The 230686-nt window shown below is 61.6% G+C and carries 203 protein-coding genes and 2 pseudogenes (2 of these 205 cut by a window edge); 83 read left to right on the top strand and 122 right to left on the bottom strand.

Going from position 1 to position 230686, the window contains the following annotated elements:
* Window positions 1-436: the final stretch of an FAD-dependent oxidoreductase gene (locus tag AC1DCM_RS07250; protein ID WP_477517790.1), read on the top strand. It extends 1358 nt beyond the left edge of the window; 436 of the gene's 1794 nt are visible here — the last part of the coding sequence; its start codon lies off the left edge, out of view; it ends in the stop codon at window positions 434-436.
* 18 nt (window positions 437-454) lie between these two features.
* Here the strand turns inward: AC1DCM_RS07250 and AC1DCM_RS07245 are convergent, their stop codons facing one another.
* The 4 genes from AC1DCM_RS07245 to AC1DCM_RS07230 are packed head-to-tail and all read right to left on the bottom strand — an operon-like array spanning window position 455 to window position 5502.
* Window positions 455-1954: an aldehyde dehydrogenase gene (locus AC1DCM_RS07245; protein WP_477517789.1), complete on the bottom strand. Its 1500-nt coding sequence runs from the start codon at window positions 1952-1954 to the stop codon at window positions 455-457.
* Between the two features lie 12 nt (window positions 1955-1966).
* Entirely contained in the window at window positions 1967-2761 is a 795-nt protein-coding gene (locus AC1DCM_RS07240; protein ID WP_477517788.1) for an IclR family transcriptional regulator, read from the bottom strand.
* Window positions 2751-4106 carry an MFS transporter gene (locus tag AC1DCM_RS07235; RefSeq protein ID WP_477517787.1) on the bottom strand — a complete coding sequence of 452 codons (1356 nt, stop codon included), beginning with the start codon at window positions 4104-4106 and terminating at the stop codon, window positions 2751-2753. Before AC1DCM_RS07235 ends, AC1DCM_RS07240 begins: the two co-directional genes overlap by 11 nt.
* Window positions 4090-5502 (bottom strand): FAD-dependent oxidoreductase, encoded by a 1413-nt coding sequence (locus tag AC1DCM_RS07230; protein WP_477517786.1) that lies wholly within the window; start codon window positions 5500-5502, stop codon window positions 4090-4092. Before AC1DCM_RS07230 ends, AC1DCM_RS07235 begins: the two co-directional genes overlap by 17 nt.
* Before the next feature lie 240 nt (window positions 5503-5742).
* Here AC1DCM_RS07230 and AC1DCM_RS07225 point away from each other — a divergent pair, with 240 nt between their 5' ends.
* The 4 genes from AC1DCM_RS07225 (at window position 5743) to AC1DCM_RS07210 (ending at window position 13223) form a co-directional block, all read left to right on the top strand.
* Window positions 5743-6975, top strand: a complete 1233-nt coding sequence (locus tag AC1DCM_RS07225; RefSeq protein WP_477517785.1) for a CaiB/BaiF CoA transferase family protein — start codon at window positions 5743-5745, stop codon at window positions 6973-6975.
* On the top strand, window positions 6975-7769 hold the full coding sequence (locus AC1DCM_RS07220) for a citryl-CoA lyase (RefSeq protein WP_477517784.1): 795 nt from the start codon (window positions 6975-6977) through the stop codon (window positions 7767-7769). The genes AC1DCM_RS07225 and AC1DCM_RS07220 overlap by 1 nt, the downstream gene beginning before the upstream one ends.
* A complete protein-coding gene (gene acnA, locus AC1DCM_RS07215; RefSeq protein WP_477517783.1) occupies window positions 7766-10486 on the top strand; it encodes an aconitate hydratase AcnA in 2721 nt (906 codons plus the stop codon). The genes AC1DCM_RS07220 and acnA overlap by 4 nt, the downstream gene beginning before the upstream one ends.
* 271 nt (window positions 10487-10757) lie before the next feature.
* Window positions 10758-13223 carry a glycoside hydrolase family 2 TIM barrel-domain containing protein gene (locus AC1DCM_RS07210; protein ID WP_477517782.1) on the top strand — a complete coding sequence of 822 codons (2466 nt, stop codon included), beginning with the start codon at window positions 10758-10760 and terminating at the stop codon, window positions 13221-13223.
* A gap of 57 nt (window positions 13224-13280) precedes the next feature.
* Here AC1DCM_RS07210 and AC1DCM_RS07205 read toward each other — a convergent pair whose 3' ends face one another.
* Window positions 13281-13874, bottom strand: coding sequence for a TetR/AcrR family transcriptional regulator (locus tag AC1DCM_RS07205; RefSeq protein WP_442005110.1), 594 nt, complete (start codon window positions 13872-13874; stop codon window positions 13281-13283).
* Between the two features lie 186 nt (window positions 13875-14060).
* Between AC1DCM_RS07205 and AC1DCM_RS07200 the strand changes: the two genes are divergently transcribed.
* The 5 genes from AC1DCM_RS07200 to AC1DCM_RS07180 all read left to right on the top strand — a co-directional run bounded on the left by AC1DCM_RS07200 (window position 14061) and on the right by AC1DCM_RS07180 (window position 21726).
* Window positions 14061-16232, top strand: a complete 2172-nt coding sequence (locus AC1DCM_RS07200) for a hypothetical protein (RefSeq protein WP_477517781.1) — start codon at window positions 14061-14063, stop codon at window positions 16230-16232.
* Between the two features lie 41 nt (window positions 16233-16273).
* Window positions 16274-18382: a beta-galactosidase gene (locus AC1DCM_RS07195; RefSeq protein ID WP_477517780.1), complete on the top strand. Its 2109-nt coding sequence runs from the start codon at window positions 16274-16276 to the stop codon at window positions 18380-18382.
* Window positions 18383-18516: 134 nt separating this feature from the next.
* Window positions 18517-19848 (top strand): ABC transporter substrate-binding protein, encoded by a 1332-nt coding sequence (locus tag AC1DCM_RS07190; protein ID WP_477517779.1) that lies wholly within the window; start codon window positions 18517-18519, stop codon window positions 19846-19848.
* Complete coding sequence (locus AC1DCM_RS07185) at window positions 19848-20783, top strand: carbohydrate ABC transporter permease (protein ID WP_442015741.1); 936 nt, start codon at window positions 19848-19850, stop codon at window positions 20781-20783. Before AC1DCM_RS07190 ends, AC1DCM_RS07185 begins: the two co-directional genes overlap by 1 nt.
* Window positions 20784-20814: 31 nt before the next feature.
* The gene (locus tag AC1DCM_RS07180; protein WP_477517778.1) at window positions 20815-21726 is read left to right on the top strand and encodes a carbohydrate ABC transporter permease; all 912 of its coding nucleotides are present in this window, start codon (window positions 20815-20817) and stop codon (window positions 21724-21726) included.
* Here the strand turns inward: AC1DCM_RS07180 and AC1DCM_RS07175 are convergent.
* Genes AC1DCM_RS07175 through AC1DCM_RS07165 form a run of 3 tightly spaced genes read right to left on the bottom strand, consistent with a single transcriptional unit; the run spans window position 21719 to window position 24630 of the window.
* On the bottom strand, window positions 21719-22963 hold the full coding sequence (locus AC1DCM_RS07175; protein WP_477517777.1) for an NAD(P)/FAD-dependent oxidoreductase: 1245 nt from the start codon (window positions 22961-22963) through the stop codon (window positions 21719-21721). The genes AC1DCM_RS07180 and AC1DCM_RS07175 overlap by 8 nt on opposite strands.
* Before the next feature lie 17 nt (window positions 22964-22980).
* Window positions 22981-23304 (bottom strand): 2Fe-2S iron-sulfur cluster-binding protein, encoded by a 324-nt coding sequence (locus AC1DCM_RS07170; protein ID WP_477517776.1) that lies wholly within the window; start codon window positions 23302-23304, stop codon window positions 22981-22983.
* A 30-nt stretch (window positions 23305-23334) separates the two neighbouring features.
* Window positions 23335-24630 (bottom strand): cytochrome P450, encoded by a 1296-nt coding sequence (locus AC1DCM_RS07165; protein WP_477517775.1) that lies wholly within the window; start codon window positions 24628-24630, stop codon window positions 23335-23337.
* A 139-nt stretch (window positions 24631-24769) separates the two neighbouring features.
* Between AC1DCM_RS07165 and AC1DCM_RS07160 the strand changes: the two genes are divergently transcribed.
* Window positions 24770-25684 (top strand): LysR substrate-binding domain-containing protein, encoded by a 915-nt coding sequence (locus tag AC1DCM_RS07160; RefSeq protein ID WP_477517774.1) that lies wholly within the window; start codon window positions 24770-24772, stop codon window positions 25682-25684.
* A gap of 143 nt (window positions 25685-25827) precedes the next feature.
* Here AC1DCM_RS07160 and AC1DCM_RS07155 read toward each other — a convergent pair whose 3' ends face one another.
* The 8 genes from AC1DCM_RS07155 to AC1DCM_RS07120 form a co-directional block, all read right to left on the bottom strand.
* A complete protein-coding gene (locus AC1DCM_RS07155) occupies window positions 25828-27798 on the bottom strand; it encodes an acetoacetate--CoA ligase (protein WP_477517773.1) in 1971 nt (656 codons plus the stop codon).
* The gene (locus tag AC1DCM_RS07150) at window positions 27795-28403 is read right to left on the bottom strand and encodes a cupin domain-containing protein (protein ID WP_477517772.1); all 609 of its coding nucleotides are present in this window, start codon (window positions 28401-28403) and stop codon (window positions 27795-27797) included. Before AC1DCM_RS07150 ends, AC1DCM_RS07155 begins: the two co-directional genes overlap by 4 nt.
* Window positions 28403-29419, bottom strand: coding sequence for a fumarylacetoacetate hydrolase family protein (locus tag AC1DCM_RS07145; protein ID WP_477517771.1), 1017 nt, complete (start codon window positions 29417-29419; stop codon window positions 28403-28405). The genes AC1DCM_RS07150 and AC1DCM_RS07145 overlap by 1 nt, the downstream gene beginning before the upstream one ends.
* A gap of 142 nt (window positions 29420-29561) precedes the next feature.
* Window positions 29562-30428: an ABC transporter substrate-binding protein gene (locus AC1DCM_RS07140; protein ID WP_477517770.1), complete on the bottom strand. Its 867-nt coding sequence runs from the start codon at window positions 30426-30428 to the stop codon at window positions 29562-29564.
* Window positions 30425-31456 carry a fumarylacetoacetate hydrolase family protein gene (locus AC1DCM_RS07135; RefSeq protein WP_477517769.1) on the bottom strand — a complete coding sequence of 344 codons (1032 nt, stop codon included), beginning with the start codon at window positions 31454-31456 and terminating at the stop codon, window positions 30425-30427. The genes AC1DCM_RS07140 and AC1DCM_RS07135 overlap by 4 nt, the downstream gene beginning before the upstream one ends.
* Before the next feature lie 30 nt (window positions 31457-31486).
* Complete coding sequence (locus tag AC1DCM_RS07130; protein WP_477517768.1) at window positions 31487-32425, bottom strand: VOC family protein; 939 nt, start codon at window positions 32423-32425, stop codon at window positions 31487-31489.
* Between the two features lie 47 nt (window positions 32426-32472).
* Window positions 32473-33975, bottom strand: a complete 1503-nt coding sequence (locus tag AC1DCM_RS07125) for a bifunctional 3-(3-hydroxy-phenyl)propionate/3-hydroxycinnamic acid hydroxylase (protein WP_477517767.1) — start codon at window positions 33973-33975, stop codon at window positions 32473-32475.
* A 103-nt stretch (window positions 33976-34078) separates the two neighbouring features.
* Window positions 34079-35455, bottom strand: coding sequence for an aldehyde dehydrogenase family protein (locus AC1DCM_RS07120; RefSeq protein ID WP_477517766.1), 1377 nt, complete (start codon window positions 35453-35455; stop codon window positions 34079-34081).
* A gap of 138 nt (window positions 35456-35593) precedes the next feature.
* On the opposite strand from AC1DCM_RS07120, the gene AC1DCM_RS07115 reads away from it, so the two are divergent.
* Together AC1DCM_RS07115 and AC1DCM_RS07110 are read left to right on the top strand one after the other, a co-directional pair.
* Complete coding sequence (locus tag AC1DCM_RS07115) at window positions 35594-36607, top strand: ornithine cyclodeaminase family protein (RefSeq protein WP_477517765.1); 1014 nt, start codon at window positions 35594-35596, stop codon at window positions 36605-36607.
* A 40-nt stretch (window positions 36608-36647) separates the two neighbouring features.
* Entirely contained in the window at window positions 36648-37667 is a 1020-nt protein-coding gene (locus AC1DCM_RS07110; protein ID WP_477517764.1) for a dihydrodipicolinate synthase family protein, read from the top strand.
* Between the two features lie 127 nt (window positions 37668-37794).
* Here AC1DCM_RS07110 and AC1DCM_RS07105 read toward each other — a convergent pair whose 3' ends face one another.
* Both AC1DCM_RS07105 and AC1DCM_RS07100 read right to left on the bottom strand, forming a co-directional pair.
* Window positions 37795-38208 carry a hotdog fold thioesterase gene (locus tag AC1DCM_RS07105; protein ID WP_477517763.1) on the bottom strand — a complete coding sequence of 138 codons (414 nt, stop codon included), beginning with the start codon at window positions 38206-38208 and terminating at the stop codon, window positions 37795-37797.
* A complete protein-coding gene (locus tag AC1DCM_RS07100; RefSeq protein ID WP_477517762.1) occupies window positions 38205-39431 on the bottom strand; it encodes an acetyl-CoA C-acyltransferase in 1227 nt (408 codons plus the stop codon). The genes AC1DCM_RS07105 and AC1DCM_RS07100 overlap by 4 nt, the downstream gene beginning before the upstream one ends.
* 164 nt (window positions 39432-39595) lie before the next feature.
* On the opposite strand from AC1DCM_RS07100, the gene AC1DCM_RS07095 reads away from it, so the two are divergent.
* Window positions 39596-39793 carry a hypothetical protein gene (locus tag AC1DCM_RS07095; RefSeq protein ID WP_477517761.1) on the top strand — a complete coding sequence of 66 codons (198 nt, stop codon included), beginning with the start codon at window positions 39596-39598 and terminating at the stop codon, window positions 39791-39793.
* Window positions 39794-39808: 15 nt separating this feature from the next.
* On the opposite strand, the gene AC1DCM_RS07090 is transcribed toward AC1DCM_RS07095, so the two are convergent.
* Window positions 39809-40816: an AraC-like ligand-binding domain-containing protein gene (locus AC1DCM_RS07090; RefSeq protein ID WP_477517760.1), complete on the bottom strand. Its 1008-nt coding sequence runs from the start codon at window positions 40814-40816 to the stop codon at window positions 39809-39811.
* Between the two features lie 187 nt (window positions 40817-41003).
* Here AC1DCM_RS07090 and AC1DCM_RS07085 point away from each other — a divergent pair, with 187 nt between their 5' ends.
* Together AC1DCM_RS07085 and AC1DCM_RS07080 are read left to right on the top strand one after the other, a co-directional pair.
* Window positions 41004-42575: a GMC family oxidoreductase gene (locus AC1DCM_RS07085; protein ID WP_477517759.1), complete on the top strand. Its 1572-nt coding sequence runs from the start codon at window positions 41004-41006 to the stop codon at window positions 42573-42575.
* A gap of 108 nt (window positions 42576-42683) precedes the next feature.
* Entirely contained in the window at window positions 42684-43493 is an 810-nt protein-coding gene (locus AC1DCM_RS07080) for an alpha/beta fold hydrolase (RefSeq protein WP_442015765.1), read from the top strand.
* A 215-nt stretch (window positions 43494-43708) separates the two neighbouring features.
* Here the strand turns inward: AC1DCM_RS07080 and AC1DCM_RS07075 are convergent, their stop codons facing one another.
* The 7 genes from AC1DCM_RS07075 to AC1DCM_RS07045 form a co-directional block, all read right to left on the bottom strand.
* Entirely contained in the window at window positions 43709-44650 is a 942-nt protein-coding gene (locus tag AC1DCM_RS07075) for an NAD(P)H-binding protein (protein WP_442015766.1), read from the bottom strand.
* A gap of 71 nt (window positions 44651-44721) precedes the next feature.
* Window positions 44722-45927 carry a VOC family protein gene (locus AC1DCM_RS07070; RefSeq protein WP_477517758.1) on the bottom strand — a complete coding sequence of 402 codons (1206 nt, stop codon included), beginning with the start codon at window positions 45925-45927 and terminating at the stop codon, window positions 44722-44724.
* Between the two features lie 64 nt (window positions 45928-45991).
* Window positions 45992-47002, bottom strand: coding sequence for a fumarylacetoacetate hydrolase family protein (locus AC1DCM_RS07065; RefSeq protein WP_477517757.1), 1011 nt, complete (start codon window positions 47000-47002; stop codon window positions 45992-45994).
* A gap of 59 nt (window positions 47003-47061) precedes the next feature.
* A complete protein-coding gene (locus AC1DCM_RS07060; RefSeq protein ID WP_442015769.1) occupies window positions 47062-47436 on the bottom strand; it encodes a nuclear transport factor 2 family protein in 375 nt (124 codons plus the stop codon).
* Window positions 47437-47502: 66 nt separating this feature from the next.
* Window positions 47503-48981, bottom strand: a complete 1479-nt coding sequence (locus AC1DCM_RS07055) for an aldehyde dehydrogenase (protein WP_442015770.1) — start codon at window positions 48979-48981, stop codon at window positions 47503-47505.
* 81 nt (window positions 48982-49062) lie between these two features.
* The gene (locus AC1DCM_RS07050) at window positions 49063-49569 is read right to left on the bottom strand and encodes a flavin reductase family protein (protein WP_442015771.1); all 507 of its coding nucleotides are present in this window, start codon (window positions 49567-49569) and stop codon (window positions 49063-49065) included.
* A gap of 12 nt (window positions 49570-49581) precedes the next feature.
* Window positions 49582-50772 carry an acyl-CoA dehydrogenase family protein gene (locus tag AC1DCM_RS07045; protein WP_442015772.1) on the bottom strand — a complete coding sequence of 397 codons (1191 nt, stop codon included), beginning with the start codon at window positions 50770-50772 and terminating at the stop codon, window positions 49582-49584.
* Window positions 50773-51238: 466 nt separating this feature from the next.
* Here AC1DCM_RS07045 and AC1DCM_RS07040 point away from each other — a divergent pair, with 466 nt between their 5' ends.
* Complete coding sequence (locus AC1DCM_RS07040; RefSeq protein WP_442015773.1) at window positions 51239-53650, top strand: LuxR C-terminal-related transcriptional regulator; 2412 nt, start codon at window positions 51239-51241, stop codon at window positions 53648-53650.
* A 19-nt stretch (window positions 53651-53669) separates the two neighbouring features.
* Here the strand turns inward: AC1DCM_RS07040 and AC1DCM_RS07035 are convergent, their stop codons facing one another.
* The 12 genes from AC1DCM_RS07035 to AC1DCM_RS06980 all read right to left on the bottom strand — a co-directional run bounded on the left by AC1DCM_RS07035 (window position 53670) and on the right by AC1DCM_RS06980 (window position 64079).
* A complete protein-coding gene (locus AC1DCM_RS07035; RefSeq protein WP_442015774.1) occupies window positions 53670-53858 on the bottom strand; it encodes a hypothetical protein in 189 nt (62 codons plus the stop codon).
* A gap of 180 nt (window positions 53859-54038) precedes the next feature.
* The gene (locus AC1DCM_RS07030; RefSeq protein WP_442015775.1) at window positions 54039-54344 is read right to left on the bottom strand and encodes an antibiotic biosynthesis monooxygenase family protein; all 306 of its coding nucleotides are present in this window, start codon (window positions 54342-54344) and stop codon (window positions 54039-54041) included.
* A 23-nt stretch (window positions 54345-54367) separates the two neighbouring features.
* Window positions 54368-55696, bottom strand: coding sequence for an MFS transporter (locus AC1DCM_RS07025; protein ID WP_442015776.1), 1329 nt, complete (start codon window positions 55694-55696; stop codon window positions 54368-54370).
* A 20-nt stretch (window positions 55697-55716) separates the two neighbouring features.
* On the bottom strand, window positions 55717-55875 hold the full coding sequence (locus AC1DCM_RS07020; RefSeq protein ID WP_431114909.1) for a hypothetical protein: 159 nt from the start codon (window positions 55873-55875) through the stop codon (window positions 55717-55719).
* Window positions 55872-57107 carry an NAD(P)/FAD-dependent oxidoreductase gene (locus tag AC1DCM_RS07015; RefSeq protein ID WP_442015777.1) on the bottom strand — a complete coding sequence of 412 codons (1236 nt, stop codon included), beginning with the start codon at window positions 57105-57107 and terminating at the stop codon, window positions 55872-55874. The genes AC1DCM_RS07020 and AC1DCM_RS07015 overlap by 4 nt, the downstream gene beginning before the upstream one ends.
* Before the next feature lie 119 nt (window positions 57108-57226).
* On the bottom strand, window positions 57227-58291 hold the full coding sequence (locus AC1DCM_RS07010; RefSeq protein WP_442015778.1) for a maleylacetate reductase: 1065 nt from the start codon (window positions 58289-58291) through the stop codon (window positions 57227-57229).
* Window positions 58288-59202: a dioxygenase family protein gene (locus AC1DCM_RS07005; RefSeq protein ID WP_442015779.1), complete on the bottom strand. Its 915-nt coding sequence runs from the start codon at window positions 59200-59202 to the stop codon at window positions 58288-58290. Before AC1DCM_RS07005 ends, AC1DCM_RS07010 begins: the two co-directional genes overlap by 4 nt.
* A 60-nt stretch (window positions 59203-59262) precedes the next feature.
* The gene (locus AC1DCM_RS07000) at window positions 59263-59979 is read right to left on the bottom strand and encodes an alpha/beta fold hydrolase (RefSeq protein WP_442015780.1); all 717 of its coding nucleotides are present in this window, start codon (window positions 59977-59979) and stop codon (window positions 59263-59265) included.
* Between the two features lie 31 nt (window positions 59980-60010).
* Window positions 60011-60808 (bottom strand): SDR family oxidoreductase, encoded by a 798-nt coding sequence (locus tag AC1DCM_RS06995; RefSeq protein ID WP_442015781.1) that lies wholly within the window; start codon window positions 60806-60808, stop codon window positions 60011-60013.
* Complete coding sequence (locus AC1DCM_RS06990; RefSeq protein ID WP_442015782.1) at window positions 60805-61674, bottom strand: HpcH/HpaI aldolase/citrate lyase family protein; 870 nt, start codon at window positions 61672-61674, stop codon at window positions 60805-60807. The genes AC1DCM_RS06995 and AC1DCM_RS06990 overlap by 4 nt, the downstream gene beginning before the upstream one ends.
* On the bottom strand, window positions 61671-62819 hold the full coding sequence (locus AC1DCM_RS06985; RefSeq protein WP_442015783.1) for a CaiB/BaiF CoA transferase family protein: 1149 nt from the start codon (window positions 62817-62819) through the stop codon (window positions 61671-61673). Before AC1DCM_RS06985 ends, AC1DCM_RS06990 begins: the two co-directional genes overlap by 4 nt.
* Before the next feature lie 54 nt (window positions 62820-62873).
* Window positions 62874-64079, bottom strand: coding sequence for an FAD-dependent oxidoreductase (locus AC1DCM_RS06980; RefSeq protein WP_442015784.1), 1206 nt, complete (start codon window positions 64077-64079; stop codon window positions 62874-62876).
* 117 nt (window positions 64080-64196) lie between these two features.
* Between AC1DCM_RS06980 and AC1DCM_RS06975 the strand changes: the two genes are divergently transcribed.
* The 5 genes from AC1DCM_RS06975 (at window position 64197) to AC1DCM_RS06955 (ending at window position 68919) form a co-directional block, all read left to right on the top strand.
* Entirely contained in the window at window positions 64197-65108 is a 912-nt protein-coding gene (locus AC1DCM_RS06975; protein WP_442015785.1) for a LysR family transcriptional regulator, read from the top strand.
* A 200-nt stretch (window positions 65109-65308) separates the two neighbouring features.
* Window positions 65309-65500, top strand: a complete 192-nt coding sequence (locus AC1DCM_RS06970) for a ferredoxin (protein WP_442015786.1) — start codon at window positions 65309-65311, stop codon at window positions 65498-65500.
* Complete coding sequence (locus tag AC1DCM_RS06965) at window positions 65497-66681, top strand: cytochrome P450 (RefSeq protein WP_442015787.1); 1185 nt, start codon at window positions 65497-65499, stop codon at window positions 66679-66681. The genes AC1DCM_RS06970 and AC1DCM_RS06965 overlap by 4 nt, the downstream gene beginning before the upstream one ends.
* 8 nt (window positions 66682-66689) lie before the next feature.
* On the top strand, window positions 66690-68138 hold the full coding sequence (locus tag AC1DCM_RS06960) for an MmgE/PrpD family protein (protein WP_442015788.1): 1449 nt from the start codon (window positions 66690-66692) through the stop codon (window positions 68136-68138).
* On the top strand, window positions 68098-68919 hold the full coding sequence (locus tag AC1DCM_RS06955) for an HTD2 family dehydratase (protein WP_442015789.1): 822 nt from the start codon (window positions 68098-68100) through the stop codon (window positions 68917-68919). Before AC1DCM_RS06960 ends, AC1DCM_RS06955 begins: the two co-directional genes overlap by 41 nt.
* 407 nt (window positions 68920-69326) lie before the next feature.
* Here the strand turns inward: AC1DCM_RS06955 and AC1DCM_RS06950 are convergent, their stop codons facing one another.
* Complete coding sequence (locus tag AC1DCM_RS06950; RefSeq protein WP_442015790.1) at window positions 69327-70367, bottom strand: AAA family ATPase; 1041 nt, start codon at window positions 70365-70367, stop codon at window positions 69327-69329.
* A gap of 509 nt (window positions 70368-70876) precedes the next feature.
* On the opposite strand from AC1DCM_RS06950, the gene AC1DCM_RS06945 reads away from it, so the two are divergent.
* From AC1DCM_RS06945 to AC1DCM_RS06915, 7 genes are all read left to right on the top strand, one after another.
* Window positions 70877-72943: a hydantoinase/oxoprolinase family protein gene (locus AC1DCM_RS06945; RefSeq protein WP_442015791.1), complete on the top strand. Its 2067-nt coding sequence runs from the start codon at window positions 70877-70879 to the stop codon at window positions 72941-72943.
* Window positions 72936-74636 (top strand): hydantoinase B/oxoprolinase family protein, encoded by a 1701-nt coding sequence (locus AC1DCM_RS06940; RefSeq protein ID WP_442015792.1) that lies wholly within the window; start codon window positions 72936-72938, stop codon window positions 74634-74636. Before AC1DCM_RS06945 ends, AC1DCM_RS06940 begins: the two co-directional genes overlap by 8 nt.
* A 1-nt stretch (window position 74637) precedes the next feature.
* Window positions 74638-75978: an MFS transporter gene (locus AC1DCM_RS06935; RefSeq protein ID WP_442015793.1), complete on the top strand. Its 1341-nt coding sequence runs from the start codon at window positions 74638-74640 to the stop codon at window positions 75976-75978.
* A gap of 189 nt (window positions 75979-76167) precedes the next feature.
* On the top strand, window positions 76168-77214 hold the full coding sequence (locus AC1DCM_RS06930; protein WP_442015794.1) for a Gfo/Idh/MocA family oxidoreductase: 1047 nt from the start codon (window positions 76168-76170) through the stop codon (window positions 77212-77214).
* A 56-nt stretch (window positions 77215-77270) separates the two neighbouring features.
* Complete coding sequence (locus AC1DCM_RS06925) at window positions 77271-78449, top strand: NAD(P)/FAD-dependent oxidoreductase (protein ID WP_477517756.1); 1179 nt, start codon at window positions 77271-77273, stop codon at window positions 78447-78449.
* A gap of 152 nt (window positions 78450-78601) precedes the next feature.
* Window positions 78602-79675 carry a LacI family DNA-binding transcriptional regulator gene (locus tag AC1DCM_RS06920; protein WP_442015796.1) on the top strand — a complete coding sequence of 358 codons (1074 nt, stop codon included), beginning with the start codon at window positions 78602-78604 and terminating at the stop codon, window positions 79673-79675.
* 172 nt (window positions 79676-79847) lie between these two features.
* Window positions 79848-80144, top strand: a complete 297-nt coding sequence (locus AC1DCM_RS06915; protein WP_442015797.1) for a hypothetical protein — start codon at window positions 79848-79850, stop codon at window positions 80142-80144.
* Between the two features lie 108 nt (window positions 80145-80252).
* On the opposite strand, the gene AC1DCM_RS06910 is transcribed toward AC1DCM_RS06915, so the two are convergent.
* A complete protein-coding gene (locus AC1DCM_RS06910) occupies window positions 80253-81203 on the bottom strand; it encodes a helix-turn-helix transcriptional regulator (RefSeq protein WP_442015798.1) in 951 nt (316 codons plus the stop codon).
* Window positions 81204-81266: 63 nt separating this feature from the next.
* Here AC1DCM_RS06910 and AC1DCM_RS06905 point away from each other — a divergent pair, with 63 nt between their 5' ends.
* Together AC1DCM_RS06905 and AC1DCM_RS06900 are read left to right on the top strand one after the other, a co-directional pair.
* A complete protein-coding gene (locus AC1DCM_RS06905) occupies window positions 81267-82421 on the top strand; it encodes an epoxide hydrolase family protein (protein ID WP_477517755.1) in 1155 nt (384 codons plus the stop codon).
* A 98-nt stretch (window positions 82422-82519) separates the two neighbouring features.
* Window positions 82520-83050: a TetR/AcrR family transcriptional regulator gene (locus tag AC1DCM_RS06900; RefSeq protein ID WP_442015800.1), complete on the top strand. Its 531-nt coding sequence runs from the start codon at window positions 82520-82522 to the stop codon at window positions 83048-83050.
* Between the two features lie 368 nt (window positions 83051-83418).
* Here the strand turns inward: AC1DCM_RS06900 and AC1DCM_RS06895 are convergent, their stop codons facing one another.
* Genes AC1DCM_RS06895 through AC1DCM_RS06880 form a run of 4 tightly spaced genes read right to left on the bottom strand, consistent with a single transcriptional unit; the run spans window position 83419 to window position 85512 of the window.
* Window positions 83419-84072: a DUF1254 domain-containing protein gene (locus AC1DCM_RS06895; RefSeq protein WP_442015801.1), complete on the bottom strand. Its 654-nt coding sequence runs from the start codon at window positions 84070-84072 to the stop codon at window positions 83419-83421.
* A 1-nt stretch (window position 84073) separates the two neighbouring features.
* Window positions 84074-84676: a DUF1214 domain-containing protein gene (locus AC1DCM_RS06890; RefSeq protein ID WP_442015802.1), complete on the bottom strand. Its 603-nt coding sequence runs from the start codon at window positions 84674-84676 to the stop codon at window positions 84074-84076.
* A gap of 58 nt (window positions 84677-84734) precedes the next feature.
* A complete protein-coding gene (locus AC1DCM_RS06885; RefSeq protein WP_442005047.1) occupies window positions 84735-84950 on the bottom strand; it encodes a cold-shock protein in 216 nt (71 codons plus the stop codon).
* A gap of 55 nt (window positions 84951-85005) precedes the next feature.
* Window positions 85006-85512: a hypothetical protein gene (locus AC1DCM_RS06880; RefSeq protein ID WP_442015803.1), complete on the bottom strand. Its 507-nt coding sequence runs from the start codon at window positions 85510-85512 to the stop codon at window positions 85006-85008.
* Between the two features lie 169 nt (window positions 85513-85681).
* On the opposite strand from AC1DCM_RS06880, the gene AC1DCM_RS06875 reads away from it, so the two are divergent.
* The gene (locus AC1DCM_RS06875; protein ID WP_442015804.1) at window positions 85682-86392 is read left to right on the top strand and encodes a response regulator transcription factor; all 711 of its coding nucleotides are present in this window, start codon (window positions 85682-85684) and stop codon (window positions 86390-86392) included.
* Window positions 86389-87906, top strand: a complete 1518-nt coding sequence (locus AC1DCM_RS06870) for a sensor histidine kinase (protein WP_442015805.1) — start codon at window positions 86389-86391, stop codon at window positions 87904-87906. Before AC1DCM_RS06875 ends, AC1DCM_RS06870 begins: the two co-directional genes overlap by 4 nt.
* 109 nt (window positions 87907-88015) lie before the next feature.
* Here the strand turns inward: AC1DCM_RS06870 and AC1DCM_RS06865 are convergent, their stop codons facing one another.
* Window positions 88016-88426, bottom strand: coding sequence for a RidA family protein (locus tag AC1DCM_RS06865; RefSeq protein WP_477517754.1), 411 nt, complete (start codon window positions 88424-88426; stop codon window positions 88016-88018).
* An 80-nt stretch (window positions 88427-88506) separates the two neighbouring features.
* On the opposite strand from AC1DCM_RS06865, the gene AC1DCM_RS06860 reads away from it, so the two are divergent.
* Window positions 88507-88893 (top strand): winged helix-turn-helix transcriptional regulator, encoded by a 387-nt coding sequence (locus AC1DCM_RS06860; RefSeq protein ID WP_477517753.1) that lies wholly within the window; start codon window positions 88507-88509, stop codon window positions 88891-88893.
* An 88-nt stretch (window positions 88894-88981) separates the two neighbouring features.
* On the opposite strand, the gene AC1DCM_RS06855 is transcribed toward AC1DCM_RS06860, so the two are convergent.
* Complete coding sequence (locus AC1DCM_RS06855) at window positions 88982-89866, bottom strand: LysR family transcriptional regulator (protein ID WP_442015809.1); 885 nt, start codon at window positions 89864-89866, stop codon at window positions 88982-88984.
* Between the two features lie 121 nt (window positions 89867-89987).
* On the opposite strand from AC1DCM_RS06855, the gene AC1DCM_RS06850 reads away from it, so the two are divergent.
* From AC1DCM_RS06850 to AC1DCM_RS06840, 3 genes are all read left to right on the top strand, one after another.
* Window positions 89988-91124 (top strand): FAD-dependent oxidoreductase, encoded by a 1137-nt coding sequence (locus AC1DCM_RS06850; protein ID WP_442015810.1) that lies wholly within the window; start codon window positions 89988-89990, stop codon window positions 91122-91124.
* Complete coding sequence (locus AC1DCM_RS06845) at window positions 91125-92378, top strand: allantoate amidohydrolase (protein ID WP_442015811.1); 1254 nt, start codon at window positions 91125-91127, stop codon at window positions 92376-92378.
* Between the two features lie 147 nt (window positions 92379-92525).
* Window positions 92526-93659: a tyramine oxidase subunit B gene (locus tag AC1DCM_RS06840; protein WP_442015812.1), complete on the top strand. Its 1134-nt coding sequence runs from the start codon at window positions 92526-92528 to the stop codon at window positions 93657-93659.
* Between the two features lie 116 nt (window positions 93660-93775).
* Here AC1DCM_RS06840 and AC1DCM_RS06835 read toward each other — a convergent pair whose 3' ends face one another.
* Both AC1DCM_RS06835 and AC1DCM_RS06830 read right to left on the bottom strand, forming a co-directional pair.
* A complete protein-coding gene (locus AC1DCM_RS06835; protein ID WP_442015813.1) occupies window positions 93776-94402 on the bottom strand; it encodes a helix-turn-helix domain-containing protein in 627 nt (208 codons plus the stop codon).
* Window positions 94403-94563: 161 nt separating this feature from the next.
* Entirely contained in the window at window positions 94564-96480 is a 1917-nt protein-coding gene (locus tag AC1DCM_RS06830) for an FAD-binding monooxygenase (RefSeq protein WP_442015814.1), read from the bottom strand.
* Between the two features lie 244 nt (window positions 96481-96724).
* Here AC1DCM_RS06830 and hpaE point away from each other — a divergent pair, with 244 nt between their 5' ends.
* The 3 genes from hpaE to AC1DCM_RS06815 all read left to right on the top strand — a co-directional run bounded on the left by hpaE (window position 96725) and on the right by AC1DCM_RS06815 (window position 101004).
* Window positions 96725-98266, top strand: coding sequence for a 5-carboxymethyl-2-hydroxymuconate semialdehyde dehydrogenase (gene hpaE, locus AC1DCM_RS06825; protein ID WP_442015815.1), 1542 nt, complete (start codon window positions 96725-96727; stop codon window positions 98264-98266).
* A 32-nt stretch (window positions 98267-98298) separates the two neighbouring features.
* Entirely contained in the window at window positions 98299-99384 is a 1086-nt protein-coding gene (hpaD, locus tag AC1DCM_RS06820) for a 3,4-dihydroxyphenylacetate 2,3-dioxygenase (protein ID WP_442015816.1), read from the top strand.
* 114 nt (window positions 99385-99498) lie between these two features.
* Window positions 99499-101004 (top strand): NAD-dependent succinate-semialdehyde dehydrogenase, encoded by a 1506-nt coding sequence (locus tag AC1DCM_RS06815; RefSeq protein ID WP_477517752.1) that lies wholly within the window; start codon window positions 99499-99501, stop codon window positions 101002-101004.
* Between the two features lie 51 nt (window positions 101005-101055).
* Here the strand turns inward: AC1DCM_RS06815 and AC1DCM_RS06810 are convergent, their stop codons facing one another.
* Genes AC1DCM_RS06810 through AC1DCM_RS06800 form a run of 3 tightly spaced genes read right to left on the bottom strand, consistent with a single transcriptional unit; the run spans window position 101056 to window position 103319 of the window.
* A complete protein-coding gene (locus AC1DCM_RS06810) occupies window positions 101056-101628 on the bottom strand; it encodes a TetR/AcrR family transcriptional regulator (RefSeq protein ID WP_442015818.1) in 573 nt (190 codons plus the stop codon).
* 9 nt (window positions 101629-101637) lie between these two features.
* Window positions 101638-102957: a flavin monoamine oxidase family protein gene (locus tag AC1DCM_RS06805; RefSeq protein WP_477517751.1), complete on the bottom strand. Its 1320-nt coding sequence runs from the start codon at window positions 102955-102957 to the stop codon at window positions 101638-101640.
* Window positions 102958-102977: 20 nt separating this feature from the next.
* Window positions 102978-103319: a cupin domain-containing protein gene (locus AC1DCM_RS06800; RefSeq protein ID WP_442015820.1), complete on the bottom strand. Its 342-nt coding sequence runs from the start codon at window positions 103317-103319 to the stop codon at window positions 102978-102980.
* A gap of 150 nt (window positions 103320-103469) precedes the next feature.
* Here AC1DCM_RS06800 and AC1DCM_RS06795 point away from each other — a divergent pair, with 150 nt between their 5' ends.
* The 6 genes from AC1DCM_RS06795 to AC1DCM_RS06770 all read left to right on the top strand — a co-directional run bounded on the left by AC1DCM_RS06795 (window position 103470) and on the right by AC1DCM_RS06770 (window position 109771).
* Window positions 103470-104066 (top strand): TetR/AcrR family transcriptional regulator, encoded by a 597-nt coding sequence (locus AC1DCM_RS06795; RefSeq protein ID WP_442015821.1) that lies wholly within the window; start codon window positions 103470-103472, stop codon window positions 104064-104066.
* A 268-nt stretch (window positions 104067-104334) separates the two neighbouring features.
* Window positions 104335-105789 carry an APC family permease gene (locus tag AC1DCM_RS06790; RefSeq protein WP_442015822.1) on the top strand — a complete coding sequence of 485 codons (1455 nt, stop codon included), beginning with the start codon at window positions 104335-104337 and terminating at the stop codon, window positions 105787-105789.
* A gap of 59 nt (window positions 105790-105848) precedes the next feature.
* A complete protein-coding gene (locus tag AC1DCM_RS06785) occupies window positions 105849-106652 on the top strand; it encodes a MoaF C-terminal domain-containing protein (RefSeq protein ID WP_442015823.1) in 804 nt (267 codons plus the stop codon).
* 67 nt (window positions 106653-106719) lie between these two features.
* Window positions 106720-107451 (top strand): SDR family NAD(P)-dependent oxidoreductase, encoded by a 732-nt coding sequence (locus tag AC1DCM_RS06780; RefSeq protein WP_442015824.1) that lies wholly within the window; start codon window positions 106720-106722, stop codon window positions 107449-107451.
* On the top strand, window positions 107417-108829 hold the full coding sequence (locus AC1DCM_RS06775; protein ID WP_442015825.1) for an aldehyde dehydrogenase family protein: 1413 nt from the start codon (window positions 107417-107419) through the stop codon (window positions 108827-108829). The genes AC1DCM_RS06780 and AC1DCM_RS06775 overlap by 35 nt, the downstream gene beginning before the upstream one ends.
* 75 nt (window positions 108830-108904) lie before the next feature.
* Window positions 108905-109771 carry an SDR family NAD(P)-dependent oxidoreductase gene (locus AC1DCM_RS06770; RefSeq protein WP_442015826.1) on the top strand — a complete coding sequence of 289 codons (867 nt, stop codon included), beginning with the start codon at window positions 108905-108907 and terminating at the stop codon, window positions 109769-109771.
* Window positions 109772-109908: 137 nt separating this feature from the next.
* Here the strand turns inward: AC1DCM_RS06770 and AC1DCM_RS06765 are convergent, their stop codons facing one another.
* The 4 genes from AC1DCM_RS06765 to AC1DCM_RS06750 form a co-directional block, all read right to left on the bottom strand.
* Window positions 109909-110721: a MoaF C-terminal domain-containing protein gene (locus tag AC1DCM_RS06765; RefSeq protein ID WP_442015827.1), complete on the bottom strand. Its 813-nt coding sequence runs from the start codon at window positions 110719-110721 to the stop codon at window positions 109909-109911.
* A gap of 34 nt (window positions 110722-110755) precedes the next feature.
* On the bottom strand, window positions 110756-111523 hold the full coding sequence (locus AC1DCM_RS06760) for an SDR family NAD(P)-dependent oxidoreductase (protein ID WP_442015828.1): 768 nt from the start codon (window positions 111521-111523) through the stop codon (window positions 110756-110758).
* Window positions 111517-113019 (bottom strand): APC family permease, encoded by a 1503-nt coding sequence (locus AC1DCM_RS06755; protein WP_442015829.1) that lies wholly within the window; start codon window positions 113017-113019, stop codon window positions 111517-111519. The genes AC1DCM_RS06760 and AC1DCM_RS06755 overlap by 7 nt, the downstream gene beginning before the upstream one ends.
* Window positions 113020-113152: 133 nt before the next feature.
* A complete protein-coding gene (locus AC1DCM_RS06750; RefSeq protein WP_477517750.1) occupies window positions 113153-114169 on the bottom strand; it encodes a phosphotransferase enzyme family protein in 1017 nt (338 codons plus the stop codon).
* Window positions 114170-114333: 164 nt separating this feature from the next.
* Here AC1DCM_RS06750 and AC1DCM_RS06745 point away from each other — a divergent pair, with 164 nt between their 5' ends.
* The 3 genes from AC1DCM_RS06745 to AC1DCM_RS06735 all read left to right on the top strand — a co-directional run bounded on the left by AC1DCM_RS06745 (window position 114334) and on the right by AC1DCM_RS06735 (window position 116798).
* Window positions 114334-114945, top strand: a complete 612-nt coding sequence (locus tag AC1DCM_RS06745) for a TetR/AcrR family transcriptional regulator (protein WP_477517749.1) — start codon at window positions 114334-114336, stop codon at window positions 114943-114945.
* Window positions 114946-115022: 77 nt separating this feature from the next.
* Window positions 115023-116342 carry an aspartate aminotransferase family protein gene (locus AC1DCM_RS06740; protein ID WP_477517748.1) on the top strand — a complete coding sequence of 440 codons (1320 nt, stop codon included), beginning with the start codon at window positions 115023-115025 and terminating at the stop codon, window positions 116340-116342.
* Window positions 116343-116411: 69 nt separating this feature from the next.
* Window positions 116412-116798, top strand: coding sequence for a hypothetical protein (locus AC1DCM_RS06735; protein WP_477517747.1), 387 nt, complete (start codon window positions 116412-116414; stop codon window positions 116796-116798).
* Window positions 116799-116817: 19 nt separating this feature from the next.
* On the opposite strand, the gene AC1DCM_RS06730 is transcribed toward AC1DCM_RS06735, so the two are convergent.
* The 3 genes from AC1DCM_RS06730 to AC1DCM_RS06720 form a co-directional block, all read right to left on the bottom strand.
* Window positions 116818-117717: an RNA polymerase sigma-70 factor gene (locus tag AC1DCM_RS06730; protein ID WP_477517746.1), complete on the bottom strand. Its 900-nt coding sequence runs from the start codon at window positions 117715-117717 to the stop codon at window positions 116818-116820.
* 5 nt (window positions 117718-117722) lie between these two features.
* Complete coding sequence (locus AC1DCM_RS06725) at window positions 117723-118304, bottom strand: carboxymuconolactone decarboxylase family protein (protein ID WP_477517745.1); 582 nt, start codon at window positions 118302-118304, stop codon at window positions 117723-117725.
* Window positions 118305-118399: 95 nt separating this feature from the next.
* The gene (locus tag AC1DCM_RS06720) at window positions 118400-119023 is read right to left on the bottom strand and encodes a TetR/AcrR family transcriptional regulator C-terminal domain-containing protein (protein ID WP_477517744.1); all 624 of its coding nucleotides are present in this window, start codon (window positions 119021-119023) and stop codon (window positions 118400-118402) included.
* A 65-nt stretch (window positions 119024-119088) separates the two neighbouring features.
* Here AC1DCM_RS06720 and AC1DCM_RS06715 point away from each other — a divergent pair, with 65 nt between their 5' ends.
* From AC1DCM_RS06715 to AC1DCM_RS06685, 7 genes are all read left to right on the top strand, one after another.
* On the top strand, window positions 119089-120318 hold the full coding sequence (locus tag AC1DCM_RS06715) for a beta-ketoacyl-[acyl-carrier-protein] synthase family protein (RefSeq protein ID WP_477517743.1): 1230 nt from the start codon (window positions 119089-119091) through the stop codon (window positions 120316-120318).
* Between the two features lie 179 nt (window positions 120319-120497).
* Window positions 120498-121409, top strand: a complete 912-nt coding sequence (locus AC1DCM_RS06710; protein WP_477517742.1) for an MBL fold metallo-hydrolase — start codon at window positions 120498-120500, stop codon at window positions 121407-121409.
* A 17-nt stretch (window positions 121410-121426) separates the two neighbouring features.
* Window positions 121427-122947, top strand: coding sequence for a carboxylesterase/lipase family protein (locus AC1DCM_RS06705; protein ID WP_477517741.1), 1521 nt, complete (start codon window positions 121427-121429; stop codon window positions 122945-122947).
* Between the two features lie 82 nt (window positions 122948-123029).
* Window positions 123030-123413, top strand: a complete 384-nt coding sequence (locus AC1DCM_RS06700) for a RidA family protein (RefSeq protein WP_477517740.1) — start codon at window positions 123030-123032, stop codon at window positions 123411-123413.
* Window positions 123414-123497: 84 nt separating this feature from the next.
* Window positions 123498-126278, top strand: coding sequence for a helix-turn-helix transcriptional regulator (locus AC1DCM_RS06695; protein WP_477517739.1), 2781 nt, complete (start codon window positions 123498-123500; stop codon window positions 126276-126278).
* 109 nt (window positions 126279-126387) lie between these two features.
* Entirely contained in the window at window positions 126388-128505 is a 2118-nt protein-coding gene (locus tag AC1DCM_RS06690; RefSeq protein WP_442015862.1) for an FUSC family protein, read from the top strand.
* 113 nt (window positions 128506-128618) lie between these two features.
* Window positions 128619-128720 carry an IS1/IS1595 family N-terminal zinc-binding domain-containing protein gene (locus AC1DCM_RS06685; protein WP_442015863.1) on the top strand — a complete coding sequence of 34 codons (102 nt, stop codon included), beginning with the start codon at window positions 128619-128621 and terminating at the stop codon, window positions 128718-128720.
* 457 nt (window positions 128721-129177) lie between these two features.
* On the opposite strand, the gene AC1DCM_RS06680 is transcribed toward AC1DCM_RS06685, so the two are convergent.
* From AC1DCM_RS06680 to AC1DCM_RS06645, 8 genes are all read right to left on the bottom strand, one after another.
* The gene (locus AC1DCM_RS06680) at window positions 129178-129483 is read right to left on the bottom strand and encodes a helix-turn-helix domain-containing protein (protein WP_442005023.1); all 306 of its coding nucleotides are present in this window, start codon (window positions 129481-129483) and stop codon (window positions 129178-129180) included.
* Window positions 129483-129836 carry a type II toxin-antitoxin system RelE/ParE family toxin gene (locus AC1DCM_RS06675; RefSeq protein WP_477517738.1) on the bottom strand — a complete coding sequence of 118 codons (354 nt, stop codon included), beginning with the start codon at window positions 129834-129836 and terminating at the stop codon, window positions 129483-129485. The genes AC1DCM_RS06680 and AC1DCM_RS06675 overlap by 1 nt, the downstream gene beginning before the upstream one ends.
* A 57-nt stretch (window positions 129837-129893) precedes the next feature.
* A complete protein-coding gene (locus AC1DCM_RS06670; protein WP_442015865.1) occupies window positions 129894-130031 on the bottom strand; it encodes a hypothetical protein in 138 nt (45 codons plus the stop codon).
* Between the two features lie 174 nt (window positions 130032-130205).
* Window positions 130206-130991: a glycoside hydrolase family 25 domain-containing protein gene (locus AC1DCM_RS06665; protein WP_477517822.1), complete on the bottom strand. Its 786-nt coding sequence runs from the start codon at window positions 130989-130991 to the stop codon at window positions 130206-130208.
* Between the two features lie 217 nt (window positions 130992-131208).
* On the bottom strand, window positions 131209-132444 hold the full coding sequence (locus AC1DCM_RS06660) for a metal-dependent hydrolase family protein (RefSeq protein ID WP_477517737.1): 1236 nt from the start codon (window positions 132442-132444) through the stop codon (window positions 131209-131211).
* Window positions 132445-132506: 62 nt separating this feature from the next.
* On the bottom strand, window positions 132507-132962 hold the full coding sequence (locus AC1DCM_RS06655; RefSeq protein ID WP_442005019.1) for a GAF domain-containing protein: 456 nt from the start codon (window positions 132960-132962) through the stop codon (window positions 132507-132509).
* 45 nt (window positions 132963-133007) lie between these two features.
* Entirely contained in the window at window positions 133008-134681 is a 1674-nt protein-coding gene (locus AC1DCM_RS06650; RefSeq protein ID WP_477517736.1) for a hydantoinase B/oxoprolinase family protein, read from the bottom strand.
* A gap of 12 nt (window positions 134682-134693) precedes the next feature.
* Entirely contained in the window at window positions 134694-136745 is a 2052-nt protein-coding gene (locus AC1DCM_RS06645; protein WP_477517735.1) for a hydantoinase/oxoprolinase family protein, read from the bottom strand.
* 432 nt (window positions 136746-137177) lie between these two features.
* On the opposite strand from AC1DCM_RS06645, the gene AC1DCM_RS06640 reads away from it, so the two are divergent.
* Together AC1DCM_RS06640 and AC1DCM_RS06635 are read left to right on the top strand one after the other, a co-directional pair.
* Window positions 137178-138530: an MFS transporter gene (locus AC1DCM_RS06640; RefSeq protein WP_477517734.1), complete on the top strand. Its 1353-nt coding sequence runs from the start codon at window positions 137178-137180 to the stop codon at window positions 138528-138530.
* Window positions 138527-139351 (top strand): aspartate/glutamate racemase family protein, encoded by an 825-nt coding sequence (locus AC1DCM_RS06635; RefSeq protein WP_442005015.1) that lies wholly within the window; start codon window positions 138527-138529, stop codon window positions 139349-139351. Before AC1DCM_RS06640 ends, AC1DCM_RS06635 begins: the two co-directional genes overlap by 4 nt.
* Before the next feature lie 189 nt (window positions 139352-139540).
* Here AC1DCM_RS06635 and AC1DCM_RS06630 read toward each other — a convergent pair whose 3' ends face one another.
* Genes AC1DCM_RS06630 through AC1DCM_RS06620 form a run of 3 tightly spaced genes read right to left on the bottom strand, consistent with a single transcriptional unit; the run spans window position 139541 to window position 143455 of the window.
* Complete coding sequence (locus AC1DCM_RS06630; RefSeq protein WP_477517733.1) at window positions 139541-141064, bottom strand: PucR family transcriptional regulator; 1524 nt, start codon at window positions 141062-141064, stop codon at window positions 139541-139543.
* Window positions 141057-142139, bottom strand: a complete 1083-nt coding sequence (locus tag AC1DCM_RS06625; RefSeq protein ID WP_477517732.1) for a DUF917 domain-containing protein — start codon at window positions 142137-142139, stop codon at window positions 141057-141059. Before AC1DCM_RS06625 ends, AC1DCM_RS06630 begins: the two co-directional genes overlap by 8 nt.
* Window positions 142136-143455 carry a hydantoinase/oxoprolinase N-terminal domain-containing protein gene (locus AC1DCM_RS06620; protein WP_477517731.1) on the bottom strand — a complete coding sequence of 440 codons (1320 nt, stop codon included), beginning with the start codon at window positions 143453-143455 and terminating at the stop codon, window positions 142136-142138. The genes AC1DCM_RS06625 and AC1DCM_RS06620 overlap by 4 nt, the downstream gene beginning before the upstream one ends.
* Window positions 143456-143949: 494 nt before the next feature.
* Between AC1DCM_RS06620 and AC1DCM_RS06615 the strand changes: the two genes are divergently transcribed.
* From AC1DCM_RS06615 to AC1DCM_RS06605, 3 genes and pseudogenes are all read left to right on the top strand, one after another.
* On the top strand, window positions 143950-144480 hold the full coding sequence (locus tag AC1DCM_RS06615; RefSeq protein WP_477517730.1) for a MarR family winged helix-turn-helix transcriptional regulator: 531 nt from the start codon (window positions 143950-143952) through the stop codon (window positions 144478-144480).
* A gap of 17 nt (window positions 144481-144497) precedes the next feature.
* Complete coding sequence (locus AC1DCM_RS06610; RefSeq protein WP_477517729.1) at window positions 144498-145871, top strand: pyridoxal phosphate-dependent decarboxylase family protein; 1374 nt, start codon at window positions 144498-144500, stop codon at window positions 145869-145871.
* A gap of 85 nt (window positions 145872-145956) precedes the next feature.
* Window positions 145957-147831 (top strand): annotated as a pseudogene (locus AC1DCM_RS06605) (FAD-binding monooxygenase); the annotation flags it as partial.
* A 62-nt stretch (window positions 147832-147893) separates the two neighbouring features.
* Here the strand turns inward: AC1DCM_RS06605 and AC1DCM_RS06600 are convergent.
* The 10 genes and pseudogenes from AC1DCM_RS06600 to AC1DCM_RS06555 form a co-directional block, all read right to left on the bottom strand.
* Window positions 147894-148025 (bottom strand): annotated as a pseudogene (locus tag AC1DCM_RS06600) (YidH family protein); the annotation flags it as partial.
* Window positions 148026-148205 (bottom strand): hypothetical protein, encoded by a 180-nt coding sequence (locus AC1DCM_RS06595; RefSeq protein ID WP_477517728.1) that lies wholly within the window; start codon window positions 148203-148205, stop codon window positions 148026-148028.
* Window positions 148206-148325: 120 nt separating this feature from the next.
* Window positions 148326-149834, bottom strand: a complete 1509-nt coding sequence (locus AC1DCM_RS06590; RefSeq protein WP_477517727.1) for a sulfatase family protein — start codon at window positions 149832-149834, stop codon at window positions 148326-148328.
* Window positions 149835-149914: 80 nt separating this feature from the next.
* Window positions 149915-152371: a beta-glucosidase gene (locus AC1DCM_RS06585; RefSeq protein WP_477517726.1), complete on the bottom strand. Its 2457-nt coding sequence runs from the start codon at window positions 152369-152371 to the stop codon at window positions 149915-149917.
* Between the two features lie 36 nt (window positions 152372-152407).
* Window positions 152408-154126 (bottom strand): sulfatase family protein, encoded by a 1719-nt coding sequence (locus tag AC1DCM_RS06580; RefSeq protein ID WP_477517725.1) that lies wholly within the window; start codon window positions 154124-154126, stop codon window positions 152408-152410.
* Window positions 154123-155532, bottom strand: a complete 1410-nt coding sequence (locus AC1DCM_RS06575) for a sulfatase family protein (protein WP_477517724.1) — start codon at window positions 155530-155532, stop codon at window positions 154123-154125. Before AC1DCM_RS06575 ends, AC1DCM_RS06580 begins: the two co-directional genes overlap by 4 nt.
* 27 nt (window positions 155533-155559) lie before the next feature.
* Window positions 155560-156396: an ATP-binding cassette domain-containing protein gene (locus tag AC1DCM_RS06570; RefSeq protein WP_477517723.1), complete on the bottom strand. Its 837-nt coding sequence runs from the start codon at window positions 156394-156396 to the stop codon at window positions 155560-155562.
* Entirely contained in the window at window positions 156393-158225 is a 1833-nt protein-coding gene (locus AC1DCM_RS06565) for a dipeptide/oligopeptide/nickel ABC transporter permease/ATP-binding protein (protein WP_477517722.1), read from the bottom strand. The genes AC1DCM_RS06570 and AC1DCM_RS06565 overlap by 4 nt, the downstream gene beginning before the upstream one ends.
* Window positions 158222-159163 (bottom strand): ABC transporter permease, encoded by a 942-nt coding sequence (locus AC1DCM_RS06560; protein ID WP_442018959.1) that lies wholly within the window; start codon window positions 159161-159163, stop codon window positions 158222-158224. The genes AC1DCM_RS06565 and AC1DCM_RS06560 overlap by 4 nt, the downstream gene beginning before the upstream one ends.
* 63 nt (window positions 159164-159226) lie before the next feature.
* Window positions 159227-160756, bottom strand: coding sequence for an ABC transporter substrate-binding protein (locus AC1DCM_RS06555; RefSeq protein ID WP_442018960.1), 1530 nt, complete (start codon window positions 160754-160756; stop codon window positions 159227-159229).
* A gap of 269 nt (window positions 160757-161025) precedes the next feature.
* On the opposite strand from AC1DCM_RS06555, the gene AC1DCM_RS06550 reads away from it, so the two are divergent.
* Genes AC1DCM_RS06550 through AC1DCM_RS06540 form a run of 3 tightly spaced genes read left to right on the top strand, consistent with a single transcriptional unit; the run spans window position 161026 to window position 164230 of the window.
* Complete coding sequence (locus tag AC1DCM_RS06550) at window positions 161026-162591, top strand: sulfatase family protein (RefSeq protein ID WP_442018961.1); 1566 nt, start codon at window positions 161026-161028, stop codon at window positions 162589-162591.
* A gap of 2 nt (window positions 162592-162593) precedes the next feature.
* Window positions 162594-163256 (top strand): helix-turn-helix transcriptional regulator, encoded by a 663-nt coding sequence (locus AC1DCM_RS06545; protein WP_442018962.1) that lies wholly within the window; start codon window positions 162594-162596, stop codon window positions 163254-163256.
* Window positions 163257-163312: 56 nt separating this feature from the next.
* Window positions 163313-164230, top strand: coding sequence for a formylglycine-generating enzyme family protein (locus AC1DCM_RS06540; protein WP_477517721.1), 918 nt, complete (start codon window positions 163313-163315; stop codon window positions 164228-164230).
* Window positions 164231-164293: 63 nt separating this feature from the next.
* On the opposite strand, the gene AC1DCM_RS06535 is transcribed toward AC1DCM_RS06540, so the two are convergent.
* From AC1DCM_RS06535 to AC1DCM_RS06520, 4 genes are read right to left on the bottom strand one after another with little or no spacing between them, the layout of a single operon-like run.
* Window positions 164294-165703 (bottom strand): carboxylesterase family protein, encoded by a 1410-nt coding sequence (locus tag AC1DCM_RS06535; protein WP_442018964.1) that lies wholly within the window; start codon window positions 165701-165703, stop codon window positions 164294-164296.
* Window positions 165700-167682 carry a flavin-containing monooxygenase gene (locus tag AC1DCM_RS06530; protein WP_477517720.1) on the bottom strand — a complete coding sequence of 661 codons (1983 nt, stop codon included), beginning with the start codon at window positions 167680-167682 and terminating at the stop codon, window positions 165700-165702. The genes AC1DCM_RS06535 and AC1DCM_RS06530 overlap by 4 nt, the downstream gene beginning before the upstream one ends.
* A 17-nt stretch (window positions 167683-167699) precedes the next feature.
* Window positions 167700-169307 (bottom strand): FAD-dependent monooxygenase, encoded by a 1608-nt coding sequence (locus tag AC1DCM_RS06525; RefSeq protein ID WP_477517719.1) that lies wholly within the window; start codon window positions 169305-169307, stop codon window positions 167700-167702.
* Window positions 169308-169327: 20 nt separating this feature from the next.
* A complete protein-coding gene (locus AC1DCM_RS06520) occupies window positions 169328-170170 on the bottom strand; it encodes a fumarylacetoacetate hydrolase family protein (protein WP_442005005.1) in 843 nt (280 codons plus the stop codon).
* Between the two features lie 125 nt (window positions 170171-170295).
* Between AC1DCM_RS06520 and AC1DCM_RS06515 the strand changes: the two genes are divergently transcribed.
* The gene (locus tag AC1DCM_RS06515) at window positions 170296-171000 is read left to right on the top strand and encodes a GntR family transcriptional regulator (RefSeq protein WP_442018967.1); all 705 of its coding nucleotides are present in this window, start codon (window positions 170296-170298) and stop codon (window positions 170998-171000) included.
* A gap of 18 nt (window positions 171001-171018) precedes the next feature.
* On the opposite strand, the gene AC1DCM_RS06510 is transcribed toward AC1DCM_RS06515, so the two are convergent.
* The 13 genes from AC1DCM_RS06510 to AC1DCM_RS06450 all read right to left on the bottom strand — a co-directional run bounded on the left by AC1DCM_RS06510 (window position 171019) and on the right by AC1DCM_RS06450 (window position 182401).
* Window positions 171019-171894, bottom strand: coding sequence for a VOC family protein (locus AC1DCM_RS06510; protein WP_442005003.1), 876 nt, complete (start codon window positions 171892-171894; stop codon window positions 171019-171021).
* A 30-nt stretch (window positions 171895-171924) separates the two neighbouring features.
* Window positions 171925-172638: an SDR family oxidoreductase gene (locus tag AC1DCM_RS06505; protein ID WP_442018968.1), complete on the bottom strand. Its 714-nt coding sequence runs from the start codon at window positions 172636-172638 to the stop codon at window positions 171925-171927.
* Entirely contained in the window at window positions 172635-173324 is a 690-nt protein-coding gene (locus AC1DCM_RS06500; RefSeq protein ID WP_442005001.1) for a TetR/AcrR family transcriptional regulator, read from the bottom strand. The genes AC1DCM_RS06505 and AC1DCM_RS06500 overlap by 4 nt, the downstream gene beginning before the upstream one ends.
* The gene (locus AC1DCM_RS06495; RefSeq protein ID WP_442018969.1) at window positions 173321-174157 is read right to left on the bottom strand and encodes an ABC transporter ATP-binding protein; all 837 of its coding nucleotides are present in this window, start codon (window positions 174155-174157) and stop codon (window positions 173321-173323) included. Before AC1DCM_RS06495 ends, AC1DCM_RS06500 begins: the two co-directional genes overlap by 4 nt.
* Window positions 174147-174920: an ABC transporter permease gene (locus AC1DCM_RS06490; RefSeq protein ID WP_442018970.1), complete on the bottom strand. Its 774-nt coding sequence runs from the start codon at window positions 174918-174920 to the stop codon at window positions 174147-174149. The genes AC1DCM_RS06495 and AC1DCM_RS06490 overlap by 11 nt, the downstream gene beginning before the upstream one ends.
* Window positions 174917-175777 (bottom strand): ABC transporter permease, encoded by an 861-nt coding sequence (locus tag AC1DCM_RS06485; RefSeq protein WP_477517718.1) that lies wholly within the window; start codon window positions 175775-175777, stop codon window positions 174917-174919. The genes AC1DCM_RS06490 and AC1DCM_RS06485 overlap by 4 nt, the downstream gene beginning before the upstream one ends.
* 69 nt (window positions 175778-175846) lie before the next feature.
* Window positions 175847-176842, bottom strand: a complete 996-nt coding sequence (locus AC1DCM_RS06480; protein WP_477517717.1) for an ABC transporter substrate-binding protein — start codon at window positions 176840-176842, stop codon at window positions 175847-175849.
* A gap of 126 nt (window positions 176843-176968) precedes the next feature.
* Entirely contained in the window at window positions 176969-178612 is a 1644-nt protein-coding gene (locus AC1DCM_RS06475) for a bifunctional 3-(3-hydroxy-phenyl)propionate/3-hydroxycinnamic acid hydroxylase (protein WP_477517716.1), read from the bottom strand.
* Entirely contained in the window at window positions 178609-179361 is a 753-nt protein-coding gene (locus AC1DCM_RS06470) for an HpcH/HpaI aldolase family protein (RefSeq protein ID WP_442004995.1), read from the bottom strand. Before AC1DCM_RS06470 ends, AC1DCM_RS06475 begins: the two co-directional genes overlap by 4 nt.
* Entirely contained in the window at window positions 179358-179810 is a 453-nt protein-coding gene (locus tag AC1DCM_RS06465; RefSeq protein ID WP_442004994.1) for a nuclear transport factor 2 family protein, read from the bottom strand. The genes AC1DCM_RS06470 and AC1DCM_RS06465 overlap by 4 nt, the downstream gene beginning before the upstream one ends.
* Window positions 179803-180603, bottom strand: a complete 801-nt coding sequence (locus AC1DCM_RS06460) for a 2-keto-4-pentenoate hydratase (protein WP_442004993.1) — start codon at window positions 180601-180603, stop codon at window positions 179803-179805. The genes AC1DCM_RS06465 and AC1DCM_RS06460 overlap by 8 nt, the downstream gene beginning before the upstream one ends.
* Window positions 180603-181463, bottom strand: coding sequence for an alpha/beta fold hydrolase (locus tag AC1DCM_RS06455; RefSeq protein ID WP_442018974.1), 861 nt, complete (start codon window positions 181461-181463; stop codon window positions 180603-180605). Before AC1DCM_RS06455 ends, AC1DCM_RS06460 begins: the two co-directional genes overlap by 1 nt.
* Window positions 181460-182401 (bottom strand): 3-carboxyethylcatechol 2,3-dioxygenase, encoded by a 942-nt coding sequence (locus AC1DCM_RS06450; protein ID WP_442004991.1) that lies wholly within the window; start codon window positions 182399-182401, stop codon window positions 181460-181462. The genes AC1DCM_RS06455 and AC1DCM_RS06450 overlap by 4 nt, the downstream gene beginning before the upstream one ends.
* A gap of 517 nt (window positions 182402-182918) precedes the next feature.
* Between AC1DCM_RS06450 and AC1DCM_RS06445 the strand changes: the two genes are divergently transcribed.
* The gene (locus tag AC1DCM_RS06445; RefSeq protein WP_477517715.1) at window positions 182919-183578 is read left to right on the top strand and encodes a dihydrofolate reductase family protein; all 660 of its coding nucleotides are present in this window, start codon (window positions 182919-182921) and stop codon (window positions 183576-183578) included.
* An 87-nt stretch (window positions 183579-183665) separates the two neighbouring features.
* Here AC1DCM_RS06445 and AC1DCM_RS06440 read toward each other — a convergent pair whose 3' ends face one another.
* On the bottom strand, window positions 183666-184850 hold the full coding sequence (locus AC1DCM_RS06440; protein ID WP_442018977.1) for a cation:proton antiporter: 1185 nt from the start codon (window positions 184848-184850) through the stop codon (window positions 183666-183668).
* Window positions 184851-185042: 192 nt separating this feature from the next.
* On the opposite strand from AC1DCM_RS06440, the gene AC1DCM_RS06435 reads away from it, so the two are divergent.
* Window positions 185043-186026 carry a serine hydrolase gene (locus tag AC1DCM_RS06435; RefSeq protein WP_477517714.1) on the top strand — a complete coding sequence of 328 codons (984 nt, stop codon included), beginning with the start codon at window positions 185043-185045 and terminating at the stop codon, window positions 186024-186026.
* A 92-nt stretch (window positions 186027-186118) separates the two neighbouring features.
* Here the strand turns inward: AC1DCM_RS06435 and AC1DCM_RS06430 are convergent, their stop codons facing one another.
* The 4 genes from AC1DCM_RS06430 to AC1DCM_RS06415 are packed head-to-tail and all read right to left on the bottom strand — an operon-like array spanning window position 186119 to window position 190080.
* The gene (locus AC1DCM_RS06430; RefSeq protein WP_477517713.1) at window positions 186119-186526 is read right to left on the bottom strand and encodes a hypothetical protein; all 408 of its coding nucleotides are present in this window, start codon (window positions 186524-186526) and stop codon (window positions 186119-186121) included.
* Between the two features lie 51 nt (window positions 186527-186577).
* A complete protein-coding gene (locus AC1DCM_RS06425) occupies window positions 186578-187822 on the bottom strand; it encodes an ABC transporter permease (protein ID WP_477517712.1) in 1245 nt (414 codons plus the stop codon).
* A complete protein-coding gene (locus AC1DCM_RS06420) occupies window positions 187819-188547 on the bottom strand; it encodes an ABC transporter ATP-binding protein (protein WP_477517711.1) in 729 nt (242 codons plus the stop codon). Before AC1DCM_RS06420 ends, AC1DCM_RS06425 begins: the two co-directional genes overlap by 4 nt.
* 6 nt (window positions 188548-188553) lie before the next feature.
* Window positions 188554-190080: an efflux RND transporter periplasmic adaptor subunit gene (locus tag AC1DCM_RS06415; RefSeq protein ID WP_477517710.1), complete on the bottom strand. Its 1527-nt coding sequence runs from the start codon at window positions 190078-190080 to the stop codon at window positions 188554-188556.
* Window positions 190081-190148: 68 nt separating this feature from the next.
* Here AC1DCM_RS06415 and AC1DCM_RS06410 point away from each other — a divergent pair, with 68 nt between their 5' ends.
* A complete protein-coding gene (locus tag AC1DCM_RS06410) occupies window positions 190149-191012 on the top strand; it encodes an NAD(P)-binding domain-containing protein (RefSeq protein WP_477517821.1) in 864 nt (287 codons plus the stop codon).
* On the opposite strand, the gene AC1DCM_RS06405 is transcribed toward AC1DCM_RS06410, so the two are convergent.
* The 3 genes from AC1DCM_RS06405 to AC1DCM_RS06395 form a co-directional block, all read right to left on the bottom strand.
* Window positions 191006-191848: a pyruvate, water dikinase regulatory protein gene (locus tag AC1DCM_RS06405; protein ID WP_477517709.1), complete on the bottom strand. Its 843-nt coding sequence runs from the start codon at window positions 191846-191848 to the stop codon at window positions 191006-191008. The two genes, AC1DCM_RS06410 and AC1DCM_RS06405, sit on opposite strands and share 7 nt — an antisense overlap.
* Entirely contained in the window at window positions 191849-194248 is a 2400-nt protein-coding gene (gene ppsA / locus AC1DCM_RS06400) for a phosphoenolpyruvate synthase (RefSeq protein WP_477517708.1), read from the bottom strand.
* A gap of 321 nt (window positions 194249-194569) precedes the next feature.
* On the bottom strand, window positions 194570-197914 hold the full coding sequence (locus AC1DCM_RS06395) for a galactose oxidase-like domain-containing protein (protein ID WP_477517707.1): 3345 nt from the start codon (window positions 197912-197914) through the stop codon (window positions 194570-194572).
* Between the two features lie 409 nt (window positions 197915-198323).
* Here AC1DCM_RS06395 and AC1DCM_RS06390 point away from each other — a divergent pair, with 409 nt between their 5' ends.
* Window positions 198324-198554, top strand: a complete 231-nt coding sequence (locus AC1DCM_RS06390) for a hypothetical protein (RefSeq protein WP_477517706.1) — start codon at window positions 198324-198326, stop codon at window positions 198552-198554.
* Window positions 198555-198891: 337 nt separating this feature from the next.
* On the opposite strand, the gene AC1DCM_RS06385 is transcribed toward AC1DCM_RS06390, so the two are convergent.
* From AC1DCM_RS06385 to AC1DCM_RS06355, 7 genes are all read right to left on the bottom strand, one after another.
* The gene (locus tag AC1DCM_RS06385) at window positions 198892-199566 is read right to left on the bottom strand and encodes a 4-carboxy-4-hydroxy-2-oxoadipate aldolase/oxaloacetate decarboxylase (RefSeq protein ID WP_477517705.1); all 675 of its coding nucleotides are present in this window, start codon (window positions 199564-199566) and stop codon (window positions 198892-198894) included.
* Between the two features lie 21 nt (window positions 199567-199587).
* Window positions 199588-200796 (bottom strand): aspartate transaminase, encoded by a 1209-nt coding sequence (locus tag AC1DCM_RS06380; protein ID WP_477517704.1) that lies wholly within the window; start codon window positions 200794-200796, stop codon window positions 199588-199590.
* A gap of 200 nt (window positions 200797-200996) precedes the next feature.
* Window positions 200997-201554, bottom strand: a complete 558-nt coding sequence (locus AC1DCM_RS06375) for a gluconokinase (protein WP_477517703.1) — start codon at window positions 201552-201554, stop codon at window positions 200997-200999.
* Window positions 201551-202642 carry an L-idonate 5-dehydrogenase gene (locus AC1DCM_RS06370; RefSeq protein ID WP_477517702.1) on the bottom strand — a complete coding sequence of 364 codons (1092 nt, stop codon included), beginning with the start codon at window positions 202640-202642 and terminating at the stop codon, window positions 201551-201553. The genes AC1DCM_RS06375 and AC1DCM_RS06370 overlap by 4 nt, the downstream gene beginning before the upstream one ends.
* Entirely contained in the window at window positions 202642-203412 is a 771-nt protein-coding gene (locus AC1DCM_RS06365; RefSeq protein WP_477517701.1) for an SDR family oxidoreductase, read from the bottom strand. The genes AC1DCM_RS06370 and AC1DCM_RS06365 overlap by 1 nt, the downstream gene beginning before the upstream one ends.
* Complete coding sequence (locus tag AC1DCM_RS06360) at window positions 203409-204350, bottom strand: 2-hydroxyacid dehydrogenase (RefSeq protein ID WP_477517700.1); 942 nt, start codon at window positions 204348-204350, stop codon at window positions 203409-203411. Before AC1DCM_RS06360 ends, AC1DCM_RS06365 begins: the two co-directional genes overlap by 4 nt.
* A gap of 65 nt (window positions 204351-204415) precedes the next feature.
* The gene (locus AC1DCM_RS06355) at window positions 204416-205177 is read right to left on the bottom strand and encodes an SDR family oxidoreductase (protein WP_477517699.1); all 762 of its coding nucleotides are present in this window, start codon (window positions 205175-205177) and stop codon (window positions 204416-204418) included.
* Between the two features lie 551 nt (window positions 205178-205728).
* On the opposite strand from AC1DCM_RS06355, the gene AC1DCM_RS06350 reads away from it, so the two are divergent.
* The 5 genes from AC1DCM_RS06350 to AC1DCM_RS06330 all read left to right on the top strand — a co-directional run bounded on the left by AC1DCM_RS06350 (window position 205729) and on the right by AC1DCM_RS06330 (window position 212119).
* On the top strand, window positions 205729-205878 hold the full coding sequence (locus AC1DCM_RS06350) for a hypothetical protein (RefSeq protein ID WP_477517698.1): 150 nt from the start codon (window positions 205729-205731) through the stop codon (window positions 205876-205878).
* Window positions 205879-206575: 697 nt separating this feature from the next.
* Window positions 206576-208756: an amylo-alpha-1,6-glucosidase gene (locus AC1DCM_RS06345; RefSeq protein WP_477517697.1), complete on the top strand. Its 2181-nt coding sequence runs from the start codon at window positions 206576-206578 to the stop codon at window positions 208754-208756.
* 345 nt (window positions 208757-209101) lie between these two features.
* Complete coding sequence (locus AC1DCM_RS06340; protein ID WP_477517696.1) at window positions 209102-210481, top strand: MFS transporter; 1380 nt, start codon at window positions 209102-209104, stop codon at window positions 210479-210481.
* Window positions 210482-211134: 653 nt separating this feature from the next.
* Window positions 211135-211986 carry an SMP-30/gluconolactonase/LRE family protein gene (locus AC1DCM_RS06335; protein WP_477517695.1) on the top strand — a complete coding sequence of 284 codons (852 nt, stop codon included), beginning with the start codon at window positions 211135-211137 and terminating at the stop codon, window positions 211984-211986.
* Window positions 211970-212119, top strand: coding sequence for a DUF7660 family protein (locus AC1DCM_RS06330; RefSeq protein WP_477517820.1), 150 nt, complete (start codon window positions 211970-211972; stop codon window positions 212117-212119). The genes AC1DCM_RS06335 and AC1DCM_RS06330 overlap by 17 nt, the downstream gene beginning before the upstream one ends.
* A 180-nt stretch (window positions 212120-212299) precedes the next feature.
* Here AC1DCM_RS06330 and AC1DCM_RS06325 read toward each other — a convergent pair whose 3' ends face one another.
* A complete protein-coding gene (locus AC1DCM_RS06325; RefSeq protein ID WP_442019330.1) occupies window positions 212300-212905 on the bottom strand; it encodes a TetR/AcrR family transcriptional regulator in 606 nt (201 codons plus the stop codon).
* An 86-nt stretch (window positions 212906-212991) separates the two neighbouring features.
* On the opposite strand from AC1DCM_RS06325, the gene AC1DCM_RS06320 reads away from it, so the two are divergent.
* Together AC1DCM_RS06320 and AC1DCM_RS06315 are read left to right on the top strand one after the other, a co-directional pair.
* On the top strand, window positions 212992-213558 hold the full coding sequence (locus AC1DCM_RS06320; protein WP_477517694.1) for an NAD(P)H-dependent oxidoreductase: 567 nt from the start codon (window positions 212992-212994) through the stop codon (window positions 213556-213558).
* A 181-nt stretch (window positions 213559-213739) separates the two neighbouring features.
* Complete coding sequence (locus AC1DCM_RS06315) at window positions 213740-214597, top strand: GerMN domain-containing protein (protein WP_477517693.1); 858 nt, start codon at window positions 213740-213742, stop codon at window positions 214595-214597.
* A gap of 116 nt (window positions 214598-214713) precedes the next feature.
* On the opposite strand, the gene AC1DCM_RS06310 is transcribed toward AC1DCM_RS06315, so the two are convergent.
* The 3 genes from AC1DCM_RS06310 to AC1DCM_RS06300 all read right to left on the bottom strand — a co-directional run bounded on the left by AC1DCM_RS06310 (window position 214714) and on the right by AC1DCM_RS06300 (window position 217282).
* Window positions 214714-215253 (bottom strand): hypothetical protein, encoded by a 540-nt coding sequence (locus AC1DCM_RS06310; RefSeq protein ID WP_477517692.1) that lies wholly within the window; start codon window positions 215251-215253, stop codon window positions 214714-214716.
* Window positions 215234-216319: a hypothetical protein gene (locus AC1DCM_RS06305; RefSeq protein WP_477517691.1), complete on the bottom strand. Its 1086-nt coding sequence runs from the start codon at window positions 216317-216319 to the stop codon at window positions 215234-215236. Before AC1DCM_RS06305 ends, AC1DCM_RS06310 begins: the two co-directional genes overlap by 20 nt.
* Window positions 216320-216433: 114 nt before the next feature.
* Window positions 216434-217282, bottom strand: coding sequence for an isocitrate lyase/PEP mutase family protein (locus tag AC1DCM_RS06300; RefSeq protein ID WP_477517690.1), 849 nt, complete (start codon window positions 217280-217282; stop codon window positions 216434-216436).
* 110 nt (window positions 217283-217392) lie between these two features.
* Here AC1DCM_RS06300 and AC1DCM_RS06295 point away from each other — a divergent pair, with 110 nt between their 5' ends.
* The 3 genes from AC1DCM_RS06295 (at window position 217393) to AC1DCM_RS06285 (ending at window position 219611) form a co-directional block, all read left to right on the top strand.
* On the top strand, window positions 217393-218703 hold the full coding sequence (locus tag AC1DCM_RS06295; RefSeq protein WP_477517689.1) for an aminotransferase-like domain-containing protein: 1311 nt from the start codon (window positions 217393-217395) through the stop codon (window positions 218701-218703).
* On the top strand, window positions 218700-219128 hold the full coding sequence (locus tag AC1DCM_RS06290) for a universal stress protein (RefSeq protein ID WP_431117086.1): 429 nt from the start codon (window positions 218700-218702) through the stop codon (window positions 219126-219128). The genes AC1DCM_RS06295 and AC1DCM_RS06290 overlap by 4 nt, the downstream gene beginning before the upstream one ends.
* 144 nt (window positions 219129-219272) lie before the next feature.
* Window positions 219273-219611, top strand: coding sequence for a hypothetical protein (locus AC1DCM_RS06285; protein WP_477517688.1), 339 nt, complete (start codon window positions 219273-219275; stop codon window positions 219609-219611).
* A gap of 60 nt (window positions 219612-219671) precedes the next feature.
* On the opposite strand, the gene AC1DCM_RS06280 is transcribed toward AC1DCM_RS06285, so the two are convergent.
* The 5 genes from AC1DCM_RS06280 to AC1DCM_RS06260 form a co-directional block, all read right to left on the bottom strand.
* Complete coding sequence (locus AC1DCM_RS06280) at window positions 219672-220268, bottom strand: phosphatase PAP2 family protein (RefSeq protein ID WP_477517819.1); 597 nt, start codon at window positions 220266-220268, stop codon at window positions 219672-219674.
* 118 nt (window positions 220269-220386) lie between these two features.
* Complete coding sequence (locus AC1DCM_RS06275; RefSeq protein ID WP_477517687.1) at window positions 220387-222003, bottom strand: dihydrolipoamide acetyltransferase family protein; 1617 nt, start codon at window positions 222001-222003, stop codon at window positions 220387-220389.
* A gap of 55 nt (window positions 222004-222058) precedes the next feature.
* On the bottom strand, window positions 222059-223039 hold the full coding sequence (locus tag AC1DCM_RS06270) for an alpha-ketoacid dehydrogenase subunit beta (protein WP_477517686.1): 981 nt from the start codon (window positions 223037-223039) through the stop codon (window positions 222059-222061).
* Window positions 223039-224232 (bottom strand): pyruvate dehydrogenase (acetyl-transferring) E1 component subunit alpha, encoded by a 1194-nt coding sequence (gene pdhA / locus AC1DCM_RS06265; protein ID WP_477517685.1) that lies wholly within the window; start codon window positions 224230-224232, stop codon window positions 223039-223041. The genes AC1DCM_RS06270 and pdhA overlap by 1 nt, the downstream gene beginning before the upstream one ends.
* A gap of 149 nt (window positions 224233-224381) precedes the next feature.
* Window positions 224382-225500 (bottom strand): histidinol-phosphate transaminase, encoded by a 1119-nt coding sequence (locus tag AC1DCM_RS06260; RefSeq protein WP_477517684.1) that lies wholly within the window; start codon window positions 225498-225500, stop codon window positions 224382-224384.
* Between the two features lie 126 nt (window positions 225501-225626).
* Here AC1DCM_RS06260 and AC1DCM_RS06255 point away from each other — a divergent pair, with 126 nt between their 5' ends.
* On the top strand, window positions 225627-226055 hold the full coding sequence (locus AC1DCM_RS06255) for a phage holin family protein (protein ID WP_442004407.1): 429 nt from the start codon (window positions 225627-225629) through the stop codon (window positions 226053-226055).
* Between the two features lie 80 nt (window positions 226056-226135).
* Here AC1DCM_RS06255 and AC1DCM_RS06250 read toward each other — a convergent pair whose 3' ends face one another.
* Together AC1DCM_RS06250 and AC1DCM_RS06245 are read right to left on the bottom strand one after the other, a co-directional pair.
* The gene (locus AC1DCM_RS06250) at window positions 226136-227476 is read right to left on the bottom strand and encodes a hypothetical protein (protein WP_477517683.1); all 1341 of its coding nucleotides are present in this window, start codon (window positions 227474-227476) and stop codon (window positions 226136-226138) included.
* On the bottom strand, window positions 227476-227787 hold the full coding sequence (locus AC1DCM_RS06245) for a hypothetical protein (protein ID WP_431117094.1): 312 nt from the start codon (window positions 227785-227787) through the stop codon (window positions 227476-227478). Before AC1DCM_RS06245 ends, AC1DCM_RS06250 begins: the two co-directional genes overlap by 1 nt.
* 166 nt (window positions 227788-227953) lie before the next feature.
* On the opposite strand from AC1DCM_RS06245, the gene purB reads away from it, so the two are divergent.
* The 3 genes from purB to AC1DCM_RS06230 all read left to right on the top strand — a co-directional run.
* Window positions 227954-229360, top strand: a complete 1407-nt coding sequence (purB, locus tag AC1DCM_RS06240) for an adenylosuccinate lyase (protein ID WP_477517682.1) — start codon at window positions 227954-227956, stop codon at window positions 229358-229360.
* A 235-nt stretch (window positions 229361-229595) separates the two neighbouring features.
* A complete protein-coding gene (locus tag AC1DCM_RS06235) occupies window positions 229596-230252 on the top strand; it encodes a histidine phosphatase family protein (protein ID WP_477517681.1) in 657 nt (218 codons plus the stop codon).
* Window positions 230253-230422: 170 nt separating this feature from the next.
* A protein-coding gene (locus tag AC1DCM_RS06230) for a GNAT family N-acetyltransferase (RefSeq protein WP_477517680.1) crosses the window boundary here: on the top strand, window positions 230423-230686 show its 5' portion. It continues 240 nt past the right edge of the window; only the first 264 of its 504 coding nucleotides appear in the window; it begins with the start codon at window positions 230423-230425; the stop codon falls past the right edge of the window.

Genomic DNA, 230686 nt, shown 5'->3' with positions numbered 1-230686 from the left:
AGCCTTGGCACAAACCGTGGCGGACTTCAACGAAAACGCCCGCGAAGGCATCGACCCCGAATTCAACCGGGGAACCACCGAATTCAACCGATACGGCGGAGACCCCAAGAACACCCCCAACCCATCCCTCCGAGCCCTCGAAAAGGGTCCGTTCTACGCCGTCAAGGTTCTCCCTGGCTCCTTCGGCACCTTCGCGGGTCTCGCCACCGATCCGCGCGCGCGTGCCTTGGATACTGCAGGGCGAGCCATCAACGGACTTTACGTCGCCGGCAACGACCAAGCCTCAGTCATGGGTGGCCACTACCCCGCCGGCGGCATCAATCTCGGCCCCGCCCTCACCTTCGGATACATCGCCGGACGCAACCTGGCCGGCGTCAGCGACTACGAAGATGACGGGACGTCGACATTCACGGTCAGCACAAAGAGCCGCAGGTAGCTGGACTTCTTCAGGCTCCTACGCCCTCGGGTTGAAGGGGTCGGTTATTTTGTTGCCCAGATCGATCCACACCGTTTTCGTCTCGGTGTACTCGTAGATGGCTTCGGGACCGTTTTCCCGGCCCAGGCCGCTGTCCCCGAACCCGCCGAATGGAGCGATGTAGTTTGTCTTCCTGTAGTTGTTGATCCATACGGTTCCAGCCCGGAGGGCTCTGGTCATACGGATTCCGCGGGCGAGGTCTGTTGTCCAGACCCCCGCTGCGAGGCCGAAGTTGGTGTCGTTGGCGATGCTGACAGCATCCTCCTCATCTTTGAAGCGGATGACGGCGGCAACGGGGCCAAAGACTTCCTCCCTCGCAATTCTCATGTTGTTATGGACGTCCGCGAAAACCGTGGGTCGGACGAACAAACCCTGATCCAGTCCGGGGTCTTTGGGGTGGAAGCCCCCGGCGACGAGTCGGGCGCCTTCGTCCTTGGCAATGTCGACGTATGAGAGAACTTTGTCGAACTGTGCTTGGCAGGCCACCGTGCCCATTTCAGTTTGCTGGTCCAGTGGATCTCCCAGGCGGACTTGGTTGGCCTTATCCGCCAACTTTTGAACGACTTCGTCGTAGATGCTGTCCTGCACGAGGACGCGGGAGCCGGCCATGCATGTTTGACCTGATGCAGCAAAGATGCCGGCGACTATTCCGTTGACGGCGTTGTCGATGTCAGCGTCTGCGAAGAGGATGTTGGGAGATTTGCCGCCGAGTTCCAGTGACACCCGCTTCAGCTGGCGTCCGGCTGTTTCCGCGATATGGCGGCCGACTTCCGTGGACCCGGTGAAGGCGATCTTGTCCACTAGTGGGTGCTGTGCGAGTGCTGCTCCGACGGTTCCGTGCCCCGTCACGACGCTCACTACTCCAGCTGGCAGGCCGGCTTCTTCCAGTAAGCGCATCAATACCAATGTTGATACAGGAGTTACTTCTGATGGCTTGATGACCACAGTGTTGCCAGCTGCGAGGGCGGGGCAGAGCTTCCAGAGCAACAAAGCCAGCGGGCTGTTCCATGGAGTTATGGCGGCGATGACACCAATTGGCTCTCGCACTGTGTACACCTGGAAATTCGGTACGCTGCTGGCCAGAGTTTGGCCGGTGATGTTTTCGGCTGCACCGGCAAAGAAATAGCAGTGGTTGGCCAAGGCGCGGGTTTGTCCATGAACTTCACGGATGAGTTTGCCGTTTTCCATGACTTGGACGCGGGCAAGTTCGTCCACGTTTTCCAGGATGAGGTCACCGAATTTTCTGAGCAGGGCTGCCCTGCCTGCTGGGGTGAAGTTGGCCCAGGGACCTGATTCGAAAGCCTTCCGTGCGGACTGGACAGCTTTGTCTACGTCGCTGGCTGTGGCTTCGGGGACTGATGCCCATGGTGTATTGGTGTAGGGGTTGATGGAATCGAATGTTTCGTTGGATTCCGCGGTGACCCATTGGCCGGCAATGTGCATTTGGAAGATTTCGGGGGCAAGGATTGTGTTCGACATGTTGATCTCTTTCTAAAGAACCTGGTCGGCGGCTGGCTGGTCCAGCTCTGCGGCCACGGTTTCCTCGATGTTGCTGGCGGCTTTTAGTACGGCGCGGCGGAATTCCTTCACCTTCACATCGGTAAATTCGTGAACGGGTCCGAGGATGTTCACGGCGCCCGTAACTCGACCCGTGATGTCGTGAATGGCCGCGGCGACACCGGCTGCCCCCGGGATACGTTCACCGCGGGAAAGAGCGACACCCGTCTGGCGAACTTCCTCGATGCGCTTCATGAAGGCTTTTTTGTCGAAGGGCTCTGGGGTCATCGCGTCACCCCAGGGAGAAAGCTCGAGGGCTTTGTCGATGGTGGCGTCTGGAAGGCCGGCCAGGATCGCCCGACCCGTCGAGCCGAGATGAAGACCGTACGGGCGTCCCAATTCCACCGACATCTTCATCTCCGAATCGGGAAGAACCTGATCTACGTACATCCTTCGAAGTCCTCCCAGGACACTGAGCGTGGCAGTTTGACCTGTTTCCGCACCGAGGCGCTCAAGCGTTGGACGGGCAAGGTCCTTGAAGGAGTTACGGGTCATCTGGTTGCTGGAGAGGAACGCGGCTCCCAGCCCGAGGGAGTACTGCTGGCTGGCAGGGTTCTGTGCGACCAGGGACCGTGACATGAGGGCTCGGAGTATGCGGTGCGCCACAGTAGGACTAATACCAGCCCGCCGCGCCAATTCGTTGACGCCGATAGGTCCATAGGCGTCGCCCAGGGCAATAAGGATGTCTGCGACACGACGGGCGGATTCGGTTCCTGCATCAGTGGACATTTTCGGGGGTTCCTCTTTCCATTGTCTTGGCTTCCTCGTAGCCGAGGATATTGCGACGGTAGGCGATTCGCCGGTATCCATACAGGGACAGGAGCGAGACGATTCCCGCAACAGCCATCATCGCTACCAGTGTCTCCCAGCGGCCCGTGCCCGAGACAAGCGCTTCGGCGATGATCGGTGTCGGCGCACTCCACACGAGAGCAGCGACCGCGTAGGTGACGGCGGTCCCCGAGTAGCGGAAATGTGCCGGGTACAGCTCGGCAATCATCGAGGACAGGACGGAGTAGGTAGTGGCATGGGCGATGACCAGTCCGGCTGCGATCGAGACGAAGATAAGGATGGGATTGCCTGAGTTCACGCCCCAGAAGAACGGGAATCCCATAAGGACTGCTGCGGCAGCGCCTGTCCCGAACACCCTTGCAACCCCGGCTTTGTCGGCGAATGAGGCCAACAGAGGCAAAGCGATGACATCAACCACAGCGGCGAGCATGACGATCAGCAACGCAGTTCCCTGAGGCATCTTCAAGACGTTCACAGCGTAGGACACGAAATAGGTGGCGACTATGTAAAAGACAACGTTCACTGACGCTTGCAGGCCAACGCCGATGAGCATTGGGAGCTTGGCGTACCTGAAAAGCTGACCGAGCGGGACCTTGGGCTGGTCATGGCGTTCCTTGATCTTCACGAACGACTTGGATTCCTCGACGCCGAGCCGAATCAGCAAGCCGATAATGACCAGCACGAACCCAAAGAGGAACGGGAGCCGCCAACCCCATGCCAGTCTGTCCGCCTGTGGCATCAGCCCTACCAAAGCCATGACACCAGTAGCAGTGATGAGGCCGATGGGAGAACCCATCTGGGGAGCGGAACCATACAAGCGCACTTTACCCGGCGGGGCATTCTCGACCGACATCAGAACGGCGCCACCCCACTCTCCACCCACCGCCAACCCTTGAAGGAAACGCATGGTGACAAGAAGCGCCGGAGCCAGGACCCCGACCTGAGCATAGGTAGGCAGGAGGCCGATGAGCCCTGTCGCACCACCCATGAGTGACAGCGTGACAATCAGCGTTGCCCGACGACCGATCCTGTCGCCTAGGTGCCCAAAAACGATGGCCCCCAGCGGACGGGCTATGAACGCAACGCCGAAGCTCGCGAACGCCAGAAGCCGTCCGACTGCAGGATCGCCACCGGGAAAGAAGAGCGGGCCGAAATAGAGTGCGGCGGCGGTGCCGTAGATGAAGAACTCGTACCATTCAATGCTTGTCCCAACCAAACTCGCCATCGTGGCCCTACGTGCTTGGATTTGAGGGGTGTTGGCCGTGGAGCTAGACGTTATACGCATAAGATTCCTTCGAATTTCCGATGTGTTTCGCGGCGGCGTCTGCAGCTGCCAACCGGCCAAAGACCATGGCTCGCAGCATTGACGAAGCACCTGGGTAGCTGTGGTGGTACAGGCCAGCGGCCTCACCGACCACGTAAAGGCCGGGGACTGGCACCCCGGCTGTGGTCACCGCCCGCCCCGCCGTGTCCGTCTTGACACCGCCGAAGGTGAAGGTGATGACCGATGACATCGGCCAGGCACCGAATGGGCCCTTCGAGATCGGGCGGGCCCAATTGGACTTGGGTGGGTTGAGGTTTTGGGTTGCGACGCCGTCCTTTACGGTGACATCGAGGGGACCGGGTTGGCAGGCGGCATTGTAGGTCTGCACTGTTGCCGTAAGTTCCGAGGGTTCGATGCCCAGTGAAATTGCCAGTTCTTCAATGGAGTCGGCAAGAATCGGTTCAGTTTCTGAAAGCACTGCTTTTTGGTAGTCGCTTTGCAGAAGCAGTTGATCAACGATCAAGTAGGCCTGCTGGTTGGCATCTCTCCAGATGTGGTAGGCGACGTCCTCGAAGGTCTCGTCTACGGAATCTTTGCCTTCGTCCAGGAATCGTCGGCCTTCTCTATTGACCAGGATTCCGTAGGGGTAGATCATGACCAGGGCCTCGGCTTTGGTCGTTCTCGGGTCGCTGGGCTCGCCGTGGAACATGTCGAATTGGCCGGCCTGGCCAGCGCCGGCTTTCAGGGCCATGCTGATGCCTTCGCCGCGGTTGTTGGTCCCGCCAGGGCAGATCGTTTCGAGGCTTCGACCACGCTCGCCCAGGTGCTGGGCAAGGAGTTCCTTGTTTCCCTGGAAGCCGCCGGTGGCCAGTACGACTGCCGGTGCCCGCCACGAAGTTTCTACCTCACTTGCATCAAGTCCAGACAGGCCCGCTATTCGGCCTTCCTCGATGATCAGGTCCAAGGCTGTGGCCTGATATTCAATTTGCCCGCCGAGTTGTTCGAAACGTGCGGCCAATGCCTCCACGACCGCAGCTCCTCCCCCGCGTGGCATCATCCGGCTTCCCTTGGACGTCAAGAAGTATGTCTCGGCCAAGCCCATCTCAACACCGTTGCTCTGCGCCCACGCAACAGTCTTCTGAGCTTCATCGGTGAGCTTTTCCACGATGGCGGAATCTGCCTGGCCGAGGCTGTATCGATCGATGCGCTCTGCGAAGTCTTCTGTCGGGCTGCCGTCTTCCTGCAGCCGGAAGAAGCCCTTCGTCCACCTGGTGTTGCCGCCCCGGTCCTCACGGGCAGCGCGCTCAAGAATGACGACCTCGGCTTCGGGCCGGTTCTCCAAGAAACTCACTGCAGCTGAAAGACCTCCTGCGCCGCATCCAACGACGATGAGGTCTTTGGGCTGAAACTGCTTCATTGCACTTTCTCCTTCTGCATTTCGTTCACCGAAACGCTTTGCTGTGATTCCCACCACTAGATCATCAGCTCTTGCGCTTTAAGTCAAGAAATTCCTACTATGAATCTAGCGAGGCCGCCTATGAAGGTGGTCCGCTCAGCGAAATGGAGAAGTCGTGAGAACTTTAATCGATGGCGCGCGACCGAGCCGTCGCCTGGCGCCGCCGCCCGAGAGCGTCAGCAGCACTGTGGGAGGTTTGACGTGAAATCAGACCTGTTGGAAGGCGTAAAGGTCCTGGATCTCGCCAACGTGCTGTCTGGTCCTTTTGCCGGCTACCAGCTCGCCCTCATGGGTGCTGATGTACTCAAGGTCGAGGCCCGGGGAGGCGGCGATTTGGCCCGCAAGCTTGGGAGTTCCCCCGATCTGAGCGAGCGGCACCTGGGCATCTCGTTCCTCGCGCAGAACAGCGCAAAGAGGTCGATGACGCTGAACCTGAAGTCGGAGCAGGGGAAGGACGTGTTCCGGCGGTTGGTGGAGACCCACGACGTCGTGCTGGAGAACTTCCGCCCCGGCGTGCTCGCCCGGCTTGGTTTCAGCTGGGACACGCTGCGCCAAATCAACCCGGGAATCGTCTACTGCGCCATATCAGGGTTCGGCCAAACCGGCCCGCTCCGTGACCGCCCTGCCTACGACCAGATCATCCAGGGGATGTCCGGTCTCATGTCCGTTACCGGGGACAGCGAGACCGCGCCGTTGCGGGTGGGAGCCCCTATCAGCGATACGGTGGGTGGCTTCGCTGCCGCATTCGCTATTTCCTCAGCCTTGGTGCGCCGTGGCCGCACAGGCGAAGGCGCTTTCCTCGACGTCTCCATGCTCGAAGCCACCCTTACCGCAATGGGCTGGGTGGCGTCCGATTATCTCGTCGGCGGCAGCCTTCCCATCCCCATGGGGAATGAGAACCGCACCGCGGCACCGTCCGGAACCTTCACCACGGCCGATGGCAAGTTCAACATCTCCGCCAATAAACAGGAGCAGTTCGAGGACCTCTGCCGTGTTCTTGGCTGCCCTGAACTTGCCACAGACCCCCGGTTCGCCGAGCGGGAGACCCGCAAAGCGAACCGCAAAGACCTCAAGGACGAGATCGAGGGCATCCTCAAGCAGCAGCCCAGCTCCCACTGGGACAGGGTCCTTTCTGCGGCCGGAATCCCGGGAGGACCGGTCATGGACGTTGCCGATGCCTTGGATTCTGAACAGATCACGGAAAGGGGTCTCGTTTCCACCCTTCAGATCGAAGGGCTCCAGGGAGTCGCCGACGCAACAATCGGCCCAGAGGGATCCGTCCGTCTGCTCGGCGCGCCGGTCCACGTGGACGGCGCCGCCGTCGGCCCAACCACCAGGCCTCCCCTCCTGGGAGAGCACACCGACGACGTACTTTGCGCGCTCGGCTATTCAACCAAGGACATAGAGTCCTTCCGATCCGAAGGCGTAATCTGATGACCCGCTCTGACTGGTGGAAAACCTCCATCTCCGACATCTCACCCGGCATCATCCGGTACTACGGCTACCCGGTGGAGCAGCTTATCACCGCAGAGCACGTGGGAATGGCCTCCATGATCTGGCTGATGACTCGCGGCGAACTGCCGACAGCGCCCCAGGCGCACCTGCTGGAGCGCGCCCTCGTAGCCGGTGTCGACCATGGCCCGCAGGCCCCTTCGATCGCCATTGCCCGCATGGCCATGACCTGTGGTGTTGGCATCAATAGCGCCATGGCATCCGCTACGAACGTCCTGGGTGACGTCCACGGCGGCGCCGGCCAGGAACTCATGGAGGTTTTCCAGAGCATCCTCAACGATCCCCGGCCCCTTACAGAGGCCGTCGCGGCTGAAATCGCCCGCCTGCGCTCCGACAACAAATACGTGCCGGGCTTCGGCCACCGATTCCACCCAGTCGATCCGCGACGCGAGCCGCTGGTTTCCGCCGTCGTGACGGCCCGCGAAGAGGGAACGGTCGAGGGGCGCCACCTGGAGGTCGCCCTGGAGATCGAACGCCAAATCAACCTGAGCCGTGATCGCCCCATCCCAATGAACATCGATGGTGCCACCGCAATCATCTATTCCGAACTGGGATTCGAACCTGCCCTCGGCCGTGGCCTGTTCATCCTGTCCCGGTCCATTGGTGCCCTCGCGCACGCCTGGGAGGAATCCCGCTCGGGTCTGCGCAACAAAGGACCGGAACACAGGTCCGTCCTACCCGACTACCTGGGACCCGAACCCCGGGACGTCCCATGATTACCAAACTCAAGATACTCAGATCCACCCTCACCATCGGCGGCAGGGACATCCGATACGTTGATATCGCATCCATTGAAGGAGCCAGCTCCCTCCCTTACAGCCTCAAGGTGTTGCTGGAGAACGTCATCCGTCACGGTGGGAACGCTGAGACCATCGAGCTCCTGCTGCATCGAGATGAACAGGATCGGCAGCCGGGGGCGGAGGTCCCGTTCAACCCCGCCCGCGTGGTGATGCAGGATATGGCCGGCGTCCCTGTGATCCACGACCTGGTCACCCTGCGCGAGACAGTGGAGCGCCTCGGCGGGGATGCATCCCTGATCAATCCATCGATCCCGGCCGAGCTGGTCGTCGACCATTCTGTGAGTGTCGACAGTTTCGGGAGCTCTTCGGCGTTGCAGCGCAACGCGGAGCTGGAATTCGAGCGCAACCATGAACGGTTCCGCTTCCTGAAGTGGGCACAGAACGCCTTCGAAAACTTTCGCGTCATACCTCCGGGAACCGGCATCATCCACCAGATAAATGTCGAACACTTGGCCCGGGGAATCATGACCTCCGAGATCGATGGCGAACTCCTGGCCTACCCTGACACCTGCATCGGAACGGACAGCCACACCACCATGATCAATGGCCTCGGGGTCCTCGGCTGGGGCGTCGGTGGTATCGAGGCCACCGCCGCGCTGCTCGGCCAGCCGCTGTCCATGCTGATCCCGCCGGTGGTTGGCGTCGAGATCAACGGGTACCTTGCAGCCGGAACGACGGCGACCGACGTGGTGCTGACGGTAACGGAAATGCTCCGGAAGCACGGCGTCGTCGGCAAAATAGTCGAGTTCCACGGCCCTGGCCTGGCGAGGATTCCGGTGGCGGACCGATGCACCATTGCCAATATGTCTCCCGAGTTTGGCTCTACCGCCGCGATGTTCCCCATCGACGCAGCGACCATTGATTACTACCGACTGACCGGCCGCTCCCCCGAACAGGTCGAGCTGATTGAGGCATACGCCCGGGCACAGGGCCTTTGGAACGACCAGAACTCTTTGCCGGCGCATTATTCGGAGTACCTACGACTAAACCTGTCCGAGGTGGTCCCCTCCATTGCCGGCCCCTATCGGCCCCAGGACCGGATAGGACTGGATCGCGCCCACGATCAGTTCCAGACCGATCTGGCAGACCTGCAGCCACACGGATCGGCTGAAGTTCCCGTCGACGTGGTTTTGGACGAAACAACAATTGCCCTCAACCATGGCGCGTTGGCTATTGCCGCGATCACGAGCTGCACCAACACATCAAACCCTCAAATGATGATGACTGCTGCCCTCATGGCAAGAAACGCTGTGGACCGCGGCCTGGCAGTCCCACCCTGGGTGAAAACCTCGATGGCGCCGGGGTCCCAAGTGGTGACCCAGTACCTGGAAAAAGCGGCACTACTGCCCTACCTGGAAAAGCTGGGATTCCACATCGTGGGCTACGGATGCACCACGTGCATGGGCAATTCCGGGCCCCTGCTACAACCAATCTCGGCAGCCGCCCGAGAGAATGGCCTGACGCTCACATCGATCCTCTCAGGAAACAGGAACTTCGAGGGAAGAATCAGCCCCGATGTACGCATGAATTACCTCGCTTCCCCACCACTGGTAATCGCCTACGCCCTGGCCGGAACCATGGACATAGATATTCAAAGGGACCCGCTTGGACAAGACGCCGACGGACGGAAAGTACACCTACGCGACCTCTGGCCTTCCCCCGAAGAGGTCGATCGTGAACTCTCCCGAGTCATCACCCGTCAGATGTACCTGGACAACTACCGCGACGCCTACTCCGGATCGCGGCAGTGGCAAGACTTAGAGGTCCCTAGCAGTGACACGTACGACTTCGGCACCTCATCGACCTATATACGCAGTTCACCGTTCCTGGAGGGAGTCGACCCCGAGCCGGAGCCTGTGAAAGACCTGGCTGCGGCGCGTATTTTAGTTAATCTCGGCGATTCAGTCACCACCGACCACATCAGCCCGGTGGGTCAAATCCGTTCCGATAGCCCGGCCGGCAAATACCTGCTGGACCGAGGTGTGGCTCGTCGGGACTTCAACACCTACGGCTCCCGACGAGGGAACCACGACGTCATGGTGCGCGGGACATTCGCGAACCCCCGGCTGCGCAACCACCTCGTCAAAGATGCCGACGGCGGATACACCCAACTCCTCCCCGACGGCGAACAAATGACGGTCTTCGAAGCAGCAACCCAATACGCCGAGCGCGGAATCGACCTCGTGGTGCTGGCCGGACGCGAATACGGTGCCGGCTCTGCGCGCGACTACGCGGCCAAGGGCACCAGTCTCCTGGGCGTCCGGGCGGTGTTAGCCCAGTCCTTTGAGCGAATCCACCGGTCGAATCTCGTCGGCATGGGCGTAGTTCCCTTGGAATATTTCGACGGCGATTCCGCCCGGTCCTTGGGTCTTGAAGGGACCGAAGAGGTCTCGATCACAGGACTGGCCGAGTTCACCAGCGGGTGGCCGGACACCGTCCGTGTCGACGCCGCCCGTACAGACGGGAAAAAAGTCTCGTTTACGGTCAGGGTGAGGGTTGATACTGCCACGGAGGCCATCTACATCCGCCATGGAGGCATTCTCCCTTACGTCCTACGCTCAACTCTCGAACTTCGTGGCGAAGCGGAGCACAGGCACCGGCCTACATCGGCAAGAGCGCAAGGACCTGCCTAACCTTGCCAATAGTTACCACGGCGGTTACTATTCAATGCAAGCATCCCGGTTCCGTATTCACTGCCAGTCGCCCACATGTTCACCTGAAGTTGAACAACCTGCAGGGGCCGCCGAATTTTCAGGAGTCGAACTCAAGCCTGCGGAGGGGTGGGTGCTGCCGCGTCTTTTTGCACTGCCCGGCATTGACGTATTCCGGCCTCTGCAGCGACCGTTGCATGCGCAACCGTGGGAAGCCCGTCCATGGAACACCCAAGACCGACAGGAAGAGATTATGACGCAGGACCTCACGGAATACAGGCAGCCCACACGCGTTTCCTTCAACAGTGGGTGGTCCGTTCGCCCGAAAATCGGCTTCTTCTCCGAGTTGCGCCCCGGCCAGGCGCCACCGGAATCCATCTGCCTACCCCACGACGCGCTTGTGGGATCAGTACGGATTCCCAGCGACAACGGGTCGAACACCGGCTACGTCCCCGGGGGTGCGTTCGCGTACTCGAAGGAGTTCGACGTGCCGTCCGAGTGGAGCGATCGCCACGTCGCCGTCGACTTTGAAGGCGTCTACCGGGACGCGATGGTTTTTGTTAATGATGACTTTGTGGCCCAACGCCCTTACGGCTACTCCGGTTTCCGGGTAAACATGACCCCGCACTTACGCCACGGGGAACGAAATGTTATCCGGGTTGAGGCACGCGCGCACGAGGACTCACGCTGGTACAGCGGTGTGGGCATTTACCGTGATGTCTGGCTCACTGTCGCCGGCGACGTGCATCTGGACTACGCGGGTGTCCAGATCACGACCCCTGACCTTGATGCTGACCTCGGCGTCGCAGCCATAGCGACGACGCTGCGCAACTCCGGGGCCCGACCGCGAACAGTTCGGGTTCGCGTTGACATCCTTGACCAGGAACAGGCGTTGGTGGCGCAAACTGAGGCCCCCGTAACTGTCCTTCCGGCTGAGCCCGCGGTGCTGCGCCAGCGTCTGACCATCAAGAACCCACAGCTGTGGGACGTCAATGATCCCAACCTTTACACAGCGGTGACCCGCGTCTTCGACGGCGGCGACGAGCTTGAGCTTTCCACCACTGCGTTTGGCTTCCGCACGCTGCAGCTGGATACCGCGCACGGCCTGCGCCTGAACGGACGGACCGTTAAACTGCGGGGCGCGTGCATTCACCATGACAATGGACCCCTCGGCGCGGCCACCATCCGCAGGGCAGAAGAACGCCGCGTCGAACTTCTCAAGAAGGCCGGATTCAACGCCATCAGGAGTAGCCATAACCCCCTCAGCCCCGCCATGCTCGACGCTTGCGACCGCCATGGGCTACTTGTCATCGATGAGGCCTTCGACGTTTGGACCGAGTCCAAATCATCCTTTGACTATTCACTGCGATTCGCTGACTGGTGGGAGCGCGACGTCGAAGCGATGGTGCTCAAAGACGCCAACCACCCCAGCGTCATCATGTATTCGATCGGGAATGAGATTCCCGAGACCGGAAACTCCCTGGGCGCCGTGTGGGGCAGGCGCATCACTGAGAAGATCCGTCAGTTGGATCCCACCCGCTTCACAACGAACGGCATGAATCCGATGGTCTCCGTTATCCACCGCCTCGCCGAGGCGGGGAGAAACATGGAGGGTGGCGTCAACTCAGCCATGAACCAGATGGGCGATTTGATGAAGGACATCGCGACGTCAGACCTGGTCACCAACAGCACTGAGGAGTCTTTTGCCGTAGTTGACGTTGCCGGGCTGAATTATGGAGAGAGCCGCTACGAGCTGGACCGTGAGCTGTTCCCGAACCGCCTCATAGTGGGGACCGAGACTTTCCCTGCAAAGATCAGTGAGAACTGGGTGGCCATTGAACAGCACCCTCATCTCATCGGCGACTTCACCTGGACCGGATGGGACTACCTGGGCGAGGCCGGCATAGGACGCGTCAACTACGCTGACGAAGGACCCCAATCCTTCGGCGCACCATTCCCTTGGCGGACCGCGTGGTGCGGGGACATCGACATTACCGGACATCGCCGGCCTGTTTCCTACTTTCGTGAAATTGTGTTCGGCCTCAGGGCCGAGCCCTACATCGCAGTGCATCCCCCCGAAAATTTCACGCGGGAGGCACGCCCCACTCAATGGTCTTTCAGCGACGCAGTTGCAACATGGGATTGGGATGTTGCCGAGGGAGCACCGATGCGCATCGAGGTTTACAGCGCAGCGCCTGAGGTGGAAGTGCAGATCAAGGGCAAGAGTGCAGGAGTCCGCCCGGCAGGCCCCGCGAACGGGTTCAAGGCGATCTTCGAAACGGAATTCGCCGCTGGCGAGGTAACGGCTATTGCCAGAAATGCCGACGGATCGGAGGAAAGGCGGAGCCTCTCGACTCCGGAGGGCTTGCCCACCCTCCGGGTTCGAACCGATCGGACCACCATCGACGCCTCCGACGGCGATCTCGCGTTCGTCGACATATCCCTGGAAGACGATGCGGGCCGCGTCTTCAGGCAGGGAGCGGAGCCCTTCTCTGTTGTAGTGGAAGGCGAGGGCGTGTTGCAGGGGGTCGGTAATGGGAACCCACAGTCACAGGATTCCTTCCGCTCCGACGTCGGCACCACCTATGAGGGAAGGGCACTGGCAATCGTGCGCCCCACCGGCGCAGGTGAAATCACCGTCACCGTGAAAGGCGCGAACCAAACGGCCACGATCACTGTCACAGCCGTGGACCGCTTGGTGGATGCCCTGGTGCGCTGAGCCCGGTTCTACCAATCAGGCCAATTGACGTGCTGCCCCCGCCGATACCGGAACCCATCATGGCGGGGTCAGTGCGTCAGGACCCAGGACTGCCCGGATGTTCCATTCCAAATGGGCTCGAATGTCGAACTCGGGTCCGTGCTGCCACTGGAATTGCAAACCTTCCCAGCACGCGAGGAGAACGCGGGCTGCCACGTGCGCATCTATGTCAGCCGGTACCTTGCCTTCGCCCTGCAGGCGTTCAATATCGGTCGCTATGACTTGCAGGGATCGGGCCATTCGCTCTTGGAAGTAGGGGTTCGCGGGGTTTTCCCGGTCGACGGCGGCGCCCGCCATTTCCGCATAAAGAAGCGGGATGTGGGGGCGGCGAACACCTACTTCCGCACGACGGCCCATATCCGCGATAGCTCCGGCCTCATGACCAACGCTGCGGATGTTCTCGTCGTCAAACTGCTTCAAGGCAGAGATCCACAGACTTTCCTTGGTGGGGAAATGGTAGAAGACGGTCGGCTCGCTGGCCCCGGCCATATTTGCGACCTCGGAAACCGTGACATTCCGATGCCCCTTGGCCTGCACAAGATTGAGCGCCGCCGCGCTGAGCGCTTCCCGGCGCTTGTTCGACTTTGCGTACTCTCCCCGCTTTTCCGCCATATCAAGTCCTTTCGTGAAAACTATTGATTCGTTTCAAACCTTAACGCTATCCTCTAATCAGAAATTATAGTTGACTCAGAATTCGGGTCCAAGCGTCGAGGAGGCAAAGATGCCCAAACACCGCCAACCGTTTAAAGTGACACGCCCTGGCCAGATATCGTTTGACGACCTGCGTGGGGTACGCGCATGAAAATCAACCGGCGCAGCATCGTGTGCCGTCATAATCCCGTCCTCACGCAGGCGCACGCTACCAACACGCTGAGCGTGGGCAACGGCGACGTTGCCATGACCGTGGACATTTCCGGGCTGCAGACTTTTCCGGCGTTTCACGAACTCCGGCCGGATCCACTGCGGATTGCCGACGACGGCAGCAAGGGCCTGCCTGAACAGCAGATACGGCCCTTTAACGTGGACGACTTCCAAATCCCCCTTCGCACTCAATCGAGCTGGGGCTGGTACAGCACCCGAAGCGAACAGGAATTTTCTCTGGAAGATGCCACCACCATGCACCAAACCCCCAGGGGCCCGGTACCCTACCTGGATCGAATGGGGCTGCAACGCGCCGCCGATCCAATTCCCGACGAACTGAGCGCAAGTGCCTGGTTCGCCTTCAACCCCAGAAGAATGCATCTGGGCCGCCTCGCGCTGGATGCAACCGAGGCAGGTCCCCGGATAGTCCATCCGAACGAACTGGAGGGCGCACAAACTGAACTCGACTTGTGGTCCGGCACAGTACATGCCGGATATCACCTCCAAGGCGTACCTGTCGAAGTGGCCACCACGGCTCATCCCACAGCCCAGTGTTTCGCCACGAGAATCAGATCAGAACTGCTGCGAAGCGGACTGGCAGTGTCCTGGATCTTCGACCCCCAGCGCGATGACTTGGCCCCGTTCGAACTCCCGTTGGCCGAGAGCGTGGGTTGGGAAGAGACATCACCCGGGACATGGCTGGCCCGCAGAGTTGTGGAATCCACAACCTACGAAGTCCGAGTGGAGACAACGGGTACGTTATGCCTGCTCGACGGCGGGAGCCGCGTGATGGCAGTTACCAGTGAGGACGAGCTCGAAGTCGTCGTTACCCTACAGCCCGTTCCGGGGCTTCAACCGACTGACTCTCCACGCACTTTTGAGGCAGTCAGTACCGCCGCCGCTTCTGCATGGGAGGACTACTGGCTGAGCGGTGCCGCCGTAAGCTTCGACGGAAGCACAGACGCAGGCGCGACGGAGCTTGAACGCCGGGTTGTGCTGTCCCAGTACCTCCTGGCGGTGAATAGCGCTGGAGGGACGCCCCCTGCAGAAACAGGGTTGAGTTACAACACCTGGTGCGGGAAGTTCCACCTCGAAATGCATTGGTGGCATGGCGCCCACTTCCCGTTGTGGGGGCGCGGGGCACTCCTTGAACGTAGCCTCGGCTGGTACCACACTGCCCTCCCGGCTGCTCAGGAAACGGCCAGCCGCCAAGGATACAAGGGTGCCCGTTGGCCGAAGCAAACAGACCCGTCAGCGCGGGAATCGCCCAGTCACATCGGCGTGTTCCTCATATGGCAGCAGCCCCATCTGATCCACCTGCTCGAACTTCTGTACAGCGAGGGCCGCGAACAAGGATTCCTCGAGGAGCATTACAGGCTTGTTGAAGCGACAGCCGACTTCATGGCCGACTTCGTTGAAGAGCATGACGGAACCTTTATCCTGCCACCGCCGCTGATCCCTGCCCAGGAAAGCTACCTCGTTGACCGGGGCACCAACACAGATCCAACCTTCGAGCTCGCCTACTGGTCGTGGGCGCTGAACGCTGCGAATGAATGGCGGCAACGGCTGAACCTGCCGATTCGTGAGGACTGGGACCTTATCGGTCGGCGCATGCATCAACCCCGGTTGATGCCCGACGGAACGTACGCTGCCTTGGCGACTCCGCCATACCTGCTGCGCAAAGACCATCCCTCCATGCTGATGGCCCTTGGCTGGTTGCCCGACACGGACATTATTGATCCCGGGGCCATGCGCGCAACCCTTGACTCCGTGTGGCTGAATTGGGACCTTCAATCCACCTGGGGCTGGGACTATCCCGTCATGTCCATGTCGGCAGCACGGCTGGGAGACATGGAGAGGGCAATTCAGGCACTGCTTCTGCCGTCGCCGAAGAACCAGTTCCTCGTCAATGGGCACAATCCCCAGATCCCGGGCTTCCTCACTCTTTACCTTCCTGCCAACGGTGGCCTCCTGGCTGCGATAGCCCATCTGGCCCTTGCTGTTGATCGTGGAGCAGCACTCCCAACAGGTTGGCGACTCGCCGCGGAGGGTTTCAACACTCTGCCCCGCTTCAGCGGATACGCCGTTTCCCCTCATCCAAGCCGCTAGAACCACGCTTTTTCCTTCCATTACCAATGAGAGAGGCAGCTATGCGCTCCGCGTTCTCCACCACCCCGTGGTACGGCGGTGACTACAACCCCGAACAGTGGCCCGAATCGATATGGCCTGAAGACGTTCGCCTGATGAAGGCTGCAGGAGTCAATCTCGCAACTGTTGGCGTTTTCTCCTGGGCCATGCTGGAGCCGAAAGAGAACCAGTACGATTTCGAGTGGCTCGACCGGGCCTTGGACAACCTCCACGCTGGGAACATCCGCGTCGATCTTGCAACGGCGACGGCTTCCCCTCCGCCATGGTTTTCCTTGGCCTATCCTGAGTCACTTCCGGTGACAGCCGACGGCGTCCGCTTGGCCCCGGGCTCACGCCAGACATACTGCCCGAGCTCGCCAGCCTACCGTTCAGCTGCGGGACGGCTCGCACGAAAGCTTGCCGAGCGGTATGGTCAGCATCCTGCGCTGGCCCTATGGCATATCAACAACGAGTACGGATGCCATGTGGCCCGCTGCTATTGCGACGAATCGGCGGCAGCCTTCCGACGCTGGCTTGAAAAGAAATACGTCGACGTCGACGGACTCAACCATGCGTGGGGCACAGCCTTCTGGTCCCAGCGATATGGGTCCTTCGCCGAGGTCTTGCCTCCGCGGACGACAGCAGCCTTCGCAAACCCCACCCAACTGCTCGACTTTGACCGTTTCAGCTCGGACGAACTGCTCGAGTGCTTTCTTGCCGAGAAAGCCATCCTGCGCGAAGTAACGCCGGACATACCTGTGACCACCAACTTCATGGGTGTCTTCCGCGGTGCGGACTACTGGCAATGGGCGCAACACGTCGATGTCATTTCGGATGATCTGTACCCCGATCCTGCAGACCCTGACGCGCCCCTCGGCGCAGCCATGGCGCGCGATCTTATGCGGTCCTTGGGCAGGGGCAAGCCGTGGATCCTGATGGAACAGTCCACCGGCGCTGTTATCACCCGGCCAGAGAACGCTCCCAAGGCGCCGGGGCAGATGCGGGCATTGTCCTACCAGGCCATGGCCCGTGGAGCCGACGGAATTCTCTTCTTCCAGTGGCGCCAATCCGCAGCTGGCGCAGAGAAATTCCACTCAGCGATGCTGCCCCATTCCGGGACCGACACGCGGATCTGGCGGGAAGTAGCCCAGCTCGGGCATGAGCTGGGCAGACTCCCCCAGCTCATGGGCAAACACGTCCCCGCCCAGGCGGCGATCGTTTTCGATTGGAACAGTTGGTGGGCCTTGGAGCAGCGCGGGCAACCAGTCGAATCCAGCTATCTCGCCCTCGTAGCTCCTTGGCACGCAGCCATGACAAGGGCCGGCATTGTGGTCGATTTCGTTCGCGGCGATGAGGACCTCGCCGCATATCCCCTCATCATCGTCCCCAACCTCCTCGTAGCAACAGACGCCCAACTTGACGCTCTGGACAAGGCCGCCAACTCCGGATCGACCGTTTTCGTCACAGCCCAATCGGCGATCCTCGATGAGTCCCTGCATGTCCGGCTGAACGGCTATCTTGGCAAGCTGCAGCAGACCCTGGGGGTGTGGATCGAAGAGTTCGTACCCCTTGCGGCTGCATGGCAGCGACCCGGCTCCATCCCGGTTCGGCCGGACGCGACCATCCCTCCAACTGTAGAAGTTCTCGGTGAGGTATTTCCCGGCGGCCGCGCCACGGGTCTTGGATGGAGTGAAGCGGTACGAATCCTCGACGCAGAGGTCAAGGCGCACTTCGGACAAGGCCACCTTGAGGGAATGCCTGCCCTCACGCGTCGATCCACGGGGAACGGCGCAGCGTGGTATTTGGCCACCCGTCTGGAACCCCGCGCGATGACGAATCTGGTCCACACACTGCTCGCCGAGGCAGGCATCGCATTCGACGCGGCTACGGAGATACCTGACGGAACGGGATGGGTTGAGACCGTCCGGCGCGGCGAAGTTACCTTCCTGATCAACCATGGCTCCGTTCCTGTGTCTCTCACCGCCAGAGGCAGAGACCTGCTAAGCGGAAGCCCGACAGCTGGAATGGTCCTTGAGGCGCAAGGTGTGGCGGTTATCGAGCACCAAGCGATCACACCCAGCGCGTACGTCGGACCATCTTCGGCACTGCGGGAGCAACCAACGTGCCTATGAAATTAGCTGCACGCCTGTTCCGCCATTCAGGAGGCCCGGCACCTCCGCTCCGCCAAGGCCATCCTGACTCGTTCCTTGAACAACAGAATCCAAAACTCCCCAGATCCTTACGTCCTTTTCAAAGGTGAGAATCCATGCGTAAAAACAGCAGTACCCCAGCAAGTCCGGCAGCCGTCCGGCGTCGGGCTGTTACCGTCGGCGCCGTTGCAGTAGCCGCTTCACTCTTCCTCCAGGGCTGTTCCGCCGGCGGCGGTTCAACGAGCGCGTCCGGTGACAGCTCTGGTGCCGTTGAGTTGACCTTCCTTAACCAATCCCGTGGACAGGAAGCGGCCCTGAATCAGCTAGCGGAGCAGTATTCCAAGGAGAAGGGCATCAAAATCACGGTTGATTCGCCCGGCCCGACAGATTATCTGCCCAAGCTGCAAGCAAAGGCACAGTCGAAATCGATGCCTGATATCTACTCCTCATTCAATGCAACGGACATGGCGCCCTTCTACAAGGCCGGCTGGGCGATGAACCTTGAATCCGAGTTGCAGGGAGACTGGGGTAAGAACTTCAGCCCCGCCGTGATCAAGATGTCTACGTTCGCAGATGGGAATAACCTGGGTGTTCCCGCCGGAATCTACACGGCGCATTGGGAAACCCAGACGTACGGGCTCCTCCTGGACCCGGCAGCGACGGGCGTCGACCCCAAGGCCCTGCCAAAGACATCCAGTGAACTCATCTCAAAGCTCGCCGCGGCCAACAAGAACGGCCAGGGTACCTTCTCTGTCGCCGCCTCGCTGACGCCCCAGCTGATCCAGGGTTTCGCCTCAAACTGGCTGACGGACGACGAGATCTCCGCGACGTTTGACGGTAAGGCCAGCTGGAAGTCCGACGGGTGGCGCAATGCCTTCCAACTGCTCGTGGATTTGAAAAAGGCCGGCGTTATTGCCAACGGCTCCCTGACAGGCGGCCAAAATGACAACCCCACCGTGGAAGGATCATTCTTCAGCAAGCATGAAGTCGGCGCCATTTTCGACGCCTCCCCTGGCGTCTCGGTCGGATTCAAGACCGCCCCGGACTACAACAGCTTCATCTCTTTGACCGTTCCACCGGCCGCCAATGGCAAGCTCGCACCCCGTTCACCGGGCCTTCCTGGAAAGGGCGCAGTCATCAACCCGAAGGGCAAGCACCCCAAGGAAGCACTTGAGTTCGTCAAGTGGCTTACTGCCCCCGCACAACAGAAGGTGTTCGCTGAAGTGGGTCGCATCATGCCATCGAACCCTGAGCTCCTGGCCAGCGGGACGCTGTCGCCCCAACTTTCCGGATTCGGGGCAGGTGTTAAGGACATGCAGGTTCTGCCGAACACCATCAAGACCAACGTGAACACCGCTATCATTCGGGATGCACAGGGCCTTGTCCTCGGCGAGCTGACGATCGACCAGGTCCTGGATGACCTGCAGGCTGCCCAGGATAAGAGCTGATGTCCCCCCAACTCGCAACATCTGCCTCGCGGCGCTCCTTCGGGGCGCCGCGACGCAGAGGCAGCGCGCGCAAGACGCTGCTCGGGCTATTGTTCCTCTCCCCCGCAATCGTTCTGATCGCTACGTTCACCATCACTCCGTTCGCCCAAGCCATCCTGCTCAGTTTCCAGAGCTGGGACGGTGTCAGCCCGGACACGCCCTTTATCGGCTGGAAGAATTACGAGTCAGTGTTCAAGAACGAAGCGTTCTGGGCATCGATGCAAAACGTCGCAGTCTTCGCTCTGGTCGGTTTCTTCATCGGTAACGGTCTCGCGATCGCCATGGCCGTGGCAGTGAACAAAGTGGTACGAGGTAAAACCTTCTTCCGGACAGTCTTCTATCTTCCCGGAGTCCTCTCGGTCGTCGTCGTTGGTTTGATCTTTACGTCGCTCTTCTCACCGCAATCCGGAGTCCTCAATCGTTTGCTCGAGATCGTGGGACTCGGCGCCTTCCAGCAGAACTGGCTCGGCGATCCTGCCCTGGCGTTGCCATCGGTCATTGCGGTGTTCATCTGGTTCCACTGGGGCTTCGGATTCCTGCTTTTCCTCGCAGGACTCCAGGACATTCCCTCGGAACTTTACGAGGCTGCGGAATTGGACGGGGCCAGGGCGTGGTCGAAATTCCGGTACATCACCTGGCCGCAGCTTGCGCCTGTCACTACCATCGTCAGCTTGCTCACCCTCCTGGCGGCACTGCAGGTCTTTGGCACCGTCCAGGTGCTGACGAACGGAGGACCGGGCTATCACACCATGGTTCCGACCCTTCAAATTTATGCTGAAGCCTTTACCAACCACGAGTACGGCAGCGCCGCCGCCATGTCGGTTGTCTTCGGCGGTGCCCTCGTGCTGCTCTCTCTGATTCAGCTTGCCGTCTCAACCAGGCGGTCCCGAGCATGAGGACACATCAATCAGTCGAAAGAAGCCTCTGATGTCATTGAAGAACACTGAAGTCGCCGAACATCGAACCCGCATATCTGACGCAACTGCACTGCAGGATCATCGCGTGCGCTTCCGGAGGAGTCGAATCCGGCCTGACAAAATCGGTCTGTACGGCCTGCTGATAGTTGCTGCGCTCATAGCGCTCTTCCCCCTCCTCTGGATGGTTTCCGGCTCCCTCCAATCGTTGGAGGAGTTACTTGCGGGAAAAAGCCTCGTGCCCCTTGATGCGCATTGGGAAAACTACGTCACGGCCTGGGTGCAGGGCGACCTGGGAATGTACCTGGTCAACAGCATTACGTATACGTTGGCCGCCGTGGCGGGAATTCTCGTGGCATCGAGCATGGCCGGCTACGCCCTGGCCCGCATGGAGTTCCGGGGCAAGAGCATCTTCACAGTGGTGATTCTCGCCGTCATGATTATCCCGGCCCCGGCTATGTTCCTCGCCCAATACCGGTTGCTGACCGACTTCGGGCTCACGAACAGCCGGGTAGGTTACGTCCTGATCCTCATCACCTCAGGTGTTCCCATGGCCACATTGATCATGCGCAGCTTCTTCGCCAGCCAGCCCAAGGATCTTGAGGAAGCGGCGGCTCTTGATGGCGCTTCCTCCCTCAGGATCTTCGCCAGCGTTATCCTCCCCTTGGCCAAGCCGGGCCTGGCGGCAGTAGCTGTAATCCAGGGACTGGCCGCATGGAACGAGTACCTCATGGCCCTCGTTCTCTTCGACGACAATTCACTCATGCCCATACAGCGAGGCCTGACCAGCTTCGATTCGGCAGAAACACCGCAACAACAAATCCTCCTGGCTGCAACTGCGATATCGATTGTTCCTGTCATAATCTTCTATCTGCTGGCGCAGCGGCACATCGTCAAAGGAATCGGGGCAGGCGCCATCAAATAATCAAAGCAGGGAACGACGGCGGCGTGCTGGCGGCAGCCTTGAGGCTGAACCCTTCGCGTTCCGCTTGCGTACGGGTGATGGCGATGCCTGCGGAGAGTAGTTTGCGGGCCGCCATATGGTCCGCGGCGTTGTTGACCGATTCCACAGCCGCGAGGATGCCCTCCCTGAAGCAGAGGACGGAGAATTTTGCTTCGCTCTGGTCCCCCAGGATCAGGAGGTCGTCATCCGGTTGTGGAACGCCTGCCATCTGCAGCTTGTAGGGGCCCTGGGTGGACCAAAACCACGGGAGTGCCTCGTAGGGGCTTCCTGTTCCCAGGATTGTACGTGCCGCGTGACGTCCCTGGTCGGTGGCGTTTTGGACGGACTCGAGGCGCAAATTGCCCAAGGAATGCGCGCTGGGGAAATTCGCGCAGTCGCCGATTGCCAGAACGGCGGGGTCTGTTGTGCGGAGCGTTTCGTCGACGACGATTCCGTTGCTGGTTTCGATTCCGCTGTCGCGAGCCAAGGTGTCGTTGGGCTGCACGCCAATGCCGACCAGGACCAGATCTGCCGGGTAGGAGACCCCTGAGGTGGAGACTGCGGCTCCTACCCGCCCATCAGCGCCAGGCTCGAAGCGGTCGATACCTTCATCGAGGCGCAAGTTTATGCCCCGGGAGCGAAGGGCTCCTGCGAACCATTCGCTCATGACCGGAGTCAGTGCCCTTCCCATTGGACGTGGAGCGAATTCCAGCACGGTGACGTTGCAGCCGTATGCCAAGGCTGCCGCAGCAAATTCGAGTCCGATAAATCCGGCGCCGATGATCACGATGTTGCGGGCGCTGGGCAGCGCCAAGTTCAATGCTTCTGCATCCGACAGGGTTTTCAAACCATGGATGCCGGGCAGGAGGGCGCCCGGGCAGTTCAGCATCCTGTTTCTGGCGCCGGTTGCGAAAACAAGGTGGTCGTAGTCCAGTACGCCTTCGGTGATTTTCACCATGCCTTCGGTCCGGTCGACGGCCAGTGCCCGGACCCCTGCATGAAGGGAGATGCGCTTATCGAGGAAGAAGGATGGGCCTCGCAGCGGCAAGGGGGCCGCCTCCTTGCCCGGGGCGAGGTAGTCCTTTGACAGCGGGGGGCGCTGGTAGGGCAGACCGGATTCCTCGGCTATGACGTCGATGTTGCCCTCGTACCCTTCCAAGCGCAGCGCGTCGGCGACCTGCAGGCCTGCCTGACCGCCACCAATGATGACAACGTTCATGTCACTGTCCCCCGCTTCTAGAGCTGGCCTGCAGGGACGTCGACGACAATCTCCGACACGTCTGCATCGATGGTGATCTGGCACGCCAGCCGGGAGCTGTCCATTCGCTCCGCGGTGGCGCAGTCCAGCATTTCGTCTTCGTCATCGCTGATGTCCGGGAGCGCTTGCGCATATTCCGGGCGGACGTAGACGTGGCAGGTGGCGCACATGGCCTGGCCTCCACATTCGCCGATGATGCCGTCGACGCCGTTGTTGACAGCAGCGCGCATCAGGGTAGTGCCTGCCTCGACCTGGAGGGTTTGTTGGGTGCCGTTGGGCTGGGTGTAGGTGACGCTGGGCATCGTTGCTCCTTTTGGTAATGGGTAGTTGGGTTAGTTCCAGGTGACGGGCAGGCTGGTCAGTCCGCGGAAGACCCAGCCATCCCAGCTTTCACTCCGTCGCTTGTCCACGCGCAGGCCCGGAAAGCGCTCGTAGGCCATCGGCACCGCGATCTGGCCAATGGAGGTCTTCGCCGCCCAGTGCCCGGCGCAGAGGTGGACGCCGCTTCCGAATGCCAGGTGGGGGCGCTTGGGCCGATTGATATCGAATTCTGCAGCTGAAGCGCCGAAGTGGCCCGCGTCATGGTTGGCAGATGCCACGACGACGCCGATCCCAGCACCGGCGGGAATACGGACGCCTTCGAGGACAGTTTCCCGTGTTGTTTCCCGGGGGTACATTCCGATAGGTGACTGCCATCTGACCGCCTCATCAAACACTGATGCCCACAAAGCCGGATCGGCAAGGACCTGCTCGCGCTGACCGACGTGAGTGCTCAGGGCCCACACCATGTTGGTGAYCATGTGCTGCGGCTCGTTCATACCACCGGAAATGGTCAGTTTGACGTTGGCAGCAACATTGGCGGTGGGGAGGCCGCTGTTGGCGAATGCGGAAACCATCGAGGCGTCCGGGTTCTGCCGGTAATAGGGGATGAGTTCCTCCAGCAAACGGTCGGCCTCGGCGGTGGCGGCATCACACCTGTCCCAGATCGACTGATCATCCAAAACATTTCCCATGCCGGCGATGAAGTCGTGGGACCAGCGCCGCACCTGCTCCACGGAAACGTCCTTCAATCCCAGGAGGTCAATGAGATTCTGCGATGCCACGGGGGCTGCGTAATCCCGGTTCAGATCCGCTTGGTCCGGCCCCAGTTCGGCGACTCTCTGAAGGTAGGTCTCGGCGTTACGCTCAAAAACCGGTCCCCAGACTTCCTTGATGGACTTGGGACGAAGAACAGGATTTACAGGCGCCCGGTCTGCGGCGTGCTCCGGGTCGTCTTTGCGCAACATTGGCCGGGCGCCGATCGCCCGGGTCATCGTTGCACCCGAAACGTTAGCGCTGAACAGCTCCTGATCCTGTTCAACCGTGTGGCAACCGGCGTAACTCGTCACCAGGAACTTGTTAAGCTGCGGAACCCACGCCACCGGAGACTCCGCCCGGAGCCGGGCATAAGTCGGGTATGGACTAGTTGAAAGGGCGGCTACGTCAACCCAATCAGCCACCGGGTAGTCAACGGCATCCGGTGAAACGGTTGCAGGCTCCTCTCCCCCGCTGCCGCGAACCGGGTCTGCTGTCGTATGGGTAATCACTGAGTTCCCGTGGAACGGGCACTCGCCCGCTTGTGTCGTCATGGCTTGCTCCTACTGGCACGTCATTGTGTACCCGGTGCTACTGGTACGTCCTCGTGTAATCAGTGTCACGGCAAAGCATTCTCCAGTAAACTGCGGATATCAGCAGAAGTAATTCGATTTCTTAGGAATAGGGACTCAAGTGCCGAAGTTCACCTTTAGACAGCTCGAACTGTTCGCCGCGCTCCCCGACCACAGCACCTTGGGGTCAGCAGCACAACAGCTGCACATCTCCGAATCGGCGCTCTCTCATGCCATCAGTGAGCTGGAGGCAGCACTGGGGGAACAGCTGTGCATTCGCAGGAAAGCCAAGGGAATGCACCTGACACCCACCGGACGCCACTTCGCAACGCGGGCCCGGGAATTGCTTCGGGAAGCCAGCGCGCTGGCCGAGGGGTTGGGAGAGCTTCGTGGCGAGCTCAAGGGACCAGTGTCACTGGGCTGTTACACGGGCCTGGCAAGCAACGTGCTCCCGGCCGTCCTCGAGGGCATGGCAAAGCTTCACCCAAACGTTGAAATCAGTATCACGGTGGGGGATCATGCAGACCTTCTTCCCGCTCTGGAAGACGGAAGCCTGGACACTGCGATCGTCTATGACATCGGCCTGCCCGCGGACATAGAGCGCAAGGTCATCTACGAAACCGAAGTCATGGCCGTCCTGGGCGCCGACGATCCTCTGGCCTTGGAGGAGGAAATTGAACTGGAAGCTTTGGCTACCAAGCCGCTCATCATGCTCAACACGGCACCCAGCACCGAATATACGCAGTTGATGTTCTCCCAGCGCGGACTCAAACCCCATCTCGGCGCGGTAGTACCGCAAATCGATCTTGTGCGGGCAATGGTCGGGCGGGGACTCGGATACAGCCTCCTGATGTCAAGACCCAACCAGATCCCCGTCTCGAGCGAAGGCAAAGGGCTCGTCACCAGGCACCTCCGCCCCCGCGCCGGCCAAACCTCCGTCGTCGCGGTGTGGCCAAAGGAAGCGGCGCTCACGAACCGGGCCAAGGCGCTGGTGCAATACGCCGTCGAAATCCTGGATGCATCGCACCCGGAGTAAAGCGGTGACGGGACGTCGCTGGCTGGCGAATCAGCTTCTGGACCGCTTTGACGTAAGGGCCCAAGCACGACGACGAGCCGGACCTCGCTTTCGCCGGTCCGGCTCGTCCTCTCCCCCATTTCCATTGCCCGTAGGGCGGCCACCTAGGGTGATACGGTCTCCCGGCTAAGGGCAAACCTTGCATATTCTTCCAGCAGGACAGCGTTGTCCACCGACCCGAGATCCGCGACGGATTCCAGTGGTGCACCCTGCAAGAGCCGCTTTACGGGGACCTCCAGCTTCTTTCCAGTGCGGGTATGCGGAATTCCAGGCATGAAGACAATGTCGTCGGGCAGGTATCTAACCGACAGGTTTTCCCGAATGGATCTGGTGATGGCTTCCCGAGCGATGCTCGGGTCGGCGCCGTCGGCCAAGTGGACGAAGAGTGGCATGTAATAATCAACGCCCAGTTCCGCACCGACAACCAGGGCCTCGGCGACCTCCTGCAATGATTCAACTACGGCATAGATATCTGCCGAACCGAGCCGCAGCCCATTGCGGTTGAGGGTTGAGTCGGAGCGGCCGTGGATGAGGATGCCCTGCAGGGTGAACTCAATAAAGTCCCCATGCCGCCACACCCCTGGATATGTCGCGAAGTAGCTATCGTGATAGCGGCTGCCGTCATCACCCCAGAAGCTCAGCGGCATCGATGGCATTGCTTGGGTAACCACCAGTTCGCCCTTACCACGCGTGGGATTGCCGGCTTCATCCCAGGACTCCACACGCACCCCAAGGGCAGGCGCCTGGATATAGCCGACATGGACGGGCAGGGTGGGACATCCCCCTACGAAAATGGAGGCGATGTCAGTACCGCCACTCATCGAGTTCAACCAGACATCGCCAACATTGCCGTAAACCCAGCGATAGCCGTCAGCGGAGAGCGGTGAACCTGTGACCTGAACGGATTTCAAGGCACCGAGGTCTTGGTCTCGGATTGGCGCGAGGGAGGCCTTTGCGCAGGCGTGGATGAAACCAGCACCCACGCCCAGGACAGCAATCTGCTCTGCTGCCGCAATCTGCCATACCCGGTCCAAGGACGGGAAAGTGGGGTTTCCATCAACGAGCACCGCCGTGGCACCGACTCCGAGCGCAGAGACGAGCGAGTTCCACAACACCCAGCTCGTTGAAGCAACGTTGAGGTATCGATCCCCCGGGCGCAGGTCGGAATGTATAAGGAGCATTTTCAGCTCCTCAAGCAGTGCTCCGCCGTGACCGTGAACGATCCCCTTGGGAATCCCTGTGGTCCCCGAAGAAAACAGTACCCACAGGGGGTGGCTGAACTCGACGTCGTTGAAAACAAGTTCCGCTGGATCGGCGACGGCCTGCTCCCAATCCGTGGCCGGGACCTGGGTGGGGATACTTGGAATGGAAGTATGCCGCCCCACCCAGATGATGTGCTCGAGCGTAGGCAGCTTTGCGATGATTTCCACCAGCTCAGGACGCCGGTCCCGGTCCTTCCCGCCGAGTCGGTAGCCCGGCGCGGCAAGGATGACCTTTGGTTCGAGCTGGGCAAAGCGTGTAACGATTGCACCCGGGCCGAACTCCGGGGCACAGACCGACCAGATAGCGCCGACGGACGCACTGGCAAGCAGCCCGACGACGGCCTCGGCAACGTTGGGAAGTATTCCAACAACCCTGTCCCCCTGGTCTACGCCGCAACTACGAAGATGGGCAGCCAAGGAGGCAACGTCCCGCCTCAGCGCAGCCCATGTGACCTCCTCGCGCTTCCCATCCTCATCGATGCCGATGAGGGCGACTCCCTCGTGGCCTTGCAGCAGATGCTTTGCAAAGTTGAGCGTGCGGCCGGGGAACCAGCGCGTGTGTGGCATGGGGTCGCTGCTGCACACCGGCCCCGGAGTTCCACCTAAATCGACGCCGGCAAACTCGGCGAAAAGCTCCCAGAACTTCCCGGGCTCATCCACTGACCACTGCCACAGTTCGTCGTAGCCCGCCCCAATCCCGACGCTGTGGCCGCCCAGGAACTCGACGAATCGGCCAACGCCGGTCTCGAGCGCCCGTTCCAGATCAGGTTGCCAGATCAATTCGCCATCTGCGGCCTGCGCGTTGGTAATCATGCCCTCTCCAAATGCCGGGAGGCCTTCCTGCGCTGCTCGGCAATTTGTGCCGCGGTCAGCGGTTCGGTTCCGATCAGTACGAACAGGACCCTGGCGGTCTGCTCAGTGCGGTTGGACCAGGCGTGGCTCGTGGCACGTTGCACGGCAACATCACCGGCGCGCATGGTTGCCTCACCTTCGTCAACCAGCAGCGTGATTTCACCTTCAAGAACGACCGCATAGTCCAGTGAGTCAGTGCGGTGGAACCAGAAATGCCTGGAACCGCTGTGCTGGGCCCCGGCTTCAGCCTCCTCGTGTCCGTCGATCTCGCTGAAGATGACCGAGCCAGCCTCGTCCGGATACACCGAGTCCGGCGGAAAATCGGCGATGCGCAATATCGTCTGGCCCGGTGCAGGGAAGCTGGGGATCTCGACGTCCGCGCCGGCCGGATCCTCGTCGCTCACATGATCGATCGCCCCTGCCTCGGTCACCCAGGGGACTGTGGCACCAAATCCCGGAATCATGTCCGAGGACCAGTTGTTCGGTGCCGCTCCATCCGAGAGGATAATGGCGCGGCCATTGTCGTCGTGTCCGGTGACGATACGGCGAACTGGAGGCCGGGTCATCACGCCACCCATTCGTCGTGGGGGTAGGTGCGCGGCTCCGGCCACCAGGGCGCCTTTTGGCGTTCGGTGGAAATCGGGGTGCGAAGCGTCCCGACGCCCTCGAGTTCAAGCTCAATGACGTCGCCGGGCTGCAGGAATTTGCCGATCTCCACGCCGGCGCCGAAGCCCATGGTGCCGGACCCGATGAGGTCCCCTGGCTGCAGGCGGTCCGAGATGGAGACATAAGCCAGCAACTCCGCCGGTGTGTAGACGAAGTCCTCCACTTTGGTGTCCGAGAGGACCTCGCCGTTGACACGGACCTGCCCGCGCAGTCCCTCGATAGCATCGATTTCGTCCATCGTGGTGACCCAAGGGCCGATGCCGTAACCGAAGTCCTTGCACTTTTGCGGCCCCATGCCGATGGCCATTTCAGCACCCTGAACATCGCGTGCGCTGAAGTCGTTGAAGACGGTGATGCCGAAGAGATGGTCCATCGCCGTGTCAGGGGTCAGGTCGCTGCCGGACTTGCCCACGACGTATCCAACCTCAAGCTCCCAGTCCAGGGCATTCGTGAAGTCGGGGTAGGGCAGCTCTTGGTTGTGCCCATAGGACATGGCCGTTGTGCCCTTGAAATAGCCGGGCCGCTCGTAAATTGAGCGTGCCGGCTGGGCCTTGGCGACAATACGGTGGAAGTTTTGGATGTGCTGCTCGAAAGTCAGGCCGTCGCGTATCACCGGAGAGTCGACAGCCGCTCGCCATGACACCTCGTCGATGCCGTACGAGGCATCGTCGGCAGCGGCAAGTGAGTCGTGGGCGGCATCCAGGAATATGGCGCCTCCACCGATTCCCGCAGCCAGGCTGCCGGGCAGAACCGCGCGGGCCAGCGCCCGGGCCCGGTCAGGTTGGGCGGCTTTGCGTTGAAGCGTTAGTGCGTAGGCGCGTGCGAGATCAATGACCCGGCCTTGTTCCGGCTGGGCCGCAACCAGGCGAATCTCTTCGCCGTCGGGCGTGGGCACTGCTATCCGTCCCAGTTTCATGATTGTTCCTTAGTCTGATTATACGATACGTACAGTATCGTATCGAGCTGAAGGGATTGCAAGAGGCAAGACCCTTGGGGTTTGTAGGCGTCGCATGGCGATGATCCGTGCAGTAGTAGCCGGCACGGTGAGGATCAACGGGTCACGACCCGCGGGATGCGGGCTCCAAGGCCTTCAGCAGCGGCTCAGGGTCGCAGAGTTCCTTAAGGGAAGTCCCCTGCCCAAGCATGCCCAGGCTTTGTCGGATCCCGGTCAAAAGCTCCAGCCCGCGCTGGTCCACGGTCAGCGTCCGCGCCCGTGAGTCCCATGCGCTCGGAGCCCCGGCCTGGAAACCGCAGCGTTCAAGTAATTCGATGCCCTGCGCATCGGACATCGGAACTCCTGCCTCCACGCCGCGCGCCAAGGCCCTGAGGTAGCGTTCCAGTTCAACGGATCCGGCGACGTCGGCACGGACCACCAGCCCTTGGCCCGGCAGCTCCGGCAGCCATGCATTGATGTCCACTATTCGGGCAAATCCGGACTTCTCCGCAAGTTTGTCAAACGGCGCCCCGAGCAGCGTCGCGTCCACTTCACCGTCGAGCATTGCATCCAGGCGCTCGCGCACACCACCTACTACCCTGTAGTCAACCTCGACGCCGTCGTCCCGCAGCAGACGCTTGGCGATGAGCGCGAAACCGTTGTTGGGAGCGTCAACGGCGAACCGGCAACCAGCCAGATCCGTTATCGTCTCGAGGCCACTGCGGGCATGGATGCCCAGCGGCGTGGTCGCCTCCACCTGGGCCACCAGGCGAAGGTCGGCCCCGGCCAGGACCCACTCGAACAGGTTGTCGATTGCCGTGACAACCATGTCCTGTTCCCCTGCGAGCAGGGCTCGAAGCTGTTCGGCGCTTGAGGTGGTGCGGGTGAGCACCACATCTGATCCACGCAGGAATCCAAGATCTTCCGCCAGCAGATAGGACACCGGCGGAACAAAATGGCTCTGGCGCAGGATCCTCGGGCGCAGGGTCACAGGGCGGCTCCGCCAGCAGCAGCGACCGCGAGCGGCCGATCCACATACCAGGGGGGCAACTGTCCGCTGGGCCCGCGAACAGTCGACCGTTGGGTGCCCAATCCGCTGATTTCCGCCTCCATAACGTCGCCGTCCCTCAAGAAACGGCCCCAATGAGAACCGTTGCCAGCCGGGGAACCGGTGATGAGGACATCCCCGGGCAACAGGACGGCTACCGACGAGGCATAGGCGATCAGGCTCGGGATGTCGAAGACCAGGTCATCGGCCAGGGCATCCTGCATTGGATTGCCGTTCAGGCTCAGGCGAATCCGCAGCTTTGCCGGATCCGGGACGAACCGCTTCGGCACAAGGTAAGGGCCCGTAGGGAAGAACGTGGGCTGGTTTTTCGCGCGAAACCAATCAGTACCCATCATCGCGATGTCGTTGCGCGGTACCAACGTGCGGGCGGTGATGTCATTGACGATGGTGTATCCGGCCACGTAGTCAAAAGCGTCCTCGGCTGAGACCCTGTGGGCCTTTCGTCCGATGACCACTCCCAGCTCCAGTTCCCAGTCGACGTTGCCACCCACATCAGGAAGTTGTACGTCGTCGTAGGCTCCGCACACCGCCGAGGGTATACCCGTCCAGACATACGGATCCCCCGAGCGGCCCCGCTCATCGATTTCGGCCGCCGCGTCAGCTGCCAGTTGCGCTGGGTCCGCGCCTTCCTTGCCGAGCTTGTGGGCGACGCTCATTTGCACGACGTGCTCGCGGTAGTTTGCTCCGGCAGCGATGATGCTGCCCACCGGCTGGACCGGCGCCTGCACGTTCAGCGCTTCGAGCGGGAGGGTAGCCGCGGCGGCCACGTCGATGGACCCGAGCACATCCAGGTGTGCGTCCCAATCGGCGAAGAGATCGCCGATGCGTGAAATTCCCGGCAGCACGATGCGCAGGTCAACTACGCGGTCTCCAAAGACCGCACCGGGGAAGCTCTCCCCCGCCTTTTCGAAGGTGCCCAGCGTGAAGCCGTTCACATGCTTTCCTTCCATGAATCCTCCAATGGCCATCATCTGGTGCCGTTATACCGGCGGGGCGACATAAAGGCCCTTGTCTTTGTCGTTGAACATCTCGCGGGCGATAAATTCGTCCATGTCGCCCCCGGTTCCCCACTGGTCAGACGTCTCAGGATCGCGGGTGTCGAAGATGCTTGGATGCCACGTATCCTCGTCCACCGAGTCCAGCTCGGTGGTGTACTCCATGGTGTTCCCGTTGGGATCGTGGAAGTAGGTGAAGGTGTTGTCTCCGGCTTTGTGGCGGCCAGGGCCCCAGATCTTCTTGAATCCCGAACGCAGCAGTTTGCCGCTGCCGCGCATGTACTCGTCAATGCCGCGCAGTTCGAAGGATGCGTGCTGCAGTGAAGCGTGCGGGCCGCGGGAGATCGCTATGGAATGGTGTTGGGCATTGCAGCGCATGAAGTAGAAGAGATCCCCCATGTGCGGGTGCTTCAGGGTGTCGGAGAGGCGGAAGCCAAGCATCTGCTCGTACCAGGCGCGCATTTTCTCGGGCTCAGGCGAGTTGAGCACCACGTGGGAGAGCCGCACCGGGATCGCCTCGCGTTCCTCAATCTTGCGATGCTTGCGTACATCTACGTCTGAGGAGACCTCAATAGTGCGTCCCTCCAGGTCGAAGAACCGGAAGCCGTACCCACCTCCAAGGGTCTTGACGTCATCGGGTTCGCCGATCAGCTTTACGCCCTTGGCAATGAGATCCGAGGCGAGTTGGTCCACTGAGGCCTTGTCCGCCGCACCGAACGCGACCATGTCGAGGCGCTTTTCATCGGCCTTACGAACACGCACCGAATACTGTTCCGGTGAGCCTTCGGCGGCGAAGTACGTCACGTCGCCGTCGTTCTCCATTTCGGTGAGTCCCCAGTGGTTCTTGTAAAACTCAACCTGTTTTTGGTAATCAGGCACTGCGATGTCGAAGTGCCTGAGGTGTGTGATCGGGCTGAATGCCATGATGCGCTCCTGTGTTCCTGTCCGTGTGTGGTCTGTCGAATTTTGTTTTAGAGAGGTGCTGGCACTTCCCGGGCAAGGCCCGGGATTCTGCTGATGAGGCGCTCGAAGGCCTCAGGGGTATCGCCTAAGCCCAGGATGTAGCGGTCGGGGCGGATGACAACAGCCTGGGCGCCGGCGGCCTGAAGGATCTGGCCCACTTTTGCCGGATCAAACAGGACCACGACGTCGGCGAAATCCTCGAGTTGTTCGCGCAGTTGGGATGGGATTGCGGAATAGATTTCGCGTGTTGTTGCCACCAGGAACCGGCTTCCCACCATGTCATCCAGACGCACTCCGTCGCTGAGGATCGGTTGAATGGCCAGCCTGCCGGCACGTTCATCGACGCCACCTTCGTGCAGGCCCGGGCCCAGTGCGGGGGCTACCGGGGCGGAGGCAGCAGGGTTGGCGCGAATGAAGGCGTCACGCTGCTTGGCGATCGCGGCGTCGGTTGTTTGCATGAAACCCGCCGCTCTTGTTGCCTGCTCCACCCAGAACCGTGCATGCGGCATGCGTTCACTCTCATAGGTGTCGAGCAGGCTTTCATTGGCCGTGCCCCGCTTGACAGCGCCAAGCTTCCAGACGAGGTTGGCCACATCACGCATTCCTGCGCAAAGTCCCTGCCCAAAAAGTGGAGGTGCCTGGTGGGCTGCATCTCCTGCCAGGAATATGTTGCCGGCCCGCCACTGCTGCGCGATGCGGCCGCGGAAGGTATAGGTGGCGAGACGGTCTGCCATAAACTTCCCAGCCGGCAGGACGCCGTGGCTGATTCTTTCAACACCCGCGGAGGTTGCAATTTCTTCGGGGTCATCCCCCGGCATCAACATGAACTCCATGCGAACACGCTTGCCGGGCAGGCGGATCCACAGGGAGGGCCGGGTGTGATGGCCCAGGAAGATCATGTCGGAAGACAACCCAGGGCCTTCTTCCAAAATGCCGTCTGCGACCAGCCACTGCGCATCTTCACCCAGCTTTTCACACTCAATCCCCAACGCCTGGCGGATTGATGAACGGGCCCCATCCGCAGCAATAGCCCAGCGGGCATGGATGAGTGATTCCGTGCCGTCAGCGTCCCGCACCGCCACCGCGACACCGGCTCCCTGGTTGCGCACTAAGATCACGTTGGCGCCTTGTCGGAACTCAACACCGGGAAGTTCTTCCACCACGCCCCGTAGCAGAACTTCGATGTCCGGTTGGTGAAAAGTGAGGTCATCATGCCAGCCCTGAGTGCCGAATTGGCCAGTGGGCACGGACACGAGGACTTCCCGTTCCTCATTCTCAATGTGGAAGGAGGACATCGGCAAAGTTGCTTCGGCAAAGCGCTCTGCTACCCCCAGCGATTGGAGGGTACGGAAGGTTTCACCATCAAAATGAACGGCGCGGGCGGTTGGCCAAACCTGGGTATCCCGCTCCACGCCGACGGCGGTCAGACCCGCGCGCCCCAACAAGGCCAAGGCAGTGACTCCAACGGGCCCTCCTCCGATCACTACGACGTCGACGTTGACGTTAGTCATCTCGCTCCTTCAAGTTCAGTACGTATCGTTTCGAATAAAAAGTAACATGCATCACGCAGGGGCACAAGGGTGCACGGAAGCGTCTAAAAGGGGGCCTGCCGGTTTAGGCCTTCCAGACTGTCTTGAGGTTGCAGAACTCCCTGATGCCATCCGCAGCCAGTTCACGACCAAAGCCGGAGCGCTTGATTCCGCCGAAGGGAAGCTCCTGATACGAAACCGTCATTCCGTTGATAAAGACCGCCCCCGCGTCGAGATTCGCCAGGAACCATTCCTCCTCCTGAACATCGGCGGTCCAGACTGAACTCGAAAGCCCAAAGGCAGTCTGGTTCGCAATCCGCAAGGCATCCTCACGATCACGGGCACGATAAAGCGAGGCGACGGGGCCGAAGGCCTCTTCCTGGATGATCCGCATCTCTTCAGTAAGTCCGGCGAGCACCGTCGGGGTGTAGAAGAATCCCGGACCTTCCGGGACTGTCCCGCCGGTCAGCACCTGGGCGCCCAAAGCGCGTGCGTCCTCGACGAGTTCAGCCAGCTCGTCGCGTCCGGACGAGGTGGCCAACGGTCCCACCTGGGTTGCGGGGTCCAGCGGGTCCCCCACGGAAAGCTCCGACATCAGCTTCACGAATTCGGCGGCGAATGCGTCGTAGACCTCGGTGTGCACAATGAAGCGCTTGCCCGCAATGCATGACTGGCCATTGTTGCTGATACGTGCTCGGACGGCGGTCGCTGCTGCCTCGGCGACATCGGCCGAAGGCATGACAATGAAGGGGTCCGAGCCGCCGAGCTCCAGCACGGATTTCTTCACGTGGTCGGCGGCGATGGAAGCCACCGAACGTCCTGCCGGCTCGGATCCGGTCAGCGTGACGGCCTTGACTCGCTCATCGGCCAGAACGGAGGCGACCGCAGAGCCGCCAATCAGCAGGGTGCGGAAAGAGCCAATCGGGAAACCCGCCCGCTCAAAGAGCGTGTCCAGAAAGAGCGCGGCCTGCGGCACGTTTGATGCGTGTTTGAGCAGGCCCGAGTTGCCTGCCATGAGCGCCGGGGCCGCAAAACGAATGACTTGCCACAACGGATAGTTCCAAGGCATGACCGCCAGGACGGTCCCCAACGGTTCGTAGCGGGTCCACGCCCTGCTGGCCCCCACCGATGACGGGTTGTCCAAGGGAGCGTCAGCAAGGAATTCCTCGGCCCGCGCGGCATAAAAGCGCATGGCCTTAACGCACTTGTGCACTTCGGCGATGGATTGCGCAATTGGCTTACCCATCTCAACGGTGATCAGCTCACCCAGGCCCTCCGCCTGATCCTCGAGAATTTCCGCTGCGGCGAGCATCCACCGCGCGCGCTGGGCAAAGGTTGTCCCCCGCAGCACTTGCGCTGCTTTGGCCGATTCTGCAATGCGCTCCTGGACTTCCTCCGCGGTGTGCGGCTCAATGATCAATTCGGTTAAACCGGTGGCGGGGTTGACGGTTGCAATTGCCATGGGCAGGTCCTCTTCCAGAGACGTGTTCTTCGTCACGACTATAGGATACGATGCGTATCGGACACAATCTTCGATCCTTCTCCTGATTCATCCACCCACGCAGCAGCCACTTCGGCTGCACGACACAAAGGAGTGCCCGTGAGCACCGACGGTGAGCTACCGACGAACCTTCCACTCTTTCTTACCGACGCCGATGTGGCCAGCATTTCGGACTGGCCTGCGGCGATCCAGGCAATCCGCGCCGCTTATAAGAATCCCGCCGACGACGCCGGCACGCCTGGACGCATATTCGCCCAGACGCCACGGGAATGGCTGCGGGTCATGCCCTCGGTCCCACCAAGCGGGCAACTGTTCGGCGCGAAATCCATCGCAGGGTCATTCGCGGATGGACTCCGCGTCAGCTACTTGATTTCCCTCTTCGATAAAGACACCGCGGATCTTGTGGCGCTGGTGGACGGAAACCGTGTGACCGGCCTGCGCACCGCCGCAACCACAGCAGTGGGCGCCTCCGGCATTGTCCCGCCACGGCCGCTGAGCGTCGGGGTGATCGGCTCCGGCTTTGAAGCACGTTCCCATCTGACCGCGTTTTCGCATGTCCTTGAATTCGCGGACGTTCGCGTGTTCAGCCCAACGGCCGCCAATCGCGAGGCCTTTGCCGCCGAGTTCGACGGCGCCTTTGGCGCCCCCGTCCGCGCTGTCGGTTCCGCCCGCGAGGCTGCGGAAGGGGCTGATCTGATTTTGTGCGCGGCCCGCTCACGGGACGAGTCCCCCACCCTGCAGGCCGAATGGGTCGGCCCCGACTCCGCGGTAGTCTCGATCGGTTCCACGACCCCAGCCCAACGGGAACTGCCTGCGGAGCTGATCGCAAGGGCCACAACAGTAGTGGTGGACACCCGTGACGAGGTTGTTCACGGCAGCGGGGACATGATCGCGGCCCGGGCGAACGGCGTCGACGTCGATTCGCTCGTCGTCACGCTCAATGCGGTCCTCAGCGGGGAAACTGCCATCAATGTGGAGCGCGGGATTCGGATATATAAGTCAACGGGTTCCGGATTGCAGGACATCGTGGTGGCCGAAATGCTCGTGGATCGCGCCCGTGCCGAGGGCGTTGGCACGGTCCTGCCGGTCGGCATCGTCACCAGCCGCAAATAGGCCCCAGACCAGAACCAACTGAAAAAACAAGGAGTACATCATGGTGGACTACACCAAATCCGAGGCGCGTTCCTGGGCCCGGGAAAACTTTGTCGGCACTGTCGCCGTCACGCACCCATCCTTCACGCCGGATTTCTCCGGCATCAACGAAAATGCAATCCGGCACGACATCCTCCTGCTCAAGGAACGCGGCTACAAGGGTTCCCTGCTGATCGCCGAAGCCAACATAACTCCGGAGGAGAATGCCCGGATGACCGAGGTGGCCCGGGAGGCCGCCGGGGAAGACTTCGGCCTCTTTTTCCACGCCATTTTCGGGACATTGGAAGAAAACATCCACGCCGCGAACCTGGCGACCAAGGCCGGCGCCGACCGTGCCCTGCTGGCCTATCCTTCCTCGTTCTGGCCCACTTCGTACGACGAGGTTTTCGACTACACCAAGCGTTTTACCGACGAAACCGACCTTGCCACCATGTTGTTCCCGCTGCCGGCTTGGGGGTTCGAGAGGATTCACCCCGCGGGCATGAGCGTTGATTTCGTGCGCCGCGTCCTTGATGCCATGCCCAGCATTGTTGCCATCAAGGCCGAACAGGGATACCCGGGCATTCCAGGTGTCATGGAGATGTACCATCACTTCCGCGATGAAGTAGTGATCTCCTGCCCCATTGAGGCCGAGTTGATCCCCCTCATGTCGGTCCTGGACGTTCAATTCTCCGGTACCGCGAACACTAACTGGATGGGTGACTACTACCCCAAGGCCTTTGAGCTGGCGCGCACGGGCAAGTGGGAGGAGGCCATGGAACGGTACTGGGAGGTGCAGCCCGCCCGGGCCGCGAATATTGCGGTGTCGTCCACTTCCACTCCGGGAACGAGCTCCATCAACCGCACCCAGTGGAAATACCAGGAATGGCTCTCCGGATTTAATGGGGGCGCGCTGCGTCCTCCGGCAGTCAGGCTGCCCGACCGCTTCATGAAGCAGCTACGCGCCAGCCTGCAAGCTTCGGGGCTTCCCGTCACGGACTCGCCTGACTCCGAGTTTCTCCGCGGACGCGTCAGCGCATAAAGTGTGCCGGCCGTGAGCTGGCATGGAAAGCCCCTTGAATCGCCGAATTTGTTTTTTGCCCGGTGATCCAAGGGGCTTCCTTGTGCGTGAATGGACCACCGCATGGCCCCGACGCCGTGCACGACAATTAGTCCGTCGCGCGAAGCGCCCTGCCTGTTCCGCGGTAGATGGCAACAGTCCGCTCCCCCGCCCGCACCATGACATCGACGATCATCCGGCGGCCCTCGTGAAATGTCACTTCAGCGCAGGCAACAAGCTCCTCGGAGATGCGGGCCGGGGAAACATAGGAGATCGAAGCCTCGGCGGTCGCGATTCCGGCCCCGAACGTGTTTGCGGCCATGGCGAATGCCGTGTCTGCCAAAGCGAAGACCAAGCCGCCGTGGGCAATCCCATGCCCGTTGGCCATCTGTGGCGTAACGGTCAGGACTGCAGTGGCCCGCCCTTCACTTGCACTCAGCACCTGAATACCCAGGCCTTCCAAGGAGCGGTCTGCGGCGAGCATTGAGCGGGCCGGGTCTGCAATAAGTGCTATCGGTTTCATGAGAGCCTCTCCAGCACCATGGCCATGCCCTGGCCGCCGCCCACGCACAGGGTGGCCAGGCCGAGGGATCCGTCAGTGGTTTGCAGACCATTGATGAGTGTTCCAACCAACCTCACACCCGTTGCACCGAAGGGGTGGCCCAGGGCGATTGCGCCGCCAAAGGGGTTGACGCGCTCCGGATCCGCCCCAAGCTTGCGGACTACTGGGACCACTTGGGCGGCGAAGGCCTCATTCAGTTCGACGACGTCAATGTCACCGATCGACAGCCCCAAACGATCAAGCAGACGACTGGACGCAGCAACCGGTCCCAGTCCCATGATCTCTGGTGAAAGGCCGCTGGCGGCGCTGCCCAGAATCCGGGCCAACGGCCGCAATCCAAGTTCGCCAGCTCGGCGGGCGCTCATTACCACCAAGGCGGACGCGCCGTCGTTCAGCGGGCTGGCGTTGCCCGCGGTCACGGTTCCGGACTCGTGGAACACAGGCTTCAGACCTGAAAGGGCTTCCATGGTGGTTTCCGGTCGCGGGCCGTCATCGGCGCTTACCACCATGCCGGAAGCCGTGGTCACTGAGACAATCTCTCTCGCAAAGTACCCGGACAGGACAGCCCGTTCCGACCGGCGTTGAGACTCAAGAGCCCATTCGTCCTGGTCACGGCGCGAGGTTCCGGTCAGACGGGCTACGAACTCGGCAGTCTTGCCCATGGAAAGATACACATCGGGCAGCTCGCCACGATCCCGGGGGTCGACCCACGGCTGACCAGCTTCGAAGCTGGCATCGGCCCGCCGCGCTGCCTCGGCAAAGGCCGGGTGGGGGTTATCAGTCACTGGAGGAACTGCGCTGGTCGATTCGACACCCGCAACCAGGAAGGCATCGCCGTCGCCCGCGCGCACGGCCTGTGCTGCCATTGCCGTAGCCTGCAACGAGGAGGCGCAGAAACGGTTTACTGTGACCGCCGGGACAGTGTCCATTCCTGCAAGCACCATGATTCGACGTCCGATGTTGTCGCCCTGTGCGCCCTGCGGGACAGCGCACCCCACGTAGGCATCCGCGAACTCGTCAGAGCCCAGCTGTGGAACGGCAGCGAGTGCTCCCCGAATGGCTGCGAGGGCCAGATCCTCGGGACGTTCGGCGGCCAATGAACCCTTACGGGCCCGGCCAATCGGTGTTCGACGGTAGGCGACCACCACAGCATCACGTGGCTCCAAGGCAGTCTTCACGATCATGCTTTCCTTTCATTGGGGACCGCCCGGCACGCCGCTGGTCCCTTGGCGCGAGAAGGACGGGATTGAGAACACAGGGTTGCTAAGCCCAGGGGCCCGCCCTTGCATCTCAACCCAACTTATACGAACCGTATCGTATTGCACAAGGCCTGCAGGAACGGCCAGAAATGCTTCTGGAATTCCGCCATCGCCATCTCGTCCTGTTGGCATTCACCGATGAGCTGGGCGACAAGGCGGCCCTCGTTGCCGGAAGAGACCTCCGCCAAGGAGGCCATGAGCTCAAGAAGCGCGTCCACTGGAAGCTATCTGCGAGTTCGGCCTCCGTCGATCAACAGTCGCGCCTTATTGATGGCGGACGTTTGTGACCATGCGCGGATTAGTCAGCTATCGTCCTTCTGCTCCTTGAACCTTCGAAGGGGAGTGAAAGAGTAGCGGTATTCAGCCGGCGCTTGCCCGAAGGCCGATTTGAAGGCGCGGGAGAAGCTGGAGGCGTCCGCAAAGCCCCACTGCATTCCTACGGCGGATACCGGCCTGCCGCTCAATTGCGGGTTCTCAAGGTCCAGACGGCATTTTTCAAGGCGTTTGCGCCGGATCCAGGAGCTCACCGTTTCGCCGTGCTCTTCGAAGAGCTTTTGCAAGTAGCGGACGGAGATATGGTGTGCGGCTGCCACTTGAACGACCGTTAATTCCGCATCTCCCAAATGAGAGGAGATGTATGCCTGGATACGGGCCAGCAGAACTAATCGCGCTGAGTTCTGCGGCGAACCCGGATCAATCCTTTCGGCAAATACTGCTGAGACAAGGCTGAGCAGTGCATCGGAGACGCTTGCGGTTCCGGGCATCTTACCGTCGTGCAGCTGCTGCCCCAACGCGCTCAGGAGTGTGGACATCAGTAAGCCAAGGCCATGCCTCCCGGAGACACGGGAGGCCGTCAGGGAAGCGATGTGACGGCGGCTCAGCTGCATCGAGTCCGGCGGAAACATGACCACGAGCATCCGGAAAGCATCGTCAAAGTACAGGTCGTAGGGTCTGCTGGTGTCGTAAATCGCGAAGTCCCCGGGCGTCAGGGCAGCCTCGCGACCGTCCTGGGCAACCACCGAGTAGCCTCGCACTTGCAGGCCCAGCTTTATCAGACCCGGATCATTTGCAGCAATTTCACGTGAAGTCCGCTGGACCTGACTCGCGCTTCCGGAAACTTCGCTTACATGCATTGCACCCACACTTTGGCCGACCAGGGAGCCGCTGAAGCAACCCGGTTCAGTGGTTGTGACAGTCAAGGGCACAAAGGCAGCATTCACCGCTTCCTTCCAAGCCTCGAAACGTTCCCCGCTGTCCAAGAGGGAAGCGTTAAAGACTTGCAGCGGCCCTGGGAGCGCAACTTCGGTCACGGACATCCTCCTCTACAACAACCCGTTCCAGTCTGGCACACGAGCGCGATTTAGCGTGATCCGCATCACGATCCTGCGCATCGTGCAAAGCCCCGTGCGCCTGAGGCCAAAGCCTTCCCGAGGCAAGGACGGCAAAGTTCTGAATACATCGCCATCCATCATCACGCCTACGTTCAAGGAGGAACTCATGGCTAATAACACCATTGCCAGTGACTACATCATCATCGGGGCAGGCTCGTCGGGTAGTGTAATTGCCCGGCGTTTGCTCGACGCCGGCTACAGCGTCCACGTCCTGGAAGCCGGTTCCGCGGATACGGATCCAAACATCCATAGCCCCCAAGGGTGGCCAGCGCTGCTCACAGGCGCCAATGACTGGGCCGTGATGACCACGCCACAAAAGCACGCCAACAACCGGGTTCTTTACTGGCCAAGGGGCAAGGTTCTGGGCGGCAGCAGCTCCCTCAACGGTATGATCTACATCCGCGGCCACCGCAACGACTACGATGTCTGGGCAGCGAACGGGGCCGCGGGTTGGTCCTGGGATGAAGTACTCCCGCTCTTTAAGCGCTCAGAGGACCATGCGGACGGAGCCAACGAGTTCCACGGTGAGGGCGGTCCGCTCCACGTCGAACGCATCATCAACCGTCATCCAACCGCTCAAGCCTTTGTGGATGCCGCAAAGGCGCTTGGCCACGCGGAAACGGAGGATTTCAACGGAAGCCGCATGACCGGCGTCGGCTTTAATCACACCACCACCCGTGCCGGGAAACGGGCCAGCGCTTGGCAGAGCTTCATGGCGCCCCTGCTGGACCATCCCGGACTGACCGTCACCACTGGTGCACTTGTCACGCGGATTGTGGTGGCGAGCGGGCGGGCGATCGCCGTCGAGTACCAGTCAGCCGATGGCGCGCACCGTGCAGCCGCCAACTCCGAAGTAGTGCTCTCCGCAGGGGCCATCGGGTCTCCTCAGATTTTGCTCCTCTCCGGAATTGGACCCAAGAATGAGCTACAGCGACTTGGCATAGCTTCCGTCGCGGACCTTCCCGGCGTCGGCGAAAACCTGCATGACCACCTCTTGGCAGGCAACATCTATGAAGCCAGCCAGCCACTAGCGGCGGGAAAGCACAACCTGCTCGAGAGCCAGTTGTACGCTCACAGCAAGCAAACCGACGAGGAAGCGCCGGATCTTCAGCCCTTGTTCCTTCATCTGCCATACCCCACAGACGGTGGAGCTGCCCCGGCGCACGGCTACACCATTGCACCAGGCATCGTCCGCCCCCGCTCCCGCGGATCACTCCGGCTCGCGTCAGCCGACCCCACAGTGGCGCCGGTGGTGGACCCCAACATTCTGGCAGACGAGTATGACGTTGAGGCGCTCGTTGATGCGGTCGAAATCTGTCGGGAAATCGGCCAGCAGGACGCCTTCGCCCCATTCCGGAAGTCCGAGTTCAGCCCATCGGGCGTCGCCAACAGGGACACCCTCCGGGAGTTTGTGCGCCAAGTGGCCGGGACCTATCATCACCAGGTTGGAACATGCAAGATGGGCATCGATGACCTCTCTGTAGTAGACCCAGAGCTCCGAGTGCACGGGATTGCAGGCCTGAGGGTGGCGGACGCCTCCATCATTCCGTCCGTTCCCAGCGGCAACACTAACGCCCCAGCCATCATGATTGGTGAGAAAGCGGCCGATTTGATCCTGTCGGCCGCCACCCATAATTCCGCGAGCGATGAAACCATCCTTGCGGCAACTGCAAACTGATTGGCCCGTGGGCGACTGACCAGCCCGTGGTCAGTCGCCCATGGCTACGCCCTGCCGGCCACGGGCATCCCCACATCCCAACGTTTGTCACACAGCAAGGAACAATCAGTGAAACGATCAACGCTGAAACTGGACGGAGCCGATATAGCCGTTCGCGAATCAGGCAACGGTCCCACCATGATTCTTGTCCATGGCACGGGCGCCGATGGCAGCACCTGGGATGGGGTGTTGCCATCCCTCGCTAAAGACCACAGGGTCCTTGACTACGACCGGCGCGGATACGGAAGTTCCGTGCATCCCGCCGTGGTCGATTATCGGGTCCACAGTCACGACCTTGAGGCTCTCATCGAACAACGGGCCGCCGGCCCTGCCTGCCTGGTGGGTTGGAGTTCCGGAGGCACAGTCTGCTTGGACCTGGCCGGTCGGCGGCCCGACTTGATTTCCCATGTGGTTGTTATGGAAGCGCCTGTCCACGGCATCAGGAATGGCTCCATGGAGCTATTCAGAATCGCTGCCCGAGTTCGATGGCTCCAAAGCCGCGGACGCGGGGAAGAAGCTGTGACACTGTTTCTTCAGTTCGCTTCCAAAACCGTCGACGGCGGCAACGGTTTCGACCGTGCACCTGCCGAATCGCGCGCTTCCCTGTTGGCTAACACAGAAACAATCCTGGCAGAACTGGGTGCAAGCAGATTCGGCCCGCTCGGAGAATATGTGGACTACAAGGCGCTCGCCAAATCAGGGTTGCCTATCACATGGCTCGTTGGTGGCGAGAGCGGCAGGTGGTACAACCGCATCGCACAGGATGCATCCCGCCAAATCCCGTCAGTGCGTGTTGAGAAAGTACCGCTGACCTCACACCTCATGCATCACGAGCGTCCCGAAGCATTTGTTCGCGCCGTGCTTGGTGCCGTTGAGTAGATGTAGGACGAGGGCTGCAACCAGTTGCAACATAGGAGCCAGCCGAGGGCCAACCAGCCAGGCCCTGATCATCTCCGCAATGGTTCACTCGCCACGTCCCTGGGCTGGGCAACGGCAATATCCTGGATCCTTCCCCGGGTCATACCGCGCAGACGGCCTCGCCCATATCCCTATGAGCGAAGCCGTCCTGTGGAACGCATGCCTGAAGTAAAGAGTTAGGACACCTGTGCCGGGATTTGGTCGTACGGCACGGATTTGACGGCTTCCATCACCGATTGCAGCGGTTCGGGACTGCGCCCGGTGATCAGCTGAACGTGTCCTGAGAGAACGGTCTGATACCCCTCGGCAATGGCGACTTCAGCAGTAACCAACTCATCACTTGCCCACATGTGGCCGTCGGCACTCGGCGGCATGGAGGGGTCGTAAGTCCTTGGGATACCGATTGAATCGAAGAAGGCGAGCCGCTCATCATCGGAAATCGGCTGATAATCAATTGGCGCGCCGTGTACCTTCGAACCAATGCGCGCAATGTCTTCAAAAGTCAGCAGTTCAGGTCCGGTGATCTCATAGACAGCACCGGCATGCCTTTCTGCAGCAAGCAATACAGCGGCTGCGCTGCGGGCGACATCGGCTTTGGCGGCCGGCGCCAGCCGTCCATGACCCGTTGCCTGTGCCATCACTCCGCTGGCTACCGCAGGAGCAACAAGAATGTTACTGATGATCTCCGCGTACAGCGCGTTGCGGAGGAAGGTGTAGGCCAAGCCCGAATTCCGGAGATCCAATTCGCTCTGATAGTGGTCCCTGGCTGAAAGAGCCGGGTTGTTAGGGTGAATGCCGCCCACGGACGTGTACACAATGTGCCGGACACCGGCATGCTGTGCCGCGGCAATCGCGTTCCTCGTCTCGGAAACCCGACGGCCCAGATTGAGTCCGCTGATGAGGAACAGAACTTCGCCGCCGATGTAGGCCTCGTTGAGGGATTCAGGTTCCTGGTAATCGCCACGCATCACGCGGATGCCCGGATTCTTGTGTTTGTACAGCTTTTCCGGCGTACGTGATACCAGCGTTAGTTCTATGTCCGGGTTAGCCGCCAGAAGCAGTTCTGTGACTCTGCGCCCAAGATCCCCCGACGCCCCACTGATGATGATACGGCCCACTTCAGGCCTCCTTTTTGTAGTTTCTTGCTCCCGGCCTCTTTGGCGGGAACGGTGGTGCAAGTGATCCGGCGTCAGCCGAGGGGACCCCAGAAGGTTTCGCCGCCGTACGTATCGGACATGGGAGACAGCGCCTCGGGCCAAACCTCGGGATCGATAACGCGTCGTTGTGCTGGTGTCCGCACGGTCCCGTCCCATCCCACCTGTTCCATGTAGTAGTACAACTCCATGACGTGGCCGTCGGGATCGACTGCGTGAAGCGTGTAGTCGACACCGGGGTGGATCTCCTGTGGCAGGTCCAGGAGCTTGACACCTCGCTCTTCGAGGTGGCTTCGCGCTGCTCTCAACTGTTCATACGAGCCGAGTTGGATGCCGAAGGAGAGCAACGTGGTGTGTTCGCTGACTCCCAGGTTTTTCCGGAGTTCCATCGGGAAGAGTCCCAGGCTGTGGTGTTCCGTGTTTGCCCTCAGGAAGACGGCGCGGTGACCATGGACCACCGTTTCCTCGCTCTTCACCAGGCCAAGCCGCTGCGTGTAGAACTCCTCTGCACCGGCGACGTCCTCAACGAAGATGCTGACAGGTCCGATGCGAACGGGTTTGAACGGGCGGGAAAGGAGCACACCGCCTACATCGAACGTCTTCGGCAACTCGTCCACCCACCGGTAACCGCTGGTGAGATCCACACCATCCGCCTCGGCGGCAGCCAGCTCGCTGCCCTCCGACGTCGTGGGAAGCGAAGGGTGCTCGTTCGCCCATGGCCACAAGACTTCGGGTTTGCTCCGGCCATCCCAACCGACCTGTTCGATGCCATATTCCAGTTCGTTCGTGTGCCCTGTGGGATCGGGGAAGTAAGTGTGCCAATTGGATCCGGGGTCCCGGCCATAGCGTTCGATCCTGTTACCCAAGGACTCAAGCCATAGCCGTGCCTGGACCACCTCGCGAAGGCTTCCAACTTGCCACGTGATCTGGTTGATGGTCAGGTCACCCCTGGCCGGGGAATCCATGTGGTCCACCCAGGCCTTCGGCATCAGGACGAAGGTGTGGTGATCGCTGTTGTGGCGAAGGAAATAGATATGTTTGTCGGCGAGGCCATCAAGCCATACCCCCGGGTCATACTTTTCCAGGTCAAGGGCATCGGCCACCTGGAATCCGAGGAGATCCCGGTAGAAGGCCAGCGACGCGCCTGTATCTTCGACGCTGATGCCAAAATGGTTGAGCCGGCGGATTTTGAAGGGGCGGTCGTAGAGAACACCGCCCACGTTGTGCTGCTGTTCGCTCATGGTCATCTTTCTTTATGTGTGCCAAGGGGAGCAATGGCTGAAGACTTCACGCTGATCTGAAATCTCACGTGGCGGGGCTGATAACTTCGTTCCGGATGGTGCCGATGAGACTCGAGGACACCTCGACGACGTCGCCGGGCTTCACGAACAGCGTGTCCGGATGAGATCCATCAGTTTGTTGCCGGCTGGAATCGACGGCGGTTCCCTTTGGCGTTCCACTGCTGATGAGATCGCCCGGATACAGGGTGGTGTCAGCTGAGAGGTGTTGGATGAAGGCGGAGAAATCGTGCACCATTGATTTGGTGTTGCCGCTTTGCCGGACCTCCCCGTTGACACGGCACTCAATGGGAATGTCCTGCGGGTCAATGCCTTCATTGACAACGATCCAGGGCCCAATGGTTGCCGACGTATCGAAGTTCTTGGAGTGCATGAAGTCCGGCCCGAAGGACACGTTGTCGCGGATCGACCAGTCGTTATGCAATGTGTATCCCCAGATATAGGGAAGAGCATCGTCGCGGCCGATATCGCGACCTTGTTTCCCGACGATAATCGCCACCTCGGCCTCGTAATCCAAGCGACGGGTCCTTGCGGGGTAACGCACCGGCTGGGCGTCAGCTCCTACTGCCCGGTGGTCCTTCAGGAAGTATTTGGGTCCACCCTGGACCAGCCGGTCAAGGACTTCAGCTGTGTCATTCCCTGCACTGTTCTTGCTGGCGGCTTCCATGTGATCGAAGAAGTTGGCCAAAGCGCAAAAGATCCGGGAACCTTGGGCCACCGGGGCATGAAGTTCAGTCTCACCGAGGCTAAAGAAGAGCGGCTCCCCCGCGAGCCCACGATCATCCTGGGCATTGGCCCATAAGTACTCGACGGCGGCTAGGGCACCTTCCAGGGCCCCGTCCCCCTCTGCGATAAACGCCCCGAGTTCCGAAGGGACGTCAGCGTCGGCTTGTGCCTGGGGGCGCGTCAGCTCTGACGTTTCGGACAGGAACTTTGCGTAGGCTCCATTGGCGTCGACGATCTTATCATCCTTGATGACACCCACGCGACGATGAGGGCCAAAGACAGCTATTTTCATGTGTTCTCCTGGTATTTTCACGAATTCGGACTGGCTGCGGTTGGTAGATGGATCCGGGCCTACCGCGCAGGGTCTATTCCGACGTCGTCGAAGAGGCGCGCGTCGGATGGGGTGAGGCTATAGATGGTCAGACTGTGGATCTTCCCATCGCGAATGGTGAAGAAGTCTCCGAGTTTGAGGCTGGCTCCGTTGGCATACAGGTCTATCTCGACGGCTACGTGCTCTCCGTGCACCACCGGCGGATGCGGGCTTGGCGTCATCGCTCCGGGCGCCAGTCCGTTTTGGTACATCCGTCTGATGGCATCAGCCCCTTTGAGGATCCCCGCAGCATTGATCAACTGCGCATCAGGGGCAAACAGGTCGGCCACTGCATCCGCATCGCCCGCTTTCACGCCGTCGAAATAGGCGGCGACAATCTCAGCTGAATTACTCATGCCGTTCGATCTCCTTCCATTGCAACCCGTTGAAGGTTGCATGGCGTTGTTACTGGGCTATTGGGGTCAGACGCTGAGATACCTGGTAGAGGCATAGATTGACTTGTATTCCAGATATGCGTTGATACCCTCAGGCCCGAGTTCCCTGCCGACACCGGAATCCTTGAATCCGCCGAACGGCGCCCCCAGGTCCAAGGTGTAGTAATTGAGTCCAATGGTTCCGGTCCTTACCCGCCGCGCAACGGACAAGGCCCTGTCTTCGTCGGCGCTCCACACCGATCCTCCAAGACCGTAGTTGCTGTCGTTTGCCATCCGAACGGCGTCGTCGTCATCATCAAAAGGAATCAGTGCCATGACGGGACCAAAGACTTCCTCACGTGCGAGGCGATCATTATTATCGACGTCGGCGAAGACTGTGGGCTGAACGAACCACCCGCTATCAAGGCCATCAGGGCGGCTGCCTCCTGTCACCAACCGGGCGTTGGAGGCTTTTGCCATATCGATGTACTCCATCACCCGTTCCAGGTGCTCATGCGTGGCCATTGGCCCCATGGTCACTGTTGGATCGAGCGGGTTCCCCAACCTGTACGAGTCGGCGAAGCTCCCGATCGCGTCAACGACTTCGTTGTACCGGGATCGAGCGATGAGAATTCGTGATTGGGTGGTGCAGGTTTGGCTGTTGTTCAGGAAGGAGGCATTGTCCAGGCCAGCCAGCAGGGTGTTGACGTCGCCGTCTTCGAGGAAGACAGCTGCGGATTTGCCGCCAAGTTCAAGCGTGCAACGGCGGATCAAACGCCCGCACTCGGCGCCGATAATTCTGCCCGCTGCGGTTGAACCCGTAAATGCGATTTTGTCCACCAGAGGGTGCGAGACGAGCGCTGCGCCTGCCTCCCGATCACCCAGGACGATGTTTAATACGCCATCAGGCAGACCGGCGGCCTTTGCAGCATCGGCAAAGACATAAGAATCCAGTGCTGTTTCCGGCGAGGGCTTGAGCACCACCGTGCAGCCGGCCGCAAGGGCTGGCGCAATCTTGAACATGGCCAACGCCTGTGGAAAGTTCCATGGCGCGATCGCACCCACTACTCCGACGGGCTCTCGGCGGACAATGGTGGAGCCAGCCTGGCTGGCGCGCACCTCTTCCAAGGCGAGGTTCTCGATGACGTCCGCATAGATATTCAGGAGGACGGATGGCGCCCCGCCGTTCAACATCTGCGACAACCCGATTGGCATCCCATTCTCGCGGGAGACCAGCTCGGATGTGTAGGTGGATCGGAGGTCGAGCTCACGGGCAAATCGTCGCATCACCTCAGCGCGTTCCTGGGGAGACGTTTTACCCCAAGGCCCATCGTCCAGGGCTCGCCGGGCTGCCCTGACCGCGGCGTCTATGTCTGCTTCCGAACCCATAGCGGCTATGCCGATGACCTCTCCGGTTGCTGCCTCCACCTGGTTTCGGGTCCGACCTCCTGTGGGCTTGGCCCAAAGGCCGTCGATAAAGAAATGCTTGCGGTCCAGATCGTTTGGCTTCTCAACGATGAGAGACATGCGTTCTCCTTGCTAAAAGTTGGTGGGACGAAGGGCTGCCCAAAATTGGCTGGGTGGTCCTTCCGGCGGCGTTCTTCGCCACTAATCCGAGAGGTTGAGGAAGCTGCCTTGAAGGAAGATCAAGGGTGGGTTGGTGGCTCGCAGTTCCAGGGACTCGACCCGCCCGACGACTTGGTAGTGGTCTCCAATGAGATCGATTTTGTAACGGGTGCATTCAAGCGTGACTATGGCATCGTTCAGCAGTGGCACCCCACGCTCGGAGGGCGTCCAGTCCACTTCGTTGAAGCGGTCTTCCGAACGGCGGGCAAACGCCTTGCAGAGCTCGGTCTGGTCCTGGCCGAGGATATTGACGCCAAAGTGGCTGGCCTCATAGAGCCGAAGCCATGTTTTGGACGACTTGTCTACAAAAAACGCCACCAGGGGTGGTTCCAGTGACACCGATGTGAAGGAGCCCACAGTCATGCCGACAGGCCCGGACCTTAAGCCGGCTGTTACTACCGCGACGCTCGTGGGGACGTGCCCGAGAACGTGCCGGTAGGTTCGTGCGGGGTCTTCAGCGGGCGCTTCGGGGATCGTGGGAATGGACATGTTGACCTTGCCTTAGAGGTTGATGGTGGGTTCCAGGCCCATCAGGACCCGGCCGTAGGCTTCTTTACCGATTTCAGGTGTCACAAAGGCATGCCGTGCGGCAATTTCGGAATCGCGCCAGATCTGGTTAAGGACGTTGGCTTCGGCAAAGGACCCTGCACCGTTGGCGGTCATCAGCGCATCGATGGCCTGCCCGATCAATTCGGCGATAACTCCAGTGTCGTTGCGGATGCGGGCCCTTGTGGGAAGGTCCAATTTCTCACCGGCGTCGGCCGCTGTGTCAATGTCCAGGCACATCCTGTTAAGCAGGAGCTCAGAGATATGCAGATTTGAAGCTGCCTTCGCAACAGCCAACTGATGGGTGGGGGAATCTTTGGCGTTGCTGTACATGGTGTAGGCCACCGGTTTGCCGGGCAGCTTGGCCAAGGTGATTTCCAGTGCGTGCCGCGCCAGGCCGATCTGCGGGGCAATGAGGATAGCGGCTGCCACGGCGTTGAAGGCCACATTTGCCATGCGCTCGTCCTTGTACGGGGACAGGAAATTCGAGGTGAGCATGTTGCTGAGTCGCTGCACCCGGTGCTCCGGCACGAAGTGGTCTTCCACCACGATCGTGTCACTGCCTGTGCCCTTCATACCCGCGACAAACCAGGTCGGCTCGATGGTCCACGCTTCGGCGGGGATGAGGGCCAGCGCCATCGGGTCATCGCCATCAAGCAACACACCAAGCGTCGCCCAGTCCGCAGCAAAGGAACCGGAGGAATATGGCCACCGGCCACTGATCAGATAGCCACCGTCAACGCGTTCACTCTTGCTTCCCGGGCTGAACGTGCCAGCCACCTTCGCCAAGGGATTGCTTCCAAAGACCTCTTCCTGGGCTTGCTCCGAAAAAGTCGAGGCGAAACCTGTTCCCACCATCATGAGCGTGGTGACCCACCCCGTGGAACCATCACCGCGGGATATTTCCTTCGTCACTTCCACGGCTGTGCGCAATGAAGCACCCATGCCCCCGTATCGCTTCGGAACCAACATCCGGAAAAGTCCGGCGCCTTCCAGTGCCGATACCACTTCCGGGGCAACGCGGCGGGCTTCGGAACCCTGCGCTGCGAACTCCCGGACCAACGGCACCAAATTGGCAGCGCGGGCCACCAATTCAGCATCCGGAACGTTGATATCTGACAATTCGGTGATTGACGTCGCTGTCATGGCGCCTCTTTCATTGCTGGGTAATTGTGGTAAACCGTGGAATAACACGGGCGAATTCCCGCCGCGCATTTTGTCCTAAGGATTGAGGAAATAACCCTCAGATATCGAGATAGCGTTTCTTACTGCTGTATCCTGTGGGGAACACAGGTAGGAATTCGCGGGCGTGTCTGTCAACACAGTCCGGCCAGAAATTGTCCGCCGCCCACGGATTGGAAACGGCGTCAGCACGACTGCCGTCTTTGGAGAAACCGGAAAGTACAGTGGCTGGATCAGTGCTTGGACTTGATCCATTGCCGCCGTTCCGGCAGGTGCTTGGATTTGCTGCTCTGCGCCTCATCGCGCTTGCCTTCCGATTGCTCCAAAGAGTCGTTCTGACTGCATTCAGTGTGCGCCGCTACGACTGGCAGCGGACGGGTCAAATGACCCCATCCGCTACCTGTATTGTTATCTGCATCACAGGAGGGTCATGAGTACCGAAGCAGTGACCATTGGCTCCTTGGGGGGCCATAACCTAACGAGCTTTATTGGACGACGCAATGAGCTCGGCGCAGCAAGGGAGCTGATGTCACGCTCCCGCCTCCTCACGCTCGCCGGACCCGGAGGCGTTGGTAAGACACGCCTCGCTGCGGAGCTTTCCACACGAACCCGGAAGGCGTTTCGCGATGGCGTTTGGATAGTTGAACTTGCAGCCTTGGAAGACGCCTCCTTGGTTGTTTCCCAGATTGCCGCTTCCCTCCGACTGCCCGACCAGTCGAACCGATCACCCGCAGAGAGGATTGCGGACTACGTCCAGGAACGGCAGCTGCTCCTGGTCCTGGACAACTGCGAACATCTTCTGGATGCAATACCGGCCTTGGTGGCAAGGCTCCTGGAAATTGCACCAGAGCTGCGTGTCATTGCGACCAGCAGGGAACCCCTGGGGATCTTCGGTGAGCAGGTCTACCAAGTTCCGCCGCTCAGTGCCCCTTCGTCGTCCGACATCGAAGCCGGAACGATTGAGGCTTTTGAGTCTGTTCGGTTGTTGGTTGATCGAGCGAAAAGCATAAACGCTGGATTTGAGATCACCGATGGCAACCGTCAGGCCGTTGCCCAACTGTGCCAGATGTTGGATGGCATACCTCTTGCCATTGAACTTGCAGCTGCCCGACTGCGCTCATTATCGGTTGTTCAACTCGTGGAACGGCTGGACCGGCGCTTTGACATCCTTAAGGGCGGAAACAGGGCAGCAATTCCCCGGCAGCAGACGCTGAGGGCGCTGGTGGACTGGAGCTATGAACTCTGTACCCGGGAGGAACAGATTTTGTGGGCCAGGCTTGCGGTCTTCCCGGCCGGCTTCGACGTCGAGGCCGCGGAGGAGGTCTGCGGATTCGGCGAGATCAACAAAGTGGATGTCCTGGACCTTCTGGATCACCTCGTTGCAAAGTCTCTGGTGGTCGCAGAAAACGTCATTGACGTCATGTCTGCGGGCGACCAGCCAAGGCGGTACTGGCAACTGATGACCTTCAGGGAATACGGTGCGGCGTTGCTTGACCGCAACGGCGAATCTTCCGAGCTCCGCCGTCGCCAACGCGACCACTATCTCGGAAAGGCGTCCGAAACTGTTGCGCTCTGGTGCGGTCCGGAACAATCAGCGCGCCTCGCTGCCGCGCGGCGGGATCATACGAATATTCTCTCGGCGTTGGAATGGTCGGCAACCACTCCGGGTGAGGAGCTGGCAGGGATGAATCTGGCGGCCCTTCTCAGGTACCACTGGATCGCTGGGGGCAACCTTTCAGATGGCCGTCGGTGGCTTGAGCGGATGCTTGGCCTGGCTACGGGCAGAACGCGAGAACGTGGAAATGTCCTCTGGGTAGCTGCTTGGGTAGCCCTGCTTCAGGGCGATCCGGAACCCGCACAGGGGTACTTGGCCGAATGCCGTGAAATCGCTCATGACCTGGATGATCCGGTGCTGGCAGCTCATGCCGACCATTGGCAGGCTTTAAGCGAAGTCCTCGGAGGTCGGCTCGAAGAGGCTATAGGGCTCTTTAACCGCGCAGCAGCCGTCCACCGGCTGCAGGAGGACTGCGCTTCAGAACTTACGGCGACTTTCCTTTTGGCCTGGGCACAGATGTATGCCGGGCGGATAGAGGAAGCCCTCGCGACCTGCCAGCGGGTACTGACTGAAAGCGGCAGGCACGGTGAGCGGTGGAGCCGTGCGTATGGGCACGCGGTCATGGGCCTTTGCCACTGGCACCTTGGTCAGCTCGAGGATGCCCGCCGATGCCAGATCTCGGCGCTGGAAATTCAACGCGATTTTCACGATGGGCTTTGCATTGCCCTGACCATCGAGCAAATGTCGTGGACAGCCGCTTCGAACAGGCAGTTTGAATCGGCAGCAGCACTTCTTCACGCAGCTCAATCGGTTTGGAAAGGGATCGGCACCACCGTTTCTGCCTTCGGTCCGCTGGAAACAGATTTCAAGCAGACTGTGGGCCAGATTCGACGGGAGCTCGGGGAGGCGCGGTTCCGGTCAATACTCGACGGCGGGCCGGCTCTGTCCAAGGACCAGGCTGTTGAGATCGCATTGAACCTGGCCAAAAGCTCCTATGTTTCGCCCCGGGCGGACTCCGTTGACAGCGGGCACAGTGCTGCAGTGCGTCGTACCAACAAGGCGGAGTTTGTTGGTCTATACAGCCCCGGCGGGCCACAGCTGACCGAGCGGGAAACGCAAGTGGCGGCCCTTGTTGCCCAAGGGCGCAGCAACAAGGAAATCGCTGCCGAACTGGTTCTGTCCCCCAGGACGGTCAGTGGCCACATCGAGCGAATATTGTCCAAGCTTGGTTTCACTTCACGAACCCAAGTCGCATCCTGGCTGGCAGGTCGCACCACGGCGCAATAGCGGACCGGATCCTTCCGCGTTACGCGACGATGTCGGTTTCTGGTTCTGCGTCGGCACTGTCCTCGATGAACCAGCCTGCCCATGGATGGGCCACTATGCGCCCCGAGGGCCCGTGGTGGCCCACGTTCCAGGACGAGGGGCCCGGGTTGGAGGGTGACACGGAATGCAAGCTCAGTATTGTTCCAAGATAAATGCCGATGGTACCCATTTGTACTCCTCATTGAGTGTGGTGATTGCCTCGCAACAATGCGGGACTAAGTCCAGCCTGTGCTTCATCCGCCTTGAGCACAAATACAATATTCATTGATGGGCCATACGTTGAGAATATGCCAGAAAAGAGCTGCAAAACGATGCATACACGCTTGGATTTGAGCTGAAGACACCTGCCTCACAGTGAGATCAAAACGTCCTGTCCACTGAAATGGAGAACCTGTGGCGGAGTGACGCAGTGTTCCATCAGGACCCGGCGTAGCTCGTTTGCTTCCGAGGTGCCTGGAAATCTTACGGTGTGGTCTTCAATATTCTCCCAACCTACCCGCAAAAGATATGTATTGGGGCTGTCCACGCTGACCAGCAACTCAACTGAATGACACCCTTCCGCCTCGACCAGTAATTTCCTGACGGCACTGAAGTCCCTGACAAATTTCTCCTCGGTGTCAGGATTGATCCGGAGATCGGCATGTTCGTAGATCATTTTGATCCTCTCGTTTGTCCCGATTACTGCACGGAAATCGACGCCTCGGTGGCCGCCTGAGCATGATCATTGTTCTGACGGCGGCCGGGTAGCAACAAGGCCAACAGGCTGAAAATGCCGATGGCAATGACCAGGCCCGACACGTAGACGGGGTCGTTTCCACCACGGGCTGCCAACAACGCGGTTGCCGCAAGGGGAACGAGTCCGCCACCCAATGTCGCGGACACCTGATACGCCAAGGATGCACCTGTATAGCGGGATTCGGCGCCGAACATCTCGGAGATGTAGGCCGCTGTGGGTCCGTACACCATGGCCTGGAGCAGTGGATTTCCAATCAGGAAAGCCACGAACATCAGCACAACGTTGTCTGCAGCGATCATCAACCAGATGGGATGGATGAGCAAAATCATGCCGATTACGCCGGTCATCATCACTTTGCGTCGCCCTACCCTGTCTGACAAGGCTGCGAACATAGGGATCGTGAACACATGGATTAGCTGCGTTGCGAGGCTGATCCAGAGGACTTCCGAGCGGTTGTGCCCGGCGGCAACGGCATACGGCATGGCAAAGGTGGCGAGAAGTGACTGCATGGCAAAGGCCATGATCGTACCCAGGCAAGCGATCACGACGGCGCCCGGATACTTCCGGACTACCTCCAGGAGCGGATGCACCCGGCGGTGTTGCGACGCAGCTTCCTTGCGCTGCGCTGCCAGGAAGACTGGCGATTCAGCGACCTTGAGGCGCACGAAGAGTCCGACGCCAACGAGGACTGCACTGAACAGGAACGGCAACCGCCATCCCCAGGTCATGAACAGTTCCTCAGGCATCATGCTGCAGAGGCTGAAGACCACCGTTGCCAAGGCTGCGCCGGCAGGGCCACCCATGTTGGCGAAGCTGGCGGAGAAGCCCCGCCGCTCCGGCGTCGAGTGTTCCATGGCCATAAGGGCAGCCCCACCCCATTCGCCTCCGACAGCGATGCCCTGAATCACGCGGAGCACAATCAACAGCAGGGGCGCCAGCTGGCCGATTGCTGCCTGGGTTGGGAGGAGACCGATGCAGAAGCTTGCACCGCCCATCAGGAGCATGGTCAGGACGAGCATCTGTTTTCGTCCGATCCGATCACCGAAGTGGCCGAAGATCAGACCACCCAGTGGTCTCGCCAGGTACCCCACTGCCAGGGTCGCGAATGATGCCACGATGCCCAAAGCGGGTGAGAGATTGGCGAAGTAGAGCGGAGCGAAAACCAGGCTGGCAGCCAGTCCATAGAGCAGAAAGTCGTAAAATTCGATGGCTGTTCCCATGAAACTTGAAAAGAGTACCGATTTCATTCGGCCAGGTGTTTTAACAGACATTGAAACTCCTTTGTTTGATGTCAATAAGCCATGAGAAGGATCTGGTCCCGTGTGTAGTCCAGTCCTGGATGAGATTCGTTCAAGTGGGCACGCACCGCGATGACCAGCTCCTCATCGTCCACCCCATCCAGGAGGATGCCGCACGGGCATGAGACATAGCGGCGCCGATTAACAGTCATGGCACCAGGACCGCGCTGCTCATGGGCTCGAGCCCCGGGACCATGCCCATGGCTACTTCCCAGGCGAGAGGCTGGCGTAGTTTTGCGCGCAATTGCACGAACTCCTGGCGCCGTTCGAAGGCCAAGGCCCCGGCGAGGAAACCTCCCTGACGGAAGAGGAAAAGTGATCCGTTGTCATTCTGGCTGGAATACACTTGTTCCCCTCCGGACTGATGTCCGGCCCACTGCACCCTTTGACCATGTTGGTCGGACCAGAAGAAGGGAACAGTAGCGCAGGGCACCAGTGGTGATCCCTCAAGATAGTTCACCGCGTTCAGTCCGGCTGCTCGCCCTTGTTCGGCTGCGGTGGTCCAGTGCTCAATGCGCATGGCTGCATCGAATCGTTTATTGGGCCACCGGACGGCGTCACCTGCGGCGAAGACGCCCCGGGTACTCTGCAGATATTCGTCTGCAAGAATGCCGTTTTCCAGTTCGATACCCGAATAAGCCAACCAGGAAACGGCGGGCCGCACCCCGACTCCCACCACAATCACATCAGCGGCAACTTCACGGCCATCACTAAGCTTCAGGAATCGACGGCCGTTCCGTTCGATGGTGCCCGTTGCGCCCAATCCAAAGAATGTTTCCACTCCCTTGCCTCGATGCAGGTCCTCGTAAACCCTGGAAACTTCTTCACCGAAGCGGATAAGCGGGTGTTCGGAGAGATCGATCAGGGATACCTTGCGGCCGTCCCCGATCAAGGTCGAGGCGAATTCTCCACCAATGAATCCTGCACCCACGATGGCCACGGAGCGACGGCGATCGTTGAGGGCTTCGCGGAGTCCTACGGAGTCTTCAAAGCGCCGCAAGACGAACACGTCCCGTTCCCCATCGAATATTGGAGGCATGATCGGTTGACATCCTGTGGTGATGATTGCTGCCCGGTATTTGATGTCGCCACTGCCTGTGGTCACCACCTGACGTTGCGGGTCAAGGGCCGTGGCCGTGTCTCCGAGTCGGAACTCCACGCCGCTCTCCTGCAGAGCGCGCGCAGAGGGGTAGATCAACGCTTCAATGTCAACGGATTCCTTCAAGGGGATCTTCGACAAGGGGGGCAATTCATAGGGCAGATGCTGCTCGGCACTGACCACCGTGACCTTCAAGCCCGGTGCCCGGCGGCTGACGGTCTCAGCCGCCCTAAGTGCCGCCGTCGATCCCCCAACAATCACAATGTCGGTAGTGGTTTGGACCATGGCCTGTCTTTCTGTTGTGAGTTTGCGTGAGGTGAATCACTGCTTTCCTCTACTCTGTGACCGCAGTTGGTATTGCACAAATACCAATTAATTCCGCTAGGCATCTAATTGATGTATGCCTAGGGAGATGTCAGGGCGTCACCGTTAAGCGCGGCGGTGAGGAGGCCCCGGAGGCCTGTTGCTGTCAATGGACGCGGGTTGGCATATTGATTGTGGGTTGCCAGTTCGACGGCCGTGTCGATGTCTTCGTCGGTGAAGCCGAGTTCACGCAGAGAACGCGGACCGCCCAGGTTCACAGCGAGTTCACGTATGTGGCGGGCAGGATTCTGTGCCCCAGTGGCCCGCTGCAAAGCAGCGATGGCATCGGGAGCATGCCCGGCATTGAAGTTCAGCGCATAGGGCAGCACTACCGTATGGGTTTCAGCGTGGGGCAAGTTGAAGGTCCCGCCGAGGATGTGGCAGAGCTTGTGGTGCAGCGACATCGTGGTCGCTCCCAGAGTGGCACCACAAAGCCATGCCCCGTACAGCGCATCTGACCTGGCCTGCGCATGGGCTGGATCCTTGACGATTTTCGGCAAGGCGTTGAGCATTGCACGGGCTCCTTCCTCTGCCATGAGCGAGATGACAGGAGATCCGTCAGGGGCATAGAGCGCTTCCACCGCATGGGCTATCGCATTGAAACCGCTGGTGACGGACATGCCCACCGGAAGGGTCAGCGTAAGTTCCGGGTCATAAATGACGCTTGTAGGCAACACCCGCGGGTCACGGCCGGTCTTCTTTTCGCCGTCGGCTGTCAGCCCCCAGATCGGCGTCATTTCCGATCCGGCGTAGGTGGTGGGCACGGCGATGATGGGGGCGCCAAACTCCAAAGCTATTGCCTTCCCAAGTCCCGTGGTGGATCCACCCCCTACTGCTACATAACCATCGGCATCCGCTGCCCTTGCTGCATCACGTGCCCTGTGGGCTGATTCAATCGGGACGTGCATCTCGGCTTCGGCGTGCACCCCGGCGCTCAACTCACCCAATTGCCTGGATACGTTCCTGGCCAGATCTTCCTGAAACGGAGTGGACAGGACCAGTACACGCCGCAGGCCCAACGCACGGACCTCCTCGGGGAGAGTCTTGAGCGACCCCGCGCCGAAAGTTACCCGCATCGGCAGGGCTTCATAACGGAATTCCTTCACCGGACTACCTCCTCGGATACTTGGAAACGTGAGCTGGGAGATTGGCTCTCCGGGTGCAGCAGAATGTCGATGACTCCCTCGATGAACGGAGAATCCACCCCAAACTCCGCGGCCGCCGCAGGGTCCTCGTTGGGGGTGAAGGATTTGATGAGGCTTTCCTTGACAGCGAAGACCGCATCCGAGTCGATGTATTCGCTTCCCCCAATGAAGATGTGGGTCGTCAGCTCCTTGAAACCCGCCGCGGTGACAATGAAGTGGATATGGGCTGGACGGTAGGGGTGTCTTCCACTGGCCTTCAACAGACCTCCAACCGGACCATCGGTTGGAATCGGATAGAAGCTCGGTACAACGCTGCGGAAATGGAACGCACCGTTTTCGTCGGTACGGAAGAGTCCCCTGCCGTTGCCGACGCTTTGAATGCCCGGCTGCTGGACGTCATAGAAGCCGGTGGTGTTGGCCTGCCACACGTCGATCCGGGCATTGGGGATAGGCAGTCCGGTGACCGAGAGGACCCTCCCCCTGACAACGCACACGTCACCATCGCTTTCGGAAGAAATGTTGTCGCCCAGATGCCGTTCGGGTGATTCGACCATATGGAAAGGCCCGAGGACGGTCGAATCCGTAGCATCCGGGGTTTCCTGATCGTTGATCGTCTCCACCAGCATGGAAACTCCCAGTACGTCCGAAAGCAGGATGAACTCCTGGCGCACGTCATCGCACTTCCGGCCTGTAGCGGTAAGGAAGTTGATTGCCGCTTCCCATTCGGAAATGCTGGGACTCACCTGACGAACGAAGTTGTGAAGGTTGCGGGTCAGGCTTTCCAGAATGGCCTTAAGGCGCGGGTCAGCAGTGTCTTTGAAACTGTCGATGACAGCCTCAGTGAGCGATTCCGGACCTAGGTCTTTGCTCATGGAGGACTTCCTTTCAATGGTGTGGTGCTCCAGTTCAGGATGGAAGGAGGGAAGTGATGCTCACCTGCCGACCACCTGCGGCGAACCTTCCGCGTGGTTCCGAAGAAAAGCCTGCAGCGCGGTTGCGGCCGCCTGTGGTTGCTCCAGTGGAACGAAATGCCCGCTCTCGTGGATAAGGACAAAGCGCGCATCAGGGAGTCGTCCAGCGAGATCCTCGCTCAAAGCCGGCGGCGTAATGATGTCTTCGGCAGCGCCCACCACCAGGGTGGGACAGTCCATGGCGGCCAGTTCCGCGCGTCGGTCGGACCGATGCATCACGGCGAGCTGCTGATCGACGAAAACCTGCTCGCCCAGTTCTTCGGTCATCGCCTCCACAACCCGCTGAACCTCGGGGATCCCCCGCGATACGGCCGGGGCCGTGCGCGTGATCGCTTCCAGAAATCCTCCGGAATTCACGAGCGAGATAAGGCCTTGGGAGTTCTTCCTACGATCCTCCGGCGCGGCGATGGCCGAGGTGTTGAACAACGCCAAAGCCTTGACTCTTCCGGTCTTCCTTAGCGCTATCTCAAGGGCGACATACCCTCCCATCGAAATTCCAACCAGGACAAATTCGTTGGGGGCTGCTGAGAGCACATGGTCCGCCATGGCCTGGATCGTCTGCCCCTCACCACGAACCACCGAGCATTCGAACTCTGCCCCGAGTTCGTCAATCACCGGCTGCCATAGCCGGGAGTCGGCACCCAGGGCCGGAAGCATGATCAGCGGGGGGTGTTTCATCTGAAGTCTCCGTTGCAAGTGGGGTTGGTGGTCAAGATGCTGCTCCGTCGACGTGGAGGACGGTGCCTGAGGTGAATGCAGCTGCCGCTGAGGCGAGGTATGCCACGGCCGCGGCAATCTCGCGGCCGGTTCCTGGTCTGCCAACGGGGATGGCGGCAGAGGTGGCGGCCTTCTCTTCCGCCCCCATCACCTCGAAGGTGTCCCGGACCCGCCCAGTGGTGGGGAGGATGAGTCCAGGAGCCACAGCGTTCACGGTAATCCCGGTGCCACCGAGGTCTTTGCCGAGCTGCTTGGTGAGACTTACGATGCCTCCCTTGGACGCAGCATAGGCCAGCCGGGCGCCTACAGTTCCTGACGGCCCATCGAGGCCATCGGCAACCAGCGACGAGAAATTTACGATCCGTCCGTAGCCGCGCTTCAGCATGACCGGGACAGCCTGCTGCGCGCACAGGAAAGTGCTGGTGAGGTTGCTTTCGATCACTGCACGCCACACCTCGGCGCTCAGTTCCGAGAGTTCACGGACCTTGGCAGTGCCACTGCCTCCAGCCGCGCTGACGAGGACATCGATGCGTCCAAACTCCTCCTCGATACGGGTGAAGGTCTCGGCGACCACTGATTCCTCGGCCAGGTTCCCCGCGTATGTCAGCACTTTGAGCTTCGACGATCTCTCCGAGAGTCGGGCTGCTGCGCTCTGTAGTGCCGACGACGAGACGTCAAGGAGCGCGAGGTCGAACCCGTCGTCCGCCAGGCGATCGGCGATGTCATTTCCGAGGCCACCGCCGCCGCCGGTGATGACGGCAACAGGGCGATGATTCATAGGGTGAGTCATTTGTCCTCCTCCGCCAGGCTGCCGCCGGCGTTTGCTTCCCGGTGATTGACCAGCGCGCGTGCATCGGACGCCAGGCGCGCGAGAATAGCTTGCGCGCGCCGCAGCACCGGGGCGTCCACCATGGCATTGTCAACCTTGACCACGGCTCCCCCGTCGCTGATGGATTTCACAATCCGCTCCGCCCACGCGACCTCGTGGTCGCTGGGACGGAAGACGTGGTGCGTTACGGCGACCTGACGGGGATGAATAAGGAGTTTTCCCGACATTCCCAACTCGAGGGCGGCGTGCAGGTCCTGCGTCAGCGCGGAGTCGTCGTCGAACTTTGGCGTTACGCCGTCCAGGGGACCTGGAAGGCCTTGCGCACGGGAGGCAAGGACCAGTGATGAACGCGCCAGCAACATTGCGCGCTGGTTCGGCTGCGCAGCAATATCCGCCGCGAAATCGAGCTCTCCAAAAGCCAGTCGGGCCACGCCCGGAACACTCGCCAGTGAGTGGGCGGCCACAACGCCGGAGGCTGACTCAATGAGCGCTATGACAGGGCATCCCAGCGTTTGATGGACTCTGGACACGTGGTCCGGGTTTTCGGACTTGGGCACCATGACCCCAATAAGTCCAGGGATGCCCCTCAAAGAAGCAAGCTCCTGGTCCCGCTCGATCCGAACCACGGCTTGACCTGTTCCTGACAACCAGGAGGTGACGGCCAGCAAGGCCGAATCCTTATTGCGAGCGCTGACGGCGTCTTCCAAATCGAGGATGACCACATCAGCCCCGGAAGTTTGAGCTTTTGAGAACCGCTCAGGCCGGTCCCCCGGAACGAACAGGAACGAGCGGGCGCTCTGAAGCAACGCCAAAGAGTCCTTGCTCATGTTGTTTCCAGCACTTTGAACTCTGCCAGAACGCGTTCGGTGTCTTCTCCCACGTTGGGAACCCGACCCATCACAGGCTCCTGCCCGACGAACGTGGCTGGAGGAATCAGGGCACGTAAGGGCCCGACCGGCGAGTCATATTCCCGCCATCTGTTGCGTGCCGTCAGTTGGGGGTGGTCAGCGAAGCCCTGCATATCACGCAGCAGCGCGTTCGCTATCCCGGCCTTCTCAAGCAAGTCCACAACCTCGTCCGCCGTGTACCGGGACAGCCCCTCCTGTATCACCAACGTGAGGTCCGCTCGGTGCTTTACACGCAGGGAATTTCGCGCGAAGCGTTCATCCAATGCGACCATCGGACGGCCAAGGACCCGCTCACAAAAGGTTGCCCACTCACGTTCGTTCTGGATTCCCAGGAACACCTGCTGCGAGTCACCACACGTGAAAGGACCGTACGGGGCGATGGCAGCATGTGATGAACCTGTCCGCTGTGGTGCGGTTCCGCCGTACACCGCATAGTTCATGGCGTATCCCATCCATTCACCGAGCGCCTCGAGCATCGATAATTCGATGGTTGCCCCCTCCCCGGTCTGCCCGCGCTGAAGCAGCGCAGTCAGGATGCCTGAGTACGCGTACATACCGGAGGCGATATCCGCAATCGAAATCCCCACTTTGGATGGGGTCTCTTCAGAGCCGGTAATAGACACCAGACCGGCTTCACACTGCACCAGGAGGTCATAAGCCTTCTTTGACGAATACGGGCCGTCGGCACCATAGCCGGAAATTGAGACGTGGATCAGCTCCGGACGCTCAGCACGCAGGGCATCGGCGCCGAGCCCGAGACGTTCTGCCGCACCCGGGGCCAGGTTCTGCACGAAGATGTCAGCATTGCGAACCAACTCGTGCACGGCATGGTGACCCTCCGGGCTCTTCAGGTCCAAGGCGACTGACTCCTTGGACCGGTTCAGCCAAACAAAGTGGCTCGCCATGCCTTTGACGGTTTCGTCGTACCCGCGGGCGAAGTCTCCCACGTCTGGACGCTCGATCTTGATGATCCTGGCCCCCAAATCGGCGAGTTGGCGTGTAGCAAACGGTGCTGCGACCGCCTGCTCAAGCGAGACGACTGTGATGCCGCTCAGAGGAAGCATGAGGTTAACTCCTGAAGTAGATAATGCCGGCTTGCTGACGAACGCGAAGGCGCCCTATGCGGCAACAAGCGAGGGCGTCTCGAGTGTCTTGGTGAAGTAGAGGACTTCTGCGGCCAGTTCTGGATCGTTGCCCATCCTCCGGAACAGCTCCAGGTCTTTATCCCTCTGAACAGGGTCCGACGAGTGAAAGATCAACCGCTTATTTGCGGTGGCGCGGGGACTGGCCTTGTCAATGAAAGCGGCGCGTCGTAGTTCGGAGTAGGCATCAAGAACCGACTCATCGGCATTTCCCGCAATCACGGCGCCCAATGCCTCGTTCAGCAGGTAGGAGTCGAACAGCCCCATGGTCAGCCCGAAGCCGCCTGTCGGGTTTGTTGCATGGGCCGCGTCCCCGGCAAGCAGAACGCGGCCAAGCCGGTAGGTTGGAGCACTTCGCTGGTGCATACGATAAGGCGCAATGGCATCCAGGGTGGTGCCGGCAGCCACCTCAGGGCCGAATATCTGTTCCAGGAACCGAGGCAGACGGTCCACCACGCCTGCTTCGGGTAGAACGGCATCCTCCATGTAGGTGTAGCGCCACAGCCCGTGGGGCCCGGAATTATCGATCTTCACGATGATTGCTCCGAGAACATCGTCGACGTAGAACGTCGTTTGAGCCCAGCCCTTGCGGTCGTCGGGGAAACGGATGTTGGCGGCAACAAAGCGCTCGGGCCATGTAAAACCTTCAAAAGGCAGGTTCAAGGCATTCCTGACGGCAGAGCCCGCACCGTCCGCACCTATGAGCCAAGGAGCCCGCAATTGGACCGAATTCCCTTCGTGCTCCGCCGTGATTGTCACTGCTGCCTCATCCTGGGTCAGCCCCCTGATCTGGTGGCCCCAGAGGATGCGGACGTTGGGAAATTGCTCAAGGTGGCGAAGAATGATCGTGGCCAGCGCACCCTGGCCGAGGTGCAGGTTGTAGGGGTGGGTTACGCGACCCTCCAACGCCTTCAAACCGTAATTAATGGTTTCACCGGTGTCCCGGACGTGATGGGCGTAATCCTGTTTCAGGAACCCGGCCCGTGAAGCGTCGTCGAAAAGACCGAGACGTTCGAGCCCATCGAGTGTGGACCAGTGGTAGAGAATCGCCCGCGGGGCGTCACTTGGCTCCTTTGAGCGTTCGACGACGGTAACGTCCAGTCCCTGCTGTGCCAGGCCCAGCGCATTGAGCAGACCAGTAGGACCGGCTCCGGCCACAATTACCTGCTGCTGGTATTCCATGATGCCTCCGTTGTAAACCTGCGAAATGACGTGAGCGTCGCTGCCCTCAACCAACGGTCGTCCACATCCGGCCATACATCAAATACCAATTAGTAGAGGTTTCCATATACTGAATGCATGGATCTCAGGAATGTTCGATATTTCATCGCGGTGGCGGAGAACGGTTCCATCACCGAGGCTTCCCAAGCCTTGCGGATATCCCAGCCACCCTTGAGCATGGCTATGGCGAAGCTCGAAAAAGAGCTCGGAGTGACCCTGTTCGACAGGAAGCCCAGGGGCATCGAACTGACCGCCGCGGGCGAGTATCTGCACCATGCCGGACGCCGGCTTCTGGCTGAAGAGCGAAGAATCTCAGACACGCTCAAAGCCATGGGGCAGGGGCTTGCGGGCGAACTCCACCTCGGGTGCGAACCGATGTGCCTATGGCGGATCGGCAGTACCAAAATCTCGGAGTTCCTCTCGATCTACCGAAACGTGACCCTGGACCTGACAGACGCCAATCCCAAAGTGCAGCTGGACCGGCTGGCCGATGGCACCCTTGACCTGGCAATCATGCCCATAGTGGCCGAGGAGCCGCTGCAACCCATCAACGGAGTGCATTTCGACATCAGGGTTGTGGATGAACTGCCGTTGACGCTCATCGCACCCAGATCCTGGGGCCTTTCGGAAACCGCGCCAGTGGACGTTGCGACGCTGACGGATGCCACCTGGATCCTGCCCGCCCGAATTCCGGGAGTGCGCATCCTCTGGCGAATCTGGGCCGACAAGTTCTCATCTTCGGGGGCAAACCCGACAGAGGTGATCCAAGTACCGACCGTCATGACTGCCGCACAGTTGGTGGGTGCCGGAGTCGGAGTATCCCTCTCCAGCTTGGAGATGGCCCGCCTCCACCCGGATGTCGCACAAATTCCTGTGGTTGGGGGCTGGCCCAACGTGCCAATTGCCATCGTCACGCGACGGGAAGGCGTAGTAACTCCGGTAGCTGAGAGGTTTGCAGCCCTGTTTTCCGGCGATCAAACCCCCGTATAAGCGAATAGCCTTTCGCTCTCGAGCCGATGCGGTTCCGATCTCAGGTATATGCGGAATAGATGGGTATCCCCGAATTTAGGTATTTGTGAAATGTCGCGGCCGGCAGCAAGGTAGACCTTGAAACACCGAGATGGTCGCCGCACCCCTTGCCCGGAAACCCGGGCTGCTCCGGCCCGATAATTCCGAGGAAGGGCAACCCCATGATTAAAGTCAACGTGGACCTGCAGCGCTGCGATGCCAACGGCACCTGCGCAGCCTTAATGCCGGACGTGTTCCAAATAGAGAAGGATGGCACGCTGGTACAGCTGGCTTCCGACGTCGAAGACGATCGCGAAAGGGAGCTTGAAGAAGTCATCCTTTGCTGCCCGATGGGAGCGATCTCGCGGTCATGACAACCACAGTGCCAGCATTCGACCTCTTCTCTCCACAGGCAACCGACCACCCGGGCGGCGCACTTCCCGATGGAGGAATCGCGGTCGGATCCGATGGTTACGCCGTTCTGTCCTACCAACTCTCTACCGAGGTGCTGCGCAATCCRCGGTTTGCCAACTCAGCATTGCGGCTGATGGAAGAGTTCGGCATCAACGACGGCTCCGTCCACGGATTTCGAGCCCGCAGCATCATCATGCAAGACGGAGCCCAGCAACTGCGGTTGCGCACTCCGCTTGCCCGTTTCATGGGCCCGGCAACCGTGCAGAACACCCGCGACGTCCTCACGGACATCGTGACAGGCATCTTCAACGACCTCGAGGAAACGAAGCCGGTGGATTTCCATGCCGGGGTTGATCGCAGAATCCCCTCCTTGGTCTACTGCCATTTAGCGGGAGCTCCGCAATCCGACGCACCCAAGGTACAGGAATTGTCAGAACGGACATTGGCGCTTCTGGCCAGGGATCCCAGTCTGAAACCCGACATCCTCGCGGCCTACGACGAACTGTTCCTGTACCTCAACGATCTGATGGAGCGCAAGCGTGGTCTGGGCCTTGGCGACGACATGCTCTCCCACCTGATGACACTCGCAGACGAGGGAAAGCTCACCGCACAGGAACTGTTCGACGAGGCAACCTCGATGCTTGAAGCAAGTTCCGTGAACACGGGCCACCAGATCGGCCTCGTCGTCTGGAATTTGCTGCTCAACCGGGAAGTCTGGGATCAAATTGTTGCCGACCCTACGTGGATACCTAGCGCAGTGGTGGAAGCGCTCCGCCTGTATCCCCGGACCGGCGTTATCAGCAAGATTGCGACTGAGGACATGGAGGTTGGCGGGGTCACCATCCCGGCCGGCGCCGATGTGCACGTGGCCGTCTGGTCAGCCAACCGAGACCCTGAACGGTTCGAAAACCCCAGCGAATTCGTCCTGGGCCGCGAGCGAAACCAGCCACTCACATTCAGCACGGGCCCGCACAACTGCCTGGGTCAAGGACTGGCCAAGGTGGAAATCGAAGAGGTCGTCTCACACCTCGCGCGCCATTACCCCCAGGCCAGCGTCGTCGAATCCGAATCAGCCATAGGCCAGACCGCCGGGCGGTGGACGATTAAGAAACTAACCGTCGATCTTGGCCCCAGAAGCTGAGGTCATTCATGTCAACTGAATCCCCCTCCGAACCATCCATCACAGAAGTTCTCTCCGAATACTGGGCCGGAACCACCTACGACGACCTCCCACGGGATGTGGTTTCCGCTATGAAAGACCACATCCTCGACACACTGGCCGTGGCTATGGCCGGTATCCCCTCGGAGGAATCCCGCCGTGTCCGCAATGCCCTCTCCGGCATGTCAAACGGTGGTCCATGCCTCGTCTGGGGCACCCGGGAACGGCTGAACCCGGCCCACGCGGCTCTTGCCAATGGAACCTCGGCCCACGCACGGGACTTCGACGACGGCGGCGGACCAGGACACGCCGGCTCGGCAACTTTGCCAGCCGCGATCGCTGCCGCAGAACTGGTCGGCGCAAGCGGCCAGGACTTGATTGTCGCCGCCTGTGCGGGCTATGACGTCAGTTATCGGCTCTTGCAGGGCATCGGCGGATTTGCCGCGCATACCGACCGGGGCTGGCACTCTACGGGCACATTTGGCACCTTTGCTGCGGCTGCGGCGTCCGCAAAAATCCTGCATCTTGACGCGGCCACCTTCGCGAATGCACTCGGCGTTGCAGGCTCATTCACTGGAGGGGTCTGGGCCTTCATAGAAGATGGCGCCTGGACCAAGCGGGTGCACCCAGGCAAAGCCGGCGAGTCAGGAATCGACGCAGCGTTTTTGGCCCGAGCTGGCATTACCGGCCCTCATCGGCTCTTCGAGGCTCCATGGGGTGGGATTTTTGCCACCTATGGGGACGGCCGGGGCTTCCCGGAACGGGTCACCGCAGGTCTTGGTGAGATCTTCAACGTCTCCACGTCCTATCTCAAGCCCTATGCCTGTTGCCGAGGCAGCCACTCAGCGGTTGACGCGGTGCTGAAGCTGATCGCCGAACGCGATCTCCAACCCTCCGATGTACTCTCCATCACCGTGACCGCGGGCGAAACTGCGATCAACATGCTCAATGTTGACCCCATTGAGACCGTGTTTGATGCCCAATTCAGCTTGCCCTACGCCATCAGCGTGGCGCTGGAGAACCGCTCAGTAGGGTTGGAGCAATTTGACCCACCGCGCATTTCGGAACCCCGGATCCAAGAGACCTTCGCCAAGATCTCGATGGTGTTGGACTCCTCGATCCAACTGGAAGACGGGCCCCGCCTCGATTTTGACCAGAAGTCCGGCGAAAAAATCACGCTCCTCGCCGGAAACCCCACCGATGCCAAAGGCTCCGAAAAGAACCCCATGACCCACGCTGAGGTCGTCGCCAAAGCACAGGCCCTTCTGCGCCCCTATGGCAACGAGGCCGCAGCGCAGCTAATCGAGGCGGTGGAGAACCTGGATTCAGCATCCACCCTCGACAAACTGATCAACGCCCTCAGCGCAACCCCTCTACCCATCTGGAGTGAGACTCACTATGACAACAACTACCTTGACCGAGCGGGTCGAACGCACTGAACTCATCGCCGCGGAACCCGTTGAATCCCTTGCGGCCGCACTGGACATAGACGTCCCCTTCGACGAGGGCACAACAGTCCCCCCGCTCTGGCACTGGCTCTACCTTCTGGAGCGCAACCGGCAGAGCGAACTGGGGCCGGATGGTCATCCCACTGTGGGTATTCCCGCCCCACCTGGGCCCGGGCGGCGCAGGATGTTTGCCGGGGGTCGCGTCTCCACCTTCGGCCAACTCAAGATCGGAACCCCGGCCACAAAAGTCATTGCCGTGGCCGGATCAGTCGAGAAGGCGGGCCGCACCGGGCCACTGACATTCACCACCGTGCGCCACGAGATCTTCCAAGCCGACGAGCTGGTGATCCGCGAAGAACAGGACATTGTTTACCGGGCCCCTGGTAGCGGCTCACTGCCCAACCCGCAAACACCGCCGCCCCCACCCGGGGGCGCTGTGCTGGAGCAAGCCGCCGATGAACGCCTGCTGTTCCGATTCTCCGCACTGACGTATAACGCGCACAGGATTCACTACGACCTCGACTGGTGCCTGAATGAGGGCTACGACGGACTGGTGATCCACGGGCCTCTTCTGGCTCTGATGATGGGCGAGCACATGCGTCGTGAAGGAATCGACCTGATGGGTAAAACCTTCAGCTACCGGCTGGCCTCCCCGATGACCAAGCCCCAGACATTCTCGATCGTCCCGGGGCCGGATGGCCTGGCCAACGGCGCCGAGGCGCGCAGCGCTGGAGGAGCAATCTGCGCAGTCAGCAGTTTGTCAGGGATCTAGCAGGCCGGAAGAACAAGATGGCGTTGCTACAACGCTACGCCCTGACCCTCCCCTATGACTTGCCCCTTTTTCCTGTCCATAAACTTTGCCGAAGCTGCGCAAAACCAGGGGAACTCTTGATCCAGCTGCAGCATGGTTGAACCAGCAGGATGCAGGAGGAGCCATGAAGCGCATAACAGCCACCCCTAACTTTGGCGGAGCCCCCAAGGGAAGCTCACCGGTCAAAGTGTCGAGCGGAGCCGCACATCCGACGACGGGGTGCAGGACTCCCTCCGAGACGGACCCTCGACCCAAATCTTGTGGCTCTGGCATTCAGGAAACGTGCCGCCAACTCTGGCCCGACTGCCGTGACTGAAGGCTTTCCGGAAGCGTGCCACAGACTCGAGCCCGAGTCCCCCCGGATCCGATCAGACGAGCCAGCGCCACCAGCGTGACTGTTCCCGTTCCGGCGCCGGTTCCGGCTCTGGCTCTGGCTCCTCACCCAAGGCCAGCGCGGCCTCGGCGATGTCCTCCGCAGTGAGCGTCATGACGGCCTCACGATCAAGCGCGTCGAGGCTTTGTTCCTCGTCGAGCGACAGCCGCAGCGCCTGGCGATTGAGCGCCTGCTCGAACAGCGTCCGGGCGAACCGTGCGTTGCCGGAGTCCTCGCCCGCGTGGAGGCCCGTAAGGATGCGTCGCAGCATCTGGTCCGCGCCCGGCTCCAGCGTGTACTCGTGTTGGGCCAGCATCTGGTGGAAGATCGTCTGGAGTTCGTCGACGGAGTAGTCGGGGAACGTGATCTCGCGAGCGAACCGGGAGCGCAGTCCAGGGTTGGAGAGCAAGAAGGATTCCATCAGCCGCGGGTACCCGGCCACGATCACCACGAGGCGGTGGCGGTGGTCCTCCATCCGCTTGAGCAGGACCTCGATCGCCTCTGGACCGAAGTCAGTCCGGCCGTCCTCCGGTGCCAGCGCGTAGGCCTCGTCGATGAACAGGACGCCGTCCAGCGCACGCCGGATCACCCTGTCCGTCTTGATAGCGGTCGCACCCACGTACTGCCCCACCAGACCCGAACGGTCGACCTCCACCAGGTGCCCTTTCTGCAGCAGACCGACTGCGCGATACATCTCCGCCAGGAGCCGCGCCACGGTCGTCTTGCCTGTGCCCGGGTTTCCGAGGAAAACCAGATGCTGGGATGTTGCCACCTCTGGAAGGCCATGCGCCTTACGACGGGCCTGGACCTGGAGCAATGCGACCAGGCCCCGCACCTGTTCCTTCACGGTCTCCAGCCCAACGAGCGCGTCGAGTTCGGCCTGCACCTCTGACAGCGGCCGGGCCGGCCCGGGCCTTGCCCCGATGAGATCGCCCACCAGGTCGTCGACTCGCTCCGAACCGGGCAGCTTGAGCTGATTGGCCAGATGACCGATGGTTTCACGCAGGTCATCAAGCGGACTGCGGCTGGCAGCCATACATCAACTGTAGTACTCGATTTCCACGGGGGTGAGGTTGGCCCGAGCGGTGCCAACTAAGTCATCCCTCTCGGACCGCCACCAACCGCGCAGATGGCAGTGCTCTCCCGTCCTTAGTCTTACTGGCGACTTCGGCTTGTGTTTCTTCATCACTCTCGCCACTCTCTCCTCGTGAAGCGAACTTTTAGGGAACGTTCCCAAGATTCATTGAGATTAGGCGCCCTGCACCGTCGAGGTCAAGGGATTCCGGATGAGTTCCCAGGTTCCGGGCAGTCTCCCCTCGCGGACCTCAGGAGACGGGGCTGCTTCTCACCGGCACGGAATCGCTCAAAAGTGACATCAAAAAAGGGTATTGACGTGGCCTGCATCACGTCCCTAGAATTTTGTTCAGCAGATTTGGGAACGTTCCCCAAAGTCGCAACTACCGCATCCGTCCCCACTAGTGGATCTTGGCCGACGTTGCCGCCAGACCTCTTCGGGCAAAAGCGAAATCAGATGACAGGAAGATCATGACTCTCAGAATCGGCGTAGACACCGGTGGTACCTTCACCGACCTTTGTGCGTTCGATGAGGCGAACGGACAAGTACACGTCCGTAAGGTCTCATCGACACCCGACGATCCCGGACGCGCAATTGTGCTCGGCATCCAGGAACTGCTCGAACAAATGGGCGGGCGCTCAATCGAGGAGGTTACCTACCTCGCGCACGGCACCACAGTGGGCACGAACGCACTCCTGACTGGGCGCGGCGTGCGCACAGGGCTTATCACGACCAAGGGCTTCCGGGACCTGCTGGAACTCGGACGCGGTCGGCGCCCGCACCTCTACGATCTGCAGGCCGACAAGCCGGAGCCTTTCGTTCCACGTGACCTTCGTCTGGAAGTGACCGAGCGCGTACGCCACGACGGACGCATCGAAACGCCTCTGGACCTCGATGAAGTCCGGGCTGCCGTGCGGGAACTGAAGGAACAGCAGGTTGAATCCATTGCGGTCTGCCTCCTCTACAGCTACCTACGGCCAGAGCACGAGCAGCAGATAGCTGCTGTCATCGCTGAGGAATTCCCTGAGGCGTATGTGTCCCTGTCCAGTGACGTTCTCCCCGAGTTCCGTGAATACGAACGCCTTTCCACCGTCGTCACGAACGCCTATATCGGCCCTGTGGTGGCAAACTATCTCGGTCGCCTGCGTCAGCGCCTTGCCGAGAACGGACTGAAGTGCATCCCGCACGTGACCCAGTCCAACGGTGGAATTATCCCCTTCGCAACGGCCGAGAAGATGCCGGTCCGTCTGGTTCTCTCCGGACCGAGCACCGGTGTTGTGGGCGCCGCTGCAATTACCAGCGCGGCAGGTAGCCCGGACATCATCACGTTCGATATGGGTGGCACGTCCTCTGACGTCTCCCTTGTGCAGAATGGCGAACCCAAGGTCACTTCCGGCATGGAGCTGGACGGCCGTCCGATCCGGTCCCCCATGCTGGACATCCACACTGTTGGTGCTGGCGGCGGTTCAATTGCCTGGATCGATAGTGGTAACCACCTCAAGGTCGGCCCGGCGAGCGCCGGTGCCTTCCCCGGCCCGGCCTGTTACGGAAACGGACAGGATGCCACCGTGACGGACGCCAACGTGGTTCTCCAAGTCCTCAATCCGGAGTATCTCCTGGACGGCCAGCTGAAGATCGACGCACAGGCCTCCCACAGGGCGGTCAAGGCTATTGCAGATCCCCTTGGCATGAGCGTTCCGGAGGCGGCGCAGGGCATTATCCGGGTAGTCACGGCGAACATGGCACGGGCCATACGTGTCATCTCGGTGCAGCGAGGTTACGATCCCCGTGATTACGCCCTTGTGCCGTTCGGTGGCGCCGGCCCGCTGCATGCTTCCCGGCTGGCCATTGAGCTGGGTGTGGACCGCGTCGTGGTGCCGGAAACGCCGGGCGCCCAGTCCGCGCTCGGGCTGCTCATGACGGATATTCGCAGCGATTTCATGCGCACCCAGATCACGCATGTATCCCCTGAAAATGCGGAAGACATCGCTAAGATCTTCGCTGAACTCTCCGACCATGCCTCGGACTGGTTTGATGAGGAAGGGATTGAAACAGAACGCCGGAGCGTCGTCCGTCGGCTGGAAATGCGGTACGCGGGGCAGAACTATGAACTTCCTGTCGAGCTCCCCGAAGGCGACATCGATGCCGCAGCGATCGCCGGCATTACCGAAGGCTTCCAGCGCGCGCACGACCGCATGTACGGCTACAGTGCCCACGACGAGTCCGTGCAGGCAGTGACCTTCCGGCTTCAGGCCATCGCAGACGTCCCCCGTGCCGAGATCGTACGCGCTGCCGCCACCGGACGGAAGGCGCAGGACGCCGTCGTCGCCCATCGTGACGTCTACCTTGCCGAAGAAGGCGATTACGTCTCATGCCCGGTCTACGACCGGCGCTTGCTCGACGTCGGCCACCGCATCGTGGGACCTGCCGTCATCGAACAGATGGACACCACAACCCTCTTGCTTCCCTCCGATGTCTGCGTCGTCGACGACGTGCGCAACCTCGTCATTGAAATCCGAAGGAGCCCCAATGAATAACAAAACCACGCAACAGCTCGACAGCGTTCTTGCAGAAGTCATCGGCTCCGCGCTTGCGACCGTCGTCGAGGAAATGGGCGAAACGCTTGTCCGCGCCGCCTACTCCACCAACATTAAGGAACGCCGGGATTGCACGGCTTCCCTCTTCGACGCCAAAGGGCAGGGCATTGCCCAGGACGAAGGCGGATCGCCCCTGCACCTCGGTTCACTGATGGGCATCGTGGACGGCATCCTGAGCCGCTATCCGTTGGACGAGATCAAAGACGGTGACACCTTCATCGGCAATGATCCATTCAGCGGCGGCGGATCGCACCTGCCTGACATCGTTCTGGCCACGCCGGTTTTCGTCGATGGTATCTTGACCGCCTGGGCGGCAAACCTCGCCCACCACGCCGACTTCGGCGACCGCGGTCATGCGCACATTTTCCAGGAAGGCCTGCGCATCCCGCCGGTCCGTCTTATCCGTCAAGGCGTGCTGCAGGAGGAGATGCTCAACCTGATTCTCCTGAATTGCCAGGTCCCGCACGAGCGGCAGGCAGACCTGCGGGCACAACAGGCCGCAAATCGCCTTGCATGCCAGCGCTACAAGGACCTCTGCGATCGCTACGGCCGGGAAGTCATGGTTCAGGCAGGCGAAGATCTGCTCGACTACACCGAACGCCGCACCCGGGCAGCGATTTCGGCCATGCCGGACGGCGAGTACTCCTTCCGGGACAAGTTCGACTGCCCGGAACTGGATGACGAGCTGGAACTCCAAGTGCGTATCGTGATCGACGGCGAGAACATCTCGTTCGACTTCGACGGAAATCCCCCGCAGGTCCGAGCAAGCGTCAACGTCGTCTGGACTGCGCTGTACGCCTCGGTCTACTACTCGCTCAAGAGTCTGATCGACGCCGACATCGTCCCCAACGCGGGCCTGTACCGGCCCGTGAAAATCGAGGCGCCGCTCGGATCCATCATCAACTGCCAGGAACCAGCAGCGGTCAACGGCCGCAGCGAAACATGCCAGAGGATCGTTGACCTCATCCACGGCGCGTTGGCCACGGCCGTCCCCAAGCGGGTCACCGCAGCAAGCAATGGCGCCAACACCGGTGTTCACTTCTCCGGACGGAACTCCCGCACTGGGCGAGAGTTCGTCTATCTGGAGACCATCGGCGGCGGATGCGGGGCCCGCGCTACCAAGGACGGCATGGACGGTGTCCAAGTCCACATGACCAACACCTCCAACCTGCCGGTCGAAAGCCTCGAGGCCGAGTACCCACTTGTCATTGATGCCTACGAACTGATTCAAGACTCCGGCGGCGGCGGGGAACACCGCGGCGGCCTCGGCATCCGCCGTGCAGTTCGTGTTGAAGACCCCGACATTCATTTCTGGCTCGATACAAGCCGTCAAAAATCCCGTCCGTGGGGACTCGACGGCGGACTGGCCGGTGAGGGCGCGCGGGCGGTCCTCAGCGAGGGGGCACAGCCCATCAACCACGGATACACGGTCCTGCAGACCGGCGATCGCGTAGCGATCGAAACAGCCGGAGCCGGAGGCTACGGCCCACCGGAACTCAGGAATGTGGATGAGGTCGCCCGAGACCTCGCAGAGGGAAAGATTTCAGAGGCATTTGCCCGGGAGGTCTACCCAGAGCAGTTCAGTCAAATCACCAGCGGACATTCGGAGTCCGCCCTCACCTCTAGGAAATAACATGGCAAATACAGCCAGCGCCACGGCCCCCGTGGCTGCAGCCACCCGGCGTCGCGTTTTCATCTCGACCATGCTCGGCAACGTCGTCGAGTACTACGACTTCACGTTGTATGGGACCCTGGCAGCAATCATCTCAACCCAGTTCTTCCCCTCCGGCGATTCGACCGCCGCCCTCCTGGCCGTGTACATCGGCGTCGTCCTCTCGTATGCCATCCGACCCATCGGGGGGCTGATCCTCGGCCCGCTCGGTGACATCAAGGGTCGAAAATTCGTTCTGATCTTGACCATCGCCCTGATGAGCATCGGTACGGCCGGTATCGGTTTCCTGCCGACCTACGCAGCCATCGGTGTTGCGGCGTCGGTACTGCTGATGCTGTCCCGTCTTTTGCAGGGCATTGGTGCAAGCGTGGAATACACAACTGCTGCCAACTTCCTCTTTGAGCATGAGAAAGGCCGTCGGCCCAACTTCGTCGCGGGCGTGCTGAACTCGACGGCCTCGGTGGGATCGTTCCTCGCCGCAGGCATCGCCTACATCTTGAGCGTTGCGATGCCCGGCCACGCGTTCGCGGACTGGGGTTGGCGCATCCCGTTCCTGCTTTCCATTCCGATCGCGTTCATTGGTGTCTACATGCGTAACCATGTAAGTGAAACACCTGAGTTCCAGAAGGTTCTCAAGGAAGCCGCGACCGAGAAGGTCAAGCAAACCCCTCTGCGTACTGCTCTGCGTTACCACTGGGCAGACATGCTGAAGGTCATCGGTCTTGGTGCGGGCCAGCGCATCGGCTCGTACACAATCCAGGCGTACTTCGTAACAGCACTGATCACCGCGGGGTTCCCGGCATCCCAGGCATTGCTCGCCTCGATGCTGACCTACGCCGTGGGTCCCATTACCAGCATTTGGGGCGGCTCCCTCGCCGACAGGTTTGGTGCCCGTCCGGTACTGCTGACGGGTTACGGGCTCTTTGTTGTCCTTACCGTGCCGGCCTTCTTCGCGATCGGCGAGAAGTCGATCCTCCTGGCAACAGTCAGCGTCATCGGTTTCACGTTGATCAACAACCTGGTTGCTGCCCCGCTCAGCGTGGCCTACGTCCTCAGCTTCCCCCCGGAAGTACGGTCCACGGCATCTGCACTGAACTTCAACGTCGGAACGTCCTTGATCGGCGCCACTGCCGGCCTCGTCGCTGTGTGGCTGTTCTCCATTACGGGTTCCAACGTGTCCTTCGGCTGGTACATGACCGTCGCGTGCGTCGTTTCAATCCTCGTGACTGTCTTCGCCCTTCCCAAGGCACTCCAGCACAGCAAGACGGCGATCAATCCGTCGGCGGCCCCAGCCGTGAGTTAGCAGTATGCAAACCTGCCGGGTTCGGTCCCACTCATTCCGAATGAGACCGAACCCAGCCTCAAGAATCCCGGAGCCCGGGTGGGCCGCATCCATGATTGGAAAAGCAGTGATCAGATCAAACGTCCGCAAGGCGGCTGCGACAGCAGTGGCAGCCATGCCTGCCCAGACCGACCGGTCGGCGGTGCTCTGATGGCTGCAACACCGATTCGGACCGCCATTGTTGGATTCGGAGTATCAGGCAAGGTCTTCCATGCGCCTCTGATCGCCGCGGACCCGGACTTTTCCCTGGACGCCATTGTCACAGCCAACGCAGAGCGTGCCCGCGAGGCCGCCCGCCTCTACCCGGCGGCAAGAGTTTTTGCCGGCGCGGACGAAATATTTGCTTCCGCGGATGACTTCGACCTGGTGGCCGTGTGCACACCGCCTTCCACACATATGGACCTCGCGTCCGCAGCGATCGCCCAAGGTCTGCACGTGGTGGTGGACAAACCATTCGTGCCCACCTCGCAGGAAGGGGAGCGCCTTCTCGATCTGGCATCCCGTGCAGGGGTGCAGTTGTCCGTCTTCCAGAATCGTCGATGGGATGCTGACTTCCTCACTCTTAAAAGGCTCGTTCGCGGCGGAGATCTGGGTCAGGTCCATAGCTTCGAATCCCGTTTCGAGTGGTGGCGGCCAGAGGGCTTCGGCAACTGGCGCGATGCGGCGACGCAGGCCGAAGGCGGTGGCCTCCTTCATGATCTCGGCGCCCACCTGATCGATCAGGCCATCCAGTTGTTTGGCCCGGTCCTGGACACCTACGGTGAAACGGCTAACCACGGGCCCAACCCTGAAGGGGGCGAAAGCGAAGCATTCGTGTCCCTCCTGCACGAGTCGGGAGTTCGTTCCAGGCTCTGGATGAACGGCATGGCCGCCCGGACGGGACCTCGTTTCCACGTCCTCGGTTCCTCCGCCGGCTACACCAAATGGGGTTTGGACAGCCAGGAGACGGACCTCGCTGCCGGGGTTCTGCCCACGGATCCTTCCTTCGGCGTCGAAAACCAAGAAGCGTGGGGCATTCTCGGCACGGGCAGCATGGAAACAGCAATCCCCGCGGAGCGGGGAGCGTATCCGCGCTTTTACACGCAACTTGTCGAATCCATCCGAGGTACCGGCCCGCTTCCTGTGGATCCGCGCGAATCCATTGAAGTGCTTCGGATCATCGAAAACATCCACTCGTCCGTCAGGGGTCTCTCGTAGAGACTCCAAGCCGGGCAGCCAGCAGACAACAAGAAGAACGAAGAAAGTAAAGAATCATGTCCTCCACGTCTCCCAAGAAGCACGTCATTGTCATCGGCGGCGGCATCTTTGGCGCTTCCACGGCCCTGCATCTCGCCCGCGGCGGTGCCCAGGTGACACTTGTGACCGCCGGGTCCCTCGCAAACGGGGCGTCCGGCCGTTCGATTGCATGGCTAAACTCCTCCGGTGCCCGCTCGGCCGAATACCACTACCTGCGGTTGTTGGCCATTGACCGCTACCGCACTTGGACTGCGCACCACCCGGAAAGCCGCCACTACATCCAGTTCAACGGCGCCATGAAATGGGCCGCTCCGGGAAAAACCTTCCGGGATACCTATGCATTTGAACGCCATCATGGGTACGAGTCGGTTTGGGTCGAGCAGGCGGACGTAGCAGCAGTCGCGCCGGACGTGAACGCCGAGGCCGTGGCCGAAGAAGGTGCCATCTTCAACCCCGGTGAGGGCTGGGTGAATATGCCGGACTTCATTCCAGTGCTGGTTGCAGAGGCCGTGGCCACGGGAGCTGATGTGATCAGCGACGCCGGCGACGTGCGGGTCGACGTGCAGGATGGGATCGCGGTCGGTGTGATCCTCGGCAGCGGGACGCGGTTGTTTGCTGACGAAGTTGTGCTCGCTACCGGCGGTGACGTTCCGGCCCAGCTCGCCGCCCTTGGCGTCACGGTTCCGGACAGGACCACGGCCGCATTTGTGCTTCTCACCGATCCGGTCGATGTAGAAGTCAAGACAGTGCTTAACACCCCGCGTGTTGCGGTGCGCCCCACGCCCGATGGCCGTCTTGTGCTCGACTCGGACTGGGCAGAGCAGACGGTATTGGTCGAGGACGATGGTTCGTTCACTGTGCCGCGGGAGTCGGTGCAGGGCCTGCTGGAGGAAGCTTCAAAGGTACTCGCAGGCAACCCACGCCTGACAGCCCACCACGTCGCCGCGGGGCTCAAGCCGATCCCAGGTGACGGGTTGCCGGTGGTTGGATCCATTCCAGGGATTCCGGGCTTGTACACAGTCTTCAGTCACTCCGGCGCTACTCTCGGTTTGATCCTCGGGGAATTGCTGGCAGAGGAGATCCTTACAGGCACTCCCTCCCCCGTACTTGAGTCCTTCCGACCGGACCGCTTCGGTTCCAACGATCCTGCGCACGAAGCCCTGGGCACGGGAGCGTGGGAACCGGTAAGGCAGTAGAAGACCAAGCAGGACGTACAAGGGTCAGAGAGGCGGTGGACGCAAGGTGTCCGCCGCCTCTGGGCTTAGGGCCGGTGCGGCGTGACAGGGGCTGGCTACAGTGGGTATAAAGTCTGGTAACGATCCCAAATGGACCAAGGAGGAACGCGACTATGGCCCAGCCCGTCTCGGAGTCAGTAACGATCATAGACGTGGCGCAGCTGGCAGGGGTGTCAAAATCAACCGCGGCACGGGCGCTGGCTGGATACGGTTCCGTCAGCAGTAAGGCGCGGCAAGCTGTCGAAGCTGCAGCGGACACCCTGGGGTACCAGGCCAACGCCCTGGCCAGAAGCATGATCACCGGCAAAACCACAACGGTGGGTGTCGTCATTCCGGACATCAGCAATCCTTTTTTTGCCAACGCCGTCAGGGGCATCTCGACCGCCGCCCGTGAAGCGGGATATGACGTGCTCCTTAGCAGCACCGAAGGGGAACTGGGCTTGGAGCGTCGGGCAGTATCGGTGCTTGCGGGAAAAAGGGCCGACGGCGTCATTGTCGCCCCGGTTTCGAATGAGGACACAGCCCATCTGGAGGAGTTGGAGGCTAAAGGAATTGCTGTCACCCTCCTCGACCGTCCTGCGCCGAACGTCACATCCGCGTCCTACGTGGCAGTGGATCACGTTGGAGCGTCTGAATTGGCCGTCCAACACTTGCTTGACCTGGGGCATCGGAACATCGGCATTGTCACGGAAGCGACAGCGCTGCTACCTGAGCAGATCCACCCTGAGGTCGCTGCATCTCTGCGCCCCGCAACTGCCCGCCTACTGGGCTACGCCATGGCGCTGCGGGGCGCAGGAATTCGTTATGATCCGGCGTTAGTGGCTTCAAGTTCCTATTCGCGACACTCCGCTGGAGACGCAGTCCGCTATCTTCTCAAGTCCAAACCCAGCATCACAGCCCTCTACTGCACCGATGCCGAGATGAGTGCCGGCGCCTTTGCCGCGCTCCAGGACATGGGTATCGACTGCCCAGGTCACCTGTCCTTGGTCGGCTTCGATGATCAGGACTGGGCCACCCTGGTACGTCCTCGACTCACTGTCGTGGAACAGCCCAGCTATCAGCTGGGAAGGACGGCTTTCAAGGAGCTGACCGCTTCGATGCTCACACCAAACGAGAGACGGCGCAACCGTATCCTGGGCGGCCGTCTGGTGGTTCGCGAATCCACGGCCAGGAGCCGCTCCGCCTGATACTGAAAATCACAATGCGACTCCCAATCCAGAGGGATGGCAGGTGCTGCTGCCATCGGAGAATCCGCCCCCATGGCAGCAACAAAGCATCTAACGCGAAGTCCTTGACTTCCCGAGTAATGGGGTCTACTGCTTGGCATGTTGAATGCATTCCCACATCCAAGGAGCGGACATGGAAGCCAACGGCTATGGAGTTGTGCACTTCTTCCCAGGAGGCACACAGGACCAATACGAGGCATCAATTGCTGCCGTCCACCCGGGGGAAGGGCTCTTGCCCGAGGGGCAGACCTTCCACGCTGCGGGTGCCTCGGAGGGAGGTTGGACCATCATGGCCGTCCACGAGTCGAAGGAGAGCTGGGAGAAATTCCGTGATGGCATCCTCCTTCCCCGGATGCAGCAGGGAATCGATGGCGGGTTTGCAGCGCAGCCCGAGGAGACCGTGATCGATCTGTACAAGGTCATGCCCTAGCAGCTCGAAGCTCGACTTGTGTCAGCTCCGAAACCCGCGGAGCTCCAAGAGCCGGTAGGCCCTGAGTTCATCGAGCATGCGCAGAGCCTACCGGACGTCTTGGACCGCCTAATCGGTCGCGTTGGCGAGCCTGGCTGCCAGCGTCCTGACGTGCTCGACAAGCTCTCGGGGTTCGTGCACCTGGAAGTCGAACCCTTTGGTTGTCACGTAGATGGCCAACTCGTCCAGCGAGTTGGAACCGGCCCGCAGGGTGCAGCTGTGCTCGTCGATCGGCTCCAGCGCCCCGGTGGTGGGGGCAATCCGCTCCGCCGCGGTCTCGGCGCTGACATGCAGGGTGAACCGAGCCTGGTAGCGGTAAGCCGACGTGGAGATCGCCCGCGAGGTATAGCCGCTGATATCCGGGTGAGGCGGGGTGCGCGGAGTGAACCGGGGCCCGGTGGGCGTGCGCGGATCGAGGCGGTCCACGCGGTAAGTGCGCCAGTCCCGGCGGTCGACGTCCCAGCCAATGAGGTACCAGCGCCGGCCCGCGTGCACCACCCGGTGCGGCTCGGTCGTGCGGATGCTGCTGGTTCCGTCGTGGGTGCGGTAGTCGAAGCGAAGGCGCAGCGAGTCACGGCAGGCGGCGGCGATGGCCGTGAGCGTGCTCGGGTCGACGGTGGGGCCGGAGCTGGCCATCGGCACGACCATCGACTGCAGGGCGTTGATCCGGTGGCGCAGCCGGGACGGAAGTACCTGTTCGAGCTTGGCCAGTGCCCGCACTGAGGTCTCCTCGATGCCTGTAATCGACCCGCCGGCGGCCGTGCGCAGGCCCATCGCGACCGCGACGGCTTCGTCGTCGTCGAGCAGCAGCGGTGGCAGGTCCGCGCCTGCGCCCAGCCGGTAACCGGCGGTGCCCGCGGTGGCCATCACCGGGTAGCCGAGGCCGCGAAGCCGGTCGATATCGCGGCGCACGGTACGTGGAGTAATCTCCAGCCGCTCGGCCAATTCGGTGCCGGACCAGTCGCGTCGGGTCTGCAGGAGAGAGAGTAGTCGCAGCAGCCGTGCCGAGGTTTCCCACATGATTTGAAGTCTGCCATAGTCCTAGGACCGAATCTGACCTAACCGGTTCCTAGAGTTATCGGCATGGAGAACAACACAGAGATCCGGCCCTTCACCATCGACATTCCCCAGGTTGACCTGGACGACCTGCGGGACCGGCTCGCCAGAACCCGGTGGGCCGCGGACCTGCCCAATGTCGGCTGGAGCCGCGGGGTGCCGGTGGGCTACCTCAAGGATCTGGCCGAGTACTGGCGCGATGGCTACGACTGGCGCGTCTACGAGCGGGAACTGAACAAGTACCCACAGTTCACCACCGAGATCGACGGACAGAACATCCACTTCCTGCACGTCCTCTCGCCCGAGCCGGACGCGCTGCCGCTGATCCTGACCCACGGCTGGCCCGGCTCGATTGTGGAGTTTCTGAATGTCATCGGCCCGCTGACCGACCCCAGGGCACATGGCGGAGATCCGGCGGACGCGTTCCACCTGGTGATCCCGTCGATCCCCGGCAGCGGATTCTCCGGACCCACCGGCGAGGCTGGCTGGGACACCAACCGGGTGACCAGGGCCTTCGCTGAGCTGATGAACCGGCTCGGCTATGACAGCTATGGCGCGCAGGGCGGGGACACCGGCGCGGTCATCTCCCCGGGGCTCGGCCGGCTCAACCCCGACAAGGTCGCCGGCGTGCACGCGAACGGGCTCTCTGCGTTCACCGAGGTCAACCCGGACGAGGCGGGAGAGCTGACCGAGGCCGAGCGGGCGAGGCTGGATCACCTGCAGTACCTGAAGACCGAGCAGTCCGGCTACATGATGATCCAAATCACCCGGCCGCAGACCCTGGCGCACGGGCTGCACGACTCCCCGGTCGGGCAGTTGGCCTGGATCGTGGAGAAGTTCAAGGAGTGGACCGATCCGGCCGCCGAACTGCCCGAGGACGCGGTGGACCGGGATCTGTTACTCACCAACGTGATGCTCTATTGGCTGACCGGCACCGCCGGGTCCTCGGCCAACTGCTACTATGAAACCGCGCACGCCGGAGCCTGGGGCGCGAGTGAACGTTCCAAAGTGCCGACCGGGGTCGCGGTGTTCCCCATGGACGTGTCGATCCGGCGCACTGTCGAGCTCGAACACACTCTCGTGCACTGGTCCGAATTCAGCCGCGGCGGCCACTTCGCCGCCATGGAGGCCCCCGACCTGCTCGTCGACGACGTCCGGGAGTTCTTCAGGAAGCTGCGCTGAAACCACTGCGGGCGCCGGCCTCGATCAGGGCCGACGTCGATCAGGTTGGGCCCGGCGGCGAATCCCGCCGCTATCAGATGAGCAGGCGGGCCGAACTTGTGGACAGCACACGGCAGCGTATTGTCCATGCCGCAGTGGCCCTCCACGGTTCGGTGGGACCGGCGCGCACGACGATCGCCGGAGTCGCCGAGAAGGCCGGTGTCACGCGCCTGACGGTCTATCGGCATTTTCCTGACGATGAGGCGTTATTCTCCGCGTGCTCCTCGCACTGGCGCGGACAGCAGCAGCTTCCGGACCCTGCCGACTGGTCCGGGCATTCCGATCCCCTGGAACGGCTGAAGTTCGGCTTGTCCGACCTTTACCGCTTCTATCGCGACGGCGAGGCCATGCTGACGCGCATCTATGCGGACAAGGATGCGCTCCCGAAAGGACACCGAGAGGACCTCGAAACCCGCGACGCCTACTTCCGCGACGTCCTTTGCGAACCGTTTTCACAGCAAGACAGGACCGGCCGGCTCGGTGCCATCATGGGCCACGCTATTTCATTCTGGACGTGGCGGTCACTGTGCCATGACAACTGGCTTTCCACGAGGATGCGGTTAAAGCCATGTGCGCTCTGGTCGCCATAACGGCCGGCACCTCCGACGCCCGTCAGGGGGAAACGGCGGCTCTCCGAACGCTGTGACCCTTCACGTTCTTTAGCCGCGTCTACAGATTTTCTGGTCGACGCCCGCGGCGCGCGATGGCCTCCATGATCTGCTCCCGTGAAAGGCTCCTCTGCTGCTGTGCGTTCTCGATCGCGAACTGCAGGGCATCTCCCCTGCTGCCTTCTCGCACATTCGCCCTTACGGTTGATCGGCCAAGCTGTTCGGCTGTGAATCTCAACAATCGGCATCTAGCTAGTTTGACCCATTCGCCCTGCAGTCAGCTCCTCTGAGGACGAACGTTGTCCGGCACCAGTCTTGATGGCCGATGCGAACTGCGGGTTTGGTGACTTCTACTGCTTCAGCGCGGCCAGCTGTATCTGCTTCGCAAGCGAGTAAGCGGCCGGCAGGTCGTCGTCGTTCTCGACGAAAACACGGCCAATGACGAGCACTGAATTGGCTGGTGAGGAAATCTGTGTCATGCCTGTGGGCATCACCCCCTTCCAACCTGGCCCGCTGAGAACATAGTCACCGACTTCGGTTCCCGTGGTCCGTTTGCCGACGTAGGCAAAGTTGGCGCTCGTCGACGGGTCGGTGAACTGCAAGCTGAAGTAGCGTTCGGCCATGTCCGGAACGTGCAGAACTTGCGGCCCCTTCCCCAAGTCAAGCCAGCCGCCAATGTAGAGAAGATCATCGGCTCCGGTCGCCATGAGGCTCCCATGGGAGGCCGAAGGGGACGACGTTCCAGGCACGGCATACAGCGTGTTGACAGGGATCGGGCCTTGCCCAAGACCATGCTTGAGAATTGCCTTCTTGTAGCCATGGACCGTAAGCCGCGGCCAGAAGAAGATGAAAGCCGGCGTCCCCAGCCCCCAGATGATGACTGCGGCTAACGCCAAGGGGATGATGTCGTCCCCGTTGACGATCCGCCGGAAGATGACCCAGCCGAAGATCAGCAGTATGGCAACAGTAAGGGGACGTCCGTACTTCAGGATGAGGCGGTTCATGTTAGTGCGCCCTCATGACAGGCGGCAAATGGTACGTGCCCTCGAGTATTGCCGGCCCGGGCAGATACACACGGAACGTCAGCTTGAACTTCCCCGAGGGAATCGGCAGCCAGTTTTGCTCGTTTCTGCCCGGGGCTTGGTGTTGGAGATAAATATCGAGGGAACCGTCAGCGTTCCGCACCAGGGGTGAACGGTCGCCAATGCTGTACCGGTTAGTCGGGTTCTTCACCATGTATCCGACGACATCGGTCGGAATGAGCGACCAGAAAGCGTTATGGGGCGGGAGTTGCCCTGCACGAAAACGCAGCACATATCCGTTCCGGCCGCTCAAGGTTTGTCCTGCACCATCAACCTTCGTGGTCCAATACGCGGCCTCTTCAAACACATTAACCAGAGGCAGGGCCTTCGCGCAGGCGGCCCGCACAAAGACTCCGTTTCCACGCTGGCCACACCTGGGGATGGCACTCCAGCCGTTGACCGTCGTCGTGATCGCCCCGCCCACGGCATTCATCACGACGATCGCTGTCAAGAACGCAAGCACCCCACCAAGAAGCAAGCCCTGCACAATGCCGGACTGCGAGAACCAAGCGAGGGCATTCACCATGACCGCAAGCTACCACCGGCAGCACTGAGTGAAGCTGGGGAGGGACGGAGCAGCTTGGCTATCGCGGCCACCCGACAGGACGAATATTTTCCGCTTGGGGTCCCTTGGAGCCCTGCACAACATCGAACTGGACACGCTGGTTCCCTTCCAAGGAGTGGTACCCGCCACTGACGATCGCCGAGTAGTGGGCGAAGACCTCATCTGAACCGTCGTCGGGGGCAATGAACCCGAAACGCTTTTCCGTGCTGAACCATTTGACCGTACCAGTCGCCATTTCATGCTCCATCCTTGCGGTACTTGAGCCTTGGGACTTTGCTGACCTAAGCCCTCTATTGGGACTTTGCTGGTGTCTGGGCCAGTTTCGTCTGGATGTCTTTTGCGTGTTTCTGTATCTGCTCGCCGTAGCCTCCGTTGAGGGCGGTGTCCTTGATTTTTGAGGCGTCTGCGTCGCGCTCTGATGCCGGGGCTGCTTCCAAGGTCTTCAGGTCGGTCTGCAGATTTGCGGGCAGTTTGCCGAACGCCTTGGGGTGGTGGATCAAGAGGTACGCCACCTCATGGGCTTTGTCCCCAAACCCGGCCTCGGCCCGGATGGTGACCCTCAGCACGGCTGGAAGGGCTCGGGCAAATGGATGTTTAGCGTGGCTCGCGCTGTCCGGTCCCGCCGTCGAGGCTGAGGATGACGCGCTTGGAGAAGGGGGCGGGCTCTGACCGTCTGCCGAGGCAGCTGTTGCCCCAATTGCTGCTCCCCCGAGAAGGACAGCACCTGCCGCCAAGGCGGCAGCGCGCATCCGCCATCGACGGATAACGTCACCGCTTGGCATTTGCTTGTTGTTCATGACTTCTCCTGAGTGATCCGTTGGGACCCTGGTGGGTTGGGCCAGGATGGGTCCTGACCGTTCCACTATCGCCTGCCGACGTCCGGGACAGGTTCGGGGAATGTAAGGGGACGGTAAAGTATGGGGCCCTTCCTGCGTCGCCGACCAGAACAGAGCGTTCAATGGAAGCATGGAACAACCATCCACTCCCGATGCGACGCCGTCCCGTGGTCTCGTGATGATCGTGGAAGATGAGCGTGCGATCGCCGACGTGGAACGGCTGTATCTGAGTCAAGCGGGGTTCGGCGTACACGTTGAACCCACCGGTGAAGGCGCCCTGGAGCGGGTGAGAAGTCTTCGACCCGTCGCTGTCGTGTTGGACGTCGGGCTGCCTGGCATCGACGGAATCGAGGTATGCCGTCGGATGCGCACCCAGGAGGATTGGACACCGATCATTTTTGTCACTGCCCGCGACGAGGAGGTGGACATGCTTTTGGGATTGGAACTGGGCGCAGACGACTACATGACTAAGCCGTTTTCACCTCGGGAGTTGGTTACCAGGCTCAAAACGGTCTTGCGCCGAAGCACGGGCGCCCCCGGCAGCGGTGTCCTGCGTGTTGGTTCCGTCACCCTGGACCGGGGCAGCCGCACTGTCAGCATCGATGGTTCAGCGGTGGAGCTGACCGCGAGGGAATTCGACGTGCTCGCCTTTTTGATGGCCAGCCCGGGCAGGGTGTTCAGCCGTGAGCAGCTCCTGTCATCGGTCTGGGGGCAGGCCAGTTACGCGGGTGGGCGGACCGTGGACGTACATATAGCCCAGCTTCGCTCCAAACTGGGCGATGACAGCCCCATCCGTACGCTGCGAGGGGTTGGATACTCTGTAGATGGCGGCCGCACGTGAAAATCCATGATGCTGCCAACGGGGGGCTCGAGGGTCACACTGACCGCGAAAGCCGGAATCCGGCGTCGGGTTGGCTGCGCTCGCTGGCAGGACGAATCACGCTCGTTACCGCCGCAGTGGCTGTCCTGGCGGTACTGGTCACTGGAGGCACCGCTTACCCACTGATACGATCCGCGGCGGTTGAGCAGGCCAGACAGCAGCTGTTCCGCCAGGCCGACGCGTTCGCCGCGGCACCCGTTGCCTCCCAGGCGCTGGACCTTCGCGAGAGGCACCTTCTTGGACCGGACACCTACGAACTGTCCACCATCACCGCCACCGGCACCGTTCGGGGGCCAGCCACACAGCTCGTGAGTCCAGCCGACATTCAACAAGTGCTTTCCGGCCACAAGGTGTCCGCGACAGTTGTCCATGACGGTGCCCAACTCCTTGTGGAGGCAAGGGCCCTCCCCAGGAGCGGGGGGATCGTGCTGAGCAGGTCCTTGGACGACGTGAACGCCGCCTCCTCCCAGCTCCTCCAACGCACGCTGCTGGCCCTTGCGGCTGGCCTGTTAATCGCGGTGCTTGCCGGAACACTGCTCGCCCGGCGCCTCTCCGGCCCCCTCGTCAGGACTGCTGCAGCCGCGCGGCGGATGGCTGCCGGCGAACGGACCGTTCGCATTGACCCGGCCGGAGTTACTGAAGTGCGCGATGTGGGAGAAGCCATCAACACCCTGGATCACGCCTTGCTGGCCAGCGAAGGCAGGCAACGTGAATTCCTGCTTTCCATCTCCCACGAGATCCGCACGCCCCTCACCGCCGTGCGCGGCTACGCCGAAGCCCTGGAGGACGGGCTGATCCCTCCGGAGGACACCGCCCGGATCGGGCGAACTCTCTCTGCGGAGACAGACCGTATCGATGGTTTTGTCCGTGACCTTCTCGCACTGGCCCGACTGGAGGCGGACGATTTCACCCTGGACCTCCAACCCGTCGACGTCGCAGCGCTCTTGGGACAAGTACAGCGGACATGGCAGGGCGCAGCCACGGAGGCCGGGGTGGAGCTGACCCTCCAGCTGCCGGAAGCGGCCATGAGTGAACCCCTGCTGGCAGTTACGGACGCGCAACGGTTACGCCAGATCATCGACGGGCTCGTAGGCAACGCACTGCGCGTCACCCCGCGCGGGAAACCGCTCATCCTCCGCGTCGGGCTCGAAGAGCGCCCCACAACCGAGGGCGTGGCGCAATCCCCTGAGCAGTTCCCTGTCACCTCCAACGTGATCGTCATCGAGGTGCGAGACAGCGGCCCGGGCCTCACGGCCGAAGACACCGCCGTCGCCTTCGACCGCGGCGTCCTCTATCACCGCTACAACGGACAACGCCCCACCGGTAGCGGCCTCGGCCTCTCCATCGCAGCACGGCTCGCAGAACGGATGGGACTCGCCCTCACCGCAGAAGCCACACACTTCCCCGACGAAGGTGCCTGCTTTTGCATCCGGGTCCCCCGCATGCCCGCTACCTCACCGCGGGACGCCTTGTAGGCGCTCCTGCTGCTGGCGCTCCACCGCCAAGTGCCACGGGGCGCAGGGACGGGAACGGTCCGCACCCTTGCCCCTCATAACCCGACGGCGGTCGGGCTATTTGGCGTTCCTAATCCAGTAGTGCAGTTGCTTCGACCTCGACGAGCACATCGGGCTCGAACAGAGACTCGACGCCGATCAGCGAGGTCGGCGGCATCGGCGTCGGCAGTCCGATCTCAGCGGCGACGCTTTCGATACCTTCCATGAAAGCGGTGATCTTCTCCGGAGCCCAGGCAGTGACGTAGAACGTCAAACGCACGACGTCGTCAAAGGTGGCGTCGGCGCCGGCGAGCCCGGTCGCGGTATTGCGGAGAGCCTGGGCGACTTGGCCGGCAAGGTCGCCCGGAGCGACGGGCGTAGCATCGGCCAGGCGGGAGATCTGGCCGGCGACGTGAACGTGACGGGTGCCGGTGCCGACGGCGACGTGGTGGTACGGGGTCGGCTGCATCAGGCCTTCCGGGCTGAAACGCTGAACAGACATGAGACTCCTGACAAAAGAAATGAACTTGGTATATCTTTGATACCTGGTACATGCAGGACACTTCAACGAGACCAGGTTTCATGCCGGATACCACCAGCCATGCTGACCCTCTGGAGATCAGCACCCCGCACCGGGAATTGCTCGATCAAGTTCTGGACAAGTGGTCATTGAGCGTGCTTAACGAACTCTGCGAGCGGCCGTGCCGGTTCAGCGAACTGCGGCGCGCGATCCCATCGGTGTCGCAGAAGTCCCTGACGGCGACGCTGCGTCGCCTCGAACGCAACGGCATCATCGAACGCGAGCTGCTCAGCTCGCGCCCCGTGGCGATCGAGTACCGCATCACACCATTAGGTAAGACACTTCGCCACCCTATCGACGTGCTCCTGGAATGGGCCGCAGCGCACATGCCCCGCATCGAACAGGCACGCGAGACCTTCGACGTCCAGGACCTGGGCGAAGGCACCTGACGATGGGCGACTCTGTGAGACGCCGCAGAGGGATCGGGCCACCCAGTAGAAGCGGATCGTCCATCCGTCCACCGCGCCAAATAGAGTTTCAGCCCCGCAGCCTCGTACTGCTCAGAAGGCCGGACATGAAATGGTCCACTGCTGGCGAATGGCTGCGTCCCCTGGCCGCGTAGAGGGCTGTCTGCGGATTGCCGGCGATGGGTCGGCTCACGACGCCGGGCATCTGGAAGCGCCGGACGGATTCGGGAAGGATGGAGATTCCCAAGCCCGCAGCTACCAGTCCGAGGACAGTTTCCTGGTGGATGGTCTGCTGAACCACCTGCGGGGAACTCTCCAATCCGTCAAACAACCGGTGTACCCGGGTCACGAATCCGGGCATCAGGCGGTAGGGGAACAGGATCATCGGTTCCCCTTCCAAATTTGCGGGTCGAATTTCCTCCCGCGACGCCAGTGGGTGGGCCTCAGGCAGGACGGCAACGAGGTCTTCGGTGCCCACGAGTTCCATTGTCAGTCCCGGAACTTCTCCGGGATCCCGAATCAGCCCTATGTCCAAATCACCGTCAAGGAGTTGTTCGATCTGCTCACCGCTGGTGAGCGGGCTCAGGATCAGTTCCACGCGGGGGCGTTGTTGGCGGAAAGCCCTGATGGCTTCGGGGATGGTGGTGTAGCTGGCCGAACTGACGAAGCCCACCCTGATCCGGCCACTGAGGCCCGCCGCGACACTGGCAAGGTCGCCCGCCGCTTCATCGAGTTCGGTCACTGCGTCTTGAACGCGCCGCTTGAACGCCTCCCCAGCATGGGTCAGTGCAACGCGTCGTGTGGTCCGGTCAAACAACTGAACCTCGAGCTCACGCTCCAGCCGCCTGATGGCGACAGTTAGCGGTGGCTGTGTAAGGTGCAGGCGTTCTGCCGCGCGGCCGAAGTGGAGCTCCTCCGCGACCACGAGGAAGTAGCGGAGCTGTCGCAGTTCCATGATGATTCTTTCAATTGACGCTAATAATTGCTACACAAATGATATTGGACGCACCCCAACGGGAGATGGGTAACTGGTTGAAGCAAAACAACGCATCAACAACCACGTACGGGAGCCGTCCATGGAATCGATCGAATACGTCGTCGTCGGAGCCGGGTTGTCAGGTGCGGCCACGGCTTGGCAGCTTGCCGCCCGAGGACACGAAGTCGCACTGCTTGAACGCTCGACGCCGGCCAACGACGCCGGGAGCTCGCATGGATCGGCGCGGATTTTCCGCTACGCCTACCCGGGCGATTTCTACACGGGTCTGGTCAAGGAGGCCAAGGCCGGTTGGGACGAGCTCGCGCTCTTGAGCGGCAAACAGCTCATTACACCTACCGGCGCCGTCGACTACGGAACCGTCAGGGAACCCGAACGCCTTGCCGCGGCTTTGTTCGCACACGGCATTGACCATGAACTCCTGTCCCCCGACGAAGCGCAGGCACGATGGCCGCAGATTGCCTTCGACACCCAAGTACTGTGGCACCTCGGCGCCGGGGTGATCGACGCCCACGAATCAGTGGCCGCCATGGCTGACCAGGCAGTGGCCCACGGCGCAGCGCTGCACACCAACTGGGCCGTGGCCTCCATCAAAGGATCAGCCGGCCACTACACACTGGCTTCCGAAGACGGCCGTTCAATGATGGCCGCAAAGGTGATCGTCGCCGTCGGCGGTTGGCTCCCGCAGCTGCTGGGCTCCCTGTCCTTGCCGTCTTCATTCCTGGAAAGCATCCCTGCCCTTAAAGTGCGGCAGGAGCAGGCATACCACTTCCCTTACGCCGACAGCAGCTCGCCGTGGCCCACGTTCATCCACAAACGCGAAGGCTGGCAGGCCTACGGTCTGCCCGGCGGCCGCGATGCGGGCTTCCGCGGACAAAAGGTCGCCGAGTACAACGGCGGCAAAGTCCTGGCTTCCGCAGCGGACCAGGACGGACAGATCGACCCGGCAAACCGCCGTCGAGTCATCGACTACGTCGAGAAATACCTCCCGGGGCTGGTCCCCGAACCGTACGCCGAGACCACGTGCCTCTTCACCAATACGCCCACCGAGGACTTCCTCCTGGACAGCGCGGAGGGCATCACCCTCCTCTCCCCCTGTTCGGGCCACGGCGCGAAATTCGCGCCGCTTATCGGCCAACTGGCCGCAGACCTGGCCACTGGCACGGGAACCGTCCCGGAACAGTTCCGCCTCGCAGCCGCATCAGCAGGAGCCCACTAAATGCAACACGTCACGCCTGTCACCGCCGAGACAAGCACGACGGCGGCCACCGTCACCGGGTTGCTGTCCGACATCGCCGACATTGGCACCGATCCACTGCGCGGAGGCTACACCCGTCCCGTCTATTCGACCGCCGAACTGGACCTTCGGGCATGGTTCATCGATCAAGCCACCAAACGCGGCCTGTCCGTGGAAACGGACCGAAACGGCACCATCTGGGCTTGGTGGGACACCCCCGGCGGGGATCGAAGCAACAGCCTTGTCACCGGCAGCCACCTCGACTCCGTCCCCGGAGGAGGCCCGTTCGATGGACCCCTCGGCGTCGCCTCGGCCCTCGTCGCCGTCGACATCCTCAAAGCCCGAAACGCCATTCCCACCCGACCCTTGGCCATCGCCGTGTTCCCGGAAGAAGAAGGTTCCCGCTTCGGGGTTGCCTGCCTTGGCTCACGCCTGATGACGGGGGCCATCGACCCCAACAAAGCCCGGAACCTGCGGGATCCGGACGGCAACACCTTTGCGGACATCGCCCGCTCCAACGGCCTGGACCCCCGCTACATCGGCAAGGATGACCAGCTCCTTGGCGGTATCGGGGCCTTCGTTGAACTCCATGTGGAACAAGGCCGTGGGCTCATCGATCTCGACCGGCCCATCGCCATTGCCTCCTCCATCCTGGGACACGGCCGTTGGCGGCTCAGCATCCAAGGACAGGGCAACCACGCCGGGACAACGCTCATGGCAGACCGCAACGACCCCATGGTCGCCGCCTCACGCATGGTTGTAGCCATCCGAGACGCCGCGAAGAACCAATCCCACGCCCGGGCAACTGTCGGGCGGCTTCAGCCGATCCCGGGTGGAACCAACGTCATCGCCTCCAGGGTGGACTTTTGGCTCGATGTCCGGCACCCGGACGATGCCACTACCGCGGCACTGGTCCAAACCATTCACAACCAGTCCCAGCTGATCGCTGCTGAAGAAGGCTGCACCGTTGAAATGACAGAAGAATCCCTCAGCCCCACCGTTCACTTCGACATAGGCCTGCAGAATCAACTGCAGCAAGCACTGCCGGATGCACCCTTCCTCGACACCGGAGCAGGCCACGACGCAGGCGTCCTCTCACCGCTCGTGTCCACCGCCATGGTGTTCGTCCGAAACCCCAGCGGCGTCTCCCACTCCCCCGAAGAATACGTGGTGGACGAGGACGCCGAACTCGGGGCGCAGGCCCTGGCGGACGCACTCGCGAGCCTCATGAACTGAGGCGTTCACCAAAACACCCGGACTTATAAAAATTGTCCCCGAGAAAGAAGTAACAAGCCGGAAACACGGGCTTGACTCATCAGAAATCCCTGGCCAGTTTACTGTCAGTAATTCCTGTTTCATGAAGTTCAATCACTAAGGAGTGTCATGTCCACACAGATCAACTTCCGTTACCTCAGCGAGCCCGACATGATCGAGGCCGGCGTCGGCGATCTCGTCCGATGCACGGACGTCATGGAGGAAGCCCTTGTTCTACTGCGTCAAGGGGACTATCGAATGGCCGGCGAGAACGGCAACTCCCACGGCGCCATGATCACCTTCCCCGCCGCTCCTGAGTTCGAAGGCATGCCAAAGGATGGACCGGATCGCCGTTTCATGGCTATGCCCGCCTACCTGGGTGGCCGCTTCGGCACCTCAGGCGTGAAGTGGTACGGCTCCAACACTGAAAACCGCAAAAAGGGACTTCCACGCTCGATCCACGTGTTCGTCCTGAACGACAGCGACACTGGCGCACCACTCGCGATCATGAGCGCAAACCTGCTGAGCGCATACCGCACAGGCGCCGTTCCCGGCGTCGGCGTCAAGCACCTGGCCAAGGTCGACGCCAAAGTCGCCGCAGTGGTTGGCCCCGGTGTCATCGCCCGCTCGGTCCTTTCGACCACATTGGCTTTGCGCCCTTCGATCGACACCCTGTACGTGAAGGGCCGCAGCGAAGGAAGCACCGGCACCTTTGTGGATTGGGCGAAAGCAACCTTCCCCCAACTCACCAATGTCACCGCAGCTGAAACCATCGAAGACGCCATCGCCGACGCCGATGTGGTTATGGCGACCACATCCACCGATGCCGCCGGCAGCGACGCCTTCCCGTACTTCCCGAAATCAGCCATCAAGCCGGGAGCGCTACTGCTCCTTCCCGCCGCTGCCCGTTTCGACGACGACTTCCTGCAGGGCGATGCCCGCCTGGTCATCGACGCCGGAGGCCTCTACCAGGCGTGGCTCGAGGAATATGGACCCACTGCCTACCAAATCCTCGGCATTCCGGGATCACACTGGTTCGGGCTTCTGGAGGAAGGAAAGATTCCGGCCTCGAAAATCGAGGAGATCGCGGACATTGCCACCGGCAAGCTCCCTGCCCGCCGCGACGATGAAGAAGTCATCCTCTACTCCGTGGGCGGCATGCCCATTGAGGATGTCGCCTGGGCCACCGATCTCTACCGCGCTGCCGAGGAGAAGAACATCGGCACCGTCCTGAACCTTTGGGACACCCCGGCTCTCGCCTGATCCCAAGGGCTTCCTACCACTGGGCCGCGCCCGGAGATTGCGGTCCATAAGTAAAGATGTGTGCCCCACGCCGCCAAACCGGCGTGGGGCACATTCCCGCTTTCAGCTACTGGCAATTAATGCGAAGCAACTGCCAGGAAACGAATGGGTAGTTCCATCAGCCGAAGTGGGCCATGCGGTCCCTCAGCCTCGAACAACAACGAGTCTCCTGGTGCGAGCTCATACTCGTAGGATCCGTGACTGTAAACCATTCGACCTTCGAGCATGTAGATGAATTCGGTACCCGTGTGCTGGAACTGCGGGAAAACATCAGAGGCACTCGAAAGGGTGACCAGAGTGGGTTCGACGGCATGCTCCCGCCGCTTAAGAGAGCCCAGCAAACGATACTCGTGCCCGTGCCGGGTCCCGGTCCGTACCGTGACGCTCCCTTCCCCGGCACGAGTGAGAGAGGCCTCGCGCTCGGTATCAGCCCCCTGGAAAAGGGCGGTGACAGGAACGTTAAGCCCCAACGCCAGCCGCTGAAGGGTCGTCAGCGAACATGAAGTGCTCGCGGACTCGATCTTGGAAACCATGGCCTTGGAAAGCCCAGTGCGGATGGCAAGTTCCGCGGCGGACATGCCGGCTTCGACTCTGTGGCGCCTTACTTGCAGCGCGATGATGGCTTCCAGAGCGCCCTGCTGACCACTTTCCGGAGGAGACGAGTCCCCCGCAGAGGATGTGTTCGGGGCGCTCTCAGTTGTCATGATTTGAGTATAGGCAGGCCGCGCAGAATGCTTGGCGGGGCCCCACCGAGACCCGCCTGACACATGGGGCTTTGGGGCTCCGCCTCTAAACCCTGAGTCTTGCCGGGGAATCCATAGGATCCCCCGGCAGTTAGACCGTTTTCAGGCGTCGCCTCTATCGTTTAGGCCTCAGCCAGAGCTGATTGCGCCGTCCGGTGCCCCGTGAACAGTGGTGCAAAAAACTCTTTCAGTTCCGCGGTTGCGGTCAGGGGCAGGACGTTGGCGACGTACTGGTCCGGGCGGACGACCACCACTACGCCGTTGCGGCTGAGGCCGCGCAGCTCGAAGATGTCTGCTTTGGGGTCCGTGCCGAAGACCTTCTCAAGGTAGGTGAGTTTGAACGGTCCGACGGTGGGTTTGAACGCTGCGGGGACGGCGTTGATGTCCACGTTGGTGTGGTCCTGCTGGTAGATCACCTTCACGTCGAACCAGGCGTCGCGGTCAGCGTCCGACGGCGTCGCGGCCAGCGGCGAGTCAGGCGAGGTCGCGATCCACTCGGCAAAGTCCGCCACCGGGCCTTCGGCGCCTGCCGGTGCGGCATCGGCGAAGACGTAGATCCGCCAGCGCCCGTCGGCCTTGGCATGGTGGCCCAGGTGCATCGGGTTCGTGTCGCAGACCCGTTGGACCGGTGCGGATTTGAAGCGCTTACCGATCGGGAAGCCCGCGGCGAGTTCCTGGTGCCGCGGCTCGGCGACCAGCATCGACGGGGCGTACTGGGTCATGAAACCGGCAGGGAACTCCGCGGTGCTGGTGTAGAAAGTCTCCAATTCTGCCGGGTCTTCGAACTCTTCGGGCTTCTTGGCCATCAGCGTGGACCACTGCTTGTCGAAATCGATCAGGTTCTTCGCCACCACCTGCCGCTCAGCAGAGTAGGTATCCAGCAAGGACTCGGGGCTGCGGCCCTCCAGGACGTGCCCGAGTTTCCAGCCGATGTTGAAGCCGTCCTGCATGGAAACGTTCATGCCCTGGCCGGCCTTTGCACTGTGGGTGTGGCAGGCATCGCCAGTGATGAACACCCGCGGGGTCCGTGTGCCGCGTTCCTCCGGCAGGACGTCGTCGAACCTGTCCGTGAGCCGGTGACCTACCTCGTAAACGCTGTGCCACGCGACGTTGCGGACATCCAACGTATACGGGTGCAGGATGTCGTTGGCCTTGCCGATGATCTGCTCAATGGTCGTCTTCCGCACGGCGCCGTGATCCTCGGGCTTCACCTCGCCCAGGTCCACATACATGCGGAACAAGTGTCCGCCCTCGCGGGGGATCAGCAGGATGCTGCCGCCCGCACCGGACTGAATGGCACACTTGGTGCGGATATCCGGGAAGTCCGTGACGGCGAGAACATCCATCACACCCCAGGCATGGTTTGCCTGATCCCCGGCCAGATGGCACCCGATGGACTCGCGGACCTTGCTGCGCGCCCCATCGGCACCGACGACATACTTGGCCCGGATCACCCTCTCCTGTCCTTCATTGGGCCCGGAGGTGTGCCCAAGAGTCACCTCCACCGGGTAGTCACCAACACCAGTGACCTCGAGACTGCGGAACTCGTAGCCGTAGTCAGGCGTCATGCGCGTGGGGGAGTTGGCCATGAATTCTGCGAAGTAGTCCAGCACGCGTGCCTGGTTCACGATCAGGTGCGGGAACTCGCTGATACCTGTGGGGTCATCCACTGCCCGGGCAGCCCGGACGATGCGCGAGTGGTCAGCGGGGTCCGGCTTCCAGAACGCCATTTCGGTGATGCGGTACGCCTCCGTGGTAATGCGTTCGGCAAACCCGAAAGCCTGGAAAGTCTCGACGCTGCGGGCCTGGATGCCGTCGGCCTGGCCGATGGCCAAACGCCCGGGACGACGGTCAATAATACGGGCCGTGATATCCGGGAACTGGGCCAATTGCGCCGCAGTCAGCATCCCCGCAGGACCGGTGCCCACGATCAGAACATCAACTTCATCAGGAAGCTCGGCCGGGCGGTTGATACCGACGCCGGCAGCCGGCTCGACTCGCGGGTCACCGGATACGTAACCGTGGTGGTGGAACTGCACGGGCTTTCCTCACTTCATTATGGTTGCGTGTTCTATAAACGAACAGAGGATTCTATAAAAGAATAATTGAGCAACAGCTTAGATGACTGTGCCCTGACGCCACAAGGGCTGCCACCAAGCCCTTGACGCATGCCACGTTCTCGATGCATAGTTTCGTATACGATTTCGTACTTGATCTGAACTCGTGTTCTGGCCTATCCGAGGCCATCCAAGCCGTTCCCGCTCAGCAGTAAGGACCTCAACGATGACGACCTCAGTAGAAACCGCCAGACACTCCATCCCGGAAAACCTGCCCACGCATCTCCAGCACTTCATCGACGGCGAGTTTGTGGATTCAGTCTCCGGCAAAACGTTCGACGTGCAGGAGCCGGTCTCGAACCAGAACTACGCGACGGTCACCGCTGCCCAGCCGGAAGACGTCGACCGCGCTGTCGCCGCCGCCAAGCGTGCCTTCAAGGAAGGCCCTTGGCCCAAGATGCTTCCGCGTGAACGTTCCCGTGTCCTGCACAAAATCGCCGACATCGTCGAGTCCCGCGATGACGAGCTCGCCCTCCTGGAAAGCTTCGACTCGGGCCTGCCGATCACCCAGGCCAAGGGCCAGGCCCGGCGTGCTGCCGAGAACTTCCGATTCTTCGCGGACCTGATCGTGTCCCAGGAAGACAATGCGTTCAAGGTCCCGGGCCGCCAGATCAACTACGTGAACCGCAAGCCGATCGGCGTCGCGGGCTTGATCACGCCGTGGAATGTCCCCTTCATGCAGGAGTCGTGGAAGCTCGCTCCGGCCATAGCGACCGGCAACACCGTGGTCATGAAGCCGGCCAGTTACACTCCGCTCTCGGCCGTGCTTTGGCCTGAGATCTTCCGCGAGGCAGGTCTTCCCGACGGCGTCTTCAACCTGATCTTCGGCTCCGGAAGCGTTGCCGGCGACTATCTGGTCAAGCACCCCGGCGTGCCGATCGTCTCCTTCACCGGAGACAGCTCCACCGGCGCCACCATCTCCACCGCAGCCGCCCCACAGTTCAAGAGCCTCTCACTCGAGCTCGGCGGTAAGAGCCCAGCCATAGTCTTCGCCGACGCCGACATCGAAGCCGCCCTCGACGCCACTGTGTTCGGCGTCTTCAGCCTCAACGGAGAACGCTGCACCGCCGGTTCCCGCGTGCTCGTCCAGCGCGAAATTTACGACGATTTCGTGGCCCGCTTCGCCGAACGTGCCAAAAACATCGTGGTGGGCCTCCCCAGCGACCCCGCCACCGAGGTGGGTTCGCTCGTGCACCCCACCCACTTTGACAAGGTTATGAGCTACATCGAGATCGGCAAGACCGAAGGCCGCCTCCTCGCCGGCGGTGGACGGGCCGAAGGCTTCCCCGAGGGCAACTACGTTGCACCCACGGTGTTTGCCGACGTCGCGCCTGACGCCCGGATCTTCCAGGAAGAAATCTTCGGGCCGGTTGTGGCCATCACGCCCTTCGACACCGATGAAGAAGCGCTCGAACTCGCCAATAACACCAAGTACGGCCTGGCGGCCTACGTCTGGACGACCAACCTGAAGCGCGCACACAACTTCGCACACGCCATCGAATCGGGCATGGTCTGGCTGAACTCTAACAACGTCCGTGATCTTCGCACCCCGTTCGGCGGCGTGAAGGCTTCCGGTCTGGGGCGCGAGGGCGGCTACCGCTCGGTCGATTTCTACACCACCCAGCAGTCGGTCCAGATCACCCTCAACGAGGCCCACTCCCCTAAGTTCGGAAGCGTCAAAGACGCGGCAGCAACCAGCGACAGCTAACCCCGCCAAACTTTCAAAGAAGAGAGCACATCATGACCAACTTCGTTCCCACACCCACGGTCCCCGCGCCGGATATTGTCCGCTGCGCCTACCTTGAACTCGTGGTCACGGACCTCGCCAAATCCCGGGCGTTCTACGTGGACCTGCTCGGCCTGCACGTCACCGAGGAAGACGAGAACACCATCTACCTGCGCTCCTTCGAGGAGTTCATCCACCACAACCTGGTCCTCCGCAAGGGCCCCGTCGCGGCCGCCGCTGCCTTCGCCTACCGGGTGAAGTCCCCGGCCGAGGTGGACGCCGCTGAGGCCTACTACCGCGAACTCGGGTGCCGGGTGGAGCGCCGCAAGGAAGGCTTCACCAAGGGCGTGGGCGACTCCGTCCGTGTGGAGGACCCGCTGGGCTTCCCCTACGAATTCTTCTACGATGTGGAACACGTCGAACGCCTCACCCAGCGCTACGACCTCTACTCCGCCGGCGAACTGGTCCGACTGGACCACTTCAACCAGGTCACCCCGGACGTCCCGCGCGGCCGCAAGTACCTTGAAGACCTCGGCTTCCGCGTCTCCGAAGACATCAAGGACTCCGACGGCGTCACCTACGCCGCGTGGATGCACCGCAAACAAACCGTGCACGATACCGCGTTGACCGGCGGCAACGGACCGCGCCTGCACCACATCGCCTTCTCCACCCACGAGAAGCACAACATCATCCAGATCTGCGACAAGATGGGCGCCCTGCGCATCTCGGACCGCATCGAACGCGGCCCCGGACGCCACGGCGTGTCCAACGCGTTCTACCTCTACATCCTGGACCCGGACGGCCACCGCGTGGAGATCTACACCCAGGACTACTACACCGGCGATCCGGACAACCCCACCGTCACCTGGGACGTCCACGACAACCAGCGCCGCGACTGGTGGGGCAACCCCGTCGTCCCGTCCTGGTACACCGAAGCATCCCTGGTCCTTGACCTGGACGGCAACCCGCAGCCCGTCATTGAACGCGAAGAAAAGTCCGAAATGGCCGTCACCGTCGGAGCCGATGGATTCTCCTACACCCGGCCCGAAGGCGCCTCCGGCGAGGCGGCTGAGGGCTTCAAGCTCGGCGCGCAGGTCTAGTCCACAACCAACTGACGAGATTCCTGTCAGCCACCGACCCCGATGGTTGAGCCTGACGCTACCTCTTCCCACAGGCTCAACCATCGGCCCCAATAATTCCCGAGGAAACCACCCATGACTGCTTCGCCCGTCCACTCCCCAACAGTTTCGCCAAAGCGCGAAACGTCCCTGCTTGCGTCGGTGCCTACCGGCCTCCTGATAGGCGGTGAGTGGCGGGATGCGTCCGACGGCGGCACGTTCGATGTGCACGATCCCGCCACCGGGGAGGTGCTCGCTACCCTCGCCTCCGCGACCAGCGTCGACGCGATCGCCGCGTTGGATGCCGCCGACGCCGCCCAGGGCTCCTGGGCACGGACCGCGCCCCGGACCCGGGCCGAGATCCTCCGCCGCGCCTTCGACCTCGTGACCGAACGGGCCGAGGACTTCGCCCTGCTGATGACCCTGGAAATGGGCAAACCCCTGCCCGAAGCACGCGGCGAAGTCACCTACGGGGCGGAGTTCCTGCGCTGGTTCTCCGAAGAAACCGTCCGCGACTACGGCCGCTACCTCACCACCCCCGAAGGCAAAAACAAAATCCTCGTCCAGCACAAACCCGTCGGACCCTGCCTGCTGATCACCCCGTGGAACTTCCCGCTGGCCATGGCCACCCGCAAAGTAGCCCCCGCCATCGCAGCCGGCTGCACCATGGTCGTCAAACCCGCCAAACTCACACCCCTGACCGCGCAGTACTTCGCCAAGACCATGCTCGACGCCGGCCTGCCCGCCGGAGTCCTCAACGTCGTCGCCTCCTCATCCGCCTCCGGGATCTCCGGGCCGCTCCTGAAGGACTCCCGCCTACGGAAGATCTCCTTCACCGGCTCCACCCCCGTCGGCAAACGGCTCATCGCCGACGCCGCCCAGAACGTCCTGCGCACCTCCATGGAACTCGGCGGAAACGCCCCCTTCATCGTCTTCGACGACGCCGACCTCGACAAAGCGGTCGAAGGCGCCATGGCAGCGAAAATGCGGAACATGGGCGAAGCCTGCACCGCCGCCAACCGCTTCCTCGTCCATTCCTCAGTCGCTGAGGAGTTCACCGCCAAGTTCGCCGCCGCCATGGGCGCCCTGGTGACCGGCCGCGGCACCGAACCAGCCACACAGGTCGGTCCGCTGATCGACGCCGGCGCCCGGGACGACGTTCACGCCTTGGTGAGTGCCGCCGTCGACGCCGGAGCTACCGCTGTCACCGGTGGTGCGCCCGTGGACGGACCCGGATACTTCTACCAGCCCACCGTCCTGGCCAACGTCCCCAACGACGCGGCGATCCTGGGCCAGGAAATCTTCGGACCCGTCGCCCCCGTCACCACATTCGCCACCGAAGAGGATGCCATCCGCCTGGCCAACGCCTCCGAGTACGGGCTCGCGTCCTACCTCTACAGCCAGGATTTCAACCGCCTGCTCCGGGTTGCCGAGCAAATCGAGTTCGGCATGGTCGGCTTCAACGCCGGCGTCATCTCCAACGCCGCCGCACCCTTCGGCGGAGTCAAGCAATCAGGCCTCGGCCGCGAAGGCGGCACCGAAGGCATCAACGAATACACCACCACCCAATACATCGGCATCGCCGACCCCTACGCACCATAAGACACGGCGGGCCCGGCAAAAGCCGGGCCCGCCGTGTCGCTGGCTCAAGAATCACCCCGGCTTCTGAAGCCTGGCGAGCATGCGACCGACTTCCACAACCGCAGGCCTTATTCTCGTCACATCGCTAATTGTGAGAAATTGCAGCATGAGACCGTCCAGTGCGGCGAAAGCCGCGAGGGAGACCTCATTATGAGTATCGATCCCCTTTTTAATAAGAGCCTGTTCCACGGTTCGCACATAATTCTCATACAGCCGGCTAACCATTTCCCGGATCTCGGGATTGCGGCGGGATTCGAGGATCATCTCGAATTGAAACAACTGAAGTTCAGGTTCTGCGCCCACCGAGCTGATCAGGGCGTCCGCAAAACTCTCGTCAAAGTCCGCAATACCTTCCAGACCCGTTTCCTCGATGGAGCGATGCACAGCCCACTCCATCGTGGCCGCGAGCAGACCATCCAGGGATCCAAAGTGATGAGTCACTAAAGCGTGGTTAACCCCCGCCCGGGAGCCAACGGAACGGTAGGTCACCCCACGGAGGCCTTTCTCGGCTACGACGCTGATGACAGCGGCCAACAAAGCGTCACGGCCATCGCCATAAGGCAATTTGCGAGGCTGGGAAGTCATGGATTGATCCTACCGGGGAGCAGACAGGGCTACAGACTCCAGCAGGACCCCGGCTTGCTGGGCCGCCTCCATTCCGCTTTCGATGGCACCATCGATGAAACCACCCCAACCATTGGCTATGTCGGAGCTGGCGAAAAGGACGCGCCCATGCGGCTTCTGCATCCCGGCCAAGTGACGAGACAAGAACCCCGTCTTGTGCATGGGCCACGTCTCACCCGAATATTCGTCCCCGGCCCAGTCATGAGTGGCGACGTCGAGAACTTCGGCGGCGGGAAGAAGCCGTCGCAGCTGATGCTCGACGGCGGACACATCAGTAGAGTCAATATTGCTGGCATCAGGACCGAACGCGACGATGACAGTGTCACCATTCACTTCGTACTCGCTCTGGAAAAAGTTAAGGGGCCAATCAGCTCCGCCCAAGGCCACAAACGGTTCATGGATCCCCCGTAGCCGTACCCAAATTTTTGTCCCCTTCGAAACCTGGCCACGTACCATCGCTTCCTGCTTTACAGCCGGGAGCTCAGGACGGAATGCAACCTTTTGCAACACAGCCAGCGGTATTGTCACGATGGCAGCAGCGGCAGTAACGGATTCCCCGTTTCGATCGGAGACAGTCACGATGCCTCCGTCTTCGCTTATCTCAGCAACCGTGAATCCGAAGTCAATTTCCGCGGAGGAGTCTTGGAGGATGGCCTGAGCCAAGGCTCCTGTTCCGCCGACGATTTTGTATGTGGCGCACGCTTCAAAACAGAGACTCCAGTCTCCGTTCGTCAAAGCGACCCATCGGAGTGCCTGGGTAAACGCGGCCTCATCAAGGGGTCCGTTGAAATTCAAGGCCCAGAAGGACTCCAGTATTTCCCGGCTGGCTCCCGGGGGAAATTCCGAGCGGATCCGATCCTTGACTGTTACATCGTCCACTTCGCGGAACGCGTCAGTGGCCAGTGGAGTGAAAGGTTCGGGAAAGTATTGTCGAGCTTCCCGTACGAATTCCTCATTGCCCGACCCAATGAGATTCAGCAGCTCCTCAGGGTCTCCCTCGTGGCGAGCTCCCGCCGCCCACCACATGGCTTTCTGCGGTTGCGGGCTGGGCGTCGTCACCAACCCGTACCGTTTCAGCTCGGCCCATATATAGGGCTGGGTCCAGTGGACCCAGGTTCCACCGATTTCAAGATCCCGGCCCAAACGCCGGTCCAGCCAGGTGCGTCCACCGATCCTGTCACGCGCCTCCAGGATTCGCACCGTAAGGCCTTGGCGTGCGAGCTCGCGGGCAGCTGTAAGTCCGGCGAATCCGGCTCCGATAACGACAACGTCGACGTCGGTGGTCTCCATTGTGGGTTCCTTTCCGGCGGTTAGGAGTAGACGAAGAACTCGACAGTGGGCTCGTGGACTGACCACCGGGTCTTGGCCCCCTTGTTAAAGGACGCCGCGCCGCCAGGAGTGAGGTCGTAAGACTGTCCGCCCTCGACGTCGATGGTGAGATGCCCTTCGAGAATCGTGATGGTCTCATCAGCCTCAATGAGCAGATCGAAGGGTTCAGGGGCTTCCTCAGGGGTTACATGCCAGAATCCACAGGCCAGCGCGGGTCGTTCCCCGTCACCAAATCTGCGGATCCATTGAACGGATCCAAGTTCGAACGCTTCATTCTTGCCCTGGTCAAGGGCATCGGAAACAGTGAAGGCGGCGTTGGTCATTTTGACTCCAGAAAGGGTGTAGGCAGCTCTCGTGAGCTTGGGAAATCGGTAGCCTTCTGGCCACATGCGTGATTGGCATCACTCACCACGATTTAAGCAATTGCTTAGTTTCCTGTCAAGGCCACCACCCACGTGGATAGGATCAGTGCTATGGGCACTCCAAGCGGCGCAACAAAATATGGAACCGGCAAGGACGCACTCCTCAGGGCTGTCGTAGTGGTGGTGTCGGAGAAGGGCCTGCGCGGATTGACCTTTAGGTCGGTCGCGGAGTGCGCAGGAGTCAACAACTCCCTGGTAGCCCATCACTTCGGGACTCGTGACGCCTTGATAGCGGCCGCACTGGAATGGGCATCAGAGCGCTCCATCAGCGCTTCCAGGCTGCGGGAAGCCGTCACCGCGGGACAGTCCTTCACGGACTCGCTGCTCGATTTACTCCTGGAGGATCCCGAGCTTCAGATTTTTCAGTACGAAATGATCCTTGAGTCGCGGCGGCGCCCGGAACTCCGCGCCGGGGTGCTGGCGTTGTACGAAAGCTACATCGAAGCGCTCACTGAAGGCCTCGACGCTTCGGGCGCATCCTACAATTCCCGGGTTGTGGCCCGCATGCTTTTCGCGACACTCGACGGATTGGTCCTTCAGTACCTTTCCGGCGTTGAGCGCCAGCTCATTCAAGCGTCCCTTGAGGAAGTCCATGGGGTGCTACTGCGGCAGGGACTGTCACCGACAGCCGCAGATTCAGCACCCTGAGGGGTTCAAGCGGCCCCAGGCCACACTGACTGATTCGCCTCTCTGATGCGTCGAACTTAGCGGTCCACGGATGCCCGAAATCGACCCTTGACACTCCAAACTAAACATCTGTATAGTTTCGATTGTGGGCAGGATCACTAAAAGGCTGCCTGTCCTACACAGCATCGATCGACTTCCCCTCTCGCACTGCGCATCGGCGCGCAGAGCAGGCCTCCCCATCTCCCCATCACATGGCCCGTTGCGCCGGGCATTATGAAAGAGCCAATCCATGAATCAAGAATCAAGCCGCACCTCGGCAAGTCTTGGACTCGATGAGCACGTATCAACCACTCCGCCCATCCGCCTGAAGGCCAACAAGCTGGGTGTCATCGCCGTTGCCTTTTTTGCCATTGCAGCCGCGGCGCCGATGGCTGCAGTCGTCGGCGCGAGCCCGGTCCTGTTCTCAGCGAGCGGACCCGGGACACCCGTCATCTACGCAATCGCCGCGTTGTTGGTTGCTTTGTTTTCTGTTGGCTACCTCAGGATGAGCCGTCACATCACCAACGCGGGTGGTTTTGTTGCCTATATCGCGAAGGGCCTGGGAAACAAGTGGGCAACAGGAGGCGCCGGAATCGCCATTCTGACCTACCTCAGCCTTCAAGTTGGTCTATGGTCGCAGTTCGGTGTCTTTGCGCAGCAGCTCGTGGAAAGCCTGACCGGCCTCGGCCTCCCCGTCTATTTCTGGATTGTTGCCATCCTTGCCATCACCACCTTCCTCACGATGCGCGGCGTCGACGCGAGCCTGAAGGTTCTCGGCGTCCTGATCCTCGGCGAAACCCTGGTGGTGGCCGCGCTGGTAGTTTCACTCATCGTGCAAAAAGGATTCGGAGTCTTCACGTTCGAGGGGTTCACCGGCTCCAGCATCTTTGGGCCTGGTTTGGGCATCTCGCTCCTGTTCGCCTTCGCCTGCTTCACCAGCTTTGAAGCCACGGTGGTCTTCGCCGAGGAAGCCAAAAACCCCCACCGCACCATTCCCAGGGCGGCCTACCTGGTGATCGGTTTCATTGGTGTCTTCTACGCACTGTCCACCTGGGCCATCAGTGGAGCCATCGGCATCGACAACATCCAGACCGTTGCCACGGAGAACCCCTCAGGGATGATCTTCGACCTGGCCGAATCCAGCGCGGGCACCTGGCTTAGTATCGCCATGCAGATCCTGGTAGTGACGAGCTTTATCGCCATGCTTTTGGGCCTGTCCAACATGTTCTCCCGCTACTTGTTTGCACTGGGCCGGGCCGGCGCGTTGCCAGCCAAACTCAGCTCAGTCTCCAAGACTGGAGCCCCCTCATTCGCAGGACTCATCAACGCGGTGGTCGTTCTGGTGATCATCAGTATCTTCCTGCTAGCCGGGGCGGACCCCATCACCACGGTGTTTGCATGGTTCGTCGCGTTGGGCACCGCTGGATTCATCTCCATACTGCTGGTCACATCCGCGGCCATCGTCGTCTACTTCGCGCGGAAAGGAACCCGGGACAACATCTGGGTCACCGTCATCGCACCCGCGTTATCCTTCCTCGCCTTCGTCGTCGTCGGCTATCTCACCCTGGACAACTACGATGTCCTGCTCGGCGGCGCCGGAGGGATCGCAAAGTGGCTGCTCCTGGGCATCCCGCTTCTCTTCGTGGCCGGTTGGGCCCGTGGCCTGCGAAAGCCGTCCATCGACTACGCCGCGGAAATTGTCTGAGTCCCCGGCAAATTCCTGCACTCCCACGAACGAAATCACTAATACGACAGGAAACACCTATGAACTCCGCCGAAATTCAGGATTACATCCCAACCAACGAATGGCCACCCGTTTCGACAATGCTTGACGGATTCGGAGACCAGACACTGCCGGCATCTCCGGCATTGTCAGGAACCACACTCCGCATCCCTGCCCAAGGCGGCAGTTCGGCGGAGTATTCCTTCCAGGATTCCTCCACGGTTATCTGGATCAATTCCGGCCCCGACAGCGAAACCAGCGGCACGGCAAGTTACAAGGCTATCGAGGCCCGTCCGGAGATCTTCATCGTTGACTTCGTCCGCGGGGAAGGCACCGACGCCGAGAACGTCACCATTGTTGTGGACAGGAACACCGGCGCCGTAACCAGTGGCGTGTCCACCTTCCGGGTTGTCGACGGCAAGACCCGCAGCACCACCGAATTCAGCCAGACCAACATCCACGGCACCGACGTCCTCCACCAGCGATCCTCGGAACTGGTGGGCAAGCGGGTCTTCTACCGCTACAGCGACGTCGAGACCTACGAACACATCTACCTGAACCCCGGCACCTTTACCTGGAACTGTGTCCGCGGCGGCGAAGCCGGACTTGCCGATACCGATCGTTGCATGACCTGGGACGTGGCCGAAGACCTGTTCATCTTCTTCTGGACCGAAAAGGTCATGACGGTAGAAGCCGTGCTGCTGGTTGACCTGCAGGAAGAACGATCCATCGGCCGCATGTTCGGGTGGGACGATCCAGCCGCAGAACCGGTAGTCCTTCCCTTCAACTCACGACTGACCGTCCTGAACACCACCGAATACCCCCAGGACACACACAAGCACTAGCCACACCCCGGGGATGCCCAACCAGCCATGAGCACCCTGGGCACAACTTCGGCGATGGAGCACTTTCATGGATATGCATTTGACCGACCGCGTAGTCATGGTCACCGGAGGAGGATCCGGCATAGGCCGTGCCTGCGTGGAGGCTCTGACTGCTGAAGGCGCCAAGGTCCTGATCGTCGAACGGAACACCGAAGGCGAGGAAGCCGCCGCCCAGCTCCGGGCGGCAGGCCACCATGTGGAATTCGTGCAGACCGACGTGTCCAACGAGGCCGACGTCGAGTTGGCCCTCAAGACCATTGAGCGCATCTTCGGACGGTTGGATTCAGTAATCGCATGCGCCGGAGTGTCAGGGCCGGTCGGCACCAACGCGACACAGGTGTCAGTTGAAGCCTGGGATCATGTCATGGCCGTCAATGTCCGTGGAAATTTCCTTATAGCCAAGCACTCCGTCGGACTGCTGTCCAAAAGCCCGGAGCCGTCCATGGTCCTCCTTGGGTCGGACTCCGCGCTGGTTGCCTTCAAGGACAGACCTGTCACGGCCGGAAGGTTTCACAGGCTCAAACCTGCCGTTGATCCGTCCCGATCAGGTTGCACGTCATGCCGTCTTCGTGGCCTCTCCGGTCAGCGCGCCTGTCAACGGAACAACCTTGGTGGCAGATTTTGGCTACACGGCACGGTCAGCGATGCCCGCGCTGGATTTCAGCTGACAGATAACCGTCCACGCTCAGCCGCGGACCACCTTTACCAACAAGAGGAGCATTCAATTGGAAACCTACGACTCCCTGCTTTCCCGAATTGAACCGGCGCACGGCCAAGCCAGCCGAACCATTTTTGACCCGGCTACCGGCAAACCCGTGGGAGAAGCCCCGATCCACACCATCGATGACCTCGAGACTGCCGTAGCTGCCGCTGTTGCCGCGCAGCCGGCCTGGGCTGCCTTGGGCCACGACGCCAGGTCCGCTGCCCTTATGAAGGCCGCCGACGCCGTCGAGCGTTCCGCCGAAGAGCTCGCTCAACTCCTCTCGCGCGAGCAGGGCAAGCCCCTGAACGGTCCCAACGCCCGGTTCGAAGTAGGCGCTTGTGTCGCATGGCTTCGTGCCACTGCAGCGTTGCCGTTGGAACCTGAAACCCTGGTCGACGACGGCGAAACCCGGGCCGAACTTCACTACCGGCCCATCGGCGTGGTCGGTGCCATCGGCCCCTGGAACTGGCCCATGATGATCGCGGTCTGGCAGATCGCCCCAGCGCTTCGCATGGGCAACGCCGTGGTTGTGAAGCCCTCCCAAAACACTCCCTTAAGCGTCCTGGCTTTGGTGTCCGTTATCAACGAAGAGCTGCCCGAGGGCGTGCTATCCGTTCTGAGCAGCGGCCGTGACGTCGGGTCCCGTCTCACCGAGCACCCGGCTATCGGAAAGCTCATGTTCACCGGCTCCACTGCAGCCGGCAGGGCAATCATCAAGTCATCGGCAGATACTGTCAAACGGCTCACCATGGAACTGGGTGGCAACGACGCCGGCATTGTCCTGCCCGACGCCGATCCCAAGGCAATTGCCGAAGACCTCTTCTGGGGTGCCTTCATCAACACAGGGCAAACCTGCGCCGCCCTCAAACGGCTCTACGTTCACGACTCCATTTACGAAGCCGTGTGCGAGGAGCTCACCAACGTTGCCATGGCCATGCCCATGGGGAACGGACTGGACGAAAACAATGTCCTGGGACCCCTGCAAAACAAGGCGCAGTACAACGTGGTCGACGAACTCGTGGAGGCCGCGAAAGTATCTGGTGCCCGGGTACTGATCGGCGGCAACCCTGATCGTGAACAGCCTGGCTTCTTCTACCCGACCACGCTGGTAGCTGACATAGATAACGACAACCCGCTGGTGGCCGAGGAACAATTCGGTCCGGCCCTGCCGATCATCCGGTACACCACCCTCGACGAAGCTGTGGCGAAAGCCAACGCGCTCGACGTCGGACTCGGCGCCTCGGTATGGTCCTCGAACCTGTCCGCCGCGCGCGAGGTCGCGGCTAGGCTCGAAGCCGGGACCGTCTGGATCAACAGGCACGGAGCGGTGGATCCACGCATCCCCTTCGGCGGGGCAAAGCAATCGGGCTACGGACTCGAATTCGGCGTCGAAGGCCTCAAAGCTTTGGGCGTCCCCCAGGTCATCAACGGCTGACACCAGTCCCCTCCGGCAAGGGGATGCACATCCGAACAGGGCGGGCATCCCCTTGCCAGTGGCCCGGACTCCCGCGTGGCTGAAACTACACACCGCTATCGGACAGACAGGCACACAGTGAATGACCTCAGTAGGCCCGTGGCCATCGTGACCGGCGGAGGCACAGGCATAGGTGCCGCTGCAGCCGCCGCCCTGCGCTCAGACGGATGGGATGTCGTCATCTGCGGCCGACGACTAGCCAATCTGGAAGACACCGCCTCGCAAACTGGCGCGATCCCCGTTGTGGCCGACGCTTCAACAGAAGAAGGCGCGCAGAAGGTCGTTGAAGAAACAGTGACCAGGTTCGGATCCATCAATGGCTTGGTCCTGAACGCCGGCATTGTCCGGCCGGGCAAGGTAGGGGAACTGGACGGCAGAGACTGGGATGCCATGATCCAAACCAACCTGACCGGCCCGTTCCTCCTGACCAAAGCAGCCATGCCATACCTCATGGAGACGTCGGGATCCGTCGTAGGAGTGGCTTCCGCGGCAGCACTGAGGGCTACAGGAGGCATCCCCGGATACAACGCATCAAAGGCCGGACTGACCATGCTCATGCAGTCCGTCGCTATTGATTACGGCCATCTGGGGGTGCGGGCAAACGCCATTTGCCCAGGCTGGACGCGCACCGAAATGGCCGACATGGAGATGGAGGAATACGGGGCGGAGCTGGGGCTCGAACGCGAAAACGCCTATTCGACTGCCACGGCATTTATCCCTAATCGACGGCCCGCTGAGGCAAAGGAAGTGGGCAATGTCGTCGCTTGGCTGCTCTCCCCTTACGCGTCCTATATCAACGCGGCAGTCATCCCGGTCGATGGTGGAATGGTAGCCGTCGATCCTGGTTCACTGAGCCTGGACCCGCGGGTGCGTATCGACATCAGAGATGCTCGATCGCTATAGCTTCACCCGATTCCTCAGCTCTCAGCCTGCCTGCTTTTTTGTCGGTCACAGGCAGGCTGGGAGCTACTGGAAGGATCTGAGCCTTTGACGCTTGCTTGCCGGGCAACCAGCGTCCGGTGTCCCTGTCTGGTATGGAATTAGTGAGTGGTGACGTTGACTACTTCCGTGATGGCGCCCACGGGGAAGTTCGTGTAGCTGGAGAAGTCGAAGCCGTTGTACCCAAAGATCTTGCCGTCTGTTTTTAGTCGGTTCATATCGATGAGAATGACGCCGAGGGTGGGGACGATCTTTTCACGCCAGACGAACAGATACAGAGCCTCAGCGATTTTGATGTAGTGACAGCGGTCGGTGTCACCCAGACCGGCTTCTGAGCCCTTGATGCAGTGCCACGTGTAGAAGTTGTTGTTCAGGTAAACGTGTTCGTATACCTCTTCGGGGCTGTAGTGGTAGCGGTTCCTTAGCCCGATCAGTTCGGTGGTGGGGGCGTGCGCGGTTCCTCCCTGCGTCCCGCCCACTGAGCCATGAAGAATGGCTGCTTCAACTCCAGTTAGTTCGGTGCCTTGGCGTGCCCTGTCGTAGGCACTGATGGAAGTGGCTTGCTCGTCAGGGAGTGCTGCCTCTACCAGCGTCACTTGCCCGCTGTTGTTGTCCAGTACGAGGCTCATTGACTTCTTGACCGAGTCGCCCACGAGGAAATCGTTGCCCATGAGGAAATCAACGAAGTAGATGCCTTCCCTGACGGAGGTGACGCGTGCGTCCTGCTCCCGGCCGTCCCAGACCAGTGTCTGGCTGTTCAAGATCCGGAACTCGTGAGTGCGTCCGCCCGGGAAATGGAGCGTGAAATCCTGGCCGTTCAGGCCCTCGTTCACTTCGAGAATGTTGTTGTTAACGGCGAAACCTTCACCCAGGGCGCCGACGGAAATAAACTCGGGCGTTGTTGTGGTGTTCAAAATGAAATCCTTTCGTGGTGGTTGCGGTAGTCGTTCAGGCAGGAAAAGACGACCGTGCGTGGTAGCCGTAGTCAGCCATGAGGGAGACACCGTTGACAGGGCCGGAGAGAGGGGATGCAAGACTGAGCACAAGCCAGGCAACATCCCAAGGCTTACTGACGGGGTATTCGGCGTCCTCAAATGAGTCAATGCCCAGGCCTTCGCGGGCCATTGGCGTATCCACGATTGACGGGCAGACGCTGTTGACGCGGATGCCGTCATTGTAGAGTTCCGTCGACAAAGCCCGGGTCAGCTGGACGATTGCGCCCTTGGATGCGTTGTAAGCCAACATGCCTGGCACGGCGACAAAGCCGGAGTCACTGCCGATGAGCGTATATGTCGCACCTGTCCCCTCGCGAAGATAGGGCAACGCTGTCTTGATGGCCAGGAACGGGCCCAGCACATTGGTCCGTTGGACCTCCATGAACTCCTCGGCCGGAACCTGATCCACAGGGCTGCCGAGGGATCCTGAGATGCCGGCGCTGCTGACAAGGTGATCCAAGCCGCCTAATTGTGACACCAGGTCACTGGTGGCGGACTGTACAGCTGACTCGTCGGACATGTCACAGACGCCTCCGACGACGGTTACGCGGGGATGTCTTGCACGTAGGTCCTCCACCGCCGTCGAGAGCCGTTGGGACGATCTGCCGACAATGCCTACGTTGGCCCCTTCTCCGGCGAAGGCATCGGCCACTGCGAGCCCGATACCCGACGTTCCGCCGGTGACCAGGACCCGCCGGCCCGCTAGTCCGAGGTCTACCATGAGCCGGGTCCAGATGTGCTGGTGGCATCGGCGAGGTCGCGATGCGCTTTGTCGTAGTGCTCCATGTCGCTGAGCAGCTCGTGGTAAATCTCAGGCCTGCGGGACTTGAGCCATTGTGCAGTTGCGAGTCCGGTGAGAACCGCAACAACGAGCAGCCACGGCAGCGCGCCGATGACGGGATTGTCCGAACCGGCCAGTGCGGTGAAGTTTAGAATCGCCAGCAGCACGATCAGGGCAAGCCCGAGTGCTCCAAGGCTCGGGGCCACCAGGGTTTTCCAGAGCCTTGGGTCCCTGTTGCGACGGAAGTGGACGACAACGGCCACAGCGGCAAGCATTTGAAGGGTCAGGATTCCCAAGGTGCCGAACCCCGTCATTGAGGCGGTCAAGGCGGTAATGGGGTCCAAACCAGCCACGTAGTAGATTCCCGCAATCAGCGTGCCGAAAAGTAGCTGCGCGGCGCTGGCGTTCTGGGGGGATCCGTTGGAGCTTCGTGTGCGACTGAGGGCTCTCGGCAGAATTCCGACGCGGCCGTAGGCGTAGATGTAGCGGGCGGCCGAGTTGTGGAGTGCCAGCAGGGCAGCGAAGAGTGAGACCAGAAGCAGGACCATCATGACCTTGGTGAGGGTGTCGCCGAGGTATTGATTAGAGAGCATGAAGACCAGGTCACCTGTAGGCAAGTGCTCGATGGCAGTGTCCTGTGCCTGGGCGACACCCAGGGCGCTGACGATGGCCCACGTCGTGAATGCAGCGAACGCGCCAATGAACAAGATGGCGATGTACGTCGCTTTCGGGATCGTGCGGTGAGGGTCCCGGGCTTCCTCGCTGAACAGGCCCGTTGCTTCGAAGCCGACAAAGCAATTGGCTGCGAAGAGCAAGGCCAGTCCGAGTGATCCCGAGAACACTGCCTGGGGCATCAGCGCTTCAAATGAGAACCCGTGCGTGAACAGAACGTTGAAGTCCAGGATCAGGAGGATGGACACCTCCAGGACCAGGCAGACGCCCAACACTTTTGCGCTGAAATCGATGCCTCGGCGTGTCAGCAAGAAGATCAACACCACGGTTATGAGGCTCCAGAGGAACCACGGCAGGTCCAGTCCTGTCAGTTCTTTGATGACTGTGGCGGTGAAGAAGCCGGACGTGCCGATAGCTCCAGCCACAAAGCAGTTATAGCCGAGCAGGGCGATGTTGCCTGCCACAAGGCCCATGCGACGGCCGAGGCCTTTGACGACGAAAGCGTAAAACCCTCCGGCACTGACGAGCTTCTTGGCCATTTGTGCGTAGCCGACAGCGAAGAGCAGCAGAATCAGGGTTGCGATGATAAACGCACCGGGCATACCCCCTCCGTTGCCCAGGGCAATGCCTAGGGTTGCGATAACGATGATGCCGGTCAACGGAGCTACCGCTGCCAGAACCAGAAAAACGATGCCTCCTACGCCCAAGGCATTGGAAGAGAGCTCGGTGCCGGCAGCGCCTTGCTCAGGAAATTGAGGTTTCACGGGGTTTACTCCTGGGAGATGAACGAGCGAAGGTCGTGCTTTTTGGTACAACTGGGTACCCACCGGTGAGCCGGAAAGCTGCACGGGCGTGGGGAGACAGGCCGCCTGACCGGAGATTTCCGGGGAAAGATGGTTAGGAGGCTGCGGACGTATAGCTTTTGGAGATGTAGTTTCGGGCGAGTCCAAGGACCATCGGAACAATGCGTTCGACGATGAATTCTGCAGCTTCGTCACCTCTGCGCGTGGATGCCCAGCCCAAATAGGTCAACCCCCGCGAGAGCAGCATGCAGTCCCAGGATTTGAGGAATCCGTCCGGCAAGGCTCGGGCCGAGGCGTAGCCCTCAAGCAGAGCTCCGCGGTAGCTCTCGTAAAGGGGGTGCGGCTGGAAGAAGAACATGATCGTTGCCAAATCGAAGAGGTGCCAACCCTCACCGAAGTCGTCGAAATCGATCAAAACCATCTGGCCGTCTTGACCGACCAGAACGTTTTCGGGAGTCAGATCAGCGTGGATCACCCCGTAGACCTCGACAGACTTTGGAAGGGCCGCAAGGTCTTGCCGCAACTTCTCCACCCCGGATTCCAGGAGTGATTCGCCCTCGGGACCCAGGCTCTGAAGGGCCAACGGATTACCCCACTGGGCCGAGTCGCCTACCAGCCCGTCGGCATCCCAGGCCTGGCGCCGGAACGCTTCGACTCGGCCGATTGTGGAAGTGCATGTGTGCAGTTCAGCGGTCAGGACGCCCAACTGGCGGAATACTGCCGGATCAAGCGAGCTTTCCCCCGCCATCGCTTCAGTGATGTCACCCAAGGGCACCCCACCGTCCACCCAACGCAAGACGTCCAGTTGGAAAACGGTCCCATCCTCAGCTGTGACTACGCATACGAAGTCACCGCTGAGGGTGGCAACCGGCTGGGACACGCTTAGCCCGTGCTCGGCCAGCGCATGCAGATAGGCAAGCTCGGTGTTGATCTCCGCATCAGTCCTGTACCCGGCCCGATGCAGGCGGATGGCATAGCTGTCCCCGGAGTCAGATGTGAGCCGGAAAACGTAGTTCTCCCGGTACTTGACCAATTCAATAGGGGCGGTTGGATCAAAACCGTACTGCTCCAGCGCTCCCCTGACTGTTCGGATTGCCGCTTCTGTTGTCATGCTGATTTCCTGCTTCCTGAGCCCGGTTGTGAGCGGGGTCATACCTAAAGCTAAATCCTGCACACATAGTTTGGCAACAGTACAGCGTGTTTAGTTTTTGAGTGACGTGTGTCATTATTGAATAAGCAAGACAACGGATGGCCTTGGGAAGGTTGGGTAACCGCATGGACCTGAAAACGGACAAGCAACTGTCGCTGCGTGAGCGGAACCGGCTTCGGACGCGATCAGACATTCTCGATGCTGCGGCAGAGATGTTGGGCGAGAGTGGTTACTCCGCGCTCGCCCTCGAAGAAGTCAGCCAGCGGGCTGGACTCTCCCGGGGGACTGTGTACGCGCATTTTCCCGGCGGGCGGGATGATGTAGTGCGGGAAGTGTACCTGCGGGTCGCAGACGCCGTGCATGCCCGAGGCCTGGAGCTTCGCGACGAAGCAAGCGACACAGCAGGCCGCATATCAGCTTTGGCACGGGCCTACGTGGAAATGACCAGTAGTCCTTCAGGACGCTTCTACGGCCTTATGGGGCCGGACGTCACACCTGTTCTTTCCGGTGTGCGGCGGACATCCGAGTCGTTCGAGGCCCTGATCAAACTGGACCTTTCCACGGCCCTCGCTGCAGGTCAATTGCACCTAGGCTCCGATAGTGATGCCTTGGCCACGGCCCTGTCGGGAGCCATTCGAGCCTCGGGCGCCCGGGCCGCCGTGACACCCGGAACCGCCGAGCAACAGATAGCCGCCGTAAAACTGCTCGTCGAAGGCCTCCTCACAAAACCGGCCTAGAACCAGTCATCCCCACTCCACCTTCAACGCGAATAGAACGCGGCCGGCTTAGGCCGGCAAGCGCCAGAAAGACAGCCATGACTACGGAAACCAAGACTGAGTCCCAGGTGCAGCAGCCAAGTAAGGACCTATTGGCCCGCCGATACGCCACACTTGGCCCGTACTCCCCCCTTTTTTACGAGAAGCCGCTGGAACTGGTCTCCGGCTCTGGCGTTTGGCTGACCGACGCGCAAGGCAAGATCTACCTTGATGGTTACAACAACGTTCCACACGTGGGCCATGCGAACCCCGCCGTGGCTGACGCGATCTACCAACAGCTGCTCACCATCAACCTGCACACCCGCTACCTGAACAACCGTGTAGTGGAATACGCAGAAGCCCTGCTCGGCACCTTCGACGGCGCTCTGGAACGGCTGTTCCTGACCAACAGCGGTTCGGAAGCCAACGAGCTCGCCTTGCGGATCGCGCGACAACACACCGGGAACACCGGCGTGCTGGTTTCAGATTTCAGCTACCACGGAAACACGACCAGTCTGGCCGAGCTGACAACGGGATTGACGGTGCGCGAACCGCTCGGTTCCCATGTCCGGCCCCTCCGGATTCCCGACACTCACGGCGTTGCAGAGGCCGACGTGCCCGCATTGCTTAAGCAGTCCTTGTCTGACGTTGACATCGCCATCGCATCACTTCAAGCCACGGGGCACGGAGTCTCTGCATTCCTTTTTGACCCCCTCTTCTCCACTGAGGGGCTTCTGCAGGCGCCCGCCAGCTACATCGACGGCGTCGCCGCCCGCGTCCGTGCCGCAGGAGGCCTCATCATCTCCGACGAGGTGCAATCGGGCTTCGGCCGCACCGGATCCAGCATGTGGGGCTACGAAATGTTCGGCATGGAACCCGAACTCGTAACGATGGGCAAACCCATGGGCAACGGACACCCTATCGGCGCCGTAGTCACCACGGCTGAACTGCTCGACGAATTCGGCCAGAACAACATGTTCTTCAACACCTTTGCAGGAAGCCCTGTCTCTTCCGCCGCCGGACTGGCCGTGCTGCGCTTCATGGAACAGGAAGACCTGATGGCCAAAGCCGGCCACTTGGGTGAGTACATTCGTGCCCGCCTCGAAAACATCGCTCAAGGCAGCGTCAACGTTGGCTCCGTAAGGGGGCGCGGCCTGTTCTTCGGAATAGACATCATAGAAAGTGACGGCAGCCGCACTCCTGCCCCAGGCCTGACGAAAATCCTCATCGAGGACATGCGTGAACGCGGCGTGCTCATCAGTCGTGTGGGACCCCATGACAACGTCCTGAAAATGCGTCCGCCACTTGTATTCGGAAAGGAGCACGCCGACATACTGCTCGAACAGCTGGAACTGTCACTCGGCAGCAGCTTGTCCTAACTATCTCGCCAGCTCTCCCTTCAGCCCCTGCTTGCTGACGATCTGACGATGAAGTGCCTATATGAGTCGTTGACTCCCATTGAAGATGCACTATTCCGCGTCGCCACCTTCGTCCAAATGATCGGCGTGCTGATCCTGACCTTCGGGTTGCCGGTTAGCTTCTCGGCGGCGGCCGATGGGCAAGGCCCCAACAACATGCTTATGGTGATCGGCTACGTCATCATGAGGGTCCCACCTTCCACTGCTGATTGGCACCTCATTCCGCTGGCCGCAGCAATCATCGTGGGGGCCATCGCCGGCTCCGAGGCCCACATCAATCCGAATAACCCCTCGGTCGTACTCGCATTAGTCACTGTGATCGGGCTGGTGGCCCTATCCGCAGTGATCGAAGTTGTCGGCCATGAAATGGTCGGCAGCAAACACACATTCCGCGCTGTGAAGGCAAAAGCAGCTTGAACAATTTGGGTCTGAACGGCTAACGCGCCAGCAGGGTCTCCTCCTCCAAGTAGCCGAGCTTGTCCGGGTTTCGCATGGCGAAGATCCTTGCGATCCTGCCGTCCTCCACCACCAGGCTGATGAGTGACGGACCACGTGCTTCGTCGTCGATCCGGATGCCGAGGCTGCCGTTGAGCCAGAGGAGAGCGATTCTCGGGTTGAGCGCTGCCTGCGGGAAGGACCGCAGCAGATTTGTCACCTTCTTCGCGCCATATACCGGCACCCGAACCGCTTGGGCGAGGCCGCCGCCGTCGGCGATGAGTACGACGTCGGGGGCAAGCACGTCCATCAAGCCCTGCACGTCCCCGGTGGTGACCGCCGCTAGAAACCGTTCGACGACTTCCTGCTGCTCGGTGCGGTCCACGCGCATGCGGGGCCGCCGGGCGGCAACATGAGAGCGCGCTCGGCTGACCAGCTGGCGCACGGCTGCCGCTGACTTGCCCACGGCCTCGGCGATCTCCTCGTAGGGCACGTCGAAAACCTCGCGCAAGACGAAGGCGGCCCGCTCCACAGGGGTGAGCGATTCGAGAACCGTGAGCATGGCGATCGAGACGCTTTCGGCCAGTTCCACATCCTCGGCTACATCCGGCACGGTGAGCAGGGGCTCGGGCAGCCATTCCCCGACGTAATCCTCCCGCCGTCGTGACAGCGTGCGGAGGCGGTTGAGCGCCTGCCGGGTGACGGTGCGAACGAGGTAGGCCCGCGGGTCGCGGACGCCGGCGCGGACGTCGCGGCCCAGTTCGGCCCACCGGAGCCAGGCCTCCTGCACTACGTCCTCCGCATCCGCGGCGGAGCCGAGTATCTCGTAGGCGACAGTGAAGAACAGGCTGCGGTGGGCGACGAACGGATCCTGCCTGTCAGTGGCGCGGAGGTTGCTCATGCCGCTCAGGCTACTCCGTGGCCGCTGCGCGCTGCGAGCGGCTTCAGCTCACAGGAATCCGCGAAACCCTCGGATTCGATGCCGAGGGCCACGTTGCTGCGGGTCGTGAGGTTGGCGAAGCCGATGACGCTGGTCAGTTCGATCAGCGCTGGCGCGCCTAATTGCCCGAGCAACCGGGCAGACAGTCCGTCGGTCACAGAGACAGGCGTGGCACTCATGGCCTCGGCATACTCCAGGACGTCCCGCTCCAGCGGCGTGAAGACGTCGGACTCACGCCAGCACGGGATCTGCCGAGCCTTCTCCAGGTCCAGGCCGTGGTTGTGCGCCATGAAGTAGTTGTAGTCCAGGCACCAGGTGCAGCCGATGAACGAGGCCACGGCCATGTGAGCGTAGGACTTCAGCGACTCATCGCAGCTGTTCCACCTCTGCAGCTTCTGTCCGAAGCCCATGGATGCCTTGAGAACGGGCTGGTTGTGCCACATGACGCCCAGCGATTCAGGGACTTTGCCGAACATCTTCGCGCTGAACTTCTTAATGAGTGCGCCGTAGAAACCGGTGATCTCTGCGGCCGGGATCCTGCTGGTCATGACTCCTCCTACGGGTCGGTTCTGTGTCCTACGACATGAAGACACCGCCCGCGCCCGATCTGTGACACGTCGACTTCAGGCGAAGTGCCCGCTGGCTAGAGGTTCTCCCCCGGATTCCCGCCTCGAACCGTCAGCGTGCCGGCCAGGTCCACGTCACTCCCCGATCCCGTGGCGCCGGCTTGCGAGAGGAGGGTCGCTCCGAAGGCTGCACTCCAGAACGTCCTGGTTTCCACGGGCATGGGTCGTTGCACTTCCCAGTGCCGTTGCTTCATAAGACGGCCAAGATAGCGCTCAGACTGGCGGAACAGCAGATTCAGATGCTGATCCACCACAGCGGCCAGAGCAGGCCGGGACGTTCCCACTACCAAGGCGCGCACCACCAACGGCATGGACGGGAGCATCAGTACCGTGCGGGCCATGTTCCTACGAAATGACTCGGGACCCCCTGCACCGTGGCCAATCGCCTCAACTCGTTCCGCATCGTGGAGCAATGCCAGGAAGGCTGCGTGGATGAAGAGCGAGTCTTTGGAACCGAAGTAGTAGGTCACCTGGTTGGGAAATACGTCGGCATCGGCAGCGATCGCTGCCACGCTCACGTCACCCGAAGTGTTGGCCAGGTAAAGCTTCACCGCGCTATCCAGGATCCGACCCTTGGTCGAGTGACCACGAGCTTGCGATGGCCCCCCCGGAAGACGTTTCCTCTTGCGTTCTGTGACCATGCAAGAAATTGTACTTCATACAACTATCGATATATCTTGTATGTCATACAAGAAAAGGAGTTGCCATGAAGGCACGAGATATTGCTGTGACAGGAATAGGTGCGACAACGCCCTTGGGAGGCACCGTCGACACCACCTGGGCCGCCCTCCTTGAGGGCTGTTCAGGGGTGCGGGATGTCGGATCGGACATGTTGCAGGGCAGCGGGCTCCCCGTAACCATCGCCGCACCCATGGCCACCGACCCAGCGAAGAGACTTGACGCCGTCGAAGCCAAAAGACTGGACAGGGTTCAGCAAGCCGCCATGATTGCCGCAGCAGAAGCGTGGGCAGATGCCGGTTCGCCCCAAGTTGATGGCACCCGACTGGCTGTCGCGGTAGGAACAGGTGTGGGAGGAATCGGCACACTGCTCCGGGAGGACGACACCTTGGAAAACCGCGGCCAGCGCCGCGTCTCCCCACGGGCAGTACCGATGCTCATGGCCAACGGACCCGCCGCGGCTCTCAGCATCCGCTACGGCGCCAAGGCAGGTTCATACACCCCGGTCTCGGCGTGCTCCTCGGGTGCCGAAGCAATTGTCCTGGCCGCCAGATTGATCCGTTCCGGCGAAGCTGATGTGGTCATTGCAGGCGGTGCTGAAGCCGCGATAACGCCATTCACCGTCGCTGCCTTCCTGCAAACGAGGGCCCTCTCAACACTTACAGCGGATCCCGCGTCTGCGTCGCGTCCCTTTGCCTCAGACCGCGACGGCTTCGTCCTGGGCGAAGGCGCTGGCATTTTGGTGCTGGAAAGTGCCGAGCACGCCACGGCCCGCGGTGCCACTGTCCATGCGGTCCTGCGTGGCGTCGGCATTGCCTCCGATGCTTTCCATATGACGGCACCGGCGGACGACGGCGAAGGCCAGGTCACCGCCATCACCAAAGCACTCAACGACGCCGGCATGAGCCCAGCGGAGGTGGGCCACGTCAACGCCCACGCGACGGGCACCACCGTGGGGGACCTGGCGGAAGCAAAAGCCATCAAGGCCATCTTCGGCGACACCATTCCGGTGACTGCACCCAAGGCCTCCCTGGGACATCTCTTCGGGGCCGCCGGCGCCGTCGAAGCCATCATCGCAATCCGAAGCGTCGCACAGGAAGTCATCGCTCCCACCCGCAATCTTCACCAGGGAAACGTGGACTCCGGGATCGGGCTGGACGTTGTCACCGAACAACGCCGCGGAACATCTCCCGCAGCGCTCTCCAACTCGTTCGGATTTGGCGGCCAGAATGTCAGCCTGATCTTCAGCAAGGGCTAAAGCTGTACCCGGTTCCTACTTTTCGGGGTCCCGCAGGAGGTCTTAGTGCTCGATGCAGTCACTTGACGGATACCCCGCGCACACGTGAGCGGTTCAAGATTTAAGGACACCGTTGGCTCGGTTGTGCCGGGTGCCTCCCGGGCGACAAGCGGTACCATTTCAAGAACTAAGGACGAATCATGGACCAGATTACCCTGGGCGATGTGAGCATTACCCGGGTCTGGGAATACTACGGACCCGTCGACATGACACCACAGGCATTCTTCCCGGAAAGCCCGCAGCACGCATGGGAGGACAACTCCTCGTGGTTGGTGCCGCACTTCCTGGACTCCGAGACGCAGATCGTCAATTCAGCGATCCAGACCTGGCTGCTGCGCAGCGGGGGAAAGAACATTCTCATCGACACGGGAGTCGGCAACCACAAGGAGCGGCCTTACGCGTCGGTCTGGAGCCACCTCAACACAGATTTCCTGAGTAACCTCGCCCGTGCGGGCGTTCGGGCCGAAGACGTGGACATCGTGGTGAACACGCACCTCCACATAGACCACGTCGGGTGGAACACGTACTTGGACGGCCGGACGTGGGTGCCGACCTTCCCCAACGCCACCTATCTGATGCCAAAAACCGATTTCGACTTCTGGAACCCCGCCAACGGTTACAAACCGCTGCTCGGTCGGGGAAATCAGAATGTTTTCGAGGACAGCGTCGCGCCCGTACACGAAGCAGGCATGACGTTGCTGTGGGAGGACGGCTACACGATCGACGAGAACCTGCGCTTGGATCTTGCGCCGGGACACACTCCCGGGTCTTCAGTCCTCACGCTCAACTCCGGTTCTGACCGGGCGGTGTTCGTCGGCGACATGCTGCATAGTCCTGTACAGATCATGGAGCCGGACTCGAACAGCTGCTTCTGCGAGGACCCCGCCGGTGCCAGGGCCACACGCCGCAAAGTTCTCGGCTGGGCAGCCGATAACAATGCCTTGGTGGTTCCCGCACATTTGGGTGGTTCAGGCGCAGCCGAGGTGGTCCGGGACGGGAGCAAGTTCTCCATCAAGGGCTGGGCTCCGTTCGCACCTTACTCCCAAGGCTAAGACCACAGAAAGAAACCATGAGTCACCTTAATGACAACGGCGAGAACACCGAAAACGCCGAAAACACAGTCGTTACCGCTAACGGTGCAGTCCGAGGCTTTCGGCACGACGGAACAACCGCGTTCCTGAACATTCCCTACGCCGCAGCCCCGCTAGGCATCGCCCGGTTCCAAGCTCCGCAGCCGCACGCACCCTGGCTGGGTGTGCGGGACGCCACCAATCCGGGGCCGAATGCGCCCCAGTCCGAACGCAAACTCGGCAACGTGGACATGTCCGCCTATTTCGGACCTGGGTGGGTCCGCGGAGAGGACTACCTGACCGTAAATGTCTGGACGCCTGAAACAGAGGGCGAGCGGCGGCCGGTAATGGTCTTCGTCCATGGAGGCGGATTCGTGGCTGGGTCCACCCGCTCGGAACTCTATGACGGCACAGGATTTGCCCGTGACGGCATCGTCCTGGTGACCCTGAACTACCGCCTGGGCATCCCCGGTTTCCTCGATCTTCCCGGCGCGCCCGCAAACCGGGGTGTGCTCGATGTGATGGCCGCCCTACGCTGGGTGCAGGAGAATATCGCTAAGTTCGGTGGTGATCCCGCCAACGTCACGCTCTTCGGCCAGTCCGCGGGAGCCACGATAGTCAGCGCAGTATTGGCCGATTCTCAGGCCGAGGGCCTGTTCCGGAGGGCGATCGTCCAGAGCGGCAGCGGTTGGGGGGCCTTCACACCGGAGCAGGCCGCCCGGGTCACCCGCGCCGCAGCCGAGGCGTTGGGGATCGAGCCCAGCGTCGAGGCGTTCGCGAACATCCCGGATGAGGACCTCGTCGACATCATGCCCAAGCTGTCGGGCATCGACCTGCAGACCGAGACCGCTGGCGACCCGCTCATCGGCCTAAGCCCGTTCAGCGTCGTACTCGACCAGCAGCCGGCGGAGGCGGTCGCCGACGGACGCGGCGGCGCCGTCGACCTGCTCGTGGGGATCAACACGGAGGAAGGCAATCTTTATCTGGCTCCATTTGGGAACTTCTTCACTTCGACCGAGGCAGACGTCGACGCGGCCGCGGTGCGCTCCCACCGGGATCCAGTTCGATTGGTGGAGGCCTATCGCAAAGCCCGGCCGCAAGCTTCCTTCGGCGAGCTGCGCTCCGCCATCATGGGAGACGCTCTGTTTGGCGCCGGCAGCTGGCGTCTCGCCGACGCACATGCCGAACACGACGCCTCCGGCACATACAGCTATTTGTTCGCCTGGCGATCGAACAGCCTTGAGGGAGAGCTCGGCGCCACGCACGCCATGGAGCTGCCTTTCGTCTTTGACAACATCGGGCTGCCGCAGCTGCGAGGCCACAAAGCCCTCCTGGGTCCGGATGATCCGCCCGCTGAACTGGCCGCCCGCGTGCACGCCGCCTGGGTGGCATTCGCCAGGACAGGCGATCCGGGCTGGGAACGGTACGACACCGCCCGTCGGGCAACCCTCCGCATCGACGACGGCGTTTGGGCTGTAGAAGAGGACCCCCGCAGTGAGGAACGCAAGGCGTGGCGCTGAACCCCGGTCGCTCCGCTGAGCGGCCCGACCCGCAGCCTGGCAGGCATTCGATCCACCCACCCCTATTCAAGGAAGAAACTCTATGAGCAGGACAATCGTCAGCACAAAGCATGCGCCGGTTACCAGCGCGCCCCTTTCCCAAGGTGTACGTAAGGGACCCATCCTCCAGATATCGGGCCAGCTTCCGTTCGATCTCCAGACCGGTGCCGTCGTCCGTACAACCGTGGCAGAGCAGACGACGCAGGTCCTAAGCAACATCGCCGCGGTGCTCAAGGCAGGAGGGGCCAGCATGGAAGACGTCGTCATGCTGCGGGTCTACCTGACTGATCCGGCCGACCTGGCCGAGATGAACGCGGCGTATGCCGTGGCTGTGGGCGAGCCCTTTCCTGCTCGCACCACCGTCTACATGCAGCTACCCCCTGGGCTGCTTGTTGAGATCGATGCCTTGGCAGTACTGACCGACTGAAACAATGGGGCACCGCTGGCGGTAGCTGGCTATGATTACAGGTGCTAATGTTTCAGCCCCTTGGAGGCTCGTGTGAATGAGCGCGTGACACAACACGGCGCGATCACGGGAGTCGAGTGCGGTCTCGGTCACCCGCTTGTCGGGCGAGCGATAGAGGCCGCGCGCCTCGGTGGCCTGGTGGAGTCCATGCTGTCCAGCAGCCAGGTCCTGGTACTTACCGGCGACCCGGGCGCGGGCAAGAGCATCCTCTTGGATGGCACCGCGGTGCGTGCACGCACGGCTGGCCACCAGGTGCTGACAGCGACCGGCAGCGAGACGGAGACCTATCTCGCTTTCGCCGGGCTGTACCAGCTTCTGCGGCCCGCCCTGGCCGTTGCCGAGAGTCTGCCGGTTCGCCAGCGCGCCGCTCTGCTCGGGGCGTTCGCTCTGGAGCCCGCTCCAGACATTCCAGACATGATGCTCCTTGGCGTAGCGGTCCTGACCTTGCTATCTGATCTGGCCGACCGAGGGCCTGTTCTGGTCGTGGTCGACGATGCGCAGTGGATCGACCGGGCGTCTCTGGACGTGTTAGCGTTCGTCGCCCGGCAGTTGGCCGACGAACCGATCACCCTGTTGTTGGCTGTTCGGATTGGCGACTCGCTTCCGGGGTTCAGGGAGCACCGGATGCTCATGCTGGGGCCGCTCGATGAAGCGGCGGCCAATCAACTGCTCGAGGTGGCGCAGCCCCAGATCCTGGACGGTCGACTGCGCTTGGAGATCCTCGACCAGGCGGCAGGAAATCCGCTCGCCCTGATTGAGCTGGCAGGTGCGGCAATTCGCTGGCGGGAACTGTCTTCCAATACGGCAGCCGGTCCGCTGCCTCTCACCGAGCGGCTGGAGCGGATCTATGCCGCACGACTGGAGGAGCTGCCCGAGGATACTGAGCGTGCACTGGTGCTGTTGGCAGCTGCGGACGCGGCGGACTCAGCGACGGCCGTGTTCCTCGGACTGCCCGACCTGGGAGACAAGGCATGGCTGCCTGCACAGCATGCGGGGCTGGTAAGGCAGGTGGGCCGGCAGATCAGATTCCGGCACCCCCTCATCCGCTCGGCCGTGTACCATGCAGTGTCGTTCGATGCACGGCAAGATGCCCATCTGAGACTGGCCGAAGCACTGCGCGAGGAGCCTGACCGACGCGCCTGGCACCTGGCCGCGGCTACTGCCCACCCAGACGCGGGAGTGGCTGCCGCATTGGAGGAGACTGCGGGCCGGGCCAGACGGCGCGGCGGTTATGCGGCGGCGGCCAAGACTCTGGAACGGGCCGCCGAGCTCGCCCCGGAGCGTGAAGAGCGCGCGCGGTTGCTGGTAGCCGCCGCAGGCGCGGCCGTGTTCACGGGCCAGCTCGCATGGGTGGAGGAACTCACCGCCCAAGCCCGCGGCCTCACGGACGACTTCGCACTCCAGGCGGCCGCATCGCACCAGGCGGCCAAGCTGATTACGCTGACTATGCATCACAACGTGGCCTACGCTGCGCTCACGCGCACCGCATCGCAGCTCTCGACCACGGCACCTGAGTCGGCACTCGACATCCTAGGCGACGCCGCCGTGGCCCACTTCTACTCTGGCGAAGAATCGCAGAGGTACGAGATACAGCAAATCCTCTCGCTCATCGCCGAGAACCCGCCAGACGCATCCCTGCGGGCGTGGGTGCGGGCCCTTGCTGATCCGATCCACAGTGGTGCAGACATTGTCCCGGCACTGCCAGGGATGATCCGTCAGGAGAAGGACAGGCCCGACCGGCTGATGAACCTTGCCATCACGGCCTGGCTGCTGGATGAGACTCCCCTGGCGGTGAGGACCTTCGACATGGCCTTGGACCTGTGGCAGACCCGCGGGCCACTCCCAAATGGACTGGGCTGCGCCGCCGCCCTGGCCTACCTGGAACAGGGCCGGTGGGCGCGGGCCCGCACCGTGTGCGCAGAGGTAGCCTCTGTGGCCGCGGTAACCGGACTAGAGCACGCCGCGGCGTGCGCATCGGCCGTCGAAGCCATGGTATGCGCTTTTCAAGGGGATGCCTCCCAAGCGCGTACGCTGGCTGAAAATGCCCTTGCTCTGGTCGACCCGCTCGAGAGCCGGTCCGTCACTGTCTATGCCCGACGGGCACTTGGAGCAGTCGCGGCAGCAGAAGGCGACTATGGTGCCGCCTACGAGCAGCTGCGCATGGTTTTTCGCGCTGACGGCGCCCCTCTGCATTATCACGCATCCTACGCAGCTCTCGCGGAGCTGGCCGCCGCTGCCGCGCGCAGCGGCCACATCAACGAGGCCGCTGCGATCGTTGAGCGCTGTGGCCAGCAGCTTGGCAGCAGCGCTTCAGCGCGTCTGAAGGCGCTGTTGAACCGAAGTCGTGCGCTGCTCTCCGACCCGGAGCAGGCCGAATCCTGTTTCAACGCCGCCCTGTCGGACACCACGCTCGAGTTATGGCCTTTCGAACGGGCACAGACGCTCCTGGACCACGCTGAGTGGCTACGGCGCAGGCGCCGCATCGCCGAAGCACGGCCCGGGTTCACCTCGGCGCTAGAGACTTTTCGGCGACTCGGCGCCCGACCATGGATCGAACGCGCCCAGGCGGAACTGCGCGCGTCCGGCGTTGACGTCGTCGATGCCGCGCCGGACGCACTAGCCGAGCTCACGCCGCAGCAGTGGCAGATTATCCGGCTTGCAGCCCGAGGACTCAGCAACCGCGAGATCGGCGAGAGACTCTTTCTGTCACCCCGAACGGTCGGCTCGCACTTGTACCGCACATTCCCCAAACTCGGCATCACAGCCCGCGCACAGCTCCGCGATGTCCTCGAAAGCGCCCCCTCAGCCAACGGTGCAGTCATCTGACGCATACCGCCCCGCGCGCTAGGCAGACCAGAATTGTCAGAGGCCGATCGAAACCATGACCGGCTCGACGGCGGCAGGGTCGCCGTCGCCAATGAAAGGGGCGACGACCGTGCGGGAAAGATCGGCAGCGGCCTTGTGGGGCCGGTTCCTAGCTTCCGACCCCGGGTTACTGCGCCTGGTCTCTGCTCTCCGGGTAACTCTGGCAGTCCTCCTTACGCTGGGTATGCTGACTGCTCTGGCGCAGCCTGTCCAGGTGGTAGTGACTGGTGGATTCAGCGCCATGGTCGCCTCGCTCGCCACCAGCGACGTCAGCGCCCGTGACCAGATGCTCACCCTGCTGGGCGGTCTGATCACCTCTTTCGGCGGCCTCACAGCTGGAACGCTGCTGGCACCTAGTCCCGCCGCGGCGGCTGTGGTCTTTCCACTGCTGATCTTTGTGGCCGCCTATGCTCGCAAATTCGGCCCGCGCGGACTGGGACTGGGAATCTTCGGCGTCATGATGCTCTTTCTGGCGCAGGTCACCAAGGCAGCGCCCGGACAGTTACCGGAACTGGCAGGGGCTCTCGGCATGGCCATCACGGCTGACGCCCTGGCGCGCTTCGCGCTCGTTCCGACCAGGGTTCAAAGCATTCTGCGACGCCTGCAGCAGGCGTTCGACAGCCGTCTGCGCTCTGTGCTGGAAGCGACGATCGAGCTCCTGGAAACGCGGCGCGACGATACACGGAGAGTTCGGGCATTGGAACGCACCATCAACCGCCTGCACGTGTGCGCGCTGCTGATTGAAGACGTCATGGACCGATGCCACGTGGATAAAGCCACCGCTGACACGCAGTTGAGGATCGCACGTACCGAAAGCGCTGCGCGCCGGCTTGCCGTTCTTGCAATGCGCTTGACGCGTATGCCCCAGCTGCCCAGCGATGGGCAAGCCCACACCCGCGAGCATCTGGTTCGCGAGATACGGGCCCTGTATGACTGCTTGGTGAACTCCGATGAAGCCTCATACGGAGGAGTACGCGAACGGCTGCTGGACTATTCGGCGCATCCGCCGGCATTCGCCCCTCCGGAACTGCAACACAGCTATCAGGGAGTAGGCGAGCTGGCTCTGATGGTGTTCGGCCATCACTCGGCACCAGATGCTGCCGCAGCGGGGGCTACCGGCAAGCCGCGGCGAGCCCGCGCAGAGGGTCGAACCACCCGTCAATCGTTCCAGCTCGCGGCGGCTACTGCACTCGCCGGAGCCGGTGGAACCTTGCTCTCACCGGATTTATGGTACTGGTCCGTCGCCACAGTTTGGGTGGTCTTCATCAGGGTGGAGAGCACCGGGGAGATCCTCCTTCAAGGCGCCAGGCGATTGGCTGGCACAATCCTGGGCGTGGTGTTCGGCTTCTGGCTCGCGGTCCTGTCCAGCGGTAGCTCTTCCAGCGGGCTGTGCCTGCTCCTGCTGTGCCTCTTCGGGATGTTCTACACGCCTCCGGCCGCCTACTGGGCTGTGACCTTCTTCATCACCGGCGCGCTTAGCGTGCTCATTTCGCTCCTCCATACCTTCACGATTAGTTTGCTCGTGCTGCGCATCGAGGAGACAGCGCTCGGCGTCGCCTGCGGGGTAATCGCTGCGGTCCTTATCCTGCCTATCAGTGCTCAACGAGTGAGCAACGACCGCTTGGTCGAGCTTATGCGCGCACTCCGCCGCGTCACCCGTCACGCCATTGGCAGCCTCGACGACAGGCACCTTGCCCGGGGGCTGTCCCAGGATCTGCGGGAACTCGATCAAACGCTGGAGGCCTTCCGCAGGTCCTGCCTGCCGATTGCCCACCCGGCCAATCCGCAACGCCGACGGCGGGCCCGTGCCCGCGCCCTGATCGGACTCTTGGATGCTTGTGGGTACCACGCCCGAAGCCTCGCGGCCTTGGTCGAGCGGGTTTCGGACGTCCCACAGGTTGCCCGACTGGGGAGCGCAGAGCGGAGCATCTCAAGCACTGTCGAATGTTTGACCAGACAACTCGATGAATTTGGAAGTTCGACGCCGAACCGCGTTGGAAGTGCCTCCACGATCACCCTGTCACTGCTCGCCGACGAGTCGGGCCTGCCCAGGAAGCGCATATCTCCTAGCCAACGGCTGCTGCTGCATGCTGAACGTCTGGACGCTGCCCTGCAGACCATTGGCACCACCCTGATGCCAATGACCCCGGCGACGCCGCTGTGTCCAGCTGACGGGCAGGGGTTATAGGACAAAACGTGTGTATGGGACGAGCTTGCTTTCCAGTGATCGCGCGGAAAATCCGGAGTAGCTAAGCTTTTGAAGCTTAGGGTAGCTGGGGTGCTTGCACATCTCTGGAATGCTTGATTTGTGGCTGCGGGATGGTTCGGAACGGGAAAACCGGTGCCGGTAAGCACCGTTACCGGTGCCTGGAGTGCGGGGTGGGCCGCCCTGGTGAGTCCTGATGTAAGCCGCCGGGCTGAATTGGATGCGTTTCTGGGCTGGCAGTGGTGCAATACCGAGAAAGAGGCCGCATGACCTGCCCTGCTCGCCCGGCTCCCCTCCCCGACCATCGTGGTCACCGGTGGCGGCTCCGGGATCATGGCGGCCCTGTCCGAGTGCTGGAGTGAGACCGCGGTTCAGCGGTGCCTCGTGCACGCCCAACGGAAATCAACACTGGTGGACCGGGACGCGCAACCCGAACTTGGTCCAATGCGGCTGAATGCTGGAGGTTTAGGTAAAGCGCACGCCTGGAGATGTAGCAACAGGAAACATATGGAGCCGGGGCCCGTCCGACAGCAGCATGAGAGAACCCGGAGCCCAAGGTACAGAAATTAGGCACCTCCTGCTCCCGCATTTCCCACCTCGCGGGCCGGCACGGGCAGGACCCGTCAAGGCGGAGCCGTCTTCGAGTCGCTTTCGTTATGCTATCTGGATTCGTTCATCGCCTAGCTCAACCTCGACACGCAGCCGGCCGCCCAAGGCCTCGACGTACTTTCGCAAAGTGTCGACCTGGGCGCGATCAATGTCACCGTGCTCGATGCGGGACACCCTGTTCTGGCTGACGTGCAGGCGGTCGGCCAGCTCGACCTGTGTCAGGTCAGAGGCCTCGCGGAGCTCCCGAAGCCGGTAGGCCCGTACCTCATCGAGCATGCGCTTCTTGTGGGCATTCACAGCTGCCCGGTCAACGGGACGCTTTGCCAGTAGTTCCTCCATGGACTTCGCCATTATGCGCCTCCTTTCAGAATCCTCATATGATAATCGAACAGGTCATCAGCAACCGGAATGTTCGTCCTGTACCACTTGCTCCAGTTGCCCGCTTTGTCCCCAGCGACAAGCAGGATCGCCCGCCGCTCTGGATCAAAGGCAAACAGGATTCGCAGTTCCGAACGCCCGCTGGATCCCGGCCGCAGCTCCTTCATGTTCTTGTGCCGTGAACGAACCACTGTGTCGACCAACGGTCGACCAAGTTGAGGTCCGCGCTCAGCGAGAAGCTCCAATGCGGCAACTATCTGCTCATACGAGTCTTGGTCAAGATCTAACAGCCACGTCTCAACGAGTCCCACGTCAACATTCCACATCGAACCCATGGTACAACTCAGGCGTTCTACAACTCAAGAGCTATATCGTGTGGAGCGTCACTTGCTGGACGTGCACTCAGAGGCGCGGTTCCAGTAAGTGATCCGCCAGTGGCTGTCCATCCCGATCACCGACTGGCTGATCTCATCCAGCAGCTGCGCCTGAGTCAGCAGATCCTCATGCTGTTCCTCCGCCATGGAGTCTCCGGGTTCTCCTTTGAAAACGGCCGCCATCGCACCATCGGTTAGTTGCTGGGTATAAGGTCACGTCGCCTTAAGCGGGAGATCCCCCTGCCGCGGCCATGCCGGCATTCCCTGTTCGAGGCAGTTCACACCGGCCGCTGGAGGCGGAACCGGCGAGGTTTTCCGGATTCAGACGCAGGAGTAGTCATAGTCGAAGCCACGAGAGACATACTGGGTAAGGGTGACTTTGCCTCCTCCGGTCAGTGGCGCAGCGGCGCACATACGTTTGGCTGACGTCAGCGAACTCGCGCCGGCTAGCCAGCTTCTGGCCGTGTAAAGCGAGCTTGACGGCGGAACTGTGCCCACTATTTGCGACCACTGGCTGGTGGTGGAGTAGATTCCGGTCGTTGCACCGATGTCTGCGAAATAGGCCACCATTCCTTCCAGATCCGCACGGTTGGAAGCCTTGTCGGCGGACCAGCTGTTGCCCGTTTCGACGTCGAGCCACCACATGTATGAGCCCGGAGTGCTCACGCCTCGGATGTTTGCATCGTCATATGCTTTGGCATACCCATACATATACGAGCAGGCAGCCCCAAAAGATCCGCTCGTGCACTGGCCGTAGGGGTTGCTCACAGTAGTTCCGCCATAAGTATTGCTTGTGGGCCACCAGGAGCCGGCCGATCCCGGATTGGCAGTATTTACGTAGAGCGCGACCTTGGGTTGCGCGGTAACGCCAGTCGATGAACCGGCCCAGGACAGCTCGGTCGCGAGGCAGGGATTGGTCGTGTTGGCGGTGCCATTGTTGACGCCAACAATTCCAAAGGTCTGGCCTTTAGGCAGCGCCTTGCCGCACTGCGGCCATGAGACGTCATTGCCTGTTTCGGGGGGTGTCGCGGCCTCCGCAGGGACGCCGACGAGCATCAACAGCATGGCTGCAAAGGCGGCCATCGGATAACGAAACCGGATTAGCATCGGCGTGGTGCGGGTGATGTTCACAGTCGGCCCCATTTCGGCTCTATGCAATCAGGTACCAAGCATGAGACTCCCGCCAGCACGCGTCAAGGTAAGGCGGGTTGACTCGCTAGCGTGACGGAAGGAACCTTATTGGCAAACTCGTCGATCTCGACATGCTCAGCCGATGATGTCTTGAGCCGCAACGCTCCGGAGGCCATGAATATGGATCGGTTGCTCACGGCATGTCCGCCGCGGCCCAAAGGGCACCGGCGGAGATGATCTGCCCGTCCTTAATGACGGTACGCGTCCTGCTTTCGTCCCAGAGGACCGAGGGTTCGTGGAAGGGATTACCGTCCAGCACCACCAAGTCTGCGCAGGACCCCTGGGCAATGCGTCCAAGGTCACCACGCCGAAGCAAGGCCGCGTTGGTTGATGTTGCCGACCGGAGTGCGGCGTAGACGCCAAGAACTTCACACTGCAGGCGGAGTCCGGCCAGTTGCTCATCCTCCAGCTCACCCATGAGGTCTGTTCCAAACCCAATCCGGACCCCGGCATCTCGGGCCAGTGCCACGGCGTTCCTCCCGGCCTCCAGCACTTCCCGGTTCTTTTCCGCTCCCACTTTGGTGAGGCCGACTTCCTCTCCACGCCGGTCCATGGCCTCGTAGGTCACCAAGGTGGGGACCAGATAGACGTCGTTGTCGGCCATCAACCGGGCGGTTTCCGCATCCAGCAGGTTACCGTGTTCGATGCAGCGAACCCCGTTAAGTACTGAATGGCGGATGGCCTCGGGCGAGTAGGCGTGAGCCGTGGCGTAGCTGCCCCGGCGGGAAGCCTCCTCCGTGACAGTGCGGATTTCCTCCGCACTGTACTGCGGAATCCGAATCGGATCGACCGGGGAAACGACCCCTCCTGAAGTCATGAGCTTTATGGCGGACGCACCTGTGCGGAATCGATGACGCACGGCCTGCAGCAGGTCATCGACGCCATCTACCACTTCGCACATGTGCCCGCCATGGAAACATCCCCCGTCGTTCGCGGCCCGGATATCGCCGTGGCCGCCTGTTTGGCTTAGCGCCGGGCCCGTGAAGAAGTAGCGTGGCCCGGGGTACAGACCCTCCTCGATGGCGTTGGCAAGGCCAACATCCCCACCGGCAACGTCACGAACCGCAGTGAAGCCGCGGAGCAGTGCAGCCGCGAGGCGCCTTGCGCCGGCAAGTGCGGAATAGCTCAGTGGACCCGTCTCGTTCCTGGCGGACGTCAGGCTAAGGGCGTAGGCATGAAAATGCGCATCGATAAGTCCTGGAATCACGGTTCGGCCGCCAGCGTCAAGGACGACATCGGTCTCATCCACCTCCCGCCCTATGGCTGTAATCCGGCCGTCCCGGATGCTGATAGAGCCCTCAAACAGGTCAGGTGATTCGCCGTCGAAGATCAGGGCGTTCCGTACTGTCAGAATTCCGGAAGTGGTCACGTGTTGTTCCCTTCGTATTGCCTTCGCGGGCGGGCCCCCAATGGTGCCCGCCCGCGAAGGAGCTAGTTGGCGGTGGTAAGGGCTTCTTCGAGCAGATGGACAGACCGCCTTGCGACCTCCAAGGCTGCGTCCACCGAACTCTGGTCATAAGTGCCGTCAGGGCCGAGGAAATTCATCGATCCGATAGTCTGGCCGTTGCTCACGACCGGAACGTTGACAATAGCGCCGCAACCCAGTGACTCGATGGTTGCCGAATCAAAGAAGAACGTGCGGACCGCTTCCTTGTCCGCCCCCAGGAACGGCTGCTGTCCATTGATCACCTGCTCCAGCCACAGCCGGTTCGTGTCCCCCGCAAGGGTCTTCCTCCCGCCCACCGGATAGACATCCGGATGTGTGGTGTAGACGCGGGCCATACTGGCGCCATTATCGGCAATGACGGAGGCGGTAAAGAGCGTGACGCCGACTGCTTCCCGGGCGTGGGCGTACACGTCGTCAAAGGATTCAAACTGAGAACTCATAAAGTCCCTTCTTTCTCTTGATGGGAACCCATCCACTGGCGTTGCTTAGTAGCCGTAGTGCGTCTTGGCGAAGTCCTCGGTGATGAAGCCGTTGACGATGTCATGGGTGATGTCTTCGCGGGAGCGCTTGGAGACGTCTCCGAAGCCGCCGCCCCCTCCCACGGCGAGGCGGACGACGTCGCCGGCTTTGATCTTGTGGGCGTTCGCCTTCAGCGTGCGGATCTCATCAGCGCGGCCGGGGTTGATCACAACTTCCGGGCCCTGGGCGTCTGATCCGCCGAAGAGCCCCCAGGCGGGGGTCTTTGACCGTTCGAACCAGAGTCCGACCACGCAGTCGGCCAGGAATTCGTATTCGCGTACCACGCCGTTGCCGCCGCGGTACTGTCCGGGGCCCCCGGAGTTGGGGCGGATGGAGTACTCGTTGATCCGGAACGGGTAGCGCGTTTCCAGCATCTCGATGGGAAGGTCCTTGAGGGAGCCGTTGACGTTGTTGATCATGGCTGATTCCCCATCCGTGCCCTGCCAGGCACCCCAGCCGCCCAGAGTTGCCTCCATTGTGACGAAGTTCCGGCCGAAGCGGGCGTCGAAACCGGCAGCGGTGATGATCATTGAGTCGCCGTGGCTGGCGCTGGCGACGCGGTCCGGCATGGCAGGGGCCATTGCCTTTGAGACGAGGTCGATCAGCAGCCCAAGGTGGGAGAAGTACCACTGGCATGGAGCTGGCGTCACGGCGCCGAGCACTGAGCCGGACCGAACCTGCGTGGTCATTGGCCGGAAGGAACCGCCGTTGGAGTTGGACTCGGGGCTGACAAGGAGTTTGTAGCCCACGCGCAGTGCCGAGACAGCCTGGGCGGCACCACAGTTAACCGGCCCCGTGGTCTGGTCCGCCGATCCGGTGACGTCGAAGTCAACGGTGTCGCCGGCTACAGTGATCCGCAGCTTGATCGAAATGGGAGTGTCCAGATTGATGCCGTCGTTGTCCAGGAAACCCTCGGCTTCGTAAACCCCGTCCGGGATATTGCGGACCGTCGCACGCTCAATTTCCTCCGTTTGGCGGAAGATCTCATCCCTGGCGGCATCCAGCTGCTCCATTCCGTACCTGCCCACGAGCTCCTTCATCCGGGTGGTCCCCATCCGAAGAGCTGCGATCATCGCGTGCATGTCACCAATGGTCTGGTAGGGGAAACGCACGTTGGTCCGGATCAGCTCCACAACCGAAGTCTCGATTCCGGCTTCGACCAGCTTCACAGGCCCCATCCTGAAGCCTTCCTGGAAGATATCCGTCGAGTCCATCGAGCCGCCCACATCTTTGGATCCCATGTCCATCCAGTGAGCACGCGTGGCCGCGAATCCGACCACTGCGCCTTCGTCGAAAATAGGAGCAAAAAGGGTCACATCGTTCAGGTGGGTGCCGCCCAGGTATGAGTCGTTGAGGATCCAGATGTCTCCCTCCTGCCAGACCGCGCGGCCATACATCTCCTCCACAGCGATCGAACAGGTTTCGAGGTTGCCGAGGAACAGCGGCAGGCCAGCGGACTGTCCGAGCACGCGGTGTTCGGTGTCCAGGAGGGCCACGACGCAGTCCCCGCCCTCATAGAGGATGGGTGAGTAGGCGGAACGGATCAGTGTGGCGTTCATGTCATCGGCTGCGCTGGTGAGAGCGTTGCGGATGATTTCCACGGTGACGGGATCCAGGGTTTTGACTGCTTCAAGTGTCATTTTTTTGGTACCTCAGTTTCCTTCGACATCTTCTGAGCGGATGATTAGTGAGCCGAACTCGTCGACCTTGACGTTGAACCCGGGGGGAACCACGGTGGTGGCGGTCTGCTCCACGATGATGGCGGGCCCTTCGAATGTGTGGCCGGCGCCGAGGTCGTCCCGGCGGACCACGACGGTGTTGTGCTCGACGTGGTCAAAGACCACACGGCGGATTTCGTGCTTGAACTCCGGGCCCTGTGCAGTGACGTGACTGGGAGCTTCCAATCGTCCAAGGTCACCGACGGCCTGCGTCCGCAGCGTGACGATTTCGATCGGGGCGCCGAGGTTGGAGTGGCCGTAGCGCTCGTGATACATCGCGGAAAAGCGAACAGCGAGGTTTGCGACGAAGTCGGGAGACTCGGGTTCGTCAGCGGATGTCAGCGGAACGTTGAGGGAGAACTCCTGCGATTGATAACGGACGTCCACGGACGCCGTCGTGGCGCGGCTTTCCTCCGGGACCCCTTCCGAGACCAGTGACGACAGGCCCTCGACCTCCATCGAGCGCAGGATGCCGGCCATGTCTGCCACATCGATGTCTTCGTCGAGGTAGAAGTAGGGCTCGGAAAAGTCCTTACGGATGTTGGTTTGCAGCATGCCCCAGGCCGAGAAAGCGCCCGGGAAGCGCGGAACGATCGTTTCCGGGATGCCAAGTTCTTTAGCGAGGAAGACGGCGTGCATGGGTCCGGCTCCACCGAAGGCCACGAGGGAGAAGTCGCGGGGTTCGATACCCCGGGAGATGGTAATGGTTCGGATGGCCTGCGCCATCTGGGAGTTGGCGACGTCGCAGATGCCTTCGGCCATGGCGATGGGGTCCAGGCCGAGCTGGTCACCTACTGTTTTCAGGGCTGTTATCGCGGCTTCACGGTCCAAGGCGACTTGTCCGCCGGCGAACCAGTCGGGGTCGACTCTGCCGAGCACCAGGTTGGCGTCGGTAACGGTGGGTTCCGTCCCGCCGCGGCCGTAGCAGGCCGGTCCGGGGTTTGCTCCTGCAGAACGCGGTCCGACACGCAGGCCGCCGGCTTCGAGCCAAGCGACGGAACCGCCACCAGCGCCGACGGTGTGGATGTTGACAACGCTCATGAGCATGGGCAGACCTTCAAGGTGGGCCTCCGTGGAGACATCCGGTTTGCCGTCAACCACCAAGGAAACGTCAAAGGATGTGCCGCCCATGTCCACGCCGATGAGATTGCGGTTTCCCGAGACACCCGCCAGTTCGACATCGCCCATGGCACCGCCGACCGGGCCCGAAAGCAGTGTCTGCAGAGGACGCTTACGGGCGGACTCGGCCGTGAGCACACCTCCCGAGGACTGCATGATGTGCAGCGGGGCTTCCACTCCCCGGTCAGCGAGTTTTTCTTCCAAGTCCAGGAGGTAGTTGCGTACCACCGGTCCCGTGTAGGCCTCGACGACGGCGGAAGACGTGCGTTCGTATTCGCGCCATTCCTTGGCTGCTTCGTGCGAAAGGGAGACTGTGAAGTCTTCGCCGAGTTCCTCGATCAGGATTTCGCGGGCCCTGAGTTCGTGTGAGGGGTTCTTGTAGCTGAACAGGAATGCAACGGCGACGGCGCCGTAGCCCTCCTCCACTGCCCGGCGTGCGGCCTGGCGGACTGCCAGTTCGTCCAAGGGCACGAGTTCCTGGCCTTGACTGTCCAGCCTGCCACCGACGCCGATGACGTCCTTGCGCTCGACCAGCGGGGCAGGCTTGCGGTACTGGGCATTGTAGAGCTCAAGACGGGGGCCACGGGCAATGTGATAGGTATCTTCGATGCCGGCCGTGGCCAGCAGTAGCACGGGAACCCCCCGACGTTCCAGGAAGGCATTCAGGCCCTGGGTAGTGCCGTGCACCAGGAAATCGATGTCCGATAGATCATCAACTATGGATTCGAGGCCTGAGATTACTCCGGCACTCAAGTTCCCCGGCGTGGTGGACGCTTTCGTAGCCGCGTAGGTTCCGGCGTCCTGGTCGTACGCCACAATGTCCGTAAAGGTTCCGCCGATATCCATCGACACCCTGTAGTTCGGCATGTGTTTCTCCTCATGGTTCTGGAATGGAACGGTGTGTGAGAGATCACGGTACATATGCAGCCCACCAGTCAGGTGGGCATACTGCATGATTTGGCTATGGCTGAACGGGCAGAGTGCATAAAGGCGCTTGGCAGGTACGCCCTGCTCAGATCCGCAACAAGCCTCTTCCACCTCGACTGAGCGGTGCCCGTTGAGAAGGGCAGTGCTTTACGCCCAAACGGGCGAATCAAAAAAGTGCAAAGTGAACACTGCCTGAGCGCCCCTCGTTTGTACTGTGATTGCAATCACTCGGCCGGAGGCTAGGACGGCCTGCTCCGAGTGGAGGCTTGGATGAGCTGCTCCGAGGTGACTTCCTTGATATCCGGACTGTTCTCCGTGCACAGAATCACTGCGTGTACTTCTTATCCCGTCCAAAATATCGGAGGTCAAGACATGTCCAGTATCGACCCACTCATTTCAGGGCAAGCGCCCGGGACGGCGAGCCCACCTCGCTCCATGGCCGTAGGGCACGCGTTCCGCGACATGCCTTTCGGGTCCATCCACTTGAAGATCTGCGCGGTCCTCTTCTTCGCCTTCGCAATCGAAGCCTGGGAAATGCTCATGCTCACCTATGTTGCTGGTGATCTGGCTACCAGCCTGCAGGTCGGCATGACGGAGGTAGGAATCGCCATCTCGGCACTCTTCCTGGGTATGATCCCAGGGTCGCTGATTTGGGGGCCCATCTCTGACCGGATCGGGCGGAAAGCCACGTGCGCCTGGAGCTTCGCCGGTTATGGTGTCTTCACCCTGCTGAGTTGCTTCGCACCAAACTTTGAGACCCTCTCGGTGGCTCGCTTCCTCTCCGGGCTGTTGTTCTCCGGCGTCTTCACCGTGACTTTCCCCTATTTTGAAGAACTGCTCCCGGTTAAGGTCCGCGGAAGGGCGACGGTCTATCTTGCTGCAGGGTGGCCGATTGGTATCCTGGCCGCCCTCGGCACCGCTGCTCTGATCGGAGGGCACGGCTGGCGCTGGGTCATTGCCGTTAGCGCACTTGCGAGCCTGTGGGGCATCGTTCTGTACAAGGTGGTTCCAGAATCCCCGTACTGGCTCGCGAGGCGGGGGCGGAACGAAGACGCGCATGATGTCCTTGACCGTCTGGGGGCAGCCAGCATCTCCCGCGGCACCATTTTCACCGTGGCGGAGGACGAGAAGCAGTCCATTTGGGGCCTCTTCAAAAAACGAATGGGCCGGATCACGATCATTCAGGTCCTCATCAACTTCACCTTCTCCTGGGGCTACTGGGGACTTCAATCGTGGATGCCAACATTGCTTGAAGGGCGAGGACTGAGCGCCTCATCAAGCTTTTCCTTCATCGCCCTAAGCGCCGTCCTCATGATCCCCGGATACATGACGGCGTCCTACCTGACCGGACGCTTTGGCCGTAAATGGATATTCACGATCTACGTCCTCGCGGCGGCTGCCGGGGGTTTCTTCTTCGGAACAGCCTCGACCGAGACCGAGATGTATATCGGCATGTTCTCTCTGGCGTTCTTCGCCCTGGGAGCCTGGGGTGTCTGGGACACGTGGATGGGCGAGCTTTATCCCTCCGCGCTTCGTGGCTCCGGTTACGGGTTCGGGATTTTCGGTCAGCGAGTCGCAAATACGGTCGCACCAAGTCTTGTCGGTTTCCTCCTGGCATCCGCCACCGGAGCTACCTCGACAATTCTGTTTATCAACATGTTCTTGTTTGCCACAGTCGTCCTTGGCCTGTTCTTGCCCGAAACCGAAGGAAGTGAATTGGAATGATCACCCCCACCGACAATCTCGACGCTCTCTCGCAGAACGTCCGAATCCTATGGATCAACCCGCTCTACACCGACGTGTACAACCGGGCGATGGCGGAATCCTTCCGCCAGATAGTCCGTCCCGGCACCGAGGTTGACGTCGTCTCCCTCGAGGGAGAGGGCCCCTCCCATGTGGAATACAACGCTTTCGAAGCACTCATGCTTCCACAGCTGTTGCGCACGGTGCGGTGGGCGGAAGAAGAAGGCTATGACGCCGCCGTCATCGGTTGTTTTTACGACCCGGCGCTGCGGGCAGCACGTGAAATCACCGATCGCATGGTGGTGGTGGGCCCGGCGCACTCGGCCCTAAGCATCGCCGGCAGTCTGGGAGAGCGATTTTCCATCCTCGTCGGCCGGAAAAAGTGGATTCCCGAGATGGCCGAGAACGTCCATCGTTGCGGCGCATCAGAGCGTCTTGCTTCATGGGGCGTGCTTGAGATGGGCGTCGATGACTTCCAAGCGGACCCGGTACTCACGGAGAAGCGGATCATGACCGAAGCCCGCAAGGCGGTGGAGCAGGACGGCGCAGACGTCGTTATCCTCGGCTGCACGGCCGAATTCGGATTCTTCCGAACGGTTCAGGAGGAAATTGGCGTACCCGTGATCGACGCGACTGTGGCCCCGCTCAAACATGCCGAGCAGCTCGTCGACTCGGTCCGTCGGTTCGGTTGGACGCACAGCAAGCGCCTGGGCTACGACGGGCCCACGGCCCAGGAACGCCAGCGGTTCTTCCCGGCTCTCGAGCCACAGCACATGGTGTCAATGACCGCAGTGTCCGTGTAAATACATTGCACTGCTCGTCACGCCGATTGCCGCCGCGTCACCGAGCCCCTCCACCCCCTACAGCATCTTTGGGCGGAGGTAACCCGAGACCCTCGCTTGCCTTGACATCCCCCGGTCGACGCAGGCGAGGGTCTCCTCGGGGGTTCGCCAGCAATTGAAGGAATCAAAACTGGAAACTCAGCGGAGTCCTTACTGGTTTTCGACGGGGTCTTCGGAAGTCGTCTTGTCTGGCATGGATCGCTGCAGCACTTTGGCGATGAGGTGGACGGACAACAGCTCAGAGGGGATATCAAGCGGGACACCGAGTTCCCTTGCCCGGTTAAGCCTGGCCTGGAGGGTGTTCCGGTGCAGGTTGAGGGACTTCGCTGCCAGGCTGACAGAGCCGCGGTGATCGAGGAAGGACGCCAGCGCGGTTATGATCACGTCGCGGTCAGGGGAGGTCATCAGTCGCGGCAGCGTTAGTTCAGCCACGAGCGCGACGGCGTCCATGTCGACGAACGTCGTGGCGGCGACCACCCCGAGACTGGCGAAGCCCAGAACCGTGCCAAGCCCCGTTGACCGGGCGGATTCAGCCGCCAGCCGCGCCTCACGCACTATCGACGCCAGCGCCGGGGCATCCTCCTGCCATCGGGACAGTCCCGCCACCATTCCAAGCTCTGCAAGAGCTGGCCCCAGACGTGTCCTGATTCGGGTTTCAAGCTGGGTCGAGAGGTCTTGATCCCCGGCCGGTACGAGAGTCAGCCAACCGCCTTGAACCTCGGCCAATGGGCTGCGTAGTGCGACCTTGCGCCAGAGCAGGCGCAAGACGGCCGTCAGCTCGGGCCGATGGTCTTGGACCTGCCCGCTGCGGAACCACACGGCAACGTACGGCTCCCCTTCGCGCCAGCCCAACTGGTTCAGCAGCTGTCGGTGTTTTTCCTCGAACCCCGTGCCTGACGCTTGGGGGTCCTGATCCAACCCGGCGATCGCTGCTGTGGGAACCGCCCGGGCAGAGCTGAATAGGTCCTCCAACAGCCAGGCGGCCTTCACCGCGGGGGTGGCCACCTCAAGGATAGAGTGCACCAGCCGCAGGTTGTGGACGCCAGAAGCCGGCACGCGGGCCATGAGAGTGAAACGGACGGCGCTTTTGGCCTCATCGACTTCCACGGTGATGACTTCGTCAGTCTCCCGTGAAGGCATTCCGGCGGAGGCCAGCACCACGCCGTCGTACTCCAGCGAAACTCCAACCCCGTCCATCTCCTTGGAAATCGTCTTGAGGACATCACCGAGTGAGGTGTCCTGGGCGACTGCCCGGGCGACCCTGGCCAGTTCCACATCGACCACTGACAGGGCCGCTCCTATCTCGGCCGCCAATGCCAGTGCCAGCGTTGCAGGGTCCCCGTCGGTGGCCAACAGGGTGATGCCCAACCGTTCCGCCAGTCCGACCGCCGCGCTTGCATAGGCGCTGCCGGCCACGACGACGGCGCTGGCCTTCCGCTCCCAGGCCTGTCGGAGCGCTGCGGAGACCAGCCAGCCCCCTGATCCCATCTCTGAGGACAGGACGACCAGAGTATTGGGCCGCACCTGCCGGATTGCCTCAAGCTGGGAGACGAGAACAACACTTTCTATCAACCCGCTCGATGGCGTGAGATATAGCGGCGCGGTGCCACGTAGGGAGCCATGCGCCAATAGGCCGGCGACATCGAGCCGCGTTTCATTTTTCGATCTACGCATGTCGCCGCCTTGGGTGCACCATCGGAATGCCGAAGGCCTTTGGCTCGGTGAGATCAAGCCCCGCCTCCGTGTACCACTGCGGCGCTGCCGTGATCTTCAGGATGTCCATGACGTCGCCAACCTGGACGTCGTCGATGTTGACCACCGTGCCCTGCTCGGAATTGAGCAGCGTCACCATGTCGGGGACGGCTGCCGTTACCGCACCGTCTACGAGGACCAGCAGGATCTCATTCTGGATTTCAAGACGGACGATGCGTCCGGTCCCTTCGTCTTCCAGCGTTAGGCTGGACGGCTGCGCCGGCAGGCCGAGATCTGTGGGCCGGGAGAGGCTTTCGATATGACTCACGCGGGCACGGGCGATGCGGGTGCTCCCTAGGAGGTCGGCGAGCAACAACAGCTTTCTCTCAACGGGAGTGCTCGCGTCGAGGATTTGCCCGATCCGGATCATTCGGCTGATGGAGCCATGGACGCCATGCTCCATCAGCTGGTGTGCGGAACACGGATACATGGCGGTGGCTGCCCAGCCGCCGAGTTCGGTCACCAGTGCACGCACCAGCGTTTCGGCCCGCTGGGCGCTTTCGACCTCAACCAGCGCCCGTTCCCCGGTAACCCCCATGAGCGCGACAGGGCCGATCGCCACGTTTCCAATGTTCAGCGTCGTTTGGCTGATCAAGGGGAAGACGCGGCCCATGGGGTCGGAATCGATGACGGGCAGCGAAGACTGCAGCCCAACCATGAGTGGGACGATTCCGTTGATGTTTGCGGCAGCGAGCGAATAGATCGCCCGCACCGACCGGCCGAGACTGGCCTCGATGGCACGGATGCAGCCGAGGAACTCATCGCCCACGGGAGGCATGTCGGCGATGAAAAGGCCCTGCGTTACCATTCCGACCGCCACCACCAGATCGTCGGGAGCAAGTTCGTCGACCGTGATGAGTTCCAATGACCGGTTCTCCATCGCCCGTTGGATCATTTCTGCGTAGATGTAGATCGCCGTCGGATCGATGGTGCAGGTCAGGAAGTGGGCCCCGGTGCGCAGGTTCCGGACGTCCTCCGTAGTGAGTACGGTACTCATGGGGTGGCTCCCCGCGCGGCTGTGGGCAGCATGTGTTCTTCGTCGGTGGACGTTTCTCCCGCCGCTTGGACCCGGATTCGAACGATTCCGGGGTTGCCGTAGGGCATGGCATAGACGTTCGATTCGATGATGTGGGTTTGCCCGGGGCTGGCGCCTAACTGGACCGCCGCTGAGTGGGCGTCGTCTTCGGCGAGGTTCTGTACGCGTTTCAGGTCAACCCGGCCGCTGACGGTCTCGAGCCTGTCGATCCAAGCTGTCAGCGGCGCCGCGGCAGATCCTACCAGCGCGGCGTCCTGGGCCGCCGGCAGAGTGGGCACCAGCCCGAAGGGCAGAGCGGTGTCCTGGCGCCCGCGGAGGTCGGCAATCACGGAGGGAATGTCTGCGCGAACCGGATGGTGGGCGGTGTACGGCTCAAGAATGGCGGCGTTGCTCGCGAGGCTTGCGTCAAATCCTTGGCGAATGAGGCTTCTGGCGAAGGGCAGGCCTCCGTGGATGTGACCCACGGTGGCCCCAGCTTCCATGCAGAGAATGACTTCCCCTTCGGGGATCCCGGCCAACGTGGCCGCTCCAAGGATTCCCATCGCGGACTCGGCGCGCAACCCGTGCACAGGCGTCAGGGCCAGCCGTGACAGAGGTGCGCGGCCGCCGTCGTTCTTTGCAAACGACAGGAGAGCGGCCGGGAACTGACGCCGCCCTGCCTCCTCAAGCATGACAGCCAGCTCTTCCCCCGTCTGCATCAGGGCGCTATTGAGGATGGCGGTGTAGTCCCGGTCTCGGAAAACACTGGAATAGAAGTCACTGGAAATACTGATCCGCATATCTCTGTCGTTGCTGAGGATGGCATCGGCTATGCGCGTTTCATGGTCCCGTGACGACGTCGAACCGACGGAAGTGATCGCCACGTTCCGTACGTCCCCGGAGAGGATGCCGGGGAGATCGGCCAGGAATCCCTCCATCCCCAACCGGGCCAGAGGCCTCCCCCGCAGGTCGTGACCACCACGGACATGAACCGTCCGGGTCACTGCGGGCTCAACAATGGGTGGCAGCACTGTCATGTGGAAGGCGTCCGCAGGGGGACGGGGCGAGATGCGGATGGCGACGACGTCGTCCAGTTTCCGCTCCGCCAAGACCCGCCCGACGTTGGCAGTGATCTCCGTGATGCCTGACTTGAACTCCCGACGGAGCCCTGACAGGGACAATTCCAATGCTTCCTGCAAGCTGCCCGCGTGTACCTCCCGAGCGGCGGAAACTACAGTCCGCCCGTCCAGCACAACGCTCCGGCAGCTGGTTCCCTGTAGTCGCAGTCCCACTCTCATTGTTCAGTTCCTGCCTGGCCTCCACCAACGGTGAGTATCTGGCGTGTGGTGAATATTTTCGACGTGTGTACGGTCCACCACTAGTCGTCCTCTAAGTCTCCCCCAAGTTCACAGAAGAGAGCATCGTCGCATGCTCCCTCAGCCTACGGAGACGTTGAGCAACTGGTGTGCTGCCTCTGACTCCGCTTCCGTGAGTTCCAAGAATTTCCCCAGCCTGACATTGTCCACCATGCTAGATATCTAGCAAATCGAGTTGACAATGAATTTGGGTTGGATTGACGTCCGCGCAGGACGTTCATTCCCGTCTCTTAGTACCCGGGGAGCGCGGTTCCAGAAGACGTCTATGCATGGAACTACCCACAGTCAGAGCTAGCCCGGCTCGCACTATTAAGCTAGACTTCTAGCAAATAGTTATCGTCCCATTGGTTTTCTTGGAGAAAATGTGATTGCTGCAGCCGTGGTGGAATGCGCCACCGTCGAGGAGTGCTTCCGTTATGAGCACTAACGCCCCAAAGATGCAGCGCATCGGGTCCTCCGAATATGAATCGCTCGCCCATGCCGCTGCCGTTGAACTGTACCCGGATGTCGATTCTCCCGCCATGGCGCTGTGCTTCAATCTCATCCGCGCCGCAAACCGTATGACCACAGACATGGAAGTCTCGGTGCACCGTCCCATGGGCATCAGTTTCGCCGGCTACCGCCTGCTGTTCACCATTAGGTCCGTAGGCCAAGTCAACCCAAACGAGTTGGCCCGGCTGTCCAGCGTTTCAACGGCTTCGATGTCGAGCTTGCTCAACACATTGGAGAAGTCCGGGCTCGTGACCCGAGCGCCGGATCCGAAAGACAAGCGCAAGACGCTAGTGCAGCTTTCAGATGACGGCGAGCAAATGGTGGCCGATCTCTGCCAGATCACCAACCAGCGCGAGCATGCCTGGGCCGCGGGACTCACCGAAACGGAAGCCTCGATCCTTGCCGAACTGCTGCGCAAGCTGTTGCTGCACCATCCGACTCCCCGAACCAACTAGACCGCCAGGAGAAACTTATGGGGGCTCAAGACGTCCGGCTGGACGACGCCGTAATCGCGGAACTAAGGCAGCGCGCCAAAGACTTGGAGGCGTACGCCACCTTGTGGGCAGGAGGACCAACAATTGACTCATCAGGCTCAGCTGCCCTTTCTTCCCTGGTTGAACGGCTGGTCAACATGTATCCATACGGGGATGCGAAGTACATCGGACAACTCCTTAAGCCTCCGCACCCTGTGGCTTGGGTTGCGCAGTCCATTACGGCATTGATCAACCCGAATAATCATGCTCTGGACGGAGGCCCGGCTACCGCGGTCCTGGAAAAGGAAGTAGTGGCCAAACTTGCGGCAATGTTCGGCTATGAGGAACATCTGGGCCATCTGACATCGTCCGGCACGATCGCTAACCTTGAGGCACTCTGGGTTGCCAGGGAATTGCATCCAGGTAAGGTCATACTGTCCGGAACGAACGCCCATTACACCCACGAGCGCATGTGCCGGTTGCTCGGAACCCCGCATGAGACGATTCCGGAAGACGAGCGGGGCCGTCTTTCAATGGCGGATTTGAGGGTTAGGCTGACGCGAGGCGGGGTCGGGACCGTTGTCGTAACTCTGGGCACGACCGGTCTTGGCGCGCTGGACCAAGTCCATGAGGCCGCGGACCTGGCAGCCGAGTTCGGAGTCCGGTTACATATCGATGCAGCCTACGGGGGATTCCACACTCTCCTGGCAACTGGTCCGGAACCGCTGGTTGATCCTCCCCCCTTCCTGGCCGTTCACCGCGCGGACTCAATCGTCGTAGATCCGCACAAGCACGGACTTCAACCGTACGGATGCGGATCTGTTCTCTTCGCCGACCCATCTGTCGGCAAGCTCTATTCGCACAGTTCCCCTTACACCTACTTCACATCTTCTGACCTGCACCTTGGGGAGATCAGTCTGGAGTGCTCAAGAGCGGGAGCGTCTGCCGCGGCATTTTGGGCCACGGTTGAGGCTCTCGGGTTGTCACGGGACGGAATGGGATCGATTATCGCCGACGGCCGAAGGGCCGCGCTGCAAATAGCTGAAATCATCAGAGCCGCCGACGGTGCCGAGCTCGTCGTCGAACCCGAACTTGACATCGTTTGTACCTTCCCACGGCGTCCCACGAGCAGCCAGATATCTGCGGCAACAGAAGATGCGTTCGCGGCGCTGGCCGAAGACGGCTGGCACTTGGCGCTGTATCGGGTCGACAGCAAGTGGCTCGCGAGGAACCATCCTTGGATCGCAGTTGATAGCGACTACACCACTGTCCTGAGATCCTGCACGATGAAACCCGAGCATCTCCAAGTGGCCAAAGAATTCAGCCATCGCCTCGTTGCGTCAATGGAGCAACAGCCCCCACGGACGATCTAAGACCCAGCTGAACGAGTACATCAAGCGCGTCCAGTTCTAAAGAGCTTTGACGCTGACCGACTTACAACGAAGTGAGGAATTTCCTGTGCAGTTTCACCATCACGGTTATGTATCCGGGGACCCCCTGATCCAGCCGGCAGCAGGAGTCGGCATCAACCGGCCAGTTGAACTTCCCAACGAGGTCGACGTGCTGATCGTCGGCACCGGGCCCGCCGGCATGCTCGCGGCCGCGCAATTGTCCCAATTCCCAGGTGTCGCCACGCGCATCGTGGAGCGCCGTCCCGGAAGGCTCGCCATTGGCCAGGCCGACGGCATCCAGACCCGAACAGTAGAGACCTTCCAGGCCTTCGGATTCGCCGAGCGGATCACCGCCGAGGCATATCGGATCACCGAGACGGCATTCTGGAAGCCCGACCCCGCGGACCCCTCGCGCATCATTCGCATTGCCCGTACCCCGGATGACCCCGCCGACATCAGCGAATTTCCCCACCTCGTCGTTAACCAGGCCCGCGTGCTGGACTACTTCGCCGAGTTCATGGCCAATTCGCCCACACGGATGTCCCCCGACTATGGCTTTGAGTTTCGTTCCCTGAGTGTCGCGGAGGAGGGAGAATATCCCGTCACGGTGACCCTGGTCCACACCTCCGGCCCCCACGAAGGGCAGGAAAAGATTGTCCAAGCCAAATACGTTATCGGCGCCGACGGTGCGCGCAGCAAGGTGCGTGAGTCCATTGGCTGCGCCCTCGCTGGAGACCAGGCCAACCATGCCTGGGGCGTCATGGATGTCCTGGCGGTAACCGACTTCCCAGATATCCGACTCAAATGCGCGATACAGTCCGGAACGGGCGGCAGCATCTTGCTGATCCCGCGCGAAGGCGGCCACCTCTTCAGGATGTACGTTGACCTCGGCGAGGTAGAGGCCCAAAACAAGGGCGCAGTGCGCAGCACCTCAGTGGAGGAAATCATTGACAAGGCGAACGCGATCCTCCACCCCTACACCCTGGATGTCCGCAATGTCACCTGGCATAGCGTGTACGAGGTGGGCCACCGGCTCACGGACCGGTTCGACGACGTCCTGCCGGAGCAACGCGGGACCCGAATGCCCCGAGTGTTCATCACTGGCGACGCCTGCCACACGCACAGCGCCAAAGCAGGCCAGGGCATGAACGTGTCTATGCAGGACGGCTTCAACCTGGCCTGGAAGCTCGGGCACGTGCTTGAGGGCCGAAGCCCGGAGAGCCTGTTGTCCACCTACTCCGCCGAGCGGCAGATGGTGGCAAAAAACCTCATCGACTTCGACAAAGAGTGGTCCACCCTCATGGCCAGGAAACCGGAGGAGTTCGAAAACCCCTCCGAGCTGTAGGACTTCTACGTCCGCACCGCCGAGTTCCCGGCCGGGTTCATGACCGAGTACGCGCCGTCCATGCTGGTGGCCGCCGCCAAACACCAGCGCCTGGCCCCCGGATTCACCATCGGCAAGCGCTTCAAGTCAGCACCAGTAGTTCGAGTCGCTGATGCCAATCGAGTACACCTCGGCCACCACGCCAAGGCCGACGGCCGCTGGCGAATCTACGTCTTCGCAGACTCGGCGCCGCACAGCGCCGACTCGCCCACCGAGCGGTTCGCCAACTGGATCACCAACTCGCCGGATTCCCCCCTTGCCGCCACTCCGTCGGGGGCCGACCCTGACGCGTGGTACGACGTCAAAGTGATCTACCAGCAGGATCACACAGGCGTCGACATCAACGCCGTTCCCGCAGTATTCAAACCTCAAGTCGGTCCGTTCCGGCTCACGGACTACGAAAAGGTTTACGCAACAGATCCGACAGAGGACATCTTCGACCTGCGTGGCCTCAACCGCGGAGGTCTCATAGTGATTGTCCGCCCTGACCAATACGTGGCAAACATCCTGCCGCTCACCGCAACGACCGAACTCACCGCGTTCTTTGCACCCGTTTTACGGCCGCGAGTCGAAACCAGGGTATTCAACGAAGGACCTCGAAGTCATGTTGCGCTCAGTCTGAATGCCTTAACCGCGACTCCAACCGCGAGCAGCGCCAAGGACGTGCGGATCCAGGCCAAGAATGTGCGCTCGTTCGCCAGCGAGAATCTAGGGTCTGGATCTGGTTCCGGCGCCTGAATGCTCGGGAGCAGTTAGCTTCGTGGCGTGGTGTTCCGGTCCTCCAGATGACTTTCCTGAGGGAGGATCAGCGCGAGTAATCTGCGGGCCCGTTCCCGGCGGCCGCATCCGAGAATGACCGCGACCCAGCGCAAGGCGCTGAGGACGGCGGCGCCGGGAGTGTGTTGAGCAGCGGGTGCAGGCCTGGTGGTCATGGTCGTGGATATTCCTAACAGCGGCGCTTAATTCGGGTCAGTGTTGCAAAATCTGGTACACAAAGTACGCATCCCGGGCTGGCCGATCTCTTCGGACTGGCCAGCCCGATCGCGTGGGTCCTAGCTGGACGCCCGGAGTACGCGGACGTACGTTTCAACTCGTTCCAGCACGTTTGCATCGTGGGGACCCCATGCCGGATGCGGTGTGCCGGGACCGGCATAGGGTTCATCCCGGTAGTGACGCTGATACTCGGCGAGTTGTTGTTCCAGCTCAGCGCGAATATGGGCGTACCCGGGATCGTCAGCTACGTTGCGGACTTCGGTGGGATCATTCTGCAGGTCATACAGTTCCCATTCAGCATCGAATACCCGATCTGAGGCACCCGGGACATCAAGACCAGCGTTGTAATAATGGATGAGTTTGAAGTCCGCGGTGCGAATGCCGTAGTGGCCAGGTGCAGCATGGATGGGATCATCGTGCTCCCAATACCTGTAGTAGGCTGCGTCCGGCCAATCGTCGATCGCCTCTCCTCGCAGAAGAGGCCGAAAGCTGCGGCCCTGCGATGTGGGAAGTGACTCATCCGCTTTGATCCCGGCAATGTCCAGGAACGTGGCCGCGAAATCAACGTTGGTAATGATTGCCTCGCAACGGCTGCCGGCAGTGATTTCGGCAGGCCATTTCATCAACATCGGCATCTGTAGGGACTGGTCAAACATCAGCCGCTTATCGAACCAGCCGTGATCACCCAGGAAAAACCCCTGGTCCGAGGTGTAAACGACGAGGGTGTTTTCGGACAGTCCACGCTCATCGAGGTAGTCCAGAAGCCGGCCGACGTTGTCGTCGATGGATTGGATGCACTGCAGGTAATCGCGCATGTAGATCTGGTACTTCCACCGCATGCGCGCTTCCCTGTTTTCGGGTCCGCGCAATTCTTCAGGGACCTCGGTTTTGAGGTCCTCTGCCCCCATATCATCCGCGATGGTCATGTGAACGTTCCGGACGGCCTGGCTGCGGGTGGCGTAGTCATCGAAAAACGTCTCCGGCTCAGGAATTTGCCCATCCGCATACAGGTGCTTGTGCTTCTCGTCAGGAATCCAGGGGCGGTGCGGGGCCTTGTGATGGACAAGCATGCAGAACGGCTCCTCTCCCGTCAGCCCGTTCAACCAATCAAGGGAAAGATCGGTGACGATGTCCGTCGCATACCCGGGGACTGTAGTGGCACCGTTCTCATCAATCATCTCCGGATCGACGTAGTCACCCTGCCCTGGGAAGATCTTCCAATTATCAAAACCCCGCGGCAAGGCCCTGCCGTGCTCACCCAGGTGCCACTTTCCAAACAGCGCGGTTTTGTAACCCTGCCCGTGGAGCACATCAACAAACGTGGGCACCCGGTAGTCCATCTCCGTCCAAATCGACGAGACGCCGTTGATGTGGCTGTAGGTTCCCGTGAGGATGGAGGCACGCGAAGGACTGCAAATGGAGTTCGTGCAGTACACGGCATCCAGGCGCATGCCTCCTTCGGCAATGCGGTCCAGGTGCGGGGTCGAGTTGACCCGGCTGCCGTACGCCGAGATCGCGTGCGCAGCGTGGTCATCAGACATGATGAAGATGATGTTCGTCTTCGACATCTCTCTTCCTTTCGATAGTTCTTGGGTACCTCGTGCACTCCCAAGTGCACTGGCTGGATATCTCTTATTCGGGTCTCGTTTCAGGGAAGACGAATGCTTCCCTCGATGGGCAGGTCTGTCACGGACGTCCCGATGCGCAGGCTGTACTCGCCGCTTTCATAGCGCCAGCCTTTGTCCCAGTAAGCCAGCAGACGGGTGGGTACATCCACGGTCGCGGCGACGGTGTCGCCGGGTTCGGCCCATACAGGCACGGAGGCGACGAGCCAGCGGACTGGCCGTTCGACGTCGGAGTCCGGCTTTTCAGCGTAGACCTGTACCACCTGCTTACCGGCCCGTCCGCCGGTATTGGTCAGCGTGACGGTGATGGGTACGGCTTCGCCTGGGGTGACGGGCTTTGTGGGTCCATCGACGGTGTCCAGTTTCCACGTGGTGTAGCCCAAGCCGTAGCCGAATTCGTAGGCGGGAGTGGCGCCGGTTTTGAGCCAGGCGCGGTAGCCGATGTGGATCCCTTCGTCGTAGCGGAGCTTCCCATCAGTGTCAGGGGTGGTGTTGAGAACCGGGACGCTGCCTTGGGTGGCGGGCCAGGTGGTGGGCAGTCGGCCGCCGGGTTCGGCAGTCCCGGTGAGGATATCGGCGAGCGCGTTGCCGAATTCCTGGCCGCCGAAATAACCGATCAGGATCCCGGCGACCTCGTGGCGCCAGGGCATGATGACCGGAGATCCGGCGTTGACGATCACCACCGTGCGCGGGTTCGCGGCGGCAACGGCGTGGACCAGCCGGTCCTGCAGCCCGGGCAGGTCCAGGGTGGTGCGGTCGTAACCTTCGGATTCGACCCGGGAGTTGGTACCGACGACGACGACGGCGACATCGGCTTCCCGTGCAGCCTTGGCTGCTTCAATGATCAGCATTTCAGGGTCCGTGTCGGCGGGTTCGGTCCCCAGGGTAACGCTGAGGGCGTTCTCGAGCGGTCCGGTCCGGCCGGAAATGTCGAGGTCCACCCGGACATCCAGGGGAACACCCGCTTCGACCGGAATTTCCGCGGTTGAGGACGGCGGGGCGAGGAAGGACTCGGCGATGTCCTTGCCATTCACGTGGATGTTTGCTTCGTGGACGAGGCCGTCATTGACGTAGATCCGAGTCTGGCCGACGGTGGCCGCACCCAGCCGGACGTTGCCGGATTCGTCCGGGGTGTAGGTGGTGTGCAGACGCACCGTGGAGGACTCCCTGACCGGGGCGTCGCCGCCGAACCAGACGAGGGCAGTCGAGCGGCGGTCCTCGGTGAACAGTTCAGCCCCAGCGGCGTCGAGGAAGGTCACCCGCAGACCGGGTTCTCCTGTGGCAGGGTTGGTCAACTGGCCCAGTGGCAGTTCGGCGACGCCTTCCTGCACAATGGCGCCGATGCTGTACGTGACTTTGTCAGTTCCGAATGCGGTCCGGATGCCCTCAAGCGGCGAGACGACCTTGTCCGGCAGGACCGTCGCTGACCCCCCACCCTGCGTCCTGGCGTGCCTGGCATTGTGCCCGATCACGGCGACGGTCCCCGTCACCGCCCGATCCAGCGGCAGCACGCCGTCGTTCTTCACCATCACAGTGCCGGCGGCAGCAGCTTCTCGAGTGAAGGCGACCAGGTCTTCCCGGTCCACCGGTTCCGCCTGGACGGCTTCGAACCCTTCCAAGGCGCCCACCCGGGCGGCGAGCTGCAGGATCCGCAGTACCTTCCGGTCAATGCTGGCTTCAGGGATCTCCCCAGCGCGTACCGCGGTCACAAGGGCGTCGCCCCAAGGCCCTTGCGGGCCGGGCATGACCAGATCCTGGGAAGCGCGGGCGGAGTCGACGCTGCGGACCGCGGTCCAGTCGCTGATCACTACCCCGTCGAAGCCCCATTCGCTGTTCAGCGGCGTTTCCAGCAGCTCGTTCTCGGTGGCGGTGGTGCCGTTGATGGAGTTGTAGGCGCTCATTACCAGCCACGCCCTGGACTCGACGATGGCCCTCTCAAACGCCAGCAAATACAGTTCGCGCAGCGGCCGCTCATCGACCTGCACGTCAACGGTGAACCGGTCGGTTTCGGAATCGTTGGCGACATAGTGCTTCGGTGTGGCGCCGACGCCGTTGCGCTGCACCCCGTTCACGTATGATGCGGCCAGTTCACCGGTGAGGACCGGATCCTCACTGAAGGCTTCGAAGTGCCGGCCGCCCAGCGGGGAACGGTGCAGGTTAATCGTCGGACCAAGAACGACATCAACTCCCTTCCGCCGGGCTTCCACAGCGGAGGCCGCGCCCAGGCGGTCGGCCATGGAAGGGTCCCAAGTCGAGCTGATCGCCGTCGCGGACGGKAAATTCACCGACGGCTGCCGCTCATCCCAAGCCTCACCACGAACACCCGTCGGGCCGTCCGAAACCAGGATCCGGCGCAGGCCGATCTTCTCCATCGGCCACGTCGTCCAAAAGTCGTGCCCGGTGAGCAACTGAACTTTTTCCTCGAGAGTCAGTTCTTGGACCAGTGCTTCCATGCGTTGGTCGATGGTGATGGTTTCCATGTTTCCTTCTTTCGCTGCAAGTTGTTGTTCGCCGCCTCAAAGGGGCAGGTTGTTGTCTTCGTGGAGGTGACCCTCTGGGGACTTCGGGGCGCGTCCAGCCACCCGGCCTTGCACACTGGCCTCTTGGCTGGCCGTGAAGCCGAGACGCCACGCTTTGAAGCGCACGGAACTGGTCCCCATGGAGGGAACCGGGGCTGTGTACAGGTTCCATATACGTCCGTCTTCCTCAGGACTGCCTGTCACCCGGTCCATGAGTTTCCGTTGCTCCTGGGGCCTCGGTGATGAGCTCGGATTTGGGGGTGAGGCTGTCCAACCGATGGACGCCCCCGGCGTCTCGCATGCAGCGCTGATTCCTTCGGCCGTGATTGAGAGGGTTGGTGTGGCTGTTACCGGAGCCTCGCCATTGGGCCGCCAATTTTCCATCAACTGGCGTTCCGGCATCATTCCCAGGTCCTGAACGCTGTCCTGCCATGTCTTGAGCGCTCCCCGTAATCTGGCAAGCGCCTTCATGTGTCCCGGGTCCTGGACGAGGTTGCGGGTTTCGTGAGGGTCTTGCTCCAGATCGTAAAGTTCCTCCCCTGGCTTGGACGCTGCTACGAGGCTGCGTTGAAGGTCGGTCAAGCGGCTGGGCAGCTCGCCGCACGCCAGTTGCCTGGCTTCTTCTCCCCTTAGTCGCCTGAGCTCCGACCAAGTAGCCGTGTGATCGGGATAGTCGATGTGGGGCATGGGCGATCGGTCTGGATGGAAGTTCCGGACGTAGCGGTACCGTTCGTCGCGGACGGTCCGGGAGGTGTCTTCCGATTCGTCCATGCGGTCCCGACCGCCGTAAACGTAGGCGTTTGGACGGTCAGTGAACGAGCCGCCCCGCCTCAGGAGCGGCTTACCATGCATGTGCCCAGGAACTTGCAGGCCACTGGCTTCAAGCATTGTGGGAGCGAGGTCCATTGTGTGGACAAGGTCAGTCCTGACCGTGCCAGGTTGAATGACACCTGGCCACCGCAGGAGCAGGGGTACGCGCAGGCCTGCTTCAGTCGCCCAGCGCTTGGCGCGGGGCATGCCTCTGCCATGATCGCTCCAGAAGACCACGATCGTATCCTCGACCAGCCCGTCTTCCTCGAGCTGGTCGAGGATACCGCCGACCCAGTGGTCCATCTCGGTGATGAGGTCCGCGTATCGTGCCCAGGCCTTACGGAAGACGTCGGTATCCGGGTAGTAGGGCGGCAGTGGCGCAGTCGACGTGTCGTGCCGGACCTGTCGCGCAACGTTGAGGGTGGCGCGTTGGAAGGACTCGTCATCGAGATATATCTGGGACTCGTGGGTGGTCATTCCATGGAAGGCTGCGAAGAAGGGCGTATCCTCATCCGGCCGGTTGCGCCAATGTGCCGTGGGGCTGCATTCATCAAAAACGACCGGCGGGACGTCTACCTGGAAGTCAGTGAAGGAGTTGTTGGTGCAGTAGTAGCCCGCTGCCCGAAAATATTCCGGCAACAGCTTCACTTCAGCCGGGGGGATGGCCTTCGTGCGCATGTGCATGGTGCCGATGGCGTTGGGAAAGCAGCCTGTCATTATCGCTGATCGGGCGGGCGCACACACCGGCGCGGAGGCAAAGGCCATGTCGAATCGGGCCCCGTCTGCCGCCAGGCGGTCCAGATTGGGTGTGTGCGCGTAGTCGGCGCCGGGCCAGATGCCGGAGTAGCAGCCAAGGTCCGGGTTGATGTCATGCGTGGAAATCCACACCACGTTGGGAGTTTTCATTCCGTGGCTGCCGCAGTGTGTTCAACCGGCCGCCCGGTTCCTAAGTGGAATTCTGTCGCCATCGGATCCCCTGTGCTGGTCATCCAACGGGACAGGCTGGTCCTCTTCCGGGTGAGGACGGGTTCAAGATCGGGCTGGTCGGCGAGATTGTTGAGGCAATCGGGGTCCGCGGTGAGGTCGTAGAGCTCTTCGCGGGCCCGGGTGAGATAGAAGTCGGTGCGCTGTCGGATGGCCTCGTTGTTTTCGGCTGCCTCAAGCATTGCGGGCCAGGACAACCCCCACATGTTCTCGGCGCGGTACTGGACGCTGCCGTCAGCCCATCCGTTCCAGATGTAGCCATACTGAAAGTCCTGGACGCAGCGCATTTCGAAACGCTGTTTGGCCGAGGTCTCGTGGAAGACAGTGAAGACCTGGTCGCGGTCCCGTTCTCTCCCGCCTTTCAGGAGCGGGGTCAGTGTGGCACCGTCGACTCCCCCGGGCACCGCCACACCGGCGGCGTCGCAGAAGGTGGGGAAAAGGTCCAGCATGTCGACGAAGGCGTCGGCGTTGCTGCTTCCCGGAGTGGTCACCCCAGGCCAACGGACGATAAGAGGAGTCAGGGTGCTGCGGAGGTAGCAGTTTGCTTTGGCGAATGGGAAGGCCATGCCGTTGTCCGACATAAAAATTACGAGGGTGTCATCCGCCTTTCCTGTTCGATCGAGTGCGGCGAGTACGGCTCCCACGACGTCATCGCAACGGCGCGAAGAGCTCAAGTATTCGGCGTATTCTTGACGCACTCCCGGTATGTCTGGAAGGAAACCGGGGACCTCCACTTCATCTCCGCTGAATACTTTTGATGGCTCGGGGTATTCGCTGCGCTCCTCTGCCGTCCAGAGTTCACGCTCCGCTGCGCTTCCGTGGAATGGGCGATGGGGATCGTGGGCGTTGGCCATGAGGAACCATGGGTGACCGTCACGGGAGGCTTCGGCGATGAATTCTTCGGCGCGGCTGCCGTAGGCTTCGGGGTTCCGCCCGAGGCCCAGTTGGCGCATGTCAGCCGCCATGTCCCAGCCGAAGCGCTCGACTGGCTGGATGTGACTTACCTTGCCGAGAATTCCCACCTTGTATCCGGCCTGCTTCAGATGGTCGTTGATAACGCCGATGCCGTCGTTGATGGGTTCGAAGCCTTCTGCGCCGTTTCGGTGCGGCCACAGCCCCGTCATGAGGGCGGAGCGGCTTGGCTGGCACACGGCCGCGGGGACGTGGGCGCGCCCGAACACCATTCCCTCTCCGGCAAGCCGGTCGAGGTTGGGGGTGGCGTCGTACGGGCCTCCGAATGCGCCGGGTGTGTTGCCGTCCATGTCGTCGGCCGTGATGAGGAGGATGTTTGTCTTGCCGTCCACGCCGACGTCGACTCTTTCGTCCATTGTTCGTGTTCCTATGAGTCCGTGTTCCTATGCGTTCTGGGCGGCGAGCAACTGGCGGCGTTCTTCGCGGCGTCGCGCCTGAGCCTTCGGGTTTGCCACTGGGGCGGCGAAAAACAGGCGTTGAGTGTACGGGTGCTGGGGACGGCTGGTGACCTGGTCCCCATCGCCGAATTCGACGATTTCTCCCCGGTACATCACCGCAACGCGGTGGCTGATATGCCGCACGACTTCAAGGTCATGGGAGACGAAGAGGTAGGCCACCTGGGTTTGCTCCTGGATGTCTTGGAACAATTCCAGGACCCGGGCCTGGGTCGAGAGGTCCAGGGCGGACACCGGCTCGTCACAGACGATCAGCGCGGGTTTGAGTGCCAGGGCTCGGGCGATGGCGATGCGTTGCCGCTGCCCGCCGGAGAACTCCCGGGGTAGACGGTTCCCGGCGTCGCCTGGCAGGCGGACCATGTCGAAGAGGTCCTTGATCCGCTTGGACGATTCGGCCWTGGGGACCTTACGGACGTTGAGCGGCTCGGACAGGATCTGTTCGACCGTCAGGGAGGGGTTAAGGGAAGTGTAGGGGTCCTGGAAGACGACCTGTATGTCGCTTGCCAGCCGACGGCGGTCGGCGCGGTTGGCGTGGGAGATGTCCTCCCCACGGAACAGCACCTTTCCTCCTGTCACAGGAGCCAATCCAAGGACTGCCCTGCCCAGCGTCGTTTTGCCGGAACCGGATTCACCGACCAGGCCCACGCACTCGCCCTTCTGAACGTCGACGGAGACGCTGTCAAGCGCCCTGAAAGGCTTGCCGCGGAAGCCGCGGCCGGGATATTCGACGATGACCTTTTGGATGTCCAACAGTGACTCGTTCATCGAACTGCTCCCTTCGGGCTGGTGGTGCTTTCGGCAGCAACGAGTGGACCGCGTGGTTCGGCTTCGCTGAGGATGGCTCCGAGGAGCTCTTTGGTGTACGGATGGCGTGGGGCGTCGAAGATTGGCTCGGTTGGGCCGGTTTCGACGATCCGTCCGAGGCGCATGACGGAAACCCTGTCGCAAAGGTCGGCGACGACACCGAAATTGTGGGTGACGAGGACTACCGCCATGTGAAACTCGGACTGCAGGTCCCGAAGGAGATCCAAGACCTCTGCCTGGACGGTGACGTCCAAGGCGGTGGTTGGTTCGTCGGCGATCAGAAGATCGGGGTTGCAGGAGATGGCGCCGGCAATCAGGACACGTTGGGCCATACCGCCGGAGACTTGATGGGGATAGGAGTCAAACGTCCGTTCAGGGTTGGGGATACCCACCCTTGCCAGCAGGCTCAATGCACGCTCCTTGGCCTCATCAGCTGATATATGTAGTTGGATGCGCATCGGCTCAACGAGTTGGCTGCCGATCGTGAAGGACGGGTCCAGGTTGGACATAGGTTCCTGTGGAATGTAAGCGATATTCCGCCCACGCATTTTTTCCATGTCCCGCCCCGACAGCTGTGCCAGGTCCTTCCCCTTGAAAAGGATCGAGCCGCCGACGATCTTGCCGCCTTCGGGCAGCAGCCGCAGGATGGACCAAGCAGTCTGGGTCTTGCCCGAACCCGATTCCCCGACCAGTCCGTGGACTTCACCCCTTCGGACCGTGAGTGAAACGTCGTAAACGACCTTTTTCGTGCCTCCGTCCGGGCTCGGGTAGCCAACGGAGAGATTCGAAACTTCGAGGACGATGTCTCCTTCGGGAGCCGCCGGCTCCGCGTGCCGAATGATGTCTTCCGTATCCTTAACGTCGGTCGCGATGGCTTCGGTCGCTTTCTTGCGGCCCTGCTTACGGGGTGCGTTGGCGCGTTCAAGTTCGTCCCTGAGGCTGTTGGCGAGCAGGGTCAGGGAGATCAGCGTCAGGCCGATGGCCAGTGCCGGCCAGAGGATGAGCATGGGAGAGGTGTAGAGGTTAGTGAAGCCTTCGCTGAGCATTGAACCCCAGGTGGGGACGTTGATGTCGCCCAGTCCGAGGAATTCCAGTCCGGACTGAACAGCCAGGGCTATACCTCCGACGATGGCTGCCTGGATCACGATAGGGGCGCGGACGACGGACAGGATGTGGATGGCGATGATGCGGGTGTCGCTAAGCCCCGAGACGCGGGCTGCATCGACATAAAGCTCATTGCGGACTGCAGTGACGGAGGCGTAGACGAGCCTGAAGAACGCCGGCGACAGCATGACGCCGAAAATCAGCATCGACAGCCACAGCGATGGTCCCACCACGGCCCGTGCGGCCAGGAGCACGATGATGGTCGGCAGCGCCATCATGAGCGAGATCACCCAGGTCCAGAGAGTGTCGATCCACTTTCCGAAGTAGCCGGCCAGAAGGCCACCGGTCACGCCGATGAGCATCGCGGTCAGCAGGGCGACCAGTGCGCCGGCCAGACTGAACTGAGCACCATAAATCAGCCGGGACAGTACGTCGCGGCCTGCACCATCGGCGCCCAGTGGGTTCTCGCCTCCTGGAAGGCCCAGCACGTTTTGGATCACGGCGTTGTTCGGATCGTGTGGAGCGAGGAACTGGGCAAATACCGCGGTAAGGATGGCAACAGCGAGGAACGCCATCGAGGCTACGGCGAGGGGGTTGCGAAGAACCCGGCGGAACAGGGGGACCGTTGTGGAACTGGGTGGTACGACGACGATCTCGGGATCGGTGGTATGTGCCGGAGTTGTCATGACAGACGCACTTTCGGGTTGAGCCAGCCCTGGGCCAGATCGACCAGGAGGTTGAAGACGATGACAATGACACCGGTGGCGACGAGCAGGCCCATCACCAGCGGAATATCGCCCTGAGTTGTAGCCTGCACGGCTACTTGTCCCAAGCCGGGAATCGCGAAGACCTGCTCCACGATGACCGCGCCGCCGAGGAGTCCGACGAAAATGACGGCGAGGACTGCCAATGCCGGACCCGCGGCATTACGCAGGACGTGCTTGAGGACGACCCTGCGCTCAGGGATGCCCCGGCTGCGCAGTGTGCGGACGTAATCGTTACGGAGCGCATCGATGACGGCGCCACGTATCTGCTGGGTAACGTTGGCGATGCCGCCCAGCGCCAAGGCAATCACCGGCAGGGTCACGGTCTTCAGCCATCCCGAAGGTGATTCGGTGAAGGGGACATACCCTGTCGGGTCGAACCAGCCCAGGGTGAGCGCAAAGAACAGAACCAGGCCGACGGCGAAGAGGAACCCGGGGATTGCATGGCCCAGGACGGCGAGCAGCTGGGCCAGCTTATCGATCCAGCCCCGCTTTGTCGCCGCAAGCACACCCAGCACCACCGAGACGACGGCGACGATAAGCACGGTACCGATGACAAGAGACAAGGTGACGGACAGGCGGGAAATGATCGCGGCGGAGACCGTCTGGCCGGTGAACCACGAATAGCCGAAGTCGCCGGAAAGTGCGTGGACAACCCAGTCGCCGTATTGGATAAGGACGGGACGGTCCAGACCCAGTTCGTGTGCTTTTTGGGCGACAGTTTGAGCGTCCGCCGATTCGCCGAGGATTTTCCTGGTGATGTCACCGCCGCCCATGTACAGCAGCGTGAACCCGACGGTAGTAATGGCAGCAAGCATTACGATGCCGGTGAGGAGCCTTCTCACGATGAATGAAATCATGATGGTGATCTTTCAGTGGGTAGGGCTGTCGGGGGCCCTTTCGGTGGACCCCCGACAGTGGTCCTAGGCCTTGGGGGTGATGTTCCAGAGGTTCGGCCAGGCGTTGCCTTGGTTGAGCTCAACCTTGGTCTTGGCGTTGGTGACGAAGAAGTTCGTGGGTGTGTACCACGGGGCGAACCAGGCCTGGTCAACGACGTACTTGTTGAGCTCCTTCAGGGCCGCGTCCCGATCAGGGCCTTCGGCGGTGCGGATCTTGGATGCCAGTGCATCCACGGTTGGATCCTGGTATTTGAAGGTGTTCCAGGTTGCTGTCGGGGCCAGAAGGTTGCTGATCAACTGCCATTCGTTCGCGTCGCGCTGGAGGGTGAAGAACGACACGCCGTATTTCTTGGCCTGGAGGTCGGCGATGATGTTTTGTCCGACGTCGGTGTAGGAGACCTTAATGCCCACGTCGCCAAGCTGCTGCTGCAGCAACGGCCACACTTGCTTCGGGAATCCCGGTGAGGTGGGGATCGCCAGCTCGAAACCATTGGGGTAGCCTGCCTTGGCGAGCAGGTCTTTGGCCTTTGCAGGATCGAACTTGTAGGTGTCGTTCAGTTGCTGGTCATAAGCCGGGGAGTCTTCACGGAAGACCTGGCCGGTCACTTTGCCGAAGCCGAGGCCAACGGCCTTGAGGAAGGCGTCACGGTCAACTGCGTAGTTGATGGCCTGCCGTACTTCGACCTTGCCCAGCGCTGGGTTGCTTTGTCCGGCGCGGTCAAAAAGCATCAGGCCGGCGAAATTCAGGTCACTGCCGTTATCGGTGAAGCCGGCGGCTTTGACCTGGGGGATGATGCTGACGTCGTTGATGGCTGAGGCATCAAGCTGCTTGCCCCGCAGTGCGTTCAACAGTGAGGTCGCGTCGTTGTAAACATTGATTGTCAGGGTGTCGTACTTGACTGCATCAGCGTTCCAGTACTTGGGATTCTTGTCGAACTTGTAAGACGTCCCCACAACAGTGGAGCCGGTGTTAAGGATGTAGGGCCCGGAACCAATCGGGTTGGTCTGGACATCCGGCTTGTCAAAAGCAGCAGGGCTTTCCTGCATGCCCGCGGCCTGGGCCAAGTAGATCACGAACGCAGGATTTGCCTGCTTGAGCTGGATTTCCAGAGTGTTCTTGTCTTTGGCGGTGGCACCCGCCAAGTCCACGATCTTGCTCTTTTGAGGGGACGTTCCATCGCGGAACCGAAGAAGGTTCTGGGCCGCCACCTCGGCCGTGAAGGGAGTTCCGTCGGTGAAGGTGACATCATCACGCAGCTTCATCGTGAGGACGGTCTTGTCTTCGTTGTACTTCCAGTCTGTGGCGAGGTTCGCTTCGACGTCCTTGCCGTTGGGTGAGGGCTTGAGGAGGCTGTCGTACACGGCCTGGAAATAGACCGACTGGTTACCCCAGTTGAGGTTCCTTGCCTCAAAGGTGGCCGGCGGGATGATGTTGCCGACAACAAGGCTGGCCGCTGATTTCGACCCGTCGCTCGTCCCGCCGCCACCGCTGCATCCAGCCAGCACAAGCCCGGCGGCGATCGTGGCTGCTACGGCGGCCTTCTTAAAACGCATCGTTACGTCCTTTCAGCTGTGGAGGCACCCAGCCGTTTTATGCCGCAGTACCTGCCGCTCAGCATTGAGCAGTAATTCGAGAATGACAGATTGTGAGTCACGACACAAGACCTGAGCTATTTAACTTGTGAAATAGCTTTCTTGCCCAAACATGCGGCAGGGACTGTTCCAGCATTTCCACTAGTGCTATAACTAAGAACATCAAAGGATGCCGGGCCGAAACATGACCACCCCCGGACTTCAGCAACCAGGAGACAAGGAACTGATCGATGAAGATCATCTACGTGGACGTGGACTCGCTCCGCCCCGATCACACCGGAACCTATGGCTACGCGAGGAACATCACGCCCAATTTGGATGAGATGGCCCAAAGCAGTGTGGTCTTCGACCGGTACTACTGCTCCGACTCCCCATGCCTTCCCTCCAGGACCGCACTCACCAGCGGCCAGCATGGGATCACCAACGGGGTAATTGGACACTTTGGCGACGATGCCCGGTTCCGCCTCGACGCCGGCCACGCCCCGCAGCCTCACCGTCCGCTTCTGGGCCAGGCACTGAACATGGCTGGTTACACCTGTGCCGCGGTCTCATCGTTCGCTGAACGTCACCGCGCCTACTACTTCATGGGCAACTTCCGGGAAAACATCCAAGTCACCCCTGACATGGGCGACGAACCGGCAGACATGATCACGGACACTGCCCTGGAATGGATCGGGAAGCATAGAGACGTGGAAAACTGGTACCTCCACCTCACCTACTGGGACCCGCATACTGACTACCTCCAGGACGAGTCGTGGACGCAGAGAGCTGCGGCTTCGGGCCCTGCTCCCGCTTGGCCGGACCAGGAGGCCATCGATGGCCACGCCGAGGTATATGGTGCGCGCAGCGCTCTTGATCTCCACTATTCAGGAGGACCACGGAAGTCACGCGTGCCCCACAATATGCCGGACGAGATCCGTACCCGGGCGGATTTCGAACATCTCATCAACGGCTACGACGGGGCGATTCATTTCTGGGATTCGGAGTTCGGCCGGCTTCGCCGCTCGATCGAGGAAATGGGACTGGCCGACGACGTCGCCATTGTCGTCTCCTCGGACCACGGCGAATCATTCGGCGAACTCGGCCTCTACGCCGAGCATGGCCTTGCGTCCGAACCTGTGCATCGCCTCCCCATGATCATTCACTGGCCCGGGATCACCGACCAGCATGGAGTAGCTGGGACCCGCAACGACGCGTTGCTGTACAACATTGATTACGCGCCGACCATCCTGGACCTACTGGGACTGCAGCAGCCGGAAAAGTGGCAAGGCGTGTCTTATGCGCCGGCGGTCCGCGGAGAGAGCATCGATTCACGCCCTTATCTTGTCTGGGGACACGGGGCGCACACGTACCAGCGGGCCGTCCGGACCCGCGACCACCTATATATCCGCACCTACCATCCAGGCTGCTTTCGGGCCGAACTAGAGTCCCTGTTCAACGTCACGGAGGACCCCTACCTTACGAAGAACCTGATCGACGCCGATCAGGGCCTCGCCACGCAAATGCGGTCCAACCTCATGGAATGGCTCGGCTTCTACGCCGGAACTCCAGGAGCACTTCCTGACCCGATGCAGGGGGCACTTCAGGTAGGCCCCACCCTCTACAATCAACCAAAGGACTATATGCAGCATCTCCGCAACACCGGTCGGGGCCACCTCGCCAAGCATCTCGAGGAACGCTTGACTCCGGGGAACTCGGCGACACACGTCTCCTGGCACGCCCAGGTGCCCATAAGCGAGGAAGATCGAGAGGCAATGCGGAAGCGGTTTGCTGCAACAATCATGGCCCAGGAGTAAAAGTGGAAACTGTACCTCTCGAAAACGTAACGCCGTCGAAGCGTTCCCGTGTCGAAAATGGCACTTCCCTTGGACGCCTTGAAGTGATCCTTCTGAGCTTGCTAAGCACCAGCGCCCGGACTGGATACGACGTTCGCAAATGGCTTGACCGCCACGGCCCCTATGTTGGCTACAGCGCACAGACCTCGCAGATCTACCGCCAACTCGGCAAGCTCGTGGACCGTGAATGGGCCATCCCGGTCCCTGACCCTCGAGACTCCGGACCCGATGCCAAGCTATACGAGATAACCGACCAAGGACGACGGAAACTGCAGGAATGGATTGACTCCCCCTACGAGCCCCCCGTTCGGCCCCTGGACCCGGATTTCCAGGTACGGCTTAGGTTCGCGGGAACACACAGCCCCGAGAAAGCCCTGGAATTGGTTCGCACCGAGCTCCACTTCCGCCGCGAACACCGGCAAAACCACCTCATTGTCATGGCCCTTGCAGAAGAAGACTTCGGCCCCGACGAAGATGAAGAGGAACGCTATTGGCGCGAGGAACTCATCAGGCTGCAAAGCGAAAGAGGCCTCTACATGGTCAACAGTCTGATGGCGTGGCTCGAAGCGACGGAAGTGCGTCTGGAGGCCCTGATCCGTCAACGAGACCTGAAGACGAAAAAGTGATACCTCTGACCTCAAGCGATTCAAATGCGGGTCATGGCAAGAGCTGTTGCGCCCCAATGCGCGATTCACTTCCCGCGCAGCTCCTCCCCCACCCTGACTCACCGCGGCCACGCACCGGGAAACCCGCGCATGAGGGAATCCGCCTCCACGGCGGAACCTACAGCATGGGGGATGCCTTCGACGAAGGGTATCCACGCGATGGGGAATCACCCACGCACAACGTCCGGGTGGACCCATTCACCATCGACGCCACCACGGTCACCAACCAGATGTTCGCCGCGTTTACCGCCGACTCCGGCTATCGTTCAGAAGCCGAAGTCTTTGGCTCGTCCGCTGTCTTCCACCTACTCTCCACCGCTAAACCGGACGACATCCTCGGCGTCGCGACAGGAGCACACTGGTGGCTGAATATCCGAGGGGCTGATTGGGCGCACCCCACTGGCCCAGATTCACACTGGGAGGATATCCCTGACCATCCTGTTGTCCACGTATCCCACAATGACGCCCTTGCCTACTGTGATTGGGCCGGGCGCCGACTGCCCACGGAGGCGGAATGGGAGTACGCAGCACGCGGGGGTCTGGACGGCAAGCGGTATGCCTGGGGCAACGAGCTAACACCCGACGGCGAGCACCGCTGCAACATCTGGCAAGGCGCGTTCCCCCACGAGAACACAACCGAAGACGGTCATCTGGGAACGGCGCCAGTGAAGTCTTTTCCAGCCAACGGCTACGGACTCTACGAGGTGGCAGGAAATGTCTGGGAATGGTGCTCCGACTGGTTCCTGCCCAAGTACTACCGGAACTCGCCGGTCGATAACCCACAAGGTCCCACCATCGGGACCGGGCGAGTGATGCGCGGAGGTTCCTACCTCTGTCACGATTCTTACTGCAACCGATACCGGGTTGCAGCCCGTACATCGAACACCGCTGAATCCTCCAGCGGCAACTGCGGATTCCGTACCGTGGCGCTCTAGTGGCGATCACGGCATCGACGGCCAGCTCGCCTATTCGCGAAAAGGCGCGCCCTGAATGCCCCCCTACCCCAACGCCCGTACTTCCGCTTCTCGGACCGGCTCCGACCGGACCCCATCAGCGTCGATGACCAACGACCGCGGAGCCCCGGCGTCGTAGCGGCTGCTTTCGGCCACTCCGCAATGCAGGAATCGGCAAATCAGCTCCCGCATTGAAGCAGTCACCCGAGCGGTTTCCGCCTCTGAGGCGTTGACCATCATCGGGGAATCCCCCCAACGGTCAGTGCCGTCAAAGATGAACGCGAGCGGAAAGCAGTGGGCTGCGTAGGCGCCATCAAGCTTGCTTCGGTGATCGAATCGGACCACCTGGGCCGGCACAGGTGAGTGCGCGGCGATCTCCAGGGCGGAGATGCGGAACTGTGCCAATGTCGCGGCTCGAACCATCCGGAGGTAAGCATCGGGCTCTTCACCGTTGGTCACCAGGCGTTCCGCAGCCAGCACAGGGTCTTCGAAGGTTCGCTCAAGGAACTCGTCCACGTCCGCAGTGGAGAACTGGTCCCTCGGGTGGTTGCGCAGGAACGCCGCGGACTCTTCAGCGGTGGTAAGGATGAGCAGGGCGCCGGTGTGGATCCTCTGAACCGAATCCGCATACCTCACCAGGTCGGCCGGAGCCTCCCCTGACTCCACGGGCATATACGGGAACGGCCGAAGACCTGCCCTTGCAGCCTCCTGGGCATCAAGAAGTGCCGGAACTCGAGCAGCCTCAGGGCCCGACCCCAAGGCTTCAAGAACGGCAGCACGATGGCTGAGCCAGACCCCTACAGGCAGTGGCGCCAGGCGGGGCATGCTGATCAACAGGGTTTGCGCTGCCAAACCACGCACTGACGGGTTCGTGCTCAGGGCATAGGCATACCAAGCACCGGCTGAATCCCCGGCCAAGGTGACTTTCCCGGGGTCTCCGCCAAAGGCGCTGATGTTCTCCCGCACCCAAGCCAGTGCGGCGCGAAGATCACGCAAGGGTTTGGTGGATTCCGAGGGTTCCCCGAGCGAGCCGAAATGCCCTGTCACTCCGAGCCGGTAGTTCACTGTGACCAGAACAAAGCCGCCGTTCCGCACAAGGTCCGGCGAGTCGTACCAACGGCTCTCCCCGGAGCCGGTGGTGAAACCGCCGCCAGGAATGAAGAAGAGCACGGGCAGTCCATGGGCACCGGCAGGGGCCTGGACCCGCAAGGTAAAAGCATCCTCATTCTGTTCAAGCTCGCTCAACGCAGCGCCAAGCAACCCGTCCAGCATGCCCGGGCGCTGCGGAAAGGCGGCCGGGCGGGTTTGCGCGTTGCCGGCAACCACCCTGGAAACCTCACCGTTCCGCGGGTCCGAACCCGCCGTCCCATAGCGAAGTCCGGGTGCGTCCAGTATTCCTGCACGAAGACTCGCCCTGACCTCCCCAGCGGGAATATCAATCCACAGAACCGTCACGCAAGGAACTCGTGATCGTCCGCTTTGACCGTCTCGGTTGTTTCCCAGTACTCCACGTTTGTGTAGGGCCATACCTGGGAAACCCGGCCATGCGCGTTTTGATACCAGCTGCGCACGTAGGGCTGCCCCCAAGCCATCCGGCGATTTCCGGCGTCGACCCATTCCACAAAGCGGTCCAGCGCCGCCGGCTTGACGTCGATTGCGGAGGCGCCACGCTGCAGGAGCTCGTGGACGGCCTTCAGGGAGAACTCGACGGCCCGCTCGATCATGAAGTGCAGGCTTCCCGCCACCACTCCTCCAACGTTGGGGCCATAGATAAGGAAGAAGTTGGGGAACCCGGGCACAGTGACGCCGTTGTAGGCCCTGGCGTCGCCCTTCCAGAAATCGTGGATCTCCACACCCTCGCGGCCAACAACCTCCACCTCGTCGAGGTAATCGGAGGGTTTGAACCCGGTGGCGAAGACCACGATGTCTACCTCATGTTCAACGCCGTCCTTGTCGATGATCCCCTTCTCGGAGAACCGCTCTATCCCGGCGGTAACCACGGTGGTGCGCTCGGACTTGAGGGCAGCGGCCCACACCCCGTTGTCACGCAGCATCCGCTTGGCTCCCGGCGGATAGTTGGGGATGGCGGTCTCCAACTGTTCCGGACGGTCGGCGAACTGCTCCTTCAAGCGGTCGATCAGCACTTCACGGACTTCCTGGTTCTTGGCCGAAACACTCAACGGCGCACCCTGCCATCCGTCCTCGGCGGTCACCGTGTGCAAGCGGCCCGGGATGCCTTGAATCGTCACCCACAGGCGGTACCACTGTGCGTAGTGGGGAACCTTGCGTCGCAACCACGTGAAGGTGTCGCTGACGCCGTCGTGATAATTCGGAGCCGGAAGCATCCACGGCGCGCTGCGCTGGAAGAGCATCAGCCCGGAGACCTCGTCAGCAAGCGCGGGCACAATCTGGTAAGCGCTGGCACCGGTGCCAATGACTGCCACGCGCTTGCCGCGGTAGTCGGCGTCGTGCGACCACTCCTGCGAGTGCATGGTCACGCCGTGGTACAGCTCAGCCCCAGGGAAGTCAGGGATGTTGGGCCGGTCCAGTTGGCCTAGTGCACTTACGACGGCGGCAAAGGTGCGCACCCGCTCCAGGCCGCCGTTATGGCGGGTGGTCGCCTGCCAAGTGCGTGACTCCTCGTCCCATAACAAGCGGACAAGACGGGTGGAGAACTCGATGGATTCCACCACACCTGCACGCTCGGCCACGTCACGGACGTAATCCAAAACGTCTCCGCCTTCGGCGAACTGGTGTGGCCAGTCACCACGCTGGGCGAAGGAATACGAATATCCGAACGTGGGGGTATCGAGGCGGACACCCGGGTAGGTGTTCTTGGCCCAGGTCCCGCCCAGGGTCGGTGCGTCCTCCACGACGGTGAAGGGCACACCTGCCTGTGAATAGCGGTACGTCGCAGCAATTCCGGCGATCCCGGCACCGATGATCAACACCGGGAAGTCGCGTCCGTCAGCGACCTCGTCAAAACTCCACTGCGGAGCTCCGCCCTTGTCCGCAGCGAGGTCGAGTTCATGCTTCAGCGACGCGTGCCAGTGCTCGCGGCCGCCCGTGAGGAAGCCGAGGAGGTCCGCTACTGCGTCGTCCTCCAGCATGTCAACGCTGGTGATTTCCTTGTCCCGCAGCCTGCGCAAGCCCTCCAAAGCCAGCGCCTTGGCGCGTTCCTGCTGATCCGGTGACATGCCCCCGTGTGGATGAGGCTGGGTATCCACCAGGGTCAAGGGAGGCTGCAGATCGCTGCTGAGGAAAGTGGTATCGCCAAGCGCCGCCGCGAGGGCGGCGAGCAGGACAGGAAGTTCCGCCTGGGCGACGATCTTTTCCAGGTCGACGTCGTCTTCGACGATCGGCTCTGCACTTGTTTGCCAGTAGAGGTCGTCAAACCGCATCGTCTCAGATCTCATTTCCTGCATGCTCGGCATTTTTCCTCCTTGATTCGTCACGGCCGCGACAGCGGATGGACGTATGAACGCAGTTTGTTGATCACGGCCTGCTCACTTTGCTCGGTGAACGCGGCAGCGACGTAACGGTCGGGACGGACGAGCACGGTGTGGCGTGTGGCCAACCCGGGAAGCGCGAGAACACGCCCCGCATCCATCAGGACCTGCTCATCACGATTCCGGCGGGTCGCGTGGGAATTCCCCGTGAGCGTGATCCGGCGAGCGCCGAGCAGGGACCAGAACTGGCTGCCGGCTAACGTTTCGGCGACACCTGCCCCAAGTGTGATGAGCGCCCACCCGCTCCCCAGATGTGAGTCGAGTGGCGCCGTCGATCCGTCCTCATCGGCTACGGCCGGTTGGCTGAGGGCAAGGCCCACCCAGGCTGCGACTCGACGATCAACGTCGCGATCTGCTTTGATGGCCACACCGTTGCGGTAGTCCGGCGGCGTGATGAACCGCATCGAACCCAGGTACCTATGCACAGCGGGAATCAGGCTGACCGTACGGAAAGCAATATCCCGGAGATTGGTCCGGAAAGCGCCGACGGCCATGACTACTGCACCGGTCCGGCGTGAAACCTTGACCATCTTGGCCGCGTGGGTGCGGCGTTCGGACTCGTAAGTGGACAGGAGGCGGTCCGTGCCTACACCGCGGAGCACTTCCAGCAGTTTCCAGCTCAGGTTCAGGGCGTCCCGCAGGCCTGCGTTCAACCCTTGTCCGGAGAAGGGAGGCATCAAGTGTGCCGCGTCCCCGATCAGGAACGCGCGTCCCGAACGGTAGGTGCGTGCCAGCCGCTGATGGGCTACGTAGACCACAGCACGCCTGACGTCTTCGGTGCGGAGCTCCGGGTGGAAGGGTCTGGACAGCTCCAGGATCTTCTCCGGGGACGTCATTTCGTCCGCGTCTTCGTGGTCGAAAAGCATGAACTCAAGCCGCAGGCGGCCCTTGATTCCCGGAACCAGGACGTAGGGACGGGTCCCGTTTCCATGGAACTCGGCGTAGGGTTCGCGTGCCCCGGGGATGTTGAGCAAGTCCACCACAATCCATCGTTCCTGCTGGGTGGAACCCACCAGGTCGATGCCCAGGCTCTCGCGGATAAAGCTGCGACCACCATCCGCCCCAACAAGCCAGGACGCCGTCACGGTGCCGGCGCTGGCGCCGGCGTCGGCGTCGGAGTCGAATCCGACGCTCACACCGTCGGCTTTCTGGCTGATGGAAGTTACCTGGGCACCGGCGAGGAACTCAATCCCATGGTGGTTTTGGGCCTTGTTCCACAGCAGCTCTTCCAGCACGGGCTGGTCGAACTGCGACTTCGCAGGATGGCCGATGCGGGAGGGAACAGGCGTGGACGACGCAAGGGGCCTGTCATTCAACCCGAAGTAGCGGCTGCCGGTTCCCAGCAGCGATTCCGTCTTCAGCGCTTCCGCGAGGCCCAAGCGGTCCATCGTCCGGAAGGTCTCGTCAGCGATGCTGATGGCCCGCGGCAGGTCCATCGGCGCCGTGGCGGTTTCGAGCAGCACAACGCGTGCACCGCCGTCGGCAAGCAGCAGCGCCGCCGTCAGTCCAACCGGGCCGGCCCCCACGACCGCAACTTCGAAGTCCTCCATGGTGTTACCTCCACGCATTCTTAAGCAACGAGGACGTTGCGAAGGGTGCCGAGCTTGCCGACCTCAACCTCAACCACGTCACCGGGGACCAGGAATGTTGGCGGCTCCATGAACAGCCCCACACCGCCGGGCGTACCTGTAACAATGACGTCGCCCGGAGCCAGCGGAGTGAACGCGGTGACGTACTCGATGATGGCGGGGATGTCGAAGATGAGGTCAGCGACGGCGGCATGCTGCCGGACCTCGCCGTTTACACGGGTTTCCACCACGAGCTCGGTGACGTCACCGACTTCCTCGGCGGACATGAAGTAGGGGCCGAAGGCTCCGCTGAGTGGGAAGTTCTTGCCGGGGGTCCACTGACCCGTGTGGCGCTGCCAGTCGCGGGCGCTGAAGTCATTGAACGCGGCGTAGCCGGCGATGTAGTTCCACGCGTCTTCCGGCTTGACGTGGTCCGCGTGGGCTCCGATCACCAGTGCGACTTCGCCTTCGTAGTCGTACATGGAGCTTTCTGCGGGAATCGGCAGGTCTGCGCCGTGGGCAGCAAGGGTGTCAGAGAAGCGTGCGAAGACGGTGGGCTTGCCTAGCTCGTCCCGTCCGGTTTCCTCCCGGTGGCTGCGGTAATTGACGCCGATGCAGATGACCTTGCCGGGCGCTGACAGGACGGGGAGGAAGGTGGTTCCTTCAACCGGCTGGACCGGCGCCTTGTCCCCCTCCAGGGGAGCTGACAGCAGGCCTTCCTCGATGGCCGACTGCAGCGAGGGGCTGAGGCTGGCGCCACTGGGACCAAGGTCAAGCAGTTCTCCGTTGGCCTCCAGGCCCCATGTGGGCTGGCCTTCTTGGTTCAAGTAACTTGCGTAGCGCATGTGAATCCTTTCTTGTGCCGGCGTCATTGCCTCCGGGCTTGCCGGTTTTTGAACTATACAAAGAATGCATTCTTGAGTCAATAATGTACTTTCGATCCATGAGTGCGTAAGTGTACGCTTGTGCCATGGCACGACAAGCGAATGCAGAAACCATCAGCGAAGTGGTCCGGGGCAAGTTACGGGCCGAAATCTTTGCTGGCCAGTGGGCCCCGGGTACCAACCTCCAGGTTGGTGAGCTCACCAAGCGGTACGGCGCCAGTTCCACTGTCGTCCGTGAAGCGCTGGTGCGTTTGGCTGGTGAAAAGTTGCTGCAATTCCGTCCCAACAGAGGCTTTTTCGTCTCCGAATACACCCTGGAAGAACTGCGCGGCCTGGGTGAACTTCGTTGCCGTGTGGAGGAATATGGCCTGACCTTGGCCATCGAACAGGGCGACGTTGCCTGGGAGTCCGATCTTCTTGCAGTGCACCACCGCCTGGAGCGGACTCCGCGCCGCACCACCGAGGACCCGAACCATATTTCGGTTGAATGGTTCCTGGCCCACCAGGAGTTCCACGCGAAGCTGCTGGAAGCCTGCCCCGTCCCGTTGTTGCAGGACTTCGCTGCCACCCTGGGCGAGGCTACCGCCCTGTACCGCCTCTGGACCGCTCCGGACAAGCGCGCCCAAACCCGGGACATAGAGGCCGAGCACCGGGCCATTCTCGAGGCAACCATTGCCCGCGATGCTCCGACGGCCACCAAGCTTCTGCGTGAGCACTACATGCGCACGATCGATGTGATCGAAGAAGCCGAGTTCCATGCCGCGTCCGAAGCCGGGCTGCCCAACGAGTAAGGGCGACCCGGCCCGTTACTAGTTCAACGCGATGGGGAAGGCACCGTGCAAGCGGAAGTCCTCGCCGTTGTAGACGCCCCAGCGGTTGAACCAAGTCCGGTCATCTTGATCCCATTCGATGGGAGGACGGTCGAGGTCGTGGATCTGCTCCAGATCCGTATACAGTTCCACCACAGTGCCGTTGGGCTCGACGTAGTAGGCCGCGATGTTGTGTCCCGCTCCGTGGCGCACGGGACCCCAGATCAACCGACGACCTTTGGCGAACAACCTGTCACCCAGCCTGCCAAGGTCTGCGATGGACTGGGTCTGCCACGCGTGGTGGTGCAAGGAACCGCGGCCCTTGATGAGGGCAATACCGTGATGATCCGGGTTGCACCGCAGGAAGTACGCGAAGTCCTGGCCAATGACATCGGAAACCTTGAAGCCGAAGAACTCCACCAGGAAGTCCTTCATGACGGCGGGGTTCTGGGGATGGATATTGATGTGGCCATACCGGTCTGGACCAAAGGACGCAGGACCGTGACGGAAGTCCTTCATCCCCACATAGACGTGGTAGACGTATCCCTCCGGACCCAGGACAGCGAAGCCTTCACCGATCTCCCGCTCGAGTGGGCTACGGGTAAGGATGGGGAACCCAGCCGCCTCCAGGCGCTTGCGGATGATTTCAAGCCCCTCCGGGCTGTCCGCAACAAGGCCGATATGGTCGATTCCGTCCTCTTCGCCTTTTACGTAAACCAGCTCGTGATGGCGGTCCGCAGCGGACAGGTAGGCACGGTTGTCATCGTTCAGCGTCATACGCAGGCCGAGGACATCGGTGGCCAGTTCAAGGGACTCGTCGTAGTCCCTGGTTCGCATTGCGAGATAGCCCATCTCGGCAATCACACCAACTGCCATAGCTAAAACCTTTCTTTGAATGCCCAGTTCCTACACGGAGCGGGACGAGCCGCCATCCACACGGATGTTCTGGCCTGTGATGTAACTTGATTCCTCGCTTGCGAGGAACCGGATGACCCGGGCCACTTCCCCGGAGCTGGCAGCCCTGCGCAGCGGTATCCGGGCGGTCCATTCAGCCGGCACGATACCGGGTTCCTCCTTGGTGAAGCCCGGGAGGACGTTGTTCATTCGTATTCCGGACGGACCGTACTCGTCGGAATACAGCTTGGTGAACGACCCCAGTGCGGCACGGAAAGTGCCGGACACCGGGTAGTTCGGATTCGGTTCAAAAGGGGAACTGGTGGAAACGTTCACAACCGATCCCCCGCCGGCGGCAAGCAGGTGGGGAGTGACAATTCGAGCCATGCGAATAACGTTCATAAGGTACATCTCGTAGCCTTCGAGCCATTCGTCGTCGCTGATCTCAAGCACCGGCTTCCTGGCCGCGTGGCCGGCACTGTTAATTACGACGTCGATCCGCCCGTAAGTCTCCAGCGCCAAGTCGGTTATTGACTGCAGGTCCACAACGGAACGGTTCGAACCAACCGCGCCCACCCCGCCGAGGCTACGTGCCAACTCCATGGCACTGCCGGAGGGAGAAAGGGCTGCGATTTTGTACCCGTCATCAGCCAACGCCCTGGCTGCCGCACCCGCGATTCCGCGGCCACCGCCTACCACCAGCGCTACCTTGACTGGTGCGTTCACTCCTTGTCCTCCGCCTCGCCGAGCTCGGCGTAGTGCTGGACGAGCCTGTCCATGGCGAGCGCTGAGAGTTCGGCCGCTTCGGCGAAGTCGATCTGGTCTCCCGCGGATGCCGAGATGTAGAAACCGTCCGTAAGGGCGCGGCCCAGCATGACGACTTTCCGCGCAAGGTCGGGCTTGGCGCGCAGCGCGGCTTCCGGAAGCCCTGGAGTGACGGCTTCCACCATGAGCTCATACATTTGCTCGCGCACTTCCAGGTACTTCTGGCGGGCAGCGTTTCCTGCCAGCCGCTTCTCCAAGGCGAAGAGCAGGCCGATGATCCAGAACGCTTCCTGTGCGTGCTCGGGATCAGTCGAATTGGCGGCGGACCCGGCGATACTCGTACGAAGGATTGCCCTGTTCTCCGGTCCACGGTGACGGGTCTGCCAGTTTTCGAAACAATAGTCGATCAGTGCAGCAAACAGGCCCTCTTTGTTTTCGAAGTGCCAGTAGACCGAACCGATCGGCAGGCCGGCAACCCGGGCCACCTCGGCCATGGTGGTGCCTTCGTAGCCCACTTTCACGGCCAGCTGGAGCACAGCTTCGAGGATGGCGCGTTCATTTTCCGGCGTGGATTGGTGGACGCGGCGACGCTTGCCGGTCTCGGTCTTGCCGTTGCTGCTGACATCCGCACCTGCCCGGGGACTCATGCGTTCAACTCCCCACGCGTCGCAGAGCGTTGTCCGCCGGGGTTGATCTTGGCAAACTGCACTTCCTCATAGATCTCGTGGCGCAGTTCGCCGAAGCGGGGAAGGGACCTGGTGTCTGCTTGGCTGCGGACGTCCGGAAGGTCGATGTGGAGGTCGGCCTGGACAATGGTCGGCGAGCTGGACAAGACCAGGACGCGCTCCGCCAGGTACACGGACTCATCGATGTCATGGGTGACAAAGAGGATGGTCATGTTCAGGCGCTTCCATACGTCCCGCACCAGGTCCTCGAGCTCGCCACGGGTCTGAGCGTCAACCGCCGCGAACGGTTCGTCCATGAGCAGGACGCTCGGGTTGGATGCCACAGCCCGGGCGATGGCCACGCGCTGCTGCATGCCGCCGGACAGCTGCCAAGGGTAGCTCTTGGTCGCGTGGGAAAGGCTGACCGCCTCCAGCGCTTCATTGACACGTACCCTGCGTTCGGCCTTCGGCACACCTGATGTCTTCAGAGGCAACCCGACGTTTTCTTCCACAGTGAGCCAGGGGAAGAGACTGCGGCTGTATTCCTGGAATACCACCGCCATGCCCTCGGCTGGACCGGAGACGCGCTTGCCGTCCAGCACCACCTCACCGGAGGTTGGTTCAAGAAGTCCGGCAATGCATTTCAGCAGTGTGGTCTTTCCGGAGCCGGAAGGACCCACGAGGCAGGCAAACTCACCGGCATGGAGATCGAAGGTGAGTGACCTGACGGCCTCCACCTCGTTGCGGGAGCCTACGCCGTAGACCTTCCGGACCTGCTGGACACTGAGACGGACGTCCGACTTGTTAGCCGTCATTGGAGGCCTCCTTAAGACCGTAGTACCATCCCAAAACCCATTTTTGGATCGCTTGGAATGCAACCGAGAGCAACACACCTATGATCCCCAGCAGGACGATGCCGCTCCACATTTCAGGGATTGCAACGCGGTTTTGGAAATTAATAATCGAGTAGCCAATACCGTCGGTCGAGGCGAACATCTCCGAAACGACCAGCAGGATGAGTCCCACGGCGAGGCTGTGCCGGATGCCGGCCATGATGAGCGGCATCGCTCCGGGCAGCACCAGGTAACGCATGCGGTTGAAGCCACGGAGCCGGTAGACCAGCGAAGTGTTCTTCAATACTTCATCGAGGGAACGCACGCCTTCAACCGTATTCAACAGGATGGGCCAAAGACAGCCCAGGACGATCACCGTCACCTTCATCGTGTCATTGATACCGATGAGCAGGAGCAGGACCGGGATGAGGATGGTTGACGGCACCGCCCTGATGAACTCAAGCAACGGCTCAAGGAGCCACCGCAAGCTGCGGGAAAGGCCGATTGCAATTCCGAGGGCGACGCCGAGCACCAGGGAGATTGCGAGGCTGATCAGGAGCCGCCCCATGCTCGGGAGGACGTCGTTGAAGAACTTCTCGCTGAACCACACCTTGGCAAAAGTGTCGGCCAGTTTGTCGGGCTTGGGGACAAAGAAGTTGACGCCCTGGGCTGTTGCCGCCCACCAGATGGCTATGAGGATGACCGGCAGGCCCAGCCACATGCCCAAACGCTTGAGGACGGTCATGCCGCCACCTCCGAACGGACGGAGCTGTGCCAGAAGAGCACTTTTCGCTCGATGAAACGGAAAATCAGGTTCACGACGATTCCCAAAAGACCTGATGTAATGATGAGGGCCATCATCGCCGACGGGTTGTCATTGAGCTGGGCCTGGGCGACCGCACGTCCTATCCCCGGTGTACCGACAATGAGCTCCGCGCTGATGGACAGGATCAAGGCGACAGTAGCTGCGAGCCGGATGCCCGTCATCAGGTACGGCAGGAGCGTGGGGAGAACGAGGTACCGCACGCGCTGCAGCCAGGTCATGCGCAAGGTGTGCACTGTGTCATCAGCAACTTTGTCAATGTCCGTGATGCCGTACAGGACCTGGATCAGGACGATCCAGAAGCAACCGTAAACTACGATCAGTAGCTCGGCGCCGATCCTCGGGCCAAAGAGCAGTGCAGCCAAAGGAATCAGGCCGACAGCCGGAATCGGGCGGCGGAACTCGATGGTGGTGTGGGTCGCCGACCGTAGGAATTTGCTCGAACCGATAAGGAGCCCAACCGCTACGCCACCCAGGATGGCCATGATGAGTCCGAGGAACCAAGCCCACATGGTCTGGCCGACGGTGATCCAGAATTGGGTGAAGGTCAAGTTGGTGAGGAATGTTGGAATGACCAGCGATGGTGGTGGCAAGTGGTGCTGGCTGACCGGGCCGAAGGCTGAGAAGACTTCCCAGACGATAAGTGCGGCGAGGATGCCAGCGACACCCAGGACATACGGCCCAATAGCAGCCCACTGCGCAGCACGCCGCACTGTCTGTTCCCGCGTGGGCAGGGAGCGCACAGCCACGCGGCTCAGGATCGGAGTTTGTGTTTCCACGGTTTCTGCTCTCGGTTGTTGCGATGAAATTTGTTGTCGGGGCCGGCCAGCGGCCCCGACAACAGCGGGTTATGGCTTCCAGATCACCTTGTCAACGTCCGGCTTGGTGCTGACGATGCCGTACTTGACGAGCAGATCCGCGAAAAGCTGGATGGTTTCTTTTGAGATGTCCGGGTTGTAGAGAGAGAGCTGGGCCTTCTTCGCAGCTGCAGGGTCCGTCCCCAAAGCGGCCGGCATTGCATCGCGGATCAGGTCGTTGTTCTCCGTCAGGAAAGGCAGGGCTTCCTTCATGGCCGCCGTGAAGCGCTTCACCTTATCGGAGTCACCCTCCACCAGCTTGCCACTGGAAATGGTCACTAGTTCGTTCGAACCCAGCCCGGCCTCCTGGATGAAGTCACTGACTACCCTGCCGCCCTTGGAAACCACCTGCTGCATGAAGGGTGAACCGGCCATGCCGGCGTCGATCTGGCCAGCCTCGATCTGCGCTGCAACCTCCGGGAAGGACAACTGAACGAACGCCACCTTCTTCGGGTCGCCGCCATCCTTGGCTACAGCTTCCCGAATGCCGATCTCACCGATGCTTCCCAGGGCGTTCACCGAGACCTTCTTGCCTTCAAGATCGCGGGCCGACTTGATGGTTGATGAGGCTCCAACAACCACTGCCGTGGAGTCTTCCACGATCTTGGGGTCGTTCTGGGTGACGCCCTCAACAATGCGGACGTCCAGGCCTTGTGTTGTTGCCGTCAGCGCCGTGACCGGGCTGGCCAACATGAAGTCGAGTTCGCCGGACGCCAGCGCAGGCAGCTGGGCCGCGCTGCTGCCGGCTCCAACCACAAGCTCCAAGTCGATGCCCTGCTTCTTGAAGTAGCCCTTGTCGATGGCCACTTGCATGGCTGCAACGGTGTTGGACGGGAAGATACCGTAAGTGACCTTGGTGAGTCCCTCGGATGTGCTGCCTGCTGCTGCCGGAGTGCTACCGTCCACAGATCCTGATGCGCAGCCACTGAGGGTCAGTGCCAGGCCCAAGGCAGCAACGGTAGCTGCGTGGGCTTTCTTGATGTTCATGAGATTCGCTCTCCCTTGAGTGAACGTTGGGCGGGCCTTCCCGCCTTACTGCCTGTGCTGGCGAGTTGCAGCAACAGTATTTTGCGGATTAAGCCTTTGTCAATGGATTATGCATTCTTAATCATGTTATGCGTTCTGCGGCGATAATGTGACGTCGGCCACGCTGAAAACCTTGCCCAAAACGCCGCTGAGTGCCTGTGCAAGGCACTCAGCAGCCACCACATGGTCGGGCCGCACGATGATCGCAGAGAAGGGCCTTTCGTCGAACCAAGCCTTCAGAACGCCGCTTTCGTCGCCCACTACCCGCACGCCAGGCGCGGCAGCAGCTTTGGCCCACGGCAGCTGCGTGGCCGGCACTGCGTGCACAAGGACACCGCCCAGCCTCCCAAGCTTCTCCGCGTCAGACTCACTGACGAACGCCATGGGATCGTTGTTCCAGACCACCACACGCCACCCTTGGCCGGTGGCGTCGTCCAACAGGACCGAAATACCTTCCTCGTTGCGGACTGTGGGCTGTGGGAACAACGTTCCCACCGTACGCGGCGCGTCTTCCCTGTCCGGGAGAGACTTCCACGTGGGGAGCTTCGACGGAACCACAATGCCGTGATCGTACTTAGGCATGGGTTTGTAGCCTTGGTTGTTCAGGCGGGCGCGGGCCTTGGGAAGCCGGTCCACCACGGCGGCGGCCATATCGCGGACGGCCGTGCGCAGCCTGTTGTGGTCCGTCACGAGGTTTGCCATGTTCAGCGACAAAGCCACCATGGCCTTGACGTGTTCACGGCGTTCGTCTTCGTAGGAATCAAGCAGGCGGTCGCTGGCTTTGCCGTGGACCACGGCTGCGAGTTTCCAGCCCAGGTTCAAGGCATCCCGGATGCCGGAGTTCCACCCCTGTCCAGCCACAACGGGCATGACATGGGCCGCATCGCCCGCCAGCAGGAAACGTCCCACACGGAACTTCTCCGCGACGCGGGCGTGGTGGGCATAGACCCGACGGCGGATGATGTTCAGGCTCGCTGGATCGGGTACGTGGGGGGCCAGGAGGGAGAAGACGAACTCATCATCCTCGGCCACCTCTTCCGATTCCCCTTCGAACAGCGTAAACTCCCAGCGCCGGATGCCGTGGGGCAGGCTGAGCGTTGCGTAGCCGCGGCTGGGGTCTCCACCGAACACTGCATGCGGTGTGCCGATGGGATCGTTCGCGACGTCGATCACGAGTCCGCGCGTCGATCGGGTTTCGCCTTCGAATGCCAGCCCAAGGTGCTGGCGGGTCAGCGACCGGCCGCCGTCGCAACCCACGACGTAGCTGCCGGTAACCCTTCCCTGTCCAGTGGGCGTGCTGACCGTGGCGCTAACGCCGTCGGAATCCGATCCAAAAGCGTCCACCCGGCAACCGAAACGCACCTCCACATGGGGGTACCGCGCCAGGCCTTCGAGCAGGGCCTTATCGACCAGGGGCTGGATAAAGCCGTTCCTTCGGGGCCAGCCGAACTCGCGGGTGGTGGGATTGATTTCCGCCAGCACCTTGCGGTCGCCGTTGACGATCCGGATCTTCTGGTCAGGCACCGTGTGCGGCAGCACCTTATCCACCAAACCGATGGTCTGCATGGTCCGGAGCGCCTCGTCGTCAATGCCGACGGCACGCGGGTAATCAATGAGTTCATCGCGGCCTTCAAGGACCACGGTGTTGACGCCAAACTGGCCAAGGAGGTTGGCGAGGGTCAAACCGACCGGACCGGCTCCGATGATAATTACGTCCTTGCGGTCGCTCATTCTGGGCCCCTCAGGGTCTTGATGGATTCCTGAGCCGCACGGCTAAGGAAGACGAGGTCAATGCCGAGGCCGACGTAGTCGACGAGTTCCCGGTCAAGAAGGTCGGCTGCGTAAGTACCGGAGCCAGAATAGATGCCCAAAGTCACGCCGTGTTCCCTCGTCAAGGCAGCCAATTGGACTATGGCTTCGCGGACGGGTCCGTCTTCCCAGTCGCCCCTGCCCGGAAGGCCGAAGGACACGGCCAGGTCCGCCGGCCCGACGTAAATGGAGTCCAGGCCGGGAGTCGTGACGATCTCTTCCGCGTTCTTCAGGCCGGCCACTGTTTCAATCTGGGCGATGGTGGACACGGCGCGGTTGCCCGCTTCGGTGTAGGACTCTCCCTTATAAAGGGACGGCCTGCTGGGACCGAGGCTACGGTTGCCCACACCGGGGTACTTGGTGGCTTCTACCAGCATTCGCGCTTGTTCCCCCGACTCGATGGTAGGTGCGATGATTCCGCGTGCACCGCTGTCCAGCAGACGAAGGATGGGGGCCGGATCCAGGCTTCCTACCCGGGCATAGCTGTAGGCGGAATCGCGGGGTGTGGCCCGCAGCATGGTGCAGGCTGCTTCCAGCCCCACTTCGCCGTGCTGCAGGTCGACCACCACGCCGTCGTATCCAGCAGCCAGCGCCCACTCCGTGACGGAGAGGGAAGGGATTGCCTGGTGCAACAGTGCGGGCGGCCGCCCGCCGCGGCTCTCCCACTTCATTTCGCGGTGCTTTCCGTCAGGCGCTTGGCGTGGGCGGCAGCGTTCATTCCGCCGAATATGGGGTTGATCTCGCGTCGCGCGATCTTCCATTCCCCGTCTACCTCGCGGTAGACCTCCCGGAATTCACCCACGCTGGCAGGCATGAGCGGGTTCTCCGAGGAGTCCCGGAACGTCAGGTACTGCGTCCAGCCATGGAGCTCCCCGCCTACACATTCCAAACGGATGCCGCCGATGAGGTGGCGGCCCACAACTCCCGTGACCTTGGCGCGACGCTCGCCCCAGGCCTTGATGGCGTCACGGCCATCCATGTCGCCCAAGGGGCCGGTGGATACAGCGTCTTCCGTGTATAGCTCCCAGGTTGTGTCCGCCTTGCCGTGATCGAGGCGCCACAGCAATTCCGCGACGAGTGCCTCGATGGCCACCCGGGTTTCGATCGTCACCTTATGCATGGACGGCCTCCGTCAGGTGCGCCACGACGTCTCCGAACCCGTGCGAGTACTTCGCCGAGTACGTAATGTTGGGATCCCAGTCCACGATCAATCCGATGGATCCGGAGAGCAGGATTTCTCCCGCACGGAGGGGCTTGCCGATCCTCAACGAGGTATCTGCCAACCACTGCACTGCATGGATGGGATCGCCCATGACATTTCCGCCAACGCCGCGCGTCAACTCTTCGTCGCCGCGGTAGAGGACCATCTCGACCTGCTTGAGGTCGACTTCGCCGTAAGGGATGCGAACCGAACCTGTGACAATTCCTTCGCAGGCCGCGTTGTCAGCGATCGTGTCAACGATACCCATCTTGTAGCTGTGGTAACGGTTATCAACCAGTTCCATTGCAGGCGTCACATAGTCGATGGCCGCTTCCACTGATGCCAGGTCCGGATCCAGGATGTCCGACTTCAGGACGAACGCCAGCTCGGCTTCGATCTTGGGGTGGAAGTACGCTGACGACGGCCGCTCAACCGGGGACTCGAAGACCATGTTGTCCAGGATGATGCCGTAGTCAGGCTCGTCCACGCCGGCACGCGCCTGGACCACAGGATTAGTCAGGCCAACTTTCCGACCAACGCGACGGCGGCCTTCCGCGGCTTCGCGCTGCTGGGTAACGAGCTCGGAGATACGGTAGGCCGCGTCCTTGTCCTTCTCCGGTAGCCGGTGGCGAACGAATTCGATAGGGGTGCGCGTTGTCCGCGCCTTGTAGAGATCGTCAGCGATCTCCGTAATGATGTCCGACATCTTCATCACGCCTTTCTGCTGAGGAAGTCGAGTGCTTTTTCGTTGAATTTCGTGGGATCCTCCCACTGCGGCCAATGGGCGGCGTTGCGGATCAGCGCGAATTCGCCGTCCGGAATTGCCGCCGCCAGGGTCTCGCCCGTTGCCACACCGCCCGTCGGCTCATGGTCCGTCCACACGAGCAGGGCCGGCACCGGGATGGCAGCGTAGTCTTCCTTGGTCACTTGGTTCCGGGCGCGGATGTCCGGAACCTGGAGCGCCATGATGTGCTCCATGGAGGTGATGAAGCCCGGCCGGCTGTAGACGGCACGGCGTACTTCCACCAGCTCGTCCGTGATCTGTTCGGGGTTGTGGATGACCACTTGGAGCCGTGCCTTGACGTTCTCGTAGCTGGGGTCCTCCACGGCCTTGCGACTCACTGGGCTGACACGATCCATGGACATAGGGCCCACCATGCGGCCGCCGGGAGCGCTCAGGACAATGGTGTGCAGGCGCTCGGGGTGGTGCGCGGCGAACTTGATAGCGATCCACCCACCGAGGGACTCGCCCAGGAGGTGCACCTTGTCCAGGCCCAGCACGTCCAGGAGATCCAGCAGATGTGCCTCGTAGTCCGGGATTTCCAAGTCGGCTTCAGCCAACGTTGAAAAGCCATGCCCGGGGTAGTCGTAACCGATGACCTTGTAATTCTGCGCCAGCGCACGGATGTTGTGGGTCCACGCTTCGATGTGCCCGCTGGTGCCATTGAGGAGGACCAGGGTTTGCTGTCCGGCGCCCACGGTAAGGACCCGTGTCAGCCATGGTCCTACTTGAACATACTCAAGGGTGTGGGGAAGGTCGGCAATCTCGCCCCACATGGTTACCTGGGTCATGCGTTCTGGGGAACAGCAGCTGTGATACCGAAGCCGGCACCCCAGGTCTTAACCGGCCAGTAGCGGTCCACCACCATGCTGTAGTCGCCCGCCGTCGACAATGCGCTGAAAGCCGCGATCCAGGAACGCATCTCATGTGCTGCGCTTCCGCCTTCGGCAATGAACTCGTCGTTGTCCCAGCCGTCCACGTCGCTCAGCGAGCCCGAACGGAACACCTTCATCAGCTTCTGGTCCCATTCCTCATTGAGGGGTGCGCTGGATGCGCGGCCGTCCGCAATAGCCTGAATGCCCTCAATGATCTTTCCTTCGCGGGCTGCACGGTCTTCTTTAGACGGTGCATAAGAGACCAAACGCTGCTGGACAGGGTCGGGCGCGCCGTCGTACTCGGGAATCGGCGGGTTGTGGGAGAGCCCGCCCGAGGCCACAAGGAGAACGCGCTTATCCAGTTGCTGGGCAGCGCGACCCAACGCCTCACCCATCAGACGGATCCGGGCCATGGGCGTAAGGGGCTTGCCGATGGCGTTCACAAATACGGGAACGAACGGGTTGGTGAAGCCCGAGCCAAACAGGAATTCCAACGGCTGCATGACGCCGTGGTCAACTTGGAGACGCTCCGAACGAGCTATGTCGATTCCCTGGGCAATGGTGAGCGCGTGCAGTTCCCGGGCAGTCTCGGAATCGACAGGGAGGGGGCCTTCGCCGGTTCCGTAATCGCCAACACCGACAGCCTGAGCACCAATGGCGAACGGCGGCATCATCGAGTAGAGCACACCGTTGAAGTGGTCCGGGCCGAAGATGACGGTAACATCCGGGGCGAAGTCCTCAACGAATGAGCGAACTTCTCCCAGGGCTTCATTCATTTCGGCGAAGATCGTTCCCCCGGGATCGACGTTCCCAAATGATGGCGCGTGTGACAACGCGGCAAGTGCAAGCGACATTGCTTTCCCTCTCAGTGAGCTCGACCACATCTGGTCGTTCCCTAGAGTGTAGATTCTAGATTCGTCATTTGCAATGCTTTGCTGTGATTCGTGCCAGCCGGCGCCTTCAAAGGCATCAAGCCCAGAGCCCTCTTACGTCAGATTCTGGCGCTCACCGGACAGCTGGAAACACTGGCCCTGGTCAAGAAACCAGCACCCCTCAAACCCGTAAACCGAGCCTGGAACGGCTAGGCAATCCGGAGGTTCTTCAACGAGGCAACGAAGCCACTCATCCGGAGGCTTCAAATGAGGCAACGTATTCTCTTCCCGGAGGTATTGCAATGAGGCAACAGGCTCTGACCGTGCGCTTTGAAGCGTCCTTATAGCCACCGGCTTATGGGCACTCAATCGGCAGTTCGGGCTGCGGCTCTGGGTAAACTCGCAGTCAACGGAAGGAGCCTCGCATGACAAAGCGGAAAATTCACGGCCTCTGGGTGTTATACCTGATGCCGATCTTCCTACTCTTCGGCTTGGTCATGTGGCTAATGCAAGATGTTCTGAACTGGTTCTGAGCGTCCGATGGTGGATCCTTGACCGGGCGCAGCTCAAGTCCGGCAAGACATCGGTTATTGTGCAGTGTCCCCTAGTGGGACCCGGCCGCACCGATGAAGACACACGAGACGCGTTCGCGCACGGCGGGTGGGCCGATGGATACCAGGACGACGTATCAATGAAGTATGCCGGCGAGGGAATGAGCGTTGGGGATAGCCTCCTGTTTGGCCACCGCACCTACGACGACGTCCTCGGATACTGGACCTCCATGGGGCCCAACCCATTCGTCGACGTACTGGTGGGGTCAGAAAAGTTCGTCGTCTCGCACAACCCTGACGTCAAGCTGTCGTACCCCAGCAGCGAACTCCTCGTCGGAGATGCAGTTTCGACCGTAGCCGCGCTCAAGAACCGCAACCCCCGCGACCTCATGATCATGGGCAGCGATAAATTAGTGCGCCAACTATACGCCGCAGGCCTGATCGATCAATACGCACTTCTTATTCACCCCATCGTGCTCGGATCAGGAACCCGTCTCTTCCCGGAAGGAGCCCGTACGGACCTAAAGTTGGAACGCAGCATCGCCACCACCACCGGCGTGATTATTGCCGAATACAGCGTCACGCCCCCGAAGGATAGGGCTTCGTAGTTCTGCAACGGCCAGCGGACGCTGGCCTCACGCTACGGCAACAGCGCGGAACTCAGGGACTGGCGGAAGTTGCCCAGCGCAGGCGAACTACGCAGCCAAGGTCGGGCCGCCCCCGGATGCGTTGCCCGCCTGCGCCGGGCCGGGCTGCGTCAACGTGCGCGCGGCCCGTGAGCCTGCGGCGGTGCTCGCCCCGATGGTGATGAGGGCTCCGAGGATAATGGCCGCGGCTTCTCCCGTCGCCAACAAATGCAATTGGGAGCCGATCGTTGCCGCGGCAACCGGCACTCCCAACTGGGACGCTGCAAGCACCGCGAGCGGCAGAGGCTGGCCCAATAGCCGCAGGCTTCCATGGACCAGCAGGGCACCCAGACCAAGGCAAATCCCGAGGAGAAGCATTTTGGGGCTTCCGGCAAGGGCGCGCAGATCCAGCGATGCGCCAAGCCAGACGAAAAACACTGGCCCCAGAAAGCCATCGCTGACGGCGAATAGCTGATGAGCCAATCGCCGGGGTTCGCCCACCGCTGCGACCACCAGGCCGAAGGAGAACCCGGCCAGCATGATGGACACGTGACCCGCCACAGCAAGTCCGGAGAGCGCGAACAGCACGGCAAGTTGGACCCTCAGCTCCAGGGCGAACTTCCGGTCCTCGGACACGGCATGCACCCGTGCGCGCGTGCCGTTGCGCTCCAGCCAGCGAAGCACGAAGAACAAAACCGCAGCACACGCCGCGACGACGGCTGCCCCTGCAGCTGCCCTCGGCGCATTGGATGGGTCGACAGCAAGCGGAAGCGCCACAATGCAGGCGATGTCCGCCACCGCCACTTGCGCCGTCGTCGTCAAAACCTGTGGTCCCCTCAGCCGCAGCGAATCGACGATCGGCAGGACCAAGGCTGCCGACGAGGACGCGAGCAGAACGATGTAAAGAGGAGCATGTCCGGTGCCGAAGGCAAAGGCAATGCCGATTCCGACGACGGCCGCCAACACTGCGGCGATGCCGGCACGCAGCGCACCCGCGCCCAGTGCCGGGCGGATGGCTTTGTCCCGCACTGGGACATGCGTTCCTGCGACGAACATGACGAGGGCAAACCCGACGTCGGCCACAAAGGTGAACGTGGCATCCGAGGAGTCCACCAGACCCAAACCCGTACGCCCGATGGCGATGCCAGCCAGTAACTGCCCCAGAACGACGGGGAAATGCCATCTCCGGGGAAGCGCCAGCAGCGGTCCCAGTAGCGCGACCGCGGCGATCAGCGAAAGCTGAAAGAACGACACCTTCCTCCTTCCACCCGGCATGCGGTTGGCTTGCGGTAATTACCGGGGCACGTCAGCCAGTTGAGTGGAATGTCGGTGTTTTCGTCCGTGTAGTAGCTTGCGCATACCCGATGGTAGCCGTCGGCCACGACAGCGGGCATCCCTTGGACCAGATCCCCCTGACAGCCAGTTCAAAGCTCCGACATAGGTTCCGTGGCTATCGTACCGACTGTGGAAGAACTCACACCCCGGCCCCTTGGGAGACAGTCTCCCCGGATGGGCGACGCGCGCCTCCGCTCCCTGACGTTTCGACGCCGCCGGGTGGTCATAATGGCCACGGGCGCGATTCTTCTGGCCGTGGCGCTGCCTGTCGGCGTCCACTCGGCCGCGCAGGCCCATTCGACGTCTATCGTCCGGCCGGGTGGCACGACGAATAATCCGGCTGCGGGGAGGAGCGCAGCTCCATCCGCCGCGGCTGTCCCCGGAACAGTCAACGTCATTGATCCGGCATTGGACGCCAAGATCAAGGGCATCATCGACGCGTACCCGGAGTATCAGATCGGGGTGGCGCTCATKGATGTGTCGGCCGGAGCCGACGGGCAGGAAGTCCATCAATACGGGGTCGAGGAGCCCTTTGAGGCCGCCAGCACCGCCAAGGTCCTGGCCGCGGAAGCGTATTACCATCTTGTTGAAACGGGCGGGGCATCCCTGGACGAGCCCCTCGCAGCCTATCCCGCGTCCTTCCAGCTGAAAGCAATGATCCAGCAAAGCGACAATGACTCCTGGTCGCTGATTATGAATGCCGTCGGCCACCAGGAGCTGACGGCGTACGCGAATTCTTTGGGCGTGCAGTACGACCCCGAGAGCAATACACTCGCCCCGGTGGACATGGCGCGCATCCTTGCCGGGCTCTACTCCGGGAACTTGCTCAATGCCGGGGACACCACTGAACTGTTATCTACCATGCAGGACACTAACGATGAGACGCTCATCCCCGCCGCCGTTCCCGCCGGCGTCACCGTGTTCCACAAGTACGGCGAGCTGGGCGGAGAACTGCACGACGCCGGCGTCCTGGACAAGGATGGCCGCGCCTACGCCCTTGTCGTCTACACCAAAGGTGAGGATCTAAGCAGCGTCCCCGAGCGCACCGAGGTCATCCACCAAGTGACAGGGGCCGTGGCCGAGGCCCTTTTCTAAGGTCCTGACCCGCCGGAGGAAACAGCAACAATTTGTCTGTGTTTCACGACCGTGGCTCCGCTTCCCTGCGAACGTAACAGTTACGTAGGTGATTACGGCGCCGCTGTGGTGGGCGCCGAGGGAATGGCGCTCGGCGAGGCCCCGTTGGTGGGGGACCCGTTCTGGCGGTTCCGCCCCTGGCCGCCGTTGAAATTCTGGAACTGGCCCCGCCCCGGACGGGCCTGTCCCGCATCCATTGCCTTAGTGACGCCGACGCCGGCGAAGAAACCGATGGCAACCAGCAGCACCGCAAGGAGGATCTGCGTCAGGCGGCCCATCTTGAACCGCTTCTTTGGCACCAACGGCTCCGATGTCTGGGGCTGTCCCCAACCTTGGGCGGTGGGTTCCTGGCCCGTGGCGTGCAGTACGGCGGTTTGCTGTCCTGCGGTGGGACGTTCGTTGTCGAGCTGGTGGGGCTCTGGCTGGTTGTTGGGACCGGGCTCGGGCGTTGGGTAGGACATGTGGGACTCCTGTTGGGATTTTTCTTGGACGTGCTGGGGGAATTGGGTCGGTTATTCGTATCGAAGGGCGTCGATTGGCCGGAGTTTCGCCGCTTTGTTGGCCGGGTAGATGCCGAAAATGAGGCCGATGGCTGCGGACACCAGGAATGAGAGCCACACGGTCCACCATTGGACCTCGGGTTGGGTTCCCATCACGGGAAAGGCGCTGCCGACGTAGCCCGCAGCAATGCCGAGCACCCCGCCGATCATGGAAATGATGAATGATTCGATGAGGAACTGGCTCACGATGCTTCCCCTGGAGGCCCCGATCGCTTTGCGGATGCCGATCTCGCGCGTACGTTCGGTGACCGTGACGAGCATGATGTTCATGACGCCGATCCCCCCAACCAGGAGCGAGATACCGGCTACGGCGCCCAAGAGGACGGTCAGCGTGGCCGTGGTGGTGGTAGCGGTGGTGAGGATCTGGGCCTGGTTCCGCACTTGATAGTCACGATTGGCGGAGGTGACGTTGTGCCTGGCGTCGAGGATCATTTGCACCTCGTTCTGGGCCTGGTTCATCACGTCCGCTGACTTTGCCTGGACAGTGATGGAGGCCAGGGAGGGCGAGTATCCGGTGAACTTGTCCTGGGCGGCGCTGTAGGGGATGACCACAAGGTCATCCGGATCATTCAGTCCCGAGGACCCTTTCTGGGCCAAGACTCCGGAGACCACAAAGTTCTGTCCGTTGAGGGCGATGGTCTGCCCCACCGCCGAGCTCGCTGAGCTGCCCACCAGATCCTGTGCCACGGTATTGCCTATCACGGCCACTGCGGTGCCGCTGCCGGCGTCTCCGTCACTGAAGTAGGAGCCCGCCGCCAGGGTGTCGTTCGAAATGGCAAAGTACGACGGCGTGGTCCCCACGAAGGTCGCCACGGTATGCGTTGCGTCCTGGTACGTGCCGGTGACGTTCTGGGCAGTGACCACCGGGGCTGTCGCCGCGACGTCGGGAGCCATGACAGGATCAGTCAACGCTGCCATGTCCTGGACGGTGAGGTTGGTGCCCCGGGACCGTGGCCCAGTGACTGCCTGTCCCCCGACTGTGCGGCCCCCGGACGTGGTTTGGCGGCTTACGGTCAGCACGTTCGTTCCCAGTTTGCCGATCTGGGCTTTGATGGCGTTCGAGGTTCCCGCGCCCACGGCCAGCAGGATGATGACGGATGCGATGCCGATCAGGATGCCCAGTGTCGTGAGAATGGAGCGCATCTTGTTGGCCATCACCCCCGTCAGGGCGAAGCGTACGGATTCGGCGATCATCATGCTGGTACCGTCGTCGCTTCCGGGTGCCCGTGGACGCCGCGGAGCCTGTAGTCCTCAATGATGTGGCCGTCCTGGAACCGCACGACACGGTTGGCACGTGCCGCGACGTCGGTTTCATGCGTGATCATCACGATGGTCCGTCCGTTGGCGTGCAAGGATTCAAACAGATCAAGAATCTCGTGAGAGGACTTGGTGTCCAATGCTCCCGTTGGTTCATCCGCTAAGAGCAGTACCGGGTTGGTCACGAGGGCGCGGGCGATGGCAACGCGCTGCTGTTGCCCGCCCGAGAGCTGTGAAGGCTTGTGGTCGGCCCGGGAGGCCAGTCCTACCGAATCGAGTACAGCCAGGGCCCGCTCACGCCGTTCCTTGCGGTGCACCTTTGCGTAGGCGAGGGGCATGGACACGTTGTCCACGGCGCGGGTACGTGGAATCAGGTTGAAGTTCTGGAAGACGAAGCCGATCTTCCGGTTGCGGATCTGCGCCAACTGGAATTCGTCCAGGGTCCCGGTATCAATGCCATCGAGGTGGTAGGTACCCGCGCTGGCCCCATCGAGGCAGCCGATGATGTTCATCATGGTGGACTTTCCGGAGCCCGACGCCCCGATGATGGCGACGAAATCGCCGCGGTGAATGGAGATGCTGACCGAGTCCAGTGCCCGCACTTCGGCCTCGCCTTTGCCGTAGATTTTGCTCACGGATTGCAGTTCGATGACGGTGTCGTTCATTGTTGCTTACCCGCCGTTTCCACGTGCGCCACCGGCGCCACCGGCTCCGCCAAACCCGCCGCCTCCGCCAAACCCGCCGTTGCCGCCACCGGTTCGTCCCGTGGTCCCTGTGGTGTCCAAGGTGGAGGAGATGGCCGGGAGTTCAATTTGGTCACCTGCGCTGAGGCCGGTAAGTACCTGGGTGCGTCCGTTATCCGTGATCCCCGTTGTGATGGTCACCGGGGTGGGGGTCCCGTCCTTGAGGACGTTGACGGTTTGCGTGGTTCCGGTGGTGGTGATTGCCAGCGAAGGCACCGCCAGGGCGTTCTTGGCGGTCGCAGTGGTCACGGAGATGTTCGCGCTCTGCCCGAGCCGGAGGTCAGCCGGGGGATTACCGATCGAGATGGTCACCGGATAGCTGACTACGTTGTTGGTGGTGGTGGCGTTCTGGGCGATCGCCGTGATCGTGCCCTTTACCGGTGCCGCGGAGGGGTCGGTTTTGAGGGCCGGAAACGTGAAGGTCGCGGAGTCACCGGTCTTCATGGCGGCAATGTCCGATTCGGCGAAGTTGGCAATGACCTGCAGATGTGCGGTGTCGCTGATCGTGATGAGCCCGGAGGACGATGTTCCCGTGGCATCCTTGGCCACGCTGCCCGTGCTGCCCGATCCGCTGGATGCTTCTGAGGAGGCGGAACCGGATGAGCCGCCGCTGCTGCCGGCGTTGCCACCAACCACCGCGTTGACGGCGGTGACCGTCCCACTAACCGGGGCCGCGAGGGAGCAGGACGCCAGGTTCTTGTTGGCAGTATCTACGGCGACCTGGGCAGAGGTGGTATTGGCGGTCACGCCACCACCGCTTTTCGCGGCGTTGAGCGCCGTCGCGGCCGATGCGACCTGCTCTTTATCCTTGAGTGCCGAGCTGGCCTGCTGGTTGACTGCCTGGGTCAGTGCCTGCTTGTCCTTCGCCAGCTGGGACTGGGCGGCAATGAGGGCGGCCTGGGCCTGTTGGTTGCTCGGCTGGGCGCTGGCAGCGGTTTGAGCAGACGCAACAGCTGCATCGTCATTGTTCACCGCGGTCTGCGCCCCGGCCACGGCGCTGGCCTGCTGGCCCGCGTCCAGGTCGACCGTTTGTTGGGCATTGGCCAGAGTCTGGTTTGCCGCAGCTACCTGGTTGCTGGCTGATGCCTGCTGCTGGTTCGCCTGCGCCGCGGCGGAATCCAGTTGGGCCTGGGCAACAGCAAGCGCGTTCTGGGCGTTGGTCGGATCAATGGTGACCAACACCTGCCCTGCTGTAACTTGCTGTCCCGTCACTGCGGAGACCGTGGCGATCGGTCCGGTGCAGTTCTGCGCGTTGATGACGGTCGTACTTGCGGGCGAAACATTACCGCTTGCGGTGGACACAGCAGCGAGGTCCGCTGCGCCGATCGCGACGGTACGGACTGCCGTGTTGGAGGCCGGTTGCGGTCCGCCGTCCAACACAAAAAAGGCGCCGGCGACAATGCCGACGACGGCCACCCCGATGCCGCTGTTGATGAGCTGAGGTTTTGTAAGCATTCCCGAACAGTAAGATCAGTCGCTTCGAGGACCCCGAGAGCTACCTGATGGTTTACCTTATGTGACACATCGTTAGATGCAAGTCAGCGTCGAGGGTCGGCGGCGAAGGCGTCCATCTGAGAAGCTGGCGCCAGTGCCTGGTTAGGCGAGGGCGGCTTTCAGGGCTGCGTGCACCCAATCCCGGTACCGTTCAGGCGACCAACCGAAATCCAGCGGCTAAGAACGTTGTTGTTGCCACGGGCCCGAATGCGCGGCCAAGGATTCCGAGCTTCGCCGCGGATCTTGACCCCAGCATCCAGCAAATGCACGGAGCAAAATACAAGAACGCGGACTCAGTTCCGCCCGGGGACGTCCTGGTGGTCGGCTCCGGTACCTCCGGCGTCGAAATCGCCCTGGAGCTCGCGCCCACGCACCGCACCTATGTCGCCGGAACTCCCCCATTCCACGTTCCGGATCCAGTGACGCGATACGCCGGCGGGCTTTGGTGGCTCCTCATCCACAAGCTGCTGACCCGTTCAACCCCCATCGGACGCAAAGTCGCGATCGGCTTCACCAGGCACGGCGCCCCGCTGATCCGGGCCTCAACCCAAGAGCTCGACGCGGCGGGAGTCACGCGCCTGCCACGACTGGGTGGCACCMGTGAAGGCCAACCTGTTCTGGATGATGGCGCAACACTGCAAGTCTCCACCGTGATCTGGGCCACCGGCTACCAACCGGACTTCGGCTGGATCCGAGGGCTTCCGGCGGACGAAGACGGCTGGCCGCTCACCTCCCGGGGCGCCGTGGAACAACTGCCAGGACTGTTCTTCGTGGGCATGCCGTTCCAATACGGATTGACATCGGGCCTCGTGGGTGGGGTCGGCAGGGATGCCGGGCACGTCGCCGGACTCATCGCCGGACGGGAGTCACTCGCGCCGTTGTCCCGTCAGTGATGCAGTTGCATGCGTTGGAGGACCGTGGCGGAAATTTCTTCCACGGACATGGAGGCAGAGTTCACATAAGGAATGTTGTTGGCCCGGTACATGTCCTCGGCGTTGCGCAACTCAAACGTGCATTGGTTCAGGGATGCATAGTTGCTGCCGGGTCGTCGCTCCTGACGGATCTGGCTCAGACGGACGGGCTGGGATGTCAGTCCGAAACACTTGCCCGCGAATGGCTGAATTGGCTTCGGGAGCGCCATGTTGTCGAAATCCTCTTCGACCAAAGGGAAGTTAGCCGCCAGGAGGCCGTGCTGCAAGGCCAGGTACATGGTGGTGGGAGTCTTCCCACATCGGGACGGGGCGATGAGAATCAATTCGGCGCGCTCGAGTGCCCGGAGCGACTGACCGTCGTCGTGTTCGATGGCGTATTCAACGGCTGCCATGCGGGATTGGTAGCGGACGGCGTCTCCTACGCCGTGGGCTTGGCCGGGCTTGCCGTTGGCCGCGGCGCCGAGCGTTTCTTCGAGCTGGCCGATGTGGGTACCGAACAGGTCAAAAAGCCGGCCACGGCTTTGGGCGAGGACGGCACGGATGTCAGGCCCGACCGCCGTCGAAAAGATGATGGGAACCGGTCCGGTGGTCGCCACCTTGTCGATCAAGGCAACAACGTCACGCGCCTGCTCCACAGTGGTGATGAACGGGATGGTCCGCCGTTCCAGCCGCTGACCGGGGAACTGGGTCAACAGCGTGTTGCCCAGCGTTTCGGCGGTAATCCCGGTGCTGTCCGAAAGGAAGAACACCGTGGGGGCGGGCGGTGAACCCGCCCCCACGCTGTGATGCTCTGCCATTTAGACCGCGGGGCTCGTGGTGCGTGCCAGCCGCAGCCAAGTCTCTGTGACGGCGTCAGGGTTCAGTGAAATCGAGCTGATGCCCTGTCCCAGGAGCCACTCGGCAAAGTCCGGGTGGTCGCTGGGTCCCTGGCCGCAGATCCCCACATAGCGGCCCTTGGCCCGGCATGCCGTAATCGCCATTTCCAGCAGTTTGGTCACGGCCGGGTTCCGCTCATCGAAGCCTTCGGCCACCAAAGCGGAGTCACGGTCCAGGCCCAAGGTGAGCTGGGTGAGGTCGTTGGAGCCGATGGAAAAGCCGTCAAAGTACTCGAGGAACTCATCGGCAAGGAGCGCGTTGGCCGGCAACTCGCACATCATCACGATCTCGAGACCGTTCTCGCCCCGGCGCAGCCCGTTGGCGGCCAGCAGGTCGATTACACCGCTGGCCTCCTCCAGGGTCCGCACGAACGGAACCATGAGCTTGATGTTGGTCAGGCCCATGTCGTTGCGCACGTACTTCAGTGCTTCGCATTCGAGTTCGAAGGCCTGACGGAAGGCTGCAGAAAGGTACCGGGACGCTCCCCGGTACCCAATCATGGGGTTCTCTTCCTCCGGTTCAAACGCAGGACCACCCATGAGGTTGGCGTACTCGTTGGACTTGAAGTCCGAGAGCCTGATGATGACCGGCTCAGGCGCAAATGCGGCGGCGATGGTCGAGATTCCCTCGGCCAGGCGCCTGATGTAGTAATCGCGTGGACCGTCGTAGGCTGCAGTTTTCTCCTGGATTTGCCGGACGGTGAAGTCATCCAGGGTTGCAGGGCGTTCGATCTCGCCGGCCACGGCCAGCAGGGCGTTGGGGTGGACGCCGATCTGCCGGTTGATGATGAACTCAAGCCGGGCCAAGCCAACACCATGGTTGGGAAGTTTGGCGAAACTGAATGCCTGTTCCGGAGTGCCAACGTTCATCATGATCTTCACTGGAGCCTCCGGCATGGTCTCCAGGCTGGTTTCGTGCAGCGAGTATTCCAGCAACCCGTCATAGACCAGCCCTGCTTCTCCCTCGGCACAACTGACGGTGACTGGAATGCCGTCCTTGAGGATCTGGGATGCGTAGCCGGTGCCGACGACGGCGGGAATGCCGAGTTCGCGGGCAATGATGGCGGCGTGGCAGGTACGCCCACCCCGGTCCGTGACGATTGCTGCGGCCTTCTTCATGATGGGTTCCCAGTCCGGGTCCGTCATGTTGGCCACCAGGACATCGCCTTCCTGGAACGAGGCCATCTGGTCAATCGAGGACAGCACCCGGACCTGCCCGGCGCCGATCCGCGCCCCGATGGCGCGGCCTTCCACCAGTACCGTGGAGCGCTCGGCAAGGGTGTACCGGGAAGTGGTCCCGGCGGCCTTGCGTGATTCCACGGTTTCGGGACGAGCCTGGAGGATGTACAGCTCTCCGTCCACCCCGTCCTTGCCCCACTCGATATCCATCGGGCGCCCATAGTGCGCTTCGATAGCCACCGCATGCCGGGCAAGCTCTTCAACTTCGGCATCGGTCAGGCTGAAACGGGACCGCAAATCCTGGGGCACCGGAATGAAGTCAACAGTCCGGCCAACCTCGTCGGAATCGGTGTAGACCATCTGCACAGCTTTGTCCCCCAGGCCGCGCTTAAGCACGCCGGGCCGTCCGGCCGCCAAGGCCGGCTTGTACGCGTAGAACTCATCCGGGTTCACAGCGCCCTGGACCACGGCCTCCCCCAGACCGTACGAGGACGTGATGAAGACAGCGTCAGTGAAGCCGGTTTCGGTGTCCATGGTGAACATCACACCGGAAGCGCCGACGTCGGAACGCACCATCCGCTGAATACCAGCCGAAAGCGCCACTTCAGAGTGGGTGAAGCCATGGTGCACGCGGTAGGCAATGGCCCGGTCGTTGTACAAGGAAGCGAACACGTCCTTGATGGCGAGCAGGATGTTCCCGATGCCGCGGATATTCAGGAACGTCTCCTGCTGGCCCGCAAACGAAGCATCCGGAAGATCCTCCGCCGTGGCACTGGAACGTACCGCCCACGACACGTCCCCGCCATGCTCCTGGGCTAGGCGCTGATAGGCGGTGCGGACGTCGTCTTCGAAACCGGCAGGGAACGGCGTCTCACGGATCAGGGTCCGGATATCCTGGCCGACCTTGGCCAAAGCAGTCACATCGCCGCTGTCCAGACCCTCAAGAATGCCTTCAATCCGTGCATCCAGGCCCGACTCCGCCAGAAAACGCCGGTAAGCGTCCGCCGTCGTCGCGAAACCGCCCGGAACCTTCACCCCTGCAGAGGCGAGATTCCGGACCATTTCCCCGAGCGATGCATTTTTGCCGCCGACCTGGTCAAGGTCGGACAAGCCAAGCTCAGAAAACCAAAGAACGTTAGTCATAAATTGTGTCCTCCATTGGGCACGCTCTGACAAGCGCTAAAAAAACTAGGTCTTGCAAGGATCGTGGCCGCACGCTGCCGGAAGCAAATAGATGTGACACGTACAACATCATTCGGGAGTAACGGAAAGTCACCAAAGCAGGGCTCCGCGGAAGTATCTTCAGCACGAAGTCGTGAGTTGCGCCGCGTCTGCGTAGGTCAGATCCGGTCGGCGAGGTACACGATGTTCCCTCCGGGGTCCTCTATGCCTTCCAACGGGCGGCGGGCCAGGAGACCCTTGGCACCCACGAATTCAATCGGGATGGCGTCGTCGCGCCCAGGTCTAGGGCGCGGCGAGAATTTCAATGATCGCGAGGTTCCACCGGTCGGTTGTTGGGGAGGTGTCGTTGATGCTCACGGGTGTGCCGTTCGTCGGTGGGGCGGAGTTCTGTCGTTGGACCCAGTACGTGTCTCCCGCTGGCGCCAGGAACTGGTCAACGAGGGTCTGATTCGGTCCTGGCGCGTGGGATATGGGGTTGGACCAGTCCGTGCCGACGCCCCAGACCCAGGAACCGGCCCTGGTGGTGGTGAGGGTGGCGGTTGGCGCGCCAGAGGAGGCGTTCGCACCCAGTGCTGCTCCCGGTGTGGTGTCTGCCCCGCGGAAGGCGACGACGGTCATGGCGGCTTGCCAACTGCCCGAGGCTTGTGTGGCGGTGATGGTCGCATTCGAAAGGGGGCCGGGGGCGACGGCTTGCCAGATCTCGGCGGTGCCTGGTTGCGTGTTGGTTCTTTGTCGGAGTGTCCAGGTCAGCCCTGCGCCGGCAACGCTGGCTATCCGGGCTGAATTCGCGGAGCTTGGTCCGTCCGAACTGATGAAGGCAAGGACGAGTTCGTTGGAGCCGGTGGTTGTCACACCCGGGGCGCTGATCGTCGTCGTGCTGGTGCCTTGGTGGACCGCGACGATCTTGTCGACCGTGACGCCGGGAGGTGCTGCGACGGCTTGCGCCGTGGCCATGTTCGACGGCGGGCTGACATTGCCTGCCGCGTCGAGGGCGGCAACTGTGTAGGTGTACGTCGTCCCGGCGACCACCGAACTGTCGGTGTAGCTGGTCGACGGCGAAGTCCCGATCACGGTTCCGTCGCGCGAAACCCGGTACGAGGTGACACCCACGTTGTCCGTACTGGCCGTCCATGTCAAGGCGATCTGCCCGGCAGAGGCAGAAGCAGCCAGGCCCGCCGGCGCCGTTGGAGGGGTGGTGTCCTGGCCCGGCGCCGGCAACCGGACCATGCCGGCTGTGGACGGAACACCATTGCCGTCAACGATCGAGAGCAGGTAATACCCCGGAGGGGCGTAGTTGCCGTTGTCAGGCATTTGGACGTTCAGACCGCCGGAGGTTTGCGAGAAGTTCAGGTTCAAGGCCCTCGCGTTCTCATCGAAGGCATGGGTCACGGATCCTGTCTTGATCAGGGACACCGATTGGATCCGGGTCGCGTCCGGTGTTCCGATGAACGCGGTCGAACCGTACTGGACGCTGCCCGGTACGCTGGAGATGGTTGGCCGCGGGCCTTTGAAGAGGTACGGCGGGGAGTAGATCTGGTAACTTCTCTGGTCCGTGACCCCGTCGTCCCCGCCACTGCCGGATACGAAGACCCGACCGTCCGGGAGCAAAACGGCCACCGAGTGGTAAAGGCGAGGAACCGACATCGGCGCCATGGAGTTCCACGTTCCCGCGGCCGGTTGCCAGACCTCGGCCTGCATCACGGCTTTGGTGACATCCTGACCCGATTTGTCCGTTCCGCCTCCGGTGGCAAGGACTGAGCCATCGGGCAGGTTCGTCAAGTTCACGAAGCTACGGGGAAACGCCATGGGGGCCGTCGCTTGCCACGCAGGGCTTGGCGCGTTCATATCCAGGATGTAGGCGGTATTGGTGGATTGCCCCGTGAATCCACCGTCCGAGGCGGATCCGGCCTTGATGAATTTGCCCGGCGCGTAGTTCGCGATCGAGCCACCGTCCAGGACACGGGAGTCCACGGTGGTCCATTGCTGCGTAGACACATTCAGGGCAAGGGTCGAGGTGGCTTGTTCGGACGCCCCTGCCTGGAGGACGCGGCCGTCAGGCAGCTGATACATGAAGGGGTAATAAGGGATACTCCGGTTCGCGCCCGTCAGGTCGGTCCACGAGTTCGTGGTGGGTGAATAGACTTCCGGAATGGTCACGAGGTCCGTCAAGCTGGCGTTCGAACCGGAGGTCACCAGCACGCGCCCGTCGGCCAACGTCGTCGCCGTCGGGTACCACCGTGGGTGGTTCATAGGCGCCAGGGTCTGCCAGGTTTCCGTGACCGGGTCGAAGGCCGTCACATCGCGGATACCCAGTCCACCTTTTGTCGAGGTCCCGCCTACGACGAGAATTCGGCCATCGGACAGGACCGCCTGCCCTGCGCAGAAAAGATCGGCGGCGGCGCTCGGTACCTGGGTGTAGTTGCCTGTTGCAGGATCGAGCAGGTACTGCTGGCCGCCTTGGGAGAAGTCGCCTTGCCATGTGAGAACCTTGCCGGCAGGTGTCAGCGCCGCGTGGATGGACACCTCCGGCCAACCGACGACAGGGCCCCAGGAGCCGACCACTGACGGGTCCGTGCCGGACCCGCTCGCAGTAGTGAACGTCGCGTCGCCCGAGACGGCCAGATTACCTGACGCGTCGGCGGATTTCACCCTGTAGTGGTACAGGGTGCTGGCCGAGAGCCCGGACAGCGCCTGCGAGTGCGTGGTGTGGAGCGTGGAATTCTGAAGTGTGCTCTGGCCGTATGACGTGGTTGTGCCGTATTCCACTTGCGAGTTGGACGCTTCGTCGGTGGTCCAGGTGATGGTTGTTCCGCTGGAACTGGGCGTGCCGGCAGATATGGAGGAGATCACCGGCGCGGTGGTGTCACCTGTTGCCGTCGAGGCCGGAAGAATTTCTATGACGGAGAGGTTCCACTTGTCCGTTGTGGGTGCTGTGTCATTGATCGCCACCACGGTAGGAGGTGCCGCCGTCGTTATCGCGCTTTGGCGCTGGACCCAGTAAGTGTCGCCTTGGCTTGAGAGGTACTCGTCGACCTTTGTCTGCCCGGCGCCGACTGTACGGGCAGTGGCTTTGTCCCAGTCATTTCCCGCTCCCCACACCCATGAGCCTGCCCGCGATGTGGTCAGGGAAGCGTTGGGCGCCCCCGTAGCGGCGTTTCCTGTTCCAACAGCGCCGTCAGTGACCAAATCCGCGCCGACGAAGGTGACAACAGTCATCGACGACTGGTACGAACCCGAGTTGGTGGCCGTAACCGTGACGTTCGTCAGTACGGTCGGCGCGACTGCCTGCCAAATCTCCGCGGTGCCCGGTCGGGCATTGGTCCGCTCGCGCAACCGCCACGAGAGGCCGCCACCGACGACCGAGGAGAAAGTCTCCCCTGGGGCTTGCGGCCCGTCCGACATGACGAAGGCAATAAGGAGTTCGTTCGTCTGACTTGTCGTGAAGGCGGGCGAGGCGATTCGTGTCGAAGGGGTGCTCTGGTGCGTGCTGACAATCCGGTCCGTGGCCAAAGGTATCGCAGCTGCCGCGGGCGCCGCTGCCGGGAGCAGGCTCACGATGGACCCGGCGACTGCAAGAGATAAGCCCGCAAGCAGCGCGAGGGGCCGTGACGAAAAGATGCGTTGCATGGTTGGTCCWTTGATTCGACTAGCCGTGGCAGGCCAGGATCCGCAGTTCGTGGAAAACCAAGGCGTCAGATTCGATCGAACGAACGTGGCCTTATCACTCAGCTTCAACATATGGACGGGATTCAGTAGCGTCCCGGTGGTCCCTCAGCATGGGGAATGCCCGCAGGGAACTTCGAAAACCGCACCAGCCATCCGACGTCGTGAAGCCATGCTTCAACACGACCGCTCAAGGATGTTCCACTGCGCTGTCAAACGATCCTCCGCTGGACAGCGCTGGCGTCCACTGACGTGTGCAGTCAGGTGCCGCAGGCGTCGTCGACCGCTTCAGACGCCTGATCAGGGACTTTTACTAAGAGGGTGATCTCCTCACGATTCTGCAGAGAAACGCATCACCCATCGGGCGGAGACCATGCGTTCGGTAAGCGGCACGGGTGAACCCCTGACGGCGGCAATTATGCCGCCCGAAACGCCGAAGCCGGCCATCTTCGTGGTGGGCCTGGATTTCCAGGGTTGCTGCCCTGTTTTCGACAAGCTCACCTGGGCAGCGATAATCGTTTGGGAAGGCAACCTTGCCTCCGTCACGCACCGCCGTCACGGTCAGTTCCACACTCGAAGAATACTTGTCCGTGAGCTGTCCTAGCAATGAAAGTTGGTCAGTCTTTTCCACCCGCCTTCCGACGCTTCAATACTGTAAGTATCGGAACACCGTCCACGTCGGGGAGTTCAGACAGCAGTCGGCAGAGTGCCGGGCGCTGAACGTGGCCTTCCGGTTGGAACCGGCTGAGCGGAACTTCGCCTTGCCTCCGCAGGCCAGGCAGACCAGTTGCTGACGCCGTGGTTCCTGGCGGTATTCGTCGAGATTATCGAAGTCCTCTGCGTCCCAGTCTTTCCGGTCAGCCAGGCACAGTGCCCTTCTCATTGGCTGTGGCTTTCGATCGTAATGTGGTGGGCGGGTGCAGGCGGCCCTTTGTGAACGGTTAGTCTTCGACCAGCAGGCCCTTGGCTTTCAGCTTCTCCGTCAGGCCGCAGAGCTCGATGGTGTTGCCGCCGTCGTGGTAGAGCTTGATGAGTTCACGCTCGTGGTCGTCGCGGGCCTGGGACAGCGCGATGACTTCCTCGGCCTCCTCGCGGCGGACAACCACCACGCCGTCGGCGTCACCGCGCAGGATGTCGCCGGGGTAGATGATTTCGTCGCCGAAGACGAGTGGATGATTGATCGGGCCGAGCGTTTCCTTGACTGTGCCCTTGATGCTGACGCTGCCGGAGAAGACGGGCAGGCCGAGTTCGATCAGGTCCTGGGTGTCGCGGACTCCGGAATCGGTGACCATCGCGGCGATGCCTTTGGCCTTCATGGCGTTGCCCAGCACGTCGCCGAAGGTGCCGGCTTCGGCCATCTCCTGCGCGCCGACCAGGACGACGTCGCCGGCCTGTGCGTAGTGGATGGCGACTTGGAGCATGAGGTTGTCCTGCGGTGCGCAGGCGACCGTGACGGCCGGGCCGCAGAAGGACATGGAGCGGTCGATCGGTTTGATCCTGGAGCTTAAAGCCCCGCGGCGGCCCTGGGCTTCGTGGATGGTGGCTGAGGAAAACGCAGCGAGGCGGCTAACGACATCGGCATCCGGGCGCTCGAACTTGGTCTTAACGTGGATCATTTTCAAGATCTTTCTGTGGGCTTAGGAAAGGGCGTTGATGGCGTCGTGGATCGAGTCCACGCCGGCGTTGATGGTCTCCAGCGAGGTGGCGAAGGAGATCCGGAAGTAGGGTCCCAGGCCGTAGGCCGAGCCCTGGATGACGGCGACGCGGGCAGCGTCCAGCAGGTACAGCGTGAAGTCCTGGTCGTTCTCGATGACGTTGCCGTTGGGCGTGGTCTTGCCGATGACGCCCGAGCAGTTCACGTACGCGTAGAAGGCACCGTCCGCTGGAGCAACGGAAAGCCCAGTGATGGCGTTCAAACCCTCGACGGCGGCGTCCCGGCGTTTGCGGTACACCTCCACACTGTCGCGGACGAAGGATTGATCTCCGTTAAGCGCCGCCGTTGCTGCGGCCTGGCTGATGGACGACGGGCATGAGGAGGTCTGCGATTGCAGTTTGTTCATGGCCGCGATCAAAGGGGCCGGGCCTACGCCGTAGCCTAAGCGCCAGCCGGTCATTGCATAGGCCTTGGAGACGCCGTTGACCAGGAGGATCCGGTCCTTGAGCGCCGGCACCGCGGTAACCAGGCTGGTGACACGGCCATCGCCGAAGTGGATTTCGTCGTAGATCTCGTCAGTGAGAATGAAAACGTGCGGGTGCTCCTCCAGGACCGCCCCCAGTGCCTGGAGTTCCTCGCGGGAATACACGGCGCCGGTCGGGTTGGACGGCGCGTTGAGGATAAGCCACCTGGTCTTGGGGGTAATGGCTTTTTCCAGGGCGCCCGGGGTCAGTTTGAAGCCTGTCTCTTCCCCGCACGGCACGATCACCGGGGTGCCGTCATTGGCCAGGACCATGTCCGGGTAGGAAACCCAGTACGGTGCCGGGACGATCACTTCATCGCCAGCGTTGAGCGAGGCCATCAGCGCAACGTAGAGGACCTGCTTGGCACCGCCGCCGATAGTCAGCTGGTTCGGCTCGTAGTGGTGGCCAGTGTGGTTCTCGATCTTACCCAGGATGGCCGCCTGCAACTCCGGTGTCCCCGTCACCGAGGTGTACTTGGTCTCGCCGGCCTTGATCGCCTCGATGGCCGCGGCCTTGATGTGCTCAGGGGTGTCAAAGTCCGGCTCGCCGACGGTCAGGTCGATGATCGGGATGCCTTCAGCCTTCAGTTCTCGGACGCGGGCAGCGGCCGCAACGCTGGCTGAGGACTTGATGCGGATGACCCTCGACGCCGGCAGGTACTCGGACATGTCTCCTCCAGGAATGTGGAACCCAGGACACGCGGATTCGCGCATCCCCTTTTTCGAGACTAGGGATCCGGAAGCGCTATGGATAAGACCTAATGTGCGTGGATCAATAAGGGACTCTTATGACACCTGGACCTGGACAGGGATGAATGCGCCCTTTGACGTGTTTTCTCGCGTGCAGGGGTTGCTTCCATGCGCTTTGCTTATGGGTTCACGCGGTATTGGTATTTCCGCGGCTCGGTGAAGGCCGGCCTCAGTTTGACCTCGAGCATCTCGGCCAGGACGTCCAGGGGCTGGGTGATATCGCCCAGCACATGGGCCTCGTCCGCCTCCAAGTCCTCCAGCGCGGCGAACTGGGAGTCCAGCAGTGCGCGCGGCATGAACTCGTGGGAACGCGCCTCCATCCGCGCACCGATTGTTGCCGGAGTGCCGGCGAGGTGGACGAAGACAACGTCCGGTGCATAACTGCGCAGGAGGTCCCTGTACCGGCGCTTCAGTGCGGAGCAGGCAACAACCGGCGCGACTCCCGTGCCGCCGTCGTCCTTACCTGCAAGCAACTCCCCCAGCCGGGCAAGCCACGGCTCCCGGTCCGTGTCCGTCAGCGGAACCCCGGCGGCCATCTTTTGCTTGTTGGCTGCAGGGTGGAAATCATCCCCGTCAAAGAACGGCATGCCCAGCCGCTGCCCCAGGAGGGCTCCGACGGTGGACTTTCCGCAGCCGGACACACCCATCACTACCAAGGGAGGCAGATGCCCGCTCACTGGGCATCCCCGGGTTCCCCGAAGCTGAGGAGGACTTTGCCGGAGCTGGTAGAGTCCTTGGCGACCTCGAAGGCGCGCAGGGCGTCGGACAGGGGGTACTCATGGGTGATGACGGGCTCCATGTGCAGGGACCCGTCCGCGAGGGCCGCGATCACCTGGTCGATTTCGTCGTTGAACCGGAATGAACCTTTGAGGTCAAGTTCGCGGGTGATGACCAGCGAGATAGGCACCGGCTGCATGCCGGTCGGCAGCAGGCCCACCATCACCACGGTGCCGCCGCGTACAGCGCCCTGGATCGCGGAGGCCAGCCCGTGGTGGTTTCCGGACGATTCGATCACGACGTCGGCCTCGACTGCGGCGATGGCTGCGGTGTCGGCGGCGTTGATGACGTCGTCGGCGCCTACGGCCTTGGCGATCTGCAGTGGTTTGGGGTGCAGGTCGACGGCGGTGATCCGGGCGGCGCCGGCACGTTTAAGGACGGCGACGGCCAGAGCGCCGATAGGTCCGGAGCCGATCACCAGCGCCGTTTTCCCGCGGACGTCACCGGCGCGGGATACTGCGTGCCAAGCCACGGACGCGGGTTCGATCAGGGCCGCGGTGCGCAGGTCCATGCCCTCGGGCAGGGCCCGCAGCATCCGCACCGGCAGGGTCACGTACCTGCTGAACGCGCCGTCCGTGTGGGGATAGCGGGCGGCGCTGCCCAGGTAGGTGCAGCCCGGGGAGAGGTTGGGCCGGTCCGCCGGATACTTGGCCGCGCCTGGGCCGGGTGTGGCGGGGTGGACTGCGACGGCGGTCCCGGCCTGTGGTCCCGACCCGTCGGCAGCGGCACGCACCACGGTGCCGGAAATTTCATGGCCCAGCACCAGTGGGGCCTTCAGGATGGACTCTCCCGCCGCGCCGTGCAGCCAGTAATGCAGGTCCGAGCCGCAAATTCCGCCGTACCGGACCTCAACCACTGCCTCGTCCGCGGCGGGTTCAGGCAGCGGGACCTCATCGATCCGGAGGTCGCCAGCGGCGTGGGCCACCAGCGCCGGGCCGGTGGCGGGCAGTTCTTCCAGGCCTGCGTCCAAGTGCGTATTCAGAGTCATCAGACCACCACTGTCATCCCACCATCAACGAAGATGGTCTGTCCGTTCATGAAGTTCGAGCCATCCGAGGCCAGCCACACCACGGGTCCGGCGAGGTCCTGGACGGTGCCCCAGCGGTGGGCGGGGGTCCGGCCCAGGATCCAGGAGTTGAAGGCCTCATCATCAACGAGGTTCTGCGTCATCTCGGTGTGGATGTAGCCCGGCGCGATCGCGTTGATCTGCAGCCCGGAGGCAGCCCACTCTGCCGTCATGGCGCGGGTGAGGTTCCGTAGCCCGCCCTTGGCCGCAATGTACGGGGCGATGGTTGGACGGGCCAGGTCCGTTTGGACGGAGCAGATGTTGATGATCTTGCCCCGGCCCCGTTCGATCATGTGCCGGGCAGCCTCGCGGCCCACCAGGAACGCGCTGGTCAGGTCCGTTGTGAGCACGCGTTCCCAGTCAGCCACGTCCAGGTCAAGCATCGGGACGCGGTGCTGGATCCCCGCATTGTTGACCAGGATCTCCAGCGGGCCCACGTTCTCTTCGATCCAGCGGATGCTGCGGGCGGCCGCGCCGTCGTCAGTCACGTCGAAGGCTATGCTGTGGACCCGGCCCGGCGGGAACTCCGCCGCCATGGCAGCGGCTGCTTCCTTGAGCCGTTCCTCATTGACGCCGTTGAGCACTACCGTTGCTCCGGCGTCCGCCAACGCCCGTGCAAGCGCCGAACCGATGCCCCTGCTGGAACCCGTCACCAGGGCAACACGGCCTGTCAAATCAAAAAGCGCGCTCATGCGAACGGTCCCGGCTGGACGAGGTTCGCCGGGGTTGCACCGGCGGCGAGGGCCTCAAGCTGGAGCTTCAGGAGCTTCAGGATCCGTGGTTCGAAGGCTGACGCATTACCGCCAATGTGAGGGGTGATGAGTGCGTTCTCCGCTGACCACAGCGGGTGATCTGCGGGCAACGGTTCGGGATCGACGACGTCGATGGCGCACTGCAGGCGGCCGGACACCACTTCCCGGGTCAGGGCGTCGGTGTCCACCACAGCGCCGCGGCCTACGTTAACCACGAGGGCGCCGTTCGGCAAGGCGGCCAGGACCTTCCGGCCCACCAGGTGGTGGGTCCTGTCGTTCAGCGGCAGGACCGAGACCAGGATGTCGTGGCCGGCAGCAAGCTCCACCAGTTCTTCCGGGCCGTGGACCTGTCCGTCCGCGTCCGTCCGGGCTGAGCTTCCCACCCGGGTCACGGTGACTTCGAAGGGCTCGAGCCGGCGGGCGAGTTCCTTGCCGATGCCGCCGATTCCCAGCAGCAGGATCTTCCGGTCGGCCAACGACTGGCGGCGCTGCGGCTTCCAGCTTGCAATCTGCTGGTCCCTGACAGCTTGGTCAATGCCGCGCAGCTTGGCCAGGATGAGTCCCACGGCCAGCTCGGCGGTGGCAGCTGCATGAACGCCCGAGGCGTTTGCCACTGCGGCGCCCGGGCCGGCAGCCTCGCGGACGCCGTCGTACCCTGTTGACTGAGTCTGCACGAACTTAAGGTCCGGGACCTTGGCCAGGGAACCCATCACTGCCCCCGCATCGATGTATGGCAGGATGACGCCGTCGATGCTACCCAACTCCTTCCCCGGCTCGTCCTTCATGTCCCAAACCACGCCCCGTAGTCCTTCGGGGAGGGGCGAGAGGTCAGCCAGGAGCTGGGGTTCGGGGAAACTGACGGTTCGTACTAACTGCATCTGAAGGGCCTATCGGTTGGAGGGTGGGAAGCTAGTTCCCCGCGTTTGGGCGGGGCGGGGCGGCTTTAGTCGGAGTCCCCGCGACGGTCGAACGTGAGGCCGCCGGGGACCTGAAATGTGGGCATGAGTTCCAGCATGCCCACATTCACGTGGCGTGGGGTTTCGATGGCGTAGTCCAGGGCGTTGACGATGTCGTCGGTGGTCAGTGACTCGTAGCCCTCGTAGTACGTTTGCCAGGCTTCTTCCATGGCCTCGGGGCTGCCGCCCATGTTGCGGCCGAAAATTTCTGTCTCCACCCGCCCCGGGCAGATCTCCGTGACACGGATCCGCTTGCCCACCGTGTCGTTTCGGAGTTGCCTGGAAATTTGGTGCACTGCGGCCTTGGTGGCGTGGTAGACGGTGTGTCCGTAGAAGTTGTAGGTGCCCGCGATGGAGCTGATGTTGATAACGTGGCCGAGGTCCCGCTCCACCATGCCGGGCAGGACCAGCCTGGTCAGATGCAGGAGCCCGCGGAGGTTGACGTCCACCAGTTCGTCGATGTCCTGCTCGGAGGAATCCAGGATGTTGCCCGGCCGGGACACGCCGGCGCAGTTGACCAAGACGTCCACTTTCAGGTCGCGGACGACGGCGGACAAGGCGGCTGTGTCGGTCAGGTCCACCACGTGCGGGACTGCTCCAGTGCGCTCGGCAAGCTCGGTGAGGCGTTCCTCGTTACGGGCCACCGCGTGGACGGTGAGGCCCCGCTTGGCCAGCCGTTCGGCGATGGCAGCGCCCATGCCTGTAGATGCTCCGGTGACGAGTGCGGTGGTGTAGTCGGAAAAGGGCATCGGTACTCCAAAGTGTAGAAGTCGGGCGGGCTCTTGTGTCGGGCAATGGGTGGATTCCAGAGCCCTGGGTTGGAACGGGTTGGGCGTCGCGCAGTGGTTCGTGGGACCCCCGCGGCAATAGGTTCGCTGCGTATCAGGCGGGCCAGCTCGACGGCGTCCGGATTGTCGCCGTTCAGCAGCACCGTGTCTGCCTTACTTGAGTGTGGCATCGGAATTGGACCCACACAAAGACGAATACGATATCTCCCTATAGGGAACAGTTATGACCTTCACCGGCGCTAATGACGCCGACCCTAAGGAACGTACGCGGCTCGTGTTTGACAAGTGTAAAAATGGTGCGGGCAATAAACCCTTTCCCTGCTTATGCAAAAAGCATCTAGCGCCATCAATCGGCAATGGCCAGGCGGGGATATAACGCATTGGTCATTGGAAAATCATCTGCAACTAAGCTATGCCCGGGACTCGGATCACACAAAGACGTAATGCGTGTCCCGCCCTAGCGCCAACGTATAACCCCGCATGCTGTGCCGTCCCCGCTGGAAAAGAGGGGCGTGGCAGCTTCAGGAGCGGCGCCTTCGGGCCGCGTCTCCATCGCGATCGCCCCCTATAGATTGCCCAAGTCAGCGGCGGACGCCCTGTTCCACGAGGAGGACTTCCGGGTCCTGAGGATCGTCGAGCCCGCAAGAAATGCTGCGGCGTAAATATTCACCGCTCCCCACCGTACCGTTCGAGGCATCATAAGCAGGCCTTAGAAGGTCACGCGCTTTAGTCTTATTCAGGGAATTGCGTGCGATCTAGGATAAAAGCCATAGAGGTTTCGCCCAAGGCGATACCGCGGCAATAAATCCCCTTGAAGCCCGGCCATGAAGAGATCACCAGCCTGCAGTACCGGAAGACGGCTGAAAGAAGAATCCAGCCAAGAGCCAGCACCGGTTCACATTGCCCCACCCACGGTTTTTGGCGTCCCGAGGACGGACCCGCCACCGAGCCCGTTTTCGTGTTCGAAGGAAGCATGATGCCTCCCGTCAGGCACGGCGCCACCATGTGGTACCTGGAGGACGCACAGGTGGGACCGCCCGCATACCTCCTGCCCGGCATGAACTGACTGGCTCATCGACTCTAAAGCGGCAAGAGGAAAGCCCGGAGTTCCGAAAGGAACCCCGGGCCTCTTGGCTTAACCGTGTCGAATGCTGGTATTTGCCCTCTGGGAGCGGTCCTAACGACAAGTACCCGGCAATCGATGGGGACGCGTGACTACGCGGTTGCTGTCACCAATGGCGTTTCCAAGGCCCATGACTGGCGGCGACTAGCGAGCAAGCGTAGCGTCTTTTGCAAGAGGCCGCCGCAAGCACGGTATCTGTTTGTAGGGCGCTTCGGTAAGTCGCGGAGGAGGCCAGAATGGCGGGGTGGAATGCGGATACGGCGGCCGGTCCACTAGGGGCTGGCTCTGTGACGTTGGTCGAGGGCTCATCCTTCTGTATTTCGTCATCCAACGGGGATATTCAGGCCGATCGTCCGCATGGCCTCTTCGTGGCCGACGTCAGGATCCTGTCAATCTGGCGCCTGACAGTGAATGGACAGGAGCTTGAACCACTCACAGCGGAGACAAAGGAGCCGTTCCGTGCCGCATTTGTTGCAAGGATCCCCCGGTCCGACAGTTACGCGGACAGCCCACTTATCGTGGAACGGCTGCGGGAAGTCGGGGCCGGCCTCCAGGAGCAGCTCACCGTCCACAACTACTCCCAGGAGCCTGCTGAGTGCCTCATCGTCCTGGAAATAGGGGCCGACTACGCGGACCTCTTCGAGGTGAAGGAGGCACGGATCCGTCGACGCTGGGAGGAAACACGAGAAGCCGACGACCGAACGCTAACCATTCGGGGCCGCTGGCAGGATGTCCGCAAGGGCACCGCTATCCACGTTCCCGGGGCCGGCATTTCCGGTAACACCCTCCAATATCGGGTGTCGGTACCCGCTCATGGGCAATGGAGCACAGTCCTGACCGTTCTGCCCCTCGACGATGGAAACCAGGCACTGGCTTTCACCCATTCCGAGGGGGATAGTCTGTCCCCCCGAGACCGCCGCCGACGGGAGTGGGTGGCGAAAATCCCCGTACTGCAGGTGACCAACCGCTCCGTGGAACGGACCCTGCGCCGCAGTTATGACGACCTCGGCGCTCTTCGAATCGAGGACCCCCACCATCCGGAGCGGGTTGTCGTCGCCGCCGGTGCACCCTGGTTCATGACCTTGTTCGGAAGGGACTCCTTGTGGGCCTCGGTAATGGCGATGCCGGTAGACCCGTCGCTCGCCTTGGGCACACTCCAGACCCTCGCCGACCGCCAGGGCGCCGTGGTGGACCCCATGACGGAAGAGGAACCGGGCAAGATCCTCCACGAGGTACGGCTCGATGTCTCCAGCGGCCTGTCCCTGGGCGGCAAATCGAACTACTACGGCAGGGTGGACGCCACTCCCCTGTTCCTGATGGTGCTGGGAGCCGTCAGCCGCTGGGGTTTCGCCGCGGACACCATCAAGGCCCTGCTGCCCCACGCAGACCGCGCACTGGACTGGATCGTGAACTACGGCGACAAGGACGGCGACGGCTTCGTCGAGTACCAGCGGCTCAACGACCAAGGACTGCTCAACCAGGGCTGGAAGGACTCCTGGGACGGCATCAACTTTGCCGACGGCACCCTGGCCGAGCCTCCAATCGCGCTTTGCGAGGTCCAGGCCTACGTGTACGTCGCCTACCTGTCACGGGCATGGCTGGCCTACGACGCCGGTGACATGGCCTTGGGCAACGACCTCACCGAACGCGCTGCCCGGCTGAAGAAGCAGTTCAACGAGCAATTCTGGATCCCCGAGCGCGGGTACTACGCCATCGCACTCGACGGCAGGAAACGGCAGGTCGATGCCTGCGCCTCAAACATGGGGCACTGCCTGCTCCAGGGCCTGATCGACGAAGACAAAGCCCCGCAAGTCGCCGCGCACCTGATGTCACCGGAAATGTTCAGCGGCTGGGGCGTACGCACCCTGGCCAGCAACATGGGCGCCTACAACCCGGCCAGTTACCACAACGGGTCCGCCTGGCCCCACGATAACGCCATCATCGCCGCCGGGCTCCTCCGGTACGGCTTCGTCGCCGAAGCCCAAAGAATTGCCGGCGGGATGATGGACGCGGCCGAGTTCTCCGACGGGCGCCTCCCGGAACTGTTCTGCGGCTTCAGCCGTGACCACCTCGCCGCTCCCGTTCCGTACCCCACAGCTTGCTCGCCCCAGGCGTGGGCAGCCACCGCACCCATCCAGATCGTGTCCAGCTTGATGCGTTATGACCCGGTCGTGTCAGCCGGTGGAGTTTGGCTTGATCCCGTGCTCCCCGAGTCCTTCGGGGACCTGCACATCTCCAACGCCCCGCTTGGCAACGGCCGCATCACCATCGACATTGCCGGCTCCGTCCCGTCCATCAAGGGACTACCCCCGGGGATCGTCCTTCACCGGGGCCACCGACCATGGATGTCCGAACTGGTTGAGGAGGCGGTACGGCGTCGTGAAAACGCCCGCCCAACGTCAAACCCTCTACGTTAAAGGTCCAGTTCATTCACCAGTGCACGCTGCAATAGACCCTCTGTCCAGGGACCACATGGCTGATAACCCATCCTCACCTGGAAAGGAGCGCCCACTCTTGTTCAAAGGTCTCCGATTCTTCGACTCCATGCCATAAGGAATCGCTATGTAGGGACACAAAAGAGGACTTTGTGTGACCCACACCGCAAACGTTAACTTGATTCCTGAGGCCATTCAGCAAAGCCGTAATCACGACTTGCGAGAGAGCTCACAGCAGGACTAGCCGGACATTCCACTCGAGATCTCCTTTTCCCAGAGTCCAGGTGTAGCGGCAGCCGGTGTTCACCCATCGCCAACGGAGACCAAATGACTGAAACCATACTTCCGAAGAAGACCCCGGTCAGGGCAGCAGTCGCGGCCTGGATCGGCACGACGCTGGAGTACTACGACTTCGCCGTGTACGGCACCTCGTCCGCGTTGATTCTGAACGTCCTCTTTTTCTCGCCCGATCTACCCCAGGGCATCAGCGTGCTGCTCGCCATGATCACCTTCGCGGTCGGCTACGCGGTGCGCCCCCTCGGCTCTCTCATCTTGGGACCAATGGGCGACCGCCGCGGCCGCAAATTCGTCATGATGATCACACTGTTCGGCATCGGCGGTTGCACGTTCCTTATCGGCTGCCTGCCCACGTACGCCCAGATCGGTCCTCTTGCTCCGATCCTGCTCGTGCTGATCCGCGTCATCCAAGGGCTGTGCCTTTCCGGCGAGCAGCCCAGTGCCATCACTATGAGCCTGGAGCACGCTTCCGAGGGCCGACGCGGTTTCCTCGCGAGCTTCACCACGTTGGGCTCCTCCTCAGGAACGCTGCTCACCCTGCTGGTCTTCATTCCTGTCGCCGCTATGCCCTCGGAGCAGTTGCTGACCTGGGGTTGGCGGCTTCCGTTCTGGGCCTCCGCCGTCGTCGTCGTCGCTGCATACCTGATCCGCCGCCACATCCAGGAGCCCCCCGAGTTCGTAAAGGTCCAGGCCGCCAAGGTGAACGTCGCCCCCCTCAGGCACCTTCTGCGCTTCCACTGGCGCGCGGTGCTGCGGATCGTGTTCTGTGCGCTCATCGCGGGCACAAGCTACATGATGCAAACCTTCTCGGTTGCATTCGGGACCGCCGGATACAAGCTAGATAAGCCGACCATGCTTCTGACGACCACAGTCTCGGCAGTGATCGCCCTCGGAATCACCCCCCTGGCAGGATTCCTTGTGGACAAGATCGGCCGCAAAACGATGTTCCTCATCGCAACGGGCGGTGTAGGCGTCACAATGATGCCGTACCTGTGGTCAATCACGACCGGCAACTGGTCGCTGATCTTCCTGTTTGGCATCATCAATTACTCCCTCTTCTACTCAATGGTTAACGCGTCCTGGCCCTCGTTCTTCGCAGAGATGTTCCCCGGCCGACTGCGCGTCTCCGGACTCGCCCTTGGCACCCAGATCGGCTTCGCCATCTCGGGCGTCATCGGCCCCGTTCTCTCGACAGCACTCGCTGGCCCCGATCTGAAAGATTGGGTTGGGCCGTCCATGGTCGCGCTCGGGTTCATGGTCCTGGCAGGAATTTCAGCCCTCAGCGCCAAGGAGACCAAAAAGTACACGCTCAAGGAACTCGACGAGGTCCAGCAGGGCGAGCGGGAGACGGCCGTCCTCACGGCCGCGACCGTTTCCCCGGGCACAGCTACCCCCGGCCTCGCCGGTTAGCCTGGCATAGGCAAGTGACGAGTAGTTTCCGCTGACTCGACCGCGCAACAGCACAACCACGATCGGGGCGACCGCTGGTCAATAGGCCAGCGGTCGCCCCGCGAGGTGGACGCGGGGAGTTATCGCACCAAAATCACTACCGACTACACCAACGCACTTAGCCGCGGTCAGCGCAAAGCATCGTCCTTTCCTAGGAGAAACAACGCCCCCACTGACTTCACAATCGCCCTCTCGACCGTTGCCTCGACTTGTATCAGAGGCCGTGGTTTCGGGACCGCATTGCCGAGGCGGCCCGGCCGCCCCCCAGTCTCTACCGGGAACTCGTCGAGCAACTCGGCTGGACCCCGCATCGCCTCGCCGATTGGATGAGTGAGACGCTCCAGCACCACCTGCTTCGAACAAGAGACTGGTGTAAGGACCTGTCCAGGAGTCGGGTCCGCCCCGGTCAATCATCGTCTGCACTACCGAGCGCGTGGGTGCCTGGACCTGGCGCAGCCACTCCGATGAATGGCTGCGAGGGCCCAGAAACGCAGCCAGGTCGATGCTGTCAGGGCCGACCCGTACTGGTGCAGCTACCGCCTGCTCGCGGGGGATCGGGATGCAGTTGCGGTACGTCTGGCGCCGCGGGCTTGTCCTAGGGCAGGATCGTTGCCATGACACAGATGCTCCCCGCCCCGCGTCTGCTTGCGGACGGCTTCGCGATGATTGAGTCCGGACGTTGGCACGAAGGCCGYCTSTGGTTCGCTCACTGGGGTGCCGGTGAGGTGTTGGCCGTSGACCTCCTRGGCCAAACTGAAGTCATGGCATCCGGACCGACGAGGATGGGCTGGGCCATCGACTGGTTGCCCGACGGCGGTTTGCTGGTCTCCGGCGAGGATCTGRCCCTGGTGCGGCCAGACGGCTCCACSGACAGGTACAGCGAGCAGGGAGGCAACGAGGTCATCGTCGRYCCGGCCGGCCASGTCTACGTAAACGGGGCCGACTTCGACTTYGCCGGGGGCGCGGAACCCACRCCGGGGTGGATCCGCTTGGTCGCTCCAGACGGCACCACTCGCGAGGTAGCCGGCGAYATCGAGTTCCCCAACGGCATGGTCGTGACTCCTGACGGATCGACGCTCGTGGTCGCCGAGTCCTTCGCCGGTCGAYTATCGGCCTTCGACATCGGGCGCGACGGCTCCCTGTCCGGGCGCCGCAATTGGGCAGAGGGCCTTGGACCCGACGGCATCTGCATYGACGCCGCCGGCGGTATCTGGTCCCAGACGGCTGACACTTTCGCGCACACCCGCGTCGAGGGCGCGCCCGCTGGAGCAGTCGTCCGGGTGCTCGACGGCGGCGAGATCACCCATCGGATCGAGACTGACGTACCGTGCTTCTCATGCGCGCTCGGCGGGCCGCAGGGTCGGCACTTGTTCCTGCTCTGCAACGAGTTCGAGGGAGTCGACCAGCTCAGGGCGGTGCAGGAGCGGCGCAGCGCCCGGATCTACGTGGCTGAGCTGCCGAGCTGACCGGCGCCTGAATCACTGCGCGGATGCTAAGGATACGGATGGTTACTTCATCAACCGGGGCGAACCAATGCCCGACGTACCTTCCTGGACGCTTTTCGCCCAGATGCTACTCGCTGCCAGAGTGTATGAATAAATAACAGCAATTTCGGCGCGGCCCATCTCACCTTCAAATAGCGCTGTAAAAACACCGCCACTTATCGCCGAAAGTCACAGTCGCAGGCACTGTGGCGCTTACGGCCGGCTCCCCTTGTGAGACTCACCCTCGTTCAACTTAGGCGGGGACTACGAAAACGCGAACGAGGGTGGACTTGAGCTAGGAAGATCGCATGAGGCGCGAGACGAGGTCGCGCCAGGAGTCAGTGAGCCGCTTGGGCGAGATGCCGTGCACGCGCACGTCGTTAACAATCCGTTCCGGGTCCAGCGCGGAAAGCAGCGACATCGCCATGACCCAAGGATCGGCGATACCGGCCTCACGCAGGAGGACCTCGATATGTCGGTGCGCAAGGACAGTGGCCGGCACGTCAAAGCGATTGCGGGCATTGGTTGCGGCCGCTTTCAGGAGCTCGCCATTTTCCAGGACGAAGTAGATGCGGCCCTCACCGTAGGCCATCAGGCGTTCGCTGGGTGCGGCGCCCGGGCCCAAGGGTGGTGGACCAAACATGAAACCGCGCTGGAATTCAGATTCAGAGTCGCTCAGGAGGGTCATCATCAGGCCGGCCCTGCTACCGAAGCGACGGAACACGGTCCCCTTGCCAACGTTGGCCTTGCAGGCGAGCGCGTCCATGGTGAGTGCTTCCACACCGAACTCGTCAACCAGCTCGCGGGCAGCGCAAAGGAGCCGCTCGCGGTTCCGGGCGGCGTCACTGCGCTCATGAGGCGGGCCAAAAGGCACGTCCGGCTGGATTGGGATCGAGCTCACAAAAAACATTCTAGACCCGGGAATAGAAAACGGACCACGGTCCGTTTAGTATCAGTGAAGGTCCAAACACTTACAAAGGAGACACCATGTCAAAGAGCACCGTTCTTACCCTCGTCGGCAGCCTCCGCGCTGATTCCCACAACAAGAAGCTCGCCGAAGCCATCCAGCTGAACGCGCCCGAGAACGTAGACGTCCAGATCCACGATTCCCTGGGCAGCATCCCGTTCTACAACGAGGACATCGACGTCGAAGGCCAGGTTCCCGCTGAAGCTGCGGCCCTGCGTGCTGCCGCAGCCAACGCCGACACCCTTCTCCTCGTCACCCCCGAGCACAACGGCACCATGCCCGCATCACTGAAGAACGCCATCGACTGGCTGTCCCGCCCGTACGGCGCTGGCGCCCTCACCGGCAAGCCGACCGCCGTCGTCGGAACCGCTTTCGGCCAGTTCGGCGGAGTCTGGGCACAGGACGAGGCCCGCAAGGCTGTTGGCATCGCCGGCGCCAAGGTCCTTGACGACGTCAAGCTGGCCGTCCCGGGTTCCATGATCCGCTTCGCTGAGCTGCACCCGAAGGACGACGCCGAGGTTGTTGAGCAGATCAAGGCCATCTTCGAGCCCCTGACTGCCGTTCAGGAAGAAGAAGCAGCAGCCTAGTCTTTTCGCTTTCAATGCCCCCGCTCCGATCCCTGCGAACCCGCAGGTCGGCGCGGGGGCATTTGCGTTTCCGGTGTCCACGTTTCGGCGCCTGGTGGATGCAGCGTGATCAACTCTTGTCCGAACCGTCACCGTAGCGGCATTTTGCTGCAGGTCGCACGGGCCTAACGTTGAACTACAGGTGGACGGACAGGAGCGTGGGGCTGTCATGCGTGCCGGGCGGAGACCAACAAGTACGACGGCGATCCCGGCTGCCTGCCTCGTGCTGGGTCTGCTGCTGGCTGGCTGTACTTCGGCCCCAGGGACCCTGCCCTCCGCCGGGGATACGTCATCTGCTCCAGTGGTGGGCCCATCCGGTTCGGTGGGTGATGCTGCGGCGGATGGGGCTTCGGACGCTCCGTCTTCGACATCCACGGCAACGGGAAGCGGCGCTGCGACTCGTCCGGATGCACTCGCCACTCCCTCAAGCATTTCCGGCTCCGGTGGTGCTGGCTCCGGCTCCGGTGACGGCGGCACGGCAGTGGCCGCAACGCCTGGGCCGAGTGCCGGCGTCGAGCCTTTACCCGTCGACACGCCAAGCCCTTCACCGACGGCTGTTGCTCCCGTTGCGCGGGCTGCGACCGTGCCCCAGGACCTGAATTTGGGGCCGGCTGTCTACTACGTTGCCGTTGACGACGGGGGCGCCAGAGGTGTTCGCTTCGGATGCAACGACAGCCTGGTGCCTGTCCGCGGCGCACTGGCACCCGGTGACCCTTTGACGGTGGCGCTCAGCCGATTGCTGGAAGCTGGCATGCCCTTGGACACCGGCGCGGGCCTCTACGATTCACTGGCTAATTCCTCGTTGCACTTTGTGTCCGGCTACGTCAGCGGGGCAACAGTGGTGGTGAACCTGGGGGGCACGCTGCAGCCCGGTGGAGTGTGCGACATCCCGCGCATCGAGGCACAGTTGACGCACACCATCGTCTCCGCCAGCGGGGCATCCCGGGCCGAAATTTACGTCAATGGCAAGACTTTGGCTGAGGCGCTGAGCCTGCGTTAGCGCGTCGGACCCTCCGCGGGACACATACGTTGTCAACCCGCTTAATCGTTGCTGGCCAGCAACGGAACAGCGGGGCAGGAACTTAGCTGGAATTGCTGAGGTTTCAGGGCCGCGGCTCAGGCCGTTGCGATGGCCAGTACCCGCCGCAGCGCCCACGCCACACGGACCAGTGCCAAGACGGACGCGAAGGTGAGAACGAAGACAACCGCCTCCGGAATCCAGAGGCCCCTGGGACCAGCGCCCTCCAACACCACGGTGACGAGGGCAGCCACCACCAGCAGGCCTAGCCCCGGGATGGCGAACAGGAACACTTCTCCGATTTGGCGACGATGAAAGGCGGTGAGCTTCTCCAAGGGAAGCTCGCGCTGCCCAGGCGCCGCCTTTTTGCCGAGCACGTTGATGAGCATGGAGACGCTGGTGAGCGTGAGGCCAGCGGTAGCGCCAGCCAAAGTAGCAAGGGTCTGGAACAGGGTTCGACGGGCACCCGGATCGACGCCCTCCAGCATCAACGGCTGCTTCAAGAGCCACCCCAAGCCAAGCCAGATCAGCACAGCCAAAATCGCCCACGCATAGTCTGCCGGCGGATGGAGCAGAAACCACCTCCAGACCGTCCGGCGGCGGCCGGTGTGCTCGATGTCAACCTCGTACAAGCTCATGATCCGCGCTGCCTTCTGAGCCCTGGGCTGACTTCCCATCCGCAGGTTTCACGCTGGCCGGTTCCGCCTTTGTGGGTTCTTCCTTTGAAGCGGCCGCGGCCAGAGCCTCACGCACTGCTGCCATTCCACCTGCGACGATGTCCGGCACAGAGACCGAATCTGCGGAGCCTCTGATGTCCGGCAGTGTGAGGGCGAAGAAGGCCTCGTTACCCCTGGCCTGTTTACTGAGGATGGCAATGGCCTCGGCAGTGGACTTTCGGGGATCGTTGAAGACATCCGGGTCCACTTCGATGTGGGAGACGAAACGCTCCTTGAGCAGATCAATCACTTCGCGGTCGCCGGTCAGGGAGTCCTTGCCCTCGGCCACGACGTAGTCGAAGTGCTCAACTGATCCCGCCCTACGGAAGAGATCAATGAGCTGCTGGATGCGCTCCCGGATCCGCTGCTTGTCCTCGGCCCTTCCTGAACGGCCCACACTGAGGGAAATCCGGAAGGTTCCCTGGTTCATCAAGCGTGAGGCACTGTCCAGAACGTCAGCCCATTCACCCTCCATCAATTTTTCGGAGAGGCGTTCAGCGGGAAGCGCGAACTCGAAGCGACTCACCTCAAGCCTGCTGAGGATCTCCTCGATGTCCTCACGGACCACCGGGACCAATCCGAGCTCAAGCCCCAACATGCCTTCGAGGTACTCTCCCATCCTCGACGCCCGAGGACCATTGCCGCTGGTCAACACGGCGATGACGTTCCGCTTCAGGAAGGCAAAGTAGGTGGTTTCCAGGAGGTGGTCGCCCGGCGCCAACGGGAGGGGTTTGCGGCGTCCAAGTGCATCCCCGACGCTGGGCAGGTTGGTGTCGCGCACCCGGTCCAGGAGGATTACTGGATGAGGTGAGAATGCTGCCGTTTGCGCCAGCAACACCGTGCCGTCCGCCCCGATGAAATGCCGCTCGGTCCCAGCCTCTTGGGCCTTCTTGAGTACCTCGGCCACCCGGCGCGCTGGAAACGGAGAGCGCAGATCATCGCCATTCAGTTGCTCAATGCGCCAGAACTGCACACTGCGTCTTGCCATCCGCCCTCCTCCCGTGCCTAGGGTCTTTGCTGCTGATTCCAAGCTAATGGTGGGGTCCGACATTAAAGCCAGGTTCCGCCGTCGTGCGCTTTCATCTGCCGCAAACCGCGCGACTTACGGCCGGTACTTGGGTCCCTGGGCGAAGAGCGCATCCATCTCGTCGTGGCTGCGGGTGCCTGCCAATCCCGCCCAGTTTCCGTCCCCCAGGATCTCTTTCGCCACCCGCGCGACTTTTGCATAGGCAGCTTTCGCCGTATTTCCGCCGATGCTGACCCGCCGTATGCCGGCGTCGTGAAGTTCCAGCGGCGATGGCGCACCTACTCCCGCAAGAGCATTCAGAGGTGCGGGGATCTTGCTGGAGAGTTCGTGCAGGACGTGAAGGTCCACGACTCCGGGAACGAAGATGCCGTCCGCGCCCGCCGTAAGGTAGGACTCAGCACGGTGCAGGGTCTCTTCGTAGGCGCTATCCGCATACTGTCCCGAGAGGTAGGTGTCGGTTCGGGCATTGATGAACAACGGGATTCCGCGCTCGTCCGCCACGGCACGGATCAAAGCGATTCGCCGCGATTGTTCGTTGATTTCCGTGAGTGGCTCTGCAGCCGAGTCCTCAATGTTGATGCCAACCGCTCCTGCATCCAGCACTCCGTGCACGGTGGCCCGCAGTTCGTCGTCCGTGCGACCGTATCCAGTTTCGATGTCGGCAGTTACCGGCAGTTTGGTTGCCCCTACCACCCGCCCCAGCGCCGCCATCGCCAACCCCCACGGCACGTGGTCGCCGTCCCGGAAGCCCAGGCTCCAGGAAACCGCCGAACTCGAAGTGGCTATCGCCGTCGCGCCAGCCTCCTGCACCACTCGGGCGGAGGCGGCATCCCAGACATTCACCAGGACCAGCGGCGTGGGCCCGGCATCGTGAAGCTTGTGGAAGAGTTCGGCCTTGGTCACGGATCCCCGGTGCAGTGTCATAGCTACATTCCAGCCCCTGGCGTTCCCGGCGTAAAGGAAACACCGCAAACCGGCGCGTTCTTGAAAACATATGTTGCCTAATTAGCAACCTTCGGGGGTATCCTGTCACTGTGACCCACGAAACATTGGATGCCGGCACCAAGCTGCCCGCTGAAGCCATCGACGCCATTGAGCGGGCCGCTACGGCTGCCGCCCACCCACACGAGGAGCTGTTCTCCGCGCGGGCCGCCAACATCAAGCAGTCCGCTGTACGCGACGTCTTCGATATCTCCATGCGGCCTGGTCTTGTCTCGCTCGCAGGCGGCAACCCATACCTGCAATCGCTGCCGCTGGAAAAGCTTGGCCAGACCGCGGCCAGGATCATCGCCGAAGACGGGATGACCGCCCTGCAATACGGCGGTGGCCAAGGGACCGCGGAACTGCGCCAACAAATCTGCGAGATCATGGCAGCAGAGGGCATCATGGACGCCCAGCCTGAGAACATCGTGATTACTGCAGGTTCCCAGTCAGCGCAGGATGTGGCCACCAAGGTCTTCTGCAATCCCGGCGACGTTGTCCTCGTCGAAAACCCCACCTACGTTGGGGCCCTGAATACCTTCGAGGCTTACCAAGTGCAGGTGGAGCCGGTCGAAATGGACGACGACGGGTTGGTACCTGAACTCCTCGAGGCCAGGATCGCGGCGCTTCAGGCGGAGGGCAAAAACATCAAGTTCCTCTATACGATTCCCAATTTCAACAATCCCTCGGGCATTACCCTGGCTAAAGCACGCAGGCAGCGGATCGTAGATATATGCCGCAAGGCGAATATCATCGTTTTGGAGGACAATCCCTACGGCCTGCTGCGGTTTGACGGTCACCCAATCGCCCCGATGCGGGCTGCAAATCCAGACGACGTCATCTACCTGGGCTCCTTCTCCAAGATCTTCGCGCCGGGTCTTCGCATTGGCTGGGCCTTGGTGCCGGCCCACCTGCAGCGTCGTTTCTACCTGGCCTCCGAAGCAGTCACGCTTTGCCCACCGCCCCTGAACCAGATGCTTGTATCCGCATATTTGCGTGACTACGACTGGTGGGGACAAATCGAAACGTACCGTGGCCTCTACGCAGAACGCTGCAAAGCCCTTCTCACCGCCTTGGACGAATACATGCCGGCAGGGCTTTCGTGGACACGTCCCGATGGTGGATTCTTCGTCTGGGTTACATTGCCGCAAGGCGTGGACACCTACCCCTTGCTGAAAAAGGCCATCGATGCGGGGGTTGTCTTCATTCCCGGCGCAGCTTTCTCGCCGGCAGACGGACCCTCCAACAAGCTGCGCCTGGCCTTCAGTGCTGTACCGCCGGATACGATTGCCGAAGGCGTACGTCGTCTGGCCCCTGTTCTCGCAGAGGCCATCAAAGCCACCACTGAAGGAGCAGCACTATGACCGGGGTTGTCATTGTAGGAGTAGACGGCAGCGAGACGGCGATGAGGGCGGCCAAGGCTGCCCAGCAACTGGCCATCGGGATTGGAGCCAGTCTTCGCGTGGTGAGCGCTTTCGACAGCAACAAGACCGAGGTGGTTGAGATCGGGACGGACAAGTGGATCGTGTCAGACGCTGCCGAAGCCGAAGCCGTCGCCCGCACCGTCGCGGAGCGCCTGTCTGATGACCGCCTTGAGGTCACGTACTCGGCGGCCCGCGGCAAGCCCGGTGAAGCCTTGGTCAAGGAAGCAGAAATGCTCGAAGCACGGTTGATCGTGGTGGGCAACCGGCGCATGCAAGGCCTGGGTCGTGTCCTTGGCAGCGTAGCCAACACTGTGGCCCACAACGCTCCTTGCGATGTCTATATCGCCAAGACCGACCAACCATAAGCGACCTGAATCACGCCGCCGGGTGGGGAGGCTCACCCGGCTTTTGGCGTGATTTAGGCCTGGCCCCAGAAGTCATCGTTATAAAATTGAGATGCCCCCAATGGCGTGAGCCATCCTCCATCAACTGACTTCAGGGGACTTCACTTGCTTACTTTGCAGCCGCGCCAGCGCGTCGGACACGACATCCTGCTTGCCCGCCACGGCAACAGCATCAGCACGATGCGTTTTGACCGCGCGAATGACCGCATCATCGCAATGCTCGACGACGGTTCCTGGGACAGCGCGCCAAACATGATTTCCCCTAGCTTGACCATGCCGGAAACTTTCGGCAGCATCATGCGCAAGGACTGGCGGTTCCTCTCGATTGCCTGCGTCGCAATGATCACCTTCGCGGCCATGGCTATGGGCATCAGCGCGGAGATGGCAAACCACATGTCCACCACGGAACTTCAGGCGTTGCTGGTTAATTACCCCGCGTTCTAAGCGGGGCCGCCGCCCTTGCAGCAGGCCTCGGAGGCCCGCCCCGCCGCGAACGGCCTGCCCTCAGAGCATCCATTCCTGCAGCAGCCACCAAGACCCTGCGATGACGATGCCGCCGAACAAAGAACCGGCGACGACTTGCCCGAGCGTATGGGCCCGCAGAACCACGCGCGACCATCCAATGGCCGGCACTATGCCCAACAGGGGCAGCCAGGCGGGCCCGAACATCAACACCACGATGACCGCAGCGGCAGCGACTGCCGAAGTGTGCCCGCTCATTTTCCAAAAAGCGCTCACGACCGCCAGAACGGCAATGCCTCCGATCAGGGCGACGATCATCAGCGAAACGCTTTCCGGACCCTTAATCAGCTGCAGGACCACGAGGCCTGCCAGCACGGAAATCAAGGCAAGCAGCAGCAACGCGGGCCGCTGACGACGGTCGCTGACATGATGATCGGTGATTCTGCCCAGACGGATCATCACCAGCACGTATGCCAACGGCAGGACGCAAACGAAGAGGGCTCCCAGCAGCCCGAAACCCATCGTCCCGGGAAACCCGGGTTCGATAGCCGGACTGATCAACAGTAGAGCCGTCACTACGATCGGCGGCTGAAAGGCTTCCGTTAGAACCCGGGCGACGGTGCGCCAGGGTCCTGACAGCAACTGGTGTCCTGACCGCAACTGGTGTCCTGACAGCAACTGGGCAGGCACGTGACCAGCCTCGTCAGCGGCCACAGCGGTGTTCGGCCCTTTGCTCGCATTGGTGGCGGCCAGGCGATCAGTCAAGCAACAATGCCGGTTCTTCAAGAATGGCAGCTACGTCCGCCATAAAGCGGGCCGAGAGGTCGCCGTCAACCACCCTGTGGTCAAAGGACCCACCCAGCGTGGTGATCCACCGCGGAATCACTTCCCCGTCCAGGACCCATGGCTTCTGCTTGATGGTTCCAAACGCAATGATGGCAACCTCGCCCGGGTTGATGATGGGCGTTCCCGTATCGATGCCAAGCGCACCGATGTTGGTGATGGTCAGGCTGCCGCCCTGCATCTCGGCAGGCTGCGTCTTGCCCGCCCGGGCCTTCGTGGCTAGATCGTTGAGGGCGAGGGCCAACTCCTTCAGGGAGAGATCCTGGGCGTCCTTGATATTGGGCACCATCAAGCCACGCGGTGTTGCAGCTGCAATACCCAGGTTCATGAAGTGCTTGACCTGGATCTCCGCACCGCCGTTGCCATCAGCGTTATCTACCCATGTGGCGTTGACACTCGGGTTCCGCGCGGCGGCCCAAATGACGGCCTTGGCCAAAATAAGCAGCGGGGATACCTTGATGCCCTCGAAGTCCCGTGAAACCTTGAGCCGCTTGACGAACTCCATGGTCCGGCTCGCGTCGACGTCAACAAAGATGCTGACGTGCGGTGCCGTGAACGCGGACTCCACCATGGCCTTGGCGGTCGCCTTACGCACACCCTTAACAGGTACGCGCTCGATCCTCTGGTCCTGCGGCTTCTTGGAAGCACCCCAGAACGACTCCGCCTGATCAAGCTCAGCGTCACGCTGCGCCTGATAGCTGACCAGGTCCTCGCGGGTCACCTCGCCCCGCTGTCCTGTGGCTACGACATCTGCAAGGTCAATGCCAAGATCGCGGGCGAACTTCCGCACCGGCGGCTTTGCCAGGACCTTGTTGACGAGCCCGCTGATGGTACCGCTGATGGCGGCACCGCGTGATGCTGCGGTCTGGGGCGTCGAAACACCTGGGGCTGAAGCTCCTGGTGCTGCGCCTTCTGGCGCTGTTACTTCTGACGCTTGGGTAACGGGCGCTTGGGTGACCGGCGATTGGGTGACCGGCACGACGGCGGTGCGTGCCGACGTCGGGCGTTGAGGCATCGGCACCTGGGCTGCTTGGGCAGCCAGAACCGCTTGATGGTCCTGGACTGTACCTTCGGCATTTTCGGCGACCGTAGTTGCCTCGCCAGTACCGGCTGGACGCTTCCGCGCACGGCGCTTCACGGAGTCGGCCTTAGGGCCGGAACCCACCAGCGGTCCGCCTGCCGGCCCGTTCTCGCCACTGTCGGTATCAACAGGAAGCTTGCCGTAGAGCGGAGCCTCGACGGCGGGAGTCGCCGCCGGAGCCTGCGTCACCGGCGCTGCGTCCCCGGGCTGGTTGTCCGAAACCGCGATGATTGCGGTGCCAACCTCCACGGTGATGCCTTCTTCGACCAACAACTCGGTGACCGTGCCGGCGAAGGGCGAGGGGAGCTCAACGAGCGACTTTGCCGTCTCGATCTCGCACAGTACGTCATTTATGGCAACGGTGTCGCCGGGCTTGACCTTCCAAGCCACTACCTCAGCCTCGGTCAGGCCTTCGCCGACGTCCGGCAGGTTGAATTTCTTTACAGTCACAGTGGTCCTCGATTTCCGTCTGCCCGGCTGTTAGGCCGGACTGGATCAGGGCGGTTTAGTAAGCCAGGGAGCGGTCGAGCGCTTCGAGGATCTTGTCGATGTCCGGCAAGTAATCCTCTTCAACCTTGGCCACGGGATACGGCATGTGGAAACYGCCAACACGGATCACAGGGGCTTCAAGGTGCAGGAACGCCCGTTCGCTGACGCGGGCGGCAATCTCACCGCCAATGCCGCCGAACGTGGGGGCTTCGTGGGCGACGATCAGCCGGCCGGTCTTCTTGACCGACGCCTCAATGGTGTCGAAGTCCACGGGCGAGATGGAGCGGAGGTCGATGACCTCAATGCTGCGTCCATCCTCAATTGCAGCATTTGCTGCAGCGAGGGCAACCGGAACCAACGGCCCGTAAGCCACAATCGTGGCGTCCGTACCTTCACGGACCACATGTGCCCTGAACGGGTCTTCTGACAGGCCGGCATTCTCAACATCCACCTCGCCCTTGAGCCAGTAGCGGCGCTTGGGTTCGAAGAAGATCACAGGGTCCTGGCACTCAACGGCTTTCTGGATCATCCAGTAAGCGTCGTGGGCGTTGGACGGCGAAATGATACGGAGGCCGGCAGTGTGGGCGAACAACGCTTCCGGGGATTCGGAGTGGTGCTCGATGGAACCAATGCCGCCCCCGTAAGGGATTCGAATGACCACAGGAACAGTGAGGCGGCCATGGCTGCGGGCATGGATCTTGGCCAACTGCGTGGTGATCTGGTTGAAGGCAGGATAGACGAAGCCATCGAACTGGATTTCGCACACCGGCAAGTAGCCACGCAAAGCGAGGCCAATCGCGGTACCAACAATGCCGGACTCTGCCAGAGGGCTATCGACGACGCGGTCCGCCCCGAATTCCTTGATCAGGCCATCCGTCACCCGATAAACACCACCCAGGTGCCCGATGTCCTCGCCCATCAACAGGGACTTGGGGTTGCTCTTCAGCGTTGCGCGGAGACCTTCGTTGATGGCCTTTGCAATGGTCATGGTTGCCATCAGTTAGCTGCCTCCTGGTCGGTTTCAAAGCCTGCCGAGTATTCCTCGAACCACGCCTGCTCCTCTGCAATCAGCGGGTGTGCTTCGACATAGACATTGGCGAAGGAATCGCGGATGTCCGGCACCTCAAGGCCATGCGTGGTGCTGCGGACATACTTGGCCAGCTCATCACCGTCGGCTTGCACCTGCTCGAAGAAGGCTTCATCGGCGAGCCCTTCAGTCCGCAGGTATTTCTCCAAACGCTCCAGCGGATCCTTCGCACGCCATGCGGTCTCTTCGGCCAATTCGCGGTACTTGGTGGGGTCGTCAGCTGTGGTGTGCGCACCGACACGGTAGGTGTACGCCTCGATAAGTACAGGGCCGCGGCCCTCACGGGCATGCTCCAAGGCCCATTCAGTGACGGCATGGACGGCAATGACGTCGTTGCCATCCACACGGATTCCCGGGAATCCATAACCCTTGGCGCGGTTGGCCAACGGGACCTTGGTCTGGACTTCGGTAGGCACGGAGATGGCCCAGTGGTTGTTCTGGCAGAAGAAGACAACCGGGGCGTCGTACGAGGCAGCGAAAACCATTGATTCGTGGACGTCCCCTTCGGAGCTGGCGCCGTCACCGAAGTAGGCAACCACTGCAGCCTTGGGATCGTTGGAACCATCGGCAACCGCGAGCTTCTGGTCACGCTGGATGCCCATGGCGTAGCCCACTGCGTGAAGCGTCTGCGCGGCGAGGACCAAGGTGTAGAGGTGGAAGTTGTTCCCCCGCGGGTCCCAGCCTCCGTTGGAGACTCCGCGGAACTGCTTCAACAATTCAGCAAGGTCGACGTTGCGCACCAATGCGACACCGTGTTCACGGTAAGTGGGGAAAATGTAGTCCTGGGGCTGGCTGGCGTGGGCCGAGCCGATCTGGGCGGCCTCTTGACCGGTCAGCGGCACCCACAAAGCGAGTTCGCCTTGGCGCTGCAGCGCGGTGGCCTCCTGGTCAAAACGGCGAATCCTGGCCATGTCGGCATAAAAGACGCGGAGCTTTTCGGGGTCTATCCGCTTGGCATAGTCAGAGAAGACGGGGTCGGTGCCTAGCTTTCCGTCAGGGCCGAGCAACTGGACCATCTCTACGGGTTCACCCGAGGCAGCTACAGCCGCTGAGGTTGCCGCCAGAGTTTCATCGGTCCCGGGGGGCAGTTGTGTCGAGCCCATTCCGTCTCCTTGCTTGCCGCAGCTAGTGCCGGGCAATGTCTGTCGCTGGGATATATGCCCGTTCCGGAATGCATTCCGGAACGGGCATATATTTTGGCTTTCGTCCTTACTTTATCGGCAGTAAGTAGCGTAGGCGCATTTGTTAACCGCTAGGAACTGTGCGGAGCCTTTGTATAACCTGCACAGAGTTTCAGGAACCTTGTATTGGCTTCCACTTCGCCAATGCTGACCCGGACTCCCTCATTACCGAAGGCCCGGACAGATAGGGCCTGCTCGGCTGCCAACGCCGCAAACTCGCCGCTGTTCTCCCCCAAGTTCAACCAAACGAAGTTCCCCTGGGCCTCCGGCACGAACCATCCGAGAGCGCGGAGACCCGAAGTGACGCGGCCCCTCTCCTCCACCAGGCTTTGTACCCTTTCGACAACCTGGTCGAAATTCTCGAGGGATGTAATCGCTGCGCGTTCTGCAATTTGCGATACGGCGAAGGGGGTAGCTGTAACGCGAAGGTGCTGGGTGAGCTGCGGGCCGGAAACACTGTATCCAACCCGCAGTCCTGCCAACCCGTGGGCTTTGGAGAAAGTCCTCAGCACCACAACATTGGGGTATTTCCGGTAAAGCTTGATCCCGTCTACGGCGGCTTGGTCCCGGACGAATTCCTGGTAAGCCTCATCAATGACCACCACCACGTTGGGCGGCACCGACTGGATGAAGCGCTCCGTTTCCTCAGCCGTGAGGATGGGCCCGGTGGGGTTGTTCGGGGTGCAGAGCAAGATCACCTTGGTGCGCACCGTGACCGCCGCCGCCATGGTTTCGAGATCGTGACGGCCGTCGGGAAGCAACGGGATCTGCACGCTGGCCGCCCCCGCAAGGCCCACACAAATGGGGTAAGCCTCGAAGGAGCGCCAGGCGTAGATCACCTCGTCCGACTTGCCGTCATCATTCTGGCCCGCGAAGGTGGCAAGAATCTGGTTGAGCGCGCCGAGGCTTCCTGCACCGGTGACGACGTCGTCAGCAGGAACATCCAGGAAGTCAGCCAAAGCATTGCGCAGTTTGGTTGCCAAGGGGTCTGGGTAGCGGTTGATGTCAGTCTGATCCGCGATGGCCTGCAACACTGCAGGGATCGGAGGCAGCGGGTTTTCATTGGACGACAATTTGTAGCTGGTGAGGCCCTCGATCGCAGCGGGGGGTTTACCAGCCGCGTACTTGGGGAGCCTGTCCACGACCGGTCGAGGGAGTACGCCCTCCGGTGCGTTGTCAGTAGTAGTCATGGATTCAAGCCTACTTGCACCCTTGTGGCGTTTGGCATGTTCGGCAGCCAACGTTCATCCTCATCCAGTTGCCTTTCCATAGTGATGTCCCAGCCGAGCCACAGACGAGTATGAAAGCATGGGCGCATGGGTTCATTCATCGTTCGCGTCCTGATCAACGGCCTGGCTCTATGGATCGCCAGCTGGCTCTTGGATGGACTGGAGATCTCTTCCTCTGCCACTGAAAAGGCGGCAGCCAACGCCGGGATCACTGAAGGCGCGGATGCAGCGGGGATCGTCTTGGCGTACCTCTTCATCGGCCTGATTTTTGGAGTCGTCAACGCGTTCGTCCGCCCGCTGGTCAAGATTCTGTCCCTCCCCGTGACGATCCTGACCCTGGGGCTGTTTACGATCATCATCAATGCGGCAATGCTGTACCTGACAGCGTGGCTGAGCAGCTTCACGCCTGTGCACCTCACTATTGACTCGTTCTTCTGGACAGCCATCCTCGCCTCGATCATCATCAGCATCATCAGCGTGGTTGCCGGCCTGATCCCCGGGGCCCGCAAACGCTAGATGCAGTTCCCGCCGCTGGGCCTGTTCTCACTGTTGGCGCCGCACTAACCATTGGCACTGCAGTCACCATTGCGCTGTACTTACCGCGCTCCGGCCCCGGAACGTGTCTCGGGAAGATTGGGGTTCCGCAGGCTCGGCCTCTTGTCCGGCAAGGGTGACCGTTCCAGCTTGAAGTGCGTCACCTTTGCCGCGCCTCCCACACCAACAACACCCGCGAACACTGCCGTAGAAGCTGCAAGGGAGGCATCCTTACTCGCCGTGACCAATTCCGCGCCTTCGGCGTAGTTGTCGAGTCGGTGACCGGGACCCAGGCCGTGGTCTTCCCCCTCTGGCGTTTTGACTTCATTGTTCAGCGTCACCGTCACCCTGTCCTTGGTATCCGGGTTCACCCCGCCATCCGCACCCGCGACCGCGTCCTGGATGTGCTCCAGGTGCAACGCAGCAATTCCGGGTTCGGAGCTAATACCGCCAACTGGAGCCCCAGCCGTCAGGACATACCTGAGGTCGAATTCGCTCAGGAATGCCTTGTTCTGGCTGAGGTTCATGGCGTGCGCGCCACCTTGGCTGTGCCCCACTGCTACCACCTGGTCACCGGCTTCAGCGCCGGCTTCCCTCAACGCCTGACCAATGGCTGGCACGACTTCTTGAGAGTCGTAGCCGATGGCTTCACCAACACCCGGTATGTCGAAGGGATTTGTAAGCGGTGCTTTGGGTTGTGTTCCCGGAATCAACACCATCCACGAGGACGAGCCATCGTGGTCCAGCTGGATGATCTCAATTTCTCCATCGCCCCGGGCATGGAGTTTCTCGAGTCGCCGGATGCTCTGTGCCATGGATGGATCCACTTGCTCGATCGACTCGTCCATCTTCTCGATGCTCACCGGACGCGGCCTCAGTGCTGGAATCAGGGGCGACTCCAGCAGTCCCCGCATGATGTCCCGCGCCTCCATACCTGGCGGAATGATGGTTGTGACGACATTGTGCATCATGTCCCGGCCAGGTACCCAGGGTGTACCTGACATCTTCATCTCTTCAAACCTCAACATCCGCGGGAACTGATTTTTGGCCTCTGTTTGCAGGTAATCGTGATGACTGGAACGCACACTGGCGCTGACACCAACCAATTCCTGACGCACCCTGCCTACGTCTTGACCGCTTTCAGCCACCGCATCGATTGCGGCACACCCCGAGGCGTACGAGTCGAAGAGGTAAGGCCCCAAATCAGCCTGCACCCTGCGGGTTTCTTCTTCCACACCAATCAACTGCTGGACCAAGTCATCAAGGAGTGCGGCTCCACGCAGGAGCTCTTCCAACTGGCAGGACATTCCGCCCACTCCCCCACGGATGCTGAGGATCCCATCCGGGGCCGGGGCCATAGGTTGGGGAGCTGAACCCCCACCAACAGGAGCAACATCAGCCATCAGTGCCCCCTCCCATCGGAGACGGCGACGTTCTGTGAATGACGGAGAACCGAGGCGGCCGCATCTTCCAGTGATTCCCGTGCCCGCATCAGTGCTGAGGCGTGAAGAGCAATAGTTGTCCTGTAAGCACTTCCGGCCGGCGACTGCCACTCTTCCAACTGGGTCCGCCGCAAGGATGCCAGCACAGCATCCGTCTGATCCACGGAGGCCTTAATTCGCCAAGCGAGCCTCTGGACTTCGTGGCTGCGCGAGGCGCACTCCAGGGGATCGAAGGTGGGTGGGTTGGCTGCAGGCATCAAGCCGACGCTCATGTCCGTGTACTCCATTGATTGTTCTGCTGATCGGTAGGTACGACGCTACGGAGCCGGGGAACCGGGCGGAAGCGCCGCCGTCGGCTATGTGGATAACGCGGGCGGCTGTCCACATAGCCAAGTCACCAACTCGGGCGCCTCCACGGAACATGAAAGAATAGGCCCCATGGCTGAATCCCCTCGCGTGTCCCTCGCTTCCGAACCCCTCGCTCTTGGCGCCCTTGATGGCCGCTACCGTGCTGCCGTCGCGCCCCTCGTTGACTACTTGTCCGAGGCCGCATTGAACCGCGATCGCGTTCACGTTGAGGTTGAGTGGCTGATCCACCTGACCAGCCAGTCGGTGCTGCCCGGAGCAGGTCCCCTGACGGACGAGCAGGTTTCGCAGCTCCGTGCCATCGTCACCGAATTCAACGCCGCATCGGTCAACGAACTCGCCGAGATCGAGGCCGTCACGGTCCACGACGTCAAGGCAGTGGAGTACTACATCGGCCGTCGCCTGCCCGCGATTGGCATCGAAAACCTGACAGCCATGGTCCACTTCGGCTGCACCTCAGAGGACATCAACAACCTCTCTTACGCCGTTGGTATCAAGGGCGCCGTAGAGGACGTGTGGCTCCCCAACGCCAGCGCACTGGTCCAGCAGATCGAGGCCATGGCAGAAGCCAACCGCTCTGTGCCCATGCTGTCCCGTACCCACGGCCAGCCCGCCACGCCCACCACACTCGGCAAGGAACTGGCGGTCATCGCGCACCGCCTGAACCGCCAGCTGGCACGGATCGCCAAGACTGAATACCTCGGCAAGATCAACGGCGCCACGGGCACATACGCGGCACACGTTGCTTCCGTCCCGAGTGCCGACTGGGAAGCCGTTGCCAAGACCTTCGTCGAAGGACTGGGCCTCACCTGGAACCCGCTCACCACGCAGATCGAAAGCCACGATTGGCAGGCAGAGCTCTACGCCGATATTGCCCGCTTCAACCGCATCCTGCACAACGTCTGCACGGACATCTGGAGCTACATCTCCATCGGCTACTTCCGCCAGATTCCCGTTGCAGGTGCCACCGGTTCCTCCACCATGCCGCACAAGGTCAACCCGATCCGCTTCGAAAATGCCGAGGCCAACCTGGAAATCTCCAACGGCCTGCTGGACACCCTGGGCGCAACGCTGGTTACTTCCCGCTGGCAGCGCGACCTCACGGACTCCTCCTCACAGCGCAACATCGGCGTCGCCTTTGGTCACTCCCTGCTGGCAATCTCCAATGTCGCCAAGGGCCTCAAGGCCCTCGACGTCGCCGAGGAAGTCCTTGCTGGCGACCTCGACACCAACTGGGAAGTCCTGGGCGAAGCCATCCAGATGGTCATGCGAGCTGAAGCCATCGCCGGCGTGGAAGGCATGGAAAACCCCTACGAGCGCCTGAAGGACCTCACCCGGGGCCAGCGCGTAGATGGTGCCCGGATGCAGGAGTTCGTGCAGGGGCTCGGCCTCTCCGCCGACGCCGAAGCCCGCCTGCTCGCCCTCACCCCGGGCAAGTACACCGGCATCGCCGAAAAATTGGTGGACCACCTGAAGTAGCAGTCAACGCTCGACGACGGCGGGCCGGGGCTTGGTGCCTCGGCCCGCCGTCGGCGTTTAATTAGTGGGTCCCGGCTCTTTCCTGCCCACTTCGTCACCGAGCCATGCCCTTCCAGATGCGGAGAACCGGCGTGTCGGGGCGTTCGCTCGCGTTCACCGCTGATTGGCTGGAACCAACTGGGCGGGAACGCACGGCCAGGACAGATAAGGCAACAACGTAAGGAGCGGAGCACCCATGAAGCTCCTACTGATCAGGCACGGACAGACCCCCGGCAACGTTGCGGGCCAACTGGATACTGCCTTTCCTGGCCCGGGGCTGACGGAACTCGGCGAACGGCAAGCGGCCGCGCTCCCGGAGGCTCTTGCCGACGAGTCCATTCAGGCCCTCTACACCTCCACCCTGCTCCGGACGCAACGGACGGTGATACCGCTTGCGACGGCCACGGGACTTGAACCGGAAATCCTGAACGGTGTCCATGAGATTGAAGCTGGTTCGTTGGAGAAGAAGACGGATCATGAATCGCATTTGCGGTACATGAGCACGGTGTTCGCCTGGTCCGACGGCGACCTCGACGTTCGCATGCCGGGTGCCTTCAACGGCCACGACTTCTTTGCCCGCTTCGATGCCTCGGTGGAAAAGGTCGCGGCCGCGGGCCATTCGACGGCGGCCATCGTCAGCCATGGAGCCGCAATCCGCTGCTGGGCAGGTCGCAGGGCAGAGGATATCGACACTCTCTTCGCTGAAACCCATCAATTGCCCAATACGGGAACCGTGGCGCTGGAAGGCGATCCGGATTCAGGCTGGCGCGTGCTGCACTGGGACCAGATTCCCGTGGGTGGGCTAGCCTTGGCAGATCAGACGGCCGAGGACCCAACGGGCGAGGCATTGTGAGGCCCGCTCTGCGCGCCAAATCCACCCGAAAGTGCGCAGAGCAGGCCCCGCAATGCAGGAAATTCAGCAATTCTCCCGAAGCTTACGCGCAGGAAACACGGCGGTAACCACAGCTTCCTAGGCTTAAGACGCATAAACACCTCAGCGAAACCAAGCGAAATGAGGCATTGATGCAGACCAACCCCCGGCTCAACATCCGGCAGGTCACCTGGGCGAATCCGGTAGGCGCTGACCTCCGTGCAGCACAGCAAGCTGAACTGGATGCCCGGTTCGGGACCACGGATCACGAGCCCGGTCCCCCGCCCACCGAAGCTGACACTGCGGTTTTCGTTGTGGCTTACGAGAAATCCTCCGGACAACCGCTCGGATGCGGCGGCCTGAGGATGTTGGACGAGAACACAGCTGAGATCAAGCGTCTGTACGTGGTTCCCTAT

Source organism: Paenarthrobacter sp. 10N417 (genome assembly GCF_056394745.1).
The sequence above is the reverse complement of the archived record's forward strand: the minus strand, read 5'-3'. Positions and strand labels throughout refer to the sequence as shown.

What these genes read in the sequence shown, in the direction of transcription:
- AC1DCM_RS07245 (WP_477517789.1), bottom strand. Translation starts at nt 1,954, where the DNA reads ATGTCGAACACAATCCTTGCCCCCGAAATCTTCCAAATGCACATTGCC.
- AC1DCM_RS07240 (WP_477517788.1), bottom strand. Translation starts at nt 2,761, where the DNA reads ATGTCCACTGATGCAGGAACCGAATCCGCCCGTCGTGTCGCAGACATC.
- AC1DCM_RS07235 (WP_477517787.1), bottom strand. Translation starts at nt 4,106, where the DNA reads ATGCGTATAACGTCTAGCTCCACGGCCAACACCCCTCAAATCCAAGCA.
- AC1DCM_RS07230 (WP_477517786.1), bottom strand. Translation starts at nt 5,502, where the DNA reads ATGAAGCAGTTTCAGCCCAAAGACCTCATCGTCGTTGGATGCGGCGCA.
- AC1DCM_RS07220 (WP_477517784.1), top strand. Translation starts at nt 6,975, where the DNA reads ATGACCCGCTCTGACTGGTGGAAAACCTCCATCTCCGACATCTCACCC.
- acnA (WP_477517783.1), top strand. Translation starts at nt 7,766, where the DNA reads ATGATTACCAAACTCAAGATACTCAGATCCACCCTCACCATCGGCGGC.
- AC1DCM_RS07210 (WP_477517782.1), top strand. Translation starts at nt 10,758, where the DNA reads ATGACGCAGGACCTCACGGAATACAGGCAGCCCACACGCGTTTCCTTC.
- AC1DCM_RS07205 (WP_442005110.1), bottom strand. Translation starts at nt 13,874, where the DNA reads ATGGCGGAAAAGCGGGGAGAGTACGCAAAGTCGAACAAGCGCCGGGAA.
- AC1DCM_RS07200 (WP_477517781.1), top strand. Translation starts at nt 14,061, where the DNA reads ATGAAAATCAACCGGCGCAGCATCGTGTGCCGTCATAATCCCGTCCTC.
- AC1DCM_RS07195 (WP_477517780.1), top strand. Translation starts at nt 16,274, where the DNA reads ATGCGCTCCGCGTTCTCCACCACCCCGTGGTACGGCGGTGACTACAAC.
- AC1DCM_RS07190 (WP_477517779.1), top strand. Translation starts at nt 18,517, where the DNA reads ATGCGTAAAAACAGCAGTACCCCAGCAAGTCCGGCAGCCGTCCGGCGT.
- AC1DCM_RS07185 (WP_442015741.1), top strand. Translation starts at nt 19,848, where the DNA reads ATGTCCCCCCAACTCGCAACATCTGCCTCGCGGCGCTCCTTCGGGGCG.
- AC1DCM_RS07180 (WP_477517778.1), top strand. Translation starts at nt 20,815, where the DNA reads ATGTCATTGAAGAACACTGAAGTCGCCGAACATCGAACCCGCATATCT.
- AC1DCM_RS07175 (WP_477517777.1), bottom strand. Translation starts at nt 22,963, where the DNA reads ATGAACGTTGTCATCATTGGTGGCGGTCAGGCAGGCCTGCAGGTCGCC.
- AC1DCM_RS07170 (WP_477517776.1), bottom strand. Translation starts at nt 23,304, where the DNA reads ATGCCCAGCGTCACCTACACCCAGCCCAACGGCACCCAACAAACCCTC.
- AC1DCM_RS07155 (WP_477517773.1), bottom strand. Translation starts at nt 27,798, where the DNA reads ATGATTACCAACGCGCAGGCCGCAGATGGCGAATTGATCTGGCAACCT.
- AC1DCM_RS07150 (WP_477517772.1), bottom strand. Translation starts at nt 28,403, where the DNA reads ATGACCCGGCCTCCAGTTCGCCGTATCGTCACCGGACACGACGACAAT.
- AC1DCM_RS07145 (WP_477517771.1), bottom strand. Translation starts at nt 29,419, where the DNA reads ATGAAACTGGGACGGATAGCAGTGCCCACGCCCGACGGCGAAGAGATT.
- AC1DCM_RS07135 (WP_477517769.1), bottom strand. Translation starts at nt 31,456, where the DNA reads ATGGAAGGAAAGCATGTGAACGGCTTCACGCTGGGCACCTTCGAAAAG.
- AC1DCM_RS07130 (WP_477517768.1), bottom strand. Translation starts at nt 32,425, where the DNA reads ATGGCATTCAGCCCGATCACACACCTCAGGCACTTCGACATCGCAGTG.
- AC1DCM_RS07125 (WP_477517767.1), bottom strand. Translation starts at nt 33,975, where the DNA reads ATGACTAACGTCAACGTCGACGTCGTAGTGATCGGAGGAGGGCCCGTT.
- AC1DCM_RS07120 (WP_477517766.1), bottom strand. Translation starts at nt 35,455, where the DNA reads ATGGCAATTGCAACCGTCAACCCCGCCACCGGTTTAACCGAATTGATC.
- AC1DCM_RS07110 (WP_477517764.1), top strand. Translation starts at nt 36,648, where the DNA reads ATGGTGGACTACACCAAATCCGAGGCGCGTTCCTGGGCCCGGGAAAAC.
- AC1DCM_RS07105 (WP_477517763.1), bottom strand. Translation starts at nt 38,208, where the DNA reads ATGAAACCGATAGCACTTATTGCAGACCCGGCCCGCTCAATGCTCGCC.
- AC1DCM_RS07100 (WP_477517762.1), bottom strand. Translation starts at nt 39,431, where the DNA reads ATGATCGTGAAGACTGCCTTGGAGCCACGTGATGCTGTGGTGGTCGCC.
- AC1DCM_RS07095 (WP_477517761.1), top strand. Translation starts at nt 39,596, where the DNA reads ATGCTTCTGGAATTCCGCCATCGCCATCTCGTCCTGTTGGCATTCACC.
- AC1DCM_RS07085 (WP_477517759.1), top strand. Translation starts at nt 41,004, where the DNA reads ATGGCTAATAACACCATTGCCAGTGACTACATCATCATCGGGGCAGGC.
- AC1DCM_RS07070 (WP_477517758.1), bottom strand. Translation starts at nt 45,927, where the DNA reads ATGAGCGAACAGCAGCACAACGTGGGCGGTGTTCTCTACGACCGCCCC.
- AC1DCM_RS07065 (WP_477517757.1), bottom strand. Translation starts at nt 47,002, where the DNA reads ATGAAAATAGCTGTCTTTGGCCCTCATCGTCGCGTGGGTGTCATCAAG.
- AC1DCM_RS07060 (WP_442015769.1), bottom strand. Translation starts at nt 47,436, where the DNA reads ATGAGTAATTCAGCTGAGATTGTCGCCGCCTATTTCGACGGCGTGAAA.
- AC1DCM_RS07055 (WP_442015770.1), bottom strand. Translation starts at nt 48,981, where the DNA reads ATGTCTCTCATCGTTGAGAAGCCAAACGATCTGGACCGCAAGCATTTC.
- AC1DCM_RS07050 (WP_442015771.1), bottom strand. Translation starts at nt 49,569, where the DNA reads ATGTCCATTCCCACGATCCCCGAAGCGCCCGCTGAAGACCCCGCACGA.
- AC1DCM_RS07045 (WP_442015772.1), bottom strand. Translation starts at nt 50,772, where the DNA reads ATGACAGCGACGTCAATCACCGAATTGTCAGATATCAACGTTCCGGAT.
- AC1DCM_RS07040 (WP_442015773.1), top strand. Translation starts at nt 51,239, where the DNA reads ATGAGTACCGAAGCAGTGACCATTGGCTCCTTGGGGGGCCATAACCTA.
- AC1DCM_RS07035 (WP_442015774.1), bottom strand. Translation starts at nt 53,858, where the DNA reads ATGGGTACCATCGGCATTTATCTTGGAACAATACTGAGCTTGCATTCC.
- AC1DCM_RS07030 (WP_442015775.1), bottom strand. Translation starts at nt 54,344, where the DNA reads ATGATCTACGAACATGCCGATCTCCGGATCAATCCTGACACCGAGGAG.
- AC1DCM_RS07025 (WP_442015776.1), bottom strand. Translation starts at nt 55,696, where the DNA reads ATGTCTGTTAAAACACCTGGCCGAATGAAATCGGTACTCTTTTCAAGT.
- AC1DCM_RS07020 (WP_431114909.1), bottom strand. Translation starts at nt 55,875, where the DNA reads ATGACTGTTAATCGGCGCCGCTATGTCTCATGCCCGTGCGGCATCCTC.
- AC1DCM_RS07015 (WP_442015777.1), bottom strand. Translation starts at nt 57,107, where the DNA reads ATGGTCCAAACCACTACCGACATTGTGATTGTTGGGGGATCGACGGCG.
- AC1DCM_RS07005 (WP_442015779.1), bottom strand. Translation starts at nt 59,202, where the DNA reads ATGAGCAAAGACCTAGGTCCGGAATCGCTCACTGAGGCTGTCATCGAC.
- AC1DCM_RS07000 (WP_442015780.1), bottom strand. Translation starts at nt 59,979, where the DNA reads ATGAAACACCCCCCGCTGATCATGCTTCCGGCCCTGGGTGCCGACTCC.
- AC1DCM_RS06995 (WP_442015781.1), bottom strand. Translation starts at nt 60,808, where the DNA reads ATGACTCACCCTATGAATCATCGCCCTGTTGCCGTCATCACCGGCGGC.
- AC1DCM_RS06990 (WP_442015782.1), bottom strand. Translation starts at nt 61,674, where the DNA reads ATGAGCAAGGACTCTTTGGCGTTGCTTCAGAGCGCCCGCTCGTTCCTG.
- AC1DCM_RS06985 (WP_442015783.1), bottom strand. Translation starts at nt 62,819, where the DNA reads ATGCTTCCTCTGAGCGGCATCACAGTCGTCTCGCTTGAGCAGGCGGTC.
- AC1DCM_RS06980 (WP_442015784.1), bottom strand. Translation starts at nt 64,079, where the DNA reads ATGGAATACCAGCAGCAGGTAATTGTGGCCGGAGCCGGTCCTACTGGT.
- AC1DCM_RS06975 (WP_442015785.1), top strand. Translation starts at nt 64,197, where the DNA reads ATGGATCTCAGGAATGTTCGATATTTCATCGCGGTGGCGGAGAACGGT.
- AC1DCM_RS06970 (WP_442015786.1), top strand. Translation starts at nt 65,309, where the DNA reads ATGATTAAAGTCAACGTGGACCTGCAGCGCTGCGATGCCAACGGCACC.
- AC1DCM_RS06960 (WP_442015788.1), top strand. Translation starts at nt 66,690, where the DNA reads ATGTCAACTGAATCCCCCTCCGAACCATCCATCACAGAAGTTCTCTCC.
- AC1DCM_RS06955 (WP_442015789.1), top strand. Translation starts at nt 68,098, where the DNA reads ATGACAACAACTACCTTGACCGAGCGGGTCGAACGCACTGAACTCATC.
- AC1DCM_RS06950 (WP_442015790.1), bottom strand. Translation starts at nt 70,367, where the DNA reads ATGGCTGCCAGCCGCAGTCCGCTTGATGACCTGCGTGAAACCATCGGT.
- AC1DCM_RS06945 (WP_442015791.1), top strand. Translation starts at nt 70,877, where the DNA reads ATGACTCTCAGAATCGGCGTAGACACCGGTGGTACCTTCACCGACCTT.
- AC1DCM_RS06940 (WP_442015792.1), top strand. Translation starts at nt 72,936, where the DNA reads ATGAATAACAAAACCACGCAACAGCTCGACAGCGTTCTTGCAGAAGTC.
- AC1DCM_RS06935 (WP_442015793.1), top strand. Translation starts at nt 74,638, where the DNA reads ATGGCAAATACAGCCAGCGCCACGGCCCCCGTGGCTGCAGCCACCCGG.
- AC1DCM_RS06930 (WP_442015794.1), top strand. Translation starts at nt 76,168, where the DNA reads ATGGCTGCAACACCGATTCGGACCGCCATTGTTGGATTCGGAGTATCA.
- AC1DCM_RS06925 (WP_477517756.1), top strand. Translation starts at nt 77,271, where the DNA reads ATGTCCTCCACGTCTCCCAAGAAGCACGTCATTGTCATCGGCGGCGGC.
- AC1DCM_RS06920 (WP_442015796.1), top strand. Translation starts at nt 78,602, where the DNA reads ATGGCCCAGCCCGTCTCGGAGTCAGTAACGATCATAGACGTGGCGCAG.
- AC1DCM_RS06915 (WP_442015797.1), top strand. Translation starts at nt 79,848, where the DNA reads ATGGAAGCCAACGGCTATGGAGTTGTGCACTTCTTCCCAGGAGGCACA.
- AC1DCM_RS06910 (WP_442015798.1), bottom strand. Translation starts at nt 81,203, where the DNA reads ATGTGGGAAACCTCGGCACGGCTGCTGCGACTACTCTCTCTCCTGCAG.
- AC1DCM_RS06905 (WP_477517755.1), top strand. Translation starts at nt 81,267, where the DNA reads ATGGAGAACAACACAGAGATCCGGCCCTTCACCATCGACATTCCCCAG.
- AC1DCM_RS06895 (WP_442015801.1), bottom strand. Translation starts at nt 84,072, where the DNA reads ATGAACCGCCTCATCCTGAAGTACGGACGTCCCCTTACTGTTGCCATA.
- AC1DCM_RS06890 (WP_442015802.1), bottom strand. Translation starts at nt 84,676, where the DNA reads ATGGTGAATGCCCTCGCTTGGTTCTCGCAGTCCGGCATTGTGCAGGGC.
- AC1DCM_RS06885 (WP_442005047.1), bottom strand. Translation starts at nt 84,950, where the DNA reads ATGGCGACTGGTACGGTCAAATGGTTCAGCACGGAAAAGCGTTTCGGG.
- AC1DCM_RS06880 (WP_442015803.1), bottom strand. Translation starts at nt 85,512, where the DNA reads ATGAACAACAAGCAAATGCCAAGCGGTGACGTTATCCGTCGATGGCGG.
- AC1DCM_RS06875 (WP_442015804.1), top strand. Translation starts at nt 85,682, where the DNA reads ATGGAACAACCATCCACTCCCGATGCGACGCCGTCCCGTGGTCTCGTG.
- AC1DCM_RS06865 (WP_477517754.1), bottom strand. Translation starts at nt 88,426, where the DNA reads ATGTCTGTTCAGCGTTTCAGCCCGGAAGGCCTGATGCAGCCGACCCCG.
- AC1DCM_RS06860 (WP_477517753.1), top strand. Translation starts at nt 88,507, where the DNA reads ATGCCGGATACCACCAGCCATGCTGACCCTCTGGAGATCAGCACCCCG.
- AC1DCM_RS06855 (WP_442015809.1), bottom strand. Translation starts at nt 89,866, where the DNA reads ATGGAACTGCGACAGCTCCGCTACTTCCTCGTGGTCGCGGAGGAGCTC.
- AC1DCM_RS06850 (WP_442015810.1), top strand. Translation starts at nt 89,988, where the DNA reads ATGGAATCGATCGAATACGTCGTCGTCGGAGCCGGGTTGTCAGGTGCG.
- AC1DCM_RS06845 (WP_442015811.1), top strand. Translation starts at nt 91,125, where the DNA reads ATGCAACACGTCACGCCTGTCACCGCCGAGACAAGCACGACGGCGGCC.
- AC1DCM_RS06840 (WP_442015812.1), top strand. Translation starts at nt 92,526, where the DNA reads ATGTCCACACAGATCAACTTCCGTTACCTCAGCGAGCCCGACATGATC.
- AC1DCM_RS06835 (WP_442015813.1), bottom strand. Translation starts at nt 94,402, where the DNA reads ATGACAACTGAGAGCGCCCCGAACACATCCTCTGCGGGGGACTCGTCT.
- hpaE (WP_442015815.1), top strand. Translation starts at nt 96,725, where the DNA reads ATGACGACCTCAGTAGAAACCGCCAGACACTCCATCCCGGAAAACCTG.
- hpaD (WP_442015816.1), top strand. Translation starts at nt 98,299, where the DNA reads ATGACCAACTTCGTTCCCACACCCACGGTCCCCGCGCCGGATATTGTC.
- AC1DCM_RS06815 (WP_477517752.1), top strand. Translation starts at nt 99,499, where the DNA reads ATGACTGCTTCGCCCGTCCACTCCCCAACAGTTTCGCCAAAGCGCGAA.
- AC1DCM_RS06810 (WP_442015818.1), bottom strand. Translation starts at nt 101,628, where the DNA reads ATGACTTCCCAGCCTCGCAAATTGCCTTATGGCGATGGCCGTGACGCT.
- AC1DCM_RS06805 (WP_477517751.1), bottom strand. Translation starts at nt 102,957, where the DNA reads ATGGAGACCACCGACGTCGACGTTGTCGTTATCGGAGCCGGATTCGCC.
- AC1DCM_RS06800 (WP_442015820.1), bottom strand. Translation starts at nt 103,319, where the DNA reads ATGACCAACGCCGCCTTCACTGTTTCCGATGCCCTTGACCAGGGCAAG.
- AC1DCM_RS06795 (WP_442015821.1), top strand. Translation starts at nt 103,470, where the DNA reads ATGGGCACTCCAAGCGGCGCAACAAAATATGGAACCGGCAAGGACGCA.
- AC1DCM_RS06790 (WP_442015822.1), top strand. Translation starts at nt 104,335, where the DNA reads ATGAATCAAGAATCAAGCCGCACCTCGGCAAGTCTTGGACTCGATGAG.
- AC1DCM_RS06785 (WP_442015823.1), top strand. Translation starts at nt 105,849, where the DNA reads ATGAACTCCGCCGAAATTCAGGATTACATCCCAACCAACGAATGGCCA.
- AC1DCM_RS06780 (WP_442015824.1), top strand. Translation starts at nt 106,720, where the DNA reads ATGGATATGCATTTGACCGACCGCGTAGTCATGGTCACCGGAGGAGGA.
- AC1DCM_RS06760 (WP_442015828.1), bottom strand. Translation starts at nt 111,523, where the DNA reads ATGGTAGACCTCGGACTAGCGGGCCGGCGGGTCCTGGTCACCGGCGGA.
- AC1DCM_RS06750 (WP_477517750.1), bottom strand. Translation starts at nt 114,169, where the DNA reads ATGACAACAGAAGCGGCAATCCGAACAGTCAGGGGAGCGCTGGAGCAG.
- AC1DCM_RS06745 (WP_477517749.1), top strand. Translation starts at nt 114,334, where the DNA reads ATGGACCTGAAAACGGACAAGCAACTGTCGCTGCGTGAGCGGAACCGG.
- AC1DCM_RS06740 (WP_477517748.1), top strand. Translation starts at nt 115,023, where the DNA reads ATGACTACGGAAACCAAGACTGAGTCCCAGGTGCAGCAGCCAAGTAAG.
- AC1DCM_RS06730 (WP_477517746.1), bottom strand. Translation starts at nt 117,717, where the DNA reads ATGAGCAACCTCCGCGCCACTGACAGGCAGGATCCGTTCGTCGCCCAC.
- AC1DCM_RS06725 (WP_477517745.1), bottom strand. Translation starts at nt 118,304, where the DNA reads ATGACCAGCAGGATCCCGGCCGCAGAGATCACCGGTTTCTACGGCGCA.
- AC1DCM_RS06720 (WP_477517744.1), bottom strand. Translation starts at nt 119,023, where the DNA reads ATGGTCACAGAACGCAAGAGGAAACGTCTTCCGGGGGGGCCATCGCAA.
- AC1DCM_RS06715 (WP_477517743.1), top strand. Translation starts at nt 119,089, where the DNA reads ATGAAGGCACGAGATATTGCTGTGACAGGAATAGGTGCGACAACGCCC.
- AC1DCM_RS06710 (WP_477517742.1), top strand. Translation starts at nt 120,498, where the DNA reads ATGGACCAGATTACCCTGGGCGATGTGAGCATTACCCGGGTCTGGGAA.
- AC1DCM_RS06705 (WP_477517741.1), top strand. Translation starts at nt 121,427, where the DNA reads ATGAGTCACCTTAATGACAACGGCGAGAACACCGAAAACGCCGAAAAC.
- AC1DCM_RS06700 (WP_477517740.1), top strand. Translation starts at nt 123,030, where the DNA reads ATGAGCAGGACAATCGTCAGCACAAAGCATGCGCCGGTTACCAGCGCG.
- AC1DCM_RS06680 (WP_442005023.1), bottom strand. Translation starts at nt 129,483, where the DNA reads ATGGCGAAGTCCATGGAGGAACTACTGGCAAAGCGTCCCGTTGACCGG.
- AC1DCM_RS06675 (WP_477517738.1), bottom strand. Translation starts at nt 129,836, where the DNA reads ATGTGGAATGTTGACGTGGGACTCGTTGAGACGTGGCTGTTAGATCTT.
- AC1DCM_RS06670 (WP_442015865.1), bottom strand. Translation starts at nt 130,031, where the DNA reads ATGGCGGAGGAACAGCATGAGGATCTGCTGACTCAGGCGCAGCTGCTG.
- AC1DCM_RS06665 (WP_477517822.1), bottom strand. Translation starts at nt 130,991, where the DNA reads ATGCTAATCCGGTTTCGTTATCCGATGGCCGCCTTTGCAGCCATGCTG.
- AC1DCM_RS06655 (WP_442005019.1), bottom strand. Translation starts at nt 132,962, where the DNA reads ATGAGTTCTCAGTTTGAATCCTTTGACGACGTGTACGCCCACGCCCGG.
- AC1DCM_RS06650 (WP_477517736.1), bottom strand. Translation starts at nt 134,681, where the DNA reads ATGACACTTGAAGCAGTCAAAACCCTGGATCCCGTCACCGTGGAAATC.
- AC1DCM_RS06645 (WP_477517735.1), bottom strand. Translation starts at nt 136,745, where the DNA reads ATGCCGAACTACAGGGTGTCGATGGATATCGGCGGAACCTTTACGGAC.
- AC1DCM_RS06640 (WP_477517734.1), top strand. Translation starts at nt 137,178, where the DNA reads ATGTCCAGTATCGACCCACTCATTTCAGGGCAAGCGCCCGGGACGGCG.
- AC1DCM_RS06635 (WP_442005015.1), top strand. Translation starts at nt 138,527, where the DNA reads ATGATCACCCCCACCGACAATCTCGACGCTCTCTCGCAGAACGTCCGA.
- AC1DCM_RS06630 (WP_477517733.1), bottom strand. Translation starts at nt 141,064, where the DNA reads ATGCGTAGATCGAAAAATGAAACGCGGCTCGATGTCGCCGGCCTATTG.
- AC1DCM_RS06625 (WP_477517732.1), bottom strand. Translation starts at nt 142,139, where the DNA reads ATGAGTACCGTACTCACTACGGAGGACGTCCGGAACCTGCGCACCGGG.
- AC1DCM_RS06620 (WP_477517731.1), bottom strand. Translation starts at nt 143,455, where the DNA reads ATGAGAGTGGGACTGCGACTACAGGGAACCAGCTGCCGGAGCGTTGTG.
- AC1DCM_RS06615 (WP_477517730.1), top strand. Translation starts at nt 143,950, where the DNA reads ATGAGCACTAACGCCCCAAAGATGCAGCGCATCGGGTCCTCCGAATAT.
- AC1DCM_RS06610 (WP_477517729.1), top strand. Translation starts at nt 144,498, where the DNA reads ATGGGGGCTCAAGACGTCCGGCTGGACGACGCCGTAATCGCGGAACTA.
- AC1DCM_RS06595 (WP_477517728.1), bottom strand. Translation starts at nt 148,205, where the DNA reads ATGACCACCAGGCCTGCACCCGCTGCTCAACACACTCCCGGCGCCGCC.
- AC1DCM_RS06590 (WP_477517727.1), bottom strand. Translation starts at nt 149,834, where the DNA reads ATGTCGAAGACGAACATCATCTTCATCATGTCTGATGACCACGCTGCG.
- AC1DCM_RS06580 (WP_477517725.1), bottom strand. Translation starts at nt 154,126, where the DNA reads ATGAAAACTCCCAACGTGGTGTGGATTTCCACGCATGACATCAACCCG.
- AC1DCM_RS06575 (WP_477517724.1), bottom strand. Translation starts at nt 155,532, where the DNA reads ATGGACGAAAGAGTCGACGTCGGCGTGGACGGCAAGACAAACATCCTC.
- AC1DCM_RS06565 (WP_477517722.1), bottom strand. Translation starts at nt 158,225, where the DNA reads ATGACAACTCCGGCACATACCACCGATCCCGAGATCGTCGTCGTACCA.
- AC1DCM_RS06560 (WP_442018959.1), bottom strand. Translation starts at nt 159,163, where the DNA reads ATGATTTCATTCATCGTGAGAAGGCTCCTCACCGGCATCGTAATGCTT.
- AC1DCM_RS06555 (WP_442018960.1), bottom strand. Translation starts at nt 160,756, where the DNA reads ATGCGTTTTAAGAAGGCCGCCGTAGCAGCCACGATCGCCGCCGGGCTT.
- AC1DCM_RS06550 (WP_442018961.1), top strand. Translation starts at nt 161,026, where the DNA reads ATGAAGATCATCTACGTGGACGTGGACTCGCTCCGCCCCGATCACACC.
- AC1DCM_RS06540 (WP_477517721.1), top strand. Translation starts at nt 163,313, where the DNA reads ATGCGCGATTCACTTCCCGCGCAGCTCCTCCCCCACCCTGACTCACCG.
- AC1DCM_RS06530 (WP_477517720.1), bottom strand. Translation starts at nt 167,682, where the DNA reads ATGCCGAGCATGCAGGAAATGAGATCTGAGACGATGCGGTTTGACGAC.
- AC1DCM_RS06525 (WP_477517719.1), bottom strand. Translation starts at nt 169,307, where the DNA reads ATGGAGGACTTCGAAGTTGCGGTCGTGGGGGCCGGCCCGGTTGGACTG.
- AC1DCM_RS06520 (WP_442005005.1), bottom strand. Translation starts at nt 170,170, where the DNA reads ATGCGCTACGCAAGTTACTTGAACCAAGAAGGCCAGCCCACATGGGGC.
- AC1DCM_RS06515 (WP_442018967.1), top strand. Translation starts at nt 170,296, where the DNA reads ATGGCACGACAAGCGAATGCAGAAACCATCAGCGAAGTGGTCCGGGGC.
- AC1DCM_RS06510 (WP_442005003.1), bottom strand. Translation starts at nt 171,894, where the DNA reads ATGGCAGTTGGTGTGATTGCCGAGATGGGCTATCTCGCAATGCGAACC.
- AC1DCM_RS06500 (WP_442005001.1), bottom strand. Translation starts at nt 173,324, where the DNA reads ATGAGTCCCCGGGCAGGTGCGGATGTCAGCAGCAACGGCAAGACCGAG.
- AC1DCM_RS06495 (WP_442018969.1), bottom strand. Translation starts at nt 174,157, where the DNA reads ATGACGGCTAACAAGTCGGACGTCCGTCTCAGTGTCCAGCAGGTCCGG.
- AC1DCM_RS06490 (WP_442018970.1), bottom strand. Translation starts at nt 174,920, where the DNA reads ATGACCGTCCTCAAGCGTTTGGGCATGTGGCTGGGCCTGCCGGTCATC.
- AC1DCM_RS06480 (WP_477517717.1), bottom strand. Translation starts at nt 176,842, where the DNA reads ATGAACATCAAGAAAGCCCACGCAGCTACCGTTGCTGCCTTGGGCCTG.
- AC1DCM_RS06475 (WP_477517716.1), bottom strand. Translation starts at nt 178,612, where the DNA reads ATGAGCGACCGCAAGGACGTAATTATCATCGGAGCCGGTCCGGTCGGT.
- AC1DCM_RS06470 (WP_442004995.1), bottom strand. Translation starts at nt 179,361, where the DNA reads ATGAAGTGGGAGAGCCGCGGCGGGCGGCCGCCCGCACTGTTGCACCAG.
- AC1DCM_RS06465 (WP_442004994.1), bottom strand. Translation starts at nt 179,810, where the DNA reads ATGCATAAGGTGACGATCGAAACCCGGGTGGCCATCGAGGCACTCGTC.
- AC1DCM_RS06460 (WP_442004993.1), bottom strand. Translation starts at nt 180,603, where the DNA reads ATGAAGATGTCGGACATCATTACGGAGATCGCTGACGATCTCTACAAG.
- AC1DCM_RS06455 (WP_442018974.1), bottom strand. Translation starts at nt 181,463, where the DNA reads ATGACCCAGGTAACCATGTGGGGCGAGATTGCCGACCTTCCCCACACC.
- AC1DCM_RS06450 (WP_442004991.1), bottom strand. Translation starts at nt 182,401, where the DNA reads ATGTCGCTTGCACTTGCCGCGTTGTCACACGCGCCATCATTTGGGAAC.
- AC1DCM_RS06430 (WP_477517713.1), bottom strand. Translation starts at nt 186,526, where the DNA reads ATGTCCTACCCAACGCCCGAGCCCGGTCCCAACAACCAGCCAGAGCCC.
- AC1DCM_RS06425 (WP_477517712.1), bottom strand. Translation starts at nt 187,822, where the DNA reads ATGATGATCGCCGAATCCGTACGCTTCGCCCTGACGGGGGTGATGGCC.
- AC1DCM_RS06420 (WP_477517711.1), bottom strand. Translation starts at nt 188,547, where the DNA reads ATGAACGACACCGTCATCGAACTGCAATCCGTGAGCAAAATCTACGGC.
- AC1DCM_RS06415 (WP_477517710.1), bottom strand. Translation starts at nt 190,080, where the DNA reads ATGCTTACAAAACCTCAGCTCATCAACAGCGGCATCGGGGTGGCCGTC.
- AC1DCM_RS06405 (WP_477517709.1), bottom strand. Translation starts at nt 191,848, where the DNA reads ATGGCAGAGCATCACAGCGTGGGGGCGGGTTCACCGCCCGCCCCCACG.
- ppsA (WP_477517708.1), bottom strand. Translation starts at nt 194,248, where the DNA reads ATGACTAACGTTCTTTGGTTTTCTGAGCTTGGCTTGTCCGACCTTGAC.
- AC1DCM_RS06395 (WP_477517707.1), bottom strand. Translation starts at nt 197,914, where the DNA reads ATGCAACGCATCTTTTCGTCACGGCCCCTCGCGCTGCTTGCGGGCTTA.
- AC1DCM_RS06390 (WP_477517706.1), top strand. Translation starts at nt 198,324, where the DNA reads ATGCGTTCGGTAAGCGGCACGGGTGAACCCCTGACGGCGGCAATTATG.
- AC1DCM_RS06385 (WP_477517705.1), bottom strand. Translation starts at nt 199,566, where the DNA reads ATGATCCACGTTAAGACCAAGTTCGAGCGCCCGGATGCCGATGTCGTT.
- AC1DCM_RS06380 (WP_477517704.1), bottom strand. Translation starts at nt 200,796, where the DNA reads ATGTCCGAGTACCTGCCGGCGTCGAGGGTCATCCGCATCAAGTCCTCA.
- AC1DCM_RS06370 (WP_477517702.1), bottom strand. Translation starts at nt 202,642, where the DNA reads ATGACTCTGAATACGCACTTGGACGCAGGCCTGGAAGAACTGCCCGCC.
- AC1DCM_RS06365 (WP_477517701.1), bottom strand. Translation starts at nt 203,412, where the DNA reads ATGAGCGCGCTTTTTGATTTGACAGGCCGTGTTGCCCTGGTGACGGGT.
- AC1DCM_RS06360 (WP_477517700.1), bottom strand. Translation starts at nt 204,350, where the DNA reads ATGCAGTTAGTACGAACCGTCAGTTTCCCCGAACCCCAGCTCCTGGCT.
- AC1DCM_RS06355 (WP_477517699.1), bottom strand. Translation starts at nt 205,177, where the DNA reads ATGCCCTTTTCCGACTACACCACCGCACTCGTCACCGGAGCATCTACA.
- AC1DCM_RS06345 (WP_477517697.1), top strand. Translation starts at nt 206,576, where the DNA reads ATGGCGGGGTGGAATGCGGATACGGCGGCCGGTCCACTAGGGGCTGGC.
- AC1DCM_RS06340 (WP_477517696.1), top strand. Translation starts at nt 209,102, where the DNA reads ATGACTGAAACCATACTTCCGAAGAAGACCCCGGTCAGGGCAGCAGTC.
- AC1DCM_RS06320 (WP_477517694.1), top strand. Translation starts at nt 212,992, where the DNA reads ATGTCAAAGAGCACCGTTCTTACCCTCGTCGGCAGCCTCCGCGCTGAT.
- AC1DCM_RS06310 (WP_477517692.1), bottom strand. Translation starts at nt 215,253, where the DNA reads ATGAGCTTGTACGAGGTTGACATCGAGCACACCGGCCGCCGCCGGACG.
- AC1DCM_RS06305 (WP_477517691.1), bottom strand. Translation starts at nt 216,319, where the DNA reads ATGGCAAGACGCAGTGTGCAGTTCTGGCGCATTGAGCAACTGAATGGC.
- AC1DCM_RS06300 (WP_477517690.1), bottom strand. Translation starts at nt 217,282, where the DNA reads ATGACACTGCACCGGGGATCCGTGACCAAGGCCGAACTCTTCCACAAG.
- AC1DCM_RS06290 (WP_431117086.1), top strand. Translation starts at nt 218,700, where the DNA reads ATGACCGGGGTTGTCATTGTAGGAGTAGACGGCAGCGAGACGGCGATG.
- pdhA (WP_477517685.1), bottom strand. Translation starts at nt 224,232, where the DNA reads ATGGGCTCGACACAACTGCCCCCCGGGACCGATGAAACTCTGGCGGCA.
- AC1DCM_RS06260 (WP_477517684.1), bottom strand. Translation starts at nt 225,500, where the DNA reads ATGACTACTACTGACAACGCACCGGAGGGCGTACTCCCTCGACCGGTC.
- AC1DCM_RS06255 (WP_442004407.1), top strand. Translation starts at nt 225,627, where the DNA reads ATGGGTTCATTCATCGTTCGCGTCCTGATCAACGGCCTGGCTCTATGG.
- AC1DCM_RS06250 (WP_477517683.1), bottom strand. Translation starts at nt 227,476, where the DNA reads ATGGCTGATGTTGCTCCTGTTGGTGGGGGTTCAGCTCCCCAACCTATG.
- AC1DCM_RS06245 (WP_431117094.1), bottom strand. Translation starts at nt 227,787, where the DNA reads ATGAGCGTCGGCTTGATGCCTGCAGCCAACCCACCCACCTTCGATCCC.
- purB (WP_477517682.1), top strand. Translation starts at nt 227,954, where the DNA reads ATGGCTGAATCCCCTCGCGTGTCCCTCGCTTCCGAACCCCTCGCTCTT.
- AC1DCM_RS06235 (WP_477517681.1), top strand. Translation starts at nt 229,596, where the DNA reads ATGAAGCTCCTACTGATCAGGCACGGACAGACCCCCGGCAACGTTGCG.